At 69.8% G+C, this 226,755-nt stretch carries 203 protein-coding genes, 6 tRNA genes and 3 pseudogenes (1 of these 212 running past the window's edge); 118 read left to right on the top strand and 94 right to left on the bottom strand.

The features are described from left to right. The first annotated feature begins 277 nt into the window (after positions 1-277). Positions 278-559 carry an HU family DNA-binding protein gene (locus OG219_RS18995; protein WP_016645140.1) on the top strand — a complete coding sequence of 94 codons (282 nt, stop codon included), beginning with the start codon at positions 278-280 and terminating at the stop codon, positions 557-559. 144 nt (positions 560-703) lie between these two features. Here OG219_RS18995 and murA read toward each other — a convergent pair whose 3' ends face one another. Further along, positions 704-2,050, bottom strand: coding sequence for a UDP-N-acetylglucosamine 1-carboxyvinyltransferase (gene murA / locus OG219_RS18990; protein WP_266460957.1), 1,347 nt, complete (start codon positions 2,048-2,050; stop codon positions 704-706). Positions 2,051-2,332: 282 nt separating this feature from the next. Here murA and OG219_RS18985 point away from each other — a divergent pair, with 282 nt between their 5' ends. The 14 genes from OG219_RS18985 to OG219_RS18920 all read left to right on the top strand — a co-directional run bounded on the left by OG219_RS18985 (position 2,333) and on the right by OG219_RS18920 (position 16,946). Continuing rightward, on the top strand, positions 2,333-2,905 hold the full coding sequence (locus tag OG219_RS18985) for a YqgE/AlgH family protein (RefSeq protein ID WP_266460962.1): 573 nt from the start codon (positions 2,333-2,335) through the stop codon (positions 2,903-2,905). Positions 2,906-2,934: 29 nt separating this feature from the next. Continuing rightward, a complete protein-coding gene (locus OG219_RS18980) occupies positions 2,935-3,234 on the top strand; it encodes a DUF3039 domain-containing protein (RefSeq protein ID WP_266460965.1) in 300 nt (99 codons plus the stop codon). A gap of 104 nt (positions 3,235-3,338) precedes the next feature. After that, complete coding sequence (locus tag OG219_RS18975) at positions 3,339-3,977, top strand: hypothetical protein (protein WP_266828081.1); 639 nt, start codon at positions 3,339-3,341, stop codon at positions 3,975-3,977. 242 nt (positions 3,978-4,219) lie between these two features. Beyond that, a complete protein-coding gene (locus OG219_RS18970; protein ID WP_266828080.1) occupies positions 4,220-5,515 on the top strand; it encodes an extracellular solute-binding protein in 1,296 nt (431 codons plus the stop codon). 4 nt (positions 5,516-5,519) lie between these two features. Further along, on the top strand, positions 5,520-6,464 hold the full coding sequence (locus OG219_RS18965; protein WP_266460974.1) for a carbohydrate ABC transporter permease: 945 nt from the start codon (positions 5,520-5,522) through the stop codon (positions 6,462-6,464). Continuing rightward, positions 6,461-7,306, top strand: a complete 846-nt coding sequence (locus tag OG219_RS18960; RefSeq protein ID WP_266460977.1) for a carbohydrate ABC transporter permease — start codon at positions 6,461-6,463, stop codon at positions 7,304-7,306. Before OG219_RS18965 ends, OG219_RS18960 begins: the two co-directional genes overlap by 4 nt. A gap of 1 nt (position 7,307) precedes the next feature. Beyond that, positions 7,308-8,933: a beta-N-acetylhexosaminidase gene (locus OG219_RS18955; RefSeq protein ID WP_266828079.1), complete on the top strand. Its 1,626-nt coding sequence runs from the start codon at positions 7,308-7,310 to the stop codon at positions 8,931-8,933. Between the two features lie 279 nt (positions 8,934-9,212). Further along, on the top strand, positions 9,213-10,106 hold the full coding sequence (locus OG219_RS18950; RefSeq protein ID WP_266460984.1) for a xanthine dehydrogenase family protein subunit M: 894 nt from the start codon (positions 9,213-9,215) through the stop codon (positions 10,104-10,106). Continuing rightward, entirely contained in the window at positions 10,103-11,665 is a 1,563-nt protein-coding gene (locus OG219_RS18945) for a (2Fe-2S)-binding protein (protein WP_266828078.1), read from the top strand. Before OG219_RS18950 ends, OG219_RS18945 begins: the two co-directional genes overlap by 4 nt. After that, complete coding sequence (locus tag OG219_RS18940) at positions 11,662-13,968, top strand: xanthine dehydrogenase family protein molybdopterin-binding subunit (protein WP_266828077.1); 2,307 nt, start codon at positions 11,662-11,664, stop codon at positions 13,966-13,968. The genes OG219_RS18945 and OG219_RS18940 overlap by 4 nt, the downstream gene beginning before the upstream one ends. 21 nt (positions 13,969-13,989) lie before the next feature. Beyond that, on the top strand, positions 13,990-14,139 hold the full coding sequence (locus OG219_RS18935; RefSeq protein ID WP_266828076.1) for a hypothetical protein: 150 nt from the start codon (positions 13,990-13,992) through the stop codon (positions 14,137-14,139). Positions 14,140-14,172: 33 nt separating this feature from the next. Then, positions 14,173-14,700: an AAA family ATPase gene (locus OG219_RS18930; RefSeq protein WP_266828075.1), complete on the top strand. Its 528-nt coding sequence runs from the start codon at positions 14,173-14,175 to the stop codon at positions 14,698-14,700. 261 nt (positions 14,701-14,961) lie between these two features. Then, positions 14,962-16,140 (top strand): SUKH-4 family immunity protein, encoded by a 1,179-nt coding sequence (locus OG219_RS18925; protein ID WP_266828074.1) that lies wholly within the window; start codon positions 14,962-14,964, stop codon positions 16,138-16,140. Positions 16,141-16,169: 29 nt separating this feature from the next. Next, positions 16,170-16,946, top strand: coding sequence for a hypothetical protein (locus tag OG219_RS18920; protein WP_266828073.1), 777 nt, complete (start codon positions 16,170-16,172; stop codon positions 16,944-16,946). Here OG219_RS18920 and OG219_RS18915 read toward each other — a convergent pair. Then, positions 16,918-16,989, bottom strand: a tRNA-Cys gene (locus tag OG219_RS18915). The two genes, OG219_RS18920 and OG219_RS18915, sit on opposite strands and share 29 nt — an antisense overlap. A gap of 251 nt (positions 16,990-17,240) precedes the next feature. Between OG219_RS18915 and OG219_RS18910 the strand changes: the two genes are divergently transcribed. The 7 genes from OG219_RS18910 (at position 17,241) to OG219_RS18880 (ending at position 23,859) form a co-directional block, all read left to right on the top strand. Beyond that, a complete protein-coding gene (locus OG219_RS18910; RefSeq protein WP_266828072.1) occupies positions 17,241-17,597 on the top strand; it encodes a hypothetical protein in 357 nt (118 codons plus the stop codon). A gap of 188 nt (positions 17,598-17,785) precedes the next feature. Continuing rightward, positions 17,786-19,225 (top strand): MFS transporter, encoded by a 1,440-nt coding sequence (locus OG219_RS18905; RefSeq protein WP_266828071.1) that lies wholly within the window; start codon positions 17,786-17,788, stop codon positions 19,223-19,225. Between the two features lie 47 nt (positions 19,226-19,272). Next, a complete protein-coding gene (locus tag OG219_RS18900; protein WP_266828070.1) occupies positions 19,273-19,464 on the top strand; it encodes a hypothetical protein in 192 nt (63 codons plus the stop codon). Beyond that, a complete protein-coding gene (locus tag OG219_RS18895) occupies positions 19,461-19,835 on the top strand; it encodes a type II toxin-antitoxin system death-on-curing family toxin (protein WP_266828069.1) in 375 nt (124 codons plus the stop codon). The genes OG219_RS18900 and OG219_RS18895 overlap by 4 nt, the downstream gene beginning before the upstream one ends. 117 nt (positions 19,836-19,952) lie before the next feature. Continuing rightward, entirely contained in the window at positions 19,953-21,758 is a 1,806-nt protein-coding gene (locus OG219_RS18890; RefSeq protein ID WP_266828068.1) for a DEAD/DEAH box helicase, read from the top strand. Positions 21,759-22,223: 465 nt separating this feature from the next. Then, a complete protein-coding gene (locus OG219_RS18885) occupies positions 22,224-22,865 on the top strand; it encodes an IclR family transcriptional regulator (protein WP_266828067.1) in 642 nt (213 codons plus the stop codon). A 205-nt stretch (positions 22,866-23,070) separates the two neighbouring features. Then, complete coding sequence (locus OG219_RS18880; RefSeq protein ID WP_266828066.1) at positions 23,071-23,859, top strand: S16 family serine protease; 789 nt, start codon at positions 23,071-23,073, stop codon at positions 23,857-23,859. An 82-nt stretch (positions 23,860-23,941) separates the two neighbouring features. Here the strand turns inward: OG219_RS18880 and OG219_RS18875 are convergent, their stop codons facing one another. The 5 genes from OG219_RS18875 to OG219_RS18855 form a co-directional block, all read right to left on the bottom strand. Then, positions 23,942-24,829, bottom strand: a complete 888-nt coding sequence (locus OG219_RS18875; RefSeq protein WP_323183350.1) for a glycine betaine ABC transporter substrate-binding protein — start codon at positions 24,827-24,829, stop codon at positions 23,942-23,944. Positions 24,830-24,909: 80 nt separating this feature from the next. Further along, positions 24,910-25,764, bottom strand: a complete 855-nt coding sequence (locus OG219_RS18870) for an ABC transporter permease (protein ID WP_266828064.1) — start codon at positions 25,762-25,764, stop codon at positions 24,910-24,912. Then, positions 25,761-27,038 (bottom strand): betaine/proline/choline family ABC transporter ATP-binding protein, encoded by a 1,278-nt coding sequence (locus tag OG219_RS18865; protein ID WP_266828063.1) that lies wholly within the window; start codon positions 27,036-27,038, stop codon positions 25,761-25,763. Before OG219_RS18865 ends, OG219_RS18870 begins: the two co-directional genes overlap by 4 nt. Beyond that, positions 27,031-27,678, bottom strand: coding sequence for an ABC transporter permease (locus OG219_RS18860; protein WP_266828062.1), 648 nt, complete (start codon positions 27,676-27,678; stop codon positions 27,031-27,033). Before OG219_RS18860 ends, OG219_RS18865 begins: the two co-directional genes overlap by 8 nt. A gap of 21 nt (positions 27,679-27,699) precedes the next feature. After that, positions 27,700-28,170, bottom strand: coding sequence for an Lrp/AsnC family transcriptional regulator (locus tag OG219_RS18855; RefSeq protein ID WP_266828061.1), 471 nt, complete (start codon positions 28,168-28,170; stop codon positions 27,700-27,702). Positions 28,171-28,292: 122 nt separating this feature from the next. On the opposite strand from OG219_RS18855, the gene hppD reads away from it, so the two are divergent. Continuing rightward, positions 28,293-29,438: a 4-hydroxyphenylpyruvate dioxygenase gene (gene hppD / locus OG219_RS18850; protein ID WP_266828060.1), complete on the top strand. Its 1,146-nt coding sequence runs from the start codon at positions 28,293-28,295 to the stop codon at positions 29,436-29,438. A gap of 17 nt (positions 29,439-29,455) precedes the next feature. Here the strand turns inward: hppD and OG219_RS18845 are convergent, their stop codons facing one another. Continuing rightward, positions 29,456-30,988 carry a lipopolysaccharide assembly protein LapB gene (locus tag OG219_RS18845; protein ID WP_266828059.1) on the bottom strand — a complete coding sequence of 511 codons (1,533 nt, stop codon included), beginning with the start codon at positions 30,986-30,988 and terminating at the stop codon, positions 29,456-29,458. 92 nt (positions 30,989-31,080) lie between these two features. Between OG219_RS18845 and OG219_RS18840 the strand changes: the two genes are divergently transcribed. Then, positions 31,081-32,496 carry an FAD-binding oxidoreductase gene (locus OG219_RS18840; protein WP_266828058.1) on the top strand — a complete coding sequence of 472 codons (1,416 nt, stop codon included), beginning with the start codon at positions 31,081-31,083 and terminating at the stop codon, positions 32,494-32,496. A 13-nt stretch (positions 32,497-32,509) separates the two neighbouring features. Here the strand turns inward: OG219_RS18840 and OG219_RS18835 are convergent, their stop codons facing one another. Then, positions 32,510-32,983, bottom strand: coding sequence for an SsgA family sporulation/cell division regulator (locus OG219_RS18835; RefSeq protein ID WP_266828057.1), 474 nt, complete (start codon positions 32,981-32,983; stop codon positions 32,510-32,512). A gap of 256 nt (positions 32,984-33,239) precedes the next feature. Between OG219_RS18835 and OG219_RS18830 the strand changes: the two genes are divergently transcribed. Then, complete coding sequence (locus tag OG219_RS18830) at positions 33,240-34,754, top strand: RDD family protein (RefSeq protein ID WP_266828056.1); 1,515 nt, start codon at positions 33,240-33,242, stop codon at positions 34,752-34,754. Positions 34,755-34,869: 115 nt separating this feature from the next. Then, entirely contained in the window at positions 34,870-35,526 is a 657-nt protein-coding gene (locus OG219_RS18825) for an RDD family protein (RefSeq protein ID WP_266828055.1), read from the top strand. A gap of 91 nt (positions 35,527-35,617) precedes the next feature. Here the strand turns inward: OG219_RS18825 and OG219_RS18820 are convergent, their stop codons facing one another. Next, positions 35,618-35,914: a hypothetical protein gene (locus tag OG219_RS18820; RefSeq protein WP_266836144.1), complete on the bottom strand. Its 297-nt coding sequence runs from the start codon at positions 35,912-35,914 to the stop codon at positions 35,618-35,620. Positions 35,915-36,395: 481 nt separating this feature from the next. Here OG219_RS18820 and OG219_RS18815 point away from each other — a divergent pair, with 481 nt between their 5' ends. Further along, positions 36,396-38,723 (top strand): immune inhibitor A domain-containing protein, encoded by a 2,328-nt coding sequence (locus OG219_RS18815; protein ID WP_266828054.1) that lies wholly within the window; start codon positions 36,396-36,398, stop codon positions 38,721-38,723. Between the two features lie 123 nt (positions 38,724-38,846). Continuing rightward, a complete protein-coding gene (locus OG219_RS18810; RefSeq protein WP_266828053.1) occupies positions 38,847-39,242 on the top strand; it encodes a hypothetical protein in 396 nt (131 codons plus the stop codon). A 16-nt stretch (positions 39,243-39,258) separates the two neighbouring features. Here OG219_RS18810 and OG219_RS18805 read toward each other — a convergent pair whose 3' ends face one another. Together OG219_RS18805 and OG219_RS18800 are read right to left on the bottom strand one after the other, a co-directional pair. Further along, positions 39,259-39,843: an isochorismatase family protein gene (locus OG219_RS18805; protein ID WP_266828052.1), complete on the bottom strand. Its 585-nt coding sequence runs from the start codon at positions 39,841-39,843 to the stop codon at positions 39,259-39,261. A 245-nt stretch (positions 39,844-40,088) separates the two neighbouring features. Further along, on the bottom strand, positions 40,089-41,417 hold the full coding sequence (locus OG219_RS18800; RefSeq protein WP_266828051.1) for a nicotinate phosphoribosyltransferase: 1,329 nt from the start codon (positions 41,415-41,417) through the stop codon (positions 40,089-40,091). 103 nt (positions 41,418-41,520) lie between these two features. On the opposite strand from OG219_RS18800, the gene clpS reads away from it, so the two are divergent. From clpS to OG219_RS18765, 8 genes are all read left to right on the top strand, one after another. Then, on the top strand, positions 41,521-41,838 hold the full coding sequence (gene clpS, locus OG219_RS18795; protein WP_266461072.1) for an ATP-dependent Clp protease adapter ClpS: 318 nt from the start codon (positions 41,521-41,523) through the stop codon (positions 41,836-41,838). A 49-nt stretch (positions 41,839-41,887) separates the two neighbouring features. Continuing rightward, the gene (locus OG219_RS18790) at positions 41,888-42,490 is read left to right on the top strand and encodes a DUF2017 domain-containing protein (RefSeq protein ID WP_266828050.1); all 603 of its coding nucleotides are present in this window, start codon (positions 41,888-41,890) and stop codon (positions 42,488-42,490) included. A gap of 328 nt (positions 42,491-42,818) precedes the next feature. After that, positions 42,819-44,270: an amino acid permease gene (locus OG219_RS18785; RefSeq protein WP_266828049.1), complete on the top strand. Its 1,452-nt coding sequence runs from the start codon at positions 42,819-42,821 to the stop codon at positions 44,268-44,270. A 117-nt stretch (positions 44,271-44,387) separates the two neighbouring features. Then, positions 44,388-44,810, top strand: coding sequence for a M67 family metallopeptidase (locus OG219_RS18780; protein ID WP_266828048.1), 423 nt, complete (start codon positions 44,388-44,390; stop codon positions 44,808-44,810). Between the two features lie 28 nt (positions 44,811-44,838). After that, complete coding sequence (locus OG219_RS18775; RefSeq protein ID WP_266828047.1) at positions 44,839-45,900, top strand: LacI family DNA-binding transcriptional regulator; 1,062 nt, start codon at positions 44,839-44,841, stop codon at positions 45,898-45,900. Positions 45,901-46,027: 127 nt separating this feature from the next. Further along, positions 46,028-46,129 (top strand): putative leader peptide, encoded by a 102-nt coding sequence (locus OG219_RS48160; protein ID WP_313904860.1) that lies wholly within the window; start codon positions 46,028-46,030, stop codon positions 46,127-46,129. A gap of 118 nt (positions 46,130-46,247) precedes the next feature. Continuing rightward, on the top strand, positions 46,248-46,526 hold the full coding sequence (locus OG219_RS18770) for a MoaD/ThiS family protein (protein ID WP_266461084.1): 279 nt from the start codon (positions 46,248-46,250) through the stop codon (positions 46,524-46,526). 22 nt (positions 46,527-46,548) lie between these two features. Beyond that, complete coding sequence (locus OG219_RS18765) at positions 46,549-47,499, top strand: PLP-dependent cysteine synthase family protein (RefSeq protein ID WP_266828046.1); 951 nt, start codon at positions 46,549-46,551, stop codon at positions 47,497-47,499. 183 nt (positions 47,500-47,682) lie between these two features. On the opposite strand, the gene OG219_RS18760 is transcribed toward OG219_RS18765, so the two are convergent. Next, a complete protein-coding gene (locus OG219_RS18760) occupies positions 47,683-48,141 on the bottom strand; it encodes a type II toxin-antitoxin system PemK/MazF family toxin (RefSeq protein ID WP_266828045.1) in 459 nt (152 codons plus the stop codon). Between the two features lie 261 nt (positions 48,142-48,402). Here OG219_RS18760 and OG219_RS18755 point away from each other — a divergent pair, with 261 nt between their 5' ends. Continuing rightward, positions 48,403-49,155, top strand: coding sequence for an MBL fold metallo-hydrolase (locus OG219_RS18755; RefSeq protein ID WP_266828044.1), 753 nt, complete (start codon positions 48,403-48,405; stop codon positions 49,153-49,155). A 72-nt stretch (positions 49,156-49,227) separates the two neighbouring features. Here the strand turns inward: OG219_RS18755 and OG219_RS18750 are convergent, their stop codons facing one another. Both OG219_RS18750 and OG219_RS18745 read right to left on the bottom strand, forming a co-directional pair. Further along, on the bottom strand, positions 49,228-50,475 hold the full coding sequence (locus tag OG219_RS18750) for a PTS transporter subunit EIIC (protein WP_266828043.1): 1,248 nt from the start codon (positions 50,473-50,475) through the stop codon (positions 49,228-49,230). A gap of 207 nt (positions 50,476-50,682) precedes the next feature. Next, a complete protein-coding gene (locus OG219_RS18745) occupies positions 50,683-51,969 on the bottom strand; it encodes a PTS transporter subunit EIIC (RefSeq protein ID WP_266828042.1) in 1,287 nt (428 codons plus the stop codon). 175 nt (positions 51,970-52,144) lie between these two features. On the opposite strand from OG219_RS18745, the gene OG219_RS18740 reads away from it, so the two are divergent. The 4 genes from OG219_RS18740 to rdgB all read left to right on the top strand — a co-directional run bounded on the left by OG219_RS18740 (position 52,145) and on the right by rdgB (position 54,484). Continuing rightward, positions 52,145-52,378, top strand: coding sequence for a glucose PTS transporter subunit EIIB (locus tag OG219_RS18740; RefSeq protein WP_112449866.1), 234 nt, complete (start codon positions 52,145-52,147; stop codon positions 52,376-52,378). A gap of 97 nt (positions 52,379-52,475) precedes the next feature. Further along, positions 52,476-53,213 (top strand): ribonuclease PH, encoded by a 738-nt coding sequence (gene rph, locus OG219_RS18735; protein WP_266828039.1) that lies wholly within the window; start codon positions 52,476-52,478, stop codon positions 53,211-53,213. A 143-nt stretch (positions 53,214-53,356) separates the two neighbouring features. Continuing rightward, on the top strand, positions 53,357-53,767 hold the full coding sequence (locus OG219_RS18730) for a hypothetical protein (RefSeq protein WP_266828037.1): 411 nt from the start codon (positions 53,357-53,359) through the stop codon (positions 53,765-53,767). Positions 53,768-53,881: 114 nt separating this feature from the next. Further along, positions 53,882-54,484 carry an RdgB/HAM1 family non-canonical purine NTP pyrophosphatase gene (gene rdgB / locus OG219_RS18725; RefSeq protein ID WP_266828035.1) on the top strand — a complete coding sequence of 201 codons (603 nt, stop codon included), beginning with the start codon at positions 53,882-53,884 and terminating at the stop codon, positions 54,482-54,484. A 55-nt stretch (positions 54,485-54,539) separates the two neighbouring features. Here rdgB and OG219_RS18720 read toward each other — a convergent pair. The 4 genes from OG219_RS18720 to bcp form a co-directional block, all read right to left on the bottom strand. Beyond that, positions 54,540-54,612 (bottom strand) — tRNA-Leu (locus tag OG219_RS18720). 55 nt (positions 54,613-54,667) lie between these two features. After that, positions 54,668-55,330 carry an HNH endonuclease gene (locus OG219_RS18715; RefSeq protein ID WP_266828033.1) on the bottom strand — a complete coding sequence of 221 codons (663 nt, stop codon included), beginning with the start codon at positions 55,328-55,330 and terminating at the stop codon, positions 54,668-54,670. Continuing rightward, positions 55,327-55,980 (bottom strand): HNH endonuclease signature motif containing protein, encoded by a 654-nt coding sequence (locus OG219_RS18710; RefSeq protein WP_266828031.1) that lies wholly within the window; start codon positions 55,978-55,980, stop codon positions 55,327-55,329. Before OG219_RS18710 ends, OG219_RS18715 begins: the two co-directional genes overlap by 4 nt. A gap of 139 nt (positions 55,981-56,119) precedes the next feature. Continuing rightward, positions 56,120-56,587, bottom strand: coding sequence for a thioredoxin-dependent thiol peroxidase (gene bcp / locus OG219_RS18705; RefSeq protein WP_266828029.1), 468 nt, complete (start codon positions 56,585-56,587; stop codon positions 56,120-56,122). Positions 56,588-56,730: 143 nt separating this feature from the next. On the opposite strand from bcp, the gene OG219_RS18700 reads away from it, so the two are divergent. The 3 genes from OG219_RS18700 (at position 56,731) to OG219_RS18690 (ending at position 58,560) form a co-directional block, all read left to right on the top strand. After that, positions 56,731-57,069 (top strand): DUF3618 domain-containing protein, encoded by a 339-nt coding sequence (locus OG219_RS18700; protein ID WP_266828027.1) that lies wholly within the window; start codon positions 56,731-56,733, stop codon positions 57,067-57,069. A 43-nt stretch (positions 57,070-57,112) separates the two neighbouring features. Beyond that, positions 57,113-57,472: a co-chaperone GroES gene (locus OG219_RS18695; RefSeq protein WP_266461123.1), complete on the top strand. Its 360-nt coding sequence runs from the start codon at positions 57,113-57,115 to the stop codon at positions 57,470-57,472. 182 nt (positions 57,473-57,654) lie between these two features. After that, positions 57,655-58,560 carry a helix-turn-helix transcriptional regulator gene (locus tag OG219_RS18690; protein WP_266828024.1) on the top strand — a complete coding sequence of 302 codons (906 nt, stop codon included), beginning with the start codon at positions 57,655-57,657 and terminating at the stop codon, positions 58,558-58,560. A 76-nt stretch (positions 58,561-58,636) separates the two neighbouring features. On the opposite strand, the gene OG219_RS18685 is transcribed toward OG219_RS18690, so the two are convergent. Beyond that, the gene (locus OG219_RS18685) at positions 58,637-59,479 is read right to left on the bottom strand and encodes an SAM-dependent methyltransferase (protein WP_266828022.1); all 843 of its coding nucleotides are present in this window, start codon (positions 59,477-59,479) and stop codon (positions 58,637-58,639) included. Between the two features lie 273 nt (positions 59,480-59,752). On the opposite strand from OG219_RS18685, the gene sugE reads away from it, so the two are divergent. Next, on the top strand, positions 59,753-60,073 hold the full coding sequence (gene sugE / locus OG219_RS18680; RefSeq protein ID WP_266828021.1) for a quaternary ammonium compound efflux SMR transporter SugE: 321 nt from the start codon (positions 59,753-59,755) through the stop codon (positions 60,071-60,073). A gap of 37 nt (positions 60,074-60,110) precedes the next feature. On the opposite strand, the gene OG219_RS18675 is transcribed toward sugE, so the two are convergent. After that, positions 60,111-62,546 carry a transglycosylase domain-containing protein gene (locus OG219_RS18675; protein ID WP_266828019.1) on the bottom strand — a complete coding sequence of 812 codons (2,436 nt, stop codon included), beginning with the start codon at positions 62,544-62,546 and terminating at the stop codon, positions 60,111-60,113. A 203-nt stretch (positions 62,547-62,749) separates the two neighbouring features. On the opposite strand from OG219_RS18675, the gene OG219_RS18670 reads away from it, so the two are divergent. Genes OG219_RS18670 through OG219_RS18655 form a run of 4 tightly spaced genes read left to right on the top strand, consistent with a single transcriptional unit; the run spans position 62,750 to position 66,251 of the window. Further along, the gene (locus OG219_RS18670; RefSeq protein ID WP_266828017.1) at positions 62,750-63,550 is read left to right on the top strand and encodes an ABC-2 family transporter protein; all 801 of its coding nucleotides are present in this window, start codon (positions 62,750-62,752) and stop codon (positions 63,548-63,550) included. A gap of 16 nt (positions 63,551-63,566) precedes the next feature. Then, positions 63,567-64,418: an ABC transporter permease gene (locus OG219_RS18665; protein WP_266836143.1), complete on the top strand. Its 852-nt coding sequence runs from the start codon at positions 63,567-63,569 to the stop codon at positions 64,416-64,418. Positions 64,419-64,423: 5 nt separating this feature from the next. Continuing rightward, positions 64,424-65,389, top strand: coding sequence for an ATP-binding cassette domain-containing protein (locus OG219_RS18660; RefSeq protein WP_266828015.1), 966 nt, complete (start codon positions 64,424-64,426; stop codon positions 65,387-65,389). A gap of 10 nt (positions 65,390-65,399) precedes the next feature. Beyond that, positions 65,400-66,251 (top strand): DUF1707 domain-containing protein, encoded by an 852-nt coding sequence (locus OG219_RS18655; RefSeq protein WP_266828013.1) that lies wholly within the window; start codon positions 65,400-65,402, stop codon positions 66,249-66,251. A gap of 125 nt (positions 66,252-66,376) precedes the next feature. On the opposite strand, the gene OG219_RS18650 is transcribed toward OG219_RS18655, so the two are convergent. Next, entirely contained in the window at positions 66,377-67,708 is a 1,332-nt protein-coding gene (locus OG219_RS18650; RefSeq protein WP_266828011.1) for an SGNH/GDSL hydrolase family protein, read from the bottom strand. A gap of 228 nt (positions 67,709-67,936) precedes the next feature. On the opposite strand from OG219_RS18650, the gene OG219_RS18645 reads away from it, so the two are divergent. Both OG219_RS18645 and OG219_RS18640 read left to right on the top strand, forming a co-directional pair. Beyond that, positions 67,937-69,310, top strand: coding sequence for a DUF445 domain-containing protein (locus tag OG219_RS18645; RefSeq protein ID WP_266828009.1), 1,374 nt, complete (start codon positions 67,937-67,939; stop codon positions 69,308-69,310). A gap of 113 nt (positions 69,311-69,423) precedes the next feature. After that, a complete protein-coding gene (locus tag OG219_RS18640) occupies positions 69,424-69,894 on the top strand; it encodes a hypothetical protein (protein ID WP_266828007.1) in 471 nt (156 codons plus the stop codon). A 37-nt stretch (positions 69,895-69,931) separates the two neighbouring features. Here the strand turns inward: OG219_RS18640 and OG219_RS18635 are convergent, their stop codons facing one another. Beyond that, positions 69,932-70,444, bottom strand: a complete 513-nt coding sequence (locus tag OG219_RS18635) for a hypothetical protein (RefSeq protein ID WP_266828005.1) — start codon at positions 70,442-70,444, stop codon at positions 69,932-69,934. Positions 70,445-70,618: 174 nt separating this feature from the next. On the opposite strand from OG219_RS18635, the gene OG219_RS18630 reads away from it, so the two are divergent. Then, on the top strand, positions 70,619-71,629 hold the full coding sequence (locus tag OG219_RS18630; protein ID WP_266828003.1) for a GlxA family transcriptional regulator: 1,011 nt from the start codon (positions 70,619-70,621) through the stop codon (positions 71,627-71,629). On the opposite strand, the gene OG219_RS18625 is transcribed toward OG219_RS18630, so the two are convergent. Next, complete coding sequence (locus OG219_RS18625; RefSeq protein WP_266828001.1) at positions 71,551-72,051, bottom strand: MarR family winged helix-turn-helix transcriptional regulator; 501 nt, start codon at positions 72,049-72,051, stop codon at positions 71,551-71,553. The genes OG219_RS18630 and OG219_RS18625 overlap by 79 nt on opposite strands. Positions 72,052-72,172: 121 nt before the next feature. On the opposite strand from OG219_RS18625, the gene OG219_RS18620 reads away from it, so the two are divergent. After that, positions 72,173-72,556, top strand: a complete 384-nt coding sequence (locus OG219_RS18620) for a tautomerase family protein (protein ID WP_266827999.1) — start codon at positions 72,173-72,175, stop codon at positions 72,554-72,556. A gap of 270 nt (positions 72,557-72,826) precedes the next feature. On the opposite strand, the gene OG219_RS18615 is transcribed toward OG219_RS18620, so the two are convergent. Continuing rightward, a complete protein-coding gene (locus OG219_RS18615; protein WP_266461154.1) occupies positions 72,827-73,132 on the bottom strand; it encodes a hypothetical protein in 306 nt (101 codons plus the stop codon). A 188-nt stretch (positions 73,133-73,320) separates the two neighbouring features. On the opposite strand from OG219_RS18615, the gene OG219_RS18610 reads away from it, so the two are divergent. From OG219_RS18610 to OG219_RS18580, 7 genes are all read left to right on the top strand, one after another. Then, positions 73,321-73,746: an Hsp20/alpha crystallin family protein gene (locus OG219_RS18610; protein ID WP_266836142.1), complete on the top strand. Its 426-nt coding sequence runs from the start codon at positions 73,321-73,323 to the stop codon at positions 73,744-73,746. A gap of 210 nt (positions 73,747-73,956) precedes the next feature. Next, positions 73,957-74,478, top strand: a complete 522-nt coding sequence (locus OG219_RS18605) for a DUF2267 domain-containing protein (RefSeq protein ID WP_266836141.1) — start codon at positions 73,957-73,959, stop codon at positions 74,476-74,478. A 180-nt stretch (positions 74,479-74,658) separates the two neighbouring features. Continuing rightward, entirely contained in the window at positions 74,659-75,924 is a 1,266-nt protein-coding gene (locus OG219_RS18600; RefSeq protein ID WP_266827997.1) for a glycosyltransferase, read from the top strand. A 140-nt stretch (positions 75,925-76,064) separates the two neighbouring features. After that, positions 76,065-78,236: an RNA polymerase recycling motor ATPase HelR gene (gene helR / locus OG219_RS18595; RefSeq protein ID WP_266836140.1), complete on the top strand. Its 2,172-nt coding sequence runs from the start codon at positions 76,065-76,067 to the stop codon at positions 78,234-78,236. Between the two features lie 118 nt (positions 78,237-78,354). Further along, complete coding sequence (locus tag OG219_RS18590; protein ID WP_266827995.1) at positions 78,355-78,927, top strand: HAD domain-containing protein; 573 nt, start codon at positions 78,355-78,357, stop codon at positions 78,925-78,927. Between the two features lie 122 nt (positions 78,928-79,049). After that, the gene (locus OG219_RS18585) at positions 79,050-80,237 is read left to right on the top strand and encodes a phosphatidylserine/phosphatidylglycerophosphate/cardiolipin synthase family protein (protein ID WP_266827993.1); all 1,188 of its coding nucleotides are present in this window, start codon (positions 79,050-79,052) and stop codon (positions 80,235-80,237) included. 166 nt (positions 80,238-80,403) lie between these two features. Further along, positions 80,404-80,787: a DoxX family protein gene (locus OG219_RS18580; RefSeq protein WP_266827991.1), complete on the top strand. Its 384-nt coding sequence runs from the start codon at positions 80,404-80,406 to the stop codon at positions 80,785-80,787. Positions 80,788-80,854: 67 nt separating this feature from the next. On the opposite strand, the gene OG219_RS18575 is transcribed toward OG219_RS18580, so the two are convergent. Next, a complete protein-coding gene (locus OG219_RS18575; protein WP_266827989.1) occupies positions 80,855-81,217 on the bottom strand; it encodes an SCO4225 family membrane protein in 363 nt (120 codons plus the stop codon). A gap of 220 nt (positions 81,218-81,437) precedes the next feature. Between OG219_RS18575 and OG219_RS18570 the strand changes: the two genes are divergently transcribed. Continuing rightward, positions 81,438-81,776, top strand: a complete 339-nt coding sequence (locus tag OG219_RS18570; RefSeq protein WP_266827987.1) for a hypothetical protein — start codon at positions 81,438-81,440, stop codon at positions 81,774-81,776. 488 nt (positions 81,777-82,264) lie between these two features. Here the strand turns inward: OG219_RS18570 and OG219_RS18565 are convergent, their stop codons facing one another. Continuing rightward, the gene (locus tag OG219_RS18565; RefSeq protein ID WP_266827985.1) at positions 82,265-82,927 is read right to left on the bottom strand and encodes an HAD family hydrolase; all 663 of its coding nucleotides are present in this window, start codon (positions 82,925-82,927) and stop codon (positions 82,265-82,267) included. 56 nt (positions 82,928-82,983) lie between these two features. On the opposite strand from OG219_RS18565, the gene OG219_RS18560 reads away from it, so the two are divergent. After that, positions 82,984-83,328: a hypothetical protein gene (locus OG219_RS18560; protein ID WP_266827983.1), complete on the top strand. Its 345-nt coding sequence runs from the start codon at positions 82,984-82,986 to the stop codon at positions 83,326-83,328. 135 nt (positions 83,329-83,463) lie between these two features. On the opposite strand, the gene OG219_RS18555 is transcribed toward OG219_RS18560, so the two are convergent. Together OG219_RS18555 and OG219_RS18550 are read right to left on the bottom strand one after the other, a co-directional pair. Then, positions 83,464-83,655 carry a DUF397 domain-containing protein gene (locus tag OG219_RS18555; protein WP_266827981.1) on the bottom strand — a complete coding sequence of 64 codons (192 nt, stop codon included), beginning with the start codon at positions 83,653-83,655 and terminating at the stop codon, positions 83,464-83,466. After that, positions 83,655-84,500: a helix-turn-helix transcriptional regulator gene (locus OG219_RS18550; protein ID WP_266827979.1), complete on the bottom strand. Its 846-nt coding sequence runs from the start codon at positions 84,498-84,500 to the stop codon at positions 83,655-83,657. Before OG219_RS18550 ends, OG219_RS18555 begins: the two co-directional genes overlap by 1 nt. A gap of 213 nt (positions 84,501-84,713) precedes the next feature. Between OG219_RS18550 and OG219_RS18545 the strand changes: the two genes are divergently transcribed. Further along, entirely contained in the window at positions 84,714-85,376 is a 663-nt protein-coding gene (locus OG219_RS18545; protein ID WP_266827977.1) for an ATP-binding protein, read from the top strand. Positions 85,377-85,379: 3 nt separating this feature from the next. Here the strand turns inward: OG219_RS18545 and OG219_RS18540 are convergent, their stop codons facing one another. The 4 genes from OG219_RS18540 to OG219_RS18525 form a co-directional block, all read right to left on the bottom strand. Beyond that, positions 85,380-88,553: a DUF3427 domain-containing protein gene (locus OG219_RS18540; protein ID WP_266827975.1), complete on the bottom strand. Its 3,174-nt coding sequence runs from the start codon at positions 88,551-88,553 to the stop codon at positions 85,380-85,382. 144 nt (positions 88,554-88,697) lie between these two features. Then, entirely contained in the window at positions 88,698-89,261 is a 564-nt protein-coding gene (locus OG219_RS18535) for an MBL fold metallo-hydrolase (protein WP_266827973.1), read from the bottom strand. A gap of 153 nt (positions 89,262-89,414) precedes the next feature. Further along, on the bottom strand, positions 89,415-90,431 hold the full coding sequence (locus tag OG219_RS18530) for an SEC-C domain-containing protein (protein WP_266827971.1): 1,017 nt from the start codon (positions 90,429-90,431) through the stop codon (positions 89,415-89,417). 182 nt (positions 90,432-90,613) lie between these two features. Next, entirely contained in the window at positions 90,614-92,089 is a 1,476-nt protein-coding gene (locus OG219_RS18525; protein WP_266827969.1) for a glycoside hydrolase, read from the bottom strand. A gap of 271 nt (positions 92,090-92,360) precedes the next feature. Between OG219_RS18525 and OG219_RS18520 the strand changes: the two genes are divergently transcribed. Beyond that, positions 92,361-93,161, top strand: a complete 801-nt coding sequence (locus tag OG219_RS18520) for a class E sortase (RefSeq protein WP_266827967.1) — start codon at positions 92,361-92,363, stop codon at positions 93,159-93,161. A gap of 42 nt (positions 93,162-93,203) precedes the next feature. Here OG219_RS18520 and OG219_RS18515 read toward each other — a convergent pair whose 3' ends face one another. Further along, positions 93,204-94,601, bottom strand: a complete 1,398-nt coding sequence (locus tag OG219_RS18515; RefSeq protein ID WP_266827965.1) for an MFS transporter — start codon at positions 94,599-94,601, stop codon at positions 93,204-93,206. Between the two features lie 149 nt (positions 94,602-94,750). Between OG219_RS18515 and OG219_RS18510 the strand changes: the two genes are divergently transcribed. The 4 genes from OG219_RS18510 to OG219_RS18495 all read left to right on the top strand — a co-directional run bounded on the left by OG219_RS18510 (position 94,751) and on the right by OG219_RS18495 (position 97,446). Continuing rightward, positions 94,751-95,278 carry a helix-turn-helix domain-containing protein gene (locus tag OG219_RS18510; RefSeq protein ID WP_266827963.1) on the top strand — a complete coding sequence of 176 codons (528 nt, stop codon included), beginning with the start codon at positions 94,751-94,753 and terminating at the stop codon, positions 95,276-95,278. A gap of 53 nt (positions 95,279-95,331) precedes the next feature. Then, positions 95,332-95,649 (top strand): DUF6412 domain-containing protein, encoded by a 318-nt coding sequence (locus OG219_RS18505; protein WP_266827961.1) that lies wholly within the window; start codon positions 95,332-95,334, stop codon positions 95,647-95,649. A gap of 101 nt (positions 95,650-95,750) precedes the next feature. Continuing rightward, the gene (locus OG219_RS18500) at positions 95,751-96,470 is read left to right on the top strand and encodes a membrane protein insertase YidC (RefSeq protein WP_266836139.1); all 720 of its coding nucleotides are present in this window, start codon (positions 95,751-95,753) and stop codon (positions 96,468-96,470) included. A gap of 118 nt (positions 96,471-96,588) precedes the next feature. Then, positions 96,589-97,446 carry a fumarylacetoacetate hydrolase family protein gene (locus OG219_RS18495; RefSeq protein WP_266827959.1) on the top strand — a complete coding sequence of 286 codons (858 nt, stop codon included), beginning with the start codon at positions 96,589-96,591 and terminating at the stop codon, positions 97,444-97,446. Between the two features lie 65 nt (positions 97,447-97,511). Here the strand turns inward: OG219_RS18495 and OG219_RS18490 are convergent, their stop codons facing one another. Next, positions 97,512-97,973, bottom strand: coding sequence for a heme-degrading domain-containing protein (locus OG219_RS18490; RefSeq protein ID WP_266827957.1), 462 nt, complete (start codon positions 97,971-97,973; stop codon positions 97,512-97,514). Then, positions 97,970-99,124: a Gfo/Idh/MocA family oxidoreductase gene (locus OG219_RS18485; RefSeq protein WP_266827955.1), complete on the bottom strand. Its 1,155-nt coding sequence runs from the start codon at positions 99,122-99,124 to the stop codon at positions 97,970-97,972. Before OG219_RS18485 ends, OG219_RS18490 begins: the two co-directional genes overlap by 4 nt. Before the next feature lie 56 nt (positions 99,125-99,180). Between OG219_RS18485 and OG219_RS18480 the strand changes: the two genes are divergently transcribed. The 3 genes from OG219_RS18480 to OG219_RS18470 all read left to right on the top strand — a co-directional run bounded on the left by OG219_RS18480 (position 99,181) and on the right by OG219_RS18470 (position 102,532). Further along, positions 99,181-100,350, top strand: coding sequence for an ROK family transcriptional regulator (locus OG219_RS18480; protein ID WP_266827952.1), 1,170 nt, complete (start codon positions 99,181-99,183; stop codon positions 100,348-100,350). Continuing rightward, a complete protein-coding gene (locus tag OG219_RS18475; protein ID WP_266827950.1) occupies positions 100,347-101,507 on the top strand; it encodes a DUF6183 family protein in 1,161 nt (386 codons plus the stop codon). The genes OG219_RS18480 and OG219_RS18475 overlap by 4 nt, the downstream gene beginning before the upstream one ends. Before the next feature lie 191 nt (positions 101,508-101,698). After that, positions 101,699-102,532 (top strand): hypothetical protein, encoded by an 834-nt coding sequence (locus tag OG219_RS18470; RefSeq protein WP_266827948.1) that lies wholly within the window; start codon positions 101,699-101,701, stop codon positions 102,530-102,532. A 1,140-nt stretch (positions 102,533-103,672) separates the two neighbouring features. Here OG219_RS18470 and OG219_RS18465 read toward each other — a convergent pair. After that, positions 103,673-104,437: a hypothetical protein gene (locus OG219_RS18465; protein WP_266827946.1), complete on the bottom strand. Its 765-nt coding sequence runs from the start codon at positions 104,435-104,437 to the stop codon at positions 103,673-103,675. 280 nt (positions 104,438-104,717) lie between these two features. On the opposite strand from OG219_RS18465, the pseudogene OG219_RS18460 reads away from it, so the two are divergent. From OG219_RS18460 to OG219_RS18440, 5 genes and pseudogenes are all read left to right on the top strand, one after another. Continuing rightward, positions 104,718-105,028: pseudogene (locus tag OG219_RS18460) on the top strand (GntR family transcriptional regulator); the annotation flags it as partial. Between the two features lie 17 nt (positions 105,029-105,045). Then, positions 105,046-105,237 (top strand): annotated as a pseudogene (locus OG219_RS18455) (2-aminoethylphosphonate ABC transporter substrate-binding protein); the annotation flags it as partial. Between the two features lie 122 nt (positions 105,238-105,359). Next, the gene (locus OG219_RS18450; RefSeq protein WP_266461315.1) at positions 105,360-106,139 is read left to right on the top strand and encodes an HAD-IIA family hydrolase; all 780 of its coding nucleotides are present in this window, start codon (positions 105,360-105,362) and stop codon (positions 106,137-106,139) included. A gap of 117 nt (positions 106,140-106,256) precedes the next feature. After that, positions 106,257-106,811 carry a hypothetical protein gene (locus OG219_RS18445; protein WP_266827944.1) on the top strand — a complete coding sequence of 185 codons (555 nt, stop codon included), beginning with the start codon at positions 106,257-106,259 and terminating at the stop codon, positions 106,809-106,811. A 1-nt stretch (position 106,812) separates the two neighbouring features. Beyond that, entirely contained in the window at positions 106,813-107,478 is a 666-nt protein-coding gene (locus OG219_RS18440; protein ID WP_266827942.1) for a class F sortase, read from the top strand. Between the two features lie 292 nt (positions 107,479-107,770). On the opposite strand, the gene OG219_RS18435 is transcribed toward OG219_RS18440, so the two are convergent. Continuing rightward, a complete protein-coding gene (locus tag OG219_RS18435; protein ID WP_266827940.1) occupies positions 107,771-108,538 on the bottom strand; it encodes a GAF and ANTAR domain-containing protein in 768 nt (255 codons plus the stop codon). A gap of 166 nt (positions 108,539-108,704) precedes the next feature. On the opposite strand from OG219_RS18435, the gene OG219_RS18430 reads away from it, so the two are divergent. Next, on the top strand, positions 108,705-109,709 hold the full coding sequence (locus OG219_RS18430) for a glycoside hydrolase family 6 protein (RefSeq protein ID WP_266827938.1): 1,005 nt from the start codon (positions 108,705-108,707) through the stop codon (positions 109,707-109,709). 65 nt (positions 109,710-109,774) lie between these two features. Here OG219_RS18430 and OG219_RS18425 read toward each other — a convergent pair whose 3' ends face one another. From OG219_RS18425 to OG219_RS18415, 3 genes are all read right to left on the bottom strand, one after another. Continuing rightward, positions 109,775-111,712, bottom strand: coding sequence for a kelch motif-containing protein (locus OG219_RS18425; RefSeq protein WP_266827936.1), 1,938 nt, complete (start codon positions 111,710-111,712; stop codon positions 109,775-109,777). Beyond that, the gene (locus OG219_RS18420; protein WP_266827934.1) at positions 111,709-113,667 is read right to left on the bottom strand and encodes a glycosyltransferase family 2 protein; all 1,959 of its coding nucleotides are present in this window, start codon (positions 113,665-113,667) and stop codon (positions 111,709-111,711) included. The genes OG219_RS18425 and OG219_RS18420 overlap by 4 nt, the downstream gene beginning before the upstream one ends. A gap of 407 nt (positions 113,668-114,074) precedes the next feature. Then, positions 114,075-114,148, bottom strand: a tRNA-Lys gene (locus OG219_RS18415). Between the two features lie 177 nt (positions 114,149-114,325). On the opposite strand from OG219_RS18415, the gene OG219_RS18410 reads away from it, so the two are divergent. The 8 genes from OG219_RS18410 (at position 114,326) to OG219_RS18375 (ending at position 124,210) form a co-directional block, all read left to right on the top strand. Continuing rightward, the gene (locus OG219_RS18410; RefSeq protein ID WP_266827932.1) at positions 114,326-115,777 is read left to right on the top strand and encodes a peptidoglycan-binding protein; all 1,452 of its coding nucleotides are present in this window, start codon (positions 114,326-114,328) and stop codon (positions 115,775-115,777) included. 94 nt (positions 115,778-115,871) lie between these two features. Continuing rightward, on the top strand, positions 115,872-117,068 hold the full coding sequence (locus OG219_RS18405) for an SPFH domain-containing protein (protein WP_266827930.1): 1,197 nt from the start codon (positions 115,872-115,874) through the stop codon (positions 117,066-117,068). Positions 117,069-117,230: 162 nt separating this feature from the next. Then, positions 117,231-117,848: a lytic polysaccharide monooxygenase gene (locus tag OG219_RS18400; RefSeq protein ID WP_266827928.1), complete on the top strand. Its 618-nt coding sequence runs from the start codon at positions 117,231-117,233 to the stop codon at positions 117,846-117,848. A 146-nt stretch (positions 117,849-117,994) separates the two neighbouring features. After that, on the top strand, positions 117,995-118,507 hold the full coding sequence (locus OG219_RS18395) for a DUF3592 domain-containing protein (RefSeq protein ID WP_266827926.1): 513 nt from the start codon (positions 117,995-117,997) through the stop codon (positions 118,505-118,507). 49 nt (positions 118,508-118,556) lie between these two features. After that, a complete protein-coding gene (locus OG219_RS18390; protein WP_266827924.1) occupies positions 118,557-120,218 on the top strand; it encodes an AMP-binding protein in 1,662 nt (553 codons plus the stop codon). Positions 120,219-120,855: 637 nt separating this feature from the next. After that, the gene (locus OG219_RS18385) at positions 120,856-122,049 is read left to right on the top strand and encodes a sensor histidine kinase (RefSeq protein WP_266827922.1); all 1,194 of its coding nucleotides are present in this window, start codon (positions 120,856-120,858) and stop codon (positions 122,047-122,049) included. Positions 122,050-122,054: 5 nt separating this feature from the next. Continuing rightward, the gene (locus OG219_RS18380; RefSeq protein ID WP_323183349.1) at positions 122,055-122,687 is read left to right on the top strand and encodes a response regulator transcription factor; all 633 of its coding nucleotides are present in this window, start codon (positions 122,055-122,057) and stop codon (positions 122,685-122,687) included. A 212-nt stretch (positions 122,688-122,899) separates the two neighbouring features. Beyond that, on the top strand, positions 122,900-124,210 hold the full coding sequence (locus OG219_RS18375; protein WP_266827918.1) for a M18 family aminopeptidase: 1,311 nt from the start codon (positions 122,900-122,902) through the stop codon (positions 124,208-124,210). A 75-nt stretch (positions 124,211-124,285) separates the two neighbouring features. Here the strand turns inward: OG219_RS18375 and OG219_RS18370 are convergent. The 6 genes from OG219_RS18370 to ehuB all read right to left on the bottom strand — a co-directional run bounded on the left by OG219_RS18370 (position 124,286) and on the right by ehuB (position 128,530). Then, positions 124,286-124,359 (bottom strand) — tRNA-Lys (locus OG219_RS18370). Positions 124,360-124,435: 76 nt separating this feature from the next. Further along, on the bottom strand, positions 124,436-125,194 hold the full coding sequence (locus tag OG219_RS18365) for an IclR family transcriptional regulator C-terminal domain-containing protein (protein WP_266827916.1): 759 nt from the start codon (positions 125,192-125,194) through the stop codon (positions 124,436-124,438). Between the two features lie 226 nt (positions 125,195-125,420). Beyond that, on the bottom strand, positions 125,421-126,149 hold the full coding sequence (gene ehuA, locus OG219_RS18360; protein WP_266836138.1) for an ectoine/hydroxyectoine ABC transporter ATP-binding protein EhuA: 729 nt from the start codon (positions 126,147-126,149) through the stop codon (positions 125,421-125,423). A gap of 76 nt (positions 126,150-126,225) precedes the next feature. Beyond that, on the bottom strand, positions 126,226-126,876 hold the full coding sequence (gene ehuD / locus OG219_RS18355) for an ectoine/hydroxyectoine ABC transporter permease subunit EhuD (protein WP_266836137.1): 651 nt from the start codon (positions 126,874-126,876) through the stop codon (positions 126,226-126,228). Next, positions 126,876-127,601 carry an ectoine/hydroxyectoine ABC transporter permease subunit EhuC gene (ehuC, locus tag OG219_RS18350; protein ID WP_266827914.1) on the bottom strand — a complete coding sequence of 242 codons (726 nt, stop codon included), beginning with the start codon at positions 127,599-127,601 and terminating at the stop codon, positions 126,876-126,878. Before ehuC ends, ehuD begins: the two co-directional genes overlap by 1 nt. Continuing rightward, positions 127,598-128,530, bottom strand: coding sequence for an ectoine/hydroxyectoine ABC transporter substrate-binding protein EhuB (gene ehuB, locus OG219_RS18345; protein WP_266827912.1), 933 nt, complete (start codon positions 128,528-128,530; stop codon positions 127,598-127,600). The genes ehuC and ehuB overlap by 4 nt, the downstream gene beginning before the upstream one ends. A 109-nt stretch (positions 128,531-128,639) precedes the next feature. Here ehuB and OG219_RS18340 point away from each other — a divergent pair, with 109 nt between their 5' ends. Then, positions 128,640-129,146 (top strand): DUF3830 family protein, encoded by a 507-nt coding sequence (locus tag OG219_RS18340; RefSeq protein WP_266827910.1) that lies wholly within the window; start codon positions 128,640-128,642, stop codon positions 129,144-129,146. On the opposite strand, the gene OG219_RS18335 is transcribed toward OG219_RS18340, so the two are convergent. Together OG219_RS18335 and OG219_RS18330 are read right to left on the bottom strand one after the other, a co-directional pair. Next, positions 129,143-130,546: an amidase gene (locus OG219_RS18335; protein WP_266827908.1), complete on the bottom strand. Its 1,404-nt coding sequence runs from the start codon at positions 130,544-130,546 to the stop codon at positions 129,143-129,145. The genes OG219_RS18340 and OG219_RS18335 overlap by 4 nt on opposite strands. A gap of 50 nt (positions 130,547-130,596) precedes the next feature. Beyond that, a complete protein-coding gene (locus OG219_RS18330) occupies positions 130,597-131,544 on the bottom strand; it encodes a D-2-hydroxyacid dehydrogenase (protein WP_266827906.1) in 948 nt (315 codons plus the stop codon). 188 nt (positions 131,545-131,732) lie between these two features. On the opposite strand from OG219_RS18330, the gene OG219_RS18325 reads away from it, so the two are divergent. The 3 genes from OG219_RS18325 (at position 131,733) to OG219_RS18315 (ending at position 134,777) form a co-directional block, all read left to right on the top strand. Further along, the gene (locus OG219_RS18325; protein WP_266827904.1) at positions 131,733-132,521 is read left to right on the top strand and encodes an aspartate/glutamate racemase family protein; all 789 of its coding nucleotides are present in this window, start codon (positions 131,733-131,735) and stop codon (positions 132,519-132,521) included. Continuing rightward, the gene (locus tag OG219_RS18320; RefSeq protein WP_266827902.1) at positions 132,518-133,249 is read left to right on the top strand and encodes a decarboxylase; all 732 of its coding nucleotides are present in this window, start codon (positions 132,518-132,520) and stop codon (positions 133,247-133,249) included. The genes OG219_RS18325 and OG219_RS18320 overlap by 4 nt, the downstream gene beginning before the upstream one ends. Positions 133,250-133,682: 433 nt before the next feature. Next, positions 133,683-134,777, top strand: coding sequence for an LLM class flavin-dependent oxidoreductase (locus tag OG219_RS18315; protein ID WP_266827900.1), 1,095 nt, complete (start codon positions 133,683-133,685; stop codon positions 134,775-134,777). Between the two features lie 27 nt (positions 134,778-134,804). On the opposite strand, the gene OG219_RS18310 is transcribed toward OG219_RS18315, so the two are convergent. After that, positions 134,805-136,781 (bottom strand): bifunctional diguanylate cyclase/phosphodiesterase, encoded by a 1,977-nt coding sequence (locus OG219_RS18310; RefSeq protein WP_266827898.1) that lies wholly within the window; start codon positions 136,779-136,781, stop codon positions 134,805-134,807. 354 nt (positions 136,782-137,135) lie between these two features. Between OG219_RS18310 and OG219_RS18305 the strand changes: the two genes are divergently transcribed. After that, the gene (locus tag OG219_RS18305) at positions 137,136-138,533 is read left to right on the top strand and encodes a M6 family metalloprotease domain-containing protein (RefSeq protein ID WP_266827897.1); all 1,398 of its coding nucleotides are present in this window, start codon (positions 137,136-137,138) and stop codon (positions 138,531-138,533) included. A gap of 74 nt (positions 138,534-138,607) precedes the next feature. Here OG219_RS18305 and OG219_RS18300 read toward each other — a convergent pair. The 7 genes from OG219_RS18300 to OG219_RS18270 all read right to left on the bottom strand — a co-directional run bounded on the left by OG219_RS18300 (position 138,608) and on the right by OG219_RS18270 (position 145,145). Beyond that, positions 138,608-138,681: transfer RNA gene (locus tag OG219_RS18300), tRNA-Lys, on the bottom strand. Then, entirely contained in the window at positions 138,672-139,304 is a 633-nt protein-coding gene (locus OG219_RS18295) for a bifunctional DNA primase/polymerase (protein WP_266827895.1), read from the bottom strand. Before OG219_RS18295 ends, OG219_RS18300 begins: the two co-directional genes overlap by 10 nt. 220 nt (positions 139,305-139,524) lie before the next feature. Further along, entirely contained in the window at positions 139,525-139,914 is a 390-nt protein-coding gene (locus tag OG219_RS18290) for a hypothetical protein (RefSeq protein ID WP_266827893.1), read from the bottom strand. Between the two features lie 156 nt (positions 139,915-140,070). Then, positions 140,071-141,420: an AAA domain-containing protein gene (locus tag OG219_RS18285; protein WP_266827891.1), complete on the bottom strand. Its 1,350-nt coding sequence runs from the start codon at positions 141,418-141,420 to the stop codon at positions 140,071-140,073. Further along, the gene (locus tag OG219_RS18280) at positions 141,417-143,012 is read right to left on the bottom strand and encodes a hypothetical protein (RefSeq protein WP_266827889.1); all 1,596 of its coding nucleotides are present in this window, start codon (positions 143,010-143,012) and stop codon (positions 141,417-141,419) included. The genes OG219_RS18285 and OG219_RS18280 overlap by 4 nt, the downstream gene beginning before the upstream one ends. Next, complete coding sequence (locus OG219_RS18275; RefSeq protein WP_266836136.1) at positions 143,003-144,169, bottom strand: hypothetical protein; 1,167 nt, start codon at positions 144,167-144,169, stop codon at positions 143,003-143,005. The genes OG219_RS18280 and OG219_RS18275 overlap by 10 nt, the downstream gene beginning before the upstream one ends. Beyond that, complete coding sequence (locus OG219_RS18270) at positions 144,120-145,145, bottom strand: phosphatase PAP2 family protein (protein ID WP_266827887.1); 1,026 nt, start codon at positions 145,143-145,145, stop codon at positions 144,120-144,122. Before OG219_RS18270 ends, OG219_RS18275 begins: the two co-directional genes overlap by 50 nt. A 298-nt stretch (positions 145,146-145,443) precedes the next feature. Here OG219_RS18270 and OG219_RS18265 point away from each other — a divergent pair, with 298 nt between their 5' ends. Beyond that, positions 145,444-146,040, top strand: coding sequence for a histidine phosphatase family protein (locus OG219_RS18265; protein WP_266827885.1), 597 nt, complete (start codon positions 145,444-145,446; stop codon positions 146,038-146,040). Positions 146,041-146,083: 43 nt separating this feature from the next. Here the strand turns inward: OG219_RS18265 and OG219_RS18260 are convergent, their stop codons facing one another. Next, complete coding sequence (locus tag OG219_RS18260; RefSeq protein ID WP_266827883.1) at positions 146,084-147,592, bottom strand: hypothetical protein; 1,509 nt, start codon at positions 147,590-147,592, stop codon at positions 146,084-146,086. A gap of 300 nt (positions 147,593-147,892) precedes the next feature. Between OG219_RS18260 and OG219_RS18255 the strand changes: the two genes are divergently transcribed. Both OG219_RS18255 and OG219_RS18250 read left to right on the top strand, forming a co-directional pair. Beyond that, positions 147,893-148,348 (top strand): hypothetical protein, encoded by a 456-nt coding sequence (locus OG219_RS18255; protein ID WP_266827881.1) that lies wholly within the window; start codon positions 147,893-147,895, stop codon positions 148,346-148,348. An 80-nt stretch (positions 148,349-148,428) separates the two neighbouring features. Then, positions 148,429-149,349 (top strand): spermidine synthase, encoded by a 921-nt coding sequence (locus tag OG219_RS18250; protein ID WP_266827879.1) that lies wholly within the window; start codon positions 148,429-148,431, stop codon positions 149,347-149,349. A gap of 21 nt (positions 149,350-149,370) precedes the next feature. On the opposite strand, the gene OG219_RS18245 is transcribed toward OG219_RS18250, so the two are convergent. Then, the gene (locus OG219_RS18245; RefSeq protein ID WP_266827877.1) at positions 149,371-149,892 is read right to left on the bottom strand and encodes a hypothetical protein; all 522 of its coding nucleotides are present in this window, start codon (positions 149,890-149,892) and stop codon (positions 149,371-149,373) included. Between the two features lie 190 nt (positions 149,893-150,082). Here OG219_RS18245 and OG219_RS18240 point away from each other — a divergent pair, with 190 nt between their 5' ends. Together OG219_RS18240 and OG219_RS18235 are read left to right on the top strand one after the other, a co-directional pair. Further along, positions 150,083-150,787 (top strand): response regulator transcription factor, encoded by a 705-nt coding sequence (locus OG219_RS18240; protein WP_266827875.1) that lies wholly within the window; start codon positions 150,083-150,085, stop codon positions 150,785-150,787. Between the two features lie 28 nt (positions 150,788-150,815). Next, positions 150,816-152,192: a HAMP domain-containing sensor histidine kinase gene (locus OG219_RS18235; RefSeq protein WP_266827873.1), complete on the top strand. Its 1,377-nt coding sequence runs from the start codon at positions 150,816-150,818 to the stop codon at positions 152,190-152,192. Positions 152,193-152,305: 113 nt separating this feature from the next. Here the strand turns inward: OG219_RS18235 and OG219_RS18230 are convergent, their stop codons facing one another. Next, positions 152,306-153,499 (bottom strand): NAD(P)/FAD-dependent oxidoreductase, encoded by a 1,194-nt coding sequence (locus tag OG219_RS18230; protein WP_266827871.1) that lies wholly within the window; start codon positions 153,497-153,499, stop codon positions 152,306-152,308. 17 nt (positions 153,500-153,516) lie between these two features. After that, on the bottom strand, positions 153,517-154,197 hold the full coding sequence (locus tag OG219_RS18225; protein WP_266827869.1) for a TetR/AcrR family transcriptional regulator: 681 nt from the start codon (positions 154,195-154,197) through the stop codon (positions 153,517-153,519). Positions 154,198-154,430: 233 nt separating this feature from the next. Between OG219_RS18225 and OG219_RS18220 the strand changes: the two genes are divergently transcribed. Further along, positions 154,431-155,906, top strand: coding sequence for a cellulose binding domain-containing protein (locus tag OG219_RS18220; protein WP_266827867.1), 1,476 nt, complete (start codon positions 154,431-154,433; stop codon positions 155,904-155,906). Positions 155,907-156,015: 109 nt separating this feature from the next. Here OG219_RS18220 and OG219_RS18215 read toward each other — a convergent pair whose 3' ends face one another. The 5 genes from OG219_RS18215 to OG219_RS18195 form a co-directional block, all read right to left on the bottom strand. Next, a complete protein-coding gene (locus OG219_RS18215) occupies positions 156,016-157,104 on the bottom strand; it encodes a hypothetical protein (RefSeq protein ID WP_266827865.1) in 1,089 nt (362 codons plus the stop codon). Between the two features lie 205 nt (positions 157,105-157,309). Next, a complete protein-coding gene (locus OG219_RS18210; protein WP_266827863.1) occupies positions 157,310-158,737 on the bottom strand; it encodes a GH1 family beta-glucosidase in 1,428 nt (475 codons plus the stop codon). 116 nt (positions 158,738-158,853) lie between these two features. After that, positions 158,854-159,759 carry a carbohydrate ABC transporter permease gene (locus tag OG219_RS18205; RefSeq protein ID WP_266827861.1) on the bottom strand — a complete coding sequence of 302 codons (906 nt, stop codon included), beginning with the start codon at positions 159,757-159,759 and terminating at the stop codon, positions 158,854-158,856. A gap of 23 nt (positions 159,760-159,782) precedes the next feature. Beyond that, positions 159,783-160,799 carry a carbohydrate ABC transporter permease gene (locus OG219_RS18200; RefSeq protein WP_266836135.1) on the bottom strand — a complete coding sequence of 339 codons (1,017 nt, stop codon included), beginning with the start codon at positions 160,797-160,799 and terminating at the stop codon, positions 159,783-159,785. A gap of 5 nt (positions 160,800-160,804) precedes the next feature. Then, positions 160,805-162,121 (bottom strand): extracellular solute-binding protein, encoded by a 1,317-nt coding sequence (locus OG219_RS18195; RefSeq protein ID WP_266827859.1) that lies wholly within the window; start codon positions 162,119-162,121, stop codon positions 160,805-160,807. A gap of 392 nt (positions 162,122-162,513) precedes the next feature. Between OG219_RS18195 and OG219_RS18190 the strand changes: the two genes are divergently transcribed. Further along, positions 162,514-163,569 (top strand): LacI family DNA-binding transcriptional regulator, encoded by a 1,056-nt coding sequence (locus tag OG219_RS18190; RefSeq protein ID WP_266827857.1) that lies wholly within the window; start codon positions 162,514-162,516, stop codon positions 163,567-163,569. A gap of 290 nt (positions 163,570-163,859) precedes the next feature. On the opposite strand, the gene OG219_RS18185 is transcribed toward OG219_RS18190, so the two are convergent. Continuing rightward, positions 163,860-164,843 carry an alpha/beta fold hydrolase gene (locus OG219_RS18185; RefSeq protein ID WP_266827855.1) on the bottom strand — a complete coding sequence of 328 codons (984 nt, stop codon included), beginning with the start codon at positions 164,841-164,843 and terminating at the stop codon, positions 163,860-163,862. A 242-nt stretch (positions 164,844-165,085) separates the two neighbouring features. On the opposite strand from OG219_RS18185, the gene OG219_RS18180 reads away from it, so the two are divergent. Beyond that, the gene (locus tag OG219_RS18180) at positions 165,086-165,649 is read left to right on the top strand and encodes an FxLYD domain-containing protein (protein WP_266827853.1); all 564 of its coding nucleotides are present in this window, start codon (positions 165,086-165,088) and stop codon (positions 165,647-165,649) included. Positions 165,650-165,664: 15 nt separating this feature from the next. Here OG219_RS18180 and OG219_RS18175 read toward each other — a convergent pair whose 3' ends face one another. The 7 genes from OG219_RS18175 to OG219_RS18145 form a co-directional block, all read right to left on the bottom strand. After that, positions 165,665-166,183 (bottom strand): GNAT family N-acetyltransferase, encoded by a 519-nt coding sequence (locus OG219_RS18175; protein WP_266827851.1) that lies wholly within the window; start codon positions 166,181-166,183, stop codon positions 165,665-165,667. A gap of 241 nt (positions 166,184-166,424) precedes the next feature. Continuing rightward, on the bottom strand, positions 166,425-166,856 hold the full coding sequence (locus OG219_RS18170) for a hypothetical protein (protein ID WP_266827849.1): 432 nt from the start codon (positions 166,854-166,856) through the stop codon (positions 166,425-166,427). A 104-nt stretch (positions 166,857-166,960) separates the two neighbouring features. Beyond that, positions 166,961-167,587 (bottom strand): PASTA domain-containing protein, encoded by a 627-nt coding sequence (locus OG219_RS18165; RefSeq protein ID WP_266827847.1) that lies wholly within the window; start codon positions 167,585-167,587, stop codon positions 166,961-166,963. A gap of 193 nt (positions 167,588-167,780) precedes the next feature. After that, positions 167,781-167,853, bottom strand: a tRNA-His gene (locus tag OG219_RS18160). Positions 167,854-167,969: 116 nt separating this feature from the next. After that, positions 167,970-168,572: an oligoribonuclease gene (gene orn, locus OG219_RS18155; RefSeq protein WP_266461705.1), complete on the bottom strand. Its 603-nt coding sequence runs from the start codon at positions 168,570-168,572 to the stop codon at positions 167,970-167,972. A gap of 132 nt (positions 168,573-168,704) precedes the next feature. Further along, positions 168,705-169,946 carry a helix-turn-helix domain-containing protein gene (locus tag OG219_RS18150; RefSeq protein ID WP_266827845.1) on the bottom strand — a complete coding sequence of 414 codons (1,242 nt, stop codon included), beginning with the start codon at positions 169,944-169,946 and terminating at the stop codon, positions 168,705-168,707. A gap of 377 nt (positions 169,947-170,323) precedes the next feature. Then, positions 170,324-170,791, bottom strand: coding sequence for a hypothetical protein (locus OG219_RS18145; protein ID WP_266827843.1), 468 nt, complete (start codon positions 170,789-170,791; stop codon positions 170,324-170,326). Positions 170,792-171,115: 324 nt separating this feature from the next. Between OG219_RS18145 and OG219_RS18140 the strand changes: the two genes are divergently transcribed. Next, the gene (locus OG219_RS18140; protein ID WP_266827841.1) at positions 171,116-171,643 is read left to right on the top strand and encodes a universal stress protein; all 528 of its coding nucleotides are present in this window, start codon (positions 171,116-171,118) and stop codon (positions 171,641-171,643) included. Between the two features lie 196 nt (positions 171,644-171,839). After that, positions 171,840-172,409 carry a GPR1/FUN34/YaaH family transporter gene (locus OG219_RS18135; protein ID WP_266827839.1) on the top strand — a complete coding sequence of 190 codons (570 nt, stop codon included), beginning with the start codon at positions 171,840-171,842 and terminating at the stop codon, positions 172,407-172,409. A 174-nt stretch (positions 172,410-172,583) separates the two neighbouring features. Here OG219_RS18135 and glmS read toward each other — a convergent pair whose 3' ends face one another. Next, positions 172,584-174,401 (bottom strand): glutamine--fructose-6-phosphate transaminase (isomerizing), encoded by a 1,818-nt coding sequence (gene glmS, locus OG219_RS18130; protein ID WP_266827837.1) that lies wholly within the window; start codon positions 174,399-174,401, stop codon positions 172,584-172,586. Positions 174,402-174,428: 27 nt separating this feature from the next. Beyond that, complete coding sequence (locus tag OG219_RS18125) at positions 174,429-174,686, bottom strand: hypothetical protein (protein ID WP_266461726.1); 258 nt, start codon at positions 174,684-174,686, stop codon at positions 174,429-174,431. Between the two features lie 164 nt (positions 174,687-174,850). Between OG219_RS18125 and OG219_RS18120 the strand changes: the two genes are divergently transcribed. After that, positions 174,851-176,419: a metallophosphoesterase family protein gene (locus OG219_RS18120; RefSeq protein ID WP_266836134.1), complete on the top strand. Its 1,569-nt coding sequence runs from the start codon at positions 174,851-174,853 to the stop codon at positions 176,417-176,419. A gap of 71 nt (positions 176,420-176,490) precedes the next feature. Here the strand turns inward: OG219_RS18120 and OG219_RS18115 are convergent, their stop codons facing one another. Then, on the bottom strand, positions 176,491-177,351 hold the full coding sequence (locus tag OG219_RS18115) for a DUF4429 domain-containing protein (RefSeq protein ID WP_266827835.1): 861 nt from the start codon (positions 177,349-177,351) through the stop codon (positions 176,491-176,493). A 62-nt stretch (positions 177,352-177,413) separates the two neighbouring features. Here OG219_RS18115 and OG219_RS18110 point away from each other — a divergent pair, with 62 nt between their 5' ends. Next, a complete protein-coding gene (locus OG219_RS18110) occupies positions 177,414-179,000 on the top strand; it encodes a beta-N-acetylhexosaminidase (RefSeq protein ID WP_266827833.1) in 1,587 nt (528 codons plus the stop codon). Positions 179,001-179,056: 56 nt separating this feature from the next. On the opposite strand, the gene OG219_RS18105 is transcribed toward OG219_RS18110, so the two are convergent. From OG219_RS18105 to OG219_RS18075, 7 genes are all read right to left on the bottom strand, one after another. Next, complete coding sequence (locus OG219_RS18105) at positions 179,057-180,829, bottom strand: IucA/IucC family siderophore biosynthesis protein (protein ID WP_266827831.1); 1,773 nt, start codon at positions 180,827-180,829, stop codon at positions 179,057-179,059. Further along, on the bottom strand, positions 180,826-181,407 hold the full coding sequence (locus tag OG219_RS18100) for a GNAT family N-acetyltransferase (RefSeq protein ID WP_266827829.1): 582 nt from the start codon (positions 181,405-181,407) through the stop codon (positions 180,826-180,828). The genes OG219_RS18105 and OG219_RS18100 overlap by 4 nt, the downstream gene beginning before the upstream one ends. After that, a complete protein-coding gene (locus OG219_RS18095) occupies positions 181,404-182,687 on the bottom strand; it encodes a lysine N(6)-hydroxylase/L-ornithine N(5)-oxygenase family protein (protein WP_266827827.1) in 1,284 nt (427 codons plus the stop codon). The genes OG219_RS18100 and OG219_RS18095 overlap by 4 nt, the downstream gene beginning before the upstream one ends. Next, the gene (desA, locus tag OG219_RS18090) at positions 182,671-184,113 is read right to left on the bottom strand and encodes a lysine decarboxylase DesA (protein WP_266827825.1); all 1,443 of its coding nucleotides are present in this window, start codon (positions 184,111-184,113) and stop codon (positions 182,671-182,673) included. Before desA ends, OG219_RS18095 begins: the two co-directional genes overlap by 17 nt. A 159-nt stretch (positions 184,114-184,272) precedes the next feature. After that, on the bottom strand, positions 184,273-185,127 hold the full coding sequence (locus tag OG219_RS18085) for a siderophore-interacting protein (protein ID WP_266827823.1): 855 nt from the start codon (positions 185,125-185,127) through the stop codon (positions 184,273-184,275). 56 nt (positions 185,128-185,183) lie between these two features. Then, positions 185,184-186,230: an ABC transporter substrate-binding protein gene (locus OG219_RS18080; protein WP_266827821.1), complete on the bottom strand. Its 1,047-nt coding sequence runs from the start codon at positions 186,228-186,230 to the stop codon at positions 185,184-185,186. 223 nt (positions 186,231-186,453) lie between these two features. Continuing rightward, complete coding sequence (locus OG219_RS18075; RefSeq protein WP_266827819.1) at positions 186,454-188,229, bottom strand: tannase/feruloyl esterase family alpha/beta hydrolase; 1,776 nt, start codon at positions 188,227-188,229, stop codon at positions 186,454-186,456. Positions 188,230-188,522: 293 nt separating this feature from the next. Here OG219_RS18075 and argG point away from each other — a divergent pair, with 293 nt between their 5' ends. Together argG and OG219_RS18065 are read left to right on the top strand one after the other, a co-directional pair. Next, complete coding sequence (gene argG, locus OG219_RS18070) at positions 188,523-189,971, top strand: argininosuccinate synthase (protein WP_266827817.1); 1,449 nt, start codon at positions 188,523-188,525, stop codon at positions 189,969-189,971. Positions 189,972-190,191: 220 nt separating this feature from the next. After that, positions 190,192-190,674 carry a pyridoxamine 5'-phosphate oxidase family protein gene (locus tag OG219_RS18065; RefSeq protein WP_266827815.1) on the top strand — a complete coding sequence of 161 codons (483 nt, stop codon included), beginning with the start codon at positions 190,192-190,194 and terminating at the stop codon, positions 190,672-190,674. Positions 190,675-190,691: 17 nt separating this feature from the next. On the opposite strand, the gene OG219_RS18060 is transcribed toward OG219_RS18065, so the two are convergent. From OG219_RS18060 to OG219_RS18045, 4 genes are read right to left on the bottom strand one after another with little or no spacing between them, the layout of a single operon-like run. Continuing rightward, positions 190,692-191,852 (bottom strand): acyl-CoA dehydrogenase family protein, encoded by a 1,161-nt coding sequence (locus tag OG219_RS18060; protein ID WP_266836133.1) that lies wholly within the window; start codon positions 191,850-191,852, stop codon positions 190,692-190,694. A gap of 10 nt (positions 191,853-191,862) precedes the next feature. Then, the gene (locus tag OG219_RS18055; RefSeq protein WP_266827813.1) at positions 191,863-192,819 is read right to left on the bottom strand and encodes a hydroxymethylglutaryl-CoA lyase; all 957 of its coding nucleotides are present in this window, start codon (positions 192,817-192,819) and stop codon (positions 191,863-191,865) included. Next, the gene (locus tag OG219_RS18050) at positions 192,816-194,744 is read right to left on the bottom strand and encodes a biotin carboxylase N-terminal domain-containing protein (RefSeq protein WP_266827811.1); all 1,929 of its coding nucleotides are present in this window, start codon (positions 194,742-194,744) and stop codon (positions 192,816-192,818) included. Before OG219_RS18050 ends, OG219_RS18055 begins: the two co-directional genes overlap by 4 nt. A gap of 8 nt (positions 194,745-194,752) precedes the next feature. Next, positions 194,753-196,372: a carboxyl transferase domain-containing protein gene (locus tag OG219_RS18045; protein ID WP_266827809.1), complete on the bottom strand. Its 1,620-nt coding sequence runs from the start codon at positions 196,370-196,372 to the stop codon at positions 194,753-194,755. 86 nt (positions 196,373-196,458) lie between these two features. On the opposite strand from OG219_RS18045, the gene OG219_RS18040 reads away from it, so the two are divergent. The 5 genes and pseudogenes from OG219_RS18040 (at position 196,459) to OG219_RS18020 (ending at position 201,818) form a co-directional block, all read left to right on the top strand. Continuing rightward, entirely contained in the window at positions 196,459-197,052 is a 594-nt protein-coding gene (locus OG219_RS18040; RefSeq protein WP_266827807.1) for a TetR/AcrR family transcriptional regulator, read from the top strand. A gap of 168 nt (positions 197,053-197,220) precedes the next feature. Further along, the gene (locus tag OG219_RS18035; protein ID WP_266827805.1) at positions 197,221-198,378 is read left to right on the top strand and encodes an acyl-CoA dehydrogenase family protein; all 1,158 of its coding nucleotides are present in this window, start codon (positions 197,221-197,223) and stop codon (positions 198,376-198,378) included. A 35-nt stretch (positions 198,379-198,413) separates the two neighbouring features. Then, positions 198,414-199,280 carry an acyl-CoA thioesterase II gene (gene tesB, locus OG219_RS18030; RefSeq protein WP_266827803.1) on the top strand — a complete coding sequence of 289 codons (867 nt, stop codon included), beginning with the start codon at positions 198,414-198,416 and terminating at the stop codon, positions 199,278-199,280. A 24-nt stretch (positions 199,281-199,304) separates the two neighbouring features. Further along, positions 199,305-199,830: pseudogene (locus OG219_RS18025) on the top strand (cation transporter). A gap of 203 nt (positions 199,831-200,033) precedes the next feature. After that, the gene (locus OG219_RS18020) at positions 200,034-201,818 is read left to right on the top strand and encodes a hypothetical protein (protein WP_266827800.1); all 1,785 of its coding nucleotides are present in this window, start codon (positions 200,034-200,036) and stop codon (positions 201,816-201,818) included. Between the two features lie 150 nt (positions 201,819-201,968). Here the strand turns inward: OG219_RS18020 and OG219_RS18015 are convergent, their stop codons facing one another. Together OG219_RS18015 and OG219_RS18010 are read right to left on the bottom strand one after the other, a co-directional pair. Continuing rightward, positions 201,969-202,757 carry a phosphatase gene (locus OG219_RS18015; RefSeq protein ID WP_266827798.1) on the bottom strand — a complete coding sequence of 263 codons (789 nt, stop codon included), beginning with the start codon at positions 202,755-202,757 and terminating at the stop codon, positions 201,969-201,971. Positions 202,758-203,010: 253 nt separating this feature from the next. Further along, the gene (locus tag OG219_RS18010; protein ID WP_266827796.1) at positions 203,011-204,537 is read right to left on the bottom strand and encodes a PucR family transcriptional regulator; all 1,527 of its coding nucleotides are present in this window, start codon (positions 204,535-204,537) and stop codon (positions 203,011-203,013) included. A 174-nt stretch (positions 204,538-204,711) separates the two neighbouring features. Here OG219_RS18010 and OG219_RS18005 point away from each other — a divergent pair, with 174 nt between their 5' ends. The 3 genes from OG219_RS18005 (at position 204,712) to OG219_RS17995 (ending at position 208,889) form a co-directional block, all read left to right on the top strand. After that, positions 204,712-206,175 (top strand): sodium:solute symporter, encoded by a 1,464-nt coding sequence (locus OG219_RS18005; protein WP_266827794.1) that lies wholly within the window; start codon positions 204,712-204,714, stop codon positions 206,173-206,175. A gap of 63 nt (positions 206,176-206,238) precedes the next feature. Further along, positions 206,239-207,207, top strand: a complete 969-nt coding sequence (speB, locus tag OG219_RS18000; protein ID WP_266827792.1) for an agmatinase — start codon at positions 206,239-206,241, stop codon at positions 207,205-207,207. After that, positions 207,204-208,889, top strand: a complete 1,686-nt coding sequence (locus tag OG219_RS17995; protein WP_266827790.1) for a thiamine pyrophosphate-binding protein — start codon at positions 207,204-207,206, stop codon at positions 208,887-208,889. Before speB ends, OG219_RS17995 begins: the two co-directional genes overlap by 4 nt. 3 nt (positions 208,890-208,892) lie before the next feature. Here the strand turns inward: OG219_RS17995 and OG219_RS17990 are convergent, their stop codons facing one another. The 3 genes from OG219_RS17990 to OG219_RS17980 form a co-directional block, all read right to left on the bottom strand. Continuing rightward, a complete protein-coding gene (locus OG219_RS17990) occupies positions 208,893-209,315 on the bottom strand; it encodes an ATP-binding protein (protein ID WP_266827788.1) in 423 nt (140 codons plus the stop codon). Between the two features lie 81 nt (positions 209,316-209,396). Beyond that, positions 209,397-210,200, bottom strand: a complete 804-nt coding sequence (locus OG219_RS17985; protein ID WP_266827786.1) for an endonuclease I family protein — start codon at positions 210,198-210,200, stop codon at positions 209,397-209,399. Between the two features lie 241 nt (positions 210,201-210,441). After that, a complete protein-coding gene (locus tag OG219_RS17980; RefSeq protein WP_266827784.1) occupies positions 210,442-212,688 on the bottom strand; it encodes a glycosyltransferase family 39 protein in 2,247 nt (748 codons plus the stop codon). Between the two features lie 396 nt (positions 212,689-213,084). On the opposite strand from OG219_RS17980, the gene OG219_RS17975 reads away from it, so the two are divergent. The 3 genes from OG219_RS17975 (at position 213,085) to OG219_RS17965 (ending at position 223,384) form a co-directional block, all read left to right on the top strand. Then, the gene (locus OG219_RS17975; protein WP_266827782.1) at positions 213,085-215,985 is read left to right on the top strand and encodes a LamG-like jellyroll fold domain-containing protein; all 2,901 of its coding nucleotides are present in this window, start codon (positions 213,085-213,087) and stop codon (positions 215,983-215,985) included. Between the two features lie 86 nt (positions 215,986-216,071). Further along, the gene (locus tag OG219_RS17970; protein WP_266827780.1) at positions 216,072-222,896 is read left to right on the top strand and encodes a polymorphic toxin-type HINT domain-containing protein; all 6,825 of its coding nucleotides are present in this window, start codon (positions 216,072-216,074) and stop codon (positions 222,894-222,896) included. A gap of 32 nt (positions 222,897-222,928) precedes the next feature. After that, the gene (locus tag OG219_RS17965) at positions 222,929-223,384 is read left to right on the top strand and encodes a hypothetical protein (RefSeq protein ID WP_266827778.1); all 456 of its coding nucleotides are present in this window, start codon (positions 222,929-222,931) and stop codon (positions 223,382-223,384) included. Between the two features lie 235 nt (positions 223,385-223,619). Here OG219_RS17965 and OG219_RS17960 read toward each other — a convergent pair whose 3' ends face one another. Next, complete coding sequence (locus OG219_RS17960; protein ID WP_266827776.1) at positions 223,620-224,093, bottom strand: hypothetical protein; 474 nt, start codon at positions 224,091-224,093, stop codon at positions 223,620-223,622. 366 nt (positions 224,094-224,459) lie between these two features. On the opposite strand from OG219_RS17960, the gene OG219_RS17955 reads away from it, so the two are divergent. The 3 genes from OG219_RS17955 to OG219_RS17945 all read left to right on the top strand — a co-directional run. Beyond that, positions 224,460-225,311: a serine hydrolase gene (locus OG219_RS17955; protein ID WP_266827774.1), complete on the top strand. Its 852-nt coding sequence runs from the start codon at positions 224,460-224,462 to the stop codon at positions 225,309-225,311. Positions 225,312-225,395: 84 nt separating this feature from the next. After that, positions 225,396-226,436, top strand: a complete 1,041-nt coding sequence (locus OG219_RS17950) for an esterase-like activity of phytase family protein (RefSeq protein ID WP_266827772.1) — start codon at positions 225,396-225,398, stop codon at positions 226,434-226,436. Positions 226,437-226,537: 101 nt separating this feature from the next. After that, positions 226,538-226,755, top strand: the 5' portion of a protein-coding gene (locus OG219_RS17945) for an ABC transporter ATP-binding protein (protein ID WP_266827770.1). 3,502 nt of this gene lie beyond the right edge of the window; only the first 218 of its 3,720 coding nucleotides appear in the window; the start codon lies at positions 226,538-226,540; the stop codon falls past the right edge of the window.

The raw sequence follows: 226,755 nt of genomic DNA, 5'->3' as shown, positions 1-226,755 counted from the left end.
CCGCCTTTAGGGTGGCGGCCAGGCTCGGGCCTTGCTCACGCCTTGCGCAGGCCTTTTCGTGTGACCCCCAAGGGTGTTCCTGTGACTCCCAGGGGTGCCGGATTGGCTTTCCCGCCGCAGGTGGGGGCAGGATGCGTCTTCGGGCGCGAGGGTCCGGCGACGGACCCGGGTCCGGGGACCTACCGAGGACCCTGGCAGCATCGGCTTCACTGTGCCCGAGTATGCGGCTCCGCCGCGTGGCACGCCTCAACAGCAAGAAGAACACGGGAGTAACGACATGAACCGCAGTGAGCTGGTGGCCGCGCTGGCCGACCGCGCCGAGGTGACTCGCAAGGACGCCGACGCCGTTCTGGCCGCCTTCGCCGAGACCGTCGGCGAGATCGTCGCCAAGGGCGACGAGAAGGTCACCATCCCCGGCTTCCTGACCTTCGAGCGCACCCACCGTGCCGCTCGCACCGCGCGCAACCCGCAGACCGGTGAGCCGATCAACATCCCGGCCGGCTACAGCGTGAAGGTCTCCGCGGGCAGCAAGCTCAAGGAAGCCGCCAAGGGCAAGTAAGGCCTACGCCGCCCGCGTTGCGGGACGGCGCACGGCACCGCAGTACGCCTGATGGCGCACGGCAGAGCAATACGCCAATGGGGCGGCCCCCTTAACCGGGTGGCCGCCCCATCGTCGTACGTACGACTGTTCCCCTGACCGGAGTTACCCGAGCGCCTTGCCGGGCAGCTCCACCTTCGCGCCGAGCTCCACGAGCTTCTCCATGAAGTTCTCGTAGCCGCGGTTGATCAGGTCGATGCCGTGCACCCGTGAGGTGCCCTGCGCCGCCAGGGCCGCGATGAGGTACGAGAAGCCGCCGCGGAGGTCGGGGATGACCAGGTCGGCGCCCTGGAGCCGGGTGGGGCCGGAAACGACCGCGGAATGCAGGAAGTTGCGCTGGCCGAAGCGGCAGCTGGAGCCGCCGAGGCACTCGCGGTAGAGCTGGATGTGTGCGCCCATCTGGTTGAGCGCGGAGGTGAAGCCGAGGCGGGACTCGTACACCGTCTCGTGGACGATCGAGAGGCCGGTCGCCTGGGTGAGGGCGACGACCAGCGGCTGCTGCCAGTCGGTCTGGAAGCCCGGGTGGACGTCCGTCTCCAGGGCGATCGACTTGAGCTGGCCGCCGGGGTGCCAGAAGCGGATGCCCTCGTCGTCGATCTCGAAGGCGCCGCCGACCTTGCGGTAGGTGTTCAGGAACGTCATCATCGAGCGCTGCTGGGCGCCCCGGACGTAGATGTTGCCTTCGGTCGCCAGCGCCGCGGACGCCCAGGAGGCGGCCTCCAGACGGTCCGGCAGGGCCGCGTGGGTGTAGCCGCCGAGCGAGTCGACACCGGTGATCCGGATCGTCCGGTCGGTGTCCATGGCGATGATCGCGCCCATCTTCTGCAGTACGCAGATGAGGTCCTCGATCTCGGGCTCCACGGCCGCGTTGGACAGCTCGGTGACGCCCTCCGCGAGCACGGCGGTCAGCAGGACCTGCTCGGTCGCGCCCACCGACGGGTACGGCAGCTGGATCTTGGTGCCGCGCAGCCGCTGCGGGGCCTCCAGGTACTGGCCGTCCGCCCGCTTCTCGATCGTCGCCCCGAACTGCCGCAGCACCTCGAAGTGGAAGTCGATCGGCCGGCCGCCGATGTCACAGCCGCCGAGGCCCGGGATGAAGGCATGGCCCAGGCGGTGCAGCAGCGGGCCGCAGAAGAGGATCGGGATGCGGGACGAACCCGCGTGCGCGTCGATGTCCGCGACGTTCGCGCTCTCGACGTGCGACGGGTCGAGCACCAGCTCGCCCGGTTCCTCTCCCGGACGGACCGTCACACCGTGCAGCTGGAGCAGTCCGCGTACGACCCGCACGTCTCTGATGTCGGGGACGTTGCGCAGTCGGCTCGGCGCGCTGCCCAGCAGGGCGGCCACCATGGCCTTCGGTACGAGGTTCTTCGCACCGCGGACACGGATCTCGCCTTCGAGCGGAGTTCCGCCGTGGACAAGCAGTACGTCGTCAGAGCCGTTGACGGTCATGTATCTCGCGATCCGATGAGTTGGGCAGGCTTGATTTCGTCGGCGGGCCCGTCGTGCAGGAGCCGGAGAGTAAGGGTAATCGCCGCCTACCCCCCTTCAGTAAGCCCAAGTACCACTCAGCTCCGTCATAGCTTTGCCACAACACGAACCGTTCCTAATCGGGCACGCGCGGTCACCGGCCCCGGCGTGCGCGGGGGGCGCTTCTCTGCGCCCTGAGCTGCATTCACACAGGTACCCGCATTGGCTCCCCGCTCACGGGGAAGATGCGGGATCATGTCTGGCATGACCGAGGTGTCCTCGCTCACAGGGCGGCTGCTCGTGGCCACGCCCGCCCTGGCGGACCCGAACTTCGATCGCGCGGTGGTGCTGCTCCTCGACCACGACGAGGAGGGCTCCCTCGGCGTCGTCCTCAACCGGCCCACACCCGTGGACGTCGGCGACATCCTGGAGGCCTGGGCGGACCTGGCGGGCGAACCCGGCGTCGTCTTCCAGGGCGGCCCGGTCTCCCTCGACTCCGCGCTGGGCGTCGCGGTCATCCCCGGCGGCGCGTCCGGCGAGCGCACCCCGCTCGGCTGGCGCCGGGTGCACGGCGCGATCGGTCTCGTCGACCTGGAGGCCCCGCCGGAACTCCTCGCCGCCGCCCTCGGTTCCCTCCGTATCTTCGCCGGGTACGCGGGCTGGGGCCCCGGCCAGCTGGAGTCGGAACTGACCGAGGGCGCCTGGTACGTCGTCGAGTCCGAACCCGGCGACGTCTCCTCCCCGTCCCCGGAACGCCTGTGGCGCGAGGTCCTGCGCCGCCAGCGCAACGAGCTCGCGATGGTGGCCACGTATCCGGACGACCCTTCCCTGAACTGATGCGTGTGACCTTCAGTACCCTTGGCGTTATGAGCACTCTTGAGCCTGAGACCCAGCCCCAGCGAGGCACGGGGACGGGGACCCTCGTAGAGCCGGCACCGCAGGTGTCGCACGGCGACGGGGACCACGAGCGCTTCGCCCACTATGTCCAGAAGGACAAGATCATGGCGAGCGCCCTCGACGGCACGCCCGTCGTGGCCCTGTGCGGCAAGGTGTGGGTCCCGGGCCGCGACCCGAAGAAGTACCCCGTGTGTCCCATGTGCAAGGAGATCTACGAGTCCATGGGCGCCGGCGGGGGCGACAAGGGCAAGGACGGCGACAAGAAGTAACGCCGACCGGCCCTTCGGCGCAGTACGCCGCATACGGAGACCGAGCACAGCCGCGGCATCCCGGGTGAGGGGTGCCGCGGTCTTGTCGTACCCGGGGGTGGGTCGTGGAGTCGTTGGTGCGGGCACGGGAACTGGCGGTGGCGCGGAAGTTCCGCGAGAGCCGGGCGCTGGTGAAACGGGCGGAGCCGCGGAGCGCGGAGGAGCTGAGCCTCGCGGCGTCGGTGCTGGTCGAACTCCGGGATCCGCAGGCGGCGTTGCCGCTGGCGCGGCGGGCGGTGGAGTTGGCGCCGGACGACTGGCGGGGGCATCTGGCGTTCGCCGACGCCACCTATCTGCAGCGGTCGTGGGACGAGTCGGTCGCCGCCGCCCGCAGGGCCGTGGCGCTGGCGCCGGAGGAGGCCGCGGCGCACAGGGCGCTGGGTGTCGCGCTGAACCGGCGGGTGGGCAGCGGCCGTGAGGCGAGGCGGGAAGTGAAGCGCGCCAGGGAACTGGGTGGCCGCGAGGCGTTGCGGACGCCGGGGCGGCGCAGCGTTTGGTGGCTCCTGCTGCTTGTGCCGTTGGTGGTCTCCGGCGTGATGTCGGCGGTGGGCGACTGGCCGGACGTCGTGGACAGCCTGATCGGGCTGCCGCCTGTGGTGATCCCCCCGGCATTTCTGGTCCTCACCTTCACCAAGCCCGGCCGGGCGGGTCTCACCTGGTCGGAGCGGATCGCGGAGCTACGGGCCGCGAACGCGGAGCAGTAGGGCGACGGAGGCCGCGTGGCACGCTTGCGGGCCGGGGGCCGCTGATGGCGCCGGTCGGAGCCGGAGAAGAAGCCGGAGAAGGAGCCCGTCGAGAGCTGACCGTTGCACGGAGTGCGTCGCCTGGTCACGAAGTGGTTGAGACCTCTTGTGGGCATGTTCATGTACTCCATAGCCTCCGGGGTGTTGTGCAGAGCGAAACAGCCATTGCGTATGTTGCAACGCACCCCACCGGAGGATGCTCCATGAAGCTCTCTGTCCGAACAGCCGTCGCCGTCACCGCCCTTGCGGTCGTCACCGCCTGCGCCCCCCAGACCTCCGACAACTCCTCCTCCGAGAAGGACGAGAAGACCGGCACCCTGCGCGTCTGGCTCTTCCAGGAGGTCAGCAACGCACCGAAGGAGAAGGTCGTCGACGCGGCCGTCGACACCTTCGAGAAGGCCCACGAGGGTGCCGACGTACAGGTCGAGTACATCCCCGTCGAGACCCGCGCCCAGCGCATCAAGGCCGCCTTCAACGACCCGAAGAGCGCCCCGGACGTCATCGAGTACGGCAACACGGACACCGCCGGCTACGTGAAGGACGGCGGACTCGCCGACATCACCGAGGACTTCGCCGACTGGAGCGAGGCCAAGGACACCGACCCGACGGCCAAGCAGTCCGTGACGGTGGACGAGAAGATCTACGGCGCCCCCTTCTTCGTCGGCGTGCGCGCTCTCTACTACCGCACCGACGTCTTCGAGGAACTCGGTCTCGAAGTCCCCAAGACCCAGGCCGAGTTGATCTCCACGGCCAAGGAGATCCGTGCCGCCAAGCCGGAGCTGTACGGCCTCGCGGTCGGCGGCGCCTACACGTACGGCGCAATGCCGTTCATCTGGTCCAACGGCGGAGAGATCGCCAACGGCAAGGGCGGCTCGTACGCCTCCGCCATCGACAGCGCGGCCGCCCAGAAGGGCATCGAGGCCTACACCTCCCTCTTCGGCGACGACAACTGTCCGGCCGCCAAGTGCGCGGGCATGGGCGGCAACGACACCGTGACGGCCTTCGCCTCGGGCAAGGCGGGCATGGCCATCGGCGGTGACTTCAGTCACGCGGCGGTCGAGGCGGGGTCGGTCAAGGGCAAGTACGCCGTCGTGCCGCTGCCGGGCGTGAAGTCGGGCGAGATAGCTCCGGCGTTCGCGGGTGGCAACAACATCGGTGTGCTGAAGAGCACTTCGCACCGCACGCTCGCCATCGACCTGATGGAGCAGCTGGCTTCGAAGAAGACCCAGGCCGAACTGTTCGACGCCATGGGCTTCCTGCCGACGTACACGGATGTGCGCGCCGACGTCGCCAAGAAGGAGCCGTTCGTGAAGCCCTTCGTGCAGACGCTCGCCGCGGGCGCCAAGTTCGTGCCGGCCTCGCCCGCCTGGGCGCAGATCGACGCCTCGCTCGTCCTGCCGACGATGTTCCAGGAGATCGTCAGCGGCAAGAAGGACGTGGCGGCGGCCTCGAAGGACGCGGCGGCGAAGATGAACGACGCGTTCAGCACCGTGGGCTGAGCGGATGACAACGCACGACGCGCTCGCCGAGCGCGGCACAGTGGCCAAGGCCCGACCCGCCCGCCAAGGGCGGCACGGCCCCGGCTGGACCCCCTGGCTCTACCTCGCCCCCGCCCTCGTCGTCCTCGGCGGCCTGCTCGTCTACCCCATCTACCAGCTCGGCCTGATCTCGTTCCTGGAGTACACCCAGGCCCAGGTCAGCGGCGGCGAACCGACCACCTTCGAGGGCTTCGGCAACTACGCGACGCTCTTCGCCGACGAGCAGTTCTGGCAGGTGCTGCTCGCCACGGTCGTGTTCGCCGCGGCCTGCGTGGTCTCCACGCTGGCCGTCGGCTGCGCGCTCGCGGTGCTCCTCACACGCGTACGGGCCCTGCCCAGGCTCGCGCTGATGCTGGCGGCGCTCGGGGCCTGGGCGACCCCGGCCGTCACCGGTTCCACGGTCTGGCTGCTGCTCTTCGACCCCGACTTCGGCCCCGTCAACCGGGTGTTGGGGCTCGGCGACCACTCATGGACGTACGACCGCCTCAGCGCCTTCGCGCTCGTACTCCTCGAAGTCGTGTGGTGCTCCTTCCCGTTCGTGATGGTGACGGTGTACGCGGGGATCCGCGCCGTACCGTCCGAGGTCCTTGAAGCGGCCTCCCTGGACGGCGCCTCCCAGTGGCGCATCTGGCGCTCGGTGCTCGCACCGATGCTCCGGCCGATCCTGGTGGTCGTCACCATCCAGTCGGTCATCTGGGACTTCAAGGTCTTCACGCAGATCTACGTGATGACGAACGGCGGCGGCATCGCCGGACAGAACCTCGTGCTGAACGTGTACGCGTACCAGAAGGCGTTCGCCTCCTCGCAGTACAGCCTCGGCTCGGCGATCGGCGTGGTGATGCTGGTGATTCTCATGGCGGTCACGCTGGTGTATCTGCGGCTGCTGCGCAGGCAGGGGGAGGAACTGTGAACCTCATGAGCGGCCTCGTACGACGTCCGTGGCGGCTCGCCGCCGAGGTGTCGGCGCTGCTGATCGCGGCCGTCGTCGCCTTCCCCCTCTACTGGATGGTGCTCAGCGCCTTCAAACCGGCCGGTGAGATCGAGTCGACCCAGCCGCGGCCCTGGACACTGGCGCCGTCCCTGGATTCCTTCCGGCGCGTCTTCGGGCAGCAGGAATTCGGCCGTTACTTCCTCAACAGTCTTGTGGTCGCCTGCTCCGTGGTCCTCGTCTCGGCGCTGATCGCGTTTCTCGCGGCGACGGCGGTGACACGATTCCGCTTCCGATTCCGGACCACCCTGCTGATCATGTTCCTGGTGGCCCAGATGGTGCCCGTGGAAGCGCTGACGATCCCCCTCTTCTTCCTCATGCGGGACATCGGCCAGCTCAACACCCTGGGCTCGCTGATCCTGCCGCACATCGCCTTCTCGCTGCCCTTCGCGATCTGGATGCTGCGGGGTTTTGTGAAGGCGGTTCCGGAGGCTCTCGAAGAGGCCGCGTACATCGACGGGGCGAGCCGTGCGCGATTCCTCTGGCAGATCCTTTTCCCGCTCGTCTTCCCGGGGTTGGTGGCCACGAGCGTGTTTTCCTTCATCTCGGCCTGGAACGACTTCCTGTTCGCCAAGTCCTTCATCATCAGCGACACCGCTCAGTCCACCCTGCCGATGGCCCTCCTCGTCTTCTACAAGCCGGACGAGCCGGACTGGGGCGGTGTGATGGCGGCGTCCACGGTGATGACGATTCCGGTGCTGATTTTCTTCGTACTCGTGCAGCGACGGCTGGTCTCCGGGCTGGGTGGAGCGGTAAAGGACTGACGTGACCGAACTGATTCCCGCGCCCCGCAGCGTCGTCGCCGGTTCCGGCGAGGTACGGCTGACGGCGCATTCCCAGCTCTACGCCGGCACCGCGTTGGACGGTGTCGGTCACTGGCTGCGCACCGTCCTCTGGCAGGCCACCGGCCTGCCGCTGCGCGAGGGGCGGGAACTCGACGACACCGACGGCGACGGCATCGGGCTCCAGCTCGACCCCGGACTCGGCCCCGAGGAGTACCGCCTCGTCAGCGACCCGACCGGCGTTCTCATCGAGGGTGGCAGCGCGGCCGGCGTCTTCTGGGGTGCCCAGACACTGCGGCAGCTCCTCGGCCCGGACGCGTACCGAAAGGCCCCCCTCAGCCTCGACCGCACCTGGGCCGTGCCGCACGTCACGATCCAGGACTCGCCCCGATTCGCCTGGCGCGGACTCATGCTCGACGTCGCCCGGCACTTCATGCCCAAGGACGGAGTCCTGCGCTATCTCGACCTCCTGGCCGCCCACAAACTCAATGTCTTCCACTTCCACCTCACCGACGACCAAGGCTGGCGTGTCCAGATCAAGCGCTACCCGAAGCTGACGGAGGTCGGGTCCTGGCGGGCGCGCACGAAATTCGGCCATCGGGCCTCGCCGCTGTGGGAGGAGAAGCCGCACGGGGGCTTCTACACGCAGGACGACATCCGCGAGATCGTGGCGTACGCGGCCGAGCGGCATATCACCGTCGTCCCCGAAATCGACATCCCCGGGCACAGCCAGGCGGCCATCGCCGCGTATCCGGAACTGGGCAACACCGATGCCATCGACACGACCTCGCTCTCCGTCTGGGACACCTGGGGCGTCTCCAAAAACGTACTCGCCCCCACTGACAACGCCCTGCGCTTCTACGAAGGGGTCTTCGAGGAACTCCTCGACCTGTTCCCCTCGGAGTTCATTCACGTCGGCGGCGACGAGTGCGCCAAGGACCAGTGGAAGCAGTCGCCGACCGCGCAGGCCCGTATCAAGGAGCTGGGGCTCGCCGACGAGGACGAGTTGCAGTCCTGGTTCATCCGGCACTTCGACAACTGGCTCTCCGCGCACGGGCGTCGGCTGATCGGCTGGGACGAGATCCTGGAGGGCGGCCTTGCCGACGGGGCCGCCGTGTCGTCCTGGCGCGGCTACGCGGGCGGCATCACCGCCGCCCGCGCGGGCCACGACGTCGTCATGTGCCCCGAGCAGCAGGTGTACCTGGACCACCGTCAGGACGCGGGCGAGGACGAGCCGGTGCCCATCGGCTTCGTGCGCACCCTGGAGGACGTCTACCGCTTCGAGCCGGTTCCGCCGCAGCTCACCGAGGCGGAGGCGCGGCATGTGATCGGCACTCAGGCCAACGTGTGGACCGAGGTGATGGAGGATCACGCACGCGTGGACTACCAGACGTTCCCGAGGCTGGCGGCTTTCGCCGAGGTCGCCTGGACCGCGCTGCCCGGCGCGGCCGAACGGGACTTCGCGGACTTCGAGCGGCGGATGGCCGTGCACTACGGGCGACTTGACGCCCTGGGAGTGGCGTATCGCCCGCCCACAGGGCCGTTGCCGTGGCAGCAGCGCCCCGGAGTGCTCGGACGCCCGATCGAGGGGGAGCCCCCGAACGTGTGAGGCGACCCGGAAACGGGTGCCCCGGGGCCCTCGTCCCGCAACCGTGGCCCCATGAGGAACAAGACGCCCACGGATCACCGAAGAGTGGCATTCCGCACTCACCGGTGATGCCGTACGAAAACGGACCATCTCCCTGGTGAGGGGGGCGAATGCCTCCTAGCGGACCCCCGCGTCGAGGGCCGGGGAAGATGTGCCAGAGTTGCCACGTCCGCCCTGTCAGCACGTACCGTACGGCAGCACAGGTGGGACCAGGTGGGGCAGCGGGAAGGGGCAGCCGGTTTGACCACGCACGCACCGCAGGCGGCGCAGGCCGTGACGCTGCCCGGCTCGTTGGACGAGGCGGTCGCGGCCCTGGCCGCCATGCCCGCCGCCGTTCCCGTCGCGGGCGGCACCGACCTCATGGCCGCCGTCAACTCCGGACAGCTCCGGCCCGCCGCGCTCGTCGGCCTCGGCAGGATCAGCGAGATCCGCGGCTGGCAGTACCAGGACGGCCACGCGCTGCTCGGCGCCGGCCTCACCCACGCACGTATGGGCCGCCCCGACTTCGCGGCCCTCATCCCGGCGCTCGCCGCCTCCGCACGCGCCGCCGGACCGCCGCAGATCCGCAACGCGGGCACCCTGGGCGGCAACATCGCCTCGGCGTCCCCCACGGGCGACGCGCTGCCGGTACTGGCCGCCCTGGAAGCCGCGTTGATCATCGCGGGCCCCGATGGAGCCCGCCGCGAGATCCCCGTCTCGCACCTGCTCGCGGGCGTGGAGATGCTCCGCGCCGGCGAACTCATCGGCTACGTGCGCGTGCCGCTGCTGCACGCGCCGCAGGTCTTCCTGAAGGCGACCGGACGTACCGGCCCCGGGCGCGCGATCGCGTCCGTGGCGCTCGTCCTGGACCCCGCCCGGCGCGGAGTGCGGTGCGCGGTCGGGGCCATAGCGCCGATGCCGCTGCGGCCACTGGACGCCGAGGCCTGGGTCGCCCAGCTGATCGACTGGGACGGGGAGCGCACGCTCGTGCCGGAGGCGCTCAACGCCTTCGGGGAGTACGTCGCCGCGGCCTGCATCCCCGACCCGGTCCCCGCCGAGGACGGCTCCGTGCAACCGCTTCCGCCCGCCGTACTGCACCTGCGTCGCACCGTCGCCGCGCTGGCCCGACGAGCACTGGGGAGGGCACTGTCGTGACCGACGACCAGCACGGAGAGGGCGCCCCTCAGGGCGGCCGGTGGGATCCGCTGCCCCAGGGTGACTACGACGACGGCGCCACGGCCTTCGTCAAGCTGCCCGAAGGCGGCATCGAGGCCCTCCTCGCCGAGCGTGAGCCGCTCGCGGCCCCCGGGCACGGCTACGTGCCGCCGCAGATAGAGGTGCCGCCCGCGGCGCCCGCCGCGGCGGACCCGGCGCAGGCGGGGGCGTGGGCCGCACAGGCCGGCGCCGTCGAATGGCCGGATCCCAACGCCATCCCTCCGGAAGCCGGCCGCGACGGGTTCTCCTACCAGCCGCCGGTCACCGGGCAGTGGGACTTCGGGGACGTCACGCAGACGCAGGGCGGCGCCGGGCAACCCGGTCAGGCCGGACCTTCCGGGCCTTCCGGATCTCCCGGGCACGACGTGACCGGGCAGTGGTCGATTCCGGTGGCCGGTGGGGATCTTCCGGACGAATCGGGCGAGTTCACCACCTCGGCGCTCGTCGAGCAGTGGGGCGGGACGCCGCCCGCCACACTCCCCGGCGGCGCCGCCGCTCCCTGGGCGACGGAGGCCATCGGGCAGGCGTGGTCCGCCGACCCGAGGGAACGGTCCGCCGACCCGAGGGACCAGTCCGCCGAGGACGCCGTACGGCCGTCGGCGCAGACGCCCGCTGAAAGCCTCGTACGGCCGTCGGGGCAGCCATCCGCCGAACTCCCCGCGCAGGCCGCCCAGCGGGCCGCGGAGCACGCTCACGAGGCTCCTGAGGCGCCCGACGCGGACCGGGCTCACGAGCACTCCGAGGCCTCCGGGGCTCCCGAGGTCTCCGAGGCAGTCGCCGCCGAAGAGGCGGAGGACGCCGGGACCCCCGCCACGGCCCCGCACGACGAACACCCCCTCGCCTCCTACGTCCTGCGCGTCAACGGCGCCGACCGCCCCGTGACCGACGCCTGGATCGGCGAATCGCTGCTCTACGTACTGCGCGAGCGACTCGGCCTCGCGGGCGCCAAGGACGGCTGCTCGCAGGGCGAGTGCGGCGCCTGCAACGTCCAGGTGGACGGGCGGCTCGTGGCCTCCTGTCTGGTGCCCGCCGTCACCGCCGCGGGCAGCGAGGTGCGCACCGTGGAGGGCCTGGCTGCCGACGGGCAGCCCTCCGACGTGCAGCGCGCGCTGGCCAAGTGCGGCGCCGTGCAGTGCGGTTTCTGCGTACCCGGCATGGCCATGACCGTGCACGACCTGCTTGAGGGCAACCCCGCGCCGAACGAGCTGGAGACCCGCCAGGCACTGTGCGGCAACCTGTGCCGCTGCTCCGGCTACCGCGGTGTCCTGGACGCCGTGCAGGAGGTCGTCGCCGAACGCGAGGCGCACTCCGCGGCGGCCGCCGAGTCCGCGCCGGACGCCGACGAGGCGCGCATCCCGCACCAGGCAGGTCCGGGCGCGGGCGGCGTCAACCCCGCGGCGTACGAGGACACTTCTGCGTACAACCCCCCGTACGACACGTCGTACGACCCCCAGGCGCCGCATGAGCAGCCGTACGGCCAGGACGGAGGCCAGGCGTGAGCAACGAAACCGCGACCGCGTCACCCGCGGCGCCGGAGGCGGGCTCCGAGCCCCTCCCGCACGGGCTCGGAGTCTCACTGCCGGCCGCCGAGGCGCGCGCCAAGACGGAGGGCACCTTCCCGTACGCGGCCGACCTGTGGGCCGAGGGCCTGCTGTGGGCCGCCGTGCTCAGATCGCCCCACCCGCACGCGCGCATCGTGTCGATCGACACCAGCCACGCGCGCGAGATGCCCGGCGTACGGGCCGTCATCACCCACGAGGACGTGCCCGGTGTCCCGGTGCACGGCCGGGGCAGGGCCGACCGTCCGGTGTTCGCCTCGGAGGTCGTACGCCACCACGGGGAGCCCATCGCGGCCGTCGCCGCCGACCACCCGGACACCGCGCGGATGGCCGCCGCGGCCGTCATCGTCGAGTACGAGGTGCTCGACGCGGTGACCGACCCGGAGCTGGCCTTCGAGGCCGACGCGCTGCACCCCGACGGCAACCTGATCCGGCACATCCCGCTGCGTCACGGCGACCCGGACGCGATCGGCGAGATCGTCGTCGAGGGCCAGTACCGCATCGGCCGCCAGGACCCGGCCCCCGTCGGCGCCGAGGCGGGCCTCGCCGTGCCCCGCCCCGACGGCGGAGTCGAGCTCTACGTGGCGTCCACCGACCCGCACACCGACCGCGACACGGCCGCTGCCTGCTACGGCCTGGAGCCCGAGCGCGTGAAGGTCGTCGTCACCGGCGTGCCCGGAGCCACCGCCGACCGCGAGGACCAGGGCCTGCAACTCCCGCTCGGCCTGCTGGCGTTGAAGACCGGCTGCCCGGTGAAGATCACCGCTACGCGGGAAGAGTCCTTCCTCGGCCACGCCCACCGGCACCCCACCCTGCTGCGCTACCGCCACCACGCGGACGCCGACGGCAAGCTGGTGAAGGTCGAGGCGCAGATCCTCCTGGACGGCGGCGCCTACGCGGACACCTCGTCGGAGTCGCTGGCCGCCGCGGTCTCCTTCGCCTGCGGCCCCTACGTCGTCCCGAACGCCTTCATCGAGGGCTGGGCCGTACGCACCAACAACCCGCCCTCCGGCCACGTACGCGGCGAGGGCGCCATGCAGGTCTGCGCCGCCTACGAGGCGCAGATGGACAAGCTGGCGAAGAAGCTGGGCGTCGACCCGGCGGAGCTGCGGCTGCGCAATGTGATGGCTACGGGGGACGTACTTCCCACCGGCCAGACGGTGACCTGCCCGGCCCCGGTCGCCGAACTGCTCCAGGCCGTACGGGACTTCCCGCTTCCGGCCCTCCCCAAGGACACGCCCGAGGACGAGTGGCTCCTCCCGGGCGGCCCCGAGGGCGCGGGCGAACCCGGCGCCGTACGCCGGGGTGTCGGCTACGGCCTCGGCATGGTGCACATGCTCGGCGCCGAGGGTGCGGACGAGGTGTCGACGGCCACCGTGAAGGTCCACGACGGGGTCGCCACGGTGCTCTGCGCGGCCGTGGAGACCGGCCAGGGCTTCACCACGCTGGCCCGGCAGATCGTCCAGGAGACGCTCGGCATCGACGAGGTGCACGTGGCGCCGGTCGACACCGACCAGCCCCCGGCGGGCCCGAGCTGCCGCGGACGCCACACCTGGGTGTCCGGCGGCGCGGTGGAACGCGCGGCGAAAATGGTCCGTACGCAGCTGCTGCAGCCCCTGGCGCACAAGTTCGGGATGTCGACCGAGCTGCTCCAGATCACCGACGGCAAGATCACCTCGTACGACGGGGTGCTGTCCACGACCGTCACCGAGGCGATGGACGGCAAGGAGCTGTGGGCCACGGCCCAGTGCCGCCCGCATCCGACCGAGCCGCTGGACTCCGCCGGGCAGGGCGACGCGTTCGTGGGCCTCGCCTTCTGCGCGATCCGTGCGGTGGTCGACGTCGACATCGAGCTCGGCTCGGTCCGCGTCGTGGAGCTGGCCCTCGCCCAGGACGTGGGCCGGATCCTCAACCCCGCCCAGCTCACGGCCCGTATCGAAGCGGGCGTCACCCAGGGAGTGGGCGCCGCACTGACGGAGAACCTGCGCACCGCGCGCGGTCTTGTCCGCCACCCCGACCTCACCGGCTACGCCCTCCCCACCTCCCTGGACGCCCCCGACATCCGCATCGTCAAGCTGGTCGAGGAGCGTGACGTGGTCGCCCCCTTCGGTGCGAAGGCGGCCAGCGCGGTGCCCGTCGTGACGTCTCCGGCGGCGGTGGCCGCGGCGGTGCGGGCGGCCACGGGGCGGCCGGTGAACCGGCTGCCGATCCGGCCGCAGGCGGCTGTGGTGACTAATCCGTGACGACGACACCGTGACGACGACATGAGTGACGCGCACGAGCCGACGGGCTCTCGCGAGCCCGAGCCGCCGCGTTATGAACCCGCCCCCGGCGTCGGGAAGCTGGCGCTGTGGGTGCTGCTGTTCGTGGTGGCGGCGGTGGTGGTTGTCGTGGGTGGCGTGTACTTCGCTTGATGGGCGGCGGCTTCTGATGCTCGGTGGCGTCTGATGGACGGTGTCGTCCTGATCACGGGGATCATGGCCGCGGGGAAGTCGACCGTGGCGCAGGCCCTTGCGGAGCGGCTGCCGCGGGCGGCGCATGTACGCGGTGACGTGTTCCGGCGGATGATCGTGTCCGGGCGCGAGGAGTACAAACCCGGCGCGGGCGGTGAGGCGGAGGCCCAACTCCGGCTTCGGTACGGGTTGTCGGCGGCCACGGCGGACGCGTACGCGCGGGCCGGTTTCACGGCCGTCGTGCAGGACGTCGTACTGGGCGAGCAGCTGACGGCGTACGTCGGACTGGTCCGCACCCGCCCCCTGTACGTCGTCGTCCTGGCCCCTCGTGCCGAGGCTGTCGCGGCGCGTGAGGCGGGGCGGGCGAAGAGCGGGTACGGGGCGTGGACGGTCGAGGAGCTGGACCGGGGCCTGCGCGCAGGGACCCCGCGGATCGGGCTGTGGCTGGACAGCTCCGGGCTGTCGGTGGCGGAGACGGTGGACGCGATCGTGGTGGGGCGGGAGAGGGCTCGGGTGGCGTGAATCGGGGACGCGACCGGGTGGGTGACGGGGTACGTGACCCGGCGGTGCGAACCGGGTGATTCCGGGCCGGGGATCGGTCCGTGCCCGGGCGTTTCCGGTCCGTTCCCTGCCTCCGCCCTGCCTCTGCGTCGTCTGTGCCTGCGTGTTTCCGGCGTTGTCAGTGGTGCGGCGTATGGTTCTGGATTAGTGGGAACTGCCCGTGGACGACGGGGCGTTCCTTGCTCGGGGGAAGCACGATGCGTTCACATGCGCGGGGGAGCCATGAGCACGACTGACACCGATGTCGGCGGCGCGATCACACTGACCGACGACGAGTTGTATCCGTACATCACGCACGACGGGACGCGGCGCCGGCTGTCGGGCCCCGGACTGCCCTGCGAGGGCACGCTGGTGGGGTTCGGCACGCTGCGGGAGCACGGGCTGCGCAGGGTCGCGGACCTGGCGGGCGACGCGGAGCGGCTCGCGGGGGAGCTCCAGGACCAGTTGGTCATAGGGGCGCTGCGGAGCTTCGACAGGGACCTCGAGTCGATCGTCCTCGACGGGGCGACGGGGAAGGTCTCGACGGCGCACTTAGACCCGAACCCGACACCGGTGGACCTCTCGCCGCTGGCCCCCTCCCTGGAGGCACTGCTGCGCTTCGCGGCGGCCACGGAGGATCTGACGGCTTCCCGTGGGCAGTTCGCGTCCCAGCGGGCGGGGTTCGGTCCGAAGGCGGTCACAGAGGTGTCGGACCGGCTGGCCGCCGTCTTCGAGGGGGCGGCGGGCGAGGAGGTGCCGGCGTTCTGGAGGATGGCCGCGCTGATCAGGCCGCTGGCCCGGATCGCGGGCCCCGGTGAGGGACTCGTCCTGGACCTGTCGAAGCGGCTGCTGGACGAGGAGTTCGGCACGGGCGAGATCATGCGCTTCGAGGACGTCGACTTCCCGACCGCGCTCACGCACGAGCCGACGCGCCGCTTCCTGCGCGAGACGGGCCTTCCGGAGGACGGCTTCGTCTTCCAGCTGGACACGGAGGTGCCCCTTCCGGCGCTCAGCGAGTACTACGCGGACGAGCGCCCCGGCGACTTCACCGCCGACCAACTCCCGGACGCCGCCGACCGTTTGATACGCCTCGGCCTACTGCTGGAGGACACGAACCTCGTCGTCGACGGCACCACGGGCGCCGTCCTCGCCTGGAGCGAACCGGACCTCACCCTCCGCCCCCTCAACGCCGACATCTCCACACTCGCCTTCACCCTCTGGCTACTGCACCGTGAAAAGTCCCTGGACGCGGCCCACGACCTCTCGGAGGCCTACGAACAACTCGCCGCCACCATGACCCAGACCCTCGCCACGGTCGACCCCCTCGCCTGCGACCCGACCCCGGCCGCGCCCGGCGACGACGGCTGGCGGTACTGGCCGGAGATATTCGAGGACCGGGCGGTCGGCTCGCTGTACGCGTAGGCGGACTGTCGCACCGGAATGAACAGGCCATGATGGACGGACAAGCCATGGAGGACGCGCGGCGGTGGCTGGCCGATCGCGGCGTCAGGCAGGTCGGCGACGGTTGGGTCGACGCCGAGGCCCCGGACCAGCTGCTCACGGCCAACGAGGTCGCCCATTCCTGGTCCGGCGAGGTGTTCGCCGACGAGTGCTTGGACGGCGCCCACCAGGTGCGGTTGGCGTTCGGGCTGCTGGACCTACTCGACGACTCCTGGGTGACTTGCGAAATCCGGTTCGCGGACCAGGGCGCGGGTGGCCCCCTACCGGCCGACGTGCTCTGGGACGGCTATCGGCGGCGCCTGGAAGCGGACAGGGACGCCGAGGCCCTGACCTACTCACTGTGGGTCGACTGGTTCGAGGACCGGAGTACCGCTGCGAGGGCCTTCGCCGAAGTGCTAGGTGACGACATCGGCCGGGTGCTGAACGATGCACCGGACGCCCTACTTCGCCGAGCCCGCCGCGTCCTGGCGTGTTCGGGCCCGGTTCCCTGGCCGGCGAAAGAGGCAGCGTACGGCTCCGCCGCACGCCTCCCAGCGCTGCACCCGGCCCTCTTCAAGGGCCTGTTGGCGAGCTACCACGACGTCTACGGCGAACTGGAACCCACCACCGCGCTGGCTCTCCTCGCCCAACTGAGCCTCCCGGCGGACACCCCCCACCTCGCGGAACTGCGTTCCGTTCTCGCCGCGGGGCACGAGAACCACCACCGCAGTCCCGGTGCCTGGGACAACGCGCTCATTGAGGCCGTGGCGGGAATCGAACCCACGTAACTCGCTTTGCAGGCGAGTCCCTAAACCACTCGGGCACACGGCCGTTCTCAGGTGCGGCACGGCTCACTCGTTCCGAACCTGATGGGTTGACCGTAGGCGGGGGTGTGGGCGGGGCTCAAGGGGTGGGCGGGCGCTGCAATGGGACTGCCATGTGCCGTTCATGAACGGGCGGGTGGGCGGTCGGGAGTTGTGGCGTTCAGGGCCTCGTGTGGAGGCGACACTTCCGCGGACGTCACCCTTGTCCGGGCGGCTGAGTTGTGGCTGACTGGCGTCGGCGCCGCCGGGGGAGTGGGCATGGGCAACTGGGCCGTGATCTCGCAGTACGAGTCCAATGACGCGTACATCACCAAGGTCATCTGTCGTGGGCGGGAAACGAAGGCCCATGCGCTGGAGGAACTCCGGGCCGTCCTCCACACGTACCTACCGAACAAAAACATCGTCGAGCAGTGGCGTCACGTGTACCGCTTCGCCGACCAGGAGTCATACCTGGTGGTGATCAAAGGCATGATGTCGACGTGGCAGTGCACCCTGCGCATCGCGGAGCTGATCTCGGACTCGACCGACCCGGCCGTGGCCGAGCGGGCGCAGCTGGAAGGCGGCGCGGCAGAGGTGGCCGACGGGCCGCAGGACCGGATCCCGCCTGGCGGCTGAGCGGCGGGCCGGACTCCGCTCGGGTCGGTCGCTTGCGGAACCGCCGCCGGTGTGTTCAGCCGCAGCCACGTCGGCGCAGGAGTAGTAGTGCTGATCCCCCGTAAGCGGTGGTCGTACGACCAAAGGCTCAGTCGATCACGGACTCCGGACAGGGGTCAGGGTGGGTTGTGACCCTTACGCTGGCGGGCATGACAACACTGGGTGCACGGGATGCCGCGACGGTTCCGGCAGAGGGCGGGTCCGGTGCCGACGACGGTGTGCTGGGGCGGGCCTATCGGGCGCTCAGTATCGGGATCGTGTCCGTTGTGCTGCTCATCGCGTTCGAGGCGACGGCGGTCGGGACCGCTATGCCGGTGGCGGCGCGGGAGTTGGACGGGGTGTCGTTGTACGCCTTCGCCTTCTCCGGGTACTTCACGACCAGTCTGTTCGGGATGGTGCTCGCCGGGCAGTGGTCGGACCGGGACGGGCCGCTCGCCTCGTTGACCGCCGGGATATCCGCCTTCGCCGCCGGGCTGCTTCTGTGTGGCACCGCGGGGGCCATGTGGCTGTTCATCCTCGGGCGGGCGGTGCAGGGGCTCGGTGGCGGTCTGGTGATCGTCGCGCTGTACGTGGTCGTGGGGCGGGCCTATCCCGAACGGCTGCGGCCCTCGATCATGGCGGCGTTCGCCGCGAGCTGGGTGATCCCGTCCGTGGTCGGACCGCTCGCCGCGGGCGCGGTCACCGAACACCTCGGCTGGCGTTGGGTGTTCATCGGGATACCCGTCCTGGTCTTCCTGCCGCTCGCTCTCGCGCTGCCTCAGATACGGCGGCGGACGGCCAGACCGGAGGGGGCTGAGAAGGGGCGTGTGCGCTTCGACCGGCGGCGGATCCGGCTCGCGCTCGGGATCTCGTGCGGGGCCGGGATTCTCCAGTATGCCGCTCAGGATCTGACCTGGTTCTCCCTCGTCCCCGCCGTCGTCGGCGCCTCGCTGCTCGTTCCCGCCGTTCTCGGGCTGCTGCCCCGTGGCACCTACCGGGCGGCGCGCGGACTCCCGTCCGTGGTGCTGCTCCGGGGGGTCGCGGCCGGCTCCTTCATCGCCGCCGAGTCCTTCGTACCGCTCATGCTGGTCACCCAGCGGGGGCTGTCGCCGACGCTCGCCGGGTTCTCGCTCGCGGCGGGCGGCGGGACCTGGGCGCTGGGGTCCTACATCCAGTCGAGGCCGCGTGCGGAGCCGTACCGGGAGCGGCTGATGTTCCTCGGCATGGTGCTGGTCGCGGCCGCGATCGCCGCCGCGCCGAGTGTCCTGATCCACTCGGTGCCCGTGTGGATCGTCGCCGTGGCGTGGGCGTTCGGCTGCCTGGGGATGGGGCTGGTGATCGCCTCGACCAGCGTGCTGCTGCTGCGCCTCTCGGCGCCGGAGGAGGCCGGTACCAACTCGGCCTCGCTGCAGATCTCCGACGGTCTGGCCAATGTGGTGCTGCTGGCCGCGGGCGGTGCCGCGTTCGCCGCGCTGGGCGGGGGTGCGGTGAGTCACGCGGCCACTTCGGTGTCCGGCTCGCATCCGGCTGCCTTCGCGGCGGTGTTCCTGCCGATGGCGGGGGTGGCGTTGGTGGGGGCTTGGGTGACCACGCGGGTGCGGGAGCGGTGATCGTAAACCGGTCGAAACCGGCTGGCGTCGTGCCCTAGGTTCCTCGCATGGAACTTCGCCTCGATCCCACCCTGGAGCGGGCTCTCGCCGACCTCGCCGACGCGCAGGACCGTCTGCCCGAGGAGATCGCGGAGGAAGCCGTACGCAGGTATTTGCGGGAGGAGGGCGCGCTCGTCCGCTCGCTTGCCACACGGTTGGCGGCCGAGCACGCCGAGCTGCTGCGGAGGTTGGGCGAATGACCCGCCACCTCACCGTCGCCGAGGTGACGGACCTCGCCGCGGTCGCCTTCGGCGGGCGTATGCCCGAGACGCGTGAGCCGGGGCTGCTGGCCTCAGCCGTGCATCGGCCCCGTGCCCGCATGCTCGGCGTCGCCGCCTATCGGGACCTGCACGAGCAGGCCGCCGCACTGTTGCACGCCGTCGCCACCAATCACCCTCTCGTCGACGGCAACAAGCGAACCGCCTGGTTGGCCGCCGCGACCTTCCTCGCCGTGAACGGGGTCGATCTCGCGGCCTGTGACCAGGACACGGCGTACGACCTGGTCATCGACGTGGCCTCCGGCGAGGAGAGTGACATCGGTGTGATCGCGGAACGCCTGCGCGCGATGTGACCTGAGTCCCATCCACGGGTGACCCGGCGTCGTCCGCGCGATGACGCGTGCGGGGCGCCGGTAGGGTGGCCCGGTTGTCATACGTAGCCGAGCCGCTCGACCCCACACACGGAGACCGTGACTACCACCGCCGCCAGTGCCGCTTCCTCCTCCCACCACCTCTCACCCGCCTTTCCCGGCCGGGCCCCCTGGGGTACCGCCGGCAAGCTGCGTGCCTGGCAGCAGGGGGCGATGGAGAGGTATCTCCAGGAGCAGCCACGCGACTTCCTGGCCGTCGCCACGCCCGGCGCAGGCAAGACCACGTTCGCGCTGACGCTCGCGTCCTGGCTGCTGCACCACCATGTCGTGCAGCAGGTGACGGTGGTCGCGCCGACCGAGCATCTGAAGAAGCAGTGGGCGGAGGCGGCCGCGCGGATAGGGATCAAGCTCGATCCCGAGTACAGCGCGGGGCCGCTCAGCAAGGAGTACCAGGGCGTCGCCGTGACGTACGCCGGTGTCGGTGTGCGGCCCATGCTGCACCGGAATCGGGTGGAGCAGCGCAAGACCCTCGTCATCCTCGACGAGATCCACCACGCCGGTGACTCCAAGTCCTGGGGCGAGGCGTGCCTGGAGGCGTTCGAGCCCGCCACGCGGCGCCTCGCGCTCACCGGTACGCCCTTCCGGTCCGACACCAACCCCATCCCCTTCGTGACGTACGAGGAGGGGCGGGACGGGATCCGGCGGTCCTCCGCCGACTACACGTACGGATACGGGTCCGCTCTCGGCGACGGAGTCGTCCGGCCCGTCATCTTCCTCTCCTACAGCGGCAACATGCGGTGGCGTACGAAGGCGGGCGACGAGATCGCCGCCCGGCTCGGCGAGCCCATGACCAAGGACGCCATCTCGCAGGCCTGGCGCACCGCTCTCGACCCGCGCGGCGAGTGGATGCCGAGTGTGCTGCGCGCCGCGGACCAGCGGCTGACGGAGGTGCGCAAGGGCATCCCGGACGCCGGTGCGCTCGTCATCGCCTCCGACCAGGAGTCGGCCCGCGCCTACGCCAAGCTCATCCGCGACATCACCGGGACCAGGGCGACCCTCGTCCTGTCCGACGACACCGGTGCCTCGAACCGCATCGACGAGTTCAGTCACAGCGACGACCGGTGGATGGTCGCGGTGCGCATGGTGTCCGAGGGTGTGGACGTGCCGCGGCTCGCCGTCGGTGTGTACGCCACCACCATCTCCACGCCCCTCTTCTTCGCACAGGCCGTCGGACGCTTCGTGCGTTCCCGGCGGCGCGGCGAGACCGCCTCCGTCTTCCTCCCGACCGTCCCCGACCTCCTCGGCTTCGCCAACGAGATGGAGGTCGAGCGCGACCACGTCCTCGACAAGCCCAAGAAGGAGGGCGAGGACGAGGACCCGTACGCCGAGTCCGAGAAGGAGATGGACGAGGCGAACCGGGAGCAGGACGAGGACACCGGGGAGCAGGAGCAGTTCTCCTTCGAGGCGCTGGAGTCCGAGGCCGTCTTCGACCGGGTGCTGTACGACGGCGCCGAGTTCGGCATGCAGGCCCACCCGGGGAGTGCGGAGGAGCAGGACTACCTGGGGATTCCGGGGCTCCTCGAGCCCGACCAGGTCCAACTCCTGCTCCAGAAGCGGCAGGCGCGGCAGATCGCGCACAGCCGCAAGAAGCCGGACGAGGAAGCGGACCTTCTCGAACTGCCCGCCGAGCGGCGGCCCGTGGTCTCCCACAAGGAGATGCTGGAGCTCAGGAAGCAGCTCAACACCATGGTCGGCGCGTACGTCCACCAGAGCGGCAAGCCGCACGGTGTCATCCACACCGAGCTGCGGCGCGTGTGCGGTGGCCCGCCGAGCGCGGAGGCGACGGCGGGGCAGCTGCGGCAGCGGATCGCCAAGGTGCAGGAGTGGGCCACGCGGATGCGGTGACGCTGGGCGCTTTGCCTGTGCGGTGAGGGGTGCGGCGCCTCTCCTGGACCGGGGTGCTTGTACGTGTCTGCGCGGGGCGTGTGGCCTGGGACCCGGCGTTTGGTTGCTTGTACACGCCGGGGCGTTCTTTCGGGGATCGGCGTGTGTTGTGGCGTGTGCGCTCTGTGTACGGGTCGTGCACGCCGGGTGGCGGGCGCCGTGCGAATCAGGGCAAACGAAATCAGTCCGTACCAGCGAATGCCCGGATTCTGGACGGTGCCTTCCGCTGAGCGAACCGGCTCGCTACTGTCCCGCTACGCACACGCCCCGTGGCAGCGCCGCCGCGGAGCGCAGCCGTGAAGCGACTCCGCCCGGGAGAACCGGGTCGCCAGCCGACCGGCGGCCTCTGAAGCGCGTCGCCGACGGGACTCGGTGTCGCAACCGCCGCGAGGGGGCCGTCGACCTCACCACTAAGGAGTGGGCGTCGTGACCGCGGAGACCTCTCAGACGCTCGACCGGGGACTGCGCGTCCTCAAGCTGCTCGCCGACACCGATCACGGGCTGACCGTCACCGAGCTTTCGAACAAGCTGGGAGTCAACCGGACCGTTGTGTACCGGTTGCTTGCCACGTTGGAGCAGCACGCTCTCGTACGGCGTGATCTGGGCGGCCGTGCCCGGGTCGGGCTCGGGGTGCTTCGGCTCGGGCGCCAGGTGCATCCGCTGGTGCGGGAGGCCGCGCTGCCCGCGTTGCGCTCGCTCGCGGAGGACATCGGGGCGACGGCTCATCTCACGCTGGTCGACGGGAGCGAGGCGCTTGCCGTCGCGGTTGTCGAGCCCACGTGGACGGATTACCACGTTGCCTATCGTGCCGGGTTCCGGCATCCGCTGGACCGGGGGGCTGCGGGGCGGGCGATTCTTGCCGCTCGGCAGGCGCCGGTGGGGGAGTGCGGGTTCACTTTGACGCATGGGGAGTTGGAGGCGGGGGCCAGTGGGGCCGCGGCTCCTCTTGTCGGGGTTACCGGGGTGGAGGGGAGCGTGGGTGTGGTGATGCTTGCGGACTCCGTGCCGGAGCGGGTGGGGCCGCGGGTGTTGGATGCGGCTCGGGAAGTGGCGGATGCGTTGCGGTGAGCGTGGTTGAAGTTGTGCTGGGCGTGGGTTCACTGGTGCCCGGCGTGGGGGCTGAGGTCGGGTGGGTGCGCAGCCCGGCGCTTACGGGGTGCCGCTGTGCCCACCCGTGCCGCCCCTAGCGGCACGCATGCCCACAGCGAGGACGGTTGTAGCGGCACGCATGCCCACAGCTGGGGCGGTTGCAGCCTCACGTTAGATTGACCCCGTGCTCTCTCGCCTCACGCGTCCCCAGGCTGTCGCCGTCTGCGCTCTCCCCGTCGTGGCCCTGTTCGCCACGGCGGTGTTCGCGCCCTTGCCCTTCTCCGTGGCGCAGCCGGGGATGACGGCGAATGTTCTCGGGGAGAACAAGGGGGACCCGGTGATCACGATCACGGGTGCGGCCACGCGTGAGACGAGTGGGCAGCTCCGGATGACGACGATCGAGGCGACGGGCCCGGACGCGAGCGTCGGCCTCGGGGACGTACTCGATGCCTGGTTCCGTACGGACCAGGCCGTGATGCCGCGCGACTCGGTCTACCCGAGCGGCGACAGCGTCAAGGAGATCGAGCAGCACAACGCGGACGAGATGAGGCAGTCGCAGGACACGGCGGCCGAGGCGGCGCTCTCGTATCTGGGCGAGAAGGACGACGTCAAGGTCACGCTCAAGCTCGCCGACGTCGGCGGGCCCAGCGCAGGCCTGCTTTTCTCCCTCGGCATCGTCGACAAGCTGGACGGCGACGGCAGCGGCGGCGACCTCACCGGGGGCCGCAGCATCGCGGGTACGGGCACGATCGACGCCGACGGCAAGGTCGGCGCGGTCGGTGGCGTCGCCCTCAAGACGCAGGCCGCCCGGCGCGACGGCGCGACGGTTTTCCTGGTCCCGGAGGCGGAGTGCTCGGACGCCCAGTCGGAGCTGCCCGAGGGGCTGCGGCTGATCCCGGTGACCACCCTCAAGGGAGCGGTGGATTCCCTGGTGGCTCTCGAGAAGGGGACGGGCTCGGTACCGAGCTGCTAGCCCGCGCAAAAGCATCAGGCCGAACAAGGCGTCAGGCCGAACAAGGCGTCAGCCCGCACGACGAGTCAGCCCGCACGACGCGTCAGCCCTCCTTCACGAACCCTTCCTCCTTCATCCAGTCCAGCGCCACCTGATGCGGGTCCTCCCCGTCCACGTCCACCTTGGCGTTCAGGGTCTGTGCCACGGTGTTGTTCAGCTTCTTGGTGATCGGGTCGAGGACTCCAGCGATCGCCGGATACTTCTTCAGGGCCTTGGAGTTGATCTCGGGGGCGACGTTGTAGTTGGGGAAGAACTTCTTGTCGTCCGCCATCACCACCAGGTTCATCGACTTGATGCGCCCGTCGGTGGTGAACACCTCCCCGTAGGTGCAAGTCCCCTTCGCCACCTGGGTGTAGATGATCCCGGTGTCCATCTGAGTGATGTTGCCGGTGGGGATGCTCATCCCGTACGCCTTCTCCATGCCCGGCAGCCCGTCCGCCCGGTTGGCGAACTCGCTCTCCACGCACAGCGTCACCGCGCCCGGGTCCGACTTGGCGAGCGCGGCCACGTCGGAGAGCGTCTTGGTGCCGTACTTCTTGAAGTTGGACTGGTTCATGGCGAGCGCGTAGGTGTTGTTGAGGGTGGACGGCGGCAGCCAGGTGACGCCGTTCTTCGCGTCCGCGTCGCGGACGGCCTCCCACTGCTTCTGCGGGTCGGTGATGGGCTCGCTGTTGCCGAGGTACGTGATCCAGGCGGTGCCCGTGTACTCGTACATGCCGTCCGCGTCGCCGCTCTTCACCGCCTCGCGGGCGCCGATCGAACCCTGGATGCCCGTGCGGTCGAGCACCGACGCGCCGGCCGCCTGGAAGGCGATGCCCATGATCGCGCCGAGGATCAGCTGCTCGGTGAACTCCTTGGACGTCACCGTCAGATCGGCGCCGTCGAGGGGTTTGCCCTGGCCGATGGATCCCGGCTCGACGTCGTCGACCATGGGGGAGCCGCTGGTCAGTCCGCAGCCGGAGGCGAGCACCAGAGCCCCGGCCAGCACCAGACACGTACGCCTCGCGCCCCTCACGACTCCACCTCCAACCCCCGCGGCCGAAGCAGCAGTTCGGCCAGCGAGGCGAGCCAGTCCACGAGCAGTGCGAGGGCCACCGTGAGGACCGAGCCGAGGACGAGGACCGGCATGCGCTGGGTGGTGATTCCGGTGGTGATGAGTACGCCGAGACCGCCGCCTCCGCCGAAGGTGGCGAGGGTCGCGGTGCCCACGTTCAGGACGAGCGCGGTGCGGACGCCCGCGAGGATCAGCGGGACGGCCAGCGGGAGTTCGATCCGGGACAGGACGCCCATCGGCGACATGCCGATGCCGCGCGCGGCCTCCAGAAGCGTCGGGTCGTTCGCCTTCAGGCCCGCGATCGTGTTGGAGAGAACCGGCAGGACGGCGTAGGCGATCATGCCGATCAGGGCCGCCTTCTCGCCGATGCCCAGCCAGATGACCAGGAGCGCGAGGAGGCCGATGGCGGGGGTGGCCTGGCCCATGTTGGCGAACGTCATCGCGATCGGGGTCGCCATCCGGAACGCCTTGCGGGTCAGCAGGATGCCCAGCGGGATCGCGATGATCAGCACGAAGAACGTGGAGATCACGGTCAGTTGGATGTGCTGCCGCAGCGCCTTCCACACCAGGTCGCCCGCGATCGCGTTCTCGGAGATCGAGTCCAGGTCCGCCTGCTCGAACCAGAGCCAGGTGGCCAGGAGCACGGCCGCCAGGAACGCCGGCAGGAAGGTCAGCTTCTGCCAGCTGATCCGGCGTTTCACCGTGGCGGCCGGCGGCGGAGCCTCCTGCTCGGCCGCGCCCTCGTCACGGAAGGCGAGCCCCTTGACCTCGTGCTCGCCCTCGGGCCGCTGCTTGGACGGGGGAGTGTTCACGCCTTCGCCTCCCCGCCGCCTCCGCCGTCGACGCCTTCCTGCTCGAAGTGGGTCTGCTGGGCGCGCGCCTCCTCCAGCTCGTGCTGGTGCTCCATGGCCTCCAGCCGGTCGGCCTCCAGGAGTTCCTGCACGGAGTTCATCAGCGTCTCCATGTCGACGACGCCGATGTACTCGCCGCGCCGTCCGGTCACCGCGACCCGGCCCGTGTTGTCCGTGAGCACGGCCTCCAGGGCGTCCCGCAGAGTCGCATCCCTCGTCACCGTGTCGTGCACCAGCGTGCCCGCCCGCGCCAGCGAGCCCTTGGCCCGCATCAGGTCGCCGCGCCGCAGCCACTTGTAGGGGCGGCCGCGTTTGTCGAGCAGCAGGATCTCGTTCGTGCCGCTGGAGCGGAGCTTGTTGAAGATGTCCTGGAGCGGGTCGTCGACGGTGATCGTCGGATAGTCGGTGATCTCGACATCCCGTACGCGGCTGAGGTTGAGCCGCTTCAGGGCCGCGCCCGCGCCCACGAACCCGGACACGAAGTCGTCGGCCGGGTTGGTGAGGATCGCCTCCGGGGTGTCGAACTGCGCGATGTGCGAGCGCTCGCGCAGCACCGCGATCCGGTCGCCGAGCTTGATCGCCTCGTCGAAGTCGTGCGTGACGAAGACGATCGTCTTGTGCAACTCGTGCTGGAGCCGGATCAGTTCGTCCTGGAGATGGTCGCGGGTGATCGGGTCCACGGCACCGAAGGGTTCGTCCATCAGCAGGACGGGCGGGTCGGCGGCCAACGCCCGGGCCACGCCCACGCGTTGCTGCTGGCCGCCGGAGAGCTGACGCGGATAGCGGCCGCGGAACTCGCCCGGGTCGAGCCCGACCAGGTCCAGCATCTCCTCGACCCGCGACTTGATCCTCGACTTGGACCAGCCGGTCATCTTCGGTACCAGGGCGATGTTCTGAGCGACCGTCATGTGCGGGAAGAGCCCGGAGGACTGGATGGCGTACCCGACCTTGCGGCGCAGCTTCACCGGGTCCATGTCGGTGACGTCCTCGCCGCCGATGCGGATGCGCCCGCCCGTCGGCTCGATCAGCCGGTTGATCATTTTCAGGGTGGTGGACTTGCCGCAGCCCGACGGGCCCACGAAGACGACGAGTTCGCCCGCCTTGATCTCCATGTTGACGTTGTCGACGGCCGGGTCGTTGCTGCCCGGATAGCGCTTGGTGAGGTTCTCCAGCTCGATGGTGGCGCCGGACGTGGACGCGGCCTCGGCAGCGGAGTTCTCGGCCGTCTCAGACACGGATCCCCCTCGGGATGGTCAGCCGCCCGATGAGGACGTACGCGGCGTCGAACAGCAGCGCCAGGATGATGATCCCGAGCGTCCCCGCGAGCACCTGGTTGAGCGCGTTCTTGCTGCCCAGGGAGCCGATGCCGCGGAAGATCTCGTTGCCGAGGCCGGGCCCGGAGGCGTACGCCGCGATGGCCGCGATGCCCATCAGCATCTGTGTGGAGACCCGGATACCGGTGAGGATCGGCGGCCATGCCAGCGGCAGCTCGACCCGCAGGAGGCGCGTCAGACGCGACATCCCGATGCCCTTCGCCGCGTCCACGAGGGAGGGGTCGACCCCGCGCAGGCCGACGATCGAGTTGCGCACGATGGGCAGCAGCCCGTACAGCGTCAGCGCGATGACGGTCGGCGGGACGCCCAGTCCGACCACCGGGATCAGCAGACCGATCATGGCGAGCGACGGGATCGTCAGGATCATGGAGGTGGTCGTGGTGGCCATGCCGCCCGCCCAGTCGCTGCGGTAGGTGACGACACCGATCACCACGCCGATGACGGTCGCCACGACCATGCACTGGAAGACCGCGCTGGCGTGCTGGTACGCGTCCGTGAGCAGCTGCTGGTGGCGGCTGCTCAGGTACTCCCAGAAGTTCACACCAGTCACCCCCGTCGTCGGTCAGTGCTCGGTCGCCGCCTGTTCCACCAGCGGGATGATCCGCAGCGGAACGGGGTTCTCCATGACGATCGCCGTGGAGGCCCGGACGATGCCATCAAAACCGACAACCCGGTCGATCACACGTTGGAGATCGGCGTTCGAGCGGGCGACGAGCCGGCACATCATGTCGCCGCCGCCGGTCGTCGTGTGCAGCTCCAGTACCTCGGGGACGGTCGTCAAGTGCGCGCGTACGTCCGCGCCTTGCCCCTGCCGGATCTGCAGGGTCGCGAAGGCCATGACCGGGTATCCGAGCGCCGTCGGATCCACCTGCGGCCCGAATCCGCGGATCACTCCATTCGATTGAAGCCGGTCGAGCCGCGCCTGCACGGTGCCGCGCGCGACGCCGAGCCGCCGGGACATCTCCAGGACGCCGATACGCGGCTCCTCGGCGAGCAGCACGATGAGCCGGCCGTCCAGATGATCGATCGCCATAGGGGCCTCCGGGGTGGTCATCTTGTACACAACGCCCGCTGAATCAGGCGATCGCATGAACAGAGTGCCCAGCGAATACGCAAACTATTGCGCACCTTGCGAAGCGGAGGGAGCCTGCGGACATGACTCAGACCACCCACCACACCCCCGAAACCGCGCGCGAGGCAGACCCCTTCCCGGTCAAGGGAATGGACGCGGTCGTCTTCGCCGTCGGCAACGCAAAGCAGGCCGCGCACTACTACTCCACGGCCTTCGGCATGCGGCTCGTCGCCTACTCCGGACCGGAGAACGGCAGCCGCGAGACGGCGTCGTACGTCCTCACCAACGGCTCGGCGCGCTTCGTCCTCACCTCCGTGATCAAGCCCGCCACCACCTGGGGCCACTTCCTCGCCGAGCACGTGGCCGAGCACGGCGACGGCGTCGTCGACCTCGCCATCGAGGTCCCGGACGCGCGTGCCGCGTACGCGTACGCCATCGAGCACGGCGCCCGCTCGGTCGCCGAGCCGTACGAGCTGAAGGACGAGCACGGCACGGTCGTACTCGCCGCGATCGCCACGTACGGCGAGACCCGGCACACCCTGGTCGAGCGCGCGGGCTACGACGGCCCGTACCTCCCCGGCTTCACCGCCGCCGCGCCGATCGTCGAGCCGCCCGCCCACCGCACCTTCCAGGCCATCGACCACTGCGTCGGCAACGTCGAACTCGGGCGCATGAACGAGTGGGTCGGCTTCTACAACAAGGTCATGGGCTTCACGAACATGAAGGAGTTCGTGGGCGACGACATCGCGACCGAGTACAGCGCGCTGATGTCGAAGGTCGTCGCCGACGGCACGCTCAAGGTCAAGTTCCCGATCAACGAGCCCGCCATCGCCAAGAAGAAGTCCCAGATCGACGAGTACCTGGAGTTCTACGGCGGCGCGGGCGTCCAGCACATCGCGCTCAACTCCGGCGACATCGTCGAGACGGTACGCACCATGCGCGCGGCCGGCGTCCAGTTCCTCGACACCCCGGACTCCTACTACGACACCCTCGGCGAGTGGGTCGGCGACACCCGCGTCCCCGTCGACACCCTGCGCGAACTGAAGATCCTCGCCGACCGCGATGAGGACGGCTATCTGCTGCAGATCTTCACCAAGCCGGTCCAGGACCGGCCGACCGTCTTCTTCGAGATCATCGAACGGCATGGATCGATGGGCTTCGGCAAGGGCAACTTCAAGGCGCTGTTCGAGGCGATCGAGCGGGAGCAGGAGAGGCGCGGAAACCTGTAGAAGCACGCTGCGCGGAGCTACGCCGAAGGCTTCTCCGAAGGCTTCGGCGAGGGCTCCTCCGACGCCTCGTCCGAGCCCTCCGCCTCCTCGGCTCCTTCAGCTTCCTCCGCCGACTCCCCCGGCCCCTCCTCCGCCGACGGCTCACCCAGCGCCTCCAGCGCCGCCTCGGCCTCCGGGACGAGCAGCGGCGAGAAGTACGGGTTGATGCGCAGAGCCTCGGCGAGGTGGCGGCGGGCCGGGCCGTACTGCTCCAGGGCGCGTTCGATCTGGCCGCGGTGGTAGGCGTACAGCGCACTGCGTACGGTGCCGCCGTGCTCCTTGTCCGTCGCCCTGGTGGCGAACCCGAGCGCCTCCTCGTGCTCCCCGGACCGGTGCAGCGCCCAGCCCAGCGCGTCCGCGACGGCGATCCCCCCGTGCCGCTTCCACTGATCCCGCAGCAGCCTTACGGCGGCCGCGGGATCGCCGTGGTCCGCCTCGAAGAGCCCGAGGACCAGCCCGTCGTCCACGCCCCCGGCGGCCTCCTGCCGCACCCGCTCCCGCAGCAGGTCGTACTGCACGCGCGCGGCCCCGTCGACGCCGAGCTTCTCGTACAGCTCGCCCAGCTCCAGCGCGTACCGCGGCTCGGGCCGCTTGGCGAGCGCCGTCTGGTACGCGCGCAGCGCCTCCGACGTGCGCCCCAGCGCCACCAGCGCGCGCCCCTGCCCGGCGAGGGCGCTGTGCTCGTCGGGGTCGGTGCGCAGCGCCCGCTGGTAGTAGCCGAGGGACTGCTCGCGGTCGCCGCGCTCCCAGGCCAGCTCGCCGGCCTGCTGGAGGAAGGCCGCCTGCTCGGTGGGGGTGGCCGCGCGCGCCGCCGCGTCGGCGACCGCGGCCGCCGCGTCCTCGCGCCAGCCGCGGTCCCAGTAGACCTGCGCCGCCCGCGCGGTCACCGTCGGCCCGGAGCGCAGCTCAAGGAGCTTGTCGAGGGTTTTCCGGGTGGCCTTGTAGTCGCCGAGGCCGGTGTACGCGTCGAGCAGCAGCGGATACGTCGTCCAGCGCTTCGGCGCCAGCTTCACGGCCGTCTCGCCCCACCGCTTCCCCGCCCGGAAGTCACCGCGGGCGTTGGCGAGCGCCGCGAGGCCGTCGAAGGCCTCCGCGTTCCCCTTCGGCCGGGCCTTCAGCGACGTACGCAGCGCCTGCTCGGCCTTCGGGTAGTACGCGGGCGTCGCCGTCCGCCGCCCCTGCTCCACGTACGCCCTGCCGAGGACGGCCCACGACTGGTCGTCGCGCGGATGGGCCCGCAGATGCGCCTCGCGGTCGCCGATGAGCGCCGCCAGATCGGGCAGCGCGGCGGGCACCCCGGTGCCCACCGCCGTCTGCGCCCGCGCCACCGGTCCCGGCGCGGGCGGCGTCGCGTCCCGCCCCGCCGAGGGCAGCAGCACCAGTACACCGCCGAGTACGATGCCTCCCGCGGCGGCACAGGCCAGCGCGCGCTTGGCGACGGGGGAGAAGCGGGACCCGGAGGGCTCGGGCTCCTTGGGCTGCGCGGCCGGTCGCTGCTCTTCGATCTCCATGCCGCTCACTGTGCGTCAGTACGAAGACCACATCACGGCACGCGTTGGGTGCCGCAGACGGGGTTCACACCGATGGCCCCGAGTGCGACGCTGTGATCATGAGCCGTATCGAAGCCCGACGCGACGAAGACGCCGCGGTGACGGGCAACCTCGTCGACCGTCTCCTCGCCGGCCTGCCGGCCGAAGCCGTCCTCACGGACCCGGACGTCACGGCCTCATATGCGAACGACATGGCGAGCTTCTGCGAGGCGGGCACCCCGGCCGTCGTCGTCCTTCCGCGCACCGTCGAACAGGTCCAGCACGTCATGCGCACCGCCACCGAGCTGCGCGTGCCCGTCGTCCCGCAGGGCGCCCGCACCGGCCTGTCCGGCGCCGCCAACGCCTCGGACGGCTGCATCGTGCTGTCCCTGGTGAAGATGGACCGGATTCTCGAGATCAATCCGGTCGACCGGATCGCGGTGGTCGAACCGGGCGTCATCAACGCGACCCTCTCCCGCGCCGTCAACGAACACGGCCTGTACTACCCGCCGGACCCCTCCAGCTGGGAGATGTGCACGATCGGCGGCAACATCGGCACCGCGTCGGGCGGGCTGTGCTGCGTCAAGTACGGGGTGACGGCGGAGTACGTCCTCGGCCTGGAGGTCGTGCTCGCCGACGGGCGGCTCATGACCACCGGCCGCCGCACGGCGAAGGGCGTCGCCGGGTACGACCTCACCCGCCTCTTCGTGGGCTCCGAGGGCTCGCTCGGCATCGTCGTACGGGCGGTCCTGGCGCTGCGGCCGCAGCCGCCCCAACAGCTCGTCCTCGCGGCCGAGTTCGCGTCGGCGCGGGCCGCCTGCGACGCCGTGGTCAAGGTGATGGAAGGCGGCCATGTGCCGTCCCTCCTCGAACTGATGGACCGTACGACGGTGAAGGCCGTCAACGACCTCGCCCACATGGGCCTCCCGGAGACCACCGAGGCCCTCCTCCTCGCCGCCTTCGACACCCACGACCCCGCCGCCGACCTCGCGGCGGTCGGCGCCCTGTGCGAGGCCGCGGGCGCCACCCAGGTGGTGCCGGCGGAGGACGCGGCCGAGTCCGAAATGCTGCTCCAGGCGCGGCGGTTGTCGCTCACCGCGCTCGAAGCGGTGAAGGGCACCACGATGATCGACGACGTGTGCGTGCCGCGTTCCCGGCTCGGCGACATGCTCGAAGGCATCGAGCGCGTCGCCGACAAGTACGCCCTGACCATCGGGGTCTGCGCGCACGCGGGCGACGGCAACACCCACCCCACCGTCTGCTTCGACGCCGCCGACCCCGACGAGTCCCGGCGCGCCCGCGAGTCCTTCGACGAGATCATGGCCCTCGGCCTGGAACTCGGCGGCACGATCACTGGCGAGCACGGCGTGGGCGTCCTGAAGAAGGAGTGGCTGGCGCGGGAGATCGGCCCGGTCGGCGTGGAGATGCAGCGGGCGATCAAGACGGCGTTCGACCCACTGGGGCTCCTGAACCCCGGCAAGCTGTTCTGACGTCACCCCAGATCTACTCCCCGTCCTTGGACTCGTCCGACGGCCACGGATCCCGCAGCCACAGGTCGTCGGCCGGAGTGGGCGCGAGCAGCTCGGCGAGGCCGTCGTCGATACCGAGCTGCTCCGCCTCAGAGCCCGGCGGGACCGCCCGCAGGGTTCGCTCGAGCCAGGCGGACACCTGCGCGGCGGGCGCTTCGAGCAGCGCGTCGCCGTCCGGCGAACTCAGCGCCATCAGCACGACACTGCGGCCCGAGACCTTCGTCGGCCACACCCGCACATCGCCGTGCCCGCACGGCCGGAACACCCCCTCGACGAGCAGCTCGCGGGCGAAGGTCCAGCTGACGGGATGGTCGGAGCCGATGTGGAAGGTGATGTGGACGGCGTAGGGGTCGTCGGTGCGGTAACTGAGCCGCGCCGGGACGGGGATGCTGCGTTCGGGCGACAGGACGAGTTTGAGCTCGAGTTCGCGTTCCACCACGGTGTGCATGTCGGTGCGTTTCCTTTCTCGTACGGGGCCCTGTGGGCGGGCCCGTACGAGTGGAGAGCCCGTGGGGGCGGAACCATTACGCGGGTTTCGAGAAGTTTTTTCGGGCGGCGTTCCCAGTGGTGTGTCCAGTGCTGTCCGGACGTGGCGGAACCTTGCCCGAATGGGGCGGGTACGGCGGGAGCGGCAGTGGCGGGTGCGCCGGTCTGATAGATGTGGAGCCCCCAAAAGACCCCCGAGCAGATACGGGACGACGGACATGAGCGCCCCAACCCCGGCACCCGGTGACGACAGGCCCCGCGAAGGGTATTACCCGGATCCCTCCATTCCTGGATATGTCCGGTACTGGAACGGTGCCGCCTGGGTACCGGGTACGAGCCGTCCGGCGCCGTCCGACGGCGTGCCGCTCGCGGCGCCGCCCGGTTCCCACCCGGCGTCCGTGCCCGCCCAGGCGCAGGCGCCGGTTCCCGCCGAGGAGACCGGACCGCACTTCTTCGACGAGGACCCGCAACCCTCCGGCGGCTCCCGGCAGGTGAGCCCCGCCGAGGCCCAGCACGGCAGCCGGCCCGAGCCCGCGGCCGCGTGGGGCGCCGACCGCTCCCGGCAGACCGGTTTCGGCGGTGAGCGGGACCGCCGCGTCGCCTGGGGGTCGCCGCCGAGCGCCGCCGACCCGCGGGTACCCCACGCGTCGGAACCGGCCGACCCGGTGGTCCAGCCCGACGGCCGCTCCTCACGTACGGACGGCACGGCGACGATCCCGCCCGCGGACTCGGCCAGCCCCCAGCCTCCGGCGTCCGGCGGCACCGTGGTGTTCCGGCGCCCGACGGGACCGGTGCGGCCGGCGGCCGAGGGTACGGGTGGCACGCCCGGCAGCGGCAGCGGGCGCCCCGCCGGCCCGGGAGCCGAGGACCTGCCCTCCGAGGGCACCATGACCTTCCGTACGCGCTCCCCGCGCACGCCGCAGCAGGGGGCGCGGCCGGGGAGCACGCCCCCGGCCGCCGGTACGCCCGCCGGGGGCGGCTTCGGCGCCGGGCAGGCCGCCGCCGCCCAGGCGGCCCAAGCCGCTGCGGCCCAGGCTCCGGCCACCCCGGCCGCCCCGGTGACCCCCTCCGTCCCCCAGCAGGCGGGCGGCACCCCCATGGCACCCGGCGTCGGCGGCGGTCAGCCCTCCTGGGCGCAGCAGGTGCACCGGCTCGCCGGGGACCCGGCGGAGGAGGGGCAGCCCGTCGCGCCGTGGAAGCCGCCGGTCGAGGACATCTTCACGGCGGCCGCGCGCAGGCAGTCGGAGGCGCGTCCCGCGGGCCTCGGCAAGCGGCTGGCCGCCCGGCTCGTGGACACGGTGGTCCTTGCCGGTGTCACCGCCGTGGCCGCCGTACCGCTGGGCACCAAGGCGGTCGACCACATCAACGAGAAGGTGGACGCGGCCAAACTCTCCGGCGAGACCGTCACGGTCTGGCTGCTCGACGGCACGACCGCGGGCTATCTCGGTGTGATCCTCGCCGTCCTGCTCCTCTTCGGCGTCCTCTACGACGCGCTGCCCACCGCCAAGTGGGGCCGCACCCTCGGCAAGAAACTGTGCGGCATCGAGGTGCGCGACATCGAGGGCCACGAACCCCCGTCCTTCGGTTCGGCCCTGCGCCGCTGGCTCGTCTACGGCGTCACGGGCGTCCTCGGTATCGGGGTCCTCGGTGTCCTGTGGTGCCTGTTCGACAAGCCGTGGCGCCAGTGCTGGCACGACAAGGCCGCCCACACCTTCGTGGCGGCGCGTACGTAAGGGACGCCCGGGCAGGTGATGTACCCGGCGACGCGGCAACCGGCGTACACAACCCGGTAGCCCGGACGGCCGCTCGCCGGATGCGGACGGGGAGGGTTCGCGGTCCACTCGGGCCATGAGCAGCGAACCGCCGCCTCCGGGCTCCGGCCAGCCACCGGATGACGACCCGTTCAAGAAGCAGCCCCCGCCCGCCGAGGGCGGCGGCTCCCCGTACGACCCCCCGGGCGGCGCCCAGACCCCGCCGTCCGGCGCCCAGCCGCCGCCCTACGGCGGTGGCGATCCCTACGGCGGTGGAGGCCCCTACGGCGGCGATCCGCTCGCCGGTATGCCGCCGCTCGCGGACAGCGGCAAGCGGGTCCTTGCGCGCATCCTCGACATGATCCTCGTGGGCATCGTGGTGTGGCTGCTGTCGTGGGCGTTCGGGGTCACCGAGTACAACATGGACACGGACGAGATCGACACCGGCAAGTCCTTCGGGCAGTCGCTCGTCGCCGCCGTGCTCTACGTCGGGTACGACACCTTCATGATCAGCAAGTCGGGGCAGACCCTCGGCAAGCGGCTGTTCAAGCTGCGGGTGGCCAACCTCGACAACGGCTCCACGCCCTCCGTGCAGACCACGCTGATCCGCTCGCTGGTCCTGTGGATCCCGTTCGCGTTCTGCTGCGCGTGCATCTGGACCGCGATCGCGGGCGGTTGGAGCTTCTTCGACAAGCCCTACAAGCAGGGCCTCCACGACAAGGCGGCCAAGACGGTGGTGGTCAGCACCGGTTGACCGCCGGACGGCGGGACGGGAAACGACGACCGGCGGGTCCGTGAGACACGGGCCCGCCGGTTCGCGTGTGCGGTGACGCTGTCGTGACGCTCTAGGGGTTCGCCGGCTCGCGTACGGGCTCGGACGTCGCGGAGGCGGCCACGGACACGGTCTCGCGCTGTGCGGGGACGCGTCCCTCCAGTACGGGAATGGCGGGCACCTTCGCGGTGCGCGCCGGCTTCGGCAGCGGGACCGTCATGGCGACGAGGAGTCCGAGAACGAGTGCCGAGAGGGTGATCGCCACGATCCCCAGGCCCGAACTCGTCTGAGACAGCAGCAGCATGGCGAGGGTGGAGAGGATCACGGTGCAGGAACCGTAGGCGAGCTGTGCGGCGGTCGGACGAGGCATGGCAGTCGTTCGAGGCATGGCAATCGTTTCCTCGGGTGGGGGTGCTCCCCCCGGGTGCCTCTCGCGATGGGGGAGGGTGCGGATAGAGCATTGAGGGTGAGGCTGCGAATCGGGGGCCGACAACGGTGTCGACTTGGCAATCCATCGACATTCCGACGTGCCGCCAATCGACTCTATTCGCCTGCATGCCCGAGTGGAACGACCGGTAAGCGTGACCTAACCCACGGTGCCGGTGCACAGGGGGCGCACGGAGTCATCACGTCCATGAAGTGGACGTCCGGACGCGCCTGTTGAGCGGTGTGATGGCGCTCCGGCGAGCGAACATCCGCTCTACATAGTGCAGTTGCCAGGTTCAAGTCAAGATCTGTCTTTTCTTTCGTAACTCCGGTCCAATGTCGTCACTTGAAACGCGTATTCGCGCGCGGACCCCATGACCTGGACCCCTCCATCCGCGTGAGCGGGACGCGAGGGAGGACATCAAGTGACCAGCAGATCATGGACGTTCAGAGGGGCGGCGGTGGGCGTTGCCCTCGCCGCGGCCACTGCCACGTTCTCGACGTTCGCCGTGGCGCAGGCCGACGCCGGTGCGTCGGCCCCGACGGTGGAGCGCCGTGACCCGGCAGCGCCCGCCGCGAGCGACACCGAGCACGACCTCAAGGGCCCGTTCACGGACAGCGAGGCGGCGCAGCGCGAAGAGGCGCTCCAGCAGGTCATATCCGGTGAGGCCACGGCTCAGGAGCGCAACGGCTCGCAGGTGGTGCAGCTCAGCAAGGGCAAGTACGTCGAGCTGGCCCGGGAGAAGACCGACAAGATCTTCACCATCCTGGTCGAGTTCGGCGACCAGGTCGACCCCCGCTACGGCGGCACCGTCGGCCCGCTGCACAACGAGATAGCCGAGCCGGACCGCACCAAGGACAACAGCACGGCCTGGCAGGCGGACTACAACCAGGAGCACTTCCAGGACCTGTACTTCGGCGACGGCACCGCTTCGCTGAAGACGTACTACGAGAAGCAGTCGTCCGGCCGTTACTCGGTCGACGGCGAGGTCGCGGACTGGGTCGCGGTCCCCTATAACGAGGCCCGCTACGGTTCCAACGACGCGTCCACCGGCGCCTGGTACGCGGTGCAGGACGGCGTCACCGCCTGGGTCGCGGCGCAGGAGGCGGCGGGCGCGACCGACGCGGAGATCAAGGCGCAGCTGGCCGAGTACGACCAGTGGGACCGCTACGACTTCGACGGCGACGGCAACTTCAACGAGTCCGACGGCTACATCGACCACTTCCAGATCGTGCACGCCGGTGAGGACGAGTCCGCGGGCGGCGGCGCCCAGGGCGCGGACGCCATCTGGGCCCACCGCTGGTACGCGTTCGGCACCGACGCCGGTTCCACCGGACCCGAGGGCAACAAGCTCGGCGGCGCCGCGATCGGCGACACCGGCATCTGGGTCGGCGACTACACCATCCAGCCGGAGAACGGCGGACTCGGCGTCTTCGCCCACGAGTACGGCCACGACCTCGGTCTGCCGGACCACTACGACACCAACGGCGGCGAGAACTCCACGGGGTTCTGGACGCTGATGTCGTCCGGTTCCTGGCTCGGCACCGGCGAGGGCGAGATCGGCAACCTGCCCGGCGACATGACCGCCTGGGACAAGCTGCAGCTCGGCTGGCTCAACTACGACACGGCGAAGGCGGCCACCAAGTCCTCGCACACGCTGGGCGTCGCCGAGTACAACACCAAGAACGCTCAGGCGCTCGTCGTCGAACTGCCCGAGAAGACGGTCACCAACGAGATCGTCGAACCGGCGCAGGGCGCGACCCAGTGGTGGAGCGGCAGCGGCGACAACCTCTCGCAGACGCTGACCCGTTCCGTCGACCTCACGGGCAAGTCCTCGGCCGCACTGACCCTTGACGGCTGGTGGGACATCGAGGCGGGCTACGACTACCTCTACACCGAGGTGTCCACCGACGGCGGCGCCACCTGGACCGCCATCGACGGCACCGCGGACGGCGCGGCCATCAGCCGTGACGGCAGCGGCAAGCCGGCGCTCGACGGCACGACGGAGGCGTACAAGAAGCTGTCGTACCCGCTGGACGCCTACGCGGGCCAGAACATCGGCCTGCGCTTCCGCTACGCCACCGACGGCGGCGTGGCCCAGAAGGGCTTCGCGGCCGACGAGATCAGCGTCACCGCGGACGGCGCCGCCCTCTTCTCGGACGACGCGGAGACCGCGGACGCCGCCTGGACGACGGACGGCTTCTCCCGTATCGGCGCGGCCATCACGGACGACTACGCGCAGTACTACATCGCCGAGAACCGCCAGTACGTGTCGTACGACAAGACCCTCAAGGTCGGCCCGTACAACTTCGGCTTCACGACGACCCGTCCGGACTGGGTGGAGCACTACCCGTACCAGAACGGCCTGTTGATCTGGAAGTGGGACACCTCCCAGGCGGACAACAACACAAGCGTCCACCCGGGCACCGGTCTTGTACTGCCGATCGACGCCCACCCGGCCGCGCTGAAGTGGTCGGACGGCACGCTGATGCGCAGCCGTATCCAGTCCTACGACTCGCCCTTCAGCCTTTTCCGCACCGACGGTCTCACGCTGCACAAGGCGGACGTCGAGACCAAGATCGCGTCGCAGAAGGGTGTCTCGGTCTTCAACGACCGGACCAACACCTACTACGACACGAGCACCCCGCTGGCCGGTGTGAAGATCACTGACACCAACACCAAGATCAAGATCGTCAAGGAGGCCCTGAACGGCTCCACGATCTCGCTCCAGGTCGGCCCCGCAGTGAAGTAAGAGACATTTCCGCAGGTCAGAGCATGATCGGCCGCGACCCCCTGGCGGGTCGCGGCCGATCGTGTTTAGGTGCGTCCTGTGATTCTCTTATTGACACCGGACCGCACGGGGGTGTGACTTTTCATGGCCGCAGGAGGTTTCTGCAAGCTGCCGAACGGCAGCGTGGTGGTGGCGCTGAACCTGCCCAGCCCGTCCGGCCCCTACAGCTCGGCCGCCGGCTGCGTGCGGGTGCTGGTGCTGGCCCAGAACCGGGCCCGCGCCCTGACCCGGCTGCGCAACCTGGGTCTGCGCGCGGTGTACCTGCGGGGCAACGCCCAGCCGCCCACCCCGGACGAGATCACCGCGGTCCTGCACCACCCCGACGGCCTGATATGGCGTACGGCACCGGTCGCTGACAACGGTGTCAGCGTCAGCCCGGACATCGGCCCGGAGCTCGTCCAGGAGCTGTGGCACCCGATCAGGGCGCTGATGCGCAGACCCGCGCCCCAAGGCCTGCCCGCGGCGCCCCAAGGCCTGTAGGAGTTCCCCGGGAGGGTCAGACCACCGGCTTGCCGGTCAGCTCCACGCCCGCGTTCCGCAGCTCCTCCAGAGCCCGGTCCGTGGTCTCCTCGGCCACTCCGGCCGTGAGGTCGAGCAGGACCTGCGTACGGAAGCCCTCGCGGGCGGCGTCCAGGGCGGTGGCGCGTACGCAGTGGTCGGTCGCGATGCCCACCACGTCCACCTCGTCGACCTCCCGGGCCCGCAGCCAGTCCGCCAGCGTCACCCCGTTCTCGTCGGCGCCCTCGAAGCCGCTGTACGCCGCCGCGTACGCGCCCTTGTCGAAGACGGCGTCGATCGCGCCGGAGGCGACGACCGGGGCGAAGTTCGGGTGGAAGCCGACGCCCTCCGTGCCGGCCACGCAGTGCGCGGGCCAGGAGTGGACGTAGTCGGGATTGTCGGCGAAGTGGCCGCCGGGGGCGATGTGGAGGTCGCGGGTCGCGACGACATGGCGGTAGCCGGCGGGCGCCTGCCCGATCAGCTCCGTGATGGCGGCGGCCACATCGGCACCCCCGGCCACCGCGAGGCTGCCACCCTCGCAGAAGTCGTTCTGCACGTCTACGACGATCAAGGCGCGGCGCATGGCGGGTGTCCTTAGGCTCGGCATGAGGTCGGTGGTGTTGGTGAGGGGTGCGGGCCCGGCCTGTGAGCTACCGAGCCTAGAGACTGCAAGTGCGCTCCGGGAGGGGGCATTTGGCTGCTGCGCCGTGTCCCGGGGTGTGGAGGGAGCGCTTGCGTGGTGCGGAGGGGACGTTGCCGTTGCATTCCCGCTCACCGGTTGTTCATGCGCCCGCGCGGCAGCCGTACGCCAGAGGCAGCAGCCGGACCTCAGACGTACTCGGTCGGAATGACCGCCTCGCCGCGCGAGAGCTGGGTCGCCGACAGCGGCAGGTTGGCGCGGGCCGCCGCGTGCCGGTCGCGTACGACGTCGAGCGGCTCGCGCGCGACGATCCGGCCGCCCTTGACCAGCTCGACGAGGAGCTGCCGGTCGGCCAGCTCGCCCGGCACCGGGCCGACGCCGACCACCTCGGCCTCGGCGACCCCGTGCTCGTCCAGGCGCCGCGCGGCCCACTTGCGGCCGCCGATGGACGTCTTGCCGCCCAAGGACTTCTTGGCCACCGGCTCCAGCGGGGCCTTCAGATCGGCGGACTCGGCGCGGGCGACCAGCTTGTAGACCATGGAGCAGGTGGGATGGCCGGATCCCGTCACCAGCTGGGTGCCGACGCCGTACGCGTCCACGGGCGCCGCCGCCAGCGAGGCGATCGCGTACTCGTCCAGGTCGGAGGTCACGATGATCTTCGTCTGGGTTGCCCCCAGCTCGTCCAGCTGCTGCCGCACCCGGTGCGCCACGAGCAGGAGGTCCCCGGAGTCGATGCGGACGGCGCCCAGCTCGGGCCCGGCCACCTCGACGGCCGTCCGGACCGCCTCCGCGACGTCGTACGTGTCCACCAGCAGCGTGGTGCCCCGGCCGAGGGAGTTCACCTGGGCCTGGAAGGCGTCCCGCTCGTGGTCGTGGAGCAGGGTGAAGGCGTGCGCGGACGTCCCCACCGTCGGGATGTCGTAGCGGAAACCGGCGGCCAGATCGGAGGTGGTCGTGAAGCCGCCGACGTACGCGGCCCGCGCGGCGGCCACGGCCGCCAGCTCGTGGGTGCGCCGGGCGCCCATCTCGATCAGCGGACGCTCGCCCGCCGCCGACGCCATCCGGGACGCGGCGGCCGCGATCGCCGAGTCGTGGTTGAGGATGGAGAGGATCACGGTCTCCAGGAGCACGCACTCCGCGAAGGACCCCTCGACCCGCAGGACCGGGGAGCCCGCGAAGTACACCTCGCCCTCCGGGTAGCCCCAGATGTCCCCGCCGAAGCGGTACGAGGCGAGCCACTGCAGGGTCGGCTCGTCCACGATCTTGCGCTCGCGCAGGAAGCCGAGGACGTCCGCGTCGAAGCGGAAGTTCTCGACGGCGTCGAGGACGCGCCCGGTTCCGGCCACGACCCCGTAGCGCCGCCCCTCGGGCAGCCGCCGGGTGAAGACCTCGAAGACCGAGCGCCGCTCGGCGGTCCCCGCCGCCAGGGCGGCCTGCAGCATCGTCAGCTCGTACTGGTCCGTGAAGAGCGCCGTCGAGGGAACGTCCACGGGCAGCCCAAGGTCCGCTGTGTTCATAGGACGGGATCGTACCCCCATCTCGTCACTCTGACGATTTGTGGGTCGCCGAGTGCCGCGGTTGTGGGGTCCATTTGTGCGAGCACCCCCCTCTGGTGGCAGCATGGGCGGTGTGACGGCTCCCGCACCCCTAGAGACCGAGAAGACCGAGTCGGCGGAGGAGGTCTTCGCCGTACCCGAGCCGGACGTTCCCTGGCTGACGATCGTGCACAACGACCCGGTCAACCTCATGAGCTACGTGACGTATGTCTTCCAGGCCTACTTCGGCTACAGCAAGGACAAGGCCCACAAGCTCATGCTCGACGTCCACCACAAAGGCCGGGCCGTCGTCTCCAGCGGATCCCGCGAGGAGATGGAACGCGACGTACAGGCCATGCACGGTTACGGTCTGTGGGCCACCCTTCAGCAGGACCGGAAATAGCCCGAGCCCTGGAAACCGCGAGCAGGACCGGAAGCAGCGAACTCACTCCATGCCAGGACACTTCGAACCGATCCCCGGCGGCGGCGCGGCCGTCGCGCTCGACGAGGTCGAGATCTCCATCATCCGCTCCCTCGCCGTCCAGCTCCTGGAGCTCATCGGTCCCGGACCCGCCGAGAACGCCCCCGACGACCCGCTCGCCGAGCTGTTCGCGGAGGGCCCCAGCGAGCCGCCCTCCGACCCGGTGCTGCAACGCCTCTTCCCCGACGCGTACAGCGGCCCCGACGTCGAGGCCCACTCGCCCGAACAGGCCGAGGAGCAGCGCGCCCACTCCTCGGAGTTCCGCCGCTTCACCGAGAACGACCTGCGCGCGGGCAAGCGGGAGAACGCCCTCACGGTGATCCGCTGCCTGGACGGGCTGACGTCCGGCGAGGGCGGCGCGGTCCTCAAGCTCTCCGCCGACGAGTCCGAGCAGTGGCTGCGCGCCCTGAACGACCTGCGCCTGGCGATCGGCTCCCGGCTCGACGTCGTCGACGAGGAGGACACTGACCTCCTCTACCGGCTGCCGGACGAGGACCCGCGCAAGCCGATGGTGATGGCGTATCTGTGGCTGGGCGGGCTTCAGGAGACGCTCGTCGAGACCCTTATGCCCTGATCCGATCGCCTTTCGGCGTTCGCTCAGAGGACACTCAAATCCGGATAACGATCACGTCACCATGACCGCGCCCTATGGGGCGCGGTCAGACTTTTGTCCGGTTCTCCCTGTGGTGTGGGCCACGAACGCCTCGGTCGATCAACGTTGCGGCCGTGATAAATCTTCACGACCGCCCGACAGGACAACACCCATGTCCGGTCGGGTGCGCCACCGAGCCGGCGGATCGCCGGCCAGGCACGAGCGGGCTCAGCTCCACCATCCGGGGGGATCGGAACCCGATCCGAAGCCAAGTCACTGGCTCGGAGCGGCATGGAGAAAGGCGCACGACGTGACCTCATCGCAGGTCGGCAAGGAATACGACGGCAGTGAGGCCGTGGGCGGCGACGCCCCCGAAGAGGGGTACGAGCGCGGGCTCGGCAGCCGTCAGGTCCAGATGATCGCGATCGGCGGCGCCATCGGCGTCGGCCTCTTCCTGGGCGCCGGGGCGAACATCGCCAAGGCGGGGCCCAGCCTCATCCTCATGTACGCCCTCGCGGGCGTGATCATCTTCTTCATCATGCGGGCGCTCGGCGAACTTCTGCTCTACCGCCCGGTGTCGGGCTCCTTCGCGGAGTACTCACGCGAGTTCCTCGGCCCGTTCTTCGGCTTCTTCACCGGCTGGACGTACTGGCTGATGTGGGTCGTCACCGGCATGGCGGAACTCACCGCCGCCGCGATCTACGTCAACTTCTGGTTCCCGCAGGTCCCGCGGTGGGTGACGGCCCTGGTCTTCCTGGTCGTCCTCTTCGTGGCCAACCTGATCTCGGTGAAGCTCTTCGGCGAGATCGAGTTCTGGTTCTCGATGGTCAAGGTCACCGCGCTCATCGGCATGATCGTGATCGGCCTCGGCGTCCTCACCTTCGGCTTCAGCTCGGCCGGTGACACCGCCTCCGTCGCCAACCTCTGGCAGTTCGACGGCTTCTTCCCCAAGGGCATCGGCTCCTCCCTGATGACCCTCCAGGGCGTCATGTTCGCCTACCTCGCCGTCGAACTCGTCGGCGTCACCGCGGGCGAGTCCGAGAACCCCGAGAAGACCCTCCCCAAGGCGATCAACACCCTGCCCTGGCGCATCGCCCTCTTCTACGTCGGCGCCCTCACGGTCATCCTCTGCGTCGTGAAGTGGACGGAGTTCGCACCGGGAGTCAGCCCCTTCGTGGAGGCCTTCGCGAAGATCGGCATCCCGGCGGGCGCCGGCATCGTCAACTTCGTCGTCCTCACCGCCGCCCTGTCGTCCTGCAACTCCGGCATGTACTCCACGGGCCGCATGCTGCGCACGCTGGCGGACAACGGCGAGGCCCCGAAGATCTTCAACAAGCTCTCCTCGACCAGGACCCCCGCGTTCGGCATCACCGTCTCCGTGCTCTTCATGGGCATCGGCGTGATCCTGAACTACATCGTCCCGGAGAAGGCCTTCGGCTACGTGGTCTCGGTGGCCACCGCCGCCGGCATCTGGACCTGGCTGATGATCCTGATCAGCCACATCCTGTACCGCCGCGCGGTCGACGCCGGGCGCCTGCCCGCGTCCTCCTTCCCCGCCCCGGGCGGCGCGACGTTCAGCTGGGTCGCGGTCGCGTTCCTGCTTTTCGTGACCTGCCTGATCGCGTACGACGCGGACTCCCGCGTCTGCTTGTACGTGATGGCCGGCTGGGCCGCGGCGCTCGGTGTCGGCTGGGCCGTACTCAAGGCGCGGAACCCGCAGGTCGCCGAGCGCGACGACCCGATCTTCGAGAAGGTGGGCTGACCCGCCCCGGTTTCGAGAAGGTCGGCTGACCCGCCCCGGTTCACCATTTGCTCAGCATGTGGGCCGCCCCGTACCACTCCTCGGTACGGGGCGTCCCTTCTGCTTATCCTGGCGAACATGCTGACCATCACCCAGGCCCTGTTCGACCAGATCGTCGCGCACGCGCGCCAGGACCACCCCGACGAGGCGTGCGGCGTCGTCGCGGGCCCGGAGGGCACCGGCCGCCCCGAGCGGTTCATCCCCATGCTCAACGCCGCCCGCTCGCCCACGTTCTACGAGTTCGACTCCGGCGACCTGCTGAAGCTGTACCGGGAGATGGACGACCGCGACGAGGAACCCGTCGTCATCTACCACTCCCACACGGCGACCGAGGCCTACCCCTCCCGCACCGACCTCTCCTACGCCAACGAACCGGGCGCGCACTACGTGCTGGTCTCCACGGCGGACTCGGACGACGCGGGGCCCTTCCAGTTCCGCTCGTACCGGATCGTCGAGGGTGTCGTGACGGAGGAGGACATCAAGGTGGTGGAGGCATACTGATCGCCCCGGCCAACTCGCCGTATCGGAGATGGTGTTGACGCAGCGGTCGAACAGAAGGCGCCCCACGCTGGAGGACGTCGCCCGCCGGTCGGGTGTCTCGAAGTCCACCGTGTCGCGAGTGGTCAACGGCGAGCTCAAGGTGCGCCCGGAGGTCGTCGACCGCGTCCGGGACGTGATCGACGAGCTGGGCTACGTACCGAACCAGGCCGCCCGCCAGCTGGTCACCCGCCGCACGGGTGCCGTTGCCGTCGTGGCGACGCAACCGCAGGACCGGGTCTTCATCGACCCGTTCTTCGACTGCCACCTGCGCGGCATACGCAAGGAACTCATCGCACACGGCGTCCAGCCCGTCCTGCTGTTCCTGGAGGAACCCGACGACTATCCGCGCGTGGGCGAATTCCTCGGCGGCGGCCACGTCGACGGTGCGCTGCTGTTCTCCCTCCGCGCCGACGACCCGCTGCCCGGCATGATCGAGCGGCTCGGCCTGCCCGCCGTCTTCGGCGGCCGCCCGCTGCTGCGTGAGGGCGAGACCGTGCGCGGCCAGATCTACGTCGACGCCGACAACCGCGGCGGCGCCCGCGAAGCCGTCCGCCACCTCGTCTCGCTCGGCCGTGAACGCATCGCGACCGTCACCGGGCCCTACGACCAGGAGGCCTCGGCCGTCGACCGCCTCGACGGCTACCGGGACGTCCTCCTGGACGCCTCGCCCCACCTCATCGAACGGGCCGACTACACCCGGCAGGGCGGCGCCGACGCCATGACCGCCCTCCTGGACCGGTGCCCCGACCTGGACGCCGTCTTCGTCGCCTCGGACCTCATGGCGTCCGGCGCCCTGCAGGTGCTGCGGGAGCGCGGCCGCCGGGTGCCCGACGACGTGGCCGTCGTCGGCTTCGACGACCTCGCGCCCATCGCCGAGTCGACCGACCCGCCGCTCACGACCGTCCACCAGGACGTCGAAGGCATGGGGCGCCTGCTGGCCAGGCTGCTGTTCAGCGGGACCTCGGCGGGCGCCGGCGAAGAGGCGGCCGGCGGCCACCCGCTCTCCTCCGTGGTCACCCCCACCCGCCTCGTCAGGCGGCAGTCCGCCTGAGCCGTGGACCGCAGGCGGGGGCCCGGCCCGTGGGCCCGAGCTGTCCGGTCTCACTCCCCGATCGCAAACTGTCCGGAATGTGGGATCACATTCCGGGACCCGGACCGGGAATCGATACGATGACCCCATGGTTTCCCACGACGTGAGCGACAAGACGCCGGGCATGCTGCTCGTGGCGCGGCTGCACGTCGACCTGTGCAGGCTGCAGAGCGCCATCTGTACGCGCTGAACCCTGCCGCCGCCGTACGGCCGTGAGCCGCGGCTCCGCAAACCGGCACACCACCCGCTCCACCGCGCCCGCCGCGCGCCCACCGACCTGACTTTCCTTCCGACAGGAGCCCGCAACCATGGCCATCGAGGTCCGCATCCCCACCATCCTCCGCACCTACACCGACGGCCAGAAGGCCGTCGAGGGCGGCGGGGAGACCCTCGCCGAGCTGTTCGCCGACCTCGAAACCCGGCACACGGGCATCCAGGCCCGCATCGTGGACGGCGGCGAACTGCGCCGCTTCGTCAACGTCTACCTGAACGACGAGGACGTCCGCTTCCTCGACGGCATCAACACCAAGCTGACCGACGGCGACAACGTGACGATCCTGCCGGCCGTGGCCGGCGGCATGGTCTGATCCGATCGGGCTCTGATCACTGATGCGCTACGACTCCCCGCTCGCCGCGGTGGGCAACACCCCTCTGGTGCGCCTGCCGCGGCTCTCGCCGTCCCTGGACGTGCGTATCTGGGCCAAGCTCGAGGACCGCAACCCCACCGGCTCGGTCAAGGACCGGCCCGCCCTGCACATGATCGAACAGGCGGAGAAGGACGGCCGGTTGACGCCCGGCTGCACGATCCTGGAGCCGACGTCCGGCAACACGGGGATCTCGCTGGCCATGGCGGCGAAGCTCAAGGGCTACCGCATGGTCTGCGTCATGCCCGAGAACACCTCGCAGGAGCGGCGCGACCTGCTGGGCATGTGGGGCGCGGAGATCATCCCCTCCGCCGCGGCCGGCGGCTCCAACACCGCCGTACGCGTCGCCAAGGAGCTCGCCGCCGAGCACCCGGACTGGGTGATGCTCTACCAGTACGGCAACCCGGACAACGCGGGCGCCCACTACGCGACGACCGGCCCCGAGATCCTCGCCGACCTCCCCTCCGTCACCCACTTCGTGGCCGGGCTCGGCACCACGGGCACACTGATGGGCGTCGGCCGCTTCCTGCGTGAGCACAAGCCCGACGTGAAGATCGTCGCCGCCGAGCCGCGCTACGACGACCTGGTGTACGGCCTTCGCAACCTCGACGAGGGCTTCGTACCCGAGCTGTACGACGCCTCCGTCCTCACGACCCGCTTCTCCGTCGGCTCCGCCGACGCGGTCACCCGCACCCGGGAGCTGCTCCAGCAGGAGGGCATCTTCGCGGGCGTCTCCACCGGCGCCGCGCTGCACGCCGCGATCGGCGTCGGCAAGAAGGCCCTCGCCGCGGGCGAGTCCGCCGACATCGTGTTCGTCGTCGCCGACGGGGGCTGGAAGTACCTGTCGACGGGGGTCTACACGGCCGCGACGACGGAGGAAGCGATCGAGACGTTGCAGGGGCAGTTGTGGGCGTAGGGGTGTAGGGGGTGGGGGGTGGTTTTTTCGCCCCCTCCGCCCCTACCCGTCCCACGCTTCCGGGCTACGCCCGGTTTCAGCCCGTCCGGCGTTTGAGGACGAGCGCGATACGGGGGTCTGGGGGCGGAGCCCCCAGAAGCAAGGGACGGGCAGGGGCGGAGGGGGCGAAAACCGCTCGCGACCTCAGCCCGCCAGGTACCGCACCTGATCCCAAAGCACCGGATCCACCACCCCCACCCGCCGCCGGAAGTCCCACACGGGAACCTTCCGCAGCTCATCCGTCTCAAGAAAGCTAGCCCGGCCCTGGGCATCGCCCACGGCCCCCGGCGGCAGCGGAATCACCCCGGCCCGCTCGTCGTGATACTTGCTGGTGATCTTCGCGACGGTCACCACGTCACCCCGCACCCCCAGCACGAGACAGGGCCGATCCTTGCCCCCGGGCCCGTCCTCGTAGGGAACGCTCGCCCACCAGATCTCCGCCGCCCGCGGCCGAGGCACCCGCCGCCGCGGCCCACGCGGCGGCCGCCCGGGCGGCCGCGTACGCCGCGCCGCCCGATGCCCCCGCCCCCACCCGTCCACAAGCGTGGCGACCAACGCGAGCAGCACGACAGCCGCCAGCGCGAGCCACCAGGACGTGTCCATACCAATGAAGGTACCGGTGCGTACCGCCGCCCGCCCCCCGCCCGGACAGGGCCCCCCGCCCCAGGTCCATCCGAACCGGTGACAGCACAGGTGAGTTCGCCCACAACGGCCCCTGGCGGAGGAGCGACCCGCCCTTTTGCGCCTTACGCTCGACGGACCGCACGACCCCCGTTTCCCGTATCTGCTCCGAGTGTCTGCGCTGAGTATCTGCTCACCGCATCTACTCTCTGCACTTCCTGTCAGCGCGGAGGTTCCAGCTTTATGAAGCTCACCGTCGTCGGCTGCTCGGGGTCGTTCCCGTCCGCGGAATCGGCCTGCTCGAGCTACCTCGTAGAGGCCGACGGCTTCCGGCTGCTTCTCGACATGGGCAACGGTGCCCTTGGCGAGCTGCAGCGCCACTGCGGTCTTTACGACCTCGACGCGATCTTCCTCAGCCATCTGCACGCCGACCACTGCATCGACATGTGCGCGTACTTCGTCGCGCGCTACTACCGCCACGACGGCGGGCGCGCCGACCCGATCCCGGTCTACGGACCCGAGGGCACGGAGCACCGCCTGACCACCGCGTACGCGGACACCCCCACCGCCTCGTCGATGAGCGAGGTGTTCGACTTCCACACGGTCAAGCCGGGCACGTTCGAGGCCGGCCCGTTCACCCTGCACACGGAGCGGGTGCGCCACCCGGTGGAGGCGTACGGCATCCGCGTGGAGCACGGTGGACGCTCCCTGACCTACTCCGGGGACACGGGCGTGAGCGAGTCCCTGGACGAACTCGCCCGCGACACCGACCTGTTCCTCTGCGAGGCCGCGTTCACGCACGGCAAGGAGAACATCCCCGACCTCCATCTCAACGGCCGCGAGGCAGGCGAAACCGCCACCCGCGCCGGCGCCCGCCGTCTCCTCCTCACCCACATCCCGCCGTGGACGGACCCCCAGATCAACCTGGCGGACGCGCGCGCGGTGTACGACGGTCCGGTGGAACTGGCGGCGCCCAGGGCGTCGTACGAGATCTAGAGCGGGCGACAACGACGAAGGCCCCGGAACCGAATCGGTCCCGGGGCCTTCGTCATGCCGTACGAGCGGGGCTCACGCCTTGGTGAGGTCCTCGAGCTCCTCCTCGGGCTCGCGGCCCGGGGTGGGGAGGTTGAACTTGGTGATCGCGAAGCGGAAGACCACGTAGTAGATGGCGCCGAAGACCAGACCGATCGGGATGATCAGCCATGGCTTGGTGGCCAGGTTCCAGTTCAGCGCGTAGTCGATGAAGCCCGCGGAGAAGGTGAAGCCCGCGTGCACGCCGAGCGCCCAGGTGACCGCCATGGACAGGGCGGTCAGGACCGCGTGGATCGCGTACAGCACCGGTGCGATGAACATGAACGAGAACTCGATCGGCTCGGTCACACCGGTCACGAAGGACGTCAGCGCGAGCGAGATCATCATGCCCATCACGGCCTTGCGGCGCTCGGGGCGGGCGCTGTGCGCGATGGCGATCGCGGCGGCCGGCAGGCCGAACATCATGATCGGGAAGAAGCCGGACATGAACTGACCGGCGGTCGGGTCACCCGCGAAGAAGCGGTTGAGGTCGCCGTGGACGACGGTGCCGGCGGAGTCGGTGAAGTCGCCGATCTGGAACCAGGAGACGGTGTTCACGAACTGGTGCATGCCGACCGGGATCAGCGCGCGGTTGATCAGACCGAACAGCGCGGCGCCGAAGGAACCGAGACCGGTCATCCACTCGCCGAAGTCGGAGATGACCTCACCGATCGGCTCCCAGACCAGACCGAAGAAGACGCCCGCCAGGGTGCCGACGAAGGCCATGATGATCGGGACGAGACGGCGGCCGTTGAAGAAGCCGAGCCAGTCGACCAGCTTGGTGCGGTGGAACTTCTGCCACAGCACGGCGGACAGCAGACCCATGAGGATGCCGCCGAGGACACCGGGGTTGTTGTACGTCGCGGCTATGTCCGCGCCCGCCTGGACCTTGGCCTCGGAGACCGGGAAGGCCTTGAGTACGTTGCTGTAGACAAGGAAGCCGACGAGGGCGGCGAGAGCGGTCGAGCCGTCGGACTTCTTGGCGAAGCCGATCGCGACGCCGATACAGAACAGCATCGGCAGGTTGTCGAAGATGGCGCCGCCGGCGGTGGCGAAGACCGCCGTCACCTTGTCCGGCAGGTTCAGCTTCTCCTGGACGTCCGCCTGCCCCAGCCGCAGCAGGAGACCCGCCGCCGGGAGCACGGCGATCGGGAGCTGCAGGCTGCGGCCGACCTTCTGCAGGCCCTGGAACAGACCGGATCCCCGCTTCTTCGCGGGGGCCGCCGATGTGGTGGCGGTGCTCATAGTTCCTCCATGTACCGGAGCTGCCGGGGGGACGGGAAGGGGGAAACAGGTGTGAAAAAGGGGTGGGCAGCGTCCACGTGGTCTACACCATTAAGTGGTGTAGACCTGTTTTAGCACGGTGAAGGTGGGATAAGGAACCCGCCAATTTTGATTCATGACAGAGGGCCCCCGGACCAGCAGGTCCGGGGGCCCTCCGAGCGTCGGCCGCTACGCTTTTGTGACGTCCTCGCGGTCCTCGTCCGGCTCCCGCCCCGGAGTCTTCAGGTCGAACTTGGTGATCGCGAAGCGGAAGATCGCGTAATACACGAGGGCGAAACACAAGCCGATCGGGATGATCGCCCAGGGCTTCGTCGCCAGGTTCCAGTTGATGACGTAGTCGATCAGGCCGGCCGAGAAGCTGAAGCCGTCATGGACCCCCAAGCCCCAGGTCAACGCCATCGACACACCCGTGAGGACCGCGTGCACCGCGTACAGCAGCGGCGCGATGAACAAGAAGGAGTACTCGATCGGTTCGGTGATACCCGTGACGAACGAAGTCAGCGCGACCGACAGCATCAGACCGCCAACCTCCTTACGGCGATGGGGCTTTGCGCAATGCGTCATCGCCAGACACGCGGCCGGCAGCGCGAACATCATGATCGGGAAGAAACCCGAAGTGAACTGACCCGCGTTCGGGTCACCCGCCAGGAACATGTTGATGTCACCGTGCACCACCGTCCCGTCCGGCTTGGTGAAACTGCCGAACTGGAACCAGATGGGCACGTTCAGGAACTGATGCAGACCGATCACCAGCAGCGCCCGGTTGGCGACACCGAACACACCGGCACCCCACGCGCCGAGCCCGACCAGCCAGTCGCTGAAGCTCTCCAGAGCGTCACCGATCGGCGGCCACACCCACAGGCACAGCGCCGCGAACGCGATCGCCGCGAACGCCATGATGATCGGGACGAGGCGGCGCCCGTTGAAGAAGCCGAGCCAGTCGACCAGCTTCGTACGGTGGAACCGCTGCCAGAAGTACGCGGCCATCAGCCCCACCACGATGCCGCCGAAGACCCCCGGATTCTGATACGTGAACGCCCCCACCGTTCCGTCCGCCGCCTGACACCCCGTGGCGGCCTCGACCGTCCCGCCCGGGCAGTCCTCCGGGAACTGGCGCATCACGTTGAAGTAGACGAGGAACCCCACCACCGCCGCCAGCGCGGTCGAACCGTCCGCCTTCTTCGCCATCCCGATGGACACACCCACACAGAACAGCATCGGCAGCCCGAGCGACCCGTCGAGCAGCGCGCCACCCGCACCCGCCATCACCTTGGAGACGTTCGTCCAGCCGAGACCCTCGTCACCGAACACATCCGGCTGGCCGAGCCGGTTGAGAATGCCCGCGGCCGGCAGTACGGCGATGGGCAGTTGGAGACTGCGGCCCATCTTCTGCAAACCCTGGAACAGATTGTTCCAGTGGGTGCGCGCGGGAACGGCGGCGCTGTCGGCACTCATCGGCGTCCTCCGGACGGAACCGGGTTTGGCGCCCGTTCGTCAACTGGTGTAGACCAGTCCACGAACGGGCGCGCTGTCGTGAACGCCATGATTCGGCACCCACGACATGACCGCTCGCGAAGATGGGCCAACTGTGGGTTACTGCGAAAAAGCGGTTCGGATCAGGGAGTAGGACATGGCCACCAAGGCTGAGAAGATCGTCGCCGGGCTCGGCGGCATCGAGAACATCGAAGAGGTCGAAGGCTGCATCACCCGCCTCCGCACCGAGGTCATCGACCCGAGCAAGGTCGACGAAGCCGCCCTGAAGGCCGCCGGCGCCCACGGCGTCGTCAAGATGGGCACCGCCATCCAGGTCGTCATCGGCACCGACGCCGACCCGATCGCGGCGGACATCGAAGACATGATGTGAACCACCACGCTTTCTGAGCCCCCGCGGCTCACCCCTGAGGGGCTGCTTCCGACAACCGGCGGCAGCCCCTCACCCGTATACGGCTAGGCTCATCGCCATGTCTCGAATCGACGGCCGCACCCCCGAACAGCTGCGCCCCATCACCATCCAGCGTGGCTGGAGCAAGCACGCCGAGGGCTCCGTCCTCGTCTCCTTCGGCGACACCAAGGTCTTCTGCACCGCCTCCGTCACCGAAGGCGTCCCGCGCTGGCGCAAGGGCAGCGGCGAGGGCTGGGTCACCGCCGAATACTCGATGCTGCCGCGCGCCACCAACACCCGCGGCGACCGCGAATCCGTCCGCGGCAAGATCGGCGGCCGCACCCACGAGATCTCCCGCCTCATCGGCCGCTCACTGCGCGCCGTCATCGACTACAAGGCGCTCGGCGAGAACACCATTGTCCTCGACTGCGACGTCCTCCAGGCCGACGGCGGCACCCGCACCGCGGCGATCACCGGCGCGTACGTCGCCCTCGCCGACGCCGTCACCTGGGCCCAGGGCAAGAAGCTCATCAAGGCCGGCCGCCAGCCGCTCACCGGCACCGTGTCGGCGGTCTCCGTCGGCATCGTCGGAGGCGTCCCCCTCCTCGACCTCTGCTACGAAGAGGACGTCCGGGCAGACACCGACATGAACGTCGTCTGCACCGGCGACGGCCGCTTCGTCGAGGTCCAGGGCACCGCCGAAGCCGAGCCCTTCGACCGCGACGAGCTCAACTCCCTGCTCGACCTGGCCGTTTCCGGCTGCACCGAGCTGGCCGCCTTCCAGCGCAAGGCACTTGATACGGTCCTGGAAAAGTAAAGGACGCACCAAGGGGAGCGGCCGGTCCGGGCAACCACGCCACCCCTCCTCGCGTCAGTACGGGTACGTGCGTACGGCACACCGCGGTACGCCCGGCAAGCAACGGGGGGCCTCCGAGGCCTGCCCAGGGGAGGAACACAACCATGGCCGCGAGCCGCCGACGCCGACGTGGGAGCCGCACCACCGCCATCGCCGCCACCGTGGCAGCGGTGGCGCTGACCGCCGGACTCACCACCGGCTGCGACGCCGTCAACAAGGCCCTGGACTGCGTCCAGACCGCCGACGCCATCGCCGACAGTGTCACCGACCTCCAGCAGGCCGTCGAGAACGCCGCGAACGACCCCACACAGACCGAAGAGTCCCTCGACTCGATCGACAAGAACCTCGACGAGATCGGCGACAAGACCGACAACGCCGACGTCAACAAGGCGGTCGACGACCTGAACAAGGCCGTGGACAACGTCCGTACGGCCGTCAAGAACGGCGACGAGACCCCGGACGTCAGCCCGGTCACGGACGCGGCCGGCGAACTGACGAAGGTCTGCACGTCGTAACTCCGTAGGGGAGCGGTGGCGGGGCCCGGGACATCGGGGACGCGGGGGATATCCCGGGCATGCCGGCACACCCGGGATATCAGGGAGCCCGGTACGCCCGGGATACTGAACGCCATGACCCGCCTGATCCTCGCCACCCGCAACGCCGGAAAACTCACCGAGCTGAAGGCGATCCTCGCCGACGCAGGTCTCAACCACGACCTCGTCGGCGCGGACGCCTACCCCGACATCCCCGACGTCAAGGAAACCGGCGTCACCTTCGCCGAGAACGCCCTGCTGAAGGCCCACGCCCTCGCCCAGGCCACCGGCCTCCCCGCCGTGGCCGACGACTCCGGCCTCTGCGTCGACGTCCTGGGCGGCGCCCCCGGCATCTTCTCCGCCCGCTGGGCGGGCCGACACGGGGACGACGCCGCCAACCTGAACCTGCTCCTGGCCCAGCTGGGCGACATCTCCGACGAACACCGCGGCGCCCACTTCGCGTGCGCGGCGGCCCTTGCCCTGCCGGACGGCACGGAGCGCGTGGTCGAGGGCCGGCTGCGGGGCGTGCTGCGGCACGCGCCGGTGGGCACGAACGGGTTCGGGTACGACCCGATCCTGCAGCCGGAGGGGGATACACGGACTTGCGCGCAGCTGTCGGCCGAGGAGAAGAACGCGATCAGCCATCGGGGGAAGGCGTTTCGGGGGTTGGTGCCGGTGGTTCGGGAGTTGTTGGGCTGACTTTGCGAAAAGGCCCCGCACCTATGAATCGAAGGTGCGGGGCCCGCTTTGCCTGTGCGCCCGGTCGGATTCGAACCGACAGACACGACCACCTAAAGATCGCCGCTCAGCCCTTGGCGTACGGGCGCCTGTGTCGTTGCCTACTTTACTGGGCCCGGTCGCCCGTCGTTGGAGAGAGGCCGACTATGAGGTTCGCCGCTGGCCGCCGCGGCACCACGTACTGGTAGCTGCATGGCAGTTGGGGCATAGCAGCCGGAGGTTCTCCGGTCGGTCGTCGCCCCAGTCCCCACTGATGTGATCGACCTCCAGAGGCATGGGCTTGCCGAGCCACTCGGGGCCGACTCCGCACTCGGCGCATTTCTCAGGTACGCCGATTTCGTGTAACGCGCGCCGCAACTGCGAGGTCTTGGTCCGGCGCTTGCCGTCGTGCCGGACCAGAACATCTTCGGACCGTTTGAAGGCCGGGCCAGGGTTGCCCCGCTGGTGCGCTTGTCCCAGGAAATGGGTGGTGTCAAGGCTGTCCTCGTGTACCCACCGGCGGAACAGGGCCCGTAGCTGGCCGGTGCAGGGCTTGCCGAGTGCGCGGAGAGCGCCTGCGACGGAGGTCGCCTCGCCGACTGCGCGCCGCAGCTCTTCCGCGGTTGGCTTGGGATGTGGCTTACTGGCCCGCCGCCGACGTGGGAAGTGGGAAATGTCGATGCCGAAGTGCTCGAAGCGCTGGTACAGGTACTGACGCAGATTGCGGTGCGGGCGGGTTCCGAGCAAGACGATGACTTCATCGATGTCGGAACAATGTGCGGCGGCTTCGATCAGCCGCTCACGGGTGTACTGCACTCCGCTGCTCATGCGGCACCGCCTCGGCGACGCCCCTTGCCGCGCCCCCGGTAATTGTCCGTCGTCGAGTGGCAGTTGGGGCACAGGAACCGAAGGTTCTCGATCCGGTTGTCGCGCCAGTTGCCGTCGATGTGGTCGACCTCCAAAAGGAGCGGGTGACCTCGCCAGACCGCTTCCGCACCACAGAGGACGCATCGCTCGGACACCCCAAGGGCTTTCATCGCCCATCTGAGTCGATCGCTCGGAATGCGGCGGGCCTGAGCAACCGGCTGCTCGACCAGGAGGCCTTCCGGTGTCCGGGGGCGCCATGGTTTCCCGCGCCGGGTCGGAATCTGGAAGTGCGAGGTGTCGATGCCGTACGCCTTGATCCGGCGGCTGATGTGGGTGTGGTGTCCGCCGACGACCTCAAGGCCGAGTTGGCGTAGCACCTCACACATGTTCGTCGACGCCGAGGCTGCCGCCTGGAGCGTCTCCCTGGTCCATCGCACCCCCTCACGCTCGAAGTGCGATACATCCACCCCCAGCTTTTTCATGCGCCCAAGCACGTATCGCCGTGTGGAACTCCGGGGATCCACCCCCAACTTCCTCAATGCCTCCGACAGCGTCCGCGCTCCCCGAGCCGCCTCCTCCAGCCGTTCCTTTGTGTACGCGCTGGTCCCCATCGAATCCCCTCCGTTGTCGGCCGCCCGTTCGTGACCTCGTACGGAGTAACGAACCGTTTATCGGACAGTCACGCCCGAAACGTGAAACGGCCCGTACCGGATCACGCCGGTACGGGCCGTTCCAGGAGCGACGGCGGGGTCAGATCCCCAGATCCTTGATGATCTTCGCGACGTGGCCCGTCGCCTTCACGTTGTAGAAGGCGTGTTCGATCTTGCCCTCCTCGTCCACGACGAGGGTGGAGCGGATTACGCCGACGTATGTCTTGCCGTAGTTCTTCTTCTCGCCGTAGGCGCCGTAGGACTCGATGACCTTGGTTGAGGGGTCGCCGACGAGGGTGACCTTGAGGTTCTCCTTCTCGCGGAACTTGGCGAGCTTTTCGGGCTTGTCGGGGGAGACGCCGATGACGTCGTAGCCGGCGGTTGCCAGGACGTCGAGGTTGTCGGTGAAGTCGCAGGCCTGCTTCGTGCAGCCGGGGGTCAGGGCGTTCGGGTAGAAGTAGACGATGACCTTGCGGCCCTTGTGGTCGGCGAGGGAGACCTCGTTGCCGTCGGCGTCGGGCAGGGTGAAGGCGGGGGCGGTGTCGCCGGGCTGGAGTCGCTCGCTCATCGGTACCTCACGTGGCCGGGGTGGGTGGATATGGGTTACGGACTACAGAACGAGCGTAATGGGGGTGCCGAGGGGTGCGGCGCGCCCCGAGCTGACAGACTGTCGGGAGCAACTGGCCAGAACACGACCTCGGAGGCAGCGCGGTGCCGGACACGTCGGACACGTCGGATACCAGGACTCCGGCGCAGATCGAGGCGGACATCAAGCGCCGCCGCGAAACCCTCGCCGAGACGCTCGACGAGATCGGCGTGCGCGTGCACCCGAAGACCATCGTCGGGGATGCCAAGGCCAAGGTCGCCTCCAACATCGATCACACGCTGGGGCGCGCGTACGTCGGCGTCAACCGGGTCGTCGGTGAGGTGAAGGGCCAGTTCGTCAGCGAGGAAGGCGCGCCGCGGCTCGAGCGTGTCGTGCCGGTGGCCCTTGTCGTGGTCGGGATCGTCGGGCTGCTCGTCGTCCGTTCGCGTCGGCGCAAGCGCTGACCCGGCGGCGTACGGACCGGCCGAAGGCAGGTAGGTTCGGGGAGTGAGCGCCAACCGGGACAAGCAGAGCACCCACCACGACGACAAGTTGCCCATCCGCATGCTGCACGATCGCGTGCTGGTGCGGCAGGACGCCGCCGAGGGCGAGCGGCGTTCCGGCGGCGGTATCCTGATCCCCGCGACGGCGGCCGTCGGCCGGCGCCTCGCCTGGGCCGATGTCGTCGCGGTCGGACAGAACGTACGGACGGTGGAACCGGGCGACCGCGTCCTCTACGACCCCGAGGACCGCGCCGAGGTCGAGGTGCGCGGGACGGCGTACGTGCTGATGCGCGAGCGGGATCTGCATGCCGTGGCCGCGGACCGCTTCGAGGGGTCCGAGGACTCGACCGGCTTGTACTTGTAGTTGCAGTTGTGGTCTTAGTGTGTGGAAGAAACCGCGTGTCAGGCATCTGACATGCGGTTTCTTTGTTCTCTTGACCTTGGGTTCCGGGTAGCGGGGGTGCCCGTCGCACTCAGTCAACTAAGATGACAAGCCGCAGCGTTCGGGGGCGGGCAGAGCTGCGTCCACCGCCAGGGAGAATGCCCATGGGCGCCAAAGAGGCCGTCCGTACACCGCCCGTCAGCGGCGTCCTGGACGACCGTTCGGCGGGGCCTACTGTGCCGCGCATGGTGCTGGGGGCGCGGCTGCGCCGGTTGCGGGAGGGGAAGGACATCTCCCGTGAGGTCGCGGGCGAGGCCATCCGCGCCTCCCAGTCGAAGATCAGCCGACTGGAGTGGGGGCGTCACGGGTTCAAAATCCGCGACGTGGCCGATCTGCTCACTCTCTACGGAGTCACGGACGAGGCCGAGCGCGCCACTCTGCTGGCTCTGGCCGAGCAGTCCAACACCTCCGGCTGGTGGCAGCCGTACAACGACGTGGTGCCCGCCTGGATGCAGGCCTACCTCGGTGCCGAACAGGCGGCGAGTCTCATCCGCAGCTTCGAGCCCCAGGTCGTTCCGGACCTCCTGCAGACCCCCGACTACGCCCGCGCCGCCATCCGGCTCACCCACCCGGGCGCCGGCGTGGAGGAGATCGACCGCCGGGTCGCGTTACGGATGAAGCGTCAGCAGACCCTGCACCGGCAGCGAGGGCCCCAGCTGTGGGCCGTGATCGACGAGGCGGCGCTCCGTCGCCCGGTGGGCGGCGTCGGCGCGATGCGTGACCAGCTCCAGCATCTGCTGGAGATCTGCCAACTCCCTCAGGTCACCGTCCAGATCATGTCGTTCCACGCCGGCGGCCATGCCGCGGCCCGTGGTCCGGTGACCATCGTGCGCCTGCCCGGCGGCCAGTTGCCCGACATGGTCTACCTCGAACAGCTCGCGAGTGCCCTCTATCCCGACAAGCCGGCCGAGATCGAGTACTACTGGGACGCCATGAACCGCCTGGTCGTCGCCGCCGAGTCGCCGGACGCGACGCGCACGATCCTCCGTCGCGTCCTGAAGGAAACCTGATCGGACCGATCAGGACGCGCGCCCAGCGTCCGCCGCGTCGGCGGCGGACGCCAAGTGGGCTGGCAGCCAACGGGTTTCAGCGCTTGAGGGCCACGCCGCCGTACTGGTGCACCTCAGCCGGGAGGCCCAGGGCTTCGGTGTCGGGGCGCCATCGCGAGCACGATGCCACGCCCGGTTCGAGCAGTTCCAGACCGTCGAAGTAGCGGGCGATCTGCTCGGGGCTGCGGAGGATGTATGGGATCGAGCCGCCCTCGTTGTACTGCTGGATGGCATTGACGTAGTCGTCGCTGGTGCTGGTGCTGTCGTACTGCACGAGATAGCTGCCGGAGGGCAGGGCGTCCACGAGCTGCCGCACGATCGAGCGGGCCTCGTCATGGTCCTCGATGTGGCCCAGGATGCCCATCAGCATGAGCGCGACGGGCTGGTCGAAGTCCAGCGTTTTCGCGGCCTCCCGCACGATCGTGCTCGGATCGCGCAGATCGGCGTCGACGTAGTTGGTGACGCCCTCGGGGGTGCTGACGAGCAGCGCACGGGCGTGTGCCAGCACCAGCGGGTCGTTGTCGACGTAGACGATCCGGGAGTCGGGGGCCACGCGCTGGGCGATCTGGTGGGTGTTGTCGACATTGGGCAGTCCGGTGCCGATGTCCAGGAACTGCCGGATCCCCTCCTCGCCGGCCAGATGGCGGACGGCGCGGGCGAGGAAGTACCGGGCGGCGCGGGCTCCGGTCTCGATGCCCGGGAAGATCTCGCGGAACGCGTCACCGGCTATGCGGTCGACCTCGTAGTTGTCCTTCCCTCCCAGCCAGTAGTTCCAGATCCGGGCCGACTGCGGCACGGAGGTGTCGATCCTGGAGAGCACCTCCTGGTCCGTTATCTCGGAGTTCTCGGAGATCTCGGAGTTCGCTGATTCGTCAGTCATGGGCACTCCTGTGTGTACGTCTGTCACGTCTGTGTACGTCGTGTTCCCCGGGGCTCGGATCAAGTAAATCCCAATGGCGGCAACGGAGTTGAACGGGTGGCGATTTGCAGGCCACCGGGCACCAAAGGGGCTGGTGACCATCGTCACCAGCCCCTTTCTCCGGTGATTTGTTACCTTTGAAGAACCCCGACGAGACGCGCCGTACCGGGACCAGCAAGATCGAGGACCAGCAAAGACGACGCACCCCTGTTGTTGATCACGGAGGTGCCTCTCATGGCCTGGGTTCTGCTGCTCGTCGCCGGTCTGCTCGAAGTCGGCTGGTCGATCGGGATGAAGTACACGGACGGTTTCACGCGGCTGGTGCCGAGTGTCCTCACCGGCGCGGGCATTGTCGCGAGCATGGTGCTGCTGTCGTACGCCGCGAAGTCGCTGCCCATCGGTACCGCCTACGGCGTGTGGGTCGGGATCGGTGCGGCCGGTGCGGCGGTGCTCGGCATGGTTGTGCTCGGTGAGCCGGCCACCGCCGCCCGGATCTTCTTCGTGTGTCTGCTGCTGGTGGCCGTGGTGGGGCTGAAGGTCACCTCCGGCCACTGAGGCACGGGCCACTGAGGCACCGGCCTATGAGTCGCGCTTACGGTTTTCGTGACGCGGGGCGACTGAGCGGCCCCGCCCCCGCGATCGTCCCCGCGTCCGTCCCCCCGGTGTCCGTGCCCCCGTCCGTCGTCCCGCCCGTGGTGGTCGTGGTGCCGTCGGTGGTGCCGCCGGTGGTGGTCGTGCCGCCGTCCGTGGTGCCGCCGGTGGTGGTGGTCCCGCCGTCCGTGGTGGTGCCGCCGTCCGTCGTGGTGCCGCCCGTCGTGGTGGTGCCGCCGTCCGTCTGGCCCTCGGTCTGGCCCGGGGTCTCGGTGCCGCCTGTGGTGGTGCCGCCCGTCGTGGTGCCGCCGTTGTCCTGGCCGGCGGTGTCGGTGGGCTCGACGGGGGGCTCGTACGACGGGATCTCCGGTTCCTCCGCGCCCGGCTGGAGCTGGAGGTCGAAGTCGGTCGCCTCGGTGCCGTCCAGGGCGGACTTCGTGAACTGGGCCCAGATCTGGGCCGGGGGGCCGCCGCCGTTGATGCGGGGCAGGCCGAGGGCGCCGTACAGGGATTTGTGGGCGCCGGTGTCGGGGTCCTGGCCCATGACGGCGACGACGGTGGCGAGGTCGGGGGTGTAGCCGGCGAACCAGGCCGCTTGGTCCTCCTCGGCCGTGCCGGTCTTGCCCGCGGCGGGCCGGTCGGCCTCCTGCGCGGCGGTGCCGGTGCCGCCGTCGACGACGCTCTGGAGGAGGGAGGTGGTCGTGTCGGCGGCCTCGCGGGTTACCGCCTGCTTGGTCTCCTGCTTCGGCAGCGGTACGTCCTCCGCGCCGTCGGTGATCTTGTCGACCAGGGTGTACGTGCCGTGCTTGCCGTGGTTCGCGAGGGTGGCGTACGCCTCCGCCATGTCGAGGACGCTGGCCTGCGCCGGGCCGAGCGCGATGGACGGGGTGGCGGTGAGGGCGGGGGTGTTCGAGGGGATGCCGAGGCCGATCGCCGTCTGCTTGACCTTGTCGGGGCCGACGTCCACCGCCATCTGTGCGTACACCGAGTTCACCGACTTGTCGGTGGCGGTGCGGACCGTGATGTCGCCGTACGAGACGCCGTCCTCGTTCTCGGGCGCGTACGTGCCGCCGTCCCAGCCCTCCACCGGGCGCCGGTCGGTGCCGTCGTAGATCGTGTTCGGGGTGATGGTGCGGCCGTCCTGGGTCTCGGAGTCGTTCTGGACGGCCGAGGTGAAGACGAAGGGCTTGAAGGTGGAGCCGACCTGGTAGTCGCGGCGGGTGGCGTTGTTGACGTACTGCTTGGTGTAGTCGATGCCGCCGTACATCGCGACGACCTTGCCGTTGGCCGGGTCGATGGCGACGCCGCCCGCGCGGACGTAGGTGTCGACCTTGCGGTTCTTCTTGTCGAGGCCGTCCATCACCTGGTCGTTGACGGCCTCGATGAAGGCGTCCTGCTTCGGCTTCTGGATGGTGGTGGTGATGCGGTAGCCGCCGGTGGCGAGGGTGTCCTCGTCGATGATCTTGTTGGTGGTGAGGTAGTCCTTGACGGCCTGGACCAGATAGCCGCGCTGGCCCGACATGCCCGCCGAGCCCTTGGCCTCCTTCGGCTGCGGGAACTTGACGGCGGCGCGGTCCGAGGCGCTCAGCCACTCCTTCTTGACCATGCCGTCGAGTACGTAGTTCCAGCGGGCCACGGCCGCGGACTTGTTCTCCGGGTGCGCGATCACGTCGTACTCGCTCGGCGCGTTCAACAGCGCGGCCAGGTAAGCACCTTGACCTACCGTCAGGTCGATGGCGTCGACACCGTAGTAAGCCTGGGCGGCGGCCTGGATGCCGTACGCGTTGCGGCCGAAGTAGCTGGTGTTGAGGTAGCCCTCGAGGATGTCGTCCTTGCTCTTCTCGCGGTCGAGCTTGATGGAGATGAAGAACTCCTTCACCTTCCGGGTGACCGTCTGCTCCTGGCCCAGGTAGTAGTTCTTCACGTACTGCTGGGTGATCGTCGAGCCGGACTGCTTGCCCTTGCCGGTGACCGTGTTCCAGCCGGCGCGGATCATCGCCTTCGGGTCGACGGCCGACTCGGTGTAGAAGTCCCGGTCCTCGGCGGCGAGTACCGCGTGCTGGGCGTCCTTGGAGATCTGCGCGAGCGTCACGTTCTCGCGGTTGACCTCGCCGTCGCGGGCGAGCTGGGAGCCGTCCGCGTAGAGGTAGACGTTGCTCTGCTTGGTCGCGGCGGCGTTCGCGGGCGGGATCTTGACCAGGTAGTAGCCGAGCGCGAAGAGGCCGATCAGCAGCAGGATCACGGTGATGAAGGTGCCGAGGACCATGCGCCAGGTCGGGATGATCCGCCGCCAGCCGGTGCGCTTGCGCTTCTGCTTCTTCTGCTTCCCGCCGGGCGCCGGCTGTGGCGCAGGCCCGAATCCCGATCCCGGTCCCTGTCCTGGTTCCCTGGGCGCCCAGCCCTGGTCGCTCTGCTGCGGCTGCGGCTCGTCACTCATTTGTTCGCCGGACTCCCGTTTCGCGTCGTACGTTCCCGTACGCCCTCGTACGCCTAGTGCGCCCCCTCTTGAAGACTGTCGCACCATGCGTTCCGTTCCCTTACCTCGGCACGCGTCGCGCCCGGAAAATGCCTGGCGGGCCGCGTCACCCGGGGGCTAGGCTCCTGCGCTTCGGCCTTGACGCGCTGAGGGAGGGCCTCTTTGTGGGCACAGGACGGTTGTACGCGGCCGTCGCGGCCGGCGCTTTCCGTCGGTACGCCACCTATCGGGTGGCCACGGCGGCGGGCCTGTTCACCAACACCGTCTTCGGGCTGATCCTGGCGTACACCTTCATGGCGCTGTGGGACGAGAAGCCGCACCTCGGCGGCTACGACCAGGCGCAGGCGCTCACTTATGTGTGGCTGGGGCAGGCGCTGCTCACGGTGGTGTCGGTGATGGGCGGCGGTTTCGAGGACGAGTTGATCGAGCGCATCCGTACGGGGGACATCGCGATCGACCTGTACCGGCCCGTCGATCTGCAACTGTGGTGGCTGGCGCAGGACATGGGCCGGGCGCTGTTCCAACTGCTGGGGCGGGGCGTGGTCCCGCTGGTGTTCGGTGCGCTGTTCTTCGAACTCGCGCTGCCGGGGGACCTGTTGACGTGGATCGCGTTCCTGGTCGCGGTCGCCCTCGGGGTGGTCGTCAGCTTCGCGATCCGCTATCTGGTGGCGCTGTCCGCGTTCTGGCTGATGGACGGGGCGGGCGTGGCGCAGATGGCGTGGATCCTGGGGATCTTCTGCTCGGGGATGGTGCTGCCGCTGAACGTCTTCCCGGGCGTGCTCGGCGAGGTCGTACGGGCACTGCCGTGGTCGTCGCTGATCCAGGCACCGGTGGACGTGCTCCTCGGCACGGCCGATCCGCTGGGCACGTACGCCTTCCAGACCGGCTGGGCTCTCGCGCTGCTCGCGGCCGGGCGGCTCGTGCAGTCGGCGGCGACGCGGAGGGTGGTGGTCCAGGGTGGCTAGCCAGGTCGACGAGCGGGTGACGGACACCGGGTGGCCCACGCCCAGGCAGGGTGCGTACGACCGCGTGCGCGACGGGCTGCGGGCCTACCGCATGATCGCCGCGATGTGGATCCGCTCCACGATGGCCTACCGCGCCTCCTTCGCGATGACCCTTGCCGGCAACTTCGTGCTGACCGGCCTCGACTTCCTCACGATCCTGCTGATGTTCTCGCAGGTCGACCGGCTCGGCGGCTACTCGCTGCCCGAGGTCGCCTTCCTGTACGGCCTCGGGGGCACCGCCTTCGGGCTCGCGGACCTGGCGTTCGGCACGATGGACCGGCTGGGACGGCGGGTGCGCGACGGCACGCTCGACACGCTCCTCGTGCGCCCCGTGCCCGTCCTCGCCCAGGTCGCCGCCGACCGTTTCGCGGTGCGCCGCATCGGCCGGGTCACCCAGGGGCTGCTGGTCCTCGGGTACGCCCTCGTCGTGCTCGACATCTCCTGGACGCCGCTCAAGGTGCTGATGATCCCGCTGATGCTGCTCAGCGGCGGCGCGATCTTCGCGGCCGTGTTCGTGGCGGGCGCGGCCTTCCAGTTCGTGGCGCAGGACGCTTCCGAGGTGCAGAACTCCTTTACGTACGGCGGCAGTACGCTCCTGCAGTACCCGCCGACCGTCTTCGCGAAGGACCTGGTGCGCGGGGTGACCTTCGTGTTCCCGCTGGCCTTCGTCAACTGGCTGCCCGCGCTGTACGTGCTGGGGCGGCCCTATCCGCTCGACCTGCCGACGTGGGTCGCGTTCGCCCCACCGCTGGTGGCCGCGGCCTGCTGTGCGCTGGCGGGCCTCGCCTGGCGGGCGGGACTTCGTTCGTACCGGAGCACGGGGAGCTAACCGACGTGGACAGTGACTTCATTGAACTCGTAGGGGTCGAGAAGGTCTTCGACGTGCGCAAGAAGACCGGGTTCATGCGCAGTGAGCGGAGGCAGGTGCGGGCCGTCGACTCCCTCTCCTTCACCGTGCCGCGCGGCGAGATGGTCGGCTACATCGGCCCGAACGGCGCCGGCAAGTCGACCACCATCAAGATGCTGACCGGCATCCTCACTCCGAGCGGCGGCCGGCTGCGGGTCGCGGGCATCGACCCGTCCCGGGAGCGGACCCGGCTCGCGCAGCGCATCGGGGTCGTCTTCGGGCAGCGTACGACCCTGTGGTGGGACCTTCCGCTGATCGACTCGTACCGGCTGATGCACCGCATGTACCGGATCCCGGACGCCCGTTACCGGGAGAACCTCGACCGGTGTGTCGAACTCCTGGAGCTGGGCGCCCTGTTGGACGTGCCCGTACGCCAACTCTCCCTGGGGCAGCGGATGCGCGGCGACATCGCGGCGGCCCTGCTGCACGATCCGGAGGTGCTGTACCTCGACGAGCCGACGATCGGCCTCGATGTGATCAGCAAGGCGCGGGTGCGGGAGTTCCTGCGGGACCTGAACGCGGAACGCGGTACGACCGTCCTGCTCACCACCCATGACCTCACCGACATCGAGCAGTTGTGCAAGCGGGTGATGGTCATCGACCACGGGCGGCTGATGTACGACGGGGCGCTGTCGGGGCTGCACGAGGTGGGGGAGAGCGAGCGGACGCTGGTGGTGGACCTGGAGCGGGAGCTGCCGCCGATCGAGATCGCGTCGGCGCGGGTGGTGAAGGTGGAGGGGCCGCGGCAGTGGCTGGCGTTCCCCGCCGCCGAGTCGGCGGCTCCGCTCGTGGCGCGGATCGCGGCGGAGTATCCGCTGGTGGACCTCTCGGTGCGGGAGCCGGACATCGAGGCGGTCATCAGCCGCATGTACGCGGAGAAGGCGGTCTCGTAGGCTGGCGTCCATGAGCGAGGACCTTCCCGAACTCCGGGCTTCAGACGCCGACCGTGAGCGAGTCTCCGAAGTGCTGAGGGACGCCCTCGCGGAGGGCCGCCTCGACATGGAGGAGTTCGAGGAGCGGCTGGAGGCGACGTACAAGGCGCGTACGTATGGGGAGTTGGCGCAGATCACGCGTGATCTGCCCGCGCCGGGTGTCACCCCGCCCGTGGTGAACATGGTCAAGCGGCCGGAAGAGGGCGGGACCGGGTCCTGGGCGGACCGGATCGTCGGTGGCGAGGGTTCGTCCACGTGGGGTGTCGCGATCATGGCGGGCTTCCAGCGCAAGGGGCGCTGGACGATGCCCAAGCGGTTCAACTCCTTCGCGTTCTGGGGCGGCGGCGAGATCGACCTGCGCGAGGCGTACTTCGCTGACCGCGAGGTGGTCGTCAACTGCGTCGCGATCATGGGTGGCATGAACGTCGTCGTACCGCTCGGCGTCGAGGTCGTCGTCCGCGGCATCGGCATCATGGGCGGCTTCGACCACCGTCAGGAGGGTGTCCTCGGCGAGCCCGGTGCCCCGCGCGTGATCGTCACGGGCTTCGCCTTCTGGGGCGGCGTCGGCGTGGAACGCAAACTGACCCGCGCCGAGCGGCAGCGCCTCAAGGAGGAGCGCCGCCAGGAGAAACTGGAACGGCGGGAGGCCCGCAAGGAGTTGGGCGCCTCACGAGACGGCGACGACATGCTCGACGCGCTGGACGACGTCCACGACATGGTCCGCGAACGGCACGAGGAGCGACGCGAACGGCACGAGGAACGCCGGGAACGCCACCAAGCGCGCCGGGACGAGCGCCATCGGCGACGTCACGGGGACCACTGACGCCGGGGGTCTTCAGGGGCTCGGGGCTGTGCCTTCGTGCGGCTCCGTCGCGGGGACTACTGACGCCGGCGGAGTGTTTTTAGGGGCGCGGGGAACTGCGCGACCAGCCACGACGGCGCCGCAGGTCACAACGCAGCGGACACGGCCCCTGTAAGCGACCGCAGGTCCAGCACCTCCGCCATCCGCCCGTACCCCTTGTCACTGGGGTGCAGATGATCCCCGGAGTCGTAGTCGCCCCGCAGCGCACGCGGATCGTACGGATCCCGCAAAGCCTTGTCGAAGTCGACCACCGCGTCGAACACCTTCCCCGCCCGGATCTCCGCGTTGACGGCCTGCCGTACCTCCTCACGCTGGGCGGAGTACCCACCGTGCCCCCGGAACGGCATCAGCGTCGCCCCGACGACCCGCACCCCGTGGGCGTGCGCCTGCTGGACCAGCGTGCGCAGGCCGTCGGTGATCGTGTCGGGGTCGACCTCGTTCGGGTTGCGGAGGATGTCGTTGATGCCGAGGTCGATGACGACGGCCTTGACGTTCGTACGGCCGAGGACGTCGCGGCCGAAGCGGGACAGGGCGCTCGGGTTGTCGGCGGGCCGGCCGGCCCCCGATGCCAGGATCCGGTTTCCGCCGATGCCCTGGTTGACGACGCTGTAGAGGGGCACTCCGTCCGTGCCGGCGGCGGCGCGCAGCCGGTCCGAAAGGTGGTCCGGCCAGCGGTGGTTGGCGCCCACGGTGGACGCGTCGCCGTCGGTCAGGGAGTCGCCGAAGGCGACGACGGTGCCCGCCGACTCGTCGCTCAGCACGTCGACGGCGGTCACATATCGCCAGTACGGGGTCCCCTCGGTGTACGCGGTGCCGCTCACGTCGCCCGCGAGGTCGCCCTGGGCGAGGTAGGAGGTCTGCTGTGCGTGCCGGTGGTAGGTGACCGGGCCCGACTGGGTGGGCGAGAACGTGGTCACGAGTACGTCCGAGTCGAGCGGGATCGTCACGAGCACCGTGTCGCTGATCACCTGCTGCCCGGAGGGGATGGTTACCGAGGTGCCGCCGCCGAAGGTGAGGCGGGTCATGGTGTCGGCGTCGGCCGTGGCGCTGTTCGCGGTCTCGGCCACGGCGATCGTGGCGTGCGTGATGGTGAGCGGCTGCTGCCCGTAGAGGTTGGACAGCGTGATCCGGGCGCTCGTGCCGCCGGCGCTGGTGTGCACGATGTTGCGTACCGACCTGCCCGCCATGCCGTTCGTCTCGGTGCCGGGCTCGGCTCCGGAGGGGGAGGCCGACCAGGCGCCGACCCACAGGCCGGTGGAGGCGGGGGCGGCCGAGCCCCGCGGGGCGTTGCGGCCACTGGCGAGGTTGTTCTGCCCGCTGCCGTCGTCGGCCGCGACGCCGATGTATATGGCGGCGGAAATGACCACGATCACAGCGACGATCGCGGCCAGCAAGGCATAACCATGACGCTTGGTCATGCGGTGCGTTTCTCCTCGGGCGAGGGGAGCCCGAGGCTCCGGTGTGATCACCCCATGATGCGCCATGGGGTGGGGTGAAGCTGCGACAGCCCCGGACCGTGCCCCGGAACCGGCCCCGGAACTTTCCCGCGACTTCTCCCACCGGACAGACGCCGGGAACTCCTGTTCCGTTCCAGGAGTCGGTCAGGAAGGGACAATGTGTACGGGGGACTCGAACGGGTGGAGTGAATGGAACGTACGAAACCGGAAGAAGCGGGCGCGGACGCCGAAGGGCAGCATGCCCTGCCGGACGCCGCCACGAACCGACAGGGCACGCCCGGCGTCGGCGCGCGCCGCTCGATGACCTCCTTCAGCCCCGCCGACGAGGAGAAACAGCGCGGCGTACGCCGGATGAAGCTGACGGCGGTCGGCCTGCTGGTCTTCGTGGCGGTCGTGTACGTCCTCGCCAAGTGGGCGTCGAACGAGGGTGCGGGCCCCTGGGCCGGATACGTCGCCGCGGCCGCCGAGGCCGGCATGGTCGGCGCGCTCGCCGACTGGTTCGCGGTCACGGCCCTCTTCCGCCGCCCGCTGGGCCTGCCCATCCCGCACACGGCGATCATCCCCACCAAGAAGGACCAGCTGGGCGTCTCGCTCGGTGAGTTCGTCGGGGAGAACTTCCTCTCCGAGGAGGTCGTACGAGGCCGGCTGCGCGCCGTGGGAATCGGCAGCCGTCTCGGTGCCTGGCTCGCCGAACCGGACCACGCCGACCGGGTGACGGCGGAGCTGGCCACCGCGCTCCGGGGGGCGCTGACCGTCCTGCGCGACTCCGACGTACAGGCGGTGGTCGGCGAGGCGATCACCCGGCGCGCCGACGCCGCCGAGATCGCGCCCGGCATCGGAAAGATGCTGGAGAAGATCGTCGCGGACGGCGGTCACAAGCGGGTCGTGGACCTGATCTGCGTACGCGCCCACGATTGGCTCGTACTGCACGACGAGCAGGTGATGGACGCGGTGCAGGGCGGCGCCCCCGGCTGGACCCCCCGGTTCGTCGACAAGAGGGTCGGCGAGCGGGTCTACAAGGAGCTCCTCCGCTTCGTCACGGAGATGCGCGACGCCCCCTCGCACCCGGCCCGCGGCGCCCTCGACCGCTTCCTCACCGACTTCGCCTCCGACCTCCAGTCCGACACCGACACCCGCGCCCGGGTGGAACGCCTCAAGGGCGAGGTCCTCGGCCGCGGCGAGGTCCAGGACCTGATCGCGTCCGCCTGGACCGCCGTACGGTCCATGATGGTGTCCGCCGCGGAGGACGAGCGCAGCGAACTGAGGCTGCGGGTGCGGGCGTCGTTGCTCTCACTGGGCGCCCGGATGGCGGTGGAGCCCAAACTCCAGGCCAAGGTCGACAGCTGGGTCGAGGGCGCGGCGGTGTACGTCGTGACGACGTACCGGCGCGAGATCACCTCCCTGATCACCGACACGGTCGCCGGCTGGGACGCCGAGCACACGACCAGGAAGATCGAGGCCAACATCGGGCGCGACCTGCAGTTCATCCGGATCAACGGAACGGTGGTGGGTTCGCTGGCGGGGCTGGCGATCTACGCGGTGTCGCGGGCGCTGGGGGCGTGATCGTCGGCGATGGGGCTCAGGTGCCGGCGGCGTGTACCCCGGCGCGAGGGCTCAGGCGGGTCTGAGTATCCGTACTCTGTCAGGCCGCCCGCGCCCGCGGAACTCTCGTACGCATGACCGAGAAGCTGTTGAGCCCTCTGCGAACGCGCCCCTGGCCGGAACGCTGGCTGACGCGCGTACTCGGCGCCGCACTCTCCTGCGCGGCGTACCTCGTCTGCATCCCGTGGGATCTGAACAACCGCGCCCAGACGCCCGGCTCCGACCATGAGACGACCCCGGTGACGGGCATCGGAGTCATCGGCCTGGCCCTGATCCTGCTGACCCTCGCGTCCTACTTCGGCCGCCGGGACTACCTCGGCTGGCCACTGCTGCTGGTGGCGGGACCCCCGGCGGTACTGATGCAGATCTCCTTCCGAACCCACCCCGGACCACCGGACGGCATGGCCCACCTGTGGCCCTTGACGTGGGGTTTCTGCACGTTCCTGATCGGCGCAGGGGTACTCGTCGCGGCGGCGCTGGCCCGCCGGTTCAGGCCGCACGAGGGGGACTCGATGGAGGGACTTCTGTTCCCGCACCCCACGTGAGGAGTCGGGGGCACCGGCCGGCGGAACGGCCGACGGGCTAAGCCCCCGTCGTGGACCCCGGCCGAATGATCATCAGGATCGTGACGGTGGCCCACAGCAGGTTGAAGATCCCGGTGAACATGGCGAGCCGTGCGGTCGCCTTCGGTATCACCGCGACCTCGGTGCCCCCGGCGACCGAGGCGCCCCCGGCGACCGAGCCGCCCCCGGCATCCCAGATGCCCTCCATGATCGCGGTCTGCCCGGGCAGGACCAGGGCGGCGAGGACGACCGCAGCGAGCGCAGTCAGCGCGATCGAGACGATCAGCCAGGTGTCCCCGAGCACTCCCATGTTGCTCGCCGTGGCGAACCCGAAGACGGGAACGACGACGCCGACGGTGGCGTACACCCGGCAGATCTGATGCAGCAGGCGCGCGGTCGCGAGGGTCTGCGCGTCTCCCGGCTCGGCGAGCGCCTTGCGCGCGGTGGGCGGGAACATGCTGGCGGCGACCGTGACGGGCCCGATGGCGACGATCGCGGCGATGACGTGGACGGCGAGGAGGAACTTGGTCACGGGGTGACGGTAGGCGGCGGCGGGGATCTTCCAGAAGTGGCGGTTTTGCCAGTATTCAACGGATTCTCGCCAGACGGGGTTGCGCGGTGTGAAACCGGGGATTCCTGGTCCTTCCGGGCGTCTGCGGCTCGTATCCGCGCTGACTGAATCCCGTCGTACCTCTACTCTTTTGCCATGCATACCGTGGCCGTACTGGCGCTCGACCAGGTCATCCCGTTCGACCTCTCCGCCCCGATCGACGCCTTCGGCTGGGCACGGTTGCCGGACGGGCGCGCGGCGTACCGGATCCGGGTCTGCTCGGCGTCGGAGGAGGTGAGCGCGGGCCCGTTCGCGCTGCGCGCCCCGTACGGCCTTGAGGCGCTGGCCGAGGCGGACACGATCATCCTGCCCGGTGTCGCGGACCCGACGGTCCCGCTTCCGCCGGGCGTCGCGGAGGCGGTGCGCGCGGCGGCCGCGAACGGCACCCGGATCGCCTCGATCTGCGTGGGCGCCTTCGTCTTCGCCGCCACCGGCCTGCTGGACGGGCTGCGCGCGACGACGCACTGGGTCGCGGCCCGGGACCTGGCGGAGATGTACCCCGCCGTGACCGTCGACCCGAACGTCCTCTACGTCGACAACGGCCAGTTCCTCACCTCGGCGGGCGCGGCCGCCGCGATCGACATGTGCCTGCACATGATCCGCAGGGACCACGGCTCGGCCGTCGCCGCGCACGCGGCCCGGATGTGCGTCGTACCGCTCGAACGGGAGGGCGGCCAGGCCCAGTTCATCATCCAGACCCAGCCACCGGTACCGTCCGGCGCCACCCTGGAGCCCCTCCTCAACTGGCTGGAGGGGAACGCCGAGCGCGAACTGACCCTGGAGGACATCGCCGCCCACGCCGGCATGAGCGCCCGCACACTCAACCGCCGCTTCCGCGAGCAGACCGGCACGACCCCGTTGCAGTGGCTGCACCTGGCCCGGGTGCGACGCGCCCAGTACCTCCTGGAGACGACCACCTACCCGGTCGAACGCATCGCGGCCCAGGCGGGGTTCGGGTCACCGACGGCGTTCCGGGAGCGGTTCAAGAGGGTGGTGGGGACGAGTCCGTACGCGTATCGGCGGGCGTTTCAGGGGGTGGATGCGTCGGGATCGGCCTCGGGGATGGCCTCCGTGCCGACCTCGGGCTCGGCGGCCGCGGCCTCGTAGGCGCGCAAGGTGTCGATGACCAGCTGCCGTTGACCGGGCGTCAGGGGTTCCAGCGCGCGACGCCAGGCGGTGGCTCCGCGTGACAACCAGGCTGAGATGGACGGCCGTTGGGCGTCGGTGATGCTGACGATGCGTCGCCGCCGGTCGGTTGGGTCCTCGCGCCGCTCCAGGATTCCCTTCGCGCTCAGCTCGCCGACCATGAGGCTGACGGTGGTCGGTGCGACTTCGAGGCGGGCGGCCAGGTCGTTCACGGTCAGAGGTCCGTCGAAGAGCAGGTACGCCAGCAGCGACAGGTGCCGCGGAGCCAGGGCCAGCGACTGAAGTTCCTCGGGTACGGGGATGCGCTTGGCCCGGCCGACCATGCGGGGCATGAGCAGCAGGAGGTCGCGAACGGCGTCGTCGACGCCCGGATCGGTTGACATCGGCCATCCCTGTAAATAGCTTTGCTTCTAAAGATGCTTTGTTGGCAAAGAGGAACTGTCGGGGGTCGTCATGTTACGACCCCGGGCCCCCGACCCGCATTCCGCGTGAACGGAGATTTCCATGCCGCACCTCACTGTCCAGATCCGCGAAGAGACGCTCGACGGATCGGTCGAACCGAAGATCATCCGGGCCTTGAGCGAGGCGGTGGTCGCCGTGGTCGGCGAGTGGGCGCGGCCTCTCGTGGTCGTCGACCTGTTCGGCGTACCGGAGCACCGCTGGGGGACCGGCGGCATCCCCGGCGAGGCTCCCGCACCGGTCGTCACACTGAACATGCGCGAGGGCGGCCTGACCCACCCGCAGATCCCCGACGCTCCCGCGCGGCTCGTCAAGTCCCTTACGGAGGCGGTGGTTTCGGTCCTCGGTGAGGGTGCACGGCAGTACGTGACCGTGCTGATCGTGGGGGTTCCGGCGGGGCGGTCGGGGGTGGGGGGTGAGGTTGTCTGAGGGGGTGGGTGAGCGGGGCGGGTCGGCTGCGGGGGCGTAGGCGCTCGGGCGGACCGACGGCTTTGGCGGTCGTAGCCGCGCGGGTGACTTCACGACCTCGGTGGTCGCAGTCGCTCGGGCAGCAGCCCGCCGGCCTTGGTGGCGTATCCGCTCGGGTGGTCCGGTGGCCTGGTGGCCTGGTGGCCTGGTGGCCTGGTGGCCCGGTGACCCGGTGGCTTGGTGGTCCGGCGGTCCGGTGGCCTGGTGGTCCGACCACTTGCCGGCAGCCGCTCAGGCGGCCCGTCGGTCGGACACGACCCACGAGGCGAGGGCGACGGCTCCGGCGACGCCGAACACGGCGGGCCAGGCGCCCACCTTCTTGGCCAGCGGATGGGACCCCGCGAAGGCGGCGACGTACGCGACGGTCAGCGCCCCGGCGGCCTTCCCGCCGGCCTGCTGCCGCCACTGCTGCGCGGCCGTGGCACCGGCGGCTGCCAGTACGACCCCGCCGAGCTGCCGCTTCTTGGTCCAGCGGGCCACCCCGTACCCACCGATGAGCCCACCGGCGGCCACTGCCGCTGCCGGTACCTTCGCCATTGCTGCCTCCCGCTGCGTCCGTCGAATGAACCGAGGCTAGCTCCCGCAGGTTCAGTGCCCGACGCCCACCCGCCCCGTACCTGCCCCGACTCCAGGCTTGAGTCGGGGGTTGTCAATTTTCCTCCCCGGAGTTATATAGGAAGCCGTAGGGCATCGCACCCAGCACCTGTGGAAAGGAGTGACCCGTGATGCTCATGCGCACCGACCCTCTGCGCGACTTCGACCGCCTCACGCAGCAGTTCTTCGGCCCTGCTCGCCCCGCCGCGATGCAGATGGACGCCCACCGGTCCGAGGGTGACCTGATCGTCCACTTCGACCTCCCGGGCATCGACCCCGAGACGATCGACCTGGACGTCGAGCGCAACGTCCTGAGCGTCCGCGCCGAGCGCCGGTCCTCCGCCCCCGAGGGCGCGGACCTGATCGTCGCCGAGCGCCCCACCGGCACCTTCACCCGCGAGCTGTTCCTCGGCGACACCCTCGACACGGAACGCATCGACGCTTCGTACGACGCCGGTGTCCTGACGGTGCGCATCCCCGTGGCCGAACAGGCCAAGCCTCGCCGCATCCAGATCACCAGCGGCAGCGGCAACAACCAGAAGCAGCTCACCAGCTGACCATCTGATCGCTGTGCAACCGCCTCCGCCGCGCGAGCGCGTCCGCTCGCGGGGCGGAGGCAGGGTCATGCCTCGCAGGCTGTGGGGCGGACCTGGCTGAGCGAGCGGAAGCGAACCTGTACCCGGAACGCGAGGAGAGCCCGAAAGATGAGCCCCCTGAGCACCGAAGTAACGCCGAACCCCACCAACACAGCCGACCCCGTCAACCCGATGGTCCCGCCGACGGCATCGACAGATACCCCAAGCCCACGGCGGATGACATGGGACGAACTCATCGACGCCGTACGGGAATCAGGTCAGTACCCCACCCGAGCGGAGGCGGAACGCATCACCCGCACTGTCCTGTCCGGCCTCGGCGGCCATGTGGTCGGCGACGAACGCGCCGCACTGGCCCGCCGGCTCCCCACCGAGGCGTCCGAGCTCATCGCCTCCCAGATTCCGGTCACCCGCCACCTGACAGCCGTGGAGTTCGTGGACGCAATCGCCTCCCGCATCCAGGGCGCCACCCCGGCCACGGCACGCTGGGACGTCAGCTCAGTCCTGAGCGTCCTGCCCAGGGCAGTCGGCGACGACCTCGTCGACTGCATCCTGAAGCAACTCCCGTCCGGCTACGCTCTGTTGTTCGGCCGAGCGGAACTGGCCCCAGGCAGGGGCCTGACGCCGTATACGTCGGCCGGCCGACCTGCACGCCACGGTGACCGAGTTTCTGACGGGCGTCGGGCGGGTGCCTGAAACACGCGCTGTCGGCCGGCCGTGGCCGCATCCGTAGGCGACAAAAAACAAAGGCAAGGAGGTAAACCCTCTCCTTGCCACTCCTAACTTATAGCGCACTGGGGGGCTTGCGGCAAGGCCCCCGTCGTACCGCACAATCGCTCTCCTCGGGCCACAACCTGCGGAAACGGGAGTCGCTGAGTGCGTGTGTTGTTGATGTCGTACGGGTCGCGCGGGGACGTCGAACCCCTGGCGGGACTCGCGGTGCAGTTGCGGGAACTCGGCGCGGAGGTGCGGGTGTGCGCGCCGCCGGACGAGGAGTTCGCGAAGCTGATGGCCGGTGTCGGCGCGGAGTTCGTGCCCTTCGGCCGGTCGGTGCGCGCGCTGGTGACCGGGGAGATGCCGGCGGAGGGCCCGCCCGGGATCGCGGCCGAGTTGGTCGCCGCGCACTTCGACACGGTCGCCGCGGCGGCCGAGGGGTGCGACGTGCTGGTGGCGGGCGGCTTGATGCCGGCCGGTGCTCGGTCGGTGACCGAGAAGCTGGGCATCCGCTACGTGTACGTGTGCTTCCACACGATCGAACTGCCGTCGCCGCACCGCGCGCCGTCGTCGCGGCCGGGCCCGCCGTTCCCGCCGGACGTGACCGACAAGCGGGTGCTGTGGGACCTGGACGCCCAGAAGGTGAACGCGCTGTACGGCGGCGCGCTCAACACCCACCGGGCGTCGATCGGCCTGCCACCGGTGGACAACGTCCGCGACCACGTCTTCACCGACCAGCCGTGGCTGGCGGCGGACCCGGTCCTCTGGCCGGGGGAGGAGCTGACGGACCTCCACGTCGTGCAGACCGGCGCGTGGATCCGGCCGGACGAACGCCCGCTGTCCGACGAGCTGTTGGCGTTCCTGGACGCGGGTGAACCGCCGGTGTACGTGGGCTTCGGCAGCATGGCCCTGCGCGGCTCGACGGACGTCGACCGGGTGGCCGTCGAGGCGGTCCGCGCGCAGGGCCGCCGCGTACTCGTCGGGAGCGGCTGGGCGGGCCTGGACCTGATCGACGACCGGGACGACTGCTTCGTCGTCGGCGAGGTCAACCAGCAGGCACTGTTCGGCCGGGTGGCCGCCGTCGTGCACCACGGCGGCGCGGGCACGACGACGACGGCCGCCCGGGCCGGCGCGCCCCAGGTCGTGGTCCCCCAGTTCGTGGACCAGCCGCTCTGGGCCGCCCGGGTCGCCCAGTTGGGCATCGGCGTGGCACACGACGGTCCGACTCCGACCTTCGAGTCCCTGTCCGCCGCGCTCAAGACGGCCCTGACCCCCGAGACCCACGCACGGGCGAGGGCCGTGGCCGCCACGATCCGCCCCGACGGGGCGACGGTCGCCGCGAAGCTGCTGCTCGACGAGGTCGACCGACAGAGGCCGACAGAGGCCTCCGGTGTCCGCGTGAGTGGGGCGGAGCGCTGCCCGTCATAGCCCACCAGCTTCGTCACACCAGTCCGGACGACGTCCTGCCGCACGTGATGGTCGCCGAGTTGCCGCACGTAATGGTCGCCGAGTTGCCGCACGTAATGGTCGCCGAGCGACCCCAGATCGGAGCTGCTCAAGTGAACCCGCTGAACCCGTTGACCACCAGCGCATTCGACCTCCCCGACCGTCTCTCTCCCAAGGCCGACCCGACGCTGATCGCCGGCGACGAGGAGCACTTCGCGGCCATCGCGGAGTGCCTCGAGCAGTCGATAGCCGAGCTGACCGACCGGCTGGATGCCGAACGCAAGGCGCCCGGCGGCATAGGCCGCCAGGCGATGGACCGGGACATGGAGATCCACCGGCTGACCACGCGCCTGCGCGCGCTGCGTCGCTTCGGCCTGGACCTGTGCCTCGGACACATGGTCGGCGCGGACGGCCCCGACGCCACGCCCGTGTACGTCGGACGGCTCGGCCTCACGGACAGCACCGGCCGCCGACTGCTGCTCGACTGGCGCTCCCCGGCGGCCGAGCCGTTCTTCGGAGCCACCCACGGCAACCCGATGGGCCTGGCGAGCCGCCGCAGGTATCGCTGGACCGGCGGCCGGATCAACGACTACTGGGACGAGGTGTTCACCTCGGACGGATTCGCCGGGCACGCCGCGCTCGACGACCAGTCCGCCTTCATCGCCAGCCTGGGCAGCAACCGGTCGCCGCGGATGCGCGACGTACTCGGCACCATCCAGGCCGACCAGGACGCCATCATCCGCGCGGGCTCCCGCGGCGCTCTCGTCGTCGACGGCGGTCCCGGTACGGGCAAGACGGTCGTCGCCCTGCACCGCTCCGCCTACCTCCTCTACTCCGACCCACGCCTCGGTCACCGCAGGGGCGGCGTGCTGTTCGTCGGCCCGCACCAGCCCTATCTGGCGTACGTCGCCGACGTACTCCCCAGCCTCGGAGAGGAGGGCGTGCAGACCTGCACCCTGCGGAACCTCGTCGCCGAGGGAGCCGCGGCAGCGGTCGAGGCCGACCCGGACGTGGCCCTTCTGAAGTCGTCCGCGGACCTGGTGAAGGCGATCGAGACGGCCGTCAGGTTCTACGAGGAGCCGCCCACCAAGGGGATGACGGTCACGACCCACTGGTCCGACGTCCGGCTGAGCGCCGACGACTGGGCCGTGGCGTTCGAAGCGGCACCCGGTACCCCGCACAACGAGGCGCGCGACCAGGTCCTGGAGGAGCTGGTCACGATCCTGGTCGACAAACACGACGAAGCCGTCATCGACGGCGACGCCTCGCCCGAACTGCTCCGCAGGTCGCTGCTGCAGAACAGGGAGCTGCTCAGGGCCTTCAACAGCGCGTGGCCGCTGCTCGAAGCGGCCGACCTCGTCGGAGACCTGTGGTCGGTACCCGCCTACCTGCGCAAGTGCGCTCCCTGGCTCGGCCCCGACGACGTACGGAAGCTGCAACGCGAGGAAGCCCAGGCCTGGACGGTGTCCGACCTGCCGCTCCTGGACGCGGCACGGCAGCGGCTCGGCGACCCGGAGGCGTCGCGGCGCAGACGTCGGCACGAAGCCGCCGTCGCCGCCGAACGGGCGGGCAGGGCCGACGTCATCGAGATCCTCCTGCGGGACAGCGAGATCGACGAGAGCCAAGGCGCGATGGGGATGCTGCGCGGACAGGACCTGCAGGACAGCCTGATCGACGACAGCGCACTGCCCGGCACCGAACCGGACCTGCTCGCCGGCCCGTTCGCGCACATCGTCGTCGACGAGGCCCAGGAACTCACCGGCGCGGAGTGGCAGATGCTGCTGCTCCGGTGCCCGTCCCGGAGCTTCACCATCGTCGGGGACCGCGCCCAGGCCAGACACGGGTTCACGGAGTCGTGGCAGGAACGCCTTGAGCGGGTCGGCCTCGACCGGATCAACCTGGCCGCCCTGAGCGTCAACTACCGCACACCGGAAGAGATCATGACGGAAGCCGAGCCGGTCATCCGGGCCGCGCTCCCCGACGCCAACGTGCCGACCTCCATCCGCAGCAGCGGCATCCCCGTCGTACACGGATCCGTCTCCGACCTGGACTCGGTCCTCGACACCTGGCTCACCGCACACGCCGACGGAATCGCCTGCGTCATCGGCGACCCGACATTCCGTACGACGTCCCGCGTCCGGTCGTTGACCCCGGAACTGTCGAAGGGGCTCGAGTTCGACCTGGTCGTCCTCGTCGACCCGGAGACCTTTGGCCAGGGCATTGAAGGAGCGGTCGATCGCTACGTTGCGATGACGCGGGCGACGCAGCAGCTCGTCATCCTTACGAGCGGCTGACGCCGGGAGTCTTGAGAACAGCGAGCGGGCTGACGTGAGTTGGCGCGGGGCCGGGACGGCGACGAGGTCCTGGCCCCGCCCGAGCGCTGCCACCGCCGTATCTGGATATCGTGCGGCCGTGACCGGTTCCGTACAGCGCCCGTTGCTCTTCCTCGACGTCGACGGACCGCTCATTCCGTTCGGAGCGGCGCCGCACTATCCAGACGGGTATCCGACTTACCGATCGACGGATCCCGAACCACCCGGAGCCGATCCCAATCCCCTGCTGGCCAGGATCAACCCCGAACACGGCCCCCGCTTGTCGGCGCTACCGTGCGAGCTGGTCTGGGCCACGACATGGATGGCCGACGCGAACGAAACCATCGCACCGCGGCTCGGCCTGCCAGCGCTGCCAGTAGTGATCTGGCCGGACCCGACGGACACCGACGACCAGGACGAGCGGAACGGACTCCACGGACTCCACTGGAAAACCCGCCCCCTCGTCGACTGGGCAGCGGGCCGCCCCTTCATCTGGGTCGACGACGAGATCACCGACACCGACCGCGCGTGGGTGTCGGCCCACCATCGAGGCCGGGCCCTGCTGCATCGCGTGGACCCGAGCCGGGGCCTGACCGACGCCGACTACGCGGCCATCAGCGAGTGGCTCCGCAACCAGCCTGCGAGCCGTTCCCTCCCTCACGATCACGAGTGACCACGCCCTTCTACCCGGCCTGACCAGGAAGACGGCCTCGGGCACTCGTGCTCACAACCTGTCATGCACGCGACCTTTCTCAAGTCGCCGCATCTCTGCGGTAATCGCACTAGCATTCGCTGATGACTGGAGACAGACGGGCCGCACGACGGCGCCTTATACGTGTAACTCTCTTGTTCGTCCTGGCACTTGTGATGACGTCGCTCACCGCACCGCCCGCGAACGCGGGCACGCCCGATATCCCTGGGACCTGCGACGAGAGCGGCAACTACGAGGTCTGCTTCACCTACGCCGGCGATGGCGATCCTGACTATCTGATCACCCAGAGGATCAAGGGCAAGATCGACGCGACCGCCAGCTCGCCCGGCGCCGATGACTACATTCGGGTCGCCATGTACGAGTGGGGCACCTCCGGCTACGGCGACGACATCGCGGACTCGCTGATCACGGCCGCCAAGAACGGCGTCAGCGTCCGCGTGGTGCTGGGGGACGCGACGCCGCAGTCGGTGGTCGACCGGTTCAAGGGCGAGGGCATCGACGCCGTGCGGTGCGCCAACGCCTGCACGGGCGAGTCCGGCGCCATGCACAACAAGTTCTTCCTGATCAAGCACAACACCAGCAAGCTGGTCCTCCAGACCTCCACCAACCTGACCGAGACCCAGGCCGAGCACGCACAGAACCTGCTGGTCAGCCGTGACGACCCCAAGCTGTTCTCGCACTACGTGAACTACTGGCGGCGCCTGTACGACCAGGACTGGACCTGGGGCGGGGACTACTGGAGCGAGACGGAGAGGGCGCGTTACGGGACCAACGACCTGTCCCGCGCCTACTTCTACCCCATGCCGACCAAGTCACCGCTGGTCGGTGTCCTGCGGAAGGTCACCGCCTGCTCGGAGGGCAACGACCGCGTCTGGCTGGAGGCCAGCCTCTTCGACTCCAGCACCTTCTCCGAGGAGCTCGCCGTCGAGCTGAAGCGCCTGCTCGGGATCGGCTGCAACGTCAAGGTCATCCTGCAAAAGGACTCCGGCTACCGTCAGTTGACATACCTGCCAACGTCGGGCGGGTATTTCTTCCCCAACACCCGAGTCAAATGTGACGGTCAGAGCCACAACAAACTGCTCTTGATCGATGCGTATTACGCGGGAGCGTTGCGCAAGGCCGTGTTCGTCGGCTCGTACAACATCACCGAGAACTCACTGCGCGCCTCCAACGACGCGACGCTGCGAGTCATCAACGGATGGGTCACCAACCGCTACATCGATCAGTTCGAGAAGATGTGGGCGCATCCCCGGACATGTGACGCCGACTAAGGCATCACGGCATCGGTGGTGTGGCCTCGCCGCCGCCTCTCCGCGACCACTGAGATCGCGGAGAGGCGGCGGTCGCCATGTCACAATCCGCCGCCGTCCCTCGTCTCGGTGTCAGAACCCCACCGGAGAGGTGGAGGTGAGATGTCGAGCAACAAGGTGTGACCTCATGAACCTCGCACTGTGGATCGGTGCCGGACTGCTGGCTGCGGTAGCTCTGGGCGGCGGAATTACCAAGACGTTCGTGCCGAAGGAGAAGCTGGCAGCGACCCAGGGTGGGGGCTGGACCGAAGACATCGGCGTCGGCTTCATCAAGACCATCGGCGTCCTCGAACTCCTGGCCGCAGCGGGCTTGATCCTGCCGGCTGTCGTCGACATCGCACCCGTCCTGGTGCCGGTGACCGCCGTTTGCTGGGGCCTGCTGATGATCGGCGCGGTGGTCATCCATGGCCGACTCGGCGAATCCAAGTTCGTGCTGCTGAACCTGGTCTATCTGGCGCTCGCGGCCTTCATCGCGTGGGGCCGCTTCGGCCCCATTCCCTTCACCGGCTGACCGGCAGCAACGCCAGGGATGCCGGCCTGCGGCTCAGGGGGCTGAGTGAGGCGGTGTTCGCGGTCGATCACATGGTGGCCGGGCGCGGCTCCCGCACCCGCTGCCTGCGTGCGAACCGGCCGAGGAGCACGGCGTTGACCAGGCCGGACAGGGCCGTGACGACGGCGAAGATCAACGGGCTCAGCCAGGTGAACGAGGAGTACTCCGCGGGTATCGACACCAGGAGGCCGAGGAAGCTGAACGGCGCCGTGGCCATGAGTGGGTAGACCCCCGAGAGCCCCGGGTCCGGCCCCACGTACCAGGCGCCCAGAAAGAACCCCAGCGCCGCCGCGACCACGGCGAGATACCCACGCGCGAGCCAGTTGTCCACCGCGGGCACCAGCAACTGACGCAGGCGCGGGAGGTGACGCGGGCGGGAAGCATTCAGCATCGGGGGTCCTTCGAGTCGGTCCGGGTTGGTGATCTCTACGGTGGACCGGCGGGCGGGCTCAGGCATGAGTACGGGTACTCATCGGCAGGTATGCAGGACCTACCGCGCTGCTCAGGCAACTGAGCGTGTGGCTTGGCCACGGTGGCGATATAGCACGCGGAGTGGCGCTGAGCGGGATACTCGAGGGACTCCCACGCGTTAGCTATGGCAGCCTGCGGACATGCCAGAGCTGCGCGTTCATGCAGGCCGTCACTACGCAATCCAGTTCCACTACGCCTTGCCGGACGATGCCTGGCGTGTGGAGCTGAGCGAGGCTGTCCCGGCGCCGGCCGCGTGGGCGAAGGTTCCCAACGCAGAAGCTCACCTGCCTGGAACTGCCCTGGTAGTGGCGGTGATACCCGACGAGGATCCGGGCCTGGAACCGACCGTCCACTTCCACAGCCACGACGAGCACGTCATCCCCTACGAGATCATGCGCTGGTTCATGGAGCAGGTGGCCGAGCAGGTTGAACGCTGCCGCCTCGCGTTCGAGCAGGGAGAACCTGAGACAGCGGAGTGATCACGCAGTGATCCACGTGGGGTCAGGCCGTGAGTCGCCCTGTACCGACCGTGAGTCGCCAACCCCCACGGCTACCCAGAGCCGCGTCCCATCCACAGCCATAAGCCGCCAAGCCAACCAGGCGTGCGCGGCCGGTCGAATGCGCCCCGATACCACAAACCTCCTGCACCCGGCGGCACAGCGAACCCCTGCCCCTGCTTCCGCCGCCGCCCCGTTTCGGCCGCCCGGCCAAGGTGAACCCGAGGTGGAGGGGCGAGAGTCAGGAGTGGAGCGAAGCGGAATCGGCGCAGCCGACGCCCGAAGGGCGCTCTTGACGCTCGCCCCGGAACCGCCACACTCGGCAAACCGGGGCGGCCTTGGGTGCCCAATAGACAGACGCCGACTGTCATACGCCTGTTCAGCTGGGCGGGAGTCGCCACCGTACGGAATCGCAGGCCCCTCACTCGGCGACAGCTCCGCTGACTGGCTCTACGGATCGTCGACGACGGTCAGCGCATCGAGCCGTTGAAGTTGAGGATGAGACCGGACAGTTCGAGGAGGCTGCCGATACGGAACGTCGGCAGCTCCCGTGCCTCAGAACTGTTCCACTGGATCGTGGCCCAAGGGCCGCGACGCACGAGCGCGGTGTGCCTCACGGCCCCAACAGCGGGTCGGATGTCGTTGTCGTACCGGTCCCCGACGTAAAGGATCTCGTCACCGTCGAAGGGCACCACAGCATCCACGCGCTTGAAGAACTCCGGGTCGGGCTTGCTGGCACCCCAGTCGTCCGACGTCCCGATCAGATCAACGTCATCGGAGAACAGCGAGCGGAGAATGCGCCCGGCCCGCACGGTCTGGTTGCCCGCGATGCCGAGCCACAGCCCGTCGGCGCGGAGCTGAGTGAGAGCCGGCCGGACGTCCTCGTACAGGTCTTCCTCGCCGAACGTCTCGGGGTGCCCGGCAGCAGAACGCTTCTCGCGCTCCTCGTAGAGGTCGAAGCCGGGCCTGAACTCCTGGAACGTCTCGCGGTAGTCGCGGCCTTGGGCGATGACGGCGCCGAACATCGCGTGGAAGGTGTGCCGGGGCACGCCGAGCCAGTCGGCCCAGGTTCCGTATTCACGGGTCTCGTCGACCAGGCACTCACCGACGTCGAAGACCACTGCGCGAATCATGGGGGCAGGGTATCGGCGCGCCTCTGGCTGAGGCTTACGGAGACGCCGCGGGCAGTATGGGCACCATGCCTACTACGGTCGTTGAGATTCATGTGCCGCTGCACCGGGCGTCGAACCTGCCGGACGACGCGTGCGCGTTCTCCTGGATCGAGGATGTCGAGGACTTCCTGGCCGGCCTCGAAGAGCAGGGCGAGGCAGAAGTCTTCGATGATGGTGAGGAGGACGGAGACGCCTACGTCTTCTTTGTCACCGGAGCCGGCGAGAAGGAACTGCTGGCGGTGGCGTCCCGCGTGGCGGCACTGCAGGGAGTCCCTCCGGGCGCGTTCGCGGTGGTCAGCGACGACGAGGCTGAGGAGTTCGGGCTCGGGCGGCGTGTAGCGCTCCCGCTGTCCAGGACCTGAAGGTCTATGTGTTTTTTGCAGCCGGGTGACGACTCCCACGGCGCGTGCTCCAGTCGCGGATTGGCAGATTCGTCCCATCGAGACCGCCGGGAGCTGGGCGTAGCCGCGGTACAGATCTGCCAATCGTCGGTGTTCTCAAGCTCGTTGAGCCAGGTGGCGTATAAAGGTTCGCCACGCGTGACTTCGGACGGCGAGGATCGGGCCCGTCGAGGCCTTGGAGTCGCGTACGAGGGTGCCTTCACCCGTGTACGCGCATTCGACGCACTCTGTGCCGCTACCGCCGCTGTAAGAGGACTTGAACCAGAGAGGCGCCAGCGGTTCGGGCATTAGGACTCCTTGCTTATGCGGTGGATGAGCGCTGCGGAGGACTCAAGATCGAGCGCTTGAGCGCTGAGGTACTGGAACGCCAACCTATAGCGCTCCAACTCCGGCGGCTTCTCCATGAAGAGTCCGCCGCCGAGGATGTCTACGTACACCACATCGAGCTCAGGAGTGGGGCCACGTAGGACCGCGAAACTGCCAACTGCTGCTGCGTGTGCCCCCGTTGAGAATGCGAGCACTTGGACGGTGATGTGAGGCAGCTCCGCCATGGCAACGAGATGCTGAAGCTGCTCGTGCATGACCTTGCGTCCGCCGACGAAGCGACGGATCGCTGCTTCGTCGATCACGCACCAGATGTGCGGCGGCTCATCCCGCTGAAGGAGTTCCTGCCGCTTCATGCGAATGTCGACCATGTGCTGCACTTCCCGCTCCGGACACTGCATTTCCGAGGCGCGGTGTACGGCCTCGGCGTAGGCGCGGGTCTGGAGCAGGCCTGGGATGTACATGCAGGCGTAGTGGTCTTCGCGCACCACTTCGTCTTCAAGCGTGAGCATCAGGTTCATGGACTCGGGGACGGGGTCGGCCAGTGACCGCCACCAGCCTTGAATCTTGGCGCCCTTCGCGAGCTCGACGAGGGCGAGACGCTCCTCGTCCGACGTTCCGTACTCCCGACAAAGGGCATCTACGGCGGGCCACTTGACCGACCCCTCCTTGGTCTCGTAGCGGCTGAGCGTGGCTTTCGAGATGCCGACGCGTGCGCCCGCCTCCTCCAGGGTCAGGCCCTTGCGTTCGCGGAGGCGACGCAGGTCGGCGCCGAGCTGACGTCTGCGAGTGGTGGGTCCAACTGCCATGCCTGCAGCCCTTCGTGTTGATCTCTCAGATCGTGCTGCCTGCCCGAGTGTGACGGCAAGGTGGCGTGCGCCGGGGCGCGCGGCGTGACGTCGCGCTCCTGGCCACTCTCGGCATTCACAAGATGAGAGTTCCATTTTGAGAGTTTCAATGCAACTCTCGGTGTTGGGTCGATTGCGCGGAGCAACTCGACATGCGAGGAGAGGAGTTGAGGCATGGACTGTACGGGTTGTGTGCCGAGGAAGCCGTGGGACATTCCCTTCGTAGCGGAACCGAGGGAGGTCGCAGCCCTGCGCCGCATCTTGCGGCTGCACCTGGGAGTCTGGGGACTGCATGAGATCAGCGAGGCAGCCCAGCTCTGCGTCACCGAGATGGTCTCCAACGTGATCACGCACGTGGGCACCGGCACCCCGACCACGCTCGCCGTCTCCATGAACGGTACCCACCTGCGTATCGAGGTCCATGACCCCGATGCTCGCGCTTTGCCGACCCTCATTCAGGCGGAAGCCGACTCAGAAAGCGGGCGTGGCATGGCTCTCGTCGATGCCACCGCAGACCGCTGGGGGGTCCAACTCCACGCTGACCGAAAGGTCACCTGGTGCGAGTTGTCCACCGGGCTGAACGCGCCCAACGGTCATAGCGGGGGAGCCCGAGTGGCAAGAGCAGGAGCGATGCTCGGTCTCTACGGAGCAGCGAAGTTGCCCCGCATTCCTGGATCACGCGCGCTGAGCGTGGCCGTAGCGGAGGAGGCGGCGATCGACGTCATCGCCGACCTCCTGCACTGGCTACACGTACATGGTCTGGATGCCGACGAAGCCCTCGACCGCGCCCAGATGCATTTCGAGGCGGAGGTGGAGCTGGCAGGGGAAGAGGTGTGAGGTTCAGCCGGCCGCAATGGCGGAGTAGGTCCACACGTCCGCTGGGATCTCGTGCGCCAACTGCCACTTGATCGCCATCGGGTTGCTGCCCTTGTGGTCGACGTACTCGGCTGGGCCAAGCAGCATCCAGGGCTGTGCTCCACCGATGTCGGTGGTCTTGTAGCGGCGGACGAAGAGAAGGACGTGGCTGCCCTTAGCGACATGGTGCTGATAGCGGACCCCGGTGGTGGACGTCTCCGAGGTCTGGTTCTGGGACTCCCAGTGGAAGAGGGTCTCGCTCAACGCGTAGTCGTGGTAACGGGTCTGCGGGGAGAAGTCCTTCTCGTCCTTGTCCAGAGTGATCAGCAGAGCGTCGGTCTTCGCTGATTCACACCACTTCACGCCCTCGCGGAAATCGCCCGGCATGAAGCCACCGATGTACGACTGGCCGAGCGCGGGGAGGATCTCCTCCCTGCTGTAGGAGGCGTGGATGGTCAGCGGGAATCCGCTTTGGTCGCCAAGGCCGAGCAGGGGGATGGGGATGCGCTCGGTATGGGCGAGGTTGAACTCCAGGACCTGGCGAAGTTCGCTGCGTACGGCGTGCTGGTCTCGGAGCGTTGCGAACCCGGTGTCGTAGTCCTTGAAGCCCTTGCGAGTGATGCCTCCGAGTGGCCAGAGCTGGAAAAAGAGCATCCGAGCGTAGGCCTGTCCCTGCTCGTCGAGTTCGCCGTATGAAGCAGCGTCGTCCTCCAGGATGCGGGTGTATGCGTCGACCCGCAGTGGGTCGTCGACGTGGAGGAACGCAGGCACGCGCCTTAGCAGAGCCGCCTCGCCCTCGGGGGGCTCGCCCTTCAGGAGTTCAGCGCGTCGGAGCAGTCCCGTCCAGGAGTTGCCATTGCCTCGGTACAGCTCCTTCAACTCGCGGCCGCTCTCGTAGAGATACGCGCTCAGCTGAGGCTCGGCATAGGCGGCGACTTCGCGCGCTAGCGCGGTGACGTTGACGCCGATCTGATCCTTGATGTTGTCGATGACGGCCTTCTTGGCCTTCTCCTCAAGGATGATCTGGCAGCCGGACGGGAGCTGCGGGAAGTCACGCTCGATGTTGTCCAGGAGCCGCTTGCGGGTGAGATTCGTCAGTGCCCGGAACTGGTTCTCGAAGCGGAACTCCTTGCGGTGCTGCCCAATGAAGTCGAGCACGGTGAGCACTGCCTTGTTCTCGCTTCGGCGAAGACCTCGACCGAGTTGCTGGAGGAACACGGTTGCACTGGACGTTGGGCGCAAGAGGAGCAGGGTGTCTACGTCAGGGATGTCGAGTCCCTCATTGAAGAGGTCCACGGAGAAGATCACTTGAAGAGCGCCGGACTTGAGATCAGCGAGGGCTTGCCTCCGCTGCTCGGACGGGGTCTCTCCTGAGAGGGCGAGGGCGTTCAGACCGGCGGCGCGGAAGTACTCGGCCATGAAGTGGGCATGCGCGACTGAGACGCAGAAGCCCAGTGCCCGCACGGCGCCTGGCTCGCCGATCTTCTCTTCTACGGCCTTCACAATGAGCCGCGCCCGCGCGGCGTTGCCAGTCAGCACATTGCTCAGGGCGGTCTCGTCGTATGCCCCGCGCTTCCACTCCACCGTACTCAGGTCGGTGTTGTCGCTGATCCCGAAGTAGTGGAAGGGGCTGAGGAGTTCGTTCTCCAGGGCCTCCCACAACCGCATCTCGGCGGCGATGCGTCCGCCGAAGAACTCGTCCTGGATGTTTTTGCCATCCATGCGCTCGGGCGTTGCCGTCAGCCCCAGCAGCTCCATCGGCCGGAAGTGATCAATAATCTTTCGGTACGTCGGTGAGATGCCGTGGTGGAACTCATCGATCACGATCACGTCGAAGTGATCGGCGTCGAGCCGATCCAACGCGCGAGCGTTGAGCGACTGCACGCTGGCGAAGACATGGGTCCAGCGCTCCGGGATCTCCCCGCTGTGGAGGGCCTCGCCGAAGTTCGCGTCTACCAGGATGTCTTGGTAGGTCCGCATTGACTGCTGCAGGATCTCCTTGCGGTGGGCGACGAAGAGCAGCCTCAGATCGCGGCCGTGCTTCTTGCGGAGATGCTTGTAGTCGAGCGCGGCCATCACCGTCTTTCCGGTTCCCGTCGCGGCGACGAGAAGATTCCGGTGCCGGTCATGTACCTCTCGCTCCACCTCCAGCCGCTCCAGCATGTCGCGTTGGTACGGGTGCGGACGTACCTCCAGGCCGGACAGCGTGATCCTGCGGTCGGCCGCTGCGATGGACGACGTCCCGCCCGCAATGGCCAACGCCTCCTGAAGCCGGGAGCCGTCGGTGTCAGGGTCGTACGTCTCGAATGACGGGTCGTTCCAGTACGCGTCGAAGGTCGCATCGAACTTCCGCAGTACGTCGGGCGTGGCAACGGACGACAGTCGGACGTTCCACTCCAAACCGTCGAGCAATGCGGCCTTGGAGAGGTTGGAGCTACCCACGTAGGCCGTGTCATATCCGCTGTCGCGGCGGAAGAGCCAAGCCTTGGCGTGCAGACGCGTCGTCCGCGTCTCGTAGTTGACCTTGACCTCCGCGTCGAACTCCCGCACCAGCCGGTCTAGCGCCCGCCGCTCGGTTGCACCGATGTACGTCGTTGTGATGACGCGTATGGGGACGCCTCGCTCATGCGCCGCTGCGAGGGACTGCTCGATGATGCGCAGCCCGTGCCACTTGACGAAGGCGCAGAGCAGATCCACGCGGTCGGCAGTGGCAAGCTCGGCGCGGAGCTCGAATCCGAGGCTGGGGTCTTCCGGGGAGTTGGTGATCAGAGCCGTGTCGGACAGCGGGGTGGCTGGGCGGATCGCGAAGACGCCGGGTGCCTCTTGCTTGGTCAGCGCGAGGAGTTGGCGAGGCCCCGCCGCCACGAGATCCACCCACTCCCGCGCTCCGTCGAGGGTGCTGATGGACTCAAGGATGTGGTTCGCGGCGAATACCTGCTCCTCGGCCGGCATGCCGTGCAGTACGCGCTTCACGGTGCTGGCGACATGGCGTGCCAGTACATGAGGAACGGATCCGTCACCTACCGCGTCGGTGATCGGATGCCAGCCGTGCCCGGCGAGCTCCTTGAGCTGTTGCTCGAAGCGCAGCGTGATGAGCTGCTCGTAGAGCCCAGCCGAGGGGGCCGACGTGGCCGGTGTGTTGCTGGCAGTTTGAGGCATGCGCCTGCTCCCCGTTGCACGCGTGGTTGATGCAGCCGTTCTATCAGCAGGCACGGACATTGATATTGGAAAGCAGGTTCTGGTGGTCGTGACTCCGGCACTGACCGACGCTTTGTGACGGCCTCCGACCGCCGACGCACGGTGTTATCGCGGGGTGCGCGCCGCAGGGGCGAAAGCCGGCCCGTGGCCGGGAACGATCAGGGTGGGGGAGAGGGCGAGGATTGCCTCGCGGGAGGCGTGCAGGGCGTCGGGGTCTGTGGCGTAGGGGTCGTCTGCCGGGCCCTGTTCGCCCCACCACAGGTGGGTGAGTACGACGAGGCCCTCAGGGGTGTCGGCGAGGGTGCTGATGTCCTCGGCGGTGTGTCCTGGGGTGGCCGCGAGCCGGATCGAGGGGGAGAGCTGGAAGCCGTCCGCCGGGCGGTCGATCCAGAGGTCGTCCTGGTAGATCGCCCAGTGGTCGTGGAAGCGGGCTGCCGGGAACAGCGCGGCGTTGAGGGTGTGGTCCGGATGGTGGTGGCTGAACACCACATCCGTGACCTGCTCGGGGGCGACGCCGGCCTCGGAGAGCGGGCCGAGGATCAGTTTGCGGTCGGCGACCATACCGGGGTCCACCACGACCAGGACCCCGCCATCGCGAAGCAGACTCACAGTGCTGGCGGTGCGTTCCCCGACGTATCCGGCGGTCAGGATGCTGAGGGTGGCAGTCATCAGCGCACGATACGAAACGCATGGCTGCATGGCTACACACGAGCTTCTTCATCCGCGGAGCCGACCAGGCGCCCTTGGCCGAGAGTCCCGGTCCGGATCCTTCAAGGACGGGGACTCCGGCGCTCGTTGGGTTACCTCAGCAAGCCCGCCGGATCACTGGTCGGCGCCGTGACACTCCCCATAAACGCTCCCCGACCCACACCAACAATCCGCCCCCCGCGACGGCGGCCAAGCCACAGCCAGCCCCCTCGCCGCCAACGTCGTCGCGTACTGCGGCAGCAGCGTCGGGTCAGCCGGCGAAGACGCCTCGGACGCAGCGAACGCCTCGTACGAGGGGACCGTCCCCGTCACGATGCCGAGGTTCGGGGTGCCGGAGGACGCGAGTTCCCGAAGCGACGCCTCTATCGTCGCGAGATGCTCCTCGTGCGAGGGGTACTCCGACTCGAGGGGCGGATACGCGGCGAGTAGTTCCGTCAGTTCCTCCGCCGGCCAGTGCAGGACCGCGACCGGGAACGGGCGGGACAGTGCCTGGCGGTATGTGCCCAGTTCCGCGCGCAGGCGGGAGATCTCTGCCTGGAGTTCCTCGGGGTTGTCCGAGCCCAGGGACCACACCCGCTTCGGGTCGTGGAGTTCGTCCAGCGAGACGGGGGACGAGTGCAGGGTGTCCGCCAGCAGGTCCCAGTCGTCGTGGGACGCGCCCAGCATGCGGCGGACTCGGTGGCGGCCGAAGAGGACGGGGTGGGTGGCGTACGGGGGTTCGGGTACGTCGGTCAAGAGCAATGTCGCCGCTTGCGTGAACGTTTCCTGGGCCGACTCCAGCTCGTCGTGGGACTCCAGGGACTCCGCCACGATCACCCAGGGGGCCGGGTCGCGGGGGGCGGCGGCGCGGACTCCGTCGATGATCGCGCGGGCCTCCGCCTCGTGGCCGTACTCCCAGAGGTTGGAGGCCTTCAGGGCTCGTACCAGGTGGGAGTTGTCCAGGGAGTCACCGGATGACAGCAGGCGGTCGTAGAGCGCGGTGGCTCCGGGGCGGTCGCCGGCCAGTTCGAGGTGGGCCGCGGCCTGCACGAGCAGGTGTTCGGCGTCTTCGGGGTAGAGGCCGGCAGTACGTTCCAGGCGGGCTGCTTCGGCCGTGTGGTCGACGTTCTCGGCAGGCGTGTCGGGGCGCATGGTGGACACCGTACTGCCGCAGGCCTGCGGACGAGAGGGATCCGCAGGCCAGAGGCGTCAGAGGGGGGAGGATCACACAGGCACGCGCATGCACGCACAGGGTCACGCTGCCCTGACGGGCGCGCGCGGGCTCACACGGCGCGGTTCACTTGCCACGGTTCACACGGTTCACACCGCACCCCTCACACCACCACCCCATCGACCTGCAACGTCTGCACCGCCCCCGCCGCGAACGGCACGCTCACCGATTTGCCGCTCAGGTACGTGTCCGAGCGTGCCGTGTACAGGTCACCGGCGCCGGACGTGACCGTGTTCCAGCGGGGGACCAGGCCGCCCGTGCCGCCTGTCACCGTGGTGAAGCGGGAGAGGTCGAAGGTCAGGGTCTGGGCGGCGGTGGACTTGTTGGCCGCCACGATCACCAGGCGTTTCGCGGCCGCGTCGTAGGCCGCTGTCGCGTAGTCCACGCCCGTGTTCACGATCGTCATTCCGGGGCGGATGTGGCGGCTGAACTGGGCGAGCACGTAGTACTTCGTCTGGACGGCGCCCGGCTGGAGGGTGGTCGCGTCGTACGCGATCGTCGCCCAGCCCGACGACGGGTCCATGACCTGCCAGTAGACCCAGGCCGTCGGGTGCAGCCAGCGGAAGTCCAGGAGCAGGTTGCTCGCCATGGTGAGGCCGGTGCCGTCGCCGTCGCCGTACTCGGAGTTCCACAGGCCCTTGCCCGCGGTCGTCACCGCGTCCGTGTAGAGGAGGTCGCGGCGGCCGCCCGAACCCTGGTAGCCGTGTACGTTGACGCGGCTGACCAGGGCCTTCGTGGTCGAGCTGAATGAGCTCCAGGTGGTGCGCGCCAGGTCGTAGCTCGTCTCGTCCGATGCCGAGATCCTGGTGGTCGTCAGGCCCCGCTTGTCCAACTCGCTGCGCAGGTACGGGAGTACGGCCGACTGGACGGCGGCGTCCATGTGGCAGCCCTCCTGGGTGCCGGTGGCGGTCCACCAGCTGGAGGAGGGTTCGTTGAAGGGGTCGACGGTCGTGAAGTTCACGCCCCAGTTCGACTTCGCGTACAGGGCCACGGCCGCCAGGTGGGAGGCGTGCTGGCGGTAGTTCCAGGTCTGGAGGTTGTTGCCGCCGCCGGACGCGCCCGACGGGTTGTGGTTCGAACACATCCACCACATCGGGGAGTTGGCGAACAGTTCGCTCACGGCGCCGCGTTGGGTGGCCTTCACCAGTGCGGCTCGCTGCGCGGCGTCCGCGGTCCAGTCCCAGGCCGTGGACGTCGGGTCCTCGTTGTTCCAGTCCTGCCAGAAGCCCTCGATCTGCTTGAAGCCCGGGATGTTGGCGGAGGCGACCATGGACTCGCCGTTCACGCTGTTCCAGCTGCACGCGCCGAGGTTGTAGCGGGCGATGTTCAGGCCGAGGCCCGGCAGCGTCCTGCCGCTGTACGCCACCGACTTGGTGGTGAAGAAGATGTCGGCGAAGTCGTCCCGGGCGCCGAACACGTTCGCCCACCACGCGAGCGAGGTGCCCCAGCCCTCCCATTTCCCGTACGTCGTGGCCGGGTTGACGGCGATGGTCGCGTCCGCGTGCGCGGTGCCTGTCGCCAGGGCGCTGCCGGCGAGCGCGCCGCCCGTGGCGGCCAGCAGTGTTCTGCGTCGGATCATGGCTTCTCCGTCCATCCCGCTCAACTGCCAGTCGTCCCACTGGCGTTGGGCTGCCGGGGCGTGTGCAGGCCTGTCCCGCTGATGCCATCAGGAAGCATCGGGGGTGGCGCGTGAGGTTGTCGAGGGTTATGACAGCCCTTTCTCTAACCGGTTTATGAAGCGGTCGGGCGGTCGAACCGGCGTGGGGAAGCGGGCAGGGAGGGTTACGAGGCTGGTGACTTGAAGGCGCACCCCTTATCGTGCGTGCCGCCCCGGCGAAGGAGGCGTACGCATGCGGGTCACGCGGGTTTCCGTGGTGCGGCACAGCACTCGGCGGCGGCAGGCCATCCGCAGGCGCACCCTGTGGACCGGCGGCGAACTCCTCGTCACCCTCGGGGTCGTCCTGCTGCTTCTCGTCGCCCACCAGCTGTGGTGGACCAACCGGCAGGCCCAGCACAACGCCGCGCGCGAGGTGCGGGCCCTGGAGAGGGAGTGGGGGACCGCGACCCCCTCGGCGCCGGCGACGGATGCCGCGCCGAGTGCCGCGCCCACGCAGGACGGCGGGCAGGATTCCGCCGGACAGGATTCCACCGGGCAGGAGCGGAAGTCCGCGGTCAACAGCACTCGCACGCAACCCAGTTGGTCCCAGGCCTACGCCATCCTCACCATCCCCCGCCTGGGCCTCCGCGTCCCCGTCGCCGAAGGCATCAGCAAGCAGGACGTCCTCAACAAGGGGTACGTCGGCCACTACGAGGACACCCAACAGCCCGGCCAGGCAGGGAACTTCGCCCTCGCCGGGCATCGCAACACCCACGGCGAACCGTTCCGGTACATCAACCGGCTCAAGCGCGGCGACGAGATCAGCGTCGAGACCGAGGCCGCCCTCTACACGTACACCGTCGACAAGACCCTTCCACAGACCTCGGCCGGAGACGGCGGGGTCATCGGAGCCGTACCGCGCAGCACCGCCAAGCCCGCGCACGGGTACAGCGAGCCCGGGAACTACATCACCCTCACCACCTGCACCCCCGAGTACACCTCCAAGTACCGGCTGGTGGTGTGGGGGAAGCTCACCTCCACGCGACCGAAGTGAAGGCCCGGGGCCAGGGTGATGCCCCACGCGAGTCCGGGCCAGTCACCCCCGCTCCCGCAACACCCCCACACCCACCGCCGCCACCAGCGCCAGCCCCGCCGAGACCCCGATCGCGACGTCCGCCCCATGCGCGAGACCCCCTGTCGAGGTCACCAACGCGATCGTCAGCGCGACCCCGGCGCACGAGCCGATGTACCGGAACGTCTGCTGCGCGCCGGACCCCATCGCGGCCCGGGTCCCGGGCACGGACTCGACGGCGAGGAGGGGCAGCGCGGCGTTGAGGAGGCCGCTGCCGATGCCGCTGATGACGAAGCCGGGGAGGAGGCGGGTCCAGGAACCGGCGTCGAACGCGCCGAGCATCGTCAGGGCTCCGGCCGCGTGCAGCGCGAAGCCGAGTGTGAGCTGGTGGTGCGGTGAGACCCGGCCGACGAGGCGCCGCGCCTGGAGGGCGACGACGAAGGACAGGCCGGACCAGAGCAGGAACAGCCAGGCCGTGTCCATCGCGGACAGGCCGAGGGCCCGCTGGAGCAGCGTCGGCAGGAAGCTGAACAGGCCGATCACCGCGAGGCCGGTGAACAGACCGCCCGCGGACGAGGCGAGGAAGCGGCGGTGGCGGAGCAGGCCGAGATCGATCATCGGCGTACGGGTACGGCGCTCGACGAGGACGAACACGGCGGTCAGGACGAGGAACGCCGCCAGCAGGAGGCCCACCGGCGCGCGCAGCCAGCCGTCCCGGCCGAGTGTCAGCGCGGCCACCAGCGACACGAGCGCGAGACCGAAGGTGAACGCCCCCGCTAGGTCCGGCCGGCCGCCGCGCGGCGCCCGGGACTCCGTGAGCGCACGGCTGCCCAGCGCGGCGACGACCAGCGCGACCGCGCCCAGCACCACGTACGCCACCCGCCAGTCGGCCAGCGCTATCGCACCCGCGAGCAGCGGGCCCGCCGCGATCCCGCCGCTGACGAACGCGCCCCACACACCGGTCGCGCGCAGCCGGCCGCGCGGGGTCGGGAACGCGTGCACCAGCAGGCCCAGGCTGCTCGCGAGGATCGCCGCGCTCGCCGCGCCCTGCGTGATGCGGGCCAGTGTGAAGAGGAAGGTCGAGTTCGCGAGCGCGCCCAGTGCCGTGGTGACGCCGAGCGCGACCGTGCCGGCCAGGAACATCCGGCGGCGCCCGTAGTCGTCCGCGAGGCTGCCCGCGACCAGGAGCAGCGCGGCCAGACCCAGCGGGGTGCCGTTGATCAGCCAGGCCTGGGCGGACACCGGGGTGTGGAGGGTGGCCGCGGTGGCGGGGAGGGTGACCATCGGCGCCGTGTAGTTCATCAGGGTCACGGCGGTGGCGGCGCTGGTGAGAGCGAGGGTGCGGCCCGCGGACGGCGGCGGGCTCTCCCGGGTGGGCGCTGCCTCCACGGTGGTGACGGCGCCGCGGTCGAGCTCTGGCATGGCCTGCCCCTGCCTTTCGGGCGAGTGAAGAGGACGGAAGGTGAGCATGGGTTCAGTAGGTCTGTTCATTGAACCCAGCACGTGTGCCGACCATAACATCTGGGTTCGGTCATTGAACCTACCGGGCGAAAATTGGTTACAGTGAGGCCATGGCTCTGGGCAAGGACTATCCGTCGCAGCAGTGCTCGATCGCCCGCGCGCTCGAGGTCGTCGGCGAGCGGTGGACGCTCCTCGTCATGCGCGACGCGCTCTACGGCGTACGGCGCTACAACGACTTCCTCGTCCACCTCGGCATCCCGCGCGCCGTCCTCGCGGCCCGCCTCCAGACACTCACCGCCGAGGGCATCCTCGAAAAGCGCCGCTACCAGGAATCACCGCCACGCGACGAGTACGTCGTGACCGACCGCGGTGCCGCCCTGTGGCCCACCCTGCGCTCCTTGGGCCTGTGGGGCCGCGAGCACTACTCGGAGACCCAGCTGCGCTACTTCCGGCACGCGGCCTGCGGTACGGAACTCGGGACGTACGGCGAATGCCCCGCCTGCGGAACCCTCGTACCGGTCCCGGACGTAGAGATGACACCGGGACCCGGACTCGACCCCCGGCCGGCGGATCCCGTCAGCCGGGCACTGCTCAAGCCCAAGCGCCTCCTTGAGCCGATCGAGACGGATCCCGTATAACAGGCAGCAGGACCAGCGAACGCGACACGAACAGGGAGAGGGGGGAGCAGCCGATGATCCGAGCCCGGAGCATCATGCGTCCCGTCTCCCTGCTGCTCCTGCTGCTCGTCGAGGTCGCTCTGCTCGACTCCGGGGGCCTTGTCGCCGCCGTCGCCGTCGCGTTCACGGCGACCGCCGCTGCCGGTTCCGCGCTCGCCGTCTGTGCGCTCATCGGCTCGCGCTGTGCGCCCGCCGTGCCGCGTACGCGCGTACGGACGGCCATCCGCGACCGCGAGCACCGTACGGCGTTCCTGCCCCAGCGTGATCCCGACGCGGCGGGACGTTCGCGTCCCCGGGCGCCGGGGCGTGCCCTCCTGACGGCCGCCGCGTAGGGCATCTCCTTCCCTGAGTGGACCTCGCGTGGGTCGTCATGCCGCCATCTCGTACTTCCGGCACGACGAGACCCTCGGAGGGCTCACCCATGTCCACGTTCCTGTCCGCTTTCGCACGCCTCGTCGAGCAGCTCGCCGATCTGCTCCAGCCCTTCTTCCACGCCTCCGCGGCGGCCGCCGCGATCGTCCTGTTCACCGCGTTCGTACGGCTACTCGTGCACCCCCTGTCCCGGCAGGCGGCGCGCGGACAGCGGGCGCGTACCAAGCTCCAGCCGCGGATCGCGGAGCTGCGCAAGAAGCACGCGAAGAATCCCGAGAAGCTGCGGACGGCGGTGCTGGAGCTGCACACGGCGGAGAAGGTGTCGCCGCTGTCCGGGATTCTGCCCAGCCTGTTCCAGCTGCCGGCCTTCTTCCTGCTCTACCACCTGTTCTCCAGCTCGACGATCGGCGGCGAGGCCAACGGCCTGCTCGCCCACAAGCTCTTCGCCGCGCCCCTCGGCGACCGCTGGGCGGACGCGCTGGGCGACGGCGGGGTCCTCGGGGCGCCGGGGCTCGTCTACCTCGCCCTCTTCGCGATCGTCGCCGCGGTCGCGACCTTCAACTACCGGCGTACGAAGCGGATGGTGGCCGCGAACGCCCCGGTGGCCGACGGTGACCAGCCGGTGCCGGGACTCGGCGCGATCACCAAGGTCATGCCGTTCATGTCCTTCATCACCCTCGTCACCGTGGCGGTGATGCCGCTGGCGGCCGCGCTGTACATGGTGACCAGTACGACGTGGAGTGCGGTGGAGCGGGCACGGCTGTATCCCCTCAACACGTGAGGGTGGTCCCAGTCCGTGATCAGGGGCTTGCGGACCGGCCGCCGAGCTTGGACGATCGACCAGTCATCCGATGGCTGCACCCGTCGGACGACTGCCGCGATCGAGGGAGATTGTGATCATGAAGCTGCTGCGAGTCGGTACGGCGGGGTCGGAGCGGCCCGCGCTGCTCGATGCCGAGGGGACCCTGCGGGATCTCTCGGGGATCGTCCCGGACATCGACGGGGCGCTGCTCGCCGACGCCGCCGCGCTCGGCCGGATACGTTCCGCCGCCGAGGCCGGTGAACTGCCCGCGCTGGACGCGGCCGGGCTGCGCGTCGGCCCGCCGCTCGCCCGGATCGGCAAGGTCGTGTGCATCGGGCTGAACTACCACGACCACGCCCGCGAGACCGGCGCCGAGCCGCCCGCCGAGCCGGTGATCTTCTTCAAGGCGGCGGACACGGTGATCGGCCCGAACGACACGGTGCTCGTGCCGCGCAAGTCCGTGAAGACCGACTGGGAGGTCGAGCTCGCGGTCGTCATCGGCCGCACCGCGCGCTACCTGGAGTCCCACGAGGAGGCGCTCGCGCACGTCGCCGGGTACGCGGTGGCGCACGACGTCTCCGAGCGCGAGTTCCAGATCGAGCGCGGCGGGACCTGGGACAAGGGCAAGAACTGCGAGACGTTCAATCCGCTGGGCCCCTGGCTGGTGACCGCGGACGAGGTGCCGGACCCGCAGAACCTGTCGCTGAAGCTCTGGGTCAACGGCGAGCTCAAGCAGAACGGCACGACGGCCGAGCAGATCTTCCCGGTCGCCGAAGTGGTGCGGTACGTAAGCCAGTTCATGACGCTGTACCCGGGTGACGTCATCAACACCGGTACGCCGGCGGGGGTTGCCCTGGGGGCGCCGGAGCCGAAGCCGTTCCTGCGGGCCGGGGATGTGGTGGAGCTGGAGATCGAGGGGCTGGGGCGTCAGCGCCAGGAACTGAAAGACGCCTGAGCTGTACGAAGTTGAGGTGTACGGGGTTGGGGGCGCCCCCAACCCCGTACACACTCCGATCCTTCTCAGCCCTTGAACCGCTCCAGCGCCGCCACCACCATCGCGTGGTCCTCGATCTGCGGCAGCCCCGACACCACCACCGTGCCGACAACTCCCGCTCCCTCGACCGCGATCGGGAACGCGCCGCCGTGCGCCGCGTACGTGTCGGGGTCGAGGCGCGAGGAGTCCTCGAACGTCGTGCCCTTGGCCCGGAAGCGGGAGCCGACGAGGTAGGACGAGGAGCCGTAGCGCTCGACGACGCGGCGCTTGCGGTCGATCCAGGCGTCGTTGTCCGGGGTCGAGCCGGGCAGGGCCGCGTGGAAGAGCTGCTGGCCGCCGCGGCGGATGTCGATGGCGACGGGGGCGGCCTGCTCGCGGGCCATGTCCACGAGCAGTGTGCCGAGTGCCCAGGCGTCGTCGTGCGTGAAGTGCGGGAGCGTCAACCTGCGCTCCTGCTCCTCCAGTTCAGGAATGGTGGGGGCGCTCACAGGGACACCACCACTCCCTCGGCGGCGGAGCGGCGGGCCGCCTCCAGGACGTCGAGGGCGGCCGCGGCCTCGAGCGCGGTGACCGGGTTCGGGCCGCCGTCGCGGAGGGCGGCGGCGACGGCCGCGTAGTACGCGGGGTACGCGCCCGGGAGGGTGGGCTCGGGCCGGCCGCCGCCCGTGAGCGGGGACTCTCCCCCAGTACCGAAAGTCTGGGAGGGGCCCCCAGCTCCGACGCGGCCCCACAGGGACTCGGGCTCCACGCCCCACTCCTCGTCGGTGTCCGTGGGGCGCTTGCCCTCGCGCAGGGCCGCCTCCTGCGGGTCGAGGCCGTACTTCACGTAACCGGCCTGCGAGCCAAGGACGCGGAAACGCGGGCCGAGTTGGGCGGTGGTTGCGGAGACGTAGAGGTGGGAGCGGACGCCGTTCTCGTGGGTGATCGCGATGAACGTGTCGTCGTCCGTCTCGGCGCCCGGGCGGCGGATGTCCGACTCGGCGTACACCGAGGTCGCGGGGCCGAAGAGGACCAGTGCCTGGTCGACGACGTGGCTGCCGAGGTCGTAGAGCAGACCTCCGATCTCTGCCGGGTCGCCGGACTCGCGCCAGCCGCCCTTGGGCTGCGGGCGCCAGCGCTCGAAACGGGACTCGAAGCGCCACGCGTCGCCCAACTCGCCCTCGGCGAGCAGCTTGCGGACCGTCAGGAAGTCGTTGTCCCAGCGGCGGTTCTGGAAGACGGAGAGAAGCAGGCCGCGTTCGTCGGCCAGGGCGGCCAGCTCGCGGGCCTCCGCCGCCGTACCGGCGAGGGGCTTGTCGACGACGACCGGGAGGCCCGCCTTGAGGGCGGCGGTCGCGATCGCGACGTGCGTCTTGTTCGGAGACGCGATGACGATCAGGTCCAGCTCGTCGGCGCGGGCCCACAGGTCGTCGGGGCTCGCGGCGAAGCGCAGCCCGTCGCCGAACTCGGCGCGGGCCTGCTCCTGCCGCTCCGGGTTAGAGGTGACGACCGTGTCGAGGGCCAGGCCCTCGGTCGCCGCGATCAGGGGGGCGTGGAAGACGGAGCCCGCGAGGCCGTAGCCGACGAGGGCTACGCGGAGGGGGCCACCCGGGGTGCGGGAGGCGGCGGGCGTGCCGGGATCAGAACCTGTGCCAGTCATACGTCCACTTTCGCAACGCTGTTGCCAAAGTGCAAGCGCGGAGGACAATGGCGTACGTGAACAGGAACGATGCGGGGTCGGGGACGGGTCTGCCAGGTGTGCGAGGCCGGGGTCGTGGCGTGGAGGCCGACGGCGCGGGAGTGAACCTCCTCGCCCTGCGCAGCCACAACGCCGCGCTCGTGCTCGACCTGCTGCGCACGGCAGGCCCGGTCGGCATCAGCCGTCTCGAACTCGCCGAGCGGACCGGGCTGACCCCCCAGGCCGTCAGCAAGATCACCGCCCGGCTGCGGGCCGACGGGCTCGCGACGGAAGCGGGCCGCCGCGCCTCCACGGGCGGCAAGCCCCGCACGGTCCTGCGGCTAGTCCCGGACGCCGGCCACGCCGTCGGGCTCCACCTCGACCGCGACGAGCTGACGGCCGTGCTCTGCGATCTCACCGGAACGGTGGTCGGTGAGCGGAGGGCTCCCCTGGACCTGGGCGGCGGAGCGGACGCGGTCGTCGAGAACGCCGCGGGAGAGGTCGAGGCGCTGCTCGCGGGCGTGGCGTCCGTGCTGGGCGTGGGGGTCGCTCTGCCCGGGCCTCTCGATCACACGCGGGGGGTGTTGCACCGGGTCACCGGGTTTCCGGAGTGGGACGGGTTTCCGCTGCGGGATGCCCTGGCGGGGCGGCTCGGGGTGCCGGTGGTCGTCGACAAGGACACCAATGCGGCGGCGCTGGGTCTTGCGGTGGGGGCCGGCCAGGGGGAGTCCGGCAACGGCTCGGGATCCTTCGTGTATCTGCATCTCGGTACGGGGCTGGGGGCCGGCCTCGTGATCGGCGGGGCCGTGCATCGGGGAGCCCGTACGGGAGCGGGGGAGTTCGGGCATCAGGTCATCCAGCTCGACGGGCCGTTGTGCGGGTGCGGCAACCGGGGGTGCGTCGAGGTGCTGTGCCTGGCCGCGGTCGCGCGGGGCGCGGTGGACGAGGCCGCGCGGGTGCTGGGGGTGGGGGCGGCGAATCTGGTGGGGCTGCTGGACATCGATCTGGTGCTGCTGGGCGGGCGCACGGTGGCCGCGCATCAGGAGGACTTCGTACGGGGGGTCGGTGCGGTGCTGGATGAGCGGGCTCGGCGTGAGGGTGTGGAGGCGGGGGTTCCTGTGCGGGTTGCTCCGGGTGGGGAGCGTGGGGTTGCGGAGGGGGCTGCGCAGTTGTTGTTGGGGCCGTTGTTCGGGTGGGGGGAGGGGTGAGGACGTCCGGCGGCGACGCTTTCCGTCGGCATCCCGGCGAGCGGTTCGGCCCGGCAGAGCTGAAGCAGTTGGCCGAGTCACGCCCGGAGGAGCTGTACGCGGCGGCGGAGCAACTGTGCCGCCGAGTGGCTGGTGAGGAACTCGACGGATCCTCGGCGGCGCGGACCGTTGGACGGATTGCCGAGGCTCTCGCCGACACGCGCTCCCCGGACTGCGTGAGGTTCGCCGTGGACATCGTCGGTCGGCTGTTGCCGCTCGGGCCCGCGCACAGGCTGGAAGGCGACCGGCTGCGGCGCTCGGTGGCCGCGAAGCTGGTCAACGTCCAGCAACTGAGAGACCTTGAGCCTCTGTTCGGCGAGCTGCCGAACGGAGTTCAGGACCCGGCGGTGGAGGTACGGGCCTGCGTTCTCGGTGAGCTTGCCCTGATCGGCACGGGACGCGGCCGGCCCGTCCTGGACGCGTACGCGGAGAGGCTGCGCGAGCTGGGGCACCCGCTGGCCCGGCTGCCCAGGACGCGGCTGGACATCGAGCACCGGTTCGGGGTCCGTGTCCGGGGCCTCGGGTCCATCAAGACCCCGGACCAGCTCCGGTCGCGTTTTCCGGAGATTCCGCCGACCGACAGCGGTGCGGCAGCCGGGTGTACGGCCGGCGAGACACCCGACAGCCGCCGCGCGCGGGTGGCCGCCGAACCCTTCACCGTCAGCGGATGGGCGCGCGAGCCCGAGGCGCGGTTCTTCATGCTGCCGAGCCCGCTCGCCCCGGACGACTTCAACATCTCACTCATCAAAGAACTGTCCCTGGACTGCCTGGCGGGCGAAGGCACGCGCCGGGGTGGCGCCGTCACCTGCCGGACGACGCCCGATGACGTGGTGAACGAGCTGTTCGCGGCGGCGTACAACGGCGGAGTGAGCGGCCGGGCGCAGGGCGGCGCGTACGCCCGGCTCTATGCCTGGAACAGTCTGTACGCGCTGATGGGACTGCCCGCCGACATCCCGTTCCTGGGTGCGGTCCGGCGCGCCGCCGACCACCGGTGGCTGCGCTTCATGGCGTTCACGGACTGGTTCCACCACGACACGTCGGACGTGGCTTTCGCCGTACTCGATCCCACCCGTACTCGGGTCGCGGTGCTCGCGGCGACCGACGGGGGCACCGAATGAGCAGCGCAGACCTCAGGCGCCGGACGGGCTAAATCGTTTCCGCTGATCGAGGGGATCCGCACGGCCGATCATGCCCGCACCGGGCGCGGCGCCCCGGTGCCGTCGCTCGCGTGTGGCAAGGTCACGGGCCGCTGCCCGGTACCGCTTACGCTCCCGATCGGCAAAGGCTCCTCATGCGAACGCGAACGCGAATGCGATTGAGACTGCGCACGTTCCTGCCCCTCTCCGCTACAGCTGCGGCCGCCGCCCTTCCTCTCGTGCTCGCCGCGCCCGGCACGGCCCTGGCGAACCCACGCCCCACCTGCGCCGCGCCCGACACCCGGACCTTTCCGGTGAAGACCCGGATCCACGGGGGTCCCGCCAGTTACGACGTCGGGGGCGACTTCCGGACCTGGTACATCGACCTCACCAACACCACCGCGCACACCTGCGGCGACATCCACCCGATCGTCGTCCTCGTGGATGAGAAGCGGGCTTTGCGGCCCGAACAGGCTCGGTTGGAGTTCTACGAGGGTGCGGAGAAGGGCGAGGGCCGGGATCCGCATCCGGTCGAGTTCGAGAAGAGTGACGAGGACGAGAACGTCGGGGCGTTCGACGACGGGTTTCCGGGGTTCACGGTCGGGCCCGGGCGGACGCTCACCGTGAAGGTGCGTCTGTCCGTCACCTCCGACGCGGCCGTCCCGAACGACGTCGTCGCGAACGCGGCCGTCGTGCAGCGGCACGACGACGACGGGGACTGGGTGGGGGAGTCGAACGACTACCGGTTCAGGATCGAGGACGAGGGTGAGGGAGAGGGCGTGGAGGAAGAGGACTCGGGTGGTGACAGCGAACTCGGGACCTGGGCCGGGAGCGGTAGCGGCGACGGCGGCGTCGTACGCGAAGAGGGGGCGGCGTCGGGTGCGGACGAGCTGGCCAGTACCGGTCCGCGTGCGCAGCACGGGTTCGGTGTGACCGTGGGCCTCGGGTTGTTCGCTGCGGGGGCCGTACTCCTCGCCGTATCCCGGTGGGTGCGGCTGCGTTGGTGACCTCCGTGGGCTGCCGCTCGGCTTCGTCCGGAACACCGGCCTGTCCGGCGATCCGCGCGACGCCCGCGTCCGTGCTCGCCGCGTGCTGGTGGCAATCGCGATCCTGATCGCCATGGCCGATACCTGGAGCCCCTCGCGGCGGGAACCGTTCCTAAGTTGATTGGCCGGTGTTGGCCATATCGGGCATCCCGAACAGCGTGAGTTGCTGGTCCGGAATGCTGGGCCCCCGAACGGTGGTGGGGCCGTGGGGCGGGTGCTTCCGGGTGGGCGCGCTCGCGTCTGACGCACCACGGGTGTGGTGCTGCGTGTCGTCCTGCCTGGAGCTGTCCGCTCCGTCCGGTCTGGGATGCGGTGACTCGGCGGTGTGGGGACGGCTGGCCCGGTGCGATCCTCCGGTCGCACGGCCCTCACCTCGGCACGCCGTGGGGCGTGGGTGGTGGGGGTTTGGCGGGGTCCGTCTTTCCTGCGCCGGGCCGTGCAGCCCAGACCGCGTCTGCCGATGACCACCGCGGCGGCATGATGCCCCGTGACGGTGGTCGTGCCGGGAGAAGTCTGTTGTTTCAGGGGGTTCAGCCAGTGCTGGGCGCCCCACTTGCTGGTGTACGCCGGGTCCACCGCGATCACCGAAAGCCCGGCATGATGTGCCATCCCGGCGAGTCGGCCGCGGAACTTCGCGGTCGGAATCCCGGCCACCATGCGGCGGAAGGTCTTCCCGCGCCTGCCCCGGCCCAGCTTCTCCCTACCGGTGGGGCGGGCGTCGGTGAAGTCCAGATCCTCGATCACCAGCGCCGCACAGTCGTGGAGTTGGGCGAGGCGGATGAGCTGGGAGACGGCCTCACGCAGCCGGGCATCCCGGGCCGTGGCAGGAAGGCCCGCCAGTTCCAGAGGCAGGGTGCGGGGCGCGCCGACGGGGTTGCCGTGTGGGTCGAGGATCCAGGCGGCGAGGTGGTCGGCGTTGACGTCCACCGCCAGCACCCGGTGCTCGCGCAGCACATCCAAGGTGGGGGCGGGAGTCGGCTGGCCCTTCTGCACGGTGGACCAGGAGGCGTCGAGATACCAGCGCCCACGTCCGGGGTCGTAGGTGATGTCGTAGCGCACCGGCGCACCGGCGCACCCGCGCTGATCCGGTCGGCCCACTGCTCACCGCGGTGAGGGAACGAGGCCGCCGCGTTCAGGAGATACCGGCCGCGCGGGGCGTTCGCGTACTGCTGGCGCAGGGGTTCGGGCAGGACGAGGGCGATGGCGCCGTCGATGGGGTTGATGCTGATGGTGTAGTTCCCGAACGGCGCCCGCCGACCACTCCTCACCCCATTCACCCAACTCTGCCTGCCAGGCAGCCTCGGTCAGCGGCTTCGGCCCGGGCGCGGCGTCGTACAGGTGGTGGCGGGAGTTCAACAACCTGCGCCCGCCCCGGGCGACCCGCACCCGGCCGGAATCCCGCTCCCGCACCGCCTGCCGCAGATCACCTTTCAGGATCTGCAGGCGCTGCTGCTTGGCCCGCCGCTCCCCATGGTCGGCATACCCGCGCACTGTCCTCCGCCCGCGGCGCATGGTGCTGCCGGGCGGGACGGCGAGGCGGGCCTCGATCGCACGGATGGCCTGTCGCAGGGAGCCGATCCGGGCGTTCAACGCCCGCCTGCCCAGCTGGTACTGATCCTCGGAGGTGCGGGTGATTGCCCCCGCCCACCGCGACGACGACTGCACGGTCAGCGCCTTCTTACGCTCAGCCCGCCGGTTCTGCGCGGCCGGAACGTTCCCCATCCGCACCCGCGCGGCCAGGTCCGCCCCGGCCAGCGAACCCAGATGGTCCCCGACTGCCCGCAGCACCACGGCGTCCGTCGGCGAGAGGTGTAGCCGGGTCCGGATCCGGCACCCGGACGGCGACGCGACCACGAACGGGGCCACCAGTGCACGGTAAGGGCGCAGCTCCCGCCCCTTCCCACCCCGCACCTGTTTCCCCACGCCACACCCCCCGCCCTCACCTGTGATGATCTCGACGAGCCGAAACTAACGCCGCCTCTCGCCAACGCGGGGCACATGTCAGCGATTGGCAAACAGGTGATCCACTCCGCACGGGAATGACCGAAGACGATCACCGGCCAGGCCGTAATCCACCGACGGCGCCCCATGACCGAAATGGCCAACCCTGACCGACCAATCCAGGAACTGCTCCCAACCCGAACGACTGGGCCCCCGGCGCCCCGTCCGCTCCGGCATCCCGGAGCGCGGCCGCATCCCGAAGTGCTACGCGGTGAGGCGCATATCGCCCTGCTCATCGAGGAGTTAGGTGAGGGCGGCCCGCTGCCGCCCGAGCGTGACCCCGCGGAGAAGTAAGAAGTCGCGCGGGAGGCTGTGCGGCAGGCGCTGCGGGAGCTGCTCCCTGAGGGGAAGCTGCGGCGGCAGGGGCGCGGCATAGCCGTGGCGGGGCCGAAGTTGGAACAGCCGCTCTCGCTCGCCGGCTACACCGAGGGCGTACGGCGGCAGGGGTGCACCCCTGCCGTACGCTCACCGCGAAGGCGCAGCAGCAGGTCAGCGAGATCGGCGGCGGCTTCTCCGCGCGCACGGACATCAAGGCCACCGACGCGAACGCCATCGCCCTCACCAAGCTGATGGACGGCGTGCAGATCTTCGAACCGGACTGGTCCGACATCGACAAGAACCTCACGTCGTACGTCGAGGACTGGAAGACCGCGACCGGCAGCTGATCGAGGACGATCGCTACCCTGGGGCTACGCAGCACCGCGCACGTCAAGCCACCGCGCACGTCAAGCACAGCGCAAGCGCACAAGCACGCGCACGTCACACGCGCACGTCAGGAGACCGGCACATGTCAGAGCGCAAGCCCATCGAATCGTGGCTCACCGACATGGACGGTGTCCTCATCCACGAGGGTGTGCCGATCCCCGGCGCCGACGCCTTCATCAAGAAGCTGCGGGAGTCCGGGAAGCCTTTCCTGGTGCTCACCAACAACTCGATCTACACGGCCCGTGACCTGCACGCCAGGCTCCAGCGCATGGGCCTGGACGTGCCGGTCGAGAACATCTGGACCTCCGCGCTTGCCGCCGCCAGGTTCCTGGAGGACCAGCGGCCCGGCGGAACGGCGTACGTCATCGGCGAGGCGGGCCTGACCACGGCGCTGCACGACATCGGGTATGTGCTGACGGACCACGAGCCCGATTATGTTGTTTTGGGTGAAACGCGAACTTACTCCTTCGAGGCCATGACCAAGGCGGTCCGGCTGATCAAGGGCGGCGCCCGTTTCATCGCCACCAACCCCGACGAGACCGGCCCGTCCGCGGAGGGCCCGCTGCCCGCCACCGGCGCGGTCGCCGCGCTGATCACCAAGGCGACCGGCAAGCAGCCGTACTTCGCGGGCAAGCCGAACCCGCTGATGATGCGGACGGGCCTGAACGCGATCGGGGCGCACTCCGAGACCAGTGCGATGATCGGCGACCGGATGGACACGGACGTCCTGGCCGGGCTCGAGGCCGGCATGGAGACGTTCCTGGTGCTCACGGGCCTGACCACGCCCGCCGAGATCGAGCAGTACCCGTACCGCCCCTCGAAGATCGTGAACTCGATCGCGGACCTGGTCGACCGCATCTGAGCCCGGGCCGCACCCGCCCGATCTAAACCATTCAGGACCCGTACGGAGCAGTCGTGACCCTCTGGAGATGCGCCCCGGTGCCCCGAGGAGGAGTCTCCAGGTATCTGGAGGTTCACGATGCGCTCACTGCGAATCACTCTCTGTGCCGGGGCGGCGGTGGCGGCGGCCGTATTCGCTCCCGCCGCCCACGCGGATGATGCGGCCGGCGCGGGCGTCCGGGTGACGCCCGCCTCCCCGGCCCCCGGCAGCGACATCCAGCTGCGGGCGACGGGGTGCGCGGGGCGGACCGGCACCGCGAAATCGGCCGCGTTCGTCGCGGACGCGCAGCTCACGGGCAAGGACGGCGCGCTCGTCGGCGACACCCGCGTGCCCACCTCGCTCAAGCCCGGCACCTACGACATCAAGGTCAGCTGCGACGGCTACGACGACAAGGTCAAGGGCACGGTCACCGTCGCGGCCGGCGGCGGCCCCAGCCCCTCCGCCCCCGCCTCGCCGGTCGCCCCCGTGCACGCGGGCGGCGGCGGCACCGCGCACCTCGCCATGGTGGACGCCCGCGAGACCGGTCCCGGCACCCGGCAGGCGGTGATCGGCCTCGTCCTCGCGAGCGTCGCGGCGGTGGCCGTGGCGGTCCGCAGCGCCCGCCGGAGCCGCCTCGGCGACGCCCGCGACTGACATGTCCGACCAGGAGCGCTCCTCCGCTGCCGGGCGCCTGCTCACGGGTGTCGCCTGGGCGGTACTGCTGCTCGGGCTGTGGCTGTGGGGCCGCGAGGTGACGGACGTACGGCCGGGGATATCGGCGCCGACCACCGGGGACATGGCGGCGGTCGGAAGGCCGCCCGAGGTGCAACTGCCGCCCGCACGGCGGCCGTTGGGGGACGCGAAACCGCAGCGGGTCGACATACCCTCGATGGGGGTGCAGGCGCCCGTCGTGGCCCGCGGGCTCGATCCGCAGGGCGCGATCGATCCGCCGCCCTTCGACCAGCCGGGTGTGGTCGGCTGGTACGGCGCCGGTGCGAAACCGGGGGCGGCCGGGACCGCGCTCCTCGTGGGGCACGTCGACACCGAGACCCGGCCCGCGGTCTTCTACAAGCTCAGCGCGGTACGGCCCGGCGAGACCGTCCGGGTGATCCGCGACGACGGAACGGTCGCCGAGTTCACCGTGGACGACGTACGGGTCCTCTCCCGCGACCACTTCGACGCCCAACAGGCCTACGGGACAAGGGAGTCGGGCCGCGCCGAGCTGCGGCTCATCACCTGCGGCGGCACCTTCGACGCGACGAGCCGCACCTATACGGCGAACGTGATCGTGTCGGCGTACCTCACCGGAAGCGGACTCTGAACCCATGAGGGTCACCCAGCCCGCCAAGTCACCTGGCCCGGTCGACGACCGCTCCCCCGGAGTCGCCGACCGGGCTGGTCCTCGACCGCGCGCGCACGGGCTGCGGGAGTAACCCGGCGTCCGGCACGGGAGGTACTGGGACCAATCCGCGATTATCGCGGTCCGGCCAACTGGCCGGGGGCTGGGGCCGTTTGAGGCAACTGTAGAACGGATCAGCGTTCCGGCCTAGGGGCTGTTTGACGCCAGGTCGACAACCGGTCTCTCTGTGTAATCCGCGCAGGTGGACCGCGCCTTATCGAGGCGTTCCCGGGCCCCCGCCCAGCTCGTCGGGGTCCACCGACCCGTCGATCACTCCCGTCGCGACCTCGTCGAGCGGCAGCCGGTGCCGGCGCGCGTACCGGCGCAGCGTGAGGAACGCCTGATCGACCCCGGTGCTCCAGCGCTCGGCGAGCATGCCCTTCGCCTGCTCGATGCGTACGCGACTGGACAGGGCCCCCTGCAACTGCCCCGCCAGGGTGCGGTACTGGTCGTACACCCGGTGGTTCTGCAGTCCGACGGCCGCCGCGTCGGCGAGGACCTGGGCCAGCCGCACACCCCAGTCGTTCTCGGGAGGGTCGGTGTGCTCGGGCAGGGTGGGCACGAAGACGTTGAGCGCGCCGAGCAGGGTCTCCCGGCGGCGCAGCGGGACCGCGAAGGTCGCGGCGATGTCGTGGCGCAGCGCCCGTTCCGTGAAGTCGGGCCAGCGGGAGGCGGCATGGGCGACGCTGATCGCGACGGGCGGGACCGGCCGGCCCGTGCCGTAGCTGTCCAGGCAGGGCCCGCCGTGGCGCTGGACGGCCATCAGGTCGAGCGCGACCTCCTGCCGGCGGCTGCTCACCGCGAGGGACACCGCCTGGCCGCCGTCGATCAGCATGACCCCGGCGGCCCGCGCGCCCAGGAGCTCCACGACGTGGTCGGACAGGCGCTGCAGATAGTGCTCGGCGTCGAAGCTGTCGGACAGCGTGTCCGAGGCTTCGAGGAGGGCTGATGCCAGCAGCGTTTCCCGGGTACTCAGGTGCATGTGCCCTACCCCGATTCGATTGTCCAGCGCCTCACCGCTCAGCCCGCACCTACCCGGCGGCCCGGGGCTGTAACAGCTCTCCACCAAGGGGTGGGTGATCTCGTGGGCGGCGCGGGACGTATGTCAGGATTGACCCTTCGGACGAGTACACCCAAGGGGGAGTTGGATGTACGGCAGCAGGCAGGCGGTGGCAGTGGCGGGGGCGGCACTGCTGCTCGCGGGGTGTTTCTCCTCGGGGGGCGACGGCGACGAGGACAACGGCTCCGGTGCCAAGGTCACACAACAGCCCAAGAACTCGGACCCGTTCTGGGTCAACCCGGACGGGAACGCGGCAGCGCAGGTCGCCGCGTACACGAAGGCAGGCAAGGACGACGACGCCGAGCAGATCCGCAAGATCGCCCAGCAGCCGACCGGTGAGTGGATCGGCCCGGAGAACCCGGAGCAGGAGGCGCGCGGCTTCACCGAGGCCGCCGAGAAGGCCGACCGGGACGCGATCCTGGTCCTCTACAACATCCCGCACCGCGACTGCGGCCAGTTCTCACAGGGCGGCGCCGCCGACGGCAACGCCTACCGGACCTGGATCGACGGGGTCGCCAAGGGCATCGAGGACCGGCCCGCCACGGTGATCCTGGAGCCGGACGCCGTCCTGCACCTGGTCAACCAGTGCACCCCGGAGGAGTTCCACGAGGAGCGCTACGACCTCCTCAAGGGGGCCATCAGCACGCTCAAGGCCCTGAAGAACACGAAGGTGTACGTGGACGCGGGCAACGCGGGCTGGGGCCACCCGGACCAGATCTTCGAGCCGCTCCAGTGGGCGGGCATCGACGCGGCCGACGGCTTCGCCGTCAACGTCTCGAACTTCTACACGACCGCGGACTCCATCGCGTACGGCAAACAGCTCTCGGAGAAGGTCGGCGGCAAGCCCTTCGTCATCGACACCAGCCGCAACGGCAACGGCCCGTACACGCAGGGCGAGGCCGACGAGAACTGGTGCAACCCGCCGGGCCGCGCGCTGGGCGAGACCCCGACGACCAAGACCGCGGATCCGCTCGTCGACGCGTATCTGTGGGTCAAGAGGCCGGGGGAGTCGGACGGCGAGTGCAAGGGCGGGCCCAAAGCCGGTGAGTGGTGGGCGGATTACGCCCTGAAGCTCGCCGAGGCCTCCAAGTAGTTCGTACGCGACTGGGGGCGCCCTTCGAGGAGAAGGGCGCCCCCAGTCACGTAACTCCCGGGGAATCAGGGCACCTTGACCCACTGCGCCTTGCTGGGCGTCCCCTGATCATCCGTCACGAACAGCATGTACCAGCCGGATTCGACCAGGTTCCGGTTCTTCGGCACCGTCACCGTGATGCCGTCCTTCGTCTTCTTCAGGTCAAGCGCGATGGACCGCTGGTCGGTGTCGGTGACATGGGTGGACGCGCTCGGCCGGATCAGCCGGGCCGTCTTGATGGACGAGGCGTGCTGTGTCTTGAAGGTTCCGGAGGCGCCGCGGGCGATCGTCTCCGGGCCGTCGGAGAGCGTGGGCTGCGAGCCGTGGAACAGGTACGGCGGCGTGTAGATCTCGATGCGCTGCTCGAACACGCCGGGCTTGGTGTTGGCCTTGTCGGAGTAGAGCGAGTCGGAGCCGAAGAACATCACGCGGCCGTCGGGCAGCAGCAGCGAGCCCGAGTGGTAGTTGCGGCCCACCAGCGGGTCGGCGACCTGGTTCAGGTCGCCCGACTTCGCGTCGTAGATCCGCGCCTCGAGGATGTTGGAGTCGCCGCGTCCCCGGTAGTCCTCCGAGCCGCCCGAGATCAGCACGGTGTCGTCGGGGAGGATCGAAGACTGCGGGTAGCGGGTGCCCTTCTCCAGTGACGGCCCGTCCACGAACTTCGGGTCGTCCGCCAGGAGGTCGATGATCCGGGTCTTCTCGCTGGACTTGTTGGACTCGCCGACCCCGCCGCCGCCGATGACCATGTACTTCTCGTCCTGCGCGGGCGGCAGCAGCACCGTCCCCGAGGTCTCCAGGAGCTTCGGGTCGCTCATCCCGGTCAGCTTGGTGAACTTGTTGGTCTCCAGGTCCCAGATGCCGGGGTCGCGGCCGACGTCGTCGGGGCCGTAGCCCGCGTTCGAGCCGGAGTAGAACAGCTCGCCGTTCTGCATCAGGGAGATCGCCGGATAGGTCGGGAACTGGCGGATGCCCTCGGTGTACGTCCACTTCTTGGTCTTCGGGTCGAAGACCTCGTTCTTGCCCGGGACGAGCTGACCGATCTCGTCCAGACCCGAGAGGCTGAGGACCTTGCCGTCCGACAGGGTGGTCAGCGTCGGGTACCAGCGGGCCTCGTTCATCGGGTCGACCTTGATGTACTTCTCGGCGACCGGGTCGAATTCGAAGGCGTCCCTGATCCCCTGGAAGTCCTTCTTGTCCAGGGCGAGCTTCTCCGCTATGCCGTACGTGTTGCGGGCGTCGGTGCCGGTGAGGCCCTGGACGCGGTAGTTGTCCTGGGTGCCCGTCTCGTACTCGGTGCCGCTCTTCTGCGCCTCGACGTAGATCCGGCCGAGGCCGGGGTCGTTGCGCAGGAACTCGCCGGTGTCCGGGTCGAAGACCTTCTTGGCGCGCGGGACGAGCACCGGGTCCTTCGACACGAAGGTCTTGCCGTTCTCCTTGCCCGTGAACTTGGTGCCCGCGGGCAGGGTGATCGGCTCGTCCGGGTTCTCGTTGTGCACCACCATCAGGCCGCCGGCCTTGGTGACGTCGCCTTCGAGCTTCTCGTAGCGCTTGGTGCCGCCGGCGATCAGCAGATTGCCGTTGGCGAGCTGGGTGTGGCCCGTGCAGAACAGGTCTTTCGGCGTCGGGATCTTCTTGATGGTGCCCTTGACCGGGTCCCAGATCCGGGTGTCGAACTTCTTCGCGTCGAAGTTGTCCGCGTCGTTGCCCGAGCCCGCGATCAGCAGGATCTTGCCGGTGTGCAGCAGGGCAGCGTGGATGGTGTTCTGCCGGAACTCCTCGGGGAAGTCGACGACGTCCCAGTGTCCGTTCTCGGCCTTGTACTCCGGCTTGTTGATCTTGTACTCGTGATATTTCTCCGTCCCGAAGCGATACAGCCACGGGCCGTTCATCCCGGCCAGCGCGAGAACCACCGCCGTGCCTATCGCGAGACGACGGACACGGCGGCGGCTGGCACCGTCTTTCATTTCTTACGTCCCCCAAGGGAAATCTGCATGGTCTGGTCATTGCCACTGTTGGCTGCGGCCCAATGGGGCTTGTGCTGCGGGGCGTGCGGGGAGTGCTGCTCCTGCTGGGGCACCGAGGCCTGCGCCGGCAGCGGGACCGGTTCGGCGGCCTCCGCCGCGTGCTTGGGCTTCTTCCTGTCCTGCCGCATCGTCCAGCGCCAGGCGAAGATCGGCGAGGCCGTGATCAGCAGGGCGAAGGTGGCCCAGATGATCATCGCGGGGTGGGAGTGCCCGAGCGTGAAACCGGCGGCGATCGAACCGGCGAACACCAGGATGAAGAAGAGGTGGATCCGGAAGGTCCCGAACAGCGTGTCGGGGCTCGCCGAATCGCCCTTGGGCGTCACCACGAACTTGCTCTTGCGGCGCAGTGCGGCGTCCATGAGCGAGCGGGCGTATATCGGCGCCGAGAGGGCCGACATCATCATGCCCGCCACGCCGCCGCTGCCCTCGGGCTCGTGCGGCGAGACGTTGTGGCGGCGGTTCCAGATGTAGAGGCCGATCTGCAGCGCGGACGCGTTGCCGTAGAGCATCAGCCAGACCGTCGGGTCGATGTTCACACCCGAGGCGCCCAGACCCAGGAACAGGGCGCAACTCAGCGCCGCGAGGATCCAGTTGAGGGCCGACATCGGATAGAAGATGATCATCATCGTGTAGTTGAAGAGCTTGCTCGGCGGCAGCGAGTAGAAGCCCTTCCAGTACTGCTTGAGGATCGTCTCGTACGTGCCCCGCGACCAGCGCAGCTGCTGGGTGAAGAAGTCCGTCCAGGCGTTGGGGCCCTCGCCGACCGCGAGCACGTCGGGCGTGTAGACCGAGCGCCACTTCCTGCCGGTGACCGGGTTCTTGGCGCGGTGGATCTCGAAGCCGGTCGCCATGTCCTCGGTGATCGAGTCGTACAGACCGCCGATCTGCTTCAGCGCCTTGATGCGTACGGCGTTGGAGGTGCCCACGAACATCGGGGAGCCGTAGGCGTTCCCGGCGCGCTGGATCAGGGCGTGGAAGAGGAACTGCTGGGACTCGGCGGCCTTCGTGATGACGTTGTCGTAGTTCCCGTACACCTGCGGGCCGATGACGAAGCCGACGTCCGGGTCGCGGAAGAAGCCGAGCATCCGTTCCAGGTAGTTGGGCAGCGGCACGTGGTCGGTGTCGACCGAGGCGAAGTAGTCGTAGTCGCCGCCGTGCGCGTCCAGCCACGCGTTGTAGTTGCCGTGCTTGGTCTTGGCGCGGTGCGGGCCCTTGGGCATGTTCCACTTCGCGATGCCCTTGCGGGAGAAGTGGTGCACGCCCAGGCGCGCGCAGACCTCCTTCACCTCCGGGTCGTCGCCCTCGTCCAGGAGCCAGATGTGCAGAAGACCCCGGTGGCGGATCTTGACGGCCGCCTCCAGGGTCTTGGTGACCATGGCGAGGGGCTCCTTGCCGGGCACGAAGGAGGTCATGAAGGCGACTTTCGTGCCGGTCTCGGGCACCACCGGGATGGGGTCGCGGGCGACCAGGGTGGCGTGCGCGTTCGACAGCACGTTCAGGCAGCGGAAGAGCTCGATCAGGCCGATCGAGACCAGCATGACGATGTCGAGGGCCGGCAGGAAGTCGTACGCGGGATAGTCGCGTTCCGTCCAGTGCTCGGGCTGGAGCAGCCAGCCGAGCAGGACCAGCGAGAGCAGCGGCGCGGCACCCAGCATGAGCGCGGCCCGTAGGCGGTGCGGCTCCTGCGACAGGAGCGAGCGGTACTGCACCTTGTACGGCTTGTTCGGGTCGGGCTGGGTGAGGGGTCCGGCGAGCCGGCTGTAGTGCTCGTAGTCGTATCTCGGAAGCGTTTTCTTGATCCTGCGGAATCCGCCCGTCCGGTGCGATGGCACCCTGAGCTGTGTCGTCTCTGACGGGTCGAAGTCCTGCCGGGCGCCCGTCGGCGTCGACGTCATGAGTCATCCCCCCGCACGCGGATGTCCGCGTGTTCGTCGGTTCAGTCGTCCGCTCGGGTCCCCCTAGACCGTCACGGACGCATCACTGGCAGGCCAGCGTCACCACATCATCTCCATGAGACAGACATGGAACGACGACCTTCCGGTTGCATGATGCCCCCCTCGGCATCTGTTCATGAACTGGGGCCCCCATCCATCCCCGTCATTCACGCAACCGACCTTGCCCCCAACTGTCAGAAATCGACAGTCCCTTGAAGCCCAGGGTTCTACGCCTTACATCATGATCGCAAGATGCGAAACGCGGTGTTAACCGGTCATACGCGCTAATTGGGACGCGTGTACGACGAAGGGGTTGTAGTGGCATATGACGGAGGGCCCCTCGCTGCTGCGAGTGGCCCTCCGGTCGGTGCGCCGCCAGGGACTCGAACCCCGGACCCGCTGATTAAGAGTCAGCTGCTCTAACCAACTGAGCTAGCGGCGCGCGCTGACCCCGGGAACTCTACCCGACCGGGAGGGGTGCCCCGGACCCCGGCGGCCCCCTTGGCGCGGGCGCCCTGTACATCATTCGGACCGTCAACATGCGACACCGGATGACAGTTGAGAAACTGCGCCTGTGCAGAAGCGCGGAGATTTCGACCTGGAGTGTGAGGGGAATCGCATGAGGGCTCCGGTATTCGAGGAATTCGATGCCGCGAGCGACTGCGACTGCCCCGGATGCGTGCACTGGCGACGCGTCATGCCCTATTCCTCTTCCCCTCTCTCTTCCCCTCCCTCTTTCCTTTCCTCCCTTTCCGGTCCCGTGGGCCATACGGCGGCCCGCAGGGCTCTCGTCCTGGCCGCGGCGGCCGGCACCGTCCTCGGCGCGGGCCCGCCCATGACGGCGGTCGCGGCGGCCCACGGACCCGCCCGGCCCGGCATCCCCGCAGGTGACGAGCCCGAGACCCCGCAAGGCAGCAAGGCCCCGCTGCACGGCCCGGCGGGGGAACCGGCGGCCCACGGAAAGCCCGGCACCGTCTCCAAGGCACCCGCGACCACCCGGGCCGAGATCATCAACCGGGCCAAGACATGGATCGACGCGGAAGTGCCGTACAGCATGAGCGAGTACTGGTCGGACGGCTACCGGCAGGACTGCTCCGGCTTTGTCTCGATGGCCTGGAACCTGCCGGGCAACGAATGGACGGGCAGCCTCGACACGCTCGGCGTGCGCATTAAGCGTGAGCAGCTGCAGCCCGGCGACATTCTCCTCTTCCACAATCCGTCGAACCCCGAGAAAGGCTCGCACGTCGTCATTTTCGGCGGCTGGACGGACTACACGCACACCTATTACGTCGCGTACGAGGCGGCACCTCCGCACGCCCGGAGGCAGACCACTCCGTACCCGTACTGGAGCAACGAGGACCGCTATCTGGCCTACCGCTACAAGGGGCTGACGGAGAGCGCGAGCGGGGCGAAACCGGCGGCGCCGAAGCCGTCCGCGTCCAAGGCGCCCGCCCGCTACCCGGGGGCCGCCTACTTCAGGCCCGGAGCGAACAACAAGTACGTCACCCAGCTCGGCCGACTTCTTGTGGAGCGCGGCGCGGGCCGCTTCTACACCTCGGGTCCCGGCCCCCGCTGGTCGACCGCGGACCGGCGGGCCACCCAGGCGTTCCAGCGGGCGCAGGGCTGGACGGGAGCGGACGCCGACGGGGTGCCGGGACCGCTGACCTGGTCGTACCTGGTGGGCAAGAAGGGCAAGGACATTCCCCCGGAGGGCATCCCCCAGGAGGACGTCCCCCAGGAGGACGACACCTGGGAGGGCAACCCCGGGCCCACGGGGTCGCACAGCCAGGGACCGGCCGGGGCGCACGGGCCGGGTGCCTCCTCGCACGGGGTGCCCGGCTATCCGGGGCGCGGGATGTTCCGGCCGGGGGCGACCAACGCACACGTCAGCCGGCTGGGAAAGCAGCTGGTCAAGAAGGGGTTCGGCAAGTACTACAGCTCGGGTCCCGGGCCGAGTTGGGGCGAGGCGGACCGGCGCAACGTCGAGGCGTTCCAGCGGGCGCAGGGCTGGCGCGGCGGGGCGGCGGACGGCTACCCGGGGCCGGAGACCTGGCGGCGGCTCTTCTCCTGACGCACCGACGCACCGACGCCCTGACGAACCGACGTACTGACGCACCGGCTCAACCCTTGATCACACTTCCACGCGCGGAGGCATGGAGGCACGTATGAGTACGACGACTGCACACACCCCGGATTCCGAAGGGCCGTCCTCCCGGGCGCCCGGGCCGGAATCGCCACCGGAGGGCGGCGGCGCGTGGGAGGGTGGCGCGCGCTCCACCAGGCTCATCCACAACGAGGCGACCACCGAGATCCCCGTCCATCTGCTGTTCAGGGACGATCCCGAGCCGGTGTCCGTCCCGCTGGCCCCCGCCGTCGTGGGCCGGCGGCGCGGCACGGGCGAGCAGCCGCGCGTCCGGCGTCCCGCGCCCGGCAGGGCCGCCCCGCGCCCGGTGCCGGAGATCGACCCCGAGCTGGTGGAGCGCCCCGCACGGGTGCTGCCCGGAGCGGCGGGAGTGCTGGCCGGGGCCTGTGGGATGGCCGGATGTGTGCTCACCTCGTGGTGGGCGGGGGTCCTGCCGCCTCCGGTGACTCAGGCGCTCGGGCTGCCCGGACACGGCGGCGCCGGGCTCGGACCGGCGCAGTGGGCCGCGTACGCCGGGGCGGGCGCGCTGGGTCTGTTCGGCTTCGGCGGTCTGGCGCGGGGGCGGACCGGGCGGGCCTGGGTGCTCGGGCTGTTCGGCAGGTACCGCGGCACGGTCCGGCGCACCGGGCTCATGTGGGTTAACCCGCTGGTGCTGCGCCGCCGGGTCGACGTGCGCCTGCGGCACTGGCGCAGTGAGCCGATGTCCGCGGTCGACGCGAACGGGGTCGCGCTGCGGGTGGTGGTGCTCGTCGTCTGGCGGGTCAGGGACACCGCGCGCGCCACGCTCGGGGTGGACGACCACCAGACGTATCTGCGCGAGTGTGTGGAGGCGGCGCTCTCGCGGGTGCTCTCGCGGCTCCCGGCCGAACTGCCGCCCGCCGTCGTCAAGGACGCGACCCTGCGCAACACCGAGGCCGTCGGCGAGGCGCTGACCCGGCTGGTGGCCGCGGACACGGCGCCGGTCGGCCTGGAGGTCTTCTCCGCCCAGCCGACGAAGATCGAGTACGCGCCCGAGGTGGCCGCCGTGATGCAGCGCCGCCGGATCGCCGCGTTGGACGCCCAGCACCGCGACACCGTGCTCACCTCCGTCGTCGACTCGGTCGAGGACACGGTGACCCGGCTGACCATGCGGGGCCTGGTGGAGCTCGACGACTACGAACGCAAGGCGCTGGTGAAGGACTTGACGGTGGCGTTCTACACGGGACGGAGCGGGGAGTAGCCGAAGTCGTTGGTGCGGGACGGGCGGGAAGCGGGCGTCGGCCATTTCTGAAATTGGTCTGGACATGTTCAAGTCCTGGTAATAATCTGAGACTTGGTCTAGACCTGAAACATCTCGCGCTCAGCTCATGTGAACCTCCCCCACGTCCTCAGGAGCGGCAGGATGCGCATACGTGCGACCAGGAAAGCGAAGTGGTACGCGGGCATGGTCGGCCTCGCCACGACGGGAGCGCTCGTGCTCTCCAGCGGCGGTGCCAGCGGCCACGGCTACACCGATCTCCCCATCAGCCGGCAGAAGCTGTGTCAGAACGGCACGGTGACCAACTGCGGCAACATCCAGTGGGAGCCGCAGAGCGTGGAGGGCCCGAAGGGCTTCCCCGCGGCAGGTGCGGCCGACGGCCAGATCTGCTCGGCGAACCACACCGAATTCGGTCAGCTCAACAGCCCGACGACACCGTCGGGCGGCGCCTGGCCGACGACCAGGGTCACCGGCGGGGCCAGCTACAACTTCCGCTGGCAGTTCACCGCCTCGCACGCCACGACCGACTTCAAGTACTACCTCACCAAGCAGGGCTGGAATCAGAACCACGCGCTCGCGCGCTCGGACCTGAACACCACGCCGTTCCTCACCGTCCCCTACAACAACGCGCGCCCGCCGTCCACGATCTCGCACAGTGGCACGATCCCCACGGGCCGGACCGGGCACCACGTCATCGTCGCGGTGTGGACGATCGCCGACACGGCGAACGCGTTCTACGCCTGCTCGGACGTCACGTTCTAGAGCGTCACGTTCCAGTGCGACCTGAAGGGGTCTTGTTTTCTGAGGCTCCCTTGAGCTGCACCTCCATCCCCAGCGGGTAGGTTCCCCGCACGCCGACAAGACCAGGTCGGCGTGCGGGGAACTGCACCGAACAACGGGGATTCGCTATGGACGTGTTCTTCTACGCCGTGCCGGGGTTGATCATCGCCACGGCCGCGTTCGCGGCGGTCAAGATCATCCGCCGCTCGCTGGAGCTGCGCAGCGCCTGGAACAGCGGGCTGACCGCCGAGGCGCGCTGTCTGCGCTCGTACACGACGACCAGCGGCGGCGGTGGCGACAGCTCCGTGTCCACGACGCTGCACCATGTCTACGAGTTCCGGACGCGCGAGGGCCGGGCGGTCCGCTTCGACGAAAGCAACGGTCCCTCGACGGTCGTCGAAGGCGACATCGTCACCGTCCACTACACCGCCGGGCGGCCCGAGAAGGCCACCGCCCACGCGCCGAGCCCGGTCAAGGCCGCCGCGGGCACGATCGGCATCCTGATCTTCCTCGGGGTCGTCGTCGCCTTCTCCGTCGCCTTCATGGTCACGTATCACGAGATGACCTCGTGGTTCGACATGCCCTTCGGGGGGCCGGACGTGACCTACGTGGAGCCGGACGTGCCCTACGAGGGGCCGTAGGTCTCGCGACCCTCCCCATCTGACGATTCGTCAATTATGGTGCGCCCCCATGGGATCCATGAGGCGTACCGTCGCGGAGCTCGTGCAGGAACGGTGGAACGACCACCGGCCGGGGCTGTGGTTCGAGGGGCGGGTCCTGAGCCACCACCGGGTGGCGGCGGGCGCGGCGGCCCGGGCGGCGCTGCTCGCCGACCTGCTGCCGCCGCGTGCCGAGCCGCCGCACCTCGGTGTGCTGCTCGACAACACCCCCGAGTACCCGATGTGGTTGAGCGCGGCCGCCCTCGCGGGTGCCGCCGTCGCGGGCATCAACCCGACCCGGCGCGGCCCCGAACTGGCCCGCGACATCCTGCACACCGAATGCCGCGTCCTGATCACCGAACAGGCCCACCTGCCGCTCCTCGACGGCCTCGAACTCCCGGGCGTACGCGTCCTGGTGACCGACACGGACGCATACGCCGACCTCCTCGCGCCGTACGAGGGCACGAAGCCCGACGCGTCCTCGGCGTCCCCCGACGACCGCCTCCTCCTCTACTTCACCTCCGGCTCGACCGGCGCCCCCAAGGCCGCGATCTGCACGCAGGGCAGGCTCGCCGCCGCGGGGCAGTCGCTCGTCGACCACTTCGGGGTGCGGCGGGAGGACACGCACTACATCTGCATGCCGATGTTCCACGGCAACGCGGTGATCGCCGACTGGGCACCCGCGCTGGCGGCGGGCGCGGGCGTGGCGCTGCGGCGGCGCTTCTCGGCCTCCGGGTTCCTCGCGGACGTACGGGCCTGCCGGGCGACGTACTTCACCTACGTGGGGCGCGCCGTCCAGTACATCCTGGCGACCCCGGCCCGCCCCGACGACCGAGACAACCCACTGCGCATGGGCTTCGGGACGGAGGCCGGCGCGGTCGACGCGGCCGCCTTCGAACGGCGCTTCGGGGTGCGCCTCGTCGAGGGGTACGGCTCCTCGGAGGGCGGCGCGGCCATCCAGCGGACCTCCGGCACCCCGGCCGGGGCGATCGGACGGGCGGCACCCGGCGACGACCTCGCCGTGGTCGACCCCGGCACGCGGCGCGAATGCCCGGCCGCCGTCTTCGCCGGGGACGGGCGGCTGCTCAACGGGGCCGAGGCGATAGGGGAGTTGGTGAACCGGGGGCCCAACCCCTTCGAGGGCTACTGGCGCAACCCGGCCGCGGACGCCGACCGCAGGCGCGAGGGCTGGTACTGGACCGGCGACCTCTTCTACCGGGACGCCGACGGCTACCTGTACTTCGCCGGCCGCACCGACGACCGGCTGCGCGTCGACAGCGAGAACCTCGCCGCCGCCGTGATCGAGAACATCCTCGCCCGGTACGAGGGCGCTGCCGCAGTGGCGGTGTACGCCGTGCCGGACGCGGTCGCGGGCGACCAGATCATGGCGGCCGTCGCGCTGCGCTCCGCCACCTCCTTCGATCCGCTCGACTTCGGCGAATTCCTGCTGTCCCAGCCCGACTTGGGCACCAAGATGGCCCCCCGCTTCCTACGGATGGTCGACCGGATGCCCGTCACGGCGACGAACAAGATCCACCGGGTCGGGCTGCGCCGCGAGGGCTTCAGGTGCGCGGACCCGGTGTGGTGGCGGCCGCCGGGGGAGTCCGCGTACCGGAGGCTGGCGGAGACGGAGGTCGAGGAGTTGCTCGCGGAGTACCGGGCGCGGGGGCGCGAGGAGTTGCTGGGGAGGTAGGGCGGGCCCCGGCTTGACTGCGAGGGTGGCGGGCTCGGCCTGGCTGTGACGGTGGCGAGTCCGGCTCGGTGGTGGGGGGAGCGGGGCTTGACGCGGCGGTGACGGTGGTGAGTTCGGCTCGGTGGTGAGGGTGGCGGCTTCGGCACGCCCGGTGTCAGCCCGTCCGGCGTTTGAGGACGAGACCGGCCATCCCGAACCCCCACCCACCCGCGGGAGCTGCGCTCTCCAGCCCCGGGCCGGGGAAGGTCCTTTCAGCCCGTCCGGCGTTTGAGGACGAGCGCGTCAGCGCGATGCGGGGGTCTGGGGGCGGCAGCCCCAGGTACGGGACGGGTAGGGGCGGAGGGGGCGAAATCAGCCAAGGCCGGCCCCAGGGGACCGTACGCGTCAGGAGTGAGCCAGCCCACACCTGCCGTAGAGCGGGGGTGACGGTGGCGAGTTCGGCTCGGTGGTGAGGGTGGCGGGGCCTGACGCGGCGGTGAAAGTCGCGAGCCCGGCCCGGCGGTGGGGTTCGCGCCGCCCCGCCCGGCGGCGAGGGCAGGGCAGGCCCCGAACCGGCGGCAAGGTATGCCCAGCCCTACCCCTGGTACACCCACGGACCCCATGTTCCCTGAGGTCGCGCTCCGCCTACCGTGAGCGCGTGACCCGTTCCGTGCGGTACCTCATCAGCGGTGTTCTGGTCGGCGCCCCGCTGCTCGTCGGGATGCTGCTGCTCGGCATCGCCGGAGCGGCGCTGACTCCCGTGCTCGTCGGGCTGCCGCTCCTGGCGCTGCTCGCGCTGACCGGCGTACCCGTCGGGGCGCTGGAGCGGTGGCGGCTGCGGCTCGTCGACCCGGCGCCGTTGCCCACCCCGCACCGGAACCCGGACGAGCCCGGACCGGCCGCCTGGGCCAGGCTGCGGTTCTCCGAGCAGGCGACCTGGCGCGAACTGGCGTACGCCGTGCTGCTCGCGGTCGTGCTGTGGCCGCTGGATGCGGTGGTGCTGACCGTCGCCCTCGCGATCCCCGGCGCGATGATCGGGACGCCGGCGCAGCTCGCGATCGTCGGCGGGGACGAAACCCGGAGCGTCAAGCTGTGGCTGATCGACACGTACCCGCAGGCGTTCCTGTGCGCCGCGGGCGGGGTCGTCCTCATCCTCGTACTCCGGTGGCCGCTCGTGCGGTACGCCCGTGCCCGCGCCGCTCTCACCCGCTCGCTGCTCGCGCCGCGCCAGGCCGAGGGGCGGCTCGCGGAAGTGACGAAGTCCCGGGCCCGCCTGGTGGCGGCGTTCGAGGCCGAGCGGCGGCGGATCGAGCGGGATCTGCACGACGGGGCGCAGCAGCGGCTGGTGGCGCTGAGCATGAGGCTCGGCCTGGCCCGCCTCGACGCGCCGCCCGAACTGGCGGCGCGACTGACGGAGGCCCACGCGGAAGCGGACCAAGTCCTCGTCGAGCTACGGGAGTTGATCCACGGGATTCATCCGCAAGTGCTCGCCGACTACGGTCTCGGCGACGCGATAGCCGACGCCGCCGACCGGTCCGCCGTACCCGTGGAGGTGGACGTGGAGCTGGGGAGGTTCGCCGAATCGGTGGAGTCCGCCGCGTACTTCGCGGTGCGGGAGGCGCTCGCCAACGTGGGCAGGCACAGCGGGGCGGGGCGCGCGTGGATACAAGGGCGTTACGAGGAGGGCCGGTTGAGGATCGAGGTGCGGGACGACGGGTGCGGGGGAGCCGACCCCGGATCGGGCTCCGGGCTCACCGGACTCGCCGACCGGCTGGCCGTCCTCGATGGGACACTGACCGTCGAAAGCCCGCCCGGTGGGCCGACCGTGCTGACGATGGAGATCCCTTGCTGAGAGTCGTGCTCGCCGAGGACAGCGTGCTGCTGCGCGAGGGCCTCGTCGGGCTGCTGAACCGCTTCGGGCACGAGGTCGTCGCGGCGGTCGGCGACGCGGACACCCTCCGCGACGCGGTCTCGGCGCACGCCCCCGACCTCGTCGTCACCGACGTAAGAATGCCCCCGGGCTTCCAGGACGAGGGCCTGCGCGCGGCCCTCACCCTGCGCACGGCGGACCCACGGCTCCCGGTGCTCGTCCTCAGCCAGTACGTGCAGCGCGCCTACGCCGCCGAACTCCTCGACACCGGGGACGGCACCGGCATCGGCTACCTCCTGAAGGACCGCGTCGGCCAGGTCGAGCAGTTCGCGGAGGCGGTGCGGCGGGTCGCCGAGGGCGGCACGGTCGTGGACCCCGAAGTCGTACGGCAGTTGCTGCGCCGTCGGCGCGATCCGCTGGAGGCGCTGACACCGCGCGAGCGCGAGGTCCTCGGCCTGGTGGCCGAGGGAAAGTCCAACGGCGCGATCGCCCGCGCACTGGTCGTCTCCGAGGCGGCGGTCGGCAAGCACATCGGCAACATCCTGGGGAAGCTGGATCTGCCTCCGGCGGACGATACGCACCGCCGGGTGCTGGCCGTACTGGCATATCTGCGGGGCTGAGCGGGCCCCGGACGGCATGGCCGCCGCCCCTATGGATCCAGGGATCCGCGGCTCCGTACATCCATGAGCCCGCGAGGAATCCCCCGCGCTCCACGGGGGGAGGATGCACCGGACAACCGCGTCGGCGCCGGGCCTTCCCACATAGGCGGTTGTCATGTGCCTGCCTGTGCCTGCTTGTCGTGACAACCCTCAACACCACCTGAAAGGCACTCATGTCCCCCACGCATGACACCGCGAACGACCCCGCTGACGCCCGCCGTCACAGCGACGACCTGCTCACCTTCGTCAAGGCCTCCCCCTCGCCGTACCACGCGGTGGCGAGCGCCGCCCAGCGCTTGGAGAAGGCGGGCTTCGAGGAGCTGCGCGAGACGGACGACTGGACCGGCGCCGAGGGCGGCCGCTATGTCGTACGGGGTGGTGCGCTGATCGCCTGGTACGTCCCGCGGGGCGCCCCGGCCCGCACGCCGTTCCGGATCATCGGCGCGCACACCGACTCGCCGAACCTGCGGATCAAGCCCTCGCCCGACACCAGCTCGGCGGGGTGGCGGCAGATAGCCGTGGAGATCTACGGCGGGGTGCCGCTCAACACCTGGCTCGACCGCGACCTCGGCGTCTCGGGGCGGCTGACGCTGCGCGACGGGTCGACCCGGCTGGTCCGCGTCGACAAGCCGCTGCTGCGTGTGCCGCAGCTCGCCATCCACCTCGACCGGACCGTCAACGAGGGACTCACCCTCGACCGGCAGCGGCACATGACCCCGCTGTGGGGCCTTGGCGGCACCGAACCCGGCGCCCTGCTCGGCCGGATCGCCGACGAGGCCGACACCGGCTTCTCCGAGATCCTCGGCTGGGACCTGATGCTGCACGACATCCAGCCGCCCGGTTACCTCGGCGCGGACGAGGAGTTCATCGTCTCCCCGCGCCTGGACAACCTGATCTCCGTGCACGCGGGCGTCACGGTCCTGGTCGCCGCCGCCACCTCCCGACCGCCCGCGCACATCCCCGTACTCGCCGCCTTCGACCACGAGGAGGTCGGCAGCGGCTCGGAGTCCGGAGCCCAGGGCCCCCTTCTGGAACGGGTGCTGAGCCGCGGTGTCACGGCCCGCGGCGGCAGCGGCGAGGACTGGAACCGGGCTCTCGCGGGCGCCTTCTGCGTCTCCTCCGACATGTCGCACGCCGTCCACCCCAACTACGCCGAGCGCCACGACCCCGACCACCGCCCCCTCCCCAACGGCGGCCCCGTCATCAAGGTCAACGTCAACCAGCGGTACGCCACCGACGGCACCGGCGTCGCCGCGTTCGCCGCCGCGTCCGAACGGGCCGGGGTGCCCTGGCAGCCGTTCGTCTCCAACAACGCCATGCCGTGCGGCACCTCGATCGGCCCGATCACCGCGGCCCGCCTCGGCGTCGCCACCGTCGACGTGGGCGTGCCGGGTCTGTCGATGCACTCGGCGCGCGAACTGTGCGGGGCGCGGGACCCGGCGCTGCTCGCCCGGGTGCTCACGGAGTTCGTCACGGCCGGCTGAGCATGGCGGTCTGAGCATGACCGTCTGAGGCATACGTGAAAGGCCCCCCACGTCGTGGAGGGCCTTCATCAATTGTGCGCCGCCAGGGACTCGAACCCCGGACCCGCTGATTAAGAGTCAGCTGCTCTAACCAACTGAGCTAGCGGCGCATGACTCTCGCCTCCCGCGCTCGGCGGGCGGCGACAAAAGAAATACTACCTGGTCCGCTCGGGTGCTCCGGACCACCTAGATGGCCAGGGAGAGGAGCACCGGGGCCGCCCCGCGGTTCAGTGAGTCGGCCGCCTGGCGCAGCCGGTGCGCGTGCTCGACGGGCAGGGACAGGGCAAGGCAGCCGACGGAGGAGCCCGCCGTGATGGGGACCGCCGCGCAGACCGTGCCGATCGCGTACTCCTGGAGGTCGAGCACCGGAACGGTGGCCGGCTGGGCTTCGAGGTGGGACAGCAGCAGCCGCTCGTTGGTGATGGTGCGCGAGGTGAGGCGGGCCATCCTGTGGCGGGAGAGGTGGTCGCGGCGTCCGTTGTGGTCGAGCTGGCCGAGCAGGCTCTTGCCGATCGCGCTGGCGTGGGCTGAGGAGCGGAAGTCGACCCATTCGTTGACCGCGGGGGTCGCGGGCCCGTCGGCGTACTGGGTGACGTGGATCTCACCGTCGACGTACCGGCTGATGTAGATCGCGGCGCCGACCGTGTCACGCAGCCGGTCGATGGTCTGCTGGAGCTTCTCGCGCAGTGCCCGGTCGCGGCCCTGGGCGGAAGTGAGGCGGTTGAGGGCGGCGCCGCTGACGTACGCACCGTCGGCGACCTGCTCGACGTACCCCTCCCGGCGCAGCATCAGCAGCAGTGTGGTCAGGCGGTCCGGGCCGAGGCCGGTGCGGCGGGCGATCTCGGTGTCGAGGACACCGGTGGAGTGCCGCGACACCGTCTCCAGGACGCGGAGGGCGTCCTGGGCCGAGTGGTACGGCGCGGTCGGCTCGTTCTTCAGCGCCACGGTTTCCCCCTGCGCTTTCTGGGCCCTGTTTCGGACAGCTGAGCTTCCACCACGATAGCCGTCAAAGTGCTTGCTGTGAGCGTCTGTTGACGAGATTGGTGGCGCGCCCCAAGCCGCTCAGCAGGAACGCGCCACCCTGGCATATGCCGAAGGCGTTATGCGTAAGGCATGCCCCACGATCCGGACCTCGCCCCTTACCCTATTCGGCCGTGTTCACTCACCGCAATCAAAGGACCGCACTGAGGAATTCCCGGGTCCTTTCCTGGCCGGGATCGCTGAAGATCTGCTCCGGCGGGCCGGACTCGATGACACGGCCGGAATCGAACATCAGGACCTGGTCCGAGATGTCCCGGGCGAAATTCATCTCGTGGGTCACACAGAGCATCGTGATGTCGGTGGTGCGGGCGATGTCACGGAGGACATCGAGGACACCCGCGACCAGCTCGGGGTCGAGCGCGGACGTAACCTCGTCCAGGAGCAGCACCTGCGGCCGCATCGCCAGCGCCCGCGCGATCGCCACGCGCTGCTGCTGGCCACCGGACAACTGGCTCGGATACGCGTCGCACTTGTCCGCGAGACCCACCAGGTCCAGCAGCTCCCGGGCGCGCGCCTCGGCCTCGTCCCTGGACATGCCGAGGACGGTGACGGGCGCCTCCGTGATGTTCCTGAGCACCTTCATGTTCGGGAACAGGTTGAACTGCTGGAAGACCATCCCGATCTTCTTGCGGACCTCGCGGACCTCCTTCTCACCGGCCGGGAAGAGCCGCTCACCGGCGACCGTGATCGTGCCCTCGTCGGGCTGCGCCAGCGTCATCAGCATCCGCAGGATCGTCGTCTTGCCGGAGCCGGAGGGCCCGATGAGCGTGACGTGTTTCCCGGAATCGACGGTGAAGTCCAGGCCGTCGAGAACGGTGTTGTCCCCGAAGCGCTTGGTGACGCGGTCGAAACGGATCAGCTCGCCGGGATTCGTACCAGTGGATTTCGCGTAGGCGGAATTTGTGTCGGCAGGATTCGTGTCGGTGGGATTCGTGTCAGCGGACAAGACGTCGCTCCAGGGCTCGCAGAAGCAGGGAAGCCGGATAGGAAATGAGGATGAAGGCGACACCGATGACCGTGAGCGGTTCGGTGAACTGGAAATGCTGCTGCGAATACAGCCGCGCCTCACCGAGCATGTCCAGCACGGTGATCGCCATCAGCAGCGGGGTGTCCTTGAGCATCGAGATGACGTAGTTGCCAAGGGCCGGGACCACCCGTCGGATGGCCTGCGGCAGGATCACCGCGGTCCAGGTGCGCGCCCGGGGCAGGCTGAGCGCCGTGGCCGCCTCCCACTGGCCGGCGGGCACGCCCTCGATACCGGCCCGGTAGACCTGCATCGTGTACGTCGAGTAGTGCAGCCCGATCGCGACGACACCGGTGGTCAGCGCGGAGAACGTGATGTCCCACTCGGGCAGTACGTAGAAGAGGAAGAACAACTGCACCAGCAGCGGGGTGTTGCGGACGAACTCCGTGACGACACCCACGGGCCAGCGCACCCACCTGCTCGGCGTCCGCATCAGCAGCGCCCACACGAGCCCGAGCGCGAAGGAGATCACCGAGCCGAGGGCCAGCGCCTGCAGGGTGACCAGCAGTCCGTCCCAGAAATGCGGCATGAAGTCACCGACCGCGCTCCAGTCCCATTTCATCATCGGCCTCCCGTTCCGCCGTCGGACGCGTTCGCCATCTCACGGCGCAGCGAGAACTTGGACCAGCCGGGTGTCGGAGCCTTCCCGATCCCGGCCTTCAGCCGCTTCTCCAGACCGCGCATGACCCGCGTGAGGAGAAAGGCGATCACGAAATAGATCAGCAGGATGTACGTGTAGATCTCCGTGCTCTCCTGCAACGCGAGGCGCACCAGGTTGCCGCTGAACGCCAGGTCGCCCATCCCCATGATCGAGACGAGGGCGGTGCCCTTGAGGAGCTCGACCAGCAGATTGCAGAACGGGGGGATCATCTCGGGTATCGCCTGCGGCAGCAGGATCAGCCGCATCCGCTGCCAGGGCGTGAAGCTGAGCGCGACACCGCCCTCGCGCTGCGCGGGATCGACCGCGGTCAGGGCGCCGCGCACGATCTCGCTGCCGTACGCCCCGTACGTCAGTCCCAGCGCGAGCGTGCCCGCCCACATCGGCACCAGCTGCCAGCCGAAGGCGAGCGGCAGCACGAAGTACACCCAGAAGATCATGATCAGTGCGGAGGTACCGCGGAACACCTCGGTGTAGAAGCCCGCGAGGAAGCGGACGATCCACAGCCGGTGGGTGCGCGCGATGCCCACGACGAAGGAGACGGCACCGGCCAACAGCGAGCTGAAGAACAGCAGTTGGACGGTGACCCAGACCCCTTTGAGTACGAGTTCCCAGAGTCCCGATGTCATCCGCGGCAGAGCTCCTTCGCGGTCATGTCGGTCATCTCGGCCTTGGTGAAACCGAAGGGCTGAAGGATGCGGAACAGCTCGCCGCTGTCCTTCATCTTCTTCAGCTCCACGTTGAAGGAGTCCCGCAGCTTGGTCTCGGCCGACCGGAAGGCGAAGCCGCCGCCGTCGACATGCGGCTTGCCGCCCACCAGCGGCGCGAAGGCCTCGGTGCTCTCGGTCTTGGCGGACTTCTTCACCACTTCACGGACGGTCAGCGCGGTCCCGGCGAAGACGTCGGCACGCCCCGCCTCCACGGCGTTCAGCCCGGCGACCTGATCCGGCACGATCAGGATGTCGCTCTCCTTGTACCCGGCCTCGACGGCGTACTGGATCTCGGCGTAGCCGGTCCCGGTCGCGAACTTGGCCTTGGCCGCGACGACGTCCTTGTAGTCGTGCAGGTTCTTCGGATTGCCCTTGCGCACGATGAACGCGTCGAGCATCTGGTAGTCCGGGTCGGAGAAGATGACCTGCGCACAGCGCTCGGGGTTGATGTACATCCCCGCGGACACGACGTCGAAGGTCTGCGACTGAAGTCCGGGGATGAGCGAGCCGAACTCGATCGGAACCGGCTGGACGCGATCCACTCCCAGCCGTTTGAAGATGACCTTCGCGAGCTCCGGCGCCTCACCGGTCAGCTTGCCGTCCGTGTCGATGTAGCCGAACGGGATCTCACCGGCGATACCCAGCCGTACGACGCCCTGCGCCTTGAGCCGGTCCAGGAGATCACCGCCGTCCACACCGGACGCCGTGGCGACCCGGCTGCAACCGGCCGCGCCCAGTGCCCCGACGGCACCGAGCGCCGAGGCGCCGGCGAGCAGCGCCCGCCGGCTGGGCCTTCGTTTCTCCGCGTCCCTCGCGTTCTTCGTGTCGTTTCTCAGTGATGGAGCCATGGCCGCGCGGCTACCCGAGCCGACGCGACTTATGCGGATCGATTTGAGCCCCGTGCGCCTCCCCGATCCCGGGGCACGCCCTCTTGACCGCGGCGGGACCATGGAGTGCATGACCAACCGCGATACCGACCGCCACATCGAGATCTCCCTGGTCAAGCGGGGAGTCCACTGCACGGCGAAGCTGCTCGACGACCGCGCGCCGATCACCTGCGCGGCGGTGTGGGACGCCCTCCCGCTGAGCGGCGACGTCTACCACGCGAAGTACGCGCGCAACGAGATCTACGCCCTCTTCCCACCCTTCGCGCACACGGAACCACCCCTGGAGAACCCGACAGTCACCCCGATACCCGGCGATCTGTGCTATTTCGCCTTCGAGGGCACAGAGTTGGGCACCAAGGCGTACGGCTACGACACCGAAGTGAAGTCGGGCGCCACGGTCGTCGACCTCGCCCTTTTCTACGAGCGCAACAACCTGCTGATCAACGGCGATGTCGGCTGGGTGCCGGGCATCGTCTGGGGCCAGGTGACCGAGGGCCTCGACGCGATGGCCGAGGCCTGCAACGACCTGTGGCGCTCGGGGGCGCTGGGGGAGACGCTCAGCTTCCGGCGCGCCTAGGGCAACCTCGGCGCGGCCACCCCCGCGGCTCCCGCCTCGTACAGCGCGTGTGCCGTGCGCAGGACGAGGTCGTCGCGGTGGCGGGCGGCCACGATCTGCAGGCCCACCGGGAGGCCGTCCGCGTCCAGTCCGACCGGGACGGTCGCCGCGGGCTGCTGGGTCAGGTTGAAGGGGTACGTGAACGGGGTCCAGCCCGTCCAGCGGCGGTGGCCGGAGTTCTTCGGCACCTCCGCGCCCGCCTCGAACGCGGTCAGCGGGAGCGTCGGCGTGACCAGGACGTCGTACGACTCGTGGAAGAGGCCCATCCGCCGGCCCAGCTCCATACGGACGTCCACCGCGGCCAGGTACTCCAGCGCGTTGACGCGGGCGCCGAGGTCGCGGATCTCGCGGAGGCCGGGGTCGAGCAACTCCCGCTGGTGGGGCCCGAAACGCTGGGTCACACGGGCCGCCCCGGCGAACCAGAGCGTGTGGAAGGCGTCCACCGGATCGGTGAAGTCGGGGTCGGCCTCGGTGACGTACGCGCCGAGCCCGGCGAGCCGTTCCACCGTCCCCCGTACCGCCGCCGCGACGGCCGGCTGGACCGCGACCTGCCCGCCGAGCGAAGGCGAGTAGGCGACCCGCAGCCCTCGCACCCCACCCTCCAGCGCGTCCACGAAGGAGCCGGTCACCGGCCCCAGCGCCGACCAGTCACGCGCGTCGGGCCCGCTGATCACGTCCATCATCAGCGCGGCGTCGGCGGCGTCCCTGGTCATCGGCCCCACGTGCGAGAGCGTCCCGAACGCGCTCGCCGGATACAGCGGCACCCTCCCGTACGTCGGCTTCAGCGCGAAGATCCCGCAGAAGGCCGCCGGGATACGGACACTGCCGCCCCCGTCCGTGCCCAGCGACAGCGGACCCGCGCCGAGCGCGACGGCCGCCGCGCTCCCGCCGCTGGAGCCGCCCGCGGTGCGCGAGACGTCGTAGGGATTGCGCGTCGCTCCGGAGAGCGGCGAGTCCGTGACGCCCTTCCAGCCGAACTCGGGTGTCGTCGTCTTGCCGAGAAAGACGGCGCCGTGTTCGCGCAGGCGGGCGACGGACGGCGCGTCCTCGTCCCAACTGCCGTGCGGATCCACGTTCTTGGAGCCGCGCAAGGTTGGGCCGCCGCGCTGCAGGATGATGTCCTTGACGGTGACGGGGACGCCGTCGAGCAGGCCCGCGGGTGCGCCCCGCCGCCAGCGTTCCGCCGACTCCCCTGCCCGCGTGAGGGCTTCGTCCGCGTCGAGCCGCACGAACGCGTTCACGGCGGGCTGGACGCGGCCGGCCTGATCGAGGGCCGCGCGGGTCGCGTCCACGGGGCTGAATTCGCCCTTGCGGTAGCCGTCGACCAGTTGCACGGCGGTCAGCTCGGTGAGTTCCGACATCGGCCCCTCCAAAGGGAGTTCAGTTTCACGGCCAGAGGGAGCTGGGGAGTTCAGTGCCCCGGTACATACCCACGCTTCTTGTCGACGACGTTGGCAAGGGGCTTCCCCGCCTCCCAACGCTCGTACAACTCCACGAACTGCGTGCCGAGTTCATCGCGCCAGCCGACCGTGTCCCCGCTCATGTGCGGCGACACGATCAGCCCGGGTATGTCCCACAACGGGCTGTCGGGGCCGAGCGGTTCGTGCTCGAAGACGTCCAGCGCGGCCCCCGCGATCCACCGCTTCGACAGCGCCTCCACGAGCGCGTCCTCGACGACGAGTTGCCCGCGTCCGACGTTGATGAAGCGCGCCGAGGGCTGCATCATCCCGAAGCGCCGCGCGCCGAACATGCCGTGCGTGGCCTCGGTGAGCGGCGCCGCGGACACCACCCAGTCGGCGCGCGCCATCAGTCGGTCCAGCTCCTCGGGGCCGTGGATGCCGGTCCGCGGGGTGCGCCCCACCAGGGCCGTCGTGATGCCAAGTGCCTTGAGGGACTTGACGATCGCCCGCCCGATCGGCCCGGAACCCACCACGCAGGCGCGCGTGCCCGCCACCCGCTGCGACTCCCGGTGCCGCCACTCCCGCCGCCTCTGCAGGTCCCACGTCCTCGGCAGATCCTTGGCCATCGTGAGGACCAGCGCGGCGACGTACTCCGCGATCGGCTCGTCGAAGACTCCGCGCGCGTTGGTCACCACCGTGTCGGACGCGGCGAGTTCGGGGCACATCAGATGGTCCACGCCCGCGCTCGCCGTGTGCACCCAGCGCGGCCGCGGACCCGCACCGGGCCAGGCGTCGCGCACGGCGTGCGAGGTGAAGTCCCAGACCAGCAGGACGTCGGCCCGCGGCAGCCGCTCGGCCAGCGTGGACGCGTCGGCGTGCTCGATCCGCACCCGCCCGGTGAGCTTGCCGAGGCGGGGGAGCGGTTCGGCGTCTAGGACAAGCAGAGTCGTATCGGGCATCGTCGGGAAACCGTTTCGCAATACGGGTCCGCTTCTCTGAAGGGAGTTTCTCTGAAGAGGTGAGGGTGGGCCGTAGCCGTCTGAGATGCGCGGATTGACCACGCTCGCACCCGAACCTACCTTCGTCAACACGGATCCGCGTACGGTCCGTTGCTCACCCGTTTCCCTCAGTGAGGCCGGTGCCTGCCATGGACGTCTCCTTTCTCGGCGGACCCCGCCCGCAACGCGGCATCGGCGTCGTCGCCCCGTTCGACTTCGCCCTCGACCGCGAACTGTGGCGCTGGGTCCCGGACGACGTCTCCCTGCACCTCACCCGCACCCCTTTCGTGCCGGTCGAGGTCAGCCTGGACCTGGCCCGGCTTGTCTCCGAGCACGAGACGCTCGGCGACGCGGTACGCGCGCTGAACGCGGTCGCGCCCGAGGTCGTCGCGTACGCCTGCACCTCGGGCAGTTTCGTCGGCGGGGTCGCGGGCGAGCGGGCGATGTGCGAGGCGATGACACGGGCGGGCGCGGTCCCGGCGGTCACCACATCGGGTGCCCTGCTCGACGCGCTGCGGGAGCTGGGCGCCCGCCGTATCGCGCTCGTCACCCCCTACACGGTCTCGGTGACGCAGTCCCTGGAGGAGTACCTGGCCGAGGCCGACATCACGGTCACGGGCCGCGCCTCACTCGGCCTGACCAGCCACATCTGGAAGGTCCCGTACCGCGAGGTGGTGGAAATGGCCCGCGGAAGCGTACGGGACTCCGCCGAAGCGCTCTTCATCAGCTGCACCAACCTTCCGACGTACGACGTCATCCCCCAGCTGGAGGCCGAACTGCGGATCCCGGTGATCTCGGCCAACCAGGTGACGATGTGGGCAGCCCTGCGGCAACTGGGTACCCGGGCGGTAGGGCCCTATCAGGCGCTGCTGGACGAGTCGGCCCGTCAGCGCGGCCCCGTACTGCCGGAACCGAACCAGCAGGAAGGTTGGGCATGACCGCACTGGGATTCCTCTACCCGGGCCACTCGGCCGAGGACGACTACCCGCGCATGGAGCAGCTGCTCGGCAGCGACATCCGCCTGCCCGTCGTCCACACGGACATCGGCGAGGACGCGCACCGGGTGGACGCGCTCCTCGAGATGGGCTCGGCGGCGCGGCTCGCGGCGGGGGTCGAGGAGCTGCGGCTGTCGGGGGCCGAGGCGGTGGTGTGGGCCTGTACCAGTGGGAGCTTCGTGTACGGGTGGGAGGGCGCCCACGAGCAGGTCCGCGCCCTCGCCCGGTCGGCGGGTCTGCCCGCGTCCTCCACCTCCTTCGCCTTCGCCTACGCGGTACGGGAGTTGGGGGTTCGCCGGGTTGCCATCGCGGCGACGTACCCGGACGACGTGACCGCGCTCTTCGCCGCGTTCCTGAACGACGCCGGCGTCGAGGTGGTCTCGGTGCGCGCCTCCGGGATCATCACCGCCGCGGAGGTCGGCACCTGGGGCGAGGCCGAGGTCCTCACCCTGGCCCGCGAGGCCGACCACCCCGACGCGGACGCCGTCCTCCTCCCCGACACGGCCCTCCACACCGCGTCCTGGATCCCGGCCCTGGAAGCGGCCCTCTCCAAGCCGGTCCTCACCGCGAACCAGGTCACGGTCTGGGAGGCGCTACGTCTGGCAAGCCGCCGCGTCAACGCCCCTGAGCTGGGAACCTTGTTCACGAAGGAGCCGGTGGTGCAGGTGTGAGGGGTGGTTTTTTCGCCCCCTCCGCCCCTACCCGTCCCGTTCCTGGGGGCTGCCGCCCCCAGACCCCCGCTGTCGCGCTGACGCGCTCGTCCTCAAACGCCGGACGGGCTGAAAGATCTCCCCCCGGCCGGAGCTGAAAGATTTCAGCGGACGGGCTGAAAGATCTGCCCCCGGGGCGAAGGATCTGCCGCCGAGGCGAAGGATCTGCCGCCCGGGGCGAAAGATTTCAGCTCCGGCCGGGGAAAGATTCAGCCCCTCCGGCGTTTGAGGAGCGGGGTCTGGGGCGGAGCCCCAGGAGCAAGGGACGGGTAGGGGCGGAGGGGGCGAAAAACGCCTTCCCCCAGCCCCACCCCACCCGCCCCCGGGGAATAACCGGGGACACCCTCCTGTTACCCCGCGGACAGCGCGACGCACGAAAACAGGAGGCACCCCGGTGAACGAGACGGACGAGATCCGCGGCAAGGTAGAGGGCACCGCCCCGGTGCCTCTCTCCGTACTGGACCTGGTCACAGTCGGCGCAGGCCGCACCGCGACCGAAGCCCTCCGCACCAGCGTCAAGATCTCCCGCCTCGCGGAATCCCGCGGCTTCCACCGCTACTGGGTGGCCGAACACCACTCCATGCCGGGCGTGGCGTCATCGTCCCCGGCGGTGATCCTCGCCCACCTGGCAGCCCACACGACCCGCATCCGCCTCGGCTCGGGCGGAGTCATGCTCCCCAACCACGCCCCCTTGGTCATCGCGGAGCAGTTCGGCACCCTGGAGGCGATGGCCCCGGGCCGAGTAGACCTGGGCCTGGGCAGGGCCCCCGGCACGGACGGCGCCACCGCCGCGGCCCTCCGCCGCACCGACCGCCTGAACGAGGGCGCCGACGACTTCCCCGAACAGCTCGCGGAGCTGACCCGCTTCCTGGACGACGACTTCCCGCCCGGCCACCGATACGCCCGCATCCACGCCGTCCCGGGCCCGATCCAGTCGACCTCCCCCGGCGGAGTCCAGTCCCCGCACCGCCCCCCGATCTGGCTCCTCGGCTCCTCCGGCTTCAGCGCCCGACTCGCCGGATCCCTCGGCCTCCCCTTCGCCTTCGCGCACCACTTCTCGGCCCAGAACACGATCCCGGCCCTGGACCTCTACCGCGAGTCCTTCCGCCCGAGCGCCGTCCTGGACGCCCCGTACGCCCTCATCGGCGTCTCCGCCCTCGCCACGGACGACGAGAAGGAGGCCCGCCGCCAGGTCCTGGCCGCCGCCCTGAACATGGTCCGCCTGCGCACCGGCCGACCGGGCCTGGTCCCGACCCCGGAGGAGGCTGAGGCGTACGAATTCAGCCCCATGGAGCGGGAGTTCATCGATACCTGGAACTCCAACGTCATCCACGGCACCTCGGACGAGGTCCGTGCAGGCCTCGACGACCTCCAGAAGCGCACGGGCGCGGACGAGTTGATGCTCACGTCGCACGCCCACAACGGCGACCTGCGGCTGCGCTCGTACGAACTGATCGCGGACGCCTACGGGTTGCCGCAGGCGTCCTGAACCCGCTGCCCGGACCGAACCCGCTGCTCAGACCTGCCCGCAGGTGGCCGCCGACTCCAGCAGTGCGGAGATACGATCCGCCGCCACCGGCCGCGAGTACAGCCACCCCTGCCCGGTGTCGCAGCCGATGCCGCGCAGGCGGGAGGCCTGGGAGGCGGTTTCCACGCATTCGGCGGTGACCGTCAGGCCCAGCCGGTGGGCGAGTTGGATGAGCGCCTCGACGATGACCTCGTCGGCGGGGTTGGGGTGGGTGTCGGTGCCGTCGCGGTTCTCGTACTGGAAGCCCCGTACGAAAGCGCCGTCCAGCTTGAGCACCGACACCGGGAGGCGGCTGAGGTACGCCAGGTTCGAGTAGCCGGTGCCGAAGTCGTCGATGGCGATGCGTACGCCCATGTCGCTGAGGGCCTGCAGGGCCTGGAGGGGGCGGCCCGCCGAACCCATCACGGCGGACTCGGTGAGCTCCAACTGCAGGAGATAGGGCGGGAGTCCGGTCTCCGAGAGGATCTCCGCCACGTCCGCGACCAGGTCGGAGTCCCAGACCTGACGCACCGCCACATTCACGCTGACGAAGATCGGCACGGCGTCCGGGTGGTCCAACTGCCAGCGGCGGGCCTGGCGGCAGGCGGTGGCAAGGACCCAACGGCCGAGCTGCACGATCGAGCCGTCCTCCTCGGCCAGTCCGATGAACCGATTCGGCGTGAGCATTCCGAACTGGGGGTGGTTCCAGCGGACGAGGGCCTCGACCCCGCGCACGCCGCCGTCCTCCATGCCCACCAACGGCTGGTATTCCAGGGTGAATTCACCGCGCTCGACGGCCGCGCGGAGGGTGGAGGAGAGGGCCTGGCGGGTCATCCGGTGGGCGTTGCGCTCCGGGTCGAAGAGGGTCCAGCGGCCCTTGCCGTCCGCCTTCGCCCAGTACAGCGTCGTGTCCGCGGCCTGCATCAGCCCGGTCGCGGACGTCCCGGCGGCGCGGCGCTCGACGACGCCGATGGACGCGGAGACGGAGAGCCGCTGGCCGGAGAGGTCGAAGGGAGCCTGCAGTGACCTGAGGACGGACTCGGCGAGGTCGGCCAACTGCTCGGTTCCCGTGGAGTCCTCGACGAGCAGCGCGAACTCGTCACCTCCCAGTCTCGCCACCAGGGGAGTGGCCGCCCGTGCGTAACCGGCCTCGTCGGCGCAGCGCGTCAGGCGTTCGGCGACGGCCGCGAGCAGCCGGTCGCCGATCCGGTGGCCGAGGGTGTCGTTGACCGCCTTGAACCCGTCCAGGTCGAGATAGCAGAGCCCGATCCGGCCGGTGCCGCCCTCCTCGTAGGCCTCCGCCTCCAGGGCGGCCGTCAGCCGCTCGAAGAACAAGGTGCGGTTGGGCAGCCGGGTCACCGCGTCGTGCATCTGCAAGTGCCGCAGCCGCGCCTGGAGTTCACGCCGGGCGCTGATGTCGGCGACCGAGATCAGCACCGCCCGCTCCTGGGCGGGCAGCGGCGCGACCGTGACTTGGACCCAGAGCGAGTGTCCGTCGGGGTGCTTGAGCCGGCGCGTGCAGCGCAGCCGGGCCTGCCGGCCGCGCAGCACCTCGCGGTACGCGTGCCAGGTGCGGGTGTCGGACGCCAGGTCCACCAGGTCGGAGGCGATCCGCCCGGTGAGCGCGTCGGCGTCGCTGCCGAGGAGTTCGCCCAGCGACTCGTTGGCGGTGACGACCAGACCCTCGCGGTCGACGACGGCCATCGCGAGGGGCGCGGTGCCGAACGCCGCCTGGAAGGCGCCGGGTGACGCCGCGTCCGGAAATGTTCGGGCCGGGACCGTGGAGTCGGAAGCCGTCCGGGCCGATACGGCTGTGCCGGGGGGCGGTTCGGAAGAGACCGATGTGCCGGGTGGTGTTCCGGGGGATACGGATGTGCCGGGATGCAACCCGGCGGACGTACGAGGAGATGTCTCGATGTGACGCTCTGTGACGGCCGGCCGGACGAGGTCTGCCGCGGGCGCCGGCCCTTCGGACGTTCCGCTCACCGCTCGCTCCCGCAGTGCACTCGTTCTTCGTATGGGTCTCTCGGGGTGGTCGGCCGGTGCTGGACGGCCGCACAAGCCGTGTCCGTGCAGGAAAGTGTGCCGATCATAGAGGCTGGCCCCGGGGAGTTGCAGCCACTGTCCAGTGTCCCGGAACAACCACCCCTTCTGACAGATCGTTTCTGCCTGCATCTGGACGGGTTCCTTCCCCCTCCGATCGCCTGTGACGTTCCGTGAGTGTTCGGGGTGTCGCCCTCCCGTGGCCTCTCACTCTTCTGGTGTAGACAAACAGGGCGAAATATGACAAACCATCACAGGCTGGGTGCGGTGTCCTGAAATCCGCATCCGGAGGTCGATGTGCCGCGTCCGCTCCCCCTGAAGGAGCTCACCCGTGAGGCCCTGCGAGCCTTCACCCGTGACGGGTCGCCCCGTTGGCGCAGCACCGCGGCGGTGTTCACCTCGATGTCGGCGCTGGCCGCGACCTCGCTGCTGCCCGGCCCCGCCCTCGCCGAACCCCGCTCGGACCTGTGCGCCCTGAAGCGGACCGCGGCGCACCACTCGGAGGGCGTCGACACCTGGAACGCCGCCTACACGCGCCCCACCCGCCCCCTCGACGCCGTGATGGTCTTCCTGTCCTTCCCCGACTCCGAGCCGCAGACCACGCCCGCCGAACTGACCGCCGACTACTTCCCGGCCACCAGCGACTTCTTCGAGCGCGCCTCGTACGGCAGATTCACGCTGCGCCCGCACCCACAGCGTGACTGGATCCGGATGCCGCACGCCTCCACGTCGTACGCCATACAGCGCGACTGGGACTCCACGCACCGCGCCGCCTATCTGCGCGACGCGCTCGCCGTGGCCGACGGGCGGGTCGACTTCTCCCGCTACGACATCGTCTACCTCGTGGCCGACCCGGACGCGCCGGGCGTCGACTCGGACGCCACGAAGGTCGTCAACCTCGACACCCCCCTGCGGGCCGACGGCAAGGACATCCGCCGTGTCGTCACCGTCTTCGAGAAGCACCCGCCGGACCGCCTCGTCCTCGCCCACGAGACGGGCCACATCTTCGACCTCCCCGACCTCTACCACCGCCCCGTCGACGGCAAGGGCGACTGGGACACCTACGTCGGCGACTGGGACCTCATGGGCAGCCAGTTCGGCCTCGCGCCCGACCTGTTCGGCTGGCACAAGTGGAAGCTCGGCTGGCTGGATCCGCGCCAGGTCGCGTGCGTGCGGGGCCGGGGGAGTACGCGGCTGACGCTGGAGCCGTTGGGCACCGGGCCAGCGACGGTCGGGGAGGCGGGGGCGCCTCTGTCCAGGCTCCGGACCGGGTCCGGGGGCTTCACCAGCTCTGGGGGATCCAGCGGCTCGAGCGCATCCGGTGACTCCAGCTCCTCCGGCGCGCGGACCTTCGGTTCCGGCCGGGGCACCAAGCTGGCGGTGGCCCGTACGGGTCCCGACACCGTGCTGGCCTTCGAGGCGCGCGGCTCCGCGGGCAACGACGGTACGACGTGCACGCAGGGCGTCCTCGTCTACCGCGTCCGCAGCGAGGCCGAGTCCGGCCGCGGCCCGATCGAGGTCCTCGACGCGCACCCGCACTCCGAGTCCTGCTGGGAGGACTCGGTCTACCCGCCGCTCGCGGACGCGCCGGTGGCACTCGGGGAGAGCTTCACCGTGCCCGGCGAGAACGTGCGGATCGAGGTGGAGGACCGGACGGTCACGGGGGCGTGGACGGTGAAGATCACGACGGAGTGAGCGGCAGCCACGTAGGACCGGCCGGTGCATACGCAAGAAGCCCCTCGCTCTCGCGAGGGGCTTCTCACCGTCTGTGCGCCGCCAGGGACTCGAACCCCGGACCCGCTGATTAAGAGTCAGCTGCTCTAACCAACTGAGCTAGCGGCGCTTGCTGACGTCGTAGACCTTAGCATCCTGATCGCGGGGAGGAAAAATCGATATCCGCACCGCCGCGGAGGCCGCCGCGCGGGCCGCCCGGACCGCCGCCCAGAGCAGGATCTCCGGGCCGGGGAGCCAGGGCTGCCGGGTGTCGGGGGCGACGAGCCAACGGGATTCCAGCCGGTTCCCGGTGCTCGACCCCCTGGTGTCGCCGACGCCCGGCGCGGGGACGGTGACCGCGTCGCCGGTGCCGTGGCAGAGCAGCGGCGGAATCCCACCGCTCCGGCCGGAGCCCTCGATCCTCGAACGGGAACCCCATTCCTCCCGGTCGAGCAGCGAGGGCAGCCGCTGCGCGGAACCGGGCGCGGCGAACAGCAGCATCCGCCCCCGGTACGCGGCAACCGGGCCCGAACCGGGCCCCTCGTCCCACAGGAGGTCCAGCATCCGCCGCCCGAAGATCACCGGAGTGTTCACGATGTCGAAGGTGCTCCCGCAGGGCAGGACCACCGGGGCACCCGGCCGTTCCTCCCAGAGCGCGAGAGTGCTGCGCGGGTACGTTCCCGCCGAGGCGAGCCAGGCGACTCCCTCGGGCGTGACACCTGAGATGTCGAACTGGTCGGGGGAAGTGCTCATGGCAAATACATCTACCGGTGGTGAGCACCCGCTCTCAGAGGGTTGCCGGAAACCGGGACAGGAGGGGGCAGGGAGGAGTATGGAATTTTCAGCCCGTCCGGCGTTTGAGGACGAGCGCGTCAGCGCGATACGGGGGTCTGGGGGCGGAGCCCCCAGGTACGGGACGGGTAGGGGCGGAGGGGGCGAAAAAACCCGAACTCACCCCCCGCACCGCCGAACCTCACGCATGATCCCCAACCCCATGCCCAAGCCCCGGCGCCCGCCCGCTCCCCTCCACCCCGCGAAGCAGATCACGGCCGAACTCGATCATCTTCTTCGCGTAGTCCTCGGTCCACTCGGCCCGCTCCGCGACCGCAGCCGCGGTGAGCCGGTCGAATCGCCGAGGATCGGCAAGCTGCGCTGCGGCCATCGCCTGGTACTCGAGGGCCCGGTCGGCCGCGGCACGAAACGCCTGCGTCAGCTCCGTCGCACGCGCCAGCAGCGCCCGCGGATCGTCTATCGACTCCAGGTCGAAGAAGTGCTCCGGATCGCTCGCGGCTTCCGCGGGCTCGAAGAGCAGGGGCGCGGGGCGTAGCCGCGGTTCGTTCCGACGCGGCGTGGGCTCCGCCATGTCTTCTCCTCCTCGTACGGTTCAGGGTCCGCCTTGTGAGCGGGCCACCGTCTATTGTCCCCCGACGGCGCAAGAGGGCCCGGGGCCAGGCTGGAGCCGAGCCGGAGCCGACCGAGCGGGGTCTCGGGGGTCGATCTCGGGAGCCGATCCCATGGGCTAGGGCCGCCAAGCCACCCGGTGCTCCCCCAGATGGGACAACACCGAATGGTTCGCCTCCCAGCCATCGGGAAACTTGACCGTGACCCCCAGCTGAACCGGCTCGGTGGACGGATGATCGTCCAGCAGCTCCGTCACCCCCGCCCGGCACACCACGATGCACGCGTGCCGATGCCGTGACGCGAGCACGCACAACCGGCCCGTCTCCAGGTGGAACGCCGTCGCGTCGGGCCGCCCCGAGAGCGGATGCAGCACCACCGTCACATCGAACTCCCGCCCCTGAAGCCGGTTCGCCGTGTCGACGGTGACGTCAGCGACGCCGAGCTCGGCCAGCGCGGCCCGTACGGCGGCGGCCTGGTCCCGGTGCGCCGTCCCGACGGCGATCCGGTCGGCGGTCAGCGGCACCGGTTCGGCGGACCGCTCCGACGTGGCCGCGCCACCCCGGTCGAGGAGACGGCGTACGACATGCGCCACGGCCCGGACCGCCTCCGGGTCCGTACGAGGCGTGTGCCGGGCCGGCAGCTCCAGCAGCCCCCAACCTGCCTCCGCCGCCTCGTCGATGACCCGGTCGGGACCCGAACCGTCCGACGGGACACCGAAGTCGAGCCGCCGGTCCCCGTGGCCCGTACCGCTGCGGAACGGGGTGTACGGGTAGAACGCGTCCGAGACCAGCGGAGCCGCGGACGCGGGCAGTCGCCACGACACCGGCAGGCGGTGCTGCGGCAGTTCGGGGTTGTGGGCGAGCAGCGTCGTCACGGCGGACGCCGAAGGGTCGTACGACAGACCCGCCCACTGCTCGGATCCGACGATCGCGAACGGGTCCAACTGCCCCGGGTCGCCCACGAACAGCGCCCGCTCGAAGAGCCCCGCGACGGCCAGCAGCGCGTCCGAACGCATCTGGTACGCCTCGTCGACGATCGCGTGCCGCCACGGTTCGACGCCCTTGACGTGGGCCCACTTGGCGGCGGTCGAGATGACGACGTCGAGGCCCGCCAGGTCGGCCGCCTTGGTGGACTTGCGTACGTTCTCCAGGCCGTCGAGCGCTTTGTCGTACGGGTCAGGGTCGCTGCTGTGCAGCCGTCCGACGGGCAGCTCGGGGTTCTTCTCGGCGAGCCGCAGCACGAGGTCGTCGACCTGGGCGTTGGTCTGCGCGATGACCATCAACGGGCGCCCGGCGGCGGCCAGTTCGAGCGCGGCCCGGACGACGAGGGTGGACTTTCCGGCGCCGGGCGGTGAGTCGACCACGACTCCGCGGTGCGTGCCGTGCAGTGTGTCGCGGAGGATCGCGTCGGTGGCGCGGGTCGCCGCGGCGCCCGGGTCGAAGACGGGAGTCGTCAGGGGCGGTGTCATAGGACGTCCTCTTCCGTCACCGGATCGGGAAGCGGTACGGCGTCGGTCTCACCCGGCGGCCCGCCATGTGTCCACGGTGTCTCCTCCGGGTCGGGCAGCTTCGCCCCGCCGCGCTGCTCGTGCTCGAAGAGGGTGAAGCAGACGAGGTCGCCCTTCTCCGGTACGGACCCGGCCTCGGGTTCCTTGCCGCGTCCCATCTTGTCGACCACCCGCAGGACGACCAGCGCGCCGTCCTCCTCGGCGGCGACGAACTCGGCCGCCTGCGGCTTCCCGCCCAACGACCTGTACACCTTGGCCCGTTCGCCCAGATGCGGCCGGTCGTCCGTGCGCACCGTCACCAGCGGGCGCGGACTCGGCCGCTTGCCCTCGCTGTACGTCATCACGACATCCATGACCTCGCCCGCGAAGGCCTCGCCGCCGAGCCGCCGGCCGGCCATGACGAGCGGGTCGTCGAGGGCCTCCTGGGCTTCCAGGCGGGCCTGTTCGCGCTCGCGCGTGGCGAGCTTGTTCGCCGCGGTGACCGCGTCGTCGCGGCGCGGCTGCGGGGGTTCGCCCGCGGTGATCCGGTCCCGGTGGCCGGTGAACGACCAGCGGTCGCGGGTCCACCGGTCGGTCGCGTGGGCGCCTTCGGGCAGCTCCCGCAGCAGGTCGAGGCCGCGCCACACCGCCTCCCAGGTGGGCAGCATGACGCCCCCGACGAGGGCGCGGATCTCCCGCTCGGCGGCGGTGAGGTCACCGAGCCGGTCGTCCGCCTCGATGCCGTCCTCGGCTGCGGCGAGTGCGGTGCGCGCACGGTCGTAGCGCTCGATGGCGGGAGCCAGCAGCTTGTTGTCGAAGGCCGGGTCGGTGGCCGGTCCGGCGGGCGGGCAGACGAGCTGCCCCCGGGAGTCCCGCAGCAACTCGGCCCGCAGCGCCGCCTCGGCGCCCGACGCACCGTCCGCCGGGTCGATCCAGGCGAGCAGCGCCCCCAGGTGCTGGTCCTCCAGACTGCTCTGCCCGGTGGCCCAGTGCCGAGACAGCACGTCGGTGAGGGCGAGCAGCAGCGAGGAGCCGGGCACCCGGGCCCGCTCCCCGAAGTGCGTCATCCACCGCCCGAGCAACGGCACCCGGGGCGGTGCCGGGTGCGGCGCCTCCGGCTCCTCCTCGGCGGTGCGCCGAAACCGCATGGAGCGCCCGAGCAGCCGTACGAACTCGACGCCCGACCGGCTCGGCACGATCAACTGCGGGGCGTCCGCGCACAGTTCGACCTCGACCTTGACGCGCTTCCCGGTCTCCGGATCGGTCTCGCTGCGCTCGGCCGCCTCGACCACGTCGGCGTACGAGTCGATGTACGGCAGGACGACGTCCGCGAGCTCGGCCAGGAACGCGAACCGCAGGTCGCGGTCGCGTGGCTGCGGTACGACGAGCAGCCGCGGCGCGTCCCGCTCGGTTCCGACGAGCGCCCCGAGCGGGGCCCCGGCCTCACCGGCGGTGATCAGCGGCACGAACACGAGGGGCCGCTCGGTGAGATGCCGGTGCCGCACGGTGGCGGTGGGCTGGGCCCGGCCGCTGTCGACGGCTTCGAGTCGGGCCAGGGTGGCGATCAGCGACATACGGCCGCCTCCGGGGCTCCCGACGACTGGGGCTGGGCTCCCGAGAGCTGGAATCCCAACGCCTCGGCCCGCAGCTCCGCCGCCCTGCGCAGCGCGGCGACCGCCGGATCGTCCGGGTCCCCGGCCTCTCCGTGGGCGGCGGCCAGCACGTCCCCCACCGTCGTCAGCCCGCCCAGCTCGGCGCGCAGTGAGCGCCCCAAGGACGTCACCGCGCCGGCCGCGCGGGAACGGTCGCGGCAGTGGAAGGCGAGCTCGCAGGCGGCGAGGCATTCAGGGGCGTACGTCGCCGGGACGGACTCGACGGCGGCCGTCAGGGAGTCGGCCGGGAGGTCGGGGGCGAAACAGGTGCCTTCGGGGAGGGCGTCGGCGATGTCCTCGACCCGGGTGAGGCGGGCGAGCTGGCGGCGGGTGACGGCGCGCTGCTTGCGGACGTCGACGGCGGACGCGGTCGGGAGGTTGGAGAAGTCCTTGGGGCAGACCAGGAGGACGCGGTGGCGGACCTCGCCCGGCTGGTCGAGGCGGGCGGCGATCTCCTCAAGCGCCAGTACGTAGACGGCGGACTGGCGGGCGGCCGCGCCCACCTTCGCCGGGTCGGCCGAACCGTCCAGCATGGGGAAGGACTTGATCTCGACGACGGTCCAGCCGCCGTCGGGGTGCACCACCACGGCGTCGGGCTCCAGGAACGCGGGGGAGCCCGCGACGTCGAGGGCGACCATGGGGTGGTCGAGCAGGGTCCAGCCCCCGGCTTCGGTGGCCTCGCGCAACGCGAGCGCCGTACGGGCCGCGCGCCCCTCGGGGCCGACCGCCGACAGGTCGGGTACGCGCCCGGAGCCGGGCGGTTCGGCACCCGGGTCCAGCTTCTCGTGCACGAGCCGCAGCAACTCCGCGCCCCCGTCGGCCTTCACCCGCGCCTCGAAGGCGTTGCCCCGCATGAAGGCGAACTGCGACTGTCCGAAGGCGGAAGGCGAGCCCAGCCCCTCCGCCAGCTTCGCCTTGTCGACCCCCGCGCCGTCCAGGAGAGAGCGCCGCTCGCACCCCGGGTTCGCGGCGAGCGCCGCGAGGGCGCGTGCGTCGAGAGCCTTGGGGGGTACGGACGGGCCACGCAGGTCAGCGAGCCGCTGCCGCAGCGCCGTCCCCCGCGTCCGTGGGGGCGGCACCCGGTTCGGCTCTCGGCCCGGCTCGGGACTCGCGCTGTCGGGGAAATCGTTCACCCGTGGAAGTCTGGCACCCCGCACTGACAATTGAGGAACCTGCGCCGTGCGAGGCACCCGGGGCCCCTGCGGAACGAACGTCGAGGACCGCCTTGAAGCGCGCGCCGAGCGCGGTCCTCGCACGGTCCGCGACCCGCATCACGAACGGGGTCAGCAGCAGCCCGGCGCCCATCACCGCCGCGCCCGCGACCGCGTCGAGGAAGTAGTGGTTCGCCGTGCCCATCACGACGATCGTGGTGATCAGCGGATACGCGACGGCCGCGGCCTTGGCGAGGGGCGTCCGGCCGTACCGCCACAGGATCACTCCGCACCACAGCGCCCAGCCCACGTGCAGGCTCGGCATCGCCGCGTACTGGTTCGTCATGCCGCCGAGGCCGCGCGGCGCGCTCGCGTCGCCGGCCCACCAGCCGTAGTCGCTGTACTGGGCCATCGTGTCGGTGAACCCGTGGCCCGCCGCGAGCAGCCGTGGCGGGCAGGTGGGCAGCAGGGTGAAGCCGATCAGGCCTATGAACGTGGAGGTCATCAGCCAGGTGCGGGCCGCGCGGTAGCGCACGGCGCGGGACCGGAAGAGCCAGATCAGGATCGCGGGCGTGACCAGGTAGTGCAGGGACGCGTACCAGAAGTCGGCGGGCACGCCGAGCCAGGCTTCACGGGTGAAAAGACGGTTCAGCGGGTGCTCGGCGTTGAGGCGCAGGGCCTTCTCGATGCGCAGGATCTCCAGGCCGTGGTCGACGGCACCGGACTCGTCGCCCCGGGCGAGCAGCCGGCCCGCCGAGTACGACGCGTACACCAGCAGGATCAGCGGGAGCTCGGTCCACCAGCGGAGCCGGGCCCGCGCCGTCCTGGAGTTACGCGGCTCGGTCCACCGGCGGAGCCGGGCGCGTGGTGCCGCCTCGGTACGCGGTGCATCGGCCTGCGGCATCCGAATCGCCCTCCCCCATCTGTGCGGTGACCCGCCGGTCTGCTCAGTCTGCCGACGGCCAAGTCTGCACAGTCTGCTCACGACGATCCGTGGCCACATTGGATTTTACGGTGTATGTGAACTCCCCGAAGAGGCGCCCCTCGGTCGTCAAAGACGCAGAGATCGCCCCCCGGGTTGCCCAGTGCACGGGTGCGCGATGATGGAATGACCCACCTCGCACACCTCAATGACCCGTTAGTGACCCGTTTCCGTCATCTGAACGACCCTCTCCCTGTACCTATCGGAAAGGCATCCCTCCATGGCACCGCGCATCCTGCTGGCCCGGCACGGACAGACCGAATGGTCGCTGTCCGGCAAGCACACCGGCAGGACCGACATCCCGCTCCTGGAAGAGGGAAAGCGTGGCGCCAAACTCCTCGGCGAGCGGCTGCACCGGACGCCGTTCGACGGTCTTGACGGGGTGGAGGTGCGCACGAGTCCGCTGGCACGCGCGCGTGAGACGTGCGAACTCGCCGGGTTCGGGGACCGCGCGACCACCTGGGACACGCTCATGGAGTGGGACTACGGCGCGTACGAGGGCATGACCCCGGCCGAGATCCAGGCGGTCCGGCCGGGCTGGTTCATCTGGCGCGACGGCGTCCCCGAGGGCGAGACCCTGGAACAGGTCTCCGCGCGCGCGGACGAGGTCGTTGCGTGGGCCCGCTCCGCCGACCGTGACGTACTGGTCTTCGCCCACGGCCACATCCTGCGCTCCATAGGCGCCCGCTGGCTGGGCCTCCCCCTGGACTTCGCGGCCCGCGTCCGCCTCAACCCGACCTCGCTGTCGGTACTCGGGTGGGCCTACGGAGAGCCCGCGATCGAGTCGTGGAACGACTGCGGACACCTGACCGCCTGACCACCTGGACACTGCCGGCCCCTCTCGGCTTCGGCGGCTCTCCTCACGCCGTGCGTGGCAGTGACGCGTGCCTGTCCAGGAACGCCGAGACTCCCGACGCCCTCCGGTGCGGCAGCAGTACCCGCGCGGTTCCCGCCAGCATGGTCTGGATGCGGGAGGACTGGACCTCGCCCAGCAGGTCGAGGACGCGCAGGCCCGCGAGGGCGGCCTCGTCGGGGCGGCCGCCGCGGGCGAGGTCGTCGGCGAGCTCGGCGGTGTAGAGGGCCAGGTTGCGGGTGAAGTGCGGGTCCTGGAGGGCCGCGGCGCGGCGTGCGTGGCGGGCCGCGCGGGGCCAGTCGCCCAGCGTCGACCAGCACTGCGCCTCCAGACCCTCCAGTTCGGCCTCTCCGTAGAAGGTCATCCACTCGGGGTCCGTCTCCGAAGGGCCCCGCTCGTAGAGGGCCTGCGCGCGGGCCAGCGCCTGCTCGCATCCCGCGCGGTCGGCGAGCCCCGCCCAGCCGCCCGCCTCGCGCAGCGCGAGCAGGGAGAGCAGCCGCGGGGAGCCCAGCGGGCGTGCGGCGCGCTGGGCCGCCTGCGCCGCGCGCACGGCTTCGCGCGGGCGGCCGGCGTCACGCGCGAGGAACGCCGTGTTGCAGAAGGCGTGCGCCTCCAGGCCCGGGTCACCGGACATCCGCGAGGTCGCGAGCGCCTCCGCGTAGTGCGACCGCGCGTCGTCGAAGCGCCCGGAGTCGTGCGCCAGCCACCCCACAGAGATGGCCAGTTCACCCGCCCCCGCGTACAGCCGGTCGGCGGTCGCCTGCCGGGTGGTGCCCGCGTCGAGCAGCGCGTACGCCGTCCGCAGCGGCGCCGCGGCCCGCCGGTAGAGGCCGTCGGCCCCGTGCCGGTCGTCGAGCAGCCGGATCTTGCGTACGGCCTCTTCGAGGGCGCCGGCCTCGGACGTTCCCGCCCGGTGGACACGCCGGTCCGCGGCTGCGGCGGGGGAGCCGAACGCGACCCCGAAGGGCACCATCGAGGCGGCCGCCACAGTGGCGGTGCCTCCGGTCATGAATGCGCGACGCTGCACGTCGCTCTCCTCGTGGTTCTGTTCGTGGTTCTCGTACGGATCGTGCGGGTCGTACGAGTGGCACGGATCGTGCGGGTCATGCGGGTCGTACGGGTTTTCCTGCGCTTCATACGTCTCGTACGCCCCCTCCGTCTCATGCGAGGCGTGCGAAGGGCTCGCGGTGTGTGGAGGGGGCGCTTCGTCCGTGTCGCGCGCCCCGCGCCCGCGTACCGATGAGCGGGGCGCGAAGCCCAGGTCGGTGAGCGTGCGGCCGGGGAACATGTGCAGGAACACCCGCTCGTACGCGTAGTTGGGACAGCGGATCTCGCCCGCCTCCACGCGCCCGATGTAGCGCGCGTCGCAGCTGACCCGCTCGCCGATCTCACGCGCGGCCCGCCGCACCGCCGCGGCGAACTCGCCCGGCGAACGCTGTGCGCGCAGCCGCCGGAAGGCGAGGTTCGGCCGCGATGGCCTGGGGGGCAGGGACGAGGTCACCGTTGACGACGCCATGGTGGGGCCCTCTCTTGCGAACCGTCGAACCGTGCCGGATTCAAGGCGAGTTACCCGGGTTGTGCCCGATGGGTGCCATGCGTCCGGCGGGGCAAGAACGTACCCGCTGTGACGGTGCCCGTACGCTGGGTTTGGCTACAAACCGGATATCTCATCCACGATCTGCCATGAACTGCCATCCTTTGCGGCGGTGTTGTGCCGTAGCCGTTGACGCGATGGTGCGTTGAACCCTGTGGACCGGGAGCCACCCGAACTCCCGACCCACTCGTCAGGAGGAGGGGTTCCGTGTTGGAGGCCGGGATGGAGACCAGGCAGAGCGCAGAGTTCCGTACGTCGCTGTCGACCGCGCAGCACCGGCCGTCGCCGGAGTGCAGTGTCTCGCCGGAGTGCGGTGCCCCACCGGAGCCGGTCGCCGACTGCGATCTGGTGACGGTGCCGACGCGGCAGGGCCTGGAGGCGGTCGACATCCTCCGCCGCGGCTCCGGCGACGCCGTCGGACCCGTGCTTCACGACGACGGCTGCGACACCCTCGGCTTCCTGGTGCCGCCAGGCACCGCGGACGCCTGGGACGTGCCGGGAAGCACCTGTACGCACACCAACGGAGCGGGCCTCAGGCTGGCCCCCGAGCCCCCGGTCGAGGGCTCGGACTGGCTGCTTCCGCCCGGCGACGCGGACCTCGCGACCGACCCGGCGGTGCTACGGGCGGCCCTCGGCGAGGCGGCGCGGCTCATCGAGGCCGCGGACAACTGCCGCTGAGCCGCCCCGAAGGCCGCCGGTGAATCCGTCCAGGAATCCGCCGCTGAGCCGACCCGCCCGTACGCCCCGATAATGGCGGGATGGCAAGGGCGAGGAACAAGCGGTCCGACGACGGGCGCGACGCGGGACGTGACGCCGGGCGCGGTGCACGGCGCGGGCAGGCGGCCGCCGCAGAGGCCGTCGTCGAGGCGGTCGACGGCGGGCTCGCCGAGCTGATGCCCGACCGGGACCGGGCGCGCGCCTGGACCCTGCTGATCGACGGCGCCCCGCAGTCGCACGTCGACCTGGACGACCCCGCCTATCTGAACTTCGAGTACCAGCGCCGCCTCGGCCACGTCATCGACCTCGTCGCCCCGCCCGGCAAACCCGTACACGCCGTACACCTCGGCGGCGGCGCCCTCACCCTCGCCCGCTACACCGCCGCGACCCGCCCCCGCTCCACCCAGCAGGTCGTCGAACGCGACGCGACCCTCGTCCAACTGGTCCGCCGCGAACTGCCCTTGGACCCCGGCGCCCGTATCCGGGTGCGTTCCATGGACGCCCGCGAAGGCCTCGCGAAGGTGCCGGACGGCTGGGCGGACCTGGTGATCGCGGATGTGTTCAGCGGGGCACGCACTCCGGCGCACCTCACCTCGGTCGAGTTCCTCACCGACGTCCGCAGGGCCGTCAAACCGGACGGCCTGTACGCCGCCAACCTCGCCGACGGGCCGCCGCTCGCGCATCTGCGCGGCCAGATCGCCACCGCCGCGGCCGTCTTCCCCGAACTGGCGCTGATCGCCGACCCGACGGTGCTGCGCGGCAAACGCTTCGGAAACGCCGTCCTCGTGGGCTCCGCCAGGCCCCTCCCGCTGGCCGAGCTGACCCGCCGAGCGGCCTCGGACCCGCACCCCGGACGGGTCGAACACGGCAAGGAACTAGCCGACTTCACCGGGGGAGCGGCACCGGTCACGGACGCGGCGGCGGTGGCGTCACCGGCGCCACCACCCTCGGTGTTCCGCTGAGCCGCCGTCCCGGACCAGCGCTCAGTACGTCCCGATCTGCACCCGAGGCGCGCTGTCGTGCCATGTGCAGAACACCGACACCCGGTCCGCGCCCGAGGCGTACTCCACCCGGATCCAGGTCTCCGTCTTCCACACCTGCATCGACCAGCCCGAGGCCGGGGTCGCCGAGACGAGCGTCGCGGACGTCTTGCCGAGGGCGAAGACCGCCCGGCCGCCTTCGGTGTCGTAGCTCTTGACCTGGCCGGACGAGGCGCCGGACGAGCTCGGAGAGGGGCTGGCACCGGGAGTCTTCGAGGGCGTCGAGCTCGGCTCGGGGCTCTCCGGCGCCTTGCTCGACGGGCTCTCCGACGGCTTGGCCCGCTCGGTCGAGGAGGCGAGCGCCTTCGCCTCCTGCGTCGTGGCGTCGCCCGCCGTGATGGGCAGGGCGCGCGGCGGGTCGTAGGCCGTCCCCGCCATCACGGTGTGGACACCCCACCACGACAGCGTGACCGCCGCGCCCGTGGCGAGCGACCAAGCGAGTACGTGTACGAGTCCTCTGCGCATCGCGGCCATACTGCCTCACGACCGCCCCACGCGTCCCACGGGTGTCGCAGGCTTTGCGCACACCGGGTTGTTCGGTCTGTTGTGGAGTCGGGTGGTCGAGTCGGGTCGTCCACAACCACCTCGTACGGACTCGTACCGAGTTATCCACAGGCACCGGAGCGGCTCGCCCGGATGGCGTACGGTCCTGCCCATGGCAAGTGTGCTCGTGGTCGAGGACGACCAGTTCGTACGCTCAGCCCTCATCCGGCATCTGACCGATGCCGCGCACACCGTGCGCAGCGTCGGCACCGCCCTTGAGGCGCTGCGCGAGGTCGCGCATTTCTCCTTCGACGTCGTGATCCTCGACCTCGGTCTGCCCGATCTGGACGGGGCCGAGGCGCTGAAGATGCTGCGCGGAATCACCGACGTCCCGGTGATCATCGCCACCGCGCGCGACGACGAGACCGAGATCGTCCGCTTGTTGAACGACGGCGCGGACGACTATCTGACCAAGCCGTTCTCGGTCGAGCACCTGTCGGCGCGGATGGCGGCCGTCCTGCGCCGCGCCCGGGTGCCCGCGGGGGACGCGCCTCCGTCCACGGTCATCAGGGTCGGCGGGCTCGCCATCGACCCGCTGCGCCGCCAGGCCGAGCTGGACGGCGTACGGCTGGATCTCACGCGGCGCGAGTTCGACCTGCTCGCCTTCCTGGCCGGGCGGCCCGGTGTCGTCGTGGCGCGCAAGGAGCTGCTCGCCGAGGTGTGGCAGCAGTCGTACGGGGACGATCAGACCATTGACGTCCATCTGTCCTGGCTGCGGCGGAAGTTGGGTGAGACGGCGGCGCGGCCGCGCTATCTGCACACCCTGCGGGGTGTCGGCGTGAAGCTGGAACCGCCGAGGGCGGAGCCGCCGCTATGAGGTGGGCACGGGGCGAGGGGTGGGCGTCATGAGGTGGGCGCTGGTCAAGGTGTGTGTGGCGGTGACCACGATGGTCGTTGTTGCTTTCGCGGTGCCGCTCGGGCTTGTCATCAAGGAGATGGCCAGGGACCGGGCGTTCTCGAACGCCGAGCGGGAGGCCGCCGCGATCGCGCCCGCGCTCTCCATCACCACCGACCGGGACCAGTTGGAGCGGGTCGTCGCGTCCGCGGGTTCGGACCAGGGCATGGCCGTGCACATACCGGCCGCCGACGGCGCGGCCGCGGTCGAGATCGGCAAGGAGCGCGCCGCCGCCGAGGACATCGCCACGATCCGGAAGCTGGGCCGCGCCTCCACCACGGAGGTCCCCGGCGGCTCCACCCTGCTCCAGCCAGTCGCGCTGAGCTCGGGCGAGATCGCGGTCGTCGAGGTGTACGTCCCCGAGTCCGAGGTCAGCAACGGCATCGGCACGGCCTGGGCGGTGCTCGCCGCGGTCGGCGTCGCGCTCATCATCGGCTCGGTCGCGGTGGCCGACCGGCTGGGCGTGCGGATGGTGCAGCCCGCGCAGCGACTGGTCGAGGGCGCGCACGAGTTGGGGGAGGGCAAGCTGGGGGCGCGGGTGCCCGAGGAGGGACCGACCGAGCTGCGCCTCGCGGCGGTCGCGTTCAACTCGATGGCCGATCAGGTCGTACAACTGCTCGCGAACGAACGGGAGTTGGCGGCCGATCTCTCCCACCGCCTGCGCACACCGCTGACCGTGCTGCGGCTCAACACGGCCTCGCTCGGTGACGGGCCGGCCGCCGAGCAGACCCGGGCGGCCGTCGCGCAGTTGGAGCGCGAGGTCGACACGATCATCCGGACGGCCCGCGAGGCGAAGCCGCAGACGGCGGCGATCGCCGCCGTCGCCGGGTGCGACGCGTCCGAGGTCGTGCGCGAGCGGATGGACTTCTGGTCGGCGCTCGCGGAGGACGAGGGGCGCAAGGTGCGGGTCGCGGGCGTGGACCGGCCGGTACGAATACCGGTCGCCCGCGCCGACCTGGTGGCCTCCCTCGACGCGCTGCTCGGCAATGTCTTCCGGCACACCCCGGAGGGCACCGCCTTCGCGGTCGACGTGCACAACGGCGAGGACGCCGTGATCGTGCTGGTGTCGGACGCGGGTCCCGGGATCGTGGACGCGGAGGCGGCGATGGCGCGTGGCCGCGGGTCCGGGAGCGACGGCTCGACAGGGCTCGGCCTGGACATCGTGCGACGGCTCGCGGAGTCGACGGGCGGGGATGTGCGGATCGGGTCGTCGGTGCTCGGGGGGACGGAGGTGCGGATCTGGATCCAGCTGGACGGGCGGGCGCCCGTTCGGCGGGGGCACCGGGGGTCCGTACGGCGTCGGCGGCGCGGTGTGGGTGTGGGCTGACGCCTGTCTGCGTCGACCGATCGCGTGGGCCTGGGCTGACGCCTGTCCGAACCGACCGGGCAGGTCTGGGTCGACACCCGTCTGCGCCGACCGGGCGGTCAGTCCGCGGGCGGTCAGTCCGACTGCGTCTCCGCCTGGCCCTCTGCCCGGGCTTCCGCCTCCGCCTGGAAGCCGGCGAACATGTCGAGCATCCCCTGAGGGGCGTCGTCGCGGAAGCAGACGACGAGACTCTCGGCGGACTCTGCAGCGGCGGCCTCGCTGCGCGGGAACAGTGCCTGCTCGTAGGCGGCGAGCGCGGCCTCGGTGTCGCCGGGGTGCGCCGCGAGGGCGGTGCCCAGTTCGGCTCCGTCGAGCATGGCGAGGTTGGCGCCCTCGCCGGCGAACGGTGACATCAGGTGGGCGGCGTCGCCGAGCAGGGTGACGCCGGGGACGCGGTCCCAGCGGTGGCCGACGGGCAGGGTGTGGATCCGGCGGGGGACCAGCGGGCCGTCGGCGTCGGCGAGCAGCGCCCGCAGGCTCCTGTCCCAGTCGGGGAAGTGATCGAGAACGGTCGCCTTGGCCAGGTCGGTGTCGGTGAAGTCGATGCCGTCGAGCCACTCCTCGGGGGCCTTGATCGCGGTGTAGACGTGCAGGCTGCCGTCGGTCTCGCGGTGGGCGAGGAAACCCTTGTCCGCGCCGAGGGCCAAGAGCATGCCGCCGCCGACGACGGCCGCGCTGTCGGGGTGGCGGGCGTCGGCGTCGGGCAGGTCCGCCTCGACGAAGGACAGGCCGGAGTAGGCGGGAGTGGCGGAGGAGACCAGCGGACGGATCCGGGACCAGGCTCCGTCGGCGCCGATCAGCAGGTCGGTGGTGAGGACGGAGCCGTCGGCGAGGGTCACCTCGTGCCGGCCGTCGCCGAGCGGGCGGGCGCCGGTGGCCTTCGCACCCCAGCGGACGGTGCCCTCGGGCAGCGAGCCGAGCAGCAGGTCGCGCAGTTGGCCGCGCTCGACCTCGGGGCGGCCGCCGTCGCCGCCGTCGTCCTGCTTCAAACGGATGACGGCGTGCTTGTCGAGGATGCGCATGGCCTCGCCGCCGGGGTGGATGAGCGTACGGAACTCCTCATGGAGGGCGGCGGCGCGCAGGGCGGCCTGTCCGGACTCCTCGTGGATGTCGAGCATGCCGCCCTGGGTGCGGGCCGCCGGGGAGGCGTCGAGGTCGTAGACGGCGGCTTCGATGCCGTTGACGTGCAGGACCCGGGCGAGGGTGAGGCCGCCGAGCCCGGCGCCGATGACGGTTACGGGGTGGTGAGTGGGCGTGGTGGTGGTCATGATCGTGCTCCTTGGGTTCAGGCGGGCGTGGGGGTGTGCAGGATGCCGTTGATCAGCATCTGGAAACCCCAGGTCATACGTGCTTTCGGGGTGCCTGACAGGAGTTCGTCGGCGAGCGAGGCGATGTGCGGGTGGGTGTCGCCGGAAGCGCTGTGAAGGGCGTGGGTGAGGGCGTCCCAGTCGTCCTGGGCTCTGGCGGCCCGGTCCTGGACGGCGTGCTCGGCCGTGGTCGCGGTGGCGACCTGCAGCAGCAGGTCCACGCCCCAGGCCGCCTGTCCGGGCGGCACGCCGCCCTCGTCCAGCAGGGCCAGCAGCCTTTCGACGAGGTTCAGGTAGTGCTCTCCGCTGGGGCGGGCCACCAGAGCGGACTGGGCCAGGCCCCGGTGCTCGAAGAGCACCCCGGTGTACGAGCTGAGGACCTGCTCCAGGCGCTCGCGCCAGTCGCCCTCGTCGGCCGGGGGCGACTCGACGGTTCCCAGGAGCTCGTCCAGGACGGCCGCGTGCAGCTCCGCGGTGTTGCGGACGTACACGTACAGCGAGGCCGGGCCGGTGTCCAGCTCCTGCGCCAGCCGCCGCATGGTGACCTTCTGCAGGCCTTCGGCGCGCATGATCCCGACGGCGGTGGCGACGATGCCGTCCCGTGTCAGGGCCGGTTTGGCCGGGCGTTCCCGGCGGCTGGGTGGTGTATCGGGTGCCATACGTCGAGCATAACGAACATGTTCGTCACGAACAAGTTCCTAACGAACGTGTTCGTTGACGCTCCGGCGCTCAGCCCTCGAATTGGTCTCGACCTTTAACCGTCCCCGATGTCTCCCTTAAGCGCACCCTAAGATCGCCAACAGCCGTCCGGATGGGGAGTTTTGCCCGATTCCGGATCGCTAGCGTGCTGCCGCACCCCCACCCCCGTGAACCGCGAAGGCAGGCACACGCGATGAGCAGTACGCACCGGCGCAAGATCAGCGGCAGGAACAAGGCGATAGGCGGCCTCCTCGCCGCGGCCCTGGTCGGCGGTGGCGCCGTCCTGCTCTCCGGGACCGCGCAGGCGGCCGGCGTCGGAGCCGCGTACACCAAGACCAGTGACTGGTCGACCGGCTACACCGCGCAGTACGTCATCACCAACGACAGCGGCCAGGCGAAGGGGGACTGGACGCTGGAGTTCGACCTGCCCTCCGGCGCCACGCTCAGCTCACTGTGGAACGGCGAGTCGACGGTGAGCGGGCAGCACGTCACCGTGCAGCCGCCGTCCTGGGACAAGGACGGCCTCGCGGCCGGTGAGTCCGTCACCGTCGGGTTCGTCGTGAACGGTTCCGCGGACCCGACGGGCTGTCTCATCGACAGTGCCAACTGCTCGGTGGACAGCGGCGCGACCCCGGAGCCGAGCGGCCGCCCGACGGAGACGGCGACCCCGACCCCGACCGTGACCGCGACACCCACGCAGAGCGCCACCCCCACCCAGAGCGCGACCCCGACGGCGACCCCCACCCCCTCCGAGACCTCCGGCAGCGGCACCACCACCAGCGCCGGCTTCGCGCCCTACGTCGACACCTCCCTCTACCCCGCCTTCGACCTGCTCGCCGCAGCCACGGCCACCGGCGTGAAGGACTACAACCTCGCCTTCATCACGGACGGCGGCGGCTGCACACCCAAGTGGGGCGGCGTGACCGAGCTCGCCAGTGACGGGGTGGCCTCGCAGATCGGTGCCCTGCGGGCGAAGGGCGGCGATGTCCGCGTCTCCTTCGGCGGGGCGTCCGGCTCGGAACTGGCGACCACGTGCTCTTCTGCGGACGCGCTGGCGACGGCGTACGGCAAGGTCGTGGACGCGTTCGACCTCACGAAGGCCGACTTCGACGTGGAGGGCGGCGCGTTGCCCGACACGGCCGCCAACACCCGCCGCGCTCAGGCCATCGCGAAGCTCCAGCAGCAACACCCGTCGCTGGACGTGTCGTTCACGCTCCCGGTGATGCCCGAGGGCCTCACCCAGGACGGCGTGAACCTCCTGTCCAACGCCAAGTCGAACGGCGTCTCCATCAACACCGTCAACATCATGGCGATGGACTACGGCCCCGCGTACAGCGGTGACATGGGCACGTACGCCGAGCAGGCCGCGACCGCGACACAGGCCCAGGTCAAGAGCGTCCTCGGGCTCTCCGACAGTGCCGCCTGGAAGGCCGTCGCCGTCACCCCGATGATCGGCGTCAACGACGTGACGACGGAGATCTTCAAGGTCGAGGACGCCACCCAGCTGGTCGCCTTCGCCAAGTCGAAGGGCCTCGGCTGGCTCTCGATGTGGTCCGCCACCCGCGACAAGCAGTGCGCGGGCGGTGCGAAGAACTTCGCCGACGCGACGTGCAGCTCGATCGTCCAGGACGCGAACGCCTTCTCGCAGGCCTTCGCCGCCAACAACTAGCCCCCGATTCGCCAACCGACCATCTCCGCACGGGGGCTGCGCGCCCCGGCCGGGTCCTTCCCCCCACCACCCGGCCGGGGCGCGCGGCGCGTTCCCGGGCACCATGTGCCTACGCGATGGACGGATCCGTCTCGTCCTGCTGAGTCCACGCCACATCGGACAGGACCGCCCGCGTCGCCCCGTCGCCGCCCCCGCGCAGCGCCCCCGTCACGGCCGAGCCCACCGCGAGCGCGCACAGGAACCACGCCGCCGCAGTGGGCACGTCGTCGCCGAGAAGGAGTACGGGGAGGGCGAGGAGGGTCCCGAGCAACGCCCCGCCGAGCAAGGGGAGATGAACCGGTGCGCGGAACTTGGCGGTCGACGGTACGCGGCGCGCGGTGCAGTCGGGCGATGTCGTACGGAGGTCCTTGACCAGGTAGGCGCGGACCTCGTCCGGATCCGTGAGGCCCAGCAGCGCCTCGCCGCCGTCCGCGACGAACGCCGTGGGCAGCTCGTCGTCGATCAGCTTCCAGCGCTTGGGCAGGTACAGCCACCCTTCCTGGCCGCCGAACCGTACGGCCGCCCGCGCCACGTCCTCGCGCGGCGCGGCCAACCTGATCTCGCGTGCGCCCTCCCGCAGGACGATCCAGTGCCAGTACGAGACATCCACCGCGCCGGGCTTGTCGCCCCGCTCACTGAACCGCATCCGCACGGGCTCGCCGGCCCGCACCCGCACCGCGTACACCTCGCCCTGTTCCGCGTCCTCGGCCAGCACCTTCAGCTTCTGCAGCCGCTGCTTCATGGTCGTCGCCTTGCGGGCGAAGAGCATCGCCTTCACCGTCACCACGACCAGGAGCAGCCCCACAAGGCCGAGGAACACTCCTCCGCCGCCGGGCCCCTGCGCGAGCCGGTGCGCCGAGTAGGGCGTCAGGGCCAGGAGAAGAAAGCCGATGACCGTGCCCAAGTCCCGCTTGGGCAGCGGGAGTCGACGAGGCAGCGAGTCACTCGGCTCCGGTGTCGGCGCCGGTCCGAGCGCCGGCGCCGTACGGCACGCCAACGCCCAGCCGGCCACGGCGACGGCCGCAAGACCGAGCGCCGCGAGGATGTCGGTGCGCGGGGCCGGTGCGTCGTACCGCACGAAGACCAGTGCCAGGGCGACGGCGACGCAGGCGAGTGCCGAGCCCCCGAGTACGCGGGTGGTGATGGTGGAACGTCTCACGGTGCTTCCCCCCAGGGAGCGGTTCGTCGGCGGCGCACAGGCGTGGCGCCGCCGACGAACTGGACCTGTGATCGCGGGGGTTGGTTGTACTCGGCTTCCTGTGAATCAGGGGCCTGACCAGCCAGCGGGCCTGTGCTCGACAGCGCGATCAAAGCCCAAGGGGCGCGGCACTCCCCTCACCGTGCCGCGCCCCGCCCCTCTCCCCCTACTCGGTGGCCACCCCCGGTAGTACCCCCGTACGCGCCGCTTCCCCATACCACCGGGCACTCGATTTCGGCGTACGTTCCAGGGTCGCGTAGTCCACATACACCGCGCCGAAGCGCTTCCCGTAGCCGTACGCCCACTCGAAGTTGTCCATCAGGGACCAGAGGTAGTAGCCGCGGACGTCCGCGCCGTCGGTGATGGCGCGGCGTACGGCGGCGAGGTGGCCGTGGAGGTACGCGATCCGCTCGGGGTCGTGGACCCGGCCGTCGGGGTCCGGCTTGTCGTCGTACGCGGCGCCGTTCTCGGTGATGTAGATCGGCAGGCCGGGGGCCTCGCGGACATAGCGCATGATCAGGTCGTGCAGGCCCGTCGGGTCGATCGTCCAGCCCATCTCCGTACGCTCGCCCGGGGTCTGGTGGAAGGCGACGTCGTCCGCGCCCGGCCACGGGGAGTGCGAGCTCGCGCCGTGGCCGTCCGCTCGCGGGCCGTCCGTCACGGTCTCCGCCGCCGAAACCAGCGCCGGTGTGTAGTAGTTGAGGCCGAGTGCGTCCAAGGGCTGTTTGATCAGCGCGAGATCGCCGTCCAGGACGTACGACCAGTCGGTGACCGACGCCGTCGCCGCGAACAGGCCCTCCGGGTAGGTTCCGTGCAGCATCGGGCCATGGAAGACCCCGTTGGCGAGGTCGTCGATGCGCCGCGCCGCCGACAGGTCGGCCGGGTCCTGCGAAACCGGCCTGACGACCGAGGAGTTGAGGCTCACCGCGACCGAGTTGCGGGCGGGCATCGCGGCGCGCAGGGCCGAAGTGCCCAGGCCGTGCGCCAGGTTCAGATGGTGCGCCGCACGCAGCGACGCCGCCGGGTCGGTGCGGCCGGGCGCGTGCACCCCGGAGCCGTACCCCAGAAAGGCGCTGCACCAGGGCTCGTTGAGGGTGATCCACTGCTCGACGCGGTCGCCCAGCGCCTCGCCCATTATCTGCGCGTACTCGGCGAAACGCAGCGCGGTGTCGCGCTCGGGCCAGCCGCCCGCGTCCTCCAGCTCCTGGGGGAGGTCCCAGTGGTAGAGGGTGAGGGCCGGTTTGATGCCGTGCGCGAGCAGCTCGTCGACCAGCCGGCGGTAGAAGTCCAGGCCGCGCTGGACCGCGGGACCGCGGCCGGTCGGCTGCACCCGGGACCAGGAGACCGAGAAGCGGTACGCGGTCAGGCCGAGGTCCGCCATCAGGGCCACGTCGTCGCGGTAGCGGTGGTAGTGGTCGACGGCCACGTCACCGGTTTCGCCGCCCGCCGTCCTGCCCGGCGTATGGCTGAAGGTGTCCCAGATCGAGGGCGTGCGGCCGTCCTCCCGTACCGCCCCTTCGATCTGGTACGCGGAGGTCGCCGCGCCCCAGAGGAAGGCGGGAGGGAAGGTCACGGGCGTCACAGGCTCAGGCATGGAAGCGCTCCCATAGGAGGTCGTGGAGGCCGACGATAAGAGGGGGAGGGGACAGGGGGGAGAGGAAGGGCGGTGAAGGGGGCCGAGGCGGCGGTGGCTCGGCCCCCACACGGGCGTCAGCCCTTCACGGCGCCCTGCATGATGCCGCCCACGATCTGCTTGCCGAAGATCGCGAAGACGAGCAGCAGCGGGAGCGTGCCGAGCAGCGCGCCCGCCATGATCAGGGACTGGTCGGGGGTGAAGCCGCGGCCGAGGCCCGCGACCGCGACCTGCACGGTCGGGTTGCCCATCTGGGTCAGCACGAGGAACGGCCACAGGAAGTCGTTCCAGGTCTGCACGAAGACGAGCATGCCGAGCACGGCCATCGCGGGGCGCGCCGCCGGGAACACCACGTGCCAGATCACCCGCCAGCTGTTCGCGCCGTCCACCCGGGCCGCCTCGATCAGCTCGTTCGGCAGCGCCTGGATCAGGTACTGCCGCATGAAGAAGACACCGAAGGCGCTCACCAGGGACGGGAAGATCACTGCCTGGAGCTGGTCGGACCAGTCGAGCTTGGCGACCATCATGTACAGCGGGATCACGCTGAGTTGGGGCGGAATCATCATGGTGCCGATGATGATCAGCATCATGGCGTTACGGCCCCTGAAGCGCAGCTTGGCGAAGGCGAACCCGGCGACCGTGGACATCACGACGACGGTGACCGCCGAAATCCCGGCCACGATCGTGGTGTTGAGCATCGCCTCGCCCAGGTTGGCGTCCTTCCAGGCGAGTTCGAGCTTGTCGAACAGGCCCGAGCCGAACCAGAACGGCGGCGGTGTCTGCGCCAGCCGGTTGTTGTCGCGCGAGGCGGCGATCGCCGTCCACACCAGCGGGAAGAGCGAGCCGATGGTGAACAGGACGAGCACGGCGTACGCGATCGGACCGCCGTGCAACTGCCCGCCCGCACGGGCCGACTTGGGGCGCCGGGCACGCTTGGGCGGTTCCTTCACGGGGTCGGACGGGGGCGTCAGGGTCGTCGTCACGGCCGGTACTCCTTTCTGCTGGCTCAGCTACTGGCGCGCAGCCGGCGCGAGATGACGTAGTTGACGATCCCGATCACGATGAGGATCAAGAACATGGTCCAGGCGATGGCGGAGGCCCGGCCCAGGTGCTGGTTCACCCAGCCCTGCTCGTACAGATAGAGGCCGAGCGTCTGGAACTGGTGCTGGGCGCCGCCGGACGCGCCCTTGTTGGCGTCGAAGAGGAGCGGTTCGCCGAACACCTGGCTGGCGCCGATCGTCGAGACGACGACGGTGAACAGGATCGTCGGGCGCAGCGACGGCAACGTGACGTGCAGGAACTGCTTCCAGCGCGAGGCCCCGTCGAGGGCCGCCGACTCGTACAGGTCCTGCGGGATGGCCTGCATCGCCGCCAGATAGATCAGCGCGTTGTAGCCGGTCCAGCGCCAGATGATGATCGACGAAACGGCTATCTGCGAGGGCCACTTGTCGTTCTGCCAGTCGATGTTGTCGATCCCGACGGCGTTCAGAACCCAGTTGATCATGCCGTAGTCACGGCCGAAGAGCAGCACGAACACGAGCGAGGCCGCGGCGATCGACGTGGCGTACGGCGCGAGCATCGCGACCCGGTAGAAGGTCGAGCCGCGCAGCTTGTAGTTGAGGATGTGGGCGAGACCCATCGCCATCATCAGCTGCGGGACGGTGGAGATGATCCCGATGGTCAGGGTGTTCTTCGCCGCGTTCCAGAAGAAGTCGTCGTCGAAGATCCGGGTGTAGTTGCGCAGGCCCACCCAGTCCATGTCGGTGGGCGCCGTCAGCTCCACCGCGTGCAGCGAGGCCCAGCCGGTGTAGATCAGCGGGAAGAGGCCGAAGGCGAGGAAGAGCAGGAAGAACGGGGAGACGAAGGCGTACGGGCTCCAGCGCATGTCCCGCTGCCATCGGCGGGAGAGCCGGGCGCGGCGGCGAACGTCCGTCTCCGCGGGCGTACTTGACGGGGCCCGGTCGGCCGGGGCCGCGCCCCCCTCCTTCTCGGGGGGCGCGGCGGTGTCGTGCCGGGGGGACATACCGGTCACTTCTCCAGGTTGTTGTCGATGGTCTTCACGGCGTTGTTCCAGGCTTCTTCGGGAGACTTGCCCTGGGTCACGAGAACCACGCCGTTGTCGGTCAGCCCCTGCTGGATGATCTGGTCCTTCGGGCCGATCGTCTGGACCGGGATGTTCTTGGCGGCCTCGGCGAAGATCGTGCCGATCGGCGCCGTACCGGTCATGTCGTTCTTCGCGCTCGTCACCGCGGTCGAGTCGTACGCCGCCGGAGTGCTCGGGAAGCTGCCCTGCACGCCGAACAGCTTGGCCTGCTGCTCGGGCGCGGTCAGCCAGGCGGCCAGCTTCGCGGCTTCTTCGGTGTTCTTGCCGGACTTGGGCACGGTCAGGAAGGAGCCGCCCCAGTTGCCGGACACGGGCGACTGGGCGACGTCCCACTTTCCGGCCGCTTCGGGCTTCGACTTGCCCTTGATGTAACCGAGCATCCACGGCGGGCAGGACATCGCCGCGAACTTGCTGTTGGCGATCGTCGTGTCCCAGGCGGGCTGGAACTGCGTCTGGTTGCCGATCAGTCCGTCCTCGGCGGCCTGCGCGGTGAGGTCGAACGCGGACTTCACGGCCGGGTTCGTCTTGTAGATGACCTCGCCGGCCGAGTCGTAGAACCGCTCGGTCTCACTGCTGAGGATCGCCTGCAGCAGACCGCCGGGTGAGTCCAGGAAGGTGGTGCCCTTGGCCTTCGCCTGGTACTGCTTGCCGACGTCGACGAACTTGTCCCAGCTGCCGGCCCACAGTTTGCCGACTTCCTCGCGGTCGGTGGGCAGACCGGCCGCCTTGAACAGGTCTGTGCGGTAGCAGATGGCCATCGGACCGATGTCGGTGCCGACCCCGATCGTCTGCCCGTCCTTGGTGGTGGCCTGCTTCCACTTCCAGTCGAGGTAGTCGCTCTCCTTGCCGTACTTCGACAGGTCGAGCAGCTTGGACGCCTGGGTTTCGACGATCTCGGCGATGTTGCCGACTTCGACCATCTGGATGTCCTGGAGGCCGCTGTTGGTGGTGAGGTGGTTGACGAGCGCCGGGTAGTAGTTCTCGTTGCGCTCCACCACGGTCTGCTGGATGTCGATGTCCGGGTGGAGCTTCTCGTACTCCTTGTACAGGCCGGACTCCTCGAAGCCTGCGGTGCCGAAGAGGCCGAGCGTGATCTTGGTCTTGCCCGTGCCGCCGCCTTCCGACGACGAACCGGAGCTGTCGTCGCCGTCGTCGGCACAGCCGGCCAGCAGCCCGGTGCCCAGCGACGCGATCGTCGCGAGGACCACCACCCTGCGGGCGGTTCGGGTACGTGCTCGCATTGCGTCCTCCTGTTGCCCTGACGTGCCGACCCCCCGGCCAACTGCATTGTTGGGCCCGTTAGTTCACGCTGCGGCTCGGGCGGGGAACGTGCGGGATGTGTATGTGTCAGGTACCGTGGGAGCGCTCCCACAAGTGATGTGTTGAAGAGTCGTCGGTTCGCGCGGGGGTGTCAAGGGAGCGGACGCGGAGAGATGCCTTCAGTTATCGGGCTGTTAGCTAACTGCGAGAGGCGGTACGAAATCGGCTGAGGGCGGCGGGATTTCGGTCCGCCGCGGGGCCCCGGGTGCGGCCTCCGGCAGGGACGGCGCCCGGGCCGGGCTCGGGTTCATGAACAGGGCTGTTAGATTCCAGGCCAGTCGCGGAGTGATCCGCGGTGTGACGGGAGGCGACCATGGCAGGCCACGGAGCGCGGGGCCGGAGCGGCGGGCGGCCGACCCTTGAGGAGGTCGCCGCGCGGGCCGGAGTGGGCCGCGGGACGGTGTCCCGGGTGATCAACGGCTCCCCCCGGGTCAGTGACGCGACCCGTGCCGCCGTCGAGGCCGCGGTCGCCGAACTCGGCTATGTCCCGAACACGGCGGCCCGCGCGCTCGCCGCCAACCGTACCGATGCGATCGCTCTCGTCGTCCCCGAGCCCGAGACCCGCTTCTTCGCGGAACCGTACTTCTCGGACATGCTGCGGGGGGTTGGTGCGGCGCTGTCCGACACCGAGATGCAGCTGCTGCTGATCTTCGCGGGCAGCGACCGTGAGCGTCAGCGGCTGGCCCAGTATCTGGCGGCGCACCGGGTGGACGGCGTCCTGCTGGTCTCGGTCCACGCGGACGACCCGCTCCCCGATCTCCTCTCCCAGCTGGAGATCCCGGCGGTGATCAGCGGCCGCCGCTCGGCGGGCGAGACACTGCCGTCCGTGGACTCCGACAACTACGGCGGAGGCCGCGCGGCCGTCGAGCACCTGATCGCCCAGGGCCGCCGCACCATAGTCCACCTGGCGGGCCGCCTCGACGTCTTCGGCGCCCAGCGCCGCGTCGACGGCTACCGCGAGGGCCTGCGCGAGGCGGGCCGGGAGGTCGACGACCGGCTGATCGTCCCCGGCGACTTCACCGAGGAGGGCGGCCGCCGCGCGATGACGGAACTCCTGGACCGCTGCCCGTCCCTCGATGCGGTCTTCGCCGGCTCCGACGTGATGGCGGCCGGCGCCCGCCAGGTCCTGCGCGAGGCGGGCCGCCGTATACCCGACGACGTGGCCCTCGTCGGCTACGACGACTCCGCGATCGCCCGCCACATGGACCCCCCGCTGACGAGCGTGCGCCAGCCGATAGAGCTGATGGGCCGCGCGATGATCGACCTCCTCCTGGACGAGATCGCGGACCGCCGTCCGGCGGTGTCGCGCGGCCTGGAGAGACGGCAGGTCGTGCTGCCGACGGAGCTGGTGGCGCGGGCGTCCTCGTGAGCGGCCCCTGCTACCGATACCAGTGGCCGTCACTGCTGGTGAGAGCCCTGCCGGGATAGTCCCGCAGATCCCGGGCGGCCCGGCGCCGGCTGTCGTCCTCGTGATCCCGTACGAAGATGTCGGCGCGCGGGGAGTCCGGACGAACGCGAACCCGTCGCTGCCCACGATGCCGTCGGTCTCCCGCAGCGGTTCGGCCGGTCCGGACGGCAGCCGGCACCCGAGCTGCCGCTCGGCACATGCACCGGACTGGTGAACTCCGCAGCCCAGGGCCCGTCTTGCGGGGCGGACAGTCAGGCCGGCAGGGACGCGAGCCAGGCGGTCAGCAGCCGGTTGGTCTCCTCCGGGCGTTCCTGCTGGACCCAGTGGCCGCAGCCGTCGAGGATGTGCGAGGCCGCCAGACCGGGCAGGGTGACGGGGAACGCCTTGATGGCGTCGGCCATCCAGGTGGTGGAGGCGTCCAGACCGCCGCCGATGAACAGCGAGGGCTGAGCGACGGGTGCGCCGTCGAAGCCGGCCAGATCCTCCCAGTCCCGGTCCATGTTCCGGTAGCGGTTGAGCGCCCCGCTCATCCCGGTCCGCTCGAACTCCCCGGCGTAGACATCGAGTTCGCGCTCGCCGAGCCAGTCCGGGAGCCGTCCGGCGGGAAACCGTTCGCGCAGCGTCCCGCCGGGGCTCAGGAAGTGCGGGTCGGGTGCGCCGGGCGCGGGCATGGTCCCGGCGGACAGAGCGGCGTAGAAACCGGCCAGCCAGCCCCGGACGTCGGGCTCGATCTCCCGCTCCGCCCGCCCGGGCTCCTGGAAGTAGGAGACGTAGAACTCCTCGTCCCCGCCCATCTGTGCGAAGACCTCGCTGGGCCTGGGGCCGCCGGGCGGGGCGTAGGGCACGCTCAGCAGCCCGACCGCGCGGAACACCTCGGGCCGGACCAGCCCCGAGACGGCGGCGATCGTTGCACCCCAGTCGTGCCCGACGACCACGGCTGTCTCCTCGCCCAGTGCCCGCACCACGGCGACGTTGTCCTCCACCAGGTCGAGCATCCGGTACGCGCTCACCGCCTCGGGCCTGGAGGAGCGCCCGTAACCGCGGACATCGATGGCGGCCACCCGGTAGCCGGCCGCGGCCAGCACCGGCAGCTGGTGGCGCCACGAGTACCAGGACTCGGGAAAACCGTGCAGGAGCAGGACCAGCGGCCCGGTGCCCTCCTCCACCAGGTGGATCCGTCCGGCGGGCGAAGACACCAGACGGTGCGTGCGCTCTGCTGCGCGGGTCTGCGGCATGGTTTCCTCCGGGTCACTCAGCCTCTACCTGCTACCGACGGCCGCACCGGCGCAACACACCGGACAACGGCACACAGCCGATCCTGCGGCGCCCGACCCGACCGACACGAAGCCTGTTGCCGGTTCGGCAACAGCGCCGGGGGCGACCGCCCCGGAGGTGCGCAGTCGGACACCCGGGCGCACGCTGGACAGTGACCGTCGACCCCTCTCATCCAGTCTCATCCAGCAGACCTGGGGGCCTCATGTCGTACGCATCTCCGGGGCCGGGTGACCAGCAGGGACAGGGTGGGCAGGGGTGGGGTCAGCAGCAGCCGACGGGTGCGGGGTGGGGTGCTCCGCCGCCCCCGCGGCCACCGAAGAGGAGCACCGGGAAGATCGTCGGCTTCGGCTGCCTCGGTGTCCTCCTGCTGTTCGTGGTGCTCGGCGTGATCGGCGGCCTCGTGGTCGGCAACGGGGACGACTCGTCGAAGGACAGCGGGGCGGTTGTCGATGCGTCGACGGCGAAGGCGACCCCCAAGAAGACCTCCGGCCCTGAAGGGGACGTGAAGATCACGAAGTGCGAGGTGGACTCCACGACGTCCTGGCCGGCCGCCGAGCTGCTGATCACGAACCGCAGCTCGAAGGAGTCGACCTATTTCGTCAACGTCGAGTTCGTGGACAACTCGGGGAAGCGGCTGGGCGAGGCGTCCGCAGGGACGAGCAACTTGGCGCCGGGGCAGAAGGCGGAGGAGACGGCGCAGGGCTTGAACGAGATCTCGGTGAAGATCGAGTGCAAGGTGACCGATGTGACGCGGTGGGCGTCATAGGCCGGGACCGGGTCGTCAGGGGCGATTCATCGGTAGTTCCCACCGGACTTCGCCGTCCTGGTACCGGTCGGTCGGCGTGAGCCCGGCCGCTGCGGCGACGGCCGCGGAGGCCCGGTGGCCGGGGTGGATGTGGGCGATGACGGTACGGATACGAGGTTCCTGCGAGAGCCACCCGACGAGCCCCTCGGCGGCCTCCACGGCGATGCCCCGTCCTTGCCAGGGCGTACCCAGAACCCAGGCGATCTCCGCGACCTCCCCGGTGACCGTCGCCTGGACCGTCCCCACCAGGCATGCGCCCTCGCGGAGCTGGATCACCCAGTTCCACCATGTGACCGCGGGGTCCGGGGAGCCCACGACGAGGCGCTCGTAGCGCAAACGCAGGTCGGCGGGGGTGGCGGGAGCACCGCCGATGAAAGTGTGGAGCGCTGGATCGGACAGGACCTGGGCCATCTCCTCGGCGTGCTCGACGCGCAGGGGGAGGAGGTTCAGGCGGGTGGTGCGGATGGTCTCGGCGGACACGCGGGGCTCGGACATCGGGGGAAGCCTATGGGGTCCCCCAGAGCCTGATACCGAGCCATCACCACACGCCGGCAGTCGTGCAGACCAGGTCGCGGCCCCTGGGACCCGTCCCAGAGGTCCCCCGCAACTGACGGTTGCACCAGTGCAGTTCGAGGCATTCGCGGCTGGCGCCGGGCCCGCTCAGCGCGAGCCGGCCACGTCCGCGCACGCGCGTGGCGGCCCGATTTTGCCAGTCGACGCCGGCCGGGTCGACCCTTCAGGGACGGGTCGGTGGCTCGGGCCATGGGTGTCCGTCGGGTGACGCCGTCGCCGGTCGGCCTGCCTGTACGAAATCGCTGTACTCGTCCTGCGACATGGTCTCGTTGACCCAACGTCCTCGATCCGCTCCCGTACGGACTTCGGCGAGGTCCAGAGCGCTCAAGGGGTCGTCGGCCTTGCTGATCAGGAGGCCGAACTCCGCCTTCTCGTCATCGGGGTCGAGGGGCGGGAACTCGACCAGATCCATGAACGACTCGTGGCCGACGTCCTCGACGGTGTGAAGGTAGATTTCGTAGCCCTCTGCCACCGGCCTGATCTCGACATACCGGATGCCGGGTCGGTCGGGTGAACCGGCGGGACCGAGGAACTGCTCAACGGAGCGACCTCGCCGCAGGGCCCCGAGAGCGAGGCGTTCTGCCAAGTAGCGCACGCGGGAAGGCTACGGGTAAGGGCGGGTGGTCGGACACGGTCACCTCCTGATGTGGGAAGGCCCGGCCGCTCATTGGGCGCGACCGGGCGGTCGGCGGGTGTCGATCAGCAGGATTCTTCGAACTTCACCGCGTTGAGCGTCACGGGCTGTCCGTCGAGCGCGGTCCCCGCGGCGGGTTCTTGGGAGCAGACCTGCCAGTTCGACTCCATGAGGACGAAGCGGTCCTGGCCGGAGACGTCGTTGACGGTGATGCTCGTGCCGCTGTCGAGGCTCTGTCGTGCGGCTTTGACGGAATCGCCCTTGAAATCGGGCATGGTCGAGCCCGCCGCCTGCGGCTCACCCGTGTCCTTTGCGGGGCAGTCCTCTTCGAGCTTGACCGTGGCGAAGTCGACCTTTGTGTTCGTGGGGTGCTCGCCGGCCTCCGGGGTCTGCGAGCAGACCTTCCAGTTGCGGTCCAAGGCCTGCATGCGACCGCGGCCAAGGGCATCGTGCGAGGTGAGCCTGTAGAACCCGGCGGCTTGGGCTTGGTCCTGGGCGGACTGGAGGCCCTTGCCATCCATGTCGGGGAGCTGCGCCGTCTCGGTGCTGCTGTTGCTGCTGCCGTTGGTTTCGGTCTCCCCGGTGGCGGTGGGCGGGGCCTTGTCGCTGCTCTTGGTGGTGTTGGGGTCGCAGGCGACGAGGGCGAGCAGGCTTGCGGTGATGAGCGTGGCGCTGGTGATGCGGGTGAGCATGGTCCCCCCTGGGATGTTCCAGTGCTGAGGGAGCATCATGCGCCTCGTGGATATCCGGTGAAGGTGGAGTGGGGCTCCAGTGACACGAATGAGTGTCCGTCCGGGAGCCCGGCGGCTCCACCGGCCGTGTTTCCAGCAACAGAAAACGATCAAGGCCCGACCCGCTTTCGCGGGTCGGGCCTTGATCAATCAGGGTGAGTGACGGGACTTGAACCCGCGGCATCCTGGACCACAACCAGGTGCTCTACCAGCTGAGCTACACCCACCATGTCCGGTCTGGGTTTCTCCGACCGGCCGAGAAAAAGTGTACAGGGTCCGAAGGGGTGCTCGCGCACCGCTTTTTCGGGGGCCCATCAGGGCCCCGTCAAAGGCGTGTCCGGTGCTATTCGGTGGGCAGGACGTGCTTCGCGGCGATGGTGCGGGCGGTCTCCGAGTCGGGGCCCGGCTGCGGGACGAAGATCGCCTCGCGGTAGTAGCGGAGTTCGGCGATGGACTCGCGGATGTCGGCGAGGGCGCGGTGGTTGCCGTTCTTGTCCGGGCTGTTGAAGTACGCCCGGGGGTACCAGCGGCGGGCCAGCTCCTTGATGGAGGAGACGTCCACGATGCGGTAGTGGAGGTACTCCTCCAGGGTCGACATGTCGCGGAGGAGGAAACCCCGGTCCGTGCCCACCGAGTTTCCGCACAGCGGGGCCTTGCCCGGCTCCTTGACGTGCTCGCGTACGTAGGCGAGGACCTGCGCCTCGGCGTCCGCCAGGGTCGTCCCCTCGGCCAGCTCGGAGAGGAGGCCGGACTTCGTGTGCATCGTGCGCACCACGTCCGGCATCGTCTCCAGCGCCGCGTCCGGCGGGCGGATCACGATGTCCACCCCGTCACCGAGTACGTTCAGCTCAGAGTCGGTGACCAGCGCGGCCACCTCGATGAGCGCGTCATCCGACAGCGAGAGGCCGGTCATCTCGCAGTCGATCCACACCATGCGATCGTTCATGTGCCTCACCCTACGGCCCACTACGCCCAGGTGAACCGCCCGTGCGTGCGGCCGGGCGGGGACCCGAGGGCCCCCGCCCGGTGAGATCGGCGGGATTGGTGCGAATGACGCGAATGGCGCGACCCGCGGGAACTACGGAGCGCTGCGTTGCCCCGGCAGGCTCGGCCGCCCCGCCGCGTACAGCTCAGCGCCCGCCTTGCCCGGGTCCGTCGACATCGACGCGGACTGGCCGATGACGCCCGCGGCCGCCGTACGGCGGGTCTGCGGCGGGACCGGGCTCTCCTGGTGGATGGCCGGTGGTGGTCCCGCCGAACCCGCGGCGCCGTCCCCGTCCGAGGACGGCCGGTCGGCGGCCTGCGGACGACGGGCCCGGTACGCGGCCCGGTACGCGGCCGGCGACGAGCCGAGCTGGCGCCGGAAATGACCCCGCAGAGCGACCGGCGACCGGAAGCCGCAGCGGCCCGCGACCTCGTCGACCGAGTAGTCCGACGTCTCCAGAAGACGCTGCGCCTGGAGCACCCGCTGCGTGATCAGCCACTGCAGGGGAGCGCTCCCGGTGAGCGACCGGAAACGGCGGTCGAAGGTCCGCCGGCTCATGTACGCGCGAGCCGCCAGCGTCTCCACGTCGAACTGCTCGTGCAGATGCTCCAGCGCCCAGGCGACGACCTCCGCGAGGGGGTCGGCGCCGATCTCCTCTGGTAAAGACCTGTCGAGATAGCGCTCCTGACCGCCGCTGCGGCGCGGCGGGACCACCAGACGACGGGCCAGCGCGCCGGCCGCCTCGTTGCCGTGGTCCGTCCGCACGATGTGGAGGCACAGATCGATTCCGGCCGCCGTACCCGCCGATGTCAGTACGTCTCCGTCGTCCACGAAGAGTTCTCGTGGGTCGACGTGGACGGACGGGTAGCGCTTCGCCAGTGTCGGCGCGTACATCCAGTGGGTGGTCGCCGGACGGCCGTCCAGCAGACCCGCTGCGGCCAGTACGAAGGCGCCGGTGCACAGCCCGACTATGCGGGCGCCTTCCTCGTGCGCCCGGCGCAGTGCGTCGAGCGCCTCCTCCGGCGGCGGCGAGGTGATCGACCGCCAGGCGGGCACGACCACCGTGCCTGCCCGCGCGATCGCTTCCAGGCCATGTGGCGCCGTGAGTTCCAGGCCCCCTGTGGTCCGCAGCGGGCCTTCCTCGCCCGCACTCACCAAAAGGCGATAGCGCGGTACGCCGGCGTCCTGGCGGTCAATCCCGAACACCGACAGCGGTATGGAACTCTCGAAGATGGGGCCGCCGCTGAACAGCAGCACCGCGACGATCTCCTTGCGGCGTCGCCCGGAAAGTTTCCGGGCCGCGGCTTCCGGCGCGGCAGTGGAGTCGTGGCTCATACTGCTAAGCCCCCCTCGGTGGTCGCGGCTCCTCGGTTGTGTCGCTCCTGCACGTTTCCCCTCGGTCCTGCACGAGTCCCCCGCCGTAAGACGTCAAGATCGAATCTACTGTGTCCCGTGGCGCCAAGGTGACCAGTTCGGCACTCGGTGGAATGTCGACATGGCAACTTGGCGTGAAGCATTCGATCACGAAGCGTTGCACTCACAGGCCGTACAGGGAAGTGCGCCTCGTGGCAGTGGCCAATCCACGTAGGGTGCGCGAGCCCTCTGCGGCCCTTTCAGTGCAGGTCGAACGGGGGTTGGGGGGTCGTTCGACCAAGGAATGCGCCATACGCAGAAGTTGGCTGAAAAGAAGCGGGCGCGTGCGCGTAAACCGGTCAGTCGACCGGCCTGTTTCCTCCGCCGTGCCGACCGCCCCTGCGCGCCCCCACGCCACTCCTGCCGTGCGGGCCGCCCGCGCATTCCGCTTCGCGTGAGGCCGGCACCCCGTGCGAGCCCCAGTGCGGGCCCTCGTGCGGGCCCGGCACGCGGCGCGACGCCGGCACCCCTTGGGCTCCGCTCGCGCCGTGCCGTCCGCGGGCCGGAGCGCGCTCCTCGGCGAGCAGCCGCGCCGCACCCCGCTCGGACTGCCTCAGCAGCACCCGGCAGGCCGCGGTCACGGCCGCCAGGCCAAGGGCCGTACCGGCCGCGCCGGCGAGCGAGGTGCCGTACCAGACGAGGACCACGGGGACCAGGACGCAGCTGAAGGCCGCCCAGCGGACCACATCGCTCGCCGTGTCCGGGACGGGGGGTGCCGCGGTGTGCGCCCGGGGGGCGGGGCGGGACGCGGTCTCGGGTCCGGGCACGGTGTGCTCCCTCGTACGTACCTAGTACTCCATTGCTCCCCCTGGCGGCGGCTGAACGGTTCAACGCGTGTTCGACCGGCAGGTCACTGTGCGGCATGCCTGGGTGAACCCTGTGCAAACCGCCTGTACGGGGCAGCAACCATTGCGTTACGGGCGCCTCCTCATGCATGCTCCGATGAACGCCGCGTAGCGCACGCGGGATCTGGGCAGAGGAGGAGTGCCGCCGTACCCTTGGGGGTATGCGGTTGGGAAGATGATTCCCGGACACAGCTCTGCCGCACGTTGTCGTCGTCCCACCACGAGGATCCAAACGCCGAGATACCCATGGCCGGTCACGAATACTTCGATCCCGCGGACCGCCAGCGCCCGCTCGCCGATCCCACGGCGGCCGAGCCCCTGGCGGCGGAAGAACTCCGCCAGTCCTGCGATCCCGCCTTCAAGCACGGCGTCGTCGTCGGTTTCGACGGCTCGACGTCCAGCGAGCGTGCCCTCGCCTACGCGATCGGCATGGCCCACCGCTCCGGCTCCGGCCTGATCATCGTCCATGTCGCCAACCGGCTGCCCACCACCGTGTGGGCGGGCTGCGAGCCCCCGGTCTTCGTCGACGTGCCGGACCATCGCACCGAGGTGCTCGGACTCGAGCTCGCCTGCGCCGAGTATCTGGCCGAGGTCCCGTGGATCCTCGTCGAGCGCGGTGGCGACATCTGCCACGAACTCGAAGAGGTGGGGCGGGAGTACGAGGCGGACGCGATCGTCGTCGGCTCCACGCACGGCATCGTCGGGCGCATCTTCGGCTCGGTCGCGGGCCGGCTCGCCAAGCGCGCGAAGCGTCCTGTTGTCGTCATCCCCTGAGTGCCGGGCGAACCCTGTCGTTGCCGTTCCGTAACTCCTCGTTGTCCCAGGTGAGATGAGCCGTGGGCACGGTCAACTCCCTTTTGGCGCCGGGCAGAAAGCCGTGCAAATCTACTCGTGCGTAGATGTGTTTGTGCGCTTGTGAAGGGCATATATCGGTCACCGCACAACCGCACATGCACGAAGGGAGCCCGCCGTGGACAATGACGTCTCCGCGGGAAGCAACACCTCCATCCTCGGCCAACTCGCGCTCGGACTCACCCTGCTGGCGTTCGGCCTCGGTCACACCGAGGTCATCGACGGCGTGACGGCAGCCGACTCCATCTCCCTCGCCACCTATGTCGGTGGCGTCGCGCTCTTCGTCGCCGGACTGTTCGCCCTCCGCGACCATGACGCCCTCACCGGTACGGCGTTCTCCGCGCTCGGCGCGCTCTGGTTCACCTGGGGTGTCTCGGCCGACTCGGCCGTCTCCGCGAACGCGGCCGGCCTCTTCCTGCTGCTGTTCGCCCTCGTCGCGCTCAGCCTGACGCTCGGGGCGTCCGGCGCCTCCCAACTCACCCGTGGGGCATACGGGTTGCTCTTCGTGGCGATGCTGCTGCTCGCCATCGGGCAGTTCGGGGACTCCGAGGGGCTTGCCAAGGTCGGTGGCTGGTTCGCCGCGGCTGCGGGTGCCCTGGCCTGGTACGCGGCTACGGCTGCGTTGGCTCACTGGCCCACTGCACTGCCTGGACGCGCCTCCAGCCGGGGGGTGACGGCCACCGGCTGACGTCGGCGCGAGTCGGGGAACTGGGCGGCCCCGGCTCATCAAAGAACGGGTCCCTGTGTGCTGGTGGCACGCACGGGGACCCGTTCTTCGTGTGTTCTTCGGCTGCCAGGCCGTGGGGGTTGCTCGCGCAGTTCCCCGCGCCCCTGAAGGGGCGCTCCCCTGAACCGGGGTTTTCTACTCCACCGTTACCGACTTCGCCAGGTTCCTCGGCTTGTCGATGTCGCGGCCCAGTACCAATGCCGCGTGGTAGGCGAGGAGTTGGAGGGGGATGCCCATGAGGATCGGGTCGAGCTCGTCCTCGTTCTTCGGGACGACGATCGTCTGGTCGGCCTTCTCCAGTTCCCGGTGCGCCACCGCGAGGATCTTGCCGCTGCGGGCCTTGATCTCCTCCAGGGCGGCACGGTTCTTCTCGAAGAGGTCGTCGTCGGGGACGATCGCGACCGTCGGCAGGGAGGGCTCGATCAGCGCCAGCGGGCCGTGCTTCAGCTCGGAGGCCGGGTAGGCCTCGGCGTGGATGTAGGTGATCTCCTTGAGCTTCAGCGAGGCCTCACGGGCCACCGGGTAGCCGCGCACCCGGCCGATGAAGAGCATCGAGTGGGCCTGGGCGTACTCGGCGGCCAGCTTCTTGATCTCGTCCTCCCGCTCCAGGATCTCGGAGATCTGGGCGGGCAGCTTGCGCAGGCCCTCGATGATCCGCTTGCCGTCGCGCACCGACAGGTCGCGGGTGCGGCCCAGGTGCAGCGCGAGCAGCGCGAAGGCGACCGTGGTGTTGGTGAAGCACTTGGTGGAGACGACGCAGACCTCGGGGCCCGCGTGCACGTACATGCCGCCGTCGGCCTCGCGGGCGATGGCGCTGCCCACCACGTTCACCACGCCGAGGACCCGCGCGCCCTTGCGCTTCAGCTCCTGGACGGCGGCGAGGACGTCGTACGTCTCACCGGACTGGGAGACCGCGACGTACAGCGTGTCGGGGTCGACCACGGCGTTGCGGTAGCGGAACTCGGAGGCCGGCTCGGCGTCCGCGGGGATGCGGGCCAGCTCCTCGATCATCTGGGCGCCGATCATGCCCGCGTGGTACGAGGTGCCGCAGCCGAGGATCTTCACGCGGCGGATCTGGCGCGCCTCGCGGGCGTCCAGGTTCAGGCCGCCGAGGTGCACGGTGGAGAAGCGGTCGTCGATGCGGCCGCGCAGCACGCGATCCACCGCCTCGGCCTGCTCGTGGATCTCCTTGTGCATGTACGTGTCGTGGCCGCCCATGTCGTACGAGGCGGCCTCCCACTCGACGGTGGTCGGCTCGGACGTCGTACGGGTGCCCTCGGTGGTGTACGTGCGGAAGTCGTCGGCCTTGAGGGTGGCCATCTCGCCGTCGTCCAGGGTCACTATCTGGCGCGTGTGGGTGACCAGGGCGGCGATGTCCGAGGCGACGAACATCTCCTTCTCGCCGATGCCGAGGACGACCGGGGAGCCGTTGCGGGCCACCACGATGCGTTCGGGGAAGTCGGCGTGCAGGACCGCGATGCCGTACGTGCCCTCGATCACGCGCAGCGCGTCGCGGACCTTGTCCTCCAGCTTCTCCTGCTGGGAGCGGGCGATGAGGTGCGTGAGGACCTCGGTGTCGGTCTCGGAGAGGAACTCGACGCCGTCGGCTTCGAGCTTCTTCCGCAGGTCGGAGGCGTTGTCGATGATGCCGTTGTGGACGACGGCGACCTTGTTGTCGCCCGACATGTGCGGGTGGGCGTTCACGTCGGAGGGGGCGCCGTGGGTGGCCCAGCGGGTGTGGGCGATACCGGTGGTGCCGGCGAAGCGCTTGGGGACCTTGGCCTCCAGGTCGCGGACCCGGCCCTTGGCCTTGACCATCTTCAGGCCGGAGGACTTGGGAGTCGTCACGACGATGCCCGCCGAGTCGTAGCCGCGGTACTCCAGTCGCTGGAGGCCCTCAAGGAGGAGGGGGGCGACGTCACGCCTGCCGATGTATCCGACGATTCCGCACATAGATGACGTTTCCTAGCCGTAGATGATCTAGCCGTACACGATGCGGCGCAGCTGCCTGAGCGTGAGCTCCGGCGGCGCGACCGCGCGGTATTTCAGGTCCGCTTCGATCCGTTCGAAGATCGACGCGTTCACCAGGCCCTGTGCCTGGAGCTCGCGGTGGCGGCGACGGACGTACTCCTCGGTCGTCTCGTCGAAGTAGGCGAGCACGTCCTGGACCACACGCAGCGCCTCGCCCCGGTTGAGGGGCGAGGACCGCGTCAGATGATCAACAAGTTCGTCGTGCACCCGTTGATCCTGAGGTAAAGCGCTGGCAATCGCAAGAATCCTGCCCGATATCGGGCAACAGGCTGTTGAAACTCTTATGGGACCCTGTTCGGGGCCTGTTCATGCTGTGTCCCGCGTAACGATGGCTGCCAGGGGCACCTTTTTCAGCCATGGACACTCCTCGCATGGGCGTACCGGAGAAGCTCGCCGGACGCATGAGCATGGCCGAGCAGCACGAATACCTCCGCACCAAGTTCTCGCGGCGCATGATGATCAGAGGCGGCGCCGTGACCCTGGGCGCCGTCGCGGGCGGCGCCTTCGTGCCGGGCGCGACCGCACAGGCCGCCGTTCCGACGCAGGGCACCGGCACCAGCTCCGAGAAGGTGGACGGCGCGCTCGTCGCCCCCTTCGGCCGCCACCTCGCCTACGGCACCGACCCGAAGACCGAGATGACGGTCTCCTGGCAGGTCCCGGCCGCCGTCAGCAAGCCGTACATCCGCATCGGCGCCCACCCCTGGGACCTCTCCCGCAAGATCGGGGCCGAGGTGCGCAGCCTCTACACCCCGGCCGGCGTCGGCGCGAGCGGCGACCACACGCAGTACTACGTGCACGCGCAGCTCACGCACCTGCGCCCCGGCCGGACGTACTACTACGGCGTCGGCCACGACGGCTTCGATCCGGCGTCCGCGCACCTCGCGGGCACCCTCGGCACCTTCACGACCGCCCCCTCGAAGTCCGAGCCGTTCACCTTCACGGCCTTCGGTGACCAGGGCGTCAGCTACCACGGGCTCGCCAACGACGCCCTGATCCTCGGCCAGAACCCGGCCTTCCACCTGCACGCGGGCGACATCGCGTACGCCGACCCGACCGGCGCGGGCAAGAGCGACGACGCCAGCTTCGACTCGCGCACCTGGGACCAGTTCCTCGCGCAGACCGAGTCCGTCGCCAAGTCGGTGCCGTGGATGGTGTCGTACGGCAACCACGACATGGAGGCCTGGTACTCGCCCAACGGCTACGGCGGCGAAGAGGCCCGCTGGCAGCTCCCGGCGAACGGGCCCGACAAGAAGAACCTCCCCGGCGTGTACTCCTTCACGCACGGCAACACGGCGATCATCTCGCTGGACGCCAACGACATCTCCTTCGAGATCCCGGCCAACCTCGGCATCTCCGGCGGCACCCAGACCAAGTGGCTGGAGGCCCAGCTCAAGAAGTACCGGGCCGCCGACGCCATCGACTTCATCGTGATCTTCTTCCACCACTGCGCGTACTGCACCTCGACCTCGCACGCCTCCGAGGGCGGCGTACGGCAGGAGTGGGTGCCGCTCTTCGAGAAGTACACCGTCGACCTGGTGATCAACGGCCACAACCACGTCTACGAGCGCACCGACGTCATCAAGGCCGACACCGTCGCCAAGGAGCTCCCGATCGGCGGCACCGCCTACCCGGAGACCGACGGCGTCGTGTACGTCACCGCGGGCGCGGCCGGCCGCAGCCTGTACGCCTTCAGCGCGGACGAGTCCTACGAGGGCCACGTGAAGGACAACGAGTCCGTAGCCTCCTTCGTCGTCCAGAAGGGCAACGTCCACGAGGCCGAGACGGTCGCCTGGTCGCGCGTGCGCTACCTCAACTACTCCTTCCTGCGCGTGGATGTGACTCCGGCGCCGAAGGGCCACCTGGCCAAGCTGAAGGTACGGGGCATCGCAGAGACGGGCGAAGAGGTGGACGCGTTCACGGTGGCACGCCGGGTCAGCTAGACGGGCCTTCTTTTAGGGGCGCGGGGAACTGCGCGACCAGCCACACACGGCCCGCAGACGGCAGGCGGCTCTCACATCCTCTTGAGGACCGCCTGCTTGGCCATGGCGAACTCGTCGTCCGTAAGAACCCCCGACTTGTGCAGTTCACCAAGCTCCCGCAGCCTGCGCAACAGGGCGTCATGGTCGGCCTCGGCGACGGGGGCCGGCTCCTTCACCGGCTCCGGGGGAGAAACCGCAGGGTGAGGCAACCGCACCTGCACAGCCGCCGCGACCAGCGCCATCAGCGGATCCTTCTTGAACCCCCACAGCTCAACGGAGTTGGGGTCGTACTTGGGCGGAGCCTTCGTCCCCGCACCGCGCACGCTGAACCGCAGGCACCCGTTCTCCAGGCCGGCCGACGGATGCCACTCGACGCCGGTGATGTCCCCCAGGGCCAGCGACCGGACCCCGGCGGCAGCCTTCGCGTCCTCCGTCTTCCAGTTCCACTCCAGCCGTACGTGTTCGCCGTCGAAGCTCGCGGTGCCGTCCCCGGCGGAGACGGACAGCGGCAGGGCGGGGCCGGGCAGCAGATACCCGTCGACTGGTCCTGACGGCACTTCGTCCAGAAGCAGCGCGTTGCGGACCTCGTCCACGAGGTACTCGGCGACGCCGTAGCGGTCGGACTCGACGGTGAGCTGGTAGGGGTCGTTCGGTTCCGCGAGCTTGCCGCCGGTCGCCTGGAGCAGCGGGTCGGCGCCGTCGCGCAGTCTGAGCCTCAGCCGCCCGGTCTTCTTGCCCTGTTCGAAGGAAATCCCCGCCAACGCGCCGAGCGGGACGGTCAGTTCACCCAAGGTCTTGCGGAGCAGGCTGACGTTCTTGTCGCGCCCGGGTGTCAGGCGCAGGGCGTCACCGTCGAAGATCCAGGTGCCGTCCTTCTGGATGATTTCCGCCATGAGGGGGATTGTTTCACCGGCTGTACGGGAGAGTGGTCTATACCCATTCGAAGGGAGCGCATGTGAGACAGCACAGAACGCCCCGTCTGCTCAGCACGCTGCTGCTCGTGGCGGCCGCCTCCATCTCCGTCGCCGGCGCGGCACCCCCCGCGGCCGACCGGGCTGTCACCCCGCTCGGCCAGGTGGTTCCGGCGCCCGCCTCGGTCGACGCGGGCGGATCCGCGTACCGGATCACCGGCGACACCCGCATCCGTGTCGACGGCTCGGGCGAGGCCCGCAAGGTCGGCGAGTACCTCGCGGACGTCCTGCGGCCCTCCACCGGCTACCGCCTGCCGGTCACGTCCTCGCACGGCGGCGGAATCCAACTGCGTATCGGCGCGAAGGACTTGGGCGCCGAGGGCTACCGCCTGGACAGCGGCAGGTCCGGCATCACCATCACCGCAGCCAAGCCGGCCGGCCTCTTCCACGGCGTGCAGACCCTGCGCCAGCTGCTCCCGGCCTCCGTCGAGAAGAACTCCGTGCAGCCCGGTCCCTGGCTCGTCGCGGGCGGCACCATCGAGGACAGTCCCCGCTACGGCTATCGGGGCGCGATGCTCGACGTCTCCCGGCACTTCTTCACCGTTGACCAAGTGAAGCGCTACATCGACGAGTTGGCGCTCTACAAGGTCAACAAACTGCACCTGCACCTCTCCGACGACCAGGGCTGGCGCATCGCGATCGACTCCTGGCCGCGGCTCACGACGTACGGCGGCTCGACGCAGGTCGGCGGCGGACAGGGCGGCTACTACACGAAGGCGCAGTACAAGGACATCGTCCGGTACGCGTCCTCGCGCTATCTGGAGGTCGTCCCCGAGATCGACATGCCGGGGCACACGAACGCCGCGCTCGCCTCGTACGCGGAACTGAACTGCGACGGGGTCGCGCCGCCGCTCTACACCGGCACGGACGTCGGGTTCAGCTCGCTGTGCGTGTCGAAGGACATCACGTACGACTTCGTGGACGACGTGATCCGCGAGCTGGCCGCGATCACTCCCGGCAAGTACCTGCACATCGGCGGGGACGAGGCCCACTCCACGCCGCACGCCGACTATGTGGCCTTCATGGACCGGGTGCAGCCGATCGTCGCCAAGTACGGCAAGACGGTGGTCGGTTGGCACCAGCTGACCGGGGCGACTCCGGCGAAGGGTGCGCTGGCCCAGTACTGGGGGCTCGACGACACCAGCGCGGCGGAGAAGGAGCAGGTGGCGAAGGCCGCGCAGGGCGGGACGGGTCTTGTGCTGTCGCCGGCCGACCGGGTCTACCTGGACATGAAGTACACCGCGGACACCCCGCTCGGGCAGGACTGGGCGGGCCTCGTGGAGGTGCAACGGTCCTACGACTGGGATCCGGGCAACTACCTTCCCGGAGCGCCGGGTTCGGCGATCAAGGGCGTCGAGGCGCCGCTGTGGACCGAGACGATCGTGACCTCGGCGGACATCGACTACATGGCGTTCCCGCGGCTGCCCGGGGTGGCCGAGCTCGGCTGGTCGCCCGCGGCCACGCACGACTGGGACGCGTACAAGGTGCGGCTCGCGGCGCAGGCGCCGCGCTGGGACGCGCTGGGGATCGGCTACTACAAGTCGCCCCAAGTCCCCTGGCCGACCGCATAGTTGCGGATAGAGAGGTGGGGCTCAGGAGGACCGTCTCCTGAGCCCCACCCCCGGCTTCAGAGACCCGCGATCGGGTTCTTCAGGTTGCCGACGAGCTGGAGCGCTCCGGACGGGTCGGCGAGGTCCACCATCTGCTTGTTGTTGCGCAGCTGCAGACGGTTGAGGCAGGACAGGGCGAACTCCGGCGCGAACATGTCGTACTGCCGGAACTTGTCGGCGAGTTCGGGCGTCGCGTCCTGGTAGGCGCGGACGGACTCGGCGACCGTCCGCCAGAACAGGTCCTCGTCGAGGATGCCCTCGGCGTCGAGGTCGGAGGCGAGGAAGCGGAAGAAGCAGTCGAAGACGTCCGTGAAGATCGACAGGAGCTTCTTGTCCTCGGGGACCTCGACACGGATCCGCTCGACGGCCGGCGGCAGAACGGCCTGCGGGTCCAGGACGGCGATCTCCTCGGCGATGTCCTTGTAGATCGCGCGCTGCACGACGCCGTCCTTGAGGACCAGGATGACGTTCTCGCCGTGCGGCATGTACACCAGGTCGTAGGCGTAGAAGCTGTGCAGCAGCGGGGTGAAGTAGGCGCGCAGATAGCGGCGCAGCCACTCGACGGGGTTCAGCCCCGACCGCTCGATCAGCGCACCCGCGAAGGACCTGCCTTCGTGGTCGACATGGGCGAGCGAGGCCATCGTGGCCAGGGTCTCGCCCTCCTGGAGTGCGGGCACCGGGCTCTCCCGCCACAGGGCGGCGAGCATTTTGCGGTACGGGGAGTAGCGGTCCGTGGCGGCCTCGTACTCCAGGTGGCGGTAGCCGACGGCGGCGCGCTCGCGGATGACCGACAGACCGGTCGACTTCAACACCGGGTCGTTCTCGACGAGTTGGGCCAGCCAGTCGTTGATCGCCGGGGTCGCTTCCATGTACGCGGCCGAAAGTCCGCGCATGAAGCCCATGTTGAGGACCGAGAGCGCCGTTTTGACGTAGTGCTTCTCGGGGTGGGACTTGTTGAAGAACGTCCGGATCGACTGCTGGGCCAGGTACTCGTCGTCGCCCTCGCCGAGGCAGACGAGGCGCTGCTGTGCCACCTCGGCCGCGAAGGTCACCGAGAGCTTGTTCCACCACTGCCAGGGGTGGACGGGGATGAGGAGGTAGTCGTCGGCGTCGAGGCCCTGCTCGGTGAGGGTCTTGGCGAACCGCTCGACGGTCTCCGTGCCCAACTCCTCGCGCAGGAACGACTCGTACTCGATGCCGACCCCCGCGGTGAACGCGGCGCGTGAGCGGTGCGCGGCCAGCCACACCAGCCGGACCGGGCTCGCGGTCTCGGGGGCGTACGACAGGTACTCGTGGACCCCGAAGCCGAGCCGCCCGTTGTTGGCGACGAAGCAGGGGTGGCCCTCGGTCATGCCGGTCTCGATGTCCTGGAAGCCGCTTTTCACGAGCTCGGCGACCGGGATCTGCGGCTTGGTGAGTTTGAAGCAGGTGCCCGAGAGGGTGGAGGAGATCTCCTCCAGGTAGACGGGCAGGACTTCGTCGCTCAGGCCCAGCGTCTTCTTCAGCTCGATGAAAAAGTCCAGGGCGGCGAGCGGGAGTTCGGTTCCGTCGCGGTGCCGGGTGATCGACTCGGCGTCGACCTGCCAGTGGTCGAGTGCGCGGAGGCGGGCGGTGAAGCGGTAGCGGGTCAGTCCGTCGTCGCTGCGGACGGCATACTGGTCCTTGCCCTGCGCCTCCGGGGTGATCAGCCGCTCGTGGGCGAACTCGGCGAGCGCCTTGCGGACGAGCAGGCGGTTGGCGCGGTCCCAGCGCTCGGGGGAGAGGTGGGCCACGGCGTCGGACAGGGTCATATCGCCAAACTCCGTACTTCTCGTGTCGCGGCGTCGAACTGTTCACGGGTGCAGAAGCTGAGCAGCGCGCGCTTCTCGGGCTTGTCGATCTCGCGCTCGGGGACGAAGCCGACCACTTCGTTGAGCGCGTGCACCGCCTTGTTGGTCACATCGGGTTCGACCACGACCCGCCGGGTCGCCGGGTCGGCGAACAGCTCCGCCATCACGGTGGTGATCACGGCCCGGGTGAAGCCGTGCACGGGGGTGTCCGTCGGCGCGACCAGGAAGTGCATGCCGACATCGCCGGGCTCGGGTTCGTACAGGCCGACCAGCTCGATGTACCGGGGGTCGTACTTCTCCATCAGGAACGCGGGTTCGCCGTCGCGCAGCCCGAGGTACGCGTGGTGGTGCTCGGAGGCCGCGATGGCCATGTACTCCCGCTCCACGTCCTGCAGTTTCGCGTTCTGCATCATCCAGAAGGCGGCCTTGGGGTGGGTCACCCAGCCGTGCAGCAGCTCGGCGTCCTTGAGGGGGTCGAGGGCGCGGATGGTGAAGGCACCGATGTCGGTGGTGGCGGTCATGCGGCTCGTACGGCTCATACGGCGAACTCCTGGAACGCGATGGTCTTCTCGACCGGGTAGTACTCGGTGCCCAGCAGCTCGCGGATGATGTACGCGTTGCGGTACGCGCCCATGCCGAGGTCCGGCGACGTGATCGAGTGCGTGTGGACACCGGCGTTCTGGAGGAAGACGCCGCGGCCCGTGGTGTCGATGGCGTAGTTGCGGGCCACGTCGAAGTTGCCGCGCGAGTCGTAGCGCAGGCGTTCGTGGACCGGCTTGAGGAACTCGGGCTCGGCGTACTTGTAGCCGGTGGCGAGGATCAGGCCCTGGGAGCTCAGCTCGTACTCCTTGCCCTGCTCCTCCTGGCGCAGGCCGAGGGTGTACGTCCCGTCCCGGTAGGTCGCCGTGTCGAGCGAGGAGTTGGTGAGCAGACGGGTGGGGACCGGACCGCCGACCTTCTTCTGGTAGAGCAGGTCGAAGATCGAGTCGATCAGCTCGCCGTCGATGCCCTTGAACAGGCCCTTCTGCTCCGTCTGGAGGCGGTAGCGGGTCGGCTCGGGCAGCGCGTGGAAGTAGTCGATGTACTCCGGGGAGGTCATCTCCAGCGTGAGCTTGGTGTATTCGAGCGGGAAGAAGCGCGGCGAGCGCGTGACCCAGTTCAGCTGGTAGCCGTGGACGTCGATCTCGCTCAGCAGGTCGTAGTAGATCTCGGCGGCGGACTGGCCGCTGCCGACGAGCGTGATCGACTCCTTTTGCTGCAGCTCCTGCTTGTGGTGCACATAGCGGGAGTTGTGGATGAAGTCGCCGCCGAGTCCGGCGCAGGCCTCGGGGATGTACGGCGGGGTGCCCGTGCCGAGGACCAGATGCCGGGCGCGGAACACCTCACCGGCGTCCGTGCGCACGACGTACACCTCGGCACCCTCGTCGTACGTCACCTCGGTGACCGTCGTGCTGAAGCGGACGCTGGAGAGTTTGGAGGCGGCCCAGCGGCAGTAGTCGTCGTACTCGACCCGGAGGGGGTAGAAGTTCTCGCGGATGTAGAACGAGTACAGACGGCCGGACTCTTTGAGGTAGTTGAGGAAGGAGTACGGGGACGTCGGGTCGGCCAGTGTGACCAGGTCCGACATGAACGGGGTCTGGAGGTGTGCGCCCTCCAGGAACATCCCGGAGTGCCACTCGAAGTGGGGCTTGGAGTCGAGGAAGACGCCGTCCAGTTCGACGATCGGCTCGGTGAGGCAGGCGAGGCCGAGGTTGAAGGGGCCGAGACCGATCCCGACGAAGTCGTACGTCTTGGCGGGGGATTCAGGAAGCGCGGTCAAGGGATTCTCCCAGGTACTGCTCGGCGTGGCCGGCGATCAGATCGAGCACGGCGGTGATGTCGTCCGTCGTGGTTTCGGGATTGAGCAGGGTGAACTTCAGGTAGTGACGGCCGCCGACCTTCGTACCCGCGACGACGGCGTCACCGGAGGCGAACAGGGCCTTGCGGGCGTACAGGTTGGCGCGGTCGATCTCGGAGGGATCGGTGACGGCGGCCGGGATGTAGCGGAAGACGAGGGTGGAGAGCGAGGGCTCGACGACCACGTCGAAGCGCGGGTCGGCGGCGAGGAGCTTCCAGCCCTCGGCTGCCAGGTCGCAGACCTCGTCGAAGAGTTCGCCGATGCCGTCGGCGCCCATCACGCGCAGCGTCATCCACAGCTTGAGCGCGTCGAAGCGGCGGGTGGTCTGCAGGGACTTGTCCACCTGGTTGGGGATACGTTCCTGCACCATGCGGCGCGGGTTGAGGTACTCGGCGTGGTAGGTGGCGTGGCGCAGTGTGGCGGCGTCCCGGACGAGGATGGCGGACGAACTCACCGGCTGGAAGAAGGACTTGTGGTAGTCGACGGTGACCGAGTCGGCGCGCTCGATGCCGTCGATGCGGTCCCGGTTCTTCAGGGAGGTGAGCAGTCCGCAGCCGTACGCGGCGTCGACGTGCATCCAGGCGCCGAACTGGGAGCACAGCTCGGCGATTTCGGGCAGCGGGTCGATGGAGCCGAAGTCGGTGGTGCCGGCGGTCGCGACGACGGCCATGGGGACGAGGCCGGCGCTCTTGCAGCGTTCCAGCTCGTGGGCGAGCGCTACCGTCTGCATGCGCTTGTCGTTCCCGACGGGGATCGAGACGACGGAGTCCGCGTTGAGGCCGAGGAGTTTGGCCGACTTCTTCACACTGAAGTGGCTGGCCTCGGAGGCGAAGATGCGCAGTTTGGCGAGGCTGTCGGACTTGGCTTCCTCGCGGGCGAGCAGCAGCGCCTGGAGGTTGGACTGCGAACCGCCGGAGGTGAACACGCCGTCGGCGGCCGGGCCGAGGCCGATCCGCTCGTTCGTCCAGTCGATGAGCTTGCGCTCGATGAGCGTGCCGCCGGCCGACTGGTCCCAGGTGTCCAGGGAGGAGTTGACGGCCGAGAGGACCGCCTCGCCGACCACGGCCGGGATGACGACCGGGCAGTTGAGGTGCGCGAGGTAGCGCGGGTGGTGGAAGTAGATCGCGTCCCGGAGGTAGACCTCTTCGAGTTCGTCGAGGGCCGCGGTGGTGTCGTGCAGCGGGCGGTCCAGGTCGATCCGCTCGATACGGGGAGCGAGGGCGTCGACCGTGACACCCGTGAACGGACGGTCTGTGGTGGCGAGTTTGGCCGCCACCCGCTCTATGCCTTCGGTCGCGGAGCGGCGGTACCGCTCCGCGGTCGTGTCGTTGAGCAGGTGCGAGCGCATGTGGGGGTCCTCCGTGCGGGGAGCGTCCGGGCGGGACATGAGTGAGGGCGGAATCGCGCGTTCAACTTAGGTTAGCCTAACCTAAGTCGACTGTGCGACCCCGCCCCAGTGACGTCTTCCTGTCCCACAAGTGACGAACGCCTCGTCCAGGAGCGCGGGTTACTCCTGCTCGCGGAGTTGCTCCTCGGTCAGCCCGCGCCGCCAGTAGCCGACGAAGGTGATCCGCCTGCGGTCGATCTCGCGCTCGCGCACGAGATGGCGGCGCAACTCCTTCACCTGGCCGGACTCGCCCGCGATCCATACGTACGGCCGCTCGGTGGGCGGGAGTTGAGCGGCCCGCACTGCGTCGACGGCCATGGGGGAGCCGTCGTCGCGCACGAGCCAGGTGATGTCCGCGTCGGCCGCGATCACCAGGTCCTGGATGTCCTCGGTGTGCTCGACCTCCAGCCAGGCCCGCGCGCGGGTGCCGGCCGGGAGTGATTCGAGGATGGCGGAGGCGGCGGGCAGCGCGGTCTCGTCCGCCCAGATGACGACCAGGTCGGCGTCGGCGGGCGGGCGGAAACGGATCGCCCCGTTGTCGGCGACCGCCGGGCCGAGCAGGACGGCACGGTCGCCGGCCCGGGCGCGCGACGCCCACTGTGAGGCAGGGCCCGCCGGGGTGGCTGACCCGGGCTCCGTACCGTGCAGCACGAAGTCGATGTCGATCTCGGTGGTCAGCCCCTGCGCGTCACGGCGCAGAGTCCGCAGCGTGTACGAGCGCATGACGGCCCGTACGTCCTCGGGTATGTCGAGCCACGCCTGCCGCCAGCCGTAGCCGTACTCCATCGGCAGGACGGGCTCCTCCTGCCCCGGCCGCGGCAGGAACAGGGACAGGCTCTGGTCACAGCCGTCCGAGGCGAACGCGTGCAGGTCGGGGCCCGTGAAGGTCACCCGGACCAGAGACGGGCCGAGCCGCCTCGTCCGTACGACCTGGAGGGCGAAGATACGGTACGTGGCGGCTGCGGCCGTCGTCATCAGTGCTCCTGAGTCTTCGTCAGGGGGCTTGCGTGGGTTGCCTGGAGCCGGATGGGTCAGGCGACCTTCTTGGCGTTCTCGATGGCCTCGGCGAGGTTGTCGAGAAGCGGGGTGCACTTGGCGTAGGAGATGATCGGCTCGGGGGAGCGGGCGATGACCTGGCCGGCCTTGACGGCGGGCAGCTTCTTCCAGGTGGCCTCGGTGATGTCGGCCGGCTGGATGGTCGCGCTGCGGTCGTCCATGATGATGATGTCGGCCGGGTACTTGTCGACGTTCTCCCAGCTCAGGTTCTCGAACCAACCGCCGCTGGCCTTCAGCGCGCTGGCCGAGGGCTCGACGATGTTCACGCCGAGCGCCTTGAAGTACTCCAGGTCGATGGAGAGGTTCGAGCCGGAGACGTAGAAGATGTCCTGGCTCGCGGAGCCGGCGAGAACCTTGATCTCGGGGCGGGCCTTGGCCGCCGCCCGGAGCCGCTCGGCGGCCGTCTCGAACTTCTTCTTCGCCTCGACGACCTTGGCGGCCTGCACATTGGCGCCGAGCGACTCGGCGAGTGCGTACATGCGCTCCAGCGACACGGGCATCTGGCGGTCGTAGACGGAGATGCCGACGCTCGGGGCGAGCTTGAGGATCTTGTCCTTGGACTCCTCGGGGACGTACCAGAGGGTGCCCGCGTCGTCGAACAGCGTGGAGATCAGCACGTCGGGGGTCAGAGCCGCGTACTTCTCGATGTTGAACTGGCCCCACTCGTTGCCGAGTACCGTCAGCTTGCTGACGTCCATGTCGCCGGCCTGGACGTCGGCCTTGCCGTCCGCGGTCGTGGTCGGGCCGAAGACGCCCTTGACCTCGATGCCGTAGTCGTAGAGCGCGGCGGCCACACCGGTGAAGGCGACTATGTTCGCCGGGGTCTTGTCCAGCTTCACCGTGGTGCCGCGGTCGTCCTTGAACGTCCAGGGACCGGACGTGACGGCCTTCGTCTCTTCCGCCGAGCCACTGCTGGTCGAGTCGTCGTCGCCGCAGGCGGCGAGAACGGCGCCGAGGCCGAGGGCGCCGCCGGCGGCGAGGATGCCGCGACGGGTGACGTGGGTGGCACGGGCGTTGGACATGTGTGTGGCTGCTTTCGGCACGGGGCGGGAGCGCCCGCCTGACAAGTTCGAAGGTAGGTTAGCCTAACCTCAGCAGTTGTCCAGAGGTGGGTCCCATCAGCCGGAATGCCCGCAGTGCGTACGACGGTCCGCGGTCCACGCGTACGACGGCGCCGCGGCCCACGGCAGAGGCCGGGAGCCGCGACGCCTGACGTCACTGGCTGAATCCGATCACCTCGGGCGATCAGACCTTGCCCTTGCTGACCACCCACTTGCCGTCGACCCAGTTGCCGACCGTCTCGTAGCCGGAGCGGAAGGAACCGAGCCAGTTCAGCCTGAGGCCGGCCTCGGCGGTGGACTTGACCGGGGTGTAGCTGCCGGCCTCGTCGGCCGGGCCGCCGGTGGTGTTCTCGGCGATGTACGGGAACGGGTAGACCGGACGGGTGGCGGTCGTGTTCCCGCTGCTGTCAACGGACTTGGTCGTCAGGCTGCTCGGGGCATCGCCCTCGGTGATCCAGTCGACCATGGCGGTCAGCGCGTCGAAGGTGTTCGGGCCCTGGCCGCCGCCGCAGTGGGCGACCCCGGGGAGCAGGAACAGCCGGGCGAAGCTCTCGGTCGCCGCGGCGCCGCCCATGACCTTCTGCACGGCCTTGTAGTACGCCATGGTGCCGACGGCCGGGATGTGCTGATCGCCCAGACCGTGCCAGAGGATCAGCTTGCCGCCGGCCGCCTTGAACGCCTTCAGGTCCGGGTCGGTGGCGTCGTACATGCCCTCGCCCAGCGCCATGACCTTCTTGTAGTAGGCCGCCGTGAACTTGACGTCCTGGTAAGTCAGCGTCGGCTGCGGGCTGTTGAAGATCTGGTACCGGAGGGTCTCGCGGACGAAGCTGATGTCACCGGAGGCGCCGGTGGCCGTGGCCGGGGTGATGATCCCGGCCCAGTTCAGCTCGGAGCCGCGCAACTGGTAACCCGGGTACAGCAGTTCACCGTTCTCGTCGGTCGGTCCCGCGTAGATCCGGCGCAGGGTGGTGACCTGGTCGGCGGTCAGGCAGTAGTCGGCGGACGTGGAGGTCTGTCCGGCCGTGCACTTGATGGTGGCCGGGTCCCAAGTGCAGCTCAGGGGGTCGGCGATGATGCCGTCGGCGGGTGCGCCGCAGCCCTTGAGCACGGCCTCGTGCAGCGCCGCGAGGTCGGCGTTGGTGATCGTCGCCGGGCCGCCGCCCAGGTACACGGACTGGGCGGTCCAGGCGTGCGAGAAGGTGTTCAGCGCCGTGAAGTTGTTGGCCGGGGCGCCGGCGATGATGCCGTCGAAGTCGGTCGGGTAGCGCTGAGCCTCCGTCAGCGCCTGGTGGCCGCCCTGCGAGCAGCCGTCGAAGTACGAGTGGGTGGCCGCCTGTCCGTAGTACGTCTTGATGAGCACCTTGGCCGCCTGGGCGAGCAGGTGGTCGGACTTGTAGCCGAAGTCGGCGCGCAGGGTGGGGTCGGTGGAGAACAGTCCGCCGCCCTGCGAGTGACCCTCGTCGCTGGAGGCGACGGCGAATGCGCCGCTGGTCAGCGGGACGCAACCGGCCGAGGCGGGCGCGCTGTTCACGTTCACGCTGCCGCAGAGGCCGCCGCAGCCGACCTGGAGGTAGTTGGCCTGCCAGCCCGACTGCGGAAGGCGCAGCTCGAAGTGGATCTGCGGGGCGATCACGCCCTTCACCACGCAGGCCGCCCAGTTGCCGAGCGTGTTGCTGCCGGCGGCCAGCTCCGTCGCCGAGGTGATCTCGAAGGGCACGTCGGGGACGGCGGCGGCCAGGTCCTGCGAGGCGATGCCGGCACAGGACATGGCCGGCGCTATACCGGAGGCGGTGCTGCTCGCTGTGGTGGCGTCGACCGAGGTGGAGGCAGAGGCCTGCGTGCTGCCGGTCGCGCCGTTGGCGAGCGCCATGCTCCCGCCGGTCACCAGCGCGAGGCCTGCGGCGAGAGTGGCCATGAAGGTCGCTGATTTCCACCGGTGCCATCTGAACAGCGTGGGCATGCGCGGTCTCCGTTCGATCGTCGGCTCGGGATGCGGGCAGGCCGGACGCCCTGGGGAGAGGGGTGCGGTCGGCGGCGGTACAGCGAAGGAACGTAGCTCGGCGTTAATCTCTGCGCAATGGATGTCGACGAGATTGTCGACGATTTCGTCAGAGATTTACCCTGCGTGGTGGCGTCTGGAGGGGGTGGCTACGTCCGGCGAATTTCCGCCGATGAGTGCCCTCGCCATCCGGCGAATGGGCACCCTGGCCGCCCGACGTTGCATGATCATGCGTTCTGTTGCATAATCTTGCCATGTCCAAGGTCCTCACCTCCCTCCCCACCGGCGAGCGCGTCGGCATTGCCTTCTCCGGCGGGCTCGACACCTCGGTCGCCGTCGCCTGGATGCGTGACAAGGGCGCCGTCCCGTGCACGTACACCGCCGACATCGGTCAGTACGACGAGCCCGACATCGCGTCCGTGCCCGACCGTGCCTTCGCCTACGGCGCCGAGATCGCCCGGCTCGTCGACTGCCGTGCCGCGCTGGTCGAGGAAGGCCTTGCGGCGCTCGCGTGCGGCGCGTTCCACATCAAGTCGGGCGGGCGCCCGTACTTCAACACCACGCCGCTGGGGCGTGCCGTGACCGGCACGCTGCTGGTGCGGGCCATGCTCGAGGACGGGGTGCAGATCTGGGGCGACGGCTCCACGTTCAAGGGCAACGACATCGAGCGGTTCTACCGCTACGGGCTGCTCGCCAACCCGCACCTGCGGATCTACAAGCCCTGGCTGGACGCGGACTTCGTCACGGAGCTCGGCGGCCGCAAGGAGATGTCGGAGTGGCTGCTCGCGCACGAGCTGCCGTACCGGGACTCGACGGAGAAGGCGTACTCCACGGACGCCAACATCTGGGGCGCAACGCACGAGGCCAAGACCCTGGAGCACCTCGACACCGGGATCGAGACCGTCGACCCGATCATGGGCGTGCGGTTCTGGGACCCGTCGGTGGAGATCGCCACGGAGGACGTGACGGTCGGCTTCGACCAGGGCCGCCCGGTCACCATCAACGGCAAGGAGTTCGCCTCCGCGGTCGACCTCGTCATGGAGGCCAACGCGATCGGCGGCCGGCACGGTCTGGGCATGTCCGACCAGATCGAGAACCGGATCATCGAGGCCAAGAGCCGCGGCATCTACGAGGCGCCCGGCATGGCGCTGCTGCACATCGGCTACGAGCGCCTGGTCAACGCGATCCACAACGAGGACACCGTGGCCGCGTACCACAACCAGGGCCGGCAGCTCGGCCGGCTGCTCTACGAGGGCCGCTGGCTGGACCCGCAGGCGCTGATGGTGCGCGAGTCGCTGCAGCGCTGGGTCGGCGCGGCGATCACCGGCGAGGTGACCGTGCGGCTGCGGCGCGGCGAGGACTACTCGGTCCTCGACACCCGTGGCCCGGCGCTCAGTTACCACCCGGACAAGCTCTCCATGGAGCGCACCGAGGACTCGGCGTTCGGCCCGGTCGACCGCATCGGCCAGCTCACCATGCGGAACCTGGACATCGCCGACTCGCGGGCCCGCCTTGAGCAGTACGTGGGGCTCGGCCTGGTCGGCACCGCCCACCCGACGCCGATCGGCGCCGCGCAGGCGGCCTCGACCGGTCTGATCGGCGCCATGGACACGGGCGGCGCGGAGGCGATCGCCTCCCGCGGCGAGGCCACGGACGAGGAGACGATGCTGGACCGCGCGGCGATGGAGTCCGGCACGGACTGAGACCGGTCGCCGGTCGTACGCACCTGGTCGGCGGGCCCCGGCGGATCTGTTCCGCCGGGGCCCGCCGCGCTTGGGCCCGAGCGTGAGAATCGGCGCGCCCGGACTTGCGCGGCTAAGTAAGTTCGGTCGCCCCGAGCCAAAGGCTGAGGGTTCATCGGTCGCTGGGAGTAGGTCCTGCGCCTCAGGCGCGCTTCGCGCCCGCTGGCTAGGGTCGGTCCGCATGGAGATCACGGGAATCGTTCGTCGCCGGACGGCGGAGCGCGTGCGCGACGCTCTGGAGCGGCTCGTTGCCGAGCGGGATGTATGGGTGTCGACGGCTCACCCTGATCACGGGCCGCACCAGGTGCCGCTGTGGTTCCTGTGGGACGGGCGAGCGGTGTGGATGTGCACCGGCGCCACTTCCGTGACCGCGCGGAACCTCCGCAAAGAGCCGCGCGTGCGCCTCGCGCTACCGGACACCTTCGACGTGGTGCTCCTCCAGGGCGAGGCGGAGTGCTTCCCGGACCAGGAAGTGCCCGGAGGCGCAGCGGAGGCGTTCGCAGACAAGTTCGGCTGGGATCCCCGCGTCGAGGAGGGTTCCTTTCTGTACGTACGCGTGGTCCCGAGGACCGTGCGCGCTTGGCGCGGCGAGCCGGAACTGCGCGGGAGGGTCATCATGCGCGACGGAACGTGGCTGAACCCCGCCTGCCGAGAGCCGTCGTAACCACAGGGCCGGGTCGGCTAGCCCACCAGCCCCAACTCCCGCGCGATCAGCATCCGCTGCACCTCGCTCGTGCCCTCGCCGATCTCCAGGATCTTGGAGTCGCGCCACATGCGGGCCACCGGGTACTCGTTCATGAAGCCGTAGCCGCCGTGGATCTGGGTGGCGTCGCGGGCGTTGTCGACGGCGATGGTGGAGGAGTAGAGCTTGGCGATCGCCGCCTCCTTCTTGAAGGGCTCTCCGGCGACCAGGCGGGAGGCGGCGTCGCGCCAGCCGACGCGGGCCATGTGCGCCTTCATCTCCATGTCGGCGAGCTTGAACTGGATGGCTTGGTAGGCGCCGATGTTCTGCCCGAAGGCGTGGCGCTCCTTGGCGTACTTCACCGACTCGTCGACGCAGCCCTGGGCGAGGCCGGTCGCGAGGGCGGAGATGGCGATGCGGCCCTCGTCGAGGATGCGGAGGAACTGGGCGTAGCCGCGGCCCTCGTCGCCGAGCAGGTTCGCCGCCGGGACGCGGACGTCCGCGAAGGACAGCTCCCGGGTGTCCGAGGCGTTCCAGCCGACCTTCGAGTAGGGGGCGGCCACGGTGAAGCCGGGGGTGCCGGACGGGACGATGATCGACGAGATGCGCGGCCTGCCGTCGTCCTTGCGGCCCGTGACCGCGGTGACCGTCACCAGGCCCGTGATGTCCGTGCCCGAGTTGGTGATGAAGCACTTCGTGCCGTTGATCACCCACTCGTTCGTCTCCGGGTCGAGGCGCGCCGTCGTGCGCGTCGCCCCCGCGTCCGAGCCGCCGTCCGGCTCGGTGAGCCCGAACGCGCCGAGGATCTCGCCGGAGCAGAGGCGGGGCAGCCACTCGGCCTTCTGGGCGTCGGTGCCGAAGAGGTGGATCGGCATGGCGCCGAGCGAGACTCCGGCCTCCAGGGTGATGGCCACGGAGGAGTCGACGCGGGCCAGCTCCTCCAGCGCGATGCCGAGGGCGAGATAGTCGCCGCCCATGCCGCCGTACTCCTCGGGGAACGGCAGCCCGAACAGGCCCATGCGGCCCATCTCCCGCACGATCTCGTACGGGAACTCGTGCCGCTCGTAGAAGTCACCGATCTTCGGCGCGACGACATCGTGGGCGAACTCCTCGACCGTGCGGCGGAGTTCGTCGAGTTCGGGGGAGAGGCGGTGGTCCAGGGACATGGGGTCACTCCTTGTGCTGCTGTGGTGTTCCACCGAGCGCTTTGACGGTGCGGGACGGGCTGGGTCGGCCCAACTGGTCGGCCATCCACACGCTGGTGGCGGTGAGACGGCCGAGATCGACCCCGGTGTCGATACCGAGGCCCTGGAGCATCCATACGAGGTCTTCGGTGGCGAGGTTGCCGGTGGCGGACTTCGCGTACGGGCAGCCGCCGAGGCCGCCGGCGGAGGCGTCGACGGTCGTGACGCCGTGCTGGAGCGCGGCCAGCGTGTTGGAGAGCGCCTGGCCGTACGTGTCGTGGAAGTGCACGCCGAGCGAACTGGTCGGCACACCCTCCTCGTTGAGCTCGGCGAGCAGGGTCTGTACATGGCCGGGTGTCGCCACGCCGATGGTGTCGCCGAGGCTCAGCTCGTCGCAGCCCATGTCGAGCAGCGTCTTGCAGACCCGGACGACCTGATGGATGGGGACGGCGCCTTCCCAGGGGTCGCCGAAGCACATGGAGAGGTAGCCGCGGACGTGCAGCTTCTCCTCCCGCGCGCGGGTCACCACCGGCTCGAACATGGCCAGCGCCTCGTCGACCGTCCGGTTGAGGTTGGCCTTCGCGAAGGTCTCCGTGGCGCTGGCGAAGACGGCGACGCGGGTGGCGCCCAGCGCGCGGGCCCGGTCGAGACCGCGTTCGTTCGGTACGAGTACCGGGAGGTGGACGCCCGGCAGATCCCGTACAAGGGGGAACAGCTGCTCCGCGTCCGCGAGTTGGGGCACCCAGTCCGGGTGGACGAAGCTGGTTGCCTCGATGGTGGTCAGGCCCGCGTCGGCCAGGCGCCGGATGAACTCCGCCTTGACCTCGGTCGGCACGGTCGCCTTCTCGTTCTGCAGCCCGTCGCGTGCGCCGACCTCGTAGATCCTCACCCGGGCGGGCAGATCCTGGGCCGGTACGGCCATGGGCAGTCCCGATACGGTCATTCCGCCTCCTCGTGCGGTGCGATCACGGCGAGGACCTGGTCCATGGCGACCGTCGTGCCGGGTGTGACGTCCAGCTCGCTCACGGTCCCGGCGTGCGGCGCGGAGACGACGTGCTCCATCTTCATCGCCTCGACGACCAACAGGCTCTGACCGGCAGTCACTTCGTCCCCGACGGCGACCTTCACCACGGTCACCGTCCCGGGCATGGGAGCGGTGAGCGAGTCGGCACCGGCATGCGCGGCGCCGGTGAGGGAGGCGGCGACGGGGTCGTGGTCGCGGACGTGCCAGGCGTCGCCGTCGCGGCCGATCCAGTCGCCGGCGCGATGGAAGGTGTGGCGTACGCCGTCCAGGACCACCGACACCTGGCCGGCGGTGACGGTGTGGGTGCCGCGCGGAACGTATTCCACGGGGTCGAGCACACGCAGGTGGAAGCCCACGGGCTTGGGTTCGCCCCCCAGCCGCCAGCCGCTCGGCACCGAGAAGGGGTCGGTCCAGCCCTTCGCACGAGGGGCGAGCGCCTCGAGACGTACGGCAGCGGCGGCCTCGTACACCGCCTCCGGCACCTCCGCCGGGACGAGCCCCTCCGCCTCCCGCTCCACCAGACCCGTGTCCAACTCCCCGGCCACCACGGCGGGGTGGGCGAGCAGTCTCCGCAGGAACCCCGCGTTCGTCTGCACCCCCAGCGTCACCGTCTCCGCGAGGGCGGCCCGGAGCTTGCGCAGCGCGGTCGCGCGATCCGGCCCGTACGCGATGACCTTGGACAGCATCGGGTCGTACAGCGAACCGACCTCGCTGCCCTCACTGAGCCCCGAGTCGGTGCGTACGCCGTCGCCCTGGGGCTCGTGCAGCGCGAGCACCGTGCCCCCGGAGGGGAGGAAGCCCCGGGCGGGGTCCTCGGCACAGACCCGCGCCTCCACCGCGTGCCCCGTGAGTGTGATGTCCCCCTGCCCGTACGGCAGTTGCTCACCGGCCGCCACCCGGAGCTGCCACTCCACCAGGTCGAGCCCCGTGATCAGCTCGGTCACCGGATGCTCCACCTGGAGGCGGGTGTTCATCTCCATGAAGAAGTACGAGGAGGGGTCCTTGCCCGGCACGATGAACTCCACCGTGCCCGCGCCCCGGTAACCGCAGGACCGGGCCGCCTGGACCGCCGCCTCGCCCATCGCGGCGCGGGTCCCGGCGTCGAGGAGCACGCTCGGCGCCTCCTCGATGATCTTCTGGTGGCGGCGCTGCAGGGAGCACTCGCGCTCGCCGAGGTGGACCACGTTCCCGTGGCCGTCCGCCAGGACCTGGATCTCGATGTGCCGGGGGCGGTCGATCCACCGCTCCACGAGGAGGGTGTCGTCGCCGAAGGAGGCGCGGGCCTCGCGCCGGGCGGCCGCGATCTCATCAGCGAGCAGGGACGCATCCCGCACCAGCCGCATGCCCTTGCCGCCGCCGCCCGCCGAGGGCTTCAGCAGCACCGGCATGCCGACCTCGCGGGCGGCGTCGACCAGTTCAGCGTCCGTGAGCCCGCTGCCGGACGAGCCCGGGACCACCGGGACCCCGGCCGCCTCGACGGTCTCCTTGGCGCGGATCTTGTCGCCCATGAGCGAGATGGCTGAGGCGGGCGGCCCGATGAAGACCAGCCCCGCGTCGGCGCACGCACGCGCGAAGGCCGCGTTCTCCGCGAGGAAGCCGTACCCGGGGTGCACCGCCTGTGCCTCCGTCCGCGCGGCGGCTTCGAGGAGCCGCTCGGCCGACAGATAGCTCTCGGCGGCCGGCGCCGGACCGATCCGTACCGCCGTGTCCGCCTCGCGGACATGCCGGGCGTCGGCGTCGGCGTCGGAGAAGACGGCCACCGAGCGCACGCCGAGCGAGCGCAGCGTGCGGATGACCCGGACGGCGATCTCGCCCCGGTTGGCCACAAGTACCGTGTCGAACATTCCCAGCCTCACATCCGGAAGACGCCGAAGCCGGGTTCACCCAGCGGCGCGTTGGCACAAGCGGTCAGGGCGAGCCCCAGCACCTGCCGGGTCTCCAGCGGGTCGATCACGCCGTCGTCCCAGAGGCGGGCCGTCGCGTAGTAGGCGTTCCCCTGGCGCTCGTACTGCTCGCGGATCGGATCCTTGAAGGCCTCTTCGTCCTCGGCGGGCCAGGACTCCCCGCGCGCCTCCAACTGGTCGCGCTTGACGGTCGCGAGGACGGAGGAGGCCTGCTCGCCGCCCATCACGGAGATCTTGGCGTTCGGCCACATCCACAGGAAGCGCGGCGAGTACGCCCGGCCGCACATCGAGTAGTTGCCCGCTCCGTAAGACCCGCCGACCACCACGGTCAGCTTCGGCACGCGTGTGCAGGCGACCGCCGTGACCATCTTGGCGCCGTGCTTGGCGATGCCACCGGCCTCGTACTGCCGCCCGACCATGAACCCCGAGATGTTCTGCAGGAACACCAGGGGGATGCCCCGCTGGTCGCACAGCTCGATGAAGTGGGCGCCCTTCTGGGCGGATTCGGAGAACAGGATGCCGTTGTTGGCGACGATCCCGACCGGGTGTCCGTGGATGTGTGCGAAGCCGGTGACCAGGGTCTGCCCGAACTCGGCCTTGAACTCCGAGAAGCGTGAACCGTCGACCACGCGCGCGATGACCTCGCGTACGTCATAGGGGGTGCGGGAGTCGACCGGCACGGCGCCGTACAGCCCGTAGGGGTCCACCTTGGGCTCCGAGGAAGGCTGGACCGTCCAGGGCAGGGGCCCGCGTGCGGGGAGGGTGGCGGCGATGTTCCGGACGATCCGCAGCGCGTGCGCGTCGTCCTCGGCGAGGTGGTCGGTGACGCCCGACACGCGCGCGTGGACCTCGCCGCCGCCCAGTTCCTCGGCGGTGACGACCTCGCCGGTGGCGGCCTTCACCAGGGGAGGGCCGCCGAGGAAGATCGTGCCCTGATTGCGCACGATCACGGCCTCGTCGCTCATCGCGGGGACGTATGCGCCGCCAGCCGTGCAGGAGCCGAGGACGGCGGCGATCTGCGGGATGCCGGCGCCCGACATCCGCGCCTGGTTGTAGAAGATCCGCCCGAAGTGGTCGCGGTCGGGGAAGACCTCGTCCTGCATGGGGAGGAAGGCGCCGCCGGAGTCCACCAGGTAGATGCAGGGGAGGCGATTTTCGAGAGCCACCTCCTGGGCGCGCAGGTGTTTCTTCACCGTCATCGGGTAGTACGTGCCGCCCTTGACGGTCGCGTCATTGGCGACGATCACGCACTCGCGCCCGCTCACCCGGCCGATCCCGGCGATGACTCCGGCGGCCGGGGCCTGCCCGTCGTACAGCCCGTCCGCGGCCAGCGGGGCCAGCTCCAGGAAGGGCGAGCCCGGGTCCAGGAGCGCGTCCACGCGGTCGCGCGGCAGCAGCTTCCCGCGCGCGGTGTGCCGGTCCCGGGCACGTTGGCCGCCACCCAGCCGGGCCGCGGCCAGCTTCTGCCGCAGCTCCTCGCCCAGCGCGCGATGGGCCGCCTCGTTGGCCCGCCAGGCCTCCGACGCGGGGTCCCCCGCGCTCGTCAGCTCCGGTGCCTCGTGATGCATTGCGCGGACCCCTCACCTTGTTAATGAGCGTTAACGCGTTTCCTTCAGGTTAACGACCGCTAACCTTCCTGTCTAGAATTACCTTCATGGCCACGAGAACCGACGCACCCACCCGTCGCGAGCAGATCCTCAAGGAAGCCGCCCGGCTGTTCGCCGAGCGCGGGTTCCATGGCGTGGGAGTGGACGAGATAGGGGCCGCGGTCGGCATCAGCGGCCCCGGTCTGTACCGGCACTTCCCCGGCAAGGACGCGATGCTCGCCGAGCTCCTGGTGGGGATCAGCGGGCAGCTGCTGACCGGCGCGAAGCGGCGCGTCGCGGAGGCCGACGGGAACCCTTCGGAGCAGGTCCTCGACTCCCTCATCGAGGGGCACATCGACTTCGCGCTCGACGACCGCCCCCTGATCACCCTGCACGACCGCGAGCTGGACCGCCTCCGCGACAGCGACCGCAAGCTCGTACGGCAGCTCCAGCGCCAGTACGTCGAGCTGTGGGTGGACGTCGTGCGCGAGGTCTATCCGTCCCTCGCCGAACCCACGGCCCGCTCGGCGGTGCACTCGGTCTTCGGTCTGCTGAACTCCACGCCGCACCTGGCCCGCCCGGGCTCACTGCCGGGCCGCGCCACCAGCGCCGCTCTGCTGCACCGGATGGCGCGGGGTGCCTTCGAGGCGGCGGGGGCGTGACGAGCGTCTCGGGACGGTTGCTCTGGACGCCGGTCGTGACTGCCCGGTAACCTGAATGCTGAGCAAGCGCTTAGCCTGGGACCGCGACCATCAATTGGGCAACCCCCACGGCGAGCAACCACATACGCGAGAGCGGCGGCGGTTTAGCCGCAAAGAAGGGTGGCGGCGGTGCGCCGTACTGTGTTCAACGAGGACCACGAGGCGTTCCGGGAGACCCTCCGGGCCTTCATCGAGGCCGAGGTCGTCCCCGTCTACGACGAGTGGTTCGCCGCGGGCCAGGCGCCGCGCGACTTCTACTACAAGCTGGCCGAGCTGGGCGTCTTCGGCATCCGCGTGGATGAGGAATACGGCGGCGCGGGCATCGACTCGTACAAGTTCGAGGCCGTGATGTACGAGGAGACCGCGCGTGCGGGTGTCTCCTTCGGCGGCTCGGGCGTGCACGTGCTGCTCGGCCTGCCCTACATCAAGGCGCTCGCCACCGACGAGCAGAAGAAGCGCTTCCTGCCGAAGTTCGTCTCCGGCGAGGAGATGTGGGCCCTCGCGATGACCGAGCCGGGCACCGGTTCCGACCTCGCGGGCATGAAGACCACCGCGAAGCTCTCCGAGGACGGCACGCACTACGTCCTCAACGGCTCCAAGACCTTCATCACGGGCGGCGTGCACGCGGACAAGGTCATCGTCTGCGCCCGCACCTCCGCGCCGACGGCCGAGGACCGCCGCTTCGGCATCTCCCTCTTCGCCGTGGACACCAAGTCCGAGGGCTACTCGATAGGCCGCAAGCTCGACAAGCTCGGGCTGAAGACCTCCGACACCGCCGAGCTGGCGTTCGTCGATGTGAAGGTGCCGGTCGAGGACCTGCTGGGCGAGGAGAACAAGGGCTTCTACTACCTCGGCGGCAACCTGCCCTCCGAGCGCTGGGGCATCGCGTTCGGCGCGTACGCGCAGGCCAAGGCCGCCGTCCGGTTCGCCAAGGAGTACGTGCAGGAGCGCACGGTCTTCGGCAAGACGGTCGCCCACTTCCAGAACACCAAGTTCGAGCTGGCCGCCTGCCAGGCCGAGGTGGACGCGGCCGAGGCCGTCGTCGACCGTGCCCTGGAAGCCCTCGACGCGGGCGAGCTGTCCCCGGCCGAGGCCGCGAGCGCCAAGCTGTTCTGCACCGAGGTCGCGCACCGCGTCATCGACCGCTGCCTCCAGCTGCACGGCGGCTACGGCTTCATGAACGAGTACCCGATCGCCCGCCTCTACGCGGACAACCGTGTGAACAGGATCTACGGCGGCACCAGCGAGATCATGAAGTCGATCATCGCGAAGGACATGGGCCTGTAAGGTTCCCGAAATTACTGGCCAGTAGAAATGGCTCCATGAGTCAGGCACTTCAGTCTCTCCTCGATCTGCTCGACCTCGAGCAGATCGAGGAGAACATCTTCCGCGGCCAGTCCCGGTCCGCCGTCGTCCCACGAGTCTTCGGCGGACAGGTCGCGGCGCAGGCGCTGGTCGCCGCGGGGCGGACGGTCCCCGACGACCGGTTCGCCCACTCCCTCCACTCGTACTTCCTGCGCACCGGCGATGCCGGCGCGCCCATCGTCTACACCGTGGACCGCATCGGCGACGGCCGTTCCTTCACCACCCGCCGGGTGGTCGCCGTCCAGCACGGGCAGCCGATCTTCCACCTCTCCGCGTCCTTCCAGAAACGCGAAGAGGGCTTCGACCACCAGACACCGATGCCGTACTCGCCCGACCCCGCCACGCTCCCCACGGCCGAGGAGCGGCTCCCCACGTACAAGCACCTCGACCCCGACGTCGTGGAGAAGTTCCTGGAGTCGCGCGCCGCGGTCGATCTGCGCTACGTCGACGACCCGCCGTACGGCAGGTTCGGGGAGCCGCGCGAACCGCGCTCGCAGGTGTGGTTCCGCACCAACGGCAAACTCGCCGACGACCCGCTGCTGCACGTCTGCCTGGCCACCTACGTCTCCGACATGACGCTCCTGGATTCGATCCTGCTCGCCCACGGACGCGGCGGCTGGGCCGTCGGCGACGTCGTCGGCGCCTCCCTCGACCACGCGATGTGGTTCCACCGGCCGTTCCGCGCCGACGAATGGCTGCTGTACGACCAGGAGTCGCCGTCCGCGTCGGGCGGGCGGGGCCTGGGCCAGGCCCGCATCTACACGCAGGACGGACAACTCGCCATTTCGGTGATCCAGGAAGGCGTGGTCCGTATCCCGCGGTGAGCGTCCCGCGGTAACACTTGGGGCATGGCTGAAGCTGCACAGGCGGAACAACAGGGCGGCGGCGAGAGCACCTTCACGGTGATCGTCGCCGCCGTCGCCAATCTCGGGATCGCACTCGCCAAGGCCGTCGCCGGCGTGATCAGCGGATCCAGCGCGATGCTGTCCGAGGCGGCGCACTCGGTGGCTGACGTGCATCGAGATACTCCTGCTGTACGTCGCCTGGGTCCTCGGCCGCTCCAATGCCGAGTTGTTCAGCGGGCGCCCGCTGCCCCGAAGTCGTGCGGGAGCGCAACCGGGCCGAACTGCTCGCCGTGGAGTACGGCGATGCGGCTTTTGAGGCGACGACCCTTGTCCAGGGACCCCGCGATGCGCTTGTCGCGGCGAAGGTCGGCTTCCGAGATGTGTCCATGGCCGGCCAGATCGAGTGGGCCTGCGAACAGGCGGAGGTGCGGGTGCGCGGGAGTTGTTCCCCGGGGTGAGTCGTGTTGGGAGCAGTCCTTGGATTGGTCGGTCAGCGGTGGTCATTTCGGGCAGGGGGCGTGGTCAGTGATGAGAGATCGGGCTGGTGATCGTCTTCGGGCATTCTCGTGCGGATTGGATCACTTGTTTGCCAATCGCCGACATGTACGCCATAGGTGTGAGGTGTGGCGTTAGTTTCGGTTCGTCGAGATCATCACGGGTGAGACGGGGTGGGGCGTGGGGAAGCGGGTGCGGGGTGGGAAGGGGCGTGAGCTGCGCCCCTACCGTGCACTGGTGGCCCCGTTCGTGGTCGCGCCGCCGTCCGGGTGCCGGATCCGTACCCGGCTGCATGTGTCGCCGACGGATGCAGGGGTGCTGCGTGCGGTCGGGGAGCATCTTGGTGCGCTGGCCGGGGCGGACCTGGCGGCCCGGGTGCGGATGGGGAACGTTCCGACCGCGCAGACCCGGCGGGCGGAGCGGAAGAAGGCTCTGACCGCCCAGTCGTCGTCGCGGTGGGCGGGTGCGATCACCCGCACCTCCGAGGATCAGTATCAGCTGGGCAGGCGGGCGTTGAACGCCCGGATCGGGTCCCTGCGGCGGGCCATCGGCGCGATCGAGGCCCGCCTCGCCGTCCCGCCCGGTACCAGCGTGCGCCGAGGGCGTCGTACGGTGCGCGGCTACGCGGACCACGGGGAGCGGCGGGCCAAGCAGCAGCGCCTGCAGATCTTGAAAGGTGATCTGCGGCAGGCGGTGCGGGAGCGGGATTCCGGCCGGGTGCGGGTCGCCCGGGGCGGGCGGCGGCTGCTGAACTCCCGCCACCATCTTTACGGCAGCGCGCCCGGGCCGAAGCCGTTGACCGAGGCGGCCTGGCAGGCTCAGTTGGGTGGTTGGGGTGAGGAGTGGTCGGCGCGGCGGATGTTCCTGACGGCGGACGGGGAGGCGGGGGCGCCGTTCGGGAACTACACCATCAGCATCACCCCCACCGACGGTGCCATCGCCCTCGTCCTGCCCGAGCCCCTGCGCCAGAAGTACGCGAATGCCCCGCGCGGTCGCTACGTCCTGGATGCGGCAGCCGTCTTCACCCACCGGGGCGAGCAGTGGGCCGACCGGATCAGCGCGGGTGCTCCGGTGCGCTACGACATCACCTACGACCCGAGCCGCAGGCGTTGGTACCTCGACGCCTCCTGGTCCACCGTCAAGAAAGGCCAGCAGGTTCCCGTCGCCACCTTGGATGTGCTGCGCGCGCACCAGGTGCTGGCGGTGGACGTCAACGCCGACCACCTGGCCGCCTGGATCCTCGACCCGTGCGGCAATCCCGTCGGCGCGCCCCACACCCTGCCCCTGGATCTGGCCGGGCTGCCCGCCTCCACTCGGGATGCCCGGCTGCGCGAGGCAATCACCCAGCTCATCCACCTTGCTCAACTCCACGACTGCGCGGCGCTGGTGATCGAGGACCTGGACTTCACCGACGCCCGCACCACCGGCCGGGAGAAGCTGGGCCGGGGGCGACGCGGGAAGACCTTCCGCCGCATGGTGGCTGGGATCCCGACGGCGAGGTTCCGTGACCGGCTCGCCGGGATGGCGCACCATGCCGGGCTTTCGGTGATCGCCGTGGACCCGGCGTACACGAGCAAGTGGGGTGCCCAGCACTGGCTGAACCCCCTGAAGGAACAGGCTTCTCCCGGCACGACCACCACCGTCACGGGGCATCATGCCGCTGCGGTGGTCGTCGGCAGACGCGGTCTGGGCTGCACGGCCCGGCGCAGGAAAGACGGATCCCGCCAAACCCCCACCACCACCGCCCTGCGGCGTGTCGAGGTGGGGGCCGTGCGACCGGAGGATCGCACCGGGCCAGCCGTCCCCGAAACGCCGAGTCACCGCACCCCAGGCCGCACGGAGCGGACAGCTCCGGGAAGGACGACGCGCGGCACCACACCCGTGGTGCGTCAGACGCGAACGCGCCCACCCGGAAAGCACCCGCCCCACGGCCTCACCACCGTTCGGGGGCCCAGCAATCCGAACCAGCAACTCCAACTGTTCGGAACGCCCGACATGGCCAACACCGGCCAATCAACTTAGGAACGGTGTATCTGGATCCGACGCCGGGGCATGGGCAGCGGCGCGAGGAGGGACTGAATCCATGGCTGTGACAGCCCAGCGGGCCTGTCCCCGTCCCTGCAGGACGAGGCCGTTGGCCGACTACAGGATTCTTTTGGGGGCGGAGGGGTTCTAAGCCAGACCCGCCGCGTCCAGGAGGTACGCCGTCATCGGGTCGTAGAACCGCGGGCTGGTCACGTGGTCGTCCAGCGGGATCGCTACCTGGAGGGTGCCCTCGGACTCGGCGAGGAACAGGGCGGGGTCGTTGCAGTCGGCGTAGCCCATGGAGTCGATGCCCTGCTGGCCCGCGAAGCCGGCCCAGCCGTGGTCGGCGAAGACCAGGTCGGGCAGCGGGCGGCCCTCGCGCTCCAGGCCGCCGAGGATCGCTCGCATCGGCTCACCCGAATGGGTGTGCCAGAGGGTGGCGCCGTGTTCGAGGACGGCGACGTCCGCGAACTGCATCACATACCCCTCGTCCGTCTGCAGCCCGTCCGGGATGACGACGATCTCGCAGCCGGCCGCGCGCAGGGCGGCTGCGGTCGCGCGGTGCACGTCGAGCAGACCACCGGGGTGCCCGGTCGCGAAGAGCACGCTCTGATTGCCGTCGGCCGCCTTGCGCAGCCGCGCGGCCGCCCGGTCCAGGGCGTCGACGGTCAGCTCCGGGTCGATGGTGTCCTGCCCGTACCGGTACTCGGGGTCGTCGTTCACGCCGCAGCGCTCCGCCATCACCGCGAGTACGTCCTGCTCGTCGCTCCAGCGGTCGCCGAGCTCGAGTCCGAGCCACCAGTTGCGCTCGCCGTTCGCCAGCTTGCGGTAGTGAGAAAGGTTGTTCTCGCGGGGAGTGGCTACGTCGCCCGCGATACGCGTCCTGACGAGGTGGTCGACGAGCTCTTGGCGGCTGGGGATCCCGGGTATCGGCATGGGTCCATTGTGCCGTCGGCGCCGCCGGGCGACCCGGATGTCCCGAACCCTGGGACACGGGTCACTTGGGTGTACGGGGTCGGGTGAGCCTGCGCCGCCGTGTCGCCGCCGACCCGAGTGACCGGGCTCCGCCGCTCCGCGACGGGCTTTCCCGGACCGCTCCGCGCCAGAACACTCCCAGCCGCTCCGCGGCGTGCTTCCCACCCACCCACCCGACTAGGCCTCTTGAAGGGCTCGACTTGGCGCCTGTGCCTCACCCCTCCCGCAACGCGAACCACAACTCCATCCGCACATCCGGATCATCGAGATCCGCCCCCAGCAACGCCGAGCACCGGGCGACGCGTTGGCGCACCGTGTTGCGGTGCACGGACAGCGCCACCGCCGTGCGGTCCCAACTGCCGTGCAGGGAGAGCCAGGTGCGAAGGGTCTCGGTGAGGGCGGGGTTCGCGGCGATGGGGGCGAGCAGGGCGCGGGCGTGGGCCTCCGCGTCGGACGCGGGGACGAGGTCGGCGAGCGCGGGACGCTCCCCGTGGCGGACCAGCGCCGTACGGGTGGCACGGGCGCGGGCCAGGGCACGGGCGGCCTGCGCGTCGGCCGCCGCCCACTCGTGCGGGCCGACGGGCGCGCTGACCCCGCAGGTCCAGCCCGCCTGCGCGGCGGGCTCACGGTCGCCGGGCACGAGGACGCGTACGACGTCCCGGCCCGTGTCGACCAGCGCGGAGCCCAGCGCCGCCCCCAGCGCGGAGGCGGCGACGGCGTCCGGCGCGGGGCCGTCCCCGGCGGGCCGCGCGTGCACGACGATCCACCGCTCCCCGCCGCCCAGCAACGGCGCGACCCCCTCCGGCGAGGCCCCCAGCAACAACCGCACGAGCGCCGCCGACCGCGCCGCCCCGCTGCCGCTCTGGTGCTCCCCGGTGAGAAGGGAGAGCAGCACGGCCGCCACGGACGCGATGGTGTGATCCCCGGGCTCACGCCGCGGCGCCCCTACCCCGAGCACGAAACCCTGTCCGGCGCCGAGGGCATAGGCGGCGAGGTGCGTGCCCCCCACGGTGTCGGTCGCGGAGGAGGGCGAGGGTCCGCCCTGGGTCCCCCCGGGCCGCACGACCCGTGCCAGCTCGGCGAGGGCGGCCACTGCGCTTTCGCCCACCACCCTCCCCGCCCGCGCCAGCTCCGCCCCCTCCGGCCCGTACAGCACAGCACAGCCCCCCACTCGCCGGGCGAGCTGCCGCAGCACCGCGGGCACCGGATCCGGGCGGGCGGCGGCTGCCGCGAGGCTCTGCTGGGCCTCCGTCACCCGGCGCAGCTCCGTGTGGCGGGCCTGGGCCATGAGCTGCCAGACCGCTCGGGCCACGCCCGAGAACGTGGTCCGGGGCGGCACCTCCAGGAGGGGGAGGCCGTAGGTGTCGCAGGCGGCGACCAGGGCGCGGGGGACCGTGTCGTGGACCGGGGCCAGGCCGAAGCCGAGGGCTGTGCCGCCTGCGGCGACGATTCTGGCGACGTAGTCGTCGAAGTAGGTGCCCGAGCCTGCGGCCTCCGGGATGTGGACGCCGGCGGTGAGGAGCAGTTCGCCGCCCAGCAGGTAGGGGTACGGGTCCGCCATCTCCGAGGTGTGCGCCCAGTGGATCACCGTGTCCGGGTCGGAGGGGCCGGCGATCTGGTGGAGGCCGAGATCCTCCCGGGCCAGCAGCGCGGAGAGCGGAACGGGCGGGGTCGGCGGAACGGGCGGGATGGGTGGGACAGGCGGGGCGGATGCGTCCGGCATGGTGGACGTTCCCTCCATCCGGGTCAGCGGCAGTGGATGAAATGTACACTTCAGTGTCGCTTTCCGGCCACCTAGTGTCGTGACCGCCGGTGGCAGCGGGTACGGGCGGATGTCCCCGCGATCAGCCACCGGCCGGAGCCCCCCGAAACCCCACCTGCACGACACGCCACCGAGCGCGCGGAGGAGACCCCCATGGCCGTCGACTACACAGTGATCGTCGTCTACCTGGCCGGCATGCTGGCCATGGGCTGGTGGGGCATGCGCCGTGCCAAGTCGAAGAGCGAGTTCCTCGTCGCGGGGCGGCGCCTGGGCCCTGCCATGTACTCCGGGACCATGGCCGCGATCGTGCTCGGCGGCGCGTCCACCATCGGCGGGGTCGGCCTCGGCTACCAGTACGGGCTCTCCGGGGCCTGGATGGTCTTCGCCATCGGCCTCGGACTCCTCGCGCTGTCGATCTTCTTCTCGGCCCGCATCGCCCGCCTGAAGGTCTACACCGTCTCCGAGATGCTCGACCTCCGCTACGGCGGACGCGCGGGAGTCATCTCCGGTGTCGTCATGTGGGCGTACACCCTCATGCTCGCGGTCACCTCGACCATCGCGTACGCCACGATCTTCGACGTCCTCTTCGACATGAACCGGACGCTCGCGATCGTCCTCGGCGGCTCGATCGTCGTCGCGTACTCGACGCTCGGCGGCATGTGGTCGATCACGCTCACCGACATGGTGCAGTTCGTCGTCAAGACCATCGGTGTCCTGCTGCTGCTCCTGCCCATCGCCGTGGTCAAGGCCGGCGGGTTCAGCGAGATGAAGGCGAAGCTGCCGACCGAGTACTTCGACCCGCTGGGCATCGGCGGCGAGACGATCTTCACCTACGTGCTCATCTACACGTTCGGCATGCTGATCGGGCAGGACATCTGGCAGCGCGTGTTCACCGCGCGCAGCGACACCACGGCGAAGTGGGGCGGCACGGTCGCCGGTACGTACTGCCTGGTGTACGCCGTCGCGGGCGCCGTCATCGGTACCGCGGCCAAGGTCATGTACCCGACCCTGCCCAGCGCCGACACCGCCTTCGCGACCATCGTCAAGGACGAACTCCCGGTCGGCGTAAGGGGCTTGGTGCTCGCCGCCGCCCTCGCCGCGGTGATGTCGACCTCCTCCGGCGCGCTGATCGCCTGCGCCACCGTCGCCAACAACGACATCTGGTCGCGACTGCGGGGAGCCACCCCGGGCAAAGACAGCGAAGAGCGCGACGAGGTCAGGGACAACCGCGCCTTCATCCTGGTCATGGGCATCGCGGTGATCTGTACGGCGATCGCGCTCAACAACGTCGTCGAGGCGCTGACCGTCGCTTACAACCTGCTCGTCGGCGGGCTCCTCGTCCCGATCCTCGGCGGGCTGCTGTGGAAGCGCGGCACCGCGCAGGGCGCGCTCGCCGCCGTCGTGGTCGGCGGCGTCGCGGTCATCGGCCTGATGGCGACGTACGGCATCCTCGCGAACGAGCCCGTGTACTACGGACTGCTCTCCTCGCTGGCCGTCTACGTGATCGTCTCGCTGGCCACGCCCGCGACCGACGCCGCCGTACTGGCCGCCTGGCGCGAGCGCCTCGCGGGCCGGTCCTCCGAACCCTTGTCCGAGCCGGTTGCGGCTCACCAGTAGAGTCGTACGAGCAGTACTTAGTTGTACATACGCGATGTTGCGTAGGAAAGAAGGCATTTCATCATGAGCAGCAACGAGACGCCCCGCGGCCCCGTCGACTCCTCCCGCATTCCGCGGTACGCGGGCCCCGCGACCTTCGCCCGGCTGCCGCGCCTCGACGAGGTCGGCACCGCCGACGTCGCCGTGCTCGGAGTGCCGTTCGACTCGGGCGTCTCGTACCGGCCGGGCGCCCGCTTCGGCGGCAACGCGATCCGCGAGGCGTCCCGGCTGCTGCGCCCCTACAACCCCGCCCAGGACGCCTCGCCCTTCGCCCTCGCGCAGGTCGCGGACGCCGGTGACATCGCGGCGAACCCGTTCAACATCAACGAGGCCGTGGAGACGGTCGAGGCGGCGGCCGACGAGCTGCTCGGCACCGGCGCCCGGCTGATGACGCTGGGCGGCGACCACACCATCGCGCTGCCCCTCCTGCGCTCCGTCGCCAAGAAGCACGGCCCCGTCGCGCTGCTCCACTTCGACGCCCACCTCGACACCTGGGACACGTACTTCGGCGCCGAGTACACGCACGGCACCCCGTTCCGCCGGGCGGTGGAGGAGGGCATCCTCGACACCGAGGCGCTCTCGCACGTCGGCACCCGCGGCCCCCTCTACGGCAAGCAGGACCTCACCGACGACGAGAAGATGGGCTTCGGCATCGTCACCTCGGCGGACATCTACCGCCGCGGCGCCGACGAGGTCGCCGACCAGCTGCGCCAGCGCATCGGCAACCGCCCCCTCTACATCTCCATCGACATCGACTGCCTCGACCCGGCGCACGCGCCCGGCACGGGCACCCCCGAGGCGGGCGGCATGACCTCCCGCGAACTCCTGGAGATCCTGCGGGGGTTGTCGTCCTGCAACCTGGTGTCGGCCGACGTCGTCGAGGTCGCGCCCGCGTACGATCACGCCGAGATCACGGCGGTGGCCGCGTCCCACACGGCGTACGAACTCACGACCATCATGTCCCGCCAGATTGCAGAGGCACGCGCGAAGTGACCCACGACCACGACCTGGAGCTCCGCCCCACGGCCGCCCAGACCGCAGCCGCCCTGAACCCGCCCCCCGGGCGCAACGGCGGAGACCTGGTCGTGGAGACCCTCACCGGTCTCGGCGCGACGACCGTCTTCGGCCTGCCAGGACAGCACGCCCTCGGCATGTTCGACGCCCTGCGCCGCTCCTCCCTCCAGTACGTGGGCCTGCGCGTCGAGAACAACGCGGGGTTCGCGGCGGACGCGTACGGCCGCATCACCGGCGAGGCGGCCCCGCTGCTGCTGTCGACGGGCCCGGGCGCGCTGACCTCGCTGGCCGCGCTCCAGGAGGCGGCCGCGGCTTCCTCCCCCGTCCTCGCCATCAGCAGCCAGATCCCCACCGCCGGGCTGGGCGGCGGACGCCACGGCTATCTGCACGAACTCCCCGACCAGCAGGCGTCGTTCAGGGGAGTGGTGAAGTCCGTGCACACGGTCCGCAGCCAGTCCCAGATCCCGTCGGCGATCGCGGCCGCGTGGGAGTCGGCGCTCACGGCCCCGCACGGCCCGGTGTGGGTGGAGATCCCGCAGGACGTGCTCCTCGCCGAGACGGCACTGCCGGTGGTGACGGCGATGGACGCGACCCCCGAGGACGTGGTCCCGCGCCCCGAACTCACAGCGGTGGCCGCCCACTTGCTGTCGAATGCCGCCCGCCCCGCGATCATCGCGGGCGGCGGAGTCGTACGAGCTGACGCGTCCGGCAAGCTCCGGCAGCTCGCCGAGAAGCTGAACGCCCCCGTCGTCACCACCTTCGGCGGCAAGGGCGCCTTCCCCTGGGAACACCCGCTCTCCCTCCAGTCCTGGCTGGAGGACCGCCACACCACGGACTTCCTGGAGGACGCGGACGTCCTCCTCGTGGTCGGCTCGGGCCTGGGCGAACTGTCCTCGAACTACCACACGTTCAAGCCCCGCGGCCGGGTCGTCCAGATCGAGGCGGACCTCGGCAAACTGGAGTCCAACCACCCGGCGCTCGGCATCCACGCGGATGCCCGCCTGGCACTGTCGGCACTGATCGAGACGGTGTCCGACCGCGAGGACGACACGGCGGCGGAGCGGGTGCGTACGGTGCTCGCCCGGGTCGGTGAGCGCATCGCCGCTCAGGAACTCACCCTGGAGCAGGACGTGTTGGCGTCCGTCCGCCGGGCGCTGCCGGCCGGCTCCCCGTCGTTCTGGGACATGACGATCCTGGCGTACTGGGCGTGGTCCGCCTTCGACCCGCGCGGTTCGAACACCATGCACTCCGCCCAGGGCGCGGGCGGCCTCGGCTACGGCTTCCCCGCCGCAGTGGGCGCGGCGACCGCCGACCCGACCCGGCCGGTCCTCGCGGTCTCGGGTGACGGCGGCGCGTTGTATTCGATCGCCGAACTCGCCACGGCCAGGCAGTACGACCTGAACGTCACCTGGCTGATCGTCGACGACGGCGGCTACGGCATCCTCCGCGAGTACATGACGGACGCCTTCGGACAGGCCACCGCGACGGAACTGGCCCGCCCGGACTACGTGGCCCTCGCGGAGTCCTTCGGGGTGCCGGGCGTGCGCACTACCCCCGAGACCCTGGAGACCGACCTGTCGAAGGCCCTGGCGACGCCCGGCCCTTCGGTGGTGCTGCTCCCGGCGGTACTGCGGATGTTCGCGCCGACGCATCTGGAATGACGCTCATCGTGTGAGCGACAGCTCCGCCCAGGTCGCCTTCCCCGTGGCGCCCAACCGGGGGCAATAGCCCCAGCGTTCGGCCAGGGCCTGGACGAGGGTGAGTCCCCGGCCGCCCTCGTCCCCCGCCGCCGCCTGCCGGGGCGCGGGGCGGTGGTCGTCGGCGTCGGCGACCTCCACGCGCAGGAGACCGTCGTACGTCGCCAGGCGTAGACCGATCCCGAGGCCGGGCGGGGTGCAGGCGTGCTGGAGGGAGTTGGTGACCAGCTCCGTGAGCAACAGCTCGGCCGTCTCGGCCACTTCACCGTCGATCTGCCAGTCGGTGAGCTGGGCGCGGAGCAGCTGTCGGGCGTGGGGGGCGCTGCGCGGGGTGCGCGGGAGCTGCCAGGTGGCGTCGGTGACGGTGGGATCGGGGGCTGTTTCGGGCATGAGGGTCCCCTCAGGGCCGAGTACTGCATGGAGGGTTGAACTCCCCGTTGGCTACGGGGAGTTCAACCGGTCAGCCGGTGGCTACCAGATCGCCTCGACCCACTCCGGGTGGTCGATGAACGGGTTGCGGTTGTGCTGGTAGTTGTCGTAGATGAGCTGGTTGCGCTTCTCCTCGAAGGCGCTGGGCGGGTCCGCCTCGTTCCACGCCTTGAGTACGGAGAGCTTGCCCATGTAGGGGTTGCTGCCGTTGTTCACCAGCTGGTTGGGCTCGAGGTCGGCCCAGCCGTCGTCGCCTTCGTAGCGGACCGTCATGTAGAGGATCATGCGGGCGACGTCGCCCTTGTCCGCGGCGCGCGGCTCGAACGAGTCGGAGTCGGTGAGGCTGCCGCCCCCGCCGCTGACCGCACTGCCGCCGTTGTCGAAGTCCTTGTTGCCACGGATGCTGTTGATCTGGACGTCCGCGGGACGCAGGTGGTGCAGGTCCGTGCCGGGACCGATCGCCTCGCCGAAGTCGCCGTGGGACTTGGCCCAGGTGTGCTCGCGGTTCCAGTCGCCCACGTCACCGCCGTTGAGGGACTTGGCGCGCGAGGTGCCGCTGTAGAGCAGGATCACGTTGCTGCTGTTGTTCGGGTCCTGGTCCGTGACCATGAGCGCGTTCCAGACCGCGGAGTACGAGATCTTGGTCTGGGGGGCGATGATCGTGTGCAGCGAGGACTTGAGGCTCGTGCCGGTCTTGCCGATCGCGTTCTTGTAGTACGTGCTGTCGTACGCGGTGGTGGTGGCAGCGGCGGGGGTCGCTGCCAAGGTCGGGAGGGTGACGCCGACGAGAACGGCGGACGTGGCCACCGCAAGCGCCTTCCATCTGCCTATCTGCGCAACGGACATGGGGGTGCCCTTTCCCGGGATCGGCACGCTTGTGAACGCGGCGGCGCTCGCCTCAACGATGCTGCGTTCTACGCGTGTTGACTTTTTTGGTAACCGGGAGCGTGGCATGTGTTGGGGGTCGGCCGTGTAACCAGTGAGAGGCGTTTGTGTGACGTTATGGAATAGAGAGCAACCCCTGACCGTGAGAACGGTCAGGGGTTGCTTCGTGCGAGGGTTTACCCCAATTGAGGGAGGGTTTCCCCTAGTTGACGTCGGACGGGTCGAGCCGGTAGAGCGACTGGGTGGTCTGCGTTCCGGTCTCGGTCGCGGAATCGGAATCGGAGTCGGAGGACGCGGTGGTGCTGCTGTACTCGCTCTCCTTCACCGCCGTACCGTTCTTCTCCACCCAGGCGGTGATCTCCGTGCTGAGCGTGCTGTTGCCGCCCATACCGCCGCCGCTGAGCTGGATGTAATGCAACTCACCGTTCTTCACGAGCTCCTTGAGCTTCGCGAGGGTCATCGCCTGGTCGGAGCCCGTGAAGCCCCACATGGAGATGACGGGCTTGCCGGTGCTCAGGATGAGCTGGCCGGCGCTCTGCGAGTTGGCCACCGCGAGCAGCCAGGTGGCGCCGTCCTGGTTCTTCTCCAGGTACGCGACCAGCTCGGGGTCGGTGGAATCGCCCGTGCGGCCGCCGCCTCCGCCGAAGCCGCCCGCGCCGCCGCCCTGACCGGTGGTACCGCCCGCGGTGTCGCCTGCGGTGCCGCTCGGGGGCGTGCCGTTCGCGCCGCCGGTCTGGGCGCCGCCGGGGAACTCCCCGGCTCCGCCGCCCTGTTGGCCGCCGCCCTGGGGCGGTTCACCGGTGCCGCCGCCGGGCATCTCGCCGCCCGCCCGTGCGCCGCCCGCGAAGCCGCCCGCCTGGGCGCCCTGCTGGGCACCGCCGGGGGCCGTGCCGCCACCCCGGCCACCGCCACCGCCGCCGAAGCCGCCGCCCGTGGACGGACCGGCGGTCGGGTTGGTGCCGCCCATGCCGCCGCCCGTGCCGCCGGCACTCGCGGGGACGGCGACCGCGTACGCCGTCGGGCCCGCCAGCGCCGCCACGATCGCCGCGGCCACGGACACGGCCAGCAGCCGTCCGCGGTTGCCGGACCGGAAGACGAACAGACCGACGATCGCCAGCACCATGACCACTGCGATGGCCGGCCACAGCCAGGTGTTCCAGTCGGTGGCCCGGCGCAGCAGCACGACCGCCCAGACGCCGGTGACCGCCAGGGAGGCGGGCAGTACCCAGGACCAGCGGGCGTCGCCGCCGCGGAAGGCGCGCCAGAGCATGACGCCGCCGGCTCCGCACAGGGCCGCGATGCCCGGGGCGAGCGCGGTCGTGTAGTACGGGTGCATGGTGCCCTCGGCCATGCTGAAGGTCAGGTAGTGCAGCACGGTCCAGCCGCCCCACAGCACCAGCGCCGCACGCGTCAGGTCGGCGCGCGGGGCACGGCCGCACAGCACCAGGCCGCCGACGAGGGCGATGCCCGCGAAGGGGAGCAGCCAGGAGATCTGACCGCCCAGCGTGTCGTTGAACATCCGGCCGATGCCGGCGGTCCCGGCGAAGCTGCCCCCACCGCCCCCCATGCCGCCGTTGCCCTCGCCGCCCAGGACCCGGCCCAGGCCGTTGTAGCCCATGATCAGGTTCCAGGCGCTGCCGTCGGTCGAGCCGCCGATGTAGGGACGGTCGCCGGCGGGCACGAGTGACACGGCCGCCGCCCACCAGAAGCTGGAGACGGCCAGGGCCACGGTGGCCAGCGCCAGGTTCACGGCCTTCTTCTTCCAGCCGAGCTTCGACGCGTACACGTACACGGCGAAAACGGCCGGCAGGGCGATGTAGCCCTGGAGCATCTTCGTGTTGAAGGCGAGCCCGAAGCAGACCGCCGAGCCGAGCAGCGGCAGCAGCCTCTCGTCGCGGGTGGCACGCAGCGCGAGCGCCGCGCCGCCGACCATCAGGAGGACGAGGAGCGTGTCGGGGTTGTTGTCACGGTTGATGGCCACGGTGATCGGGGTCAGCGCGAGGACCAGCGCGGCGATGGCGGCCGCGACGTGTCCGAAGACCCGCTTCACGGAGGAGTGCAGGATCCAGATGGTGCCGAGCGCCGCGGCGATCAGGGGCGCCATCATCTGCCACGTCCCGAAACCGAAAACGCGGCAGGACAGGCCCATGACCATGAGCGCGAAGGGCGGCTTGTCGACGGTGATGAAGTTGCCCGCGTCCAGCGAGCCGAAGAACCACGCCTTCCAGCTCTGCGTGCCGCTGTAGACGGCGGCGCTGTAGAAGCTGTTCAGACCGGACGAGGAGAGGTTCCAGGAGTACAGCACTGCGGCCAGCAGCAGGACCGCGATCAGGACGGGGAGTGACCAGCCCGGCGCCTTCTCCGGTGGCCCGGGCGGTCCGGGCGGCGTGGGAGTGGGCGAGTCGGGGGCCACGGGGGCGTGGGGGTGTGGGTCGGTGGCAGATGTCACGGGTGGATCTTCCGCGACGGGGGTGGGCGACAGCTGTGCTGAACCTGGGGCTTCGCTGTGGGCGGGTGAAGGGGGATCCATGAATGCGTATGAATGCGTAAAGGGCACCGGTGAATGCGTGGTGGATACCGGAAGGCACGTAAGGGTGCGACGGGAACGGGCGAGAATGGCGAGTTCTTTGCGCTTCCGGTTTACACCGTGCGGCGATATGGGACACGTCACATTTTTGACGGACCAGCGTTCGCCCGACTAATGGCCATAGTGCCCGAATTATTAACCTTCCCTGAAAACCCATCGGTCACTTACGGTCCAAGTGACCACAGAAGCAACACAGTTCGACCACATCAACTTCATAGCGGGCTCTGGGGAGAGCTCGGGGGGAAGGGACAACGGGGAATGACTAACCCTTGGTTCCGGCGGCATCGCGCTGCCCGGACACTAGGCGTCCTGCTCGGCACCGCCGTCATACTCGGCGGAACACCGGTCGTCGCCATCGCGACCGACACCGCACCGGCCGGCACGGAAAACACACCAGCTGCGACTGAGGCCGAGGCGACCGCGTTCGCCCGCGCCGCCGCCACCGGTGAGCGGGTGGAGATCCTTCAGCAGCGCACCGAGGACGAACTCGTCTTCGCCAATCCGGACGGCACACTCACCAGCGAAACCAGCGCACAGCCCCAGCGGGTGCAGAGCGCGGACGGCAGTTGGCGACCGGCCGACGCCACCCTCGAACGCCGCCCCGACGGCACCGTCGGCCCCAAGGCCGCCACCGTTGGCCTGACCTTCGCCGCGGGCGGCTCGTCCGACCTGGTCACCCTCGGCGAGGACGGCAAGTCCTTCACCCTCCGCTGGCCGACCCCTCTGCCCGAGCCCGTCCTCGACGGCGACACCGCCGAGTACCGCGAGGTGCTGCCCGGCGTGGACCTGCTGGCCAGTGCCTCGGTCACCGGCTACTCGTACGTCCTGGAGGTCAAGACCCCCGAGGCGGCCCGCAATCCGGAGCTCGCCCAACTGCGGCTGCCCGTAAGGTCCGACGGTCTGAACCTGGGCACAGGCCCGGCCGGCGGACTTCAGGCGGTGGACGCCTCCGGCACCCGGGTCTTCGGCGGCCAGGCTCCCAAGATGTGGGACTCCTCCACCGCGGCCACCCCGGCGGACGCACCGGCCGACACCGTCCCGGCCTCCGGCGCGGGCACCTCGGTCGGGGACGCGCCCGAGGCCGGCGCCAGAGTCGCCGACATGGGTCTGGAGGTCTCCTCTTCGGCCATCACCATCGAGCCCGACCACGCACTCCTCACTGGCGCCGACACCGACTTCCCGGTCTACATCGACCCGGACGCCGGCATGTCCAAGAGCGAGTGGCTGTACGTGTCCAGCGACCACCCGAGCACCGAGTTCCACAAGTTCAAGGACGACGAGGGTGTCGGCCGCTGCTCGTACAAGAGCATCGGCGGCACGTACTACGCCTGCAGCACCTCGCCGTACACCAACCGCATGTACTTCCAGTTCGCCACCGAGGGCTGGCAGAACCGCACCATCTCCAAGGCGGTCTTCGAGGTCTACGAGACCTTCTCCTTCTCCTGCACGAAGAGCACCGTCAATCTGCACATGGTCGCCGAGGGCGGTGTCGACTCGGCCACCAACTGGAACAACAAGCCCAAGGACGGCGACCTGATGGTCGACCGCACGGTGGCCTACGGACGCGGTGACAGCTGCAGCCCCGACGCCCCGGCCAGCTGGGTCGACTTCCAGGACAACGCGGACGAGAGCAACGAGAACCTGACCTCGTCCGTCCGCAAGAAGGCCGCCGCCCAGGACCCGATCGCCTTCTCGCTGCGCGCCGCCGACGAGGACGACGCCAACTCCTGGAAGCGGTTCCGCGGCGACAACGCCAAGCTCGTCATCACGTACAACACCACCCCGGGCAAGCCGTACAACGAGCGGCTGAGCAACCCGGAGGAGAAGACCTGCACCGCCGACAACACCAAGCGTCCGTGGATCCGCGACGCGACCCCGACCATGGCGGTCAACGGCACCGACGCCGACTCGTACACCGACGGCACCGGCCAGAACCTCACCGCCACCTTCCGGGTGTGGGACCAGGTCGACGGACAGCCCATCGTCTACGAGGGCAAGGACGGGCCGCAGAACGAGGGCGTGTTCGAGGAGAACATCCCGATCAAGGAGCTCAAGCACGGCAAGGGCTACCGCTGGCACGCCCAGACCTACGACGGCTCCACCGGGAAGCTCAAGGACTCCGGATACTCCGACTGGTCCGACTGGTGCGAGTTCGTGGTGGACGTCGAGAAGCCGGACACCAAGCCGCACGTGGAACCGGTGGCCACGGAGGCCGACCTGCCGGTCAACAGCAAGCGGCACTTCACCTTCTCGGCCAACGGCAACTCCGACTCGGTCTTCAAGAACGACGTCGAGTACTACGAGTGGGACCTCGGCTCCGACACCCCCGGGCGCAAGGCCACTCCGGCGGCTCTCGGCGGCGACGCGACCATCGAGGTGGCACCGAGCACCTTCGGACCGAACGTGCTCTATGTGCGCAGCGTGGACCGGGCCGGCAACCGGGGCGCGCTGGAGAAGTACATCTTCACCGCCGACCGTGCCTGCGCCGACGCCCTCGCCGACACCTGCGCCGCGGCCGTCTACGGGCTCGACCAGTCCTCCGGCACCACCGCGCCCGACTCCTCGGGCCACGGCCGTGATCTGACGGTCAAGGGTGCCGACTGGGTGAACGGCAACCAGTTCGCCGCCGACCCCGCCGACAAGGCGCTGCGTTTCAACGGCACCAGCGACTACGCCACCGCCACTGCGGCCGTCCACACCGGCCAGGCGTTCACCGTCTCGGCCTGGGTCCGTCCCACCTCGCTGAGCAAGAACATCGCGGTGGTCAGCCAGGCCGGAAGCAACGGCAACGGGCTCAACCTGTACTACTCCACGGCCTACAAGCGCTGGATCTTCGGCCGCCATGTCTCCGACACGGCCGGTTCCACCGACCTGGTGCGTGCCATGGCCGCGAGTGAGAAGCCCGCCGTCGTCAACAAGTGGACCCACCTCGCCGGGACCTACGACCCGGCGTCCCGGAAGTTCACCCTCTTCGTCGACGGCGAGGAGCAGGGCAGCGCCGCCGTGACCGACGTCTGGAACGCCGACAACAGCCTCAGCATCGGTCGCGCCCAGCACGACGGCGAGTGGGTTGACTTCTTCACCGGCGACATCGACGACGTACGCCTGGTGCCCGGTCTCCTCTCCGGCACCGAGATCTTCCGGCTCGCGAACAGCTGATCCGCAGCGCCCCTGACCAGGGCGCTGTCCACATCGAACGGGATCCACATCACTCGGGATCCACTTCACACGGGAGGGGAGCGCGCGTGCGCGCATCCAAAAGACATCACGCCCACCGCTGGGCAAAAGCCGTCGCCACGACGGCGACGGCGGCCCTGACACTGACCCTGCTTCAGGGCACCCCCGCACTCGGCGCCGACGACGACGCCCGGGAGCAACGGCGCCCCAAGACCCAGGACGTCGCCTCCACCCCGGTGGTGGAGGCGGACGGCGAGACCACCCAGCTCAAGCACCTGACCGGCTACGGCACGTCGCCGAGTCCCAAGGCCACCTGGCCGAAGGCGGGCAGTGCCACCGTGGCGCTGCCCGGCGCCGGGGCCCGTACAGCCGCCTCGGCCAAGAAAGCGGGCTCCCTCCCGGTAGGTGTCGGCCGACCCAAGACCTCGGCCCGGTCCGTCCAGGCCGCCGTACCGGTGCGCGCCAAGGTCGAGGTGCTCAGTCACACCGCCGCACTGAAGGCCGGGATCGACGGCCTGCTCCTCAAGGTGACCCGCGCCGACGACCAGACCGCCGTGACCAGCGGCAAGGTCTCCGTCGAGGTCGACTACGCGTCCTTCGCCCGGGCCTACGGCGGCGACTGGGCCCAGCGGCTCCGGCTGGTCGCGCTGCCCGCGTGTGCGCTGACCACGCCCAAGGCCGCCAAGTGCCAGACCGTCACCCCGCTGAACACGGGCAACGACGTCCGCGCCCAGAAGCTCACCGCCGACGTGGCCGCGCTCTCCGCGGGCAAGGCTCCACTGCTCGCGGTCTCCGCCGCGCCCTCCGGCGGCTCCGGCTCCTACGCGGCGACCTCGCTCGCGCCGTCCGCCTCCTGGCAGGTGGCCGGTCAGACCGGCAGCTTCACCTGGCAGTACCCGCTGCGCGTGCCGCCCGCCGTGGCCGGTCCCTCCCCGCAGTTGGGCCTCGGCTACAACTCCGGTTCCACGGACGGCCGTACCGCCTCCAGCAACAACCAGACCTCCTGGATCGGCGAGGGCTTCGACCTCAGCGCCGGCTACATCGAGCGCTCGTACCGCTCGTGCACCGACGACGGCCACGACGAGGCCGGCGCGCAGAAGTACGACCTGTGCTGGCACTCCGACAACGCCACCATGAACTTCGGCGGCCGGGCCGGTGAGCTGGTCAAGAAGTCCACCGACGAGTTCCGGCTCAAGCAGGACGACGGCACCCGCATCGAGCGGAGGACGGGCGGCTTCAACTCCGACAACAACGACGAGTACTGGCTGGTCACGACGACCGACGGCACTCGCTACTACTTCGGCAAAGGCAAGCGCGAGTCCGAGGCCGCCGACGCCGAGAACACCAACTCCGCCCTTGAGGTCCCGGTGTTCGGCGACGACAAGGACGAGCCCTGCCACGCGGACACCTTCAAGGACTCCCGCTGCCAGCAGGCCTGGCGCTGGAACCTCGACTACGTCGTGGACGTGCACGGCAACTCGATGACGTACTACTACGGCACCGAGACCAACAAGTACGACACCGTGCGAGGCGACAAGGTCGTCACCTACGACCGGGGCGGCTACCTCAAGCGGATCGAGTACGGCGAGCGGGAGGGCAAGGAGAACACCACCGCCGCGCCCGCGCAGGTCGTCTTCACCACCGCCGAGCGCTGCACCGGCGCCGTGGCCGACTGCGAGCCCGGCGACCTCAAGGAGTCGACCGCCACCCGCTGGCCGGACGTGCCCTTCGAGCAGATCTGCACCAGCGACACCGAGTGCAAGGACCAGTGGGCGCCCACGTTCTTCACCCGCAAGCGGCTGGCGAAGGTCTCCACCCAGGTGCTCCAGTCCGACGGCACGACGTACAACGATGTCGACGTCTGGGACCTGGCACACAAGTACCAGAGCGCGGACACCACCCACTCCCCGGCACTCTGGCTGGAGTCGATCACCCATTCCGGCAAGGACGGCGCGAGCAAGCTCCCCAAGCTCACCTTCTTCGAGCGGCAGGACGCCAACCGCGTCGACACCGGTTCGGACGACCGGCTGCCGATGTACAAGTGGCGGATCCGGGCCATCCAGTCCGAGACCGGCGGCACCATCTCGGTGAACTACAAGCCCACCGAGTGCACGCCGTCGACTCTCCCCACCCCCGAGACCAACACCAAGCGCTGCATGCCCTCCTTCTGGTCGAAGGAAGGCACGATCGGGGAGAAGGAGGACTGGTTCCACAAGTTCGTCGTCGACTCGGTCGTCGAGGACGAGGTCACGGTCACCGGCCCCAACAAGACGACGTCGTACGAATACAGCGGTGCCGCCTGGCACTTCGACGACAGCGAACTCGTCAAGACCAAGAAGAAGACCTGGAGTCAGTGGCGCGGCTTCCGCAGCGTCACCATGAAGACCGGTGACTCCGCGAGCAAGCAGCTGCGCACGGAGACCACCTACCTCCAGGGCATGGACGGCGACCGGGAGAAGGAATCCGGCGGCACGAAGTCGGTGACGGTCACCACCACCGACGGCACCAAGGTCAGCGACGACGACCGCCACCAGGGCTTCCAGCTGGAGCAGCGCACCTTCAACGGCGGCACGGAGATCACCGGAACCGTCAACACCCCCTGGAAGTCGCCTGCCACGGCGACGGAGGGCAGCGACGAGGCGTCCTTCGCGGCGACCAAGTCGACGAAGACCCGTACCACCCTGGACGACGGCAAGTTCCGCCGCGCCTCGATCGAGCACTTCTACGACGCGTACGGGATGCTGGAACGCTCCTCCGACTCCGGCGACCTCGCCGACCCGGACGACGACACCTGCACCACCAACGCGTACAACCGCAACGCCGACGCGAATCTCCTGACCCTGCTCAAGCGGGTCACGGTCGTCCCCGTCAACTGCGATGACGGCGCGCCCACTTCGTACAAGGGCGAGGCGATCTCCGACGTCCGCACCTGGTACGACAACCCGGACACGTACGGAGTGACCCCCACCAAGGGTGACGTCGTGCGCAGCGAGAAGGTCAAGGGATACGCGGCCGACGGCGCCCCCCAGTACGTCACGACGTCCACGGCCAAGTACGACGTCCACGGCCGCGTGACGGAATCCGCCGACCAGCAGAGCGTCGCGACCAAGACCACGTACACCCCCACCACCGGCGGCCCGGTCACCGGCATGAAGGTGGTGGACCCGGCAGGCAACAGCACCACGTCGACGGTCGACCGCCGTTGGGGACTGGTCACCGCCACGGTCGACGCCAACAACCAGCGCACCGACCTTGAATACGACGCCCTGGGCCGCCTGCTCAAGGTCTGGCTCCCGGGCCGCGCCAAGGCCACCGAGACCCCGAGTCTCGAATACGCCTACCTGGTCCGCAACAACGGCCCGGTGGTCACCACCACCAAGTCCCTGCTGCCCAACGGCTCGGTGGCCACCAGCCACCAGCTCAGCGACGGTCTCCTCCGCCCCCGCCAGACCCAGACGCCGGCGGCGAACACGGGCAGGGTCATCTCGACGACCGAGTACGACACGCGCGGCCTGGCGACGAAGGAGATCGGCCCGTTCTACAACTCGGCGGCCGTGAGCACCACGTTCGTGAACGTGGTGGACGCCTCCGAGGGCACGCCGCGTGAGACGGAGACGGTGTACGACGCGGCGGGCCGTCCGACGGACGAGATCTTCCGCGTGGCGGGCGCCGAGAAGTGGCGCACCAAGGCGGCCTACCACGGTGACTACACGACCGTGGACCCGCCGGCCGGTGAGACGCCGACGGCCTCGTACACCAACGCTCAGGGCCAGACCACCAAGGTCCTCCAGTTCAAGGCCTCGTCGCCCACCGGTGACGCGGACACCACCGCGTACGCCTACGACAAGGCGGGCCGCCTGTCCGAGGTGAAGGACACGGCCGGGAACCTCTGGTCGTACGAGTACGACGTGCGCGGCCGTCAGCTCAAGGCGGTCGACCCGGACGCGGGTACGACGGACATGACGTACAACGATCTCGACCAGCTCAAGACGGTCAGGAACGACCGCGAGATCACCCTCACCTACACCTACGACAAGCTCGGCCGCCAGCGTTCCCTCTACAACGGCGACACCAAGCTGACGACTTGGGAGTACGACAGCGCCACCGTCCCCAACGGCAAGGGCCGTCTGGCCTCTGCGACAAAGTGGGTCGGCGCCAACGGCTACACGTCGTCGGTCGACGCGTACGACGCGGCGGGCCGCCCGACGAAGAGCTCGGTGACGATCCCGGCGTCCGAGGGGAAGCTGGCCGGCACTTACTCCACCACGGCTTCCTACAAGCCGGACGGGTCGGTCGACGACCTCGGCCTTCCGGCGGCCGGTGACCTCCCGGCGGAGACCATCACCACGGGTTACACCGCCACCGGCCTGCCGTCCTTCACCCTGGGCGACAAGACCGACTACGCCCGCGAGACCCGCTACTCCAACTACGGCGAGGTCCTGCAACTCACTCTCGGCACCGCGAGCGCCGACAAGTACACCTGGCTCACCAACATCTACGAGGAGGGCACCCGGCGCCTGGAGCGCGCCCGTATCGACCGGGAGATCGTCGCGACCCCCGACTCGGACATCACCTACGGGTACGACGCCTCCGGCAACATCCAGAAGATCGCGGACACGCCTGAGGGCAAGACCGCGGACGTCCAGTGCTTCACGTACGACTACCTGCGCCGGCTGACCTCGGCCTGGACGCAGACCGCCACCGCGTGCTCGGCGAGCGCGGGTACGGCCACGGTCGGCGGCGCGGCCCCGTACTGGCACTCCTACGAGTACGACGCGGCGGGCAACCGCACCAGCGAGGTCCGCCACGCGACGGGCACCACGGGTACGGCGGCCATCACTCAGACGACCACCTACGCCCCCAATGGCACGGGCAATGCGCACTCCCACGCGCTGAAGTCCGCCGAGGTGCGGACGGTCACCTCCGCCAAGGACGTCACGGCGGCCCAGTCCTTCGAGTACGACGAGACGGGGAACACCACTCGGCGTACCAAGGCGGCGACCGACCTGTCCCCGGCGGTCGACCAGAAGCTGGCCTGGGACGACGAGGGCCAACTGGCCGCTGTCACCCCGTATGTGGCGGGCGCCTTGGACGAGGCCAACAAGACCGGCTTCGTCTACGGCGCGGACGGCAGCCGCCTGCTCCGCAAGGAGAAGGGCGCGGTGACGTTGTACCTGGGCACCCAGGAGATCAGGCTCGACACCGCGAAGAACACCCTCGCCGGTACCCGCTACTACTCCCATGGCGGTTCCCAGGTCGCCGTCCGTACCGCGGCCGGGGTGACCTGGTTGGTCGGCGGCCAGAACGGCACCGCCGAACTCGCGGTCAAGGCCGCCGACTCGGCGATCACCCAGCGCCGCACCCTCCCCTTCGGCGAGGTCCGCGGCACCAAGCCGGCTGTCGGCGTCTGGCCGGGAGACAAGGCCTTCGTCGGCGGAACGGCCGATGCGACCGGCCTGATTCAGCTCGGTGCTCGCGCGTACGACCCGGCCACCGGCCGCTTCGTGTCCGTCGACCCGATGCTGGACGTCTCCGATCCGCAGCACCTCAACGCCTACGCCTACGGGCGCAACAACCCGCTGGTCTTCCCCGACCCGACAGGCCTGTACTGGGGCGAGTCCTGGATCAGCCCGGTCGGTCACGGTGTCCTCGACGTCGCGGGCTTGGTGCCCGGCTTCGGTGAGCCCGCCGACCTGATCAACGGCCTCTGGTACACGGCCGAGGGCAACTACATCGACGCGGGCCTGTCCTATGCGTCGGCGATCCCGATCGCGGGCTACGGCGCGACCGCCGCGAAGGGCGCGCGCTACGTCAACAAGGCGATCGACGCGGCGGACACCGCGACGGACACGGTCAAGGCGGCCGACAAGACCAAGGACGCGGTTGCGACTGCCGACAAGGTCACTCCGCCGGTCACTCCCAAGCCCAAACCGGCTCCCAAGCCGGCACCCCCGGCCAAGGCCAAGGAGGCACCTCAGGCCAAGAAGGGTGACTCCGGGGGCAAGAAGAACGACGGCGCGGAGAAGAAGTCCGACAGCGGGGGTGGCAAGGACTCCGACTCTCCCGCCGGAGGCTCCTCCTGCAAGGTGGACAACAGCTTCACGCCCGGCACCCTGGTGCTGATGGCCGACGGCTCCACCAAGCCCATCGAGGAGATCGACCTCGGCGACGAGGTCCTGGCCACGGATCCCGAAACAGGGATCTCCGAGGACGAGCCCGTCACGGCCACGATCACCGGTCATGGCGTCAAGCACTTGGTCGACATCACCGTTGACACCGACGGCGACGAGGGCGATGCCACCGCCACACTGACGGCGACCGACGGTCACCCGTTCTGGGTCCCTGAGGCACAGGACTGGACCGATGCCAAAGACCTCAAGACCGGCCAATGGTTGCGGACCAGCGCCGGAACCCTGGTACAGATCAGCGCGGTTGAGCAGCGTGTCCAGAAGCACACCGTCCACAACCTGACCATCGCTCACACGCACACCTACCACGTATTGGCCGGGGCGACCCCGGTCCTCGTCCACAACTGCGGGAACGCAAGCACCGACGATCTGCACAAGGCCGCCACCCAGGGTGGCAAGGGCCAGCTCACTCCGGCGGGGCGCGCCCTGCAGAAGCACGGAGATCCGAGCCCCGGAAACATCGCCAAGCGAGGGCAAGCGCATGTGGACCGTTATGACTTCGGTAGAGTGACCAACTCCGAGCGATCCGATATCGCGGAAGAGATGATCACTGAGATCCTGACCAATCCGAACGCGACGGATACACTCAACACCGGGGCCACCGCGCACTACGGCGGTATCACCAGAGACATCGAAATTCCCGGTAGCTGGGGCGCGCGATGGAGTATGCGCGGTGGTTCGCTGGCGTTTGAAGGGTTCCTGTAAAGCAGGTAGTGAGAGAGGGGGAGGGCAGCCCGATGGGTTATCCGCAGGAATTCTTCGTGGCCGATGGATCGTTCAGGGATCTGTGCATTCTTGACGCCGACCTCGCGGATTGGCAGCGGCTTCTCTCCTCCCTCTCGCTGCTGAAGTGGCCCGTCTTTTTTTCCACCACGTATTCCCGGGAACCCTCCGAACTCCCGGGCAGTGCGCGTGAACTGTTCGAGGAGCTTGCTCTGGACAGTGAAGAGTCGGCCACGCTGGCGATTCAGGCCGACGGCATCTGGTTCACCTGCTACTTCTTCGAGGTGGAGGAGATCGAGTTCACCTTTGATCCGGTAGATGTGGTCGACGAGGCATCCTTCGGAATGCTGGAACGCTTCATGAAGTGGCTCGGCGACACCTGTGGGAAAGAGGTCCGGATGACCATGGAAGGAACCGATCATCCGTCCATGCCGGCACTTTTCACATACTCGCCGCCCATCCAGAGATGACCTTGAGTGCGTAGGTGAGTGCCGAAGTATGAAACCCGAGCGGCCCCATCGAACTTGTTCCGGTGGGGCCGCGGGCGGATAGGGCAATGGCGAACCTGGAGCCCCATCTTGCTGAACCATTTGAGTCACTCCACCAGGCGCTATCTGGCGGGATTCGAAAATAGGGCGACGATTACGACTCGCCCAAACCAAAGCCCAGGCCGAGCGATCCATCGGATGGCCGCGTCCACTCGAACTACCTGAGTGGTCCGCGCTCATCGATGAACACGGTGGGTGCGGACAAGAACACATCGGCACTCGCTGGGCCGTATGCGATGTTGAACGTGTCCAGCCAGTACGTCCAGCCACGAATCCCCAGTGCACTGCTGAAACGGTAGTTGAGCTGCCAGCGGACCCATTGGCCAGGGACGAGCCGGACAGCCGGTGGTCGCCGCTTCCGAGGCGGCAGGGCAAACAGCGGCTGCACTCGGGGAAATACCCGCAGTCGATCATCTGCTTCACGGAGCTGGACATCGACCTTGCTCAGGACTTCCCGGTTGTCATACGGCTCGAAGCCGTCGCGCTCATGCATCCGGATGACATGCGCGAGGGGAGCCGCCTCATGCGGGAGAGCGAACCCGACCGGGGCCGCGCTCCTTCGAGCCGCAGCATCTCCGCCCCGAGACTCCTTCGTCCAGGTCGTCCGGATCCACTGGACGGTGATTTCCACAGCCTCTGCCCCTACCGCCTTGTCGATGAGTCCACTCTACGGACCTGCCCCCTACACGCCGGTACGAGCACTCGTATGCGTGAGCGACTTCAGTTCTCACCGATATTGATCTTCCCCAACAGCGATGTGTGACTCCCGAAGTTGAGTAGCCCGCCTCCTTCTCCTCCCTGTGCAGGGAAAGTTGTGCGCTGTAGTCAGGGGGAACTGCGCGGGCTTCCCGTCGCCGACGGCCTTCCAGGCGCACGGCACCTAACGGTCCGCACAGATTTTCCCCAGCCGTACAACCATTCGCCCACACAGGTGAGTCATAGGGGGCGAGCGTGCCGGGGGTGCGCTCGTATCCACCCAAGGGGACGGGAAGCCTTCATGACTCACCGCATATCGCGGCGCGCCCGCGTGCTCGGCGCGGGTATCGGCGCCGGGATGCTCATACCGCTGGTGGCCGCCGCGGCGCCCGCTGCCGCGGCCACGCCGCAGGTCAGCTGTACCTCTGCGAAAGCGGGGCTGGCCGCGAAGCTCCAGAGGGACATCACCACGGCGCTCGCGAACCGCACCGGCACCGTCGCGGTCGGCCTCTACGACCGCAGTACGAAGACGACCTGCTCGCTCAGATCGTCCAGCGCGTACGACTCGGCCAGCGTCGTCAAGGTCACCGTCCTCGCCACGCTGCTGTGGGACGCAAAGAAGCACAACCGCTACCTCACGCAGCGCGAGGCCGACCTCGCCAAGGCCATGATCACCAAGTCGGACAACGCCTCGACCAGCACGCTGTGGAGGCAGCTCGGCCTGACGAAGATCAAGGGCTTCCTCACCGCCGCCGGGATGACCCAGACCAAGCCGGGCGCCAACGGCTACTGGGGCCTGACCCAGATCACCGTGCGCGACGAGCAGAAGCTGCTCGCGCTCACCACCGCGAAGAACTCGGTCCTGAGCGACAACGCCCGCGCGTACATCCTCAAGCTGATGGGCCAGGTCATCTCCTCCCAGCGCTGGGGTACGCCGGCGGGGGTGCCCTCCGGTGTCGCCGTGCACGTCAAGAACGGCTGGCTGTCGCGGGCCACGCACGGCTGGCGGGTGCACAGCGTCGGCACCTTCAAGGGCGGCGGCCACGACTACACGATCACCGTGCTCACCCACGGCAACAGCACCATGCAGTACGGCATCAACACCATCCAGGCCGTGGCCAAGGTCATCCACAAGGACCTGGCGGCGAGCTGAGCGACGCCTCCAGGGAGGACCCAACTCCCTGGAATTCACGACCAGTACGCCTGCCCTAAACCAGCAGCCGCCTACCGTGTCGCCATGCGCCTGCGAACCGTACTCGCCACCGTCACCGCCGGCCTGGCGGCGGCCACCACCCTGACCGCCGCCGGGCCCGCCACCGCCGCTTCGAGCAGCAGCACCGGCACCAACGCCAACGCCTGCTCACCCTCCGTCGCCATCGACGGCTTCTCCGACGCGCTCGACAAGACGACGTACGAGGGCACCTTCGTCGGCAACTTCTCCGCGCTCGCCGTGGACCGCAAGGGCCAGATCGCCGCCGTATCCGACCGCTCCTCGCTCTTCACCCTCGACGCGAAGACCCTCCAGCCCACCGGCGTCGTCCCGCTCGCCGACGAGAACGGTGCCGCGCTCGACTCCGAGGGCCTGGTCGTCGACCGCGACGGCACGCGGCTGATCTCCTCCGAGACCGAGCCCTCCGTACGCCGCTACTCCCGCGACGGCAAGATCCTCGGCCGTCTCCCCGTACCGGACGCGCTAAAGGTCGCCCCCGCTGGCCGCGCCACCGCGAACCAGACCTTCGAGGGCCTGACCCTGCTGCCGGGCGGCCGCACCCTCCTCGCCACGATGGAGAACAGCATCAGCGGCGACAGCAAGGAGATCGTCCGCTTCCAGACCTGGGACCGGAACAAGGGGACCTTCCGCCTCGGGGCCCAGTACGGCTACCGCACCGACACCGGCCTCGGTGTCTCCGAGGCCACCGCCACCCCCGACGGCCGCCTCCTCGTCCTGGAGCGCGGCTTCACCGCGGGGGTCGGCAACACCGTCCGCCTCTACCTGGCCGACCTGCGGCACGCCACGGACACCAGCGGGGCCGACGCGCTGACCGGCCAGGACGGCGTACGCCTGGTGAAGAAGACCCTGCTCGCCGATCTGGTGAACTGCCCGTCACTGGGTGCAACGGCCAAGCAGCCCCAGCCCAACCCCCTCCTCGACAACATCGAGGGCCTGACGATCACCGGACGCGCCAAGGGCCGCCTGAACCTCCTCCTGGTCAGCGACGACAACCAGAACGCGGCCCAGATCACCCGCTTCTACTCCCTGCGCGTACGGCTGCCGTAGCGGCCCCCATTCGTTGCAGAGGAATTGTTGCGGAGGGATGAAATCCGCTTCGCTGAGCGTTGGTGCCTTCCGGCGGACTGAGATCTACGGAAGGCACCCGCGTGGCAGCGCAAGGGGGATGGGCACGGCGACTCGCCGGGTACGCGTGGCGGCACCCGAAGGACGTCGTGCTGGCGCTCGGCTCCTCGCTGGGCGGCATGGCGATCATGGCGCTCGTCCCGCTCATCACCAAGGTGATCATCGATGACGTGGTCGTGGGCCACACCAGGGACATGGCCCCCTGGGCGGGCGCGCTGGTCGGCGCCGCCGCCGTCGTCTA

Source organism: Streptomyces sp. NBC_00038 (genome assembly GCF_026343635.1).
Taxonomy (GTDB): Bacteria; Actinomycetota; Actinomycetes; order Streptomycetales; family Streptomycetaceae; genus Streptomyces.
Note: the sequence above shows the minus strand (reverse complement) of the source record. Positions and strands in the feature narration are given on the sequence as shown.

What these genes read in the sequence shown, in the direction of transcription:
- OG219_RS18995 (WP_016645140.1), top strand. Translation starts at nt 278, where the DNA reads ATGAACCGCAGTGAGCTGGTGGCCGCGCTGGCCGACCGCGCCGAGGTG.
- murA (WP_266460957.1), bottom strand. Translation starts at nt 2,050, where the DNA reads ATGACCGTCAACGGCTCTGACGACGTACTGCTTGTCCACGGCGGAACT.
- OG219_RS18985 (WP_266460962.1), top strand. Translation starts at nt 2,333, where the DNA reads ATGACCGAGGTGTCCTCGCTCACAGGGCGGCTGCTCGTGGCCACGCCC.
- OG219_RS18980 (WP_266460965.1), top strand. Translation starts at nt 2,935, where the DNA reads ATGAGCACTCTTGAGCCTGAGACCCAGCCCCAGCGAGGCACGGGGACG.
- OG219_RS18970 (WP_266828080.1), top strand. Translation starts at nt 4,220, where the DNA reads ATGAAGCTCTCTGTCCGAACAGCCGTCGCCGTCACCGCCCTTGCGGTC.
- OG219_RS18965 (WP_266460974.1), top strand. Translation starts at nt 5,520, where the DNA reads ATGACAACGCACGACGCGCTCGCCGAGCGCGGCACAGTGGCCAAGGCC.
- OG219_RS18935 (WP_266828076.1), top strand. Translation starts at nt 13,990, where the DNA reads ATGAGTGACGCGCACGAGCCGACGGGCTCTCGCGAGCCCGAGCCGCCG.
- OG219_RS18930 (WP_266828075.1), top strand. Translation starts at nt 14,173, where the DNA reads ATGGACGGTGTCGTCCTGATCACGGGGATCATGGCCGCGGGGAAGTCG.
- OG219_RS18925 (WP_266828074.1), top strand. Translation starts at nt 14,962, where the DNA reads ATGAGCACGACTGACACCGATGTCGGCGGCGCGATCACACTGACCGAC.
- OG219_RS18920 (WP_266828073.1), top strand. Translation starts at nt 16,170, where the DNA reads ATGATGGACGGACAAGCCATGGAGGACGCGCGGCGGTGGCTGGCCGAT.
- OG219_RS18910 (WP_266828072.1), top strand. Translation starts at nt 17,241, where the DNA reads ATGGGCAACTGGGCCGTGATCTCGCAGTACGAGTCCAATGACGCGTAC.
- OG219_RS18905 (WP_266828071.1), top strand. Translation starts at nt 17,786, where the DNA reads ATGACAACACTGGGTGCACGGGATGCCGCGACGGTTCCGGCAGAGGGC.
- OG219_RS18900 (WP_266828070.1), top strand. Translation starts at nt 19,273, where the DNA reads ATGGAACTTCGCCTCGATCCCACCCTGGAGCGGGCTCTCGCCGACCTC.
- OG219_RS18895 (WP_266828069.1), top strand. Translation starts at nt 19,461, where the DNA reads ATGACCCGCCACCTCACCGTCGCCGAGGTGACGGACCTCGCCGCGGTC.
- OG219_RS18875 (WP_323183350.1), bottom strand. Translation starts at nt 24,829, where the DNA reads ATGGTCGACGACGTCGAGCCGGGATCCATCGGCCAGGGCAAACCCCTC.
- OG219_RS18855 (WP_266828061.1), bottom strand. Translation starts at nt 28,170, where the DNA reads ATGGCGATCGATCATCTGGACGGCCGGCTCATCGTGCTGCTCGCCGAG.
- hppD (WP_266828060.1), top strand. Translation starts at nt 28,293, where the DNA reads ATGACTCAGACCACCCACCACACCCCCGAAACCGCGCGCGAGGCAGAC.
- OG219_RS18845 (WP_266828059.1), bottom strand. Translation starts at nt 30,988, where the DNA reads ATGGAGATCGAAGAGCAGCGACCGGCCGCGCAGCCCAAGGAGCCCGAG.
- OG219_RS18835 (WP_266828057.1), bottom strand. Translation starts at nt 32,983, where the DNA reads ATGCACACCGTGGTGGAACGCGAACTCGAGCTCAAACTCGTCCTGTCG.
- OG219_RS18830 (WP_266828056.1), top strand. Translation starts at nt 33,240, where the DNA reads ATGAGCGCCCCAACCCCGGCACCCGGTGACGACAGGCCCCGCGAAGGG.
- OG219_RS18825 (WP_266828055.1), top strand. Translation starts at nt 34,870, where the DNA reads ATGAGCAGCGAACCGCCGCCTCCGGGCTCCGGCCAGCCACCGGATGAC.
- OG219_RS18820 (WP_266836144.1), bottom strand. Translation starts at nt 35,914, where the DNA reads ATGCCTCGTCCGACCGCCGCACAGCTCGCCTACGGTTCCTGCACCGTG.
- OG219_RS18810 (WP_266828053.1), top strand. Translation starts at nt 38,847, where the DNA reads ATGGCCGCAGGAGGTTTCTGCAAGCTGCCGAACGGCAGCGTGGTGGTG.
- OG219_RS18805 (WP_266828052.1), bottom strand. Translation starts at nt 39,843, where the DNA reads ATGCGCCGCGCCTTGATCGTCGTAGACGTGCAGAACGACTTCTGCGAG.
- OG219_RS18800 (WP_266828051.1), bottom strand. Translation starts at nt 41,417, where the DNA reads ATGAACACAGCGGACCTTGGGCTGCCCGTGGACGTTCCCTCGACGGCG.
- clpS (WP_266461072.1), top strand. Translation starts at nt 41,521, where the DNA reads ATGGGCGGTGTGACGGCTCCCGCACCCCTAGAGACCGAGAAGACCGAG.
- OG219_RS18790 (WP_266828050.1), top strand. Translation starts at nt 41,888, where the DNA reads ATGCCAGGACACTTCGAACCGATCCCCGGCGGCGGCGCGGCCGTCGCG.
- OG219_RS18780 (WP_266828048.1), top strand. Translation starts at nt 44,388, where the DNA reads ATGCTGACCATCACCCAGGCCCTGTTCGACCAGATCGTCGCGCACGCG.
- OG219_RS18775 (WP_266828047.1), top strand. Translation starts at nt 44,839, where the DNA reads ATGGTGTTGACGCAGCGGTCGAACAGAAGGCGCCCCACGCTGGAGGAC.
- OG219_RS48160 (WP_313904860.1), top strand. Translation starts at nt 46,028, where the DNA reads ATGGTTTCCCACGACGTGAGCGACAAGACGCCGGGCATGCTGCTCGTG.
- OG219_RS18770 (WP_266461084.1), top strand. Translation starts at nt 46,248, where the DNA reads ATGGCCATCGAGGTCCGCATCCCCACCATCCTCCGCACCTACACCGAC.
- OG219_RS18765 (WP_266828046.1), top strand. Translation starts at nt 46,549, where the DNA reads ATGCGCTACGACTCCCCGCTCGCCGCGGTGGGCAACACCCCTCTGGTG.
- OG219_RS18760 (WP_266828045.1), bottom strand. Translation starts at nt 48,141, where the DNA reads ATGGACACGTCCTGGTGGCTCGCGCTGGCGGCTGTCGTGCTGCTCGCG.
- OG219_RS18755 (WP_266828044.1), top strand. Translation starts at nt 48,403, where the DNA reads ATGAAGCTCACCGTCGTCGGCTGCTCGGGGTCGTTCCCGTCCGCGGAA.
- OG219_RS18750 (WP_266828043.1), bottom strand. Translation starts at nt 50,475, where the DNA reads ATGAGCACCGCCACCACATCGGCGGCCCCCGCGAAGAAGCGGGGATCC.
- OG219_RS18745 (WP_266828042.1), bottom strand. Translation starts at nt 51,969, where the DNA reads ATGAGTGCCGACAGCGCCGCCGTTCCCGCGCGCACCCACTGGAACAAT.
- OG219_RS18740 (WP_112449866.1), top strand. Translation starts at nt 52,145, where the DNA reads ATGGCCACCAAGGCTGAGAAGATCGTCGCCGGGCTCGGCGGCATCGAG.
- rph (WP_266828039.1), top strand. Translation starts at nt 52,476, where the DNA reads ATGTCTCGAATCGACGGCCGCACCCCCGAACAGCTGCGCCCCATCACC.
- OG219_RS18730 (WP_266828037.1), top strand. Translation starts at nt 53,357, where the DNA reads ATGGCCGCGAGCCGCCGACGCCGACGTGGGAGCCGCACCACCGCCATC.
- rdgB (WP_266828035.1), top strand. Translation starts at nt 53,882, where the DNA reads ATGACCCGCCTGATCCTCGCCACCCGCAACGCCGGAAAACTCACCGAG.
- OG219_RS18715 (WP_266828033.1), bottom strand. Translation starts at nt 55,330, where the DNA reads ATGAGCAGCGGAGTGCAGTACACCCGTGAGCGGCTGATCGAAGCCGCC.
- OG219_RS18710 (WP_266828031.1), bottom strand. Translation starts at nt 55,980, where the DNA reads ATGGGGACCAGCGCGTACACAAAGGAACGGCTGGAGGAGGCGGCTCGG.
- bcp (WP_266828029.1), bottom strand. Translation starts at nt 56,587, where the DNA reads ATGAGCGAGCGACTCCAGCCCGGCGACACCGCCCCCGCCTTCACCCTG.
- OG219_RS18690 (WP_266828024.1), top strand. Translation starts at nt 57,655, where the DNA reads ATGGGCGCCAAAGAGGCCGTCCGTACACCGCCCGTCAGCGGCGTCCTG.
- OG219_RS18685 (WP_266828022.1), bottom strand. Translation starts at nt 59,479, where the DNA reads ATGACTGACGAATCAGCGAACTCCGAGATCTCCGAGAACTCCGAGATA.
- sugE (WP_266828021.1), top strand. Translation starts at nt 59,753, where the DNA reads ATGGCCTGGGTTCTGCTGCTCGTCGCCGGTCTGCTCGAAGTCGGCTGG.
- OG219_RS18675 (WP_266828019.1), bottom strand. Translation starts at nt 62,546, where the DNA reads ATGAGTGACGAGCCGCAGCCGCAGCAGAGCGACCAGGGCTGGGCGCCC.
- OG219_RS18655 (WP_266828013.1), top strand. Translation starts at nt 65,400, where the DNA reads ATGAGCGAGGACCTTCCCGAACTCCGGGCTTCAGACGCCGACCGTGAG.
- OG219_RS18650 (WP_266828011.1), bottom strand. Translation starts at nt 67,708, where the DNA reads ATGACCAAGCGTCATGGTTATGCCTTGCTGGCCGCGATCGTCGCTGTG.
- OG219_RS18645 (WP_266828009.1), top strand. Translation starts at nt 67,937, where the DNA reads ATGGAACGTACGAAACCGGAAGAAGCGGGCGCGGACGCCGAAGGGCAG.
- OG219_RS18640 (WP_266828007.1), top strand. Translation starts at nt 69,424, where the DNA reads ATGACCGAGAAGCTGTTGAGCCCTCTGCGAACGCGCCCCTGGCCGGAA.
- OG219_RS18630 (WP_266828003.1), top strand. Translation starts at nt 70,619, where the DNA reads ATGCATACCGTGGCCGTACTGGCGCTCGACCAGGTCATCCCGTTCGAC.
- OG219_RS18625 (WP_266828001.1), bottom strand. Translation starts at nt 72,051, where the DNA reads ATGTCAACCGATCCGGGCGTCGACGACGCCGTTCGCGACCTCCTGCTG.
- OG219_RS18620 (WP_266827999.1), top strand. Translation starts at nt 72,173, where the DNA reads ATGCCGCACCTCACTGTCCAGATCCGCGAAGAGACGCTCGACGGATCG.
- OG219_RS18615 (WP_266461154.1), bottom strand. Translation starts at nt 73,132, where the DNA reads ATGGCGAAGGTACCGGCAGCGGCAGTGGCCGCCGGTGGGCTCATCGGT.
- OG219_RS18610 (WP_266836142.1), top strand. Translation starts at nt 73,321, where the DNA reads ATGCTCATGCGCACCGACCCTCTGCGCGACTTCGACCGCCTCACGCAG.
- OG219_RS18605 (WP_266836141.1), top strand. Translation starts at nt 73,957, where the DNA reads ATGGTCCCGCCGACGGCATCGACAGATACCCCAAGCCCACGGCGGATG.
- OG219_RS18585 (WP_266827993.1), top strand. Translation starts at nt 79,050, where the DNA reads ATGACTGGAGACAGACGGGCCGCACGACGGCGCCTTATACGTGTAACT.
- OG219_RS18580 (WP_266827991.1), top strand. Translation starts at nt 80,404, where the DNA reads ATGAACCTCGCACTGTGGATCGGTGCCGGACTGCTGGCTGCGGTAGCT.
- OG219_RS18575 (WP_266827989.1), bottom strand. Translation starts at nt 81,217, where the DNA reads ATGCTGAATGCTTCCCGCCCGCGTCACCTCCCGCGCCTGCGTCAGTTG.
- OG219_RS18570 (WP_266827987.1), top strand. Translation starts at nt 81,438, where the DNA reads ATGCCAGAGCTGCGCGTTCATGCAGGCCGTCACTACGCAATCCAGTTC.
- OG219_RS18565 (WP_266827985.1), bottom strand. Translation starts at nt 82,927, where the DNA reads ATGATTCGCGCAGTGGTCTTCGACGTCGGTGAGTGCCTGGTCGACGAG.
- OG219_RS18560 (WP_266827983.1), top strand. Translation starts at nt 82,984, where the DNA reads ATGGGCACCATGCCTACTACGGTCGTTGAGATTCATGTGCCGCTGCAC.
- OG219_RS18555 (WP_266827981.1), bottom strand. Translation starts at nt 83,655, where the DNA reads ATGCCCGAACCGCTGGCGCCTCTCTGGTTCAAGTCCTCTTACAGCGGC.
- OG219_RS18550 (WP_266827979.1), bottom strand. Translation starts at nt 84,500, where the DNA reads ATGGCAGTTGGACCCACCACTCGCAGACGTCAGCTCGGCGCCGACCTG.
- OG219_RS18545 (WP_266827977.1), top strand. Translation starts at nt 84,714, where the DNA reads ATGGACTGTACGGGTTGTGTGCCGAGGAAGCCGTGGGACATTCCCTTC.
- OG219_RS18540 (WP_266827975.1), bottom strand. Translation starts at nt 88,553, where the DNA reads ATGCCTCAAACTGCCAGCAACACACCGGCCACGTCGGCCCCCTCGGCT.
- OG219_RS18535 (WP_266827973.1), bottom strand. Translation starts at nt 89,261, where the DNA reads ATGACTGCCACCCTCAGCATCCTGACCGCCGGATACGTCGGGGAACGC.
- OG219_RS18530 (WP_266827971.1), bottom strand. Translation starts at nt 90,431, where the DNA reads ATGCGCCCCGACACGCCTGCCGAGAACGTCGACCACACGGCCGAAGCA.
- OG219_RS18525 (WP_266827969.1), bottom strand. Translation starts at nt 92,089, where the DNA reads ATGATCCGACGCAGAACACTGCTGGCCGCCACGGGCGGCGCGCTCGCC.
- OG219_RS18520 (WP_266827967.1), top strand. Translation starts at nt 92,361, where the DNA reads ATGCGGGTCACGCGGGTTTCCGTGGTGCGGCACAGCACTCGGCGGCGG.
- OG219_RS18515 (WP_266827965.1), bottom strand. Translation starts at nt 94,601, where the DNA reads ATGCCAGAGCTCGACCGCGGCGCCGTCACCACCGTGGAGGCAGCGCCC.
- OG219_RS18510 (WP_266827963.1), top strand. Translation starts at nt 94,751, where the DNA reads ATGGCTCTGGGCAAGGACTATCCGTCGCAGCAGTGCTCGATCGCCCGC.
- OG219_RS18505 (WP_266827961.1), top strand. Translation starts at nt 95,332, where the DNA reads ATGATCCGAGCCCGGAGCATCATGCGTCCCGTCTCCCTGCTGCTCCTG.
- OG219_RS18495 (WP_266827959.1), top strand. Translation starts at nt 96,589, where the DNA reads ATGAAGCTGCTGCGAGTCGGTACGGCGGGGTCGGAGCGGCCCGCGCTG.
- OG219_RS18485 (WP_266827955.1), bottom strand. Translation starts at nt 99,124, where the DNA reads ATGACTGGCACAGGTTCTGATCCCGGCACGCCCGCCGCCTCCCGCACC.
- OG219_RS18470 (WP_266827948.1), top strand. Translation starts at nt 101,699, where the DNA reads ATGCGATTGAGACTGCGCACGTTCCTGCCCCTCTCCGCTACAGCTGCG.
- OG219_RS18450 (WP_266461315.1), top strand. Translation starts at nt 105,360, where the DNA reads ATGTCAGAGCGCAAGCCCATCGAATCGTGGCTCACCGACATGGACGGT.
- OG219_RS18445 (WP_266827944.1), top strand. Translation starts at nt 106,257, where the DNA reads ATGCGCTCACTGCGAATCACTCTCTGTGCCGGGGCGGCGGTGGCGGCG.
- OG219_RS18440 (WP_266827942.1), top strand. Translation starts at nt 106,813, where the DNA reads ATGTCCGACCAGGAGCGCTCCTCCGCTGCCGGGCGCCTGCTCACGGGT.
- OG219_RS18435 (WP_266827940.1), bottom strand. Translation starts at nt 108,538, where the DNA reads ATGCACCTGAGTACCCGGGAAACGCTGCTGGCATCAGCCCTCCTCGAA.
- OG219_RS18430 (WP_266827938.1), top strand. Translation starts at nt 108,705, where the DNA reads ATGTACGGCAGCAGGCAGGCGGTGGCAGTGGCGGGGGCGGCACTGCTG.
- OG219_RS18425 (WP_266827936.1), bottom strand. Translation starts at nt 111,712, where the DNA reads ATGAAAGACGGTGCCAGCCGCCGCCGTGTCCGTCGTCTCGCGATAGGC.
- OG219_RS18420 (WP_266827934.1), bottom strand. Translation starts at nt 113,667, where the DNA reads ATGACGTCGACGCCGACGGGCGCCCGGCAGGACTTCGACCCGTCAGAG.
- OG219_RS18410 (WP_266827932.1), top strand. Translation starts at nt 114,326, where the DNA reads ATGAGGGCTCCGGTATTCGAGGAATTCGATGCCGCGAGCGACTGCGAC.
- OG219_RS18405 (WP_266827930.1), top strand. Translation starts at nt 115,872, where the DNA reads ATGAGTACGACGACTGCACACACCCCGGATTCCGAAGGGCCGTCCTCC.
- OG219_RS18400 (WP_266827928.1), top strand. Translation starts at nt 117,231, where the DNA reads ATGCGCATACGTGCGACCAGGAAAGCGAAGTGGTACGCGGGCATGGTC.
- OG219_RS18395 (WP_266827926.1), top strand. Translation starts at nt 117,995, where the DNA reads ATGGACGTGTTCTTCTACGCCGTGCCGGGGTTGATCATCGCCACGGCC.
- OG219_RS18390 (WP_266827924.1), top strand. Translation starts at nt 118,557, where the DNA reads ATGGGATCCATGAGGCGTACCGTCGCGGAGCTCGTGCAGGAACGGTGG.
- OG219_RS18375 (WP_266827918.1), top strand. Translation starts at nt 122,900, where the DNA reads ATGTCCCCCACGCATGACACCGCGAACGACCCCGCTGACGCCCGCCGT.
- ehuD (WP_266836137.1), bottom strand. Translation starts at nt 126,876, where the DNA reads ATGAAATGGGACTGGAGCGCGGTCGGTGACTTCATGCCGCATTTCTGG.
- ehuC (WP_266827914.1), bottom strand. Translation starts at nt 127,601, where the DNA reads ATGACATCGGGACTCTGGGAACTCGTACTCAAAGGGGTCTGGGTCACC.
- ehuB (WP_266827912.1), bottom strand. Translation starts at nt 128,530, where the DNA reads ATGGCTCCATCACTGAGAAACGACACGAAGAACGCGAGGGACGCGGAG.
- OG219_RS18340 (WP_266827910.1), top strand. Translation starts at nt 128,640, where the DNA reads ATGACCAACCGCGATACCGACCGCCACATCGAGATCTCCCTGGTCAAG.
- OG219_RS18335 (WP_266827908.1), bottom strand. Translation starts at nt 130,546, where the DNA reads ATGTCGGAACTCACCGAGCTGACCGCCGTGCAACTGGTCGACGGCTAC.
- OG219_RS18330 (WP_266827906.1), bottom strand. Translation starts at nt 131,544, where the DNA reads ATGCCCGATACGACTCTGCTTGTCCTAGACGCCGAACCGCTCCCCCGC.
- OG219_RS18325 (WP_266827904.1), top strand. Translation starts at nt 131,733, where the DNA reads ATGGACGTCTCCTTTCTCGGCGGACCCCGCCCGCAACGCGGCATCGGC.
- OG219_RS18320 (WP_266827902.1), top strand. Translation starts at nt 132,518, where the DNA reads ATGACCGCACTGGGATTCCTCTACCCGGGCCACTCGGCCGAGGACGAC.
- OG219_RS18295 (WP_266827895.1), bottom strand. Translation starts at nt 139,304, where the DNA reads ATGAGCACTTCCCCCGACCAGTTCGACATCTCAGGTGTCACGCCCGAG.
- OG219_RS18290 (WP_266827893.1), bottom strand. Translation starts at nt 139,914, where the DNA reads ATGGCGGAGCCCACGCCGCGTCGGAACGAACCGCGGCTACGCCCCGCG.
- OG219_RS18285 (WP_266827891.1), bottom strand. Translation starts at nt 141,420, where the DNA reads ATGACACCGCCCCTGACGACTCCCGTCTTCGACCCGGGCGCCGCGGCG.
- OG219_RS18280 (WP_266827889.1), bottom strand. Translation starts at nt 143,012, where the DNA reads ATGTCGCTGATCGCCACCCTGGCCCGACTCGAAGCCGTCGACAGCGGC.
- OG219_RS18270 (WP_266827887.1), bottom strand. Translation starts at nt 145,145, where the DNA reads ATGCCGCAGGCCGATGCACCGCGTACCGAGGCGGCACCACGCGCCCGG.
- OG219_RS18265 (WP_266827885.1), top strand. Translation starts at nt 145,444, where the DNA reads ATGGCACCGCGCATCCTGCTGGCCCGGCACGGACAGACCGAATGGTCG.
- OG219_RS18260 (WP_266827883.1), bottom strand. Translation starts at nt 147,592, where the DNA reads ATGGCGTCGTCAACGGTGACCTCGTCCCTGCCCCCCAGGCCATCGCGG.
- OG219_RS18255 (WP_266827881.1), top strand. Translation starts at nt 147,893, where the DNA reads ATGGAGACCAGGCAGAGCGCAGAGTTCCGTACGTCGCTGTCGACCGCG.
- OG219_RS18250 (WP_266827879.1), top strand. Translation starts at nt 148,429, where the DNA reads ATGGCAAGGGCGAGGAACAAGCGGTCCGACGACGGGCGCGACGCGGGA.
- OG219_RS18245 (WP_266827877.1), bottom strand. Translation starts at nt 149,892, where the DNA reads ATGCGCAGAGGACTCGTACACGTACTCGCTTGGTCGCTCGCCACGGGC.
- OG219_RS18240 (WP_266827875.1), top strand. Translation starts at nt 150,083, where the DNA reads ATGGCAAGTGTGCTCGTGGTCGAGGACGACCAGTTCGTACGCTCAGCC.
- OG219_RS18235 (WP_266827873.1), top strand. Translation starts at nt 150,816, where the DNA reads ATGAGGTGGGCGCTGGTCAAGGTGTGTGTGGCGGTGACCACGATGGTC.
- OG219_RS18230 (WP_266827871.1), bottom strand. Translation starts at nt 153,499, where the DNA reads ATGACCACCACCACGCCCACTCACCACCCCGTAACCGTCATCGGCGCC.
- OG219_RS18225 (WP_266827869.1), bottom strand. Translation starts at nt 154,197, where the DNA reads ATGGCACCCGATACACCACCCAGCCGCCGGGAACGCCCGGCCAAACCG.
- OG219_RS18220 (WP_266827867.1), top strand. Translation starts at nt 154,431, where the DNA reads ATGAGCAGTACGCACCGGCGCAAGATCAGCGGCAGGAACAAGGCGATA.
- OG219_RS18210 (WP_266827863.1), bottom strand. Translation starts at nt 158,737, where the DNA reads ATGCCTGAGCCTGTGACGCCCGTGACCTTCCCTCCCGCCTTCCTCTGG.
- OG219_RS18200 (WP_266836135.1), bottom strand. Translation starts at nt 160,799, where the DNA reads ATGTCCCCCCGGCACGACACCGCCGCGCCCCCCGAGAAGGAGGGGGGC.
- OG219_RS18195 (WP_266827859.1), bottom strand. Translation starts at nt 162,121, where the DNA reads ATGCGAGCACGTACCCGAACCGCCCGCAGGGTGGTGGTCCTCGCGACG.
- OG219_RS18190 (WP_266827857.1), top strand. Translation starts at nt 162,514, where the DNA reads ATGGCAGGCCACGGAGCGCGGGGCCGGAGCGGCGGGCGGCCGACCCTT.
- OG219_RS18185 (WP_266827855.1), bottom strand. Translation starts at nt 164,843, where the DNA reads ATGCCGCAGACCCGCGCAGCAGAGCGCACGCACCGTCTGGTGTCTTCG.
- OG219_RS18180 (WP_266827853.1), top strand. Translation starts at nt 165,086, where the DNA reads ATGTCGTACGCATCTCCGGGGCCGGGTGACCAGCAGGGACAGGGTGGG.
- OG219_RS18175 (WP_266827851.1), bottom strand. Translation starts at nt 166,183, where the DNA reads ATGTCCGAGCCCCGCGTGTCCGCCGAGACCATCCGCACCACCCGCCTG.
- OG219_RS18165 (WP_266827847.1), bottom strand. Translation starts at nt 167,587, where the DNA reads ATGCTCACCCGCATCACCAGCGCCACGCTCATCACCGCAAGCCTGCTC.
- orn (WP_266461705.1), bottom strand. Translation starts at nt 168,572, where the DNA reads ATGAACGATCGCATGGTGTGGATCGACTGCGAGATGACCGGCCTCTCG.
- OG219_RS18150 (WP_266827845.1), bottom strand. Translation starts at nt 169,946, where the DNA reads ATGAGCCACGACTCCACTGCCGCGCCGGAAGCCGCGGCCCGGAAACTT.
- OG219_RS18140 (WP_266827841.1), top strand. Translation starts at nt 171,116, where the DNA reads ATGGCCGGTCACGAATACTTCGATCCCGCGGACCGCCAGCGCCCGCTC.
- glmS (WP_266827837.1), bottom strand. Translation starts at nt 174,401, where the DNA reads ATGTGCGGAATCGTCGGATACATCGGCAGGCGTGACGTCGCCCCCCTC.
- OG219_RS18120 (WP_266836134.1), top strand. Translation starts at nt 174,851, where the DNA reads ATGGGCGTACCGGAGAAGCTCGCCGGACGCATGAGCATGGCCGAGCAG.
- OG219_RS18115 (WP_266827835.1), bottom strand. Translation starts at nt 177,351, where the DNA reads ATGGCGGAAATCATCCAGAAGGACGGCACCTGGATCTTCGACGGTGAC.
- OG219_RS18105 (WP_266827831.1), bottom strand. Translation starts at nt 180,829, where the DNA reads ATGACCCTGTCCGACGCCGTGGCCCACCTCTCCCCCGAGCGCTGGGAC.
- OG219_RS18100 (WP_266827829.1), bottom strand. Translation starts at nt 181,407, where the DNA reads ATGAGCCGTACGAGCCGCATGACCGCCACCACCGACATCGGTGCCTTC.
- desA (WP_266827825.1), bottom strand. Translation starts at nt 184,113, where the DNA reads ATGCGCTCGCACCTGCTCAACGACACGACCGCGGAGCGGTACCGCCGC.
- OG219_RS18085 (WP_266827823.1), bottom strand. Translation starts at nt 185,127, where the DNA reads ATGACGACGGCCGCAGCCGCCACGTACCGTATCTTCGCCCTCCAGGTC.
- OG219_RS18080 (WP_266827821.1), bottom strand. Translation starts at nt 186,230, where the DNA reads ATGTCCAACGCCCGTGCCACCCACGTCACCCGTCGCGGCATCCTCGCC.
- OG219_RS18075 (WP_266827819.1), bottom strand. Translation starts at nt 188,229, where the DNA reads ATGCCCACGCTGTTCAGATGGCACCGGTGGAAATCAGCGACCTTCATG.
- argG (WP_266827817.1), top strand. Translation starts at nt 188,523, where the DNA reads ATGTCCAAGGTCCTCACCTCCCTCCCCACCGGCGAGCGCGTCGGCATT.
- OG219_RS18065 (WP_266827815.1), top strand. Translation starts at nt 190,192, where the DNA reads ATGGAGATCACGGGAATCGTTCGTCGCCGGACGGCGGAGCGCGTGCGC.
- OG219_RS18055 (WP_266827813.1), bottom strand. Translation starts at nt 192,819, where the DNA reads ATGACCGTATCGGGACTGCCCATGGCCGTACCGGCCCAGGATCTGCCC.
- OG219_RS18050 (WP_266827811.1), bottom strand. Translation starts at nt 194,744, where the DNA reads ATGTTCGACACGGTACTTGTGGCCAACCGGGGCGAGATCGCCGTCCGG.
- OG219_RS18045 (WP_266827809.1), bottom strand. Translation starts at nt 196,372, where the DNA reads ATGCATCACGAGGCACCGGAGCTGACGAGCGCGGGGGACCCCGCGTCG.
- OG219_RS18040 (WP_266827807.1), top strand. Translation starts at nt 196,459, where the DNA reads ATGGCCACGAGAACCGACGCACCCACCCGTCGCGAGCAGATCCTCAAG.
- tesB (WP_266827803.1), top strand. Translation starts at nt 198,414, where the DNA reads ATGAGTCAGGCACTTCAGTCTCTCCTCGATCTGCTCGACCTCGAGCAG.
- OG219_RS18015 (WP_266827798.1), bottom strand. Translation starts at nt 202,757, where the DNA reads ATGCCGATACCCGGGATCCCCAGCCGCCAAGAGCTCGTCGACCACCTC.
- OG219_RS18010 (WP_266827796.1), bottom strand. Translation starts at nt 204,537, where the DNA reads ATGGAGGGAACGTCCACCATGCCGGACGCATCCGCCCCGCCTGTCCCA.
- OG219_RS18005 (WP_266827794.1), top strand. Translation starts at nt 204,712, where the DNA reads ATGGCCGTCGACTACACAGTGATCGTCGTCTACCTGGCCGGCATGCTG.
- speB (WP_266827792.1), top strand. Translation starts at nt 206,239, where the DNA reads ATGAGCAGCAACGAGACGCCCCGCGGCCCCGTCGACTCCTCCCGCATT.
- OG219_RS17990 (WP_266827788.1), bottom strand. Translation starts at nt 209,315, where the DNA reads ATGCCCGAAACAGCCCCCGATCCCACCGTCACCGACGCCACCTGGCAG.
- OG219_RS17985 (WP_266827786.1), bottom strand. Translation starts at nt 210,200, where the DNA reads ATGTCCGTTGCGCAGATAGGCAGATGGAAGGCGCTTGCGGTGGCCACG.
- OG219_RS17975 (WP_266827782.1), top strand. Translation starts at nt 213,085, where the DNA reads ATGACTAACCCTTGGTTCCGGCGGCATCGCGCTGCCCGGACACTAGGC.
- OG219_RS17965 (WP_266827778.1), top strand. Translation starts at nt 222,929, where the DNA reads ATGGGTTATCCGCAGGAATTCTTCGTGGCCGATGGATCGTTCAGGGAT.
- OG219_RS17955 (WP_266827774.1), top strand. Translation starts at nt 224,460, where the DNA reads ATGACTCACCGCATATCGCGGCGCGCCCGCGTGCTCGGCGCGGGTATC.
- OG219_RS17950 (WP_266827772.1), top strand. Translation starts at nt 225,396, where the DNA reads ATGCGCCTGCGAACCGTACTCGCCACCGTCACCGCCGGCCTGGCGGCG.